We start from the raw sequence: 224,842 nt of genomic DNA on the forward strand, positions 1-224,842 counted from the left end.
CTCGATACGCGACTGGTAGCCCCGGGGCGTCCAGCCCTTCACCAGGGCCAGCCGACGGATGCCGTCGAGCCCCTGGCCAGCATGTCGCGGGTCCACCAGCACGCCATCCACGTAGGCCACCACCGGCGCACTGTAGGTGGGCGCGTACCCGGGCGCCGCCGCACCAGCCCACTCGGGGTTGTCCGGGTAGCGCAGGTCCACCTCCCCCGCCGCCGCCCGCTGCGCCAGCTCGTTGACCGGTAATGGCCGGTACTCCAGCTGCAGGCCCTCGCTGCGGGCGAACAGGTCCAGCAGGTCGCGGCCGAAGCCGCGGTACTGCCCGCTCTCATCGAGCTGGTAGTGAGGTTGGAACGCCAGGTTCTCGACACCTACCACATAGCCCTGGGCCTGCGCCGCCAGCGGCAGCACGCCCACCAGCAAGCCCGCACAGGCGAGCCTGCCGGGAATCGACCTGCGGCGCCTCATTCACCGGTCACCAGTTGGCGGGCCAGGCGGTTGTGGCGCTCGAGCACCACGGGCAGGTCGACCGTCAGCAACTGGCCATCCCGCACCACCACCCGCCCGTTGATCACGCTGGTGGAGACCTGGGTCGGCGTGCAGAAGACCAGCGCAGCCAGCGGGTCGTGATGAGCCCCGGCATAGGCCACGTGCCCCAGGTCGAAGGCCACGAAGTCCGCCGCCATGCCCGGCGCCAGGGCGCCGATGTCGTCGCGGTTGAGCACCTTGGCGCCGCCCAGGGTGGCGATTTCCAGCGCCTCGCGGGCAGTCATGGCGTCCGGACCGAAGCCGACCCGCTGCAGCAGCAGCGCCTGGCGCACCTCGCCGATCATGCTGGCGCCGTCGTTGGAGGCCGAGCCGTCCACACCGAGGCCCACCGGCACGCCCGCATCGCGCATGCGGCGGATCGGCGCGATGCCCGAGGCCAGGCGCATGTTCGAGCACGGGCAGTGGGCGACACCGGTACCGGTGCGGGCGAACAGGTCGATGCCATGCTGGTCCAGCTGCACGCAGTGGGCGTGCCACACGTCATGGCCGACCCAGCCCAGGTCCTCGGCGTACTCGGCGGGCGTCATGCCGAACTTCTCGCGGCTGTAGGCGATGTCGTTGACGTTCTCCGCCAGATGGGTGTGCAGGGAGACACCGTACTGGCGGGCCAGCACGGCGGCCTCGCGCATCAAGTCACGGCTCACCGAGAAGGGCGAGCACGGCGCCACCACGACCCGCAGCATCGAACCGTGGGAAGCGTCGTGGTAGTCCTCGATCAGGCGCTGGGACTCCTTGAGGATGTCCGCCTCCTTCTCCACCACCGAATCCGGTGGCAAGCCACCCTGGCTGCGACCGACGCTCATGCTGCCGCGGGCGGCATGGAAGCGCATGCCGATCTCGCGGGCGGCGTGGATGCTGTCGTCCAGCTTGCAGCCATTGGGGTAGATGTAGAGGTGGTCGCTGGAGGTGGTGCAGCCGGAGAGGATCAGCTCGGCCATGGCCGTCTGGGTGGACACCCCGATCATCTCCGGCGTCAACCGCGCCCAGATGGGGTAGAGGTTGGTCAGCCAGTTGAACAGCTCGCCGTCCTGGGCAGCCGGCACCACACGGGTGAGGCTCTGGTACATGTGGTGGTGGGTGTTGACCAGGCCGGGGATCACCACCTTGCCGGTCATATCCAGCACCTCGTCGGCGCTCTGGGGCAGTTCGGCGCTCGGCCCCACCTGGCGGATGACGTTGTCCTCAATGAACAGGCCGCCCTGCCGGATCTCGCGGCGCTCGCCGTCCATGGTGACCAGCAGGTCAGCGTTCTTCACCAGCAATGTCTTGCCCATGCGTACTCTCCTCCGCCCTCGTGGGCGATCTTGTTGTTCAGGGAATGGTCAGTCGGCGAATCGAAAGGCCGGCCGCAGCCCAACCCAGCGCCCGACAGGGCACTCAGCGGTTCAGGGGGAATGCGGGAAGCGGTCCGGCGTCTCGATCAGCCGCCGGTGGCGCTCATGAAGCGGACCACCTGCACTTGCTGGTCGGCTTCGAAGTGGTGCCGTTCCGGCTTGAGCCGGAGCGCCTCCACCAGGGCCGAGCGCAGCCTGTCCGAATCGCCAGGGTGGCGACGGATCAATGCCTTCAGGTCGAGCGCGCCGTCACTGCCCAGGCACAGCACCAGCTTGCCCTCGGCGGTGACCCGCACCCGGTTGCAATCACCGCAGAAGTTGCGGCTGTGGGGTGAGATGAAGCCGACGTGGGTGTCGCTGCCGACCACCTGGTAGTAGCGCGACGGGCCGCCGGTGCGGTGGCTGCTGGGCAGCAGCTCGAAACGTTGCGCCACCCGCTCGCGCACCTCGTCCGAGGTGCACAGGGTGACCTTGCGCTCATGACTGGAGATGCTGCCCAGGGGCATCTCCTCGATGAAGCTGATGTCCAGGCCGCGCTCGACGGCGAAGGCCACCAGGTCCTCCACCTCGTCATCGTTGCGGCCCTTCTGCACCACGCTGTTGAGCTTGATGCGCCGGAAGCCGGCCCCACGCGCCGCATCGATGCCCGCCAGCACCTGGTCGAGCCGATCACGCCGGGTGAAGGCGGCAAAGCGTTCGCGCTGCAGGGAATCGAGGCTCACGTTCAGCCGGGTGACGCCGGCACCGCGCAGGTCGGCGGCCATGTGCGCCAGCTGCGAACCGTTGGTGGTGATGGCCAGGTCGTCGAGCTCGCGACGCTGGCCCAGGCGGCCAAGCAACCCGGTGAGGCCCTTGCGCACCAGCGGCTCGCCGCCAGTGACGCGGATGCGCTTCACGCCCAGGCCGATGAAGGCATCGGCGACGGTGTACAGCTCTTCGAGGCTGAGGATCTGGGCGCGCGGCGCGAAGACCATGTCTTCGCTCATGCAGTAGGTGCAACGGAAATCGCACCGGTCGGTGACCGAAAGACGCAGGTAGGTGATGGAGCGACCGAAGGGGTCGCGCAAGGTGTGGTCTGGCATCTTGAAGCCTGCCGCAGCACGCGCCGGTCGGGACCCGGCGGCATGGACGGATCGGCAGATAAGAGCAGAAAAAACACTTTTTGTATACAGGAATGCGGGGCCGGAACCCGCCAAAAGGCTGCCCGCAGCTTGCTTGAGAGCGCGGGAAAGCCGGTGCTACCATGCCCGCCCGCTCGCCAGCCGACCGTGAGGGCCCTCGGCGAGTGAACCAAGGAGCAGATGTGAGCAGTATTCGCGAGCGCAATAGAGAGCTGATCCTGAGCGCGGCCAGCGAGGAGTTCGCCGACAAGGGATTCGCCGCGACCAAGACCAGTGACATCGCCGCCAAGGCAGGCTTGCCCAAGCCCAACGTCTACTACTACTTCAAGTCCAAGGAAAACCTCTACCGGGAAGTGCTCGAGAGCATCGTCGAGCCCCTGCTGGCAGCCTCCCACCCGTTCAACGAAGGTGGCCACCCGGACCAGGTCCTGCGGGCCTACATCCGCTCCAAGATCCGCATCTCCCGCGACCTGCCCCACGCCTCCAAGGTGTTCGCCAGCGAGATCATGCACGGCGCGCCGCACCTGTCCGCCGAGCGCACCGCGCAACTCAACGAGCAGGCCCGCCACAACATCGCCTGCATCCAGGGCTGGATCGACCAGGGCCTGATGGCCCCCGTCGATCCCAACCACCTGATGTTCAGCATCTGGGCCGCGACCCAGACCTACGCCGACTTCGACTGGCAGATCTCCGTCGTCACCGGCAAGGCCAGCCTCAACGACGCCGACTACGACGCCGCCGCCGACACCATCATCCGCCTGGTGCTCAATGGCTGCGAGGTGAAGCCGGCGCCCGAACGACAGAGCGCCTGACCACCCCTCAAGCCTTGAAGGTGAGGATCGGGCTGAAGCGGGCGATCACCGCGACCGTCTCCTCCTCCACCTGGGCACGCACCACCTCGCCGATCTCCTTGTAGGCGCCGGGCGCCTCCTCGATCAGCCGCTCCTCGCGACGGGTGATGCACTGCACCCGGTCCAGCCCCAGTCCATCCGGTGCGCGACGCGCCTGCAGGCGGACCTCGCTGCGGGACATCGAACGCCCCGCCCCGTGGCTGGCCGAGCGCAGCCACTGCGCGTTGCCCAGCCCCCTGAGCAGGTAGGAGTCGTGCCCCATGCTGCCGGGAATCAGCAGGTCCTGCCCGGCATAGGCTGGCGTCGCGCCCTTGCGATGGACGTTGCCCACCGACTCCCGCAGCACGATGTTGTGCGGCACGTCCACCAGCAGCGGCGCTTCGATGTCCGCGCCGAACACCTCGCGGGTGCGCTGGCGCACCATCTCGGCGATCAGCGCGCGATTGGCATCGGCGTAGTGGGCGGCCGCATGCATCGCCGCCAGGTACTCATCGGCCATGGGCCCGAGCAGGGCGAACACCCGCGACTCGGGGTGGCGGATGCCCTTCGGCCACAGTTCGCGGGCCTTGTCCATCCAGCGCCGCCCGACATGGAAGCCCACGTCGCGGGAGCCGGTGTGGATCATCAGCACCACCTGCCCCACCGACAGGCCGCGCTCGAAGCAGGCACGGCGGTCCACCAGCTCGGTCACCACCTGCACCTCGACGAAGTGGTTGCCGCCACCCACCGTGCCCAGGCCCGGATCGCGCAGGCGCGGGCGGGCCGGGTCCTGCAGGGCTGCGGGCGCATGGCGGGCTTCGCCGCGCTCGAACGACGACGGGTGCAACTGCGCCAGCTCCGCCATCACCTGGGCGTAGTCGAGGTGCCCAAACAGCCCCTCGCGCTCGCCCCGTTGGCGCAGCGACGCCCAGAAGTCGCCCAGCCCGCCGGCGAACAGCGCCGTCATGTCGCCCGGCGCCGTGGGAATGTTGCGGGTGCCGTCCAGCAGGTCGCCGCGGACACGCTCCACCCAATCGGCCTTGCGTGACAGGAAGCGCTCGTAGTCGAGGCCCAGCCGGTGCAGGCGCATGCCGCAGTTGATGTCGGTGCCGATGCTCTGCGGGATCACCATGTCCGGGCTGGTGACAATCACCGCACCGACCGGGATGCTGGTGCCGGCATGGAAGTCCGGCGTCGCACAGGCACAGCGCACCTCGCCACCCAACGGATGGCGGACGCCTGCGAAGTCGAGCAGTTGCTGCACCGCCTTTTCCTCGATGGGCAGGGATTCGGGCAGCAGGATGCGCGCGTCGAGGCCGGCGCGGTTCAGGGAAGCGATCGAAAGGGTATTGCCGTTGACGCGGCTGATGGCCACGCCGCTGCGGGCCAGCTTCTGCTGGATCCGCTTGAAAGGGGTCTTGTTCATGACGCTGCTTTTTCGATGGACGAAAACAGGCACCGCCCGATCAGGGCGATGCAGCATGTCCGTCAGCAGCAGAAGGGACGGCGCGCATCCTAGGCTTGCGACGGCTTCGCCGCAAGCCCCGGCGCGCCGGAAGTCAGGCCGGCAGGCCGGCGTCGGCCCTCAGCCCGACCGCCTCTACGCCCGAGACGGCGCACTGCTCGTCGATGTCGGAGGTGTCGCCGCTGATGCCCACAGCCCCGATCACCTCCCCCGCCGGATCGCGGATCAGCACGCCCCCCGGAGCCGGCACCAGGTTGCCGTCGGCCAGGTGGTTGACGGCACCGATGAAGGCCGGGCGCTGCTGGGCGTCCGCCGCAATCAGCCGGGAGCCCTTGCCCAACGCCACCGCGCCCCAGGCCTTGCCGATGGCGATCTGCGGTCGAAGCATGCTGGCGCCGTCCTCGCGCTGGAGGGCGATCAGGTGCCCGCCGGCGTCGAGCACGGCAATGGTCAGCGGCGCGGCACGCAGGGCGCGCCCGGCCTCCAGCGCGCGGTGGGTGATGCTCATGGCGGTTTCCAGGGACAGGGTGCTCATGGCGAGGCTTCCTCGATCAGATGATGGTCCGGTCGCTCCTAAGCGCACCCAAGGGGCATCAGGCCCTGCTCGTCAGGCGCTGCTGGAGGCATTCGCCGGAGTAAATCAGGCAATACAAAAAAATCAACACAAAAATACAATGATCGTATTTTTTGTATACAAACAAGATGAGCGGTAGCCGATAGCCAGCCTCAACCCCGCGTCAAACGGGCGTTTTAAAGAAAGCGCGCCCTTCGTCCATCTCCCCTGGAAATCTTCTTGACCCGTTCTCGAACGCCTGAATAGAATCCGCCAACACGACTTGTATACAATTTTCACAATAAACGAGGCACAAAACATGGCCAAAATGAGAGCAATCGAGGCTGCCGTTCTGGTGATGCGCCGCGAAGGCGTCGACACTGCGTTCGGCGTACCCGGCGCCGCGATCAACCCGCTGTACGCCGCCCTGAACAAGATCGGCGGTGTTGACCATGTGCTGGCCCGCCACGTCGAAGGCGCCTCCCACATGGCCGAGGGCTACACCCGCACCAACCCGGGCAACATCGGCGTGTGCATCGGCACCTCCGGCCCGGCGGGCACCGACATGGTCACCGGCCTGTACTCCGCCTCCGCCGACTCCATCCCGATCCTCTGCATCACCGGCCAGGCACCTCGCGCCCGCCTGCACAAGGAGGACTTCCAGGCCGTCGACATCACCAACATCGTCAAGCCGGTGACCAAGTGGGCGACCACCGTCCTCGAGCCGGGCCAGGTGCCCTACGCCTTCCAGAAGGCCTTCTTCGAAATGCGCAGCGGCCGCCCTGGTCCGGTGCTGATCGACCTGCCGTTCGACGTGCAGATGGCCGAGATCGAATTCGACATCGAGGCCTACCAGCCGCTGGCCGTGAACAAGCCCAGCGCCAGCCGCATCCAGGCCGAGAAGGCCCTGGCGATGCTCAACGACGCCGAGCGCCCGGTGCTGGTAGCCGGTGGCGGCATCATCAACGCCGACGCCTCCGAGCGCCTGGTGGAGTTCGCCGAGCTGACCGGCGTGCCGGTCATCCCGACCCTGATGGGCTGGGGCACCATCCCCGACGACCACCCGCTGATGGCCGGCATGTGCGGCCTGCAGACCTCCCACCGCTACGGCAACGCCACCCTGCTGGAGTCCGACCTGGTGTTCGGCATCGGCAACCGCTGGGCCAACCGCCACACCGGCTCCGTGGACGTCTACACCCAGGGCCGCCGCTTCATCCACGTGGACATCGAACCGACCCAGATCGGCCGCGTGTTCACCCCCGACCTGGGCATCGTCTCCGACGCCGCCGCCGCCCTGGACGCCTTCCTCGAAGTCGCCCGTGAGTGGAAGGCCGCCGGCAAGCTGAAGGACCGCAGCGCCTGGGTCGAATCCTGCCGCGAGCGCAAGCGAACCCTGCTGCGCAAGACCCACTTCGACAACGTGCCGGTGAAGCCCCAGCGCGTGTACGAGGAGATGAACGAGTTCTTCGGCAAGGACACCTGCTACGTCAGCACCATCGGCCTGTCGCAGATCGCCGGTGCCCAGTTCCTGCACGTCTACAAGCCACGCCACTGGATCAACTGCGGCCAGGCCGGCCCGCTGGGCTGGACCATCCCCGCCGCCCTCGGCGTGGTCAAGGCCGATCCGCTGCGCCAGGTGGTCGCCCTCTCCGGCGACTACGACTTCCAGTTCATGATCGAGGAGCTGGCCGCCGGCGCGCAGTTCAACCTGCCCTACATCCACGTGCTGGTGAACAACTCCTACCTGGGTCTGATCCGCCAGGCGCAGCGCGGCTTCGAGATCGACTACTGCGTGCAGCTGTCCTTCGAGAACGTCAACGCACCGGAACTGAACGGCTACGGCGTGGACCACGTCGCCGTGGTCGAGGGCCTGGGTTGCAAGGCCATCCGCGTGTTCGACGCCAACGACCTGCAGGCCGCCTTCGCCCAGGCCCGCAAGCTGATGGCGGAGTTCCGCGTACCGGTGGTGGTGGAGGTCATCCTGGAGCGTGTCACCAACATCTCCATGGGCACCGAGATCAATGCCGTCAACGAGTTCGAAGAGCTGGCCCTGACCGGCGCCGACGCCCCCACCGCCATCTCGCTGCTGGACTGACGAGCCACCTCCCCTCTCCCGTTCGTGGCGGGAGAGGGGCGTCTACCGAGGAGAATCTTCATGCCCCGTTTCGCTGCCAACCTGTCCATGCTGTTCACCGAGGTGGACTTCCTGGACCGTTTCGCCGCCGCCGCCGAAGCCGGCTTCAGCGGCGTCGAGTACCTCTTCCCCTATGACTACCCGGCCGAGGAGATCAAGGCCCGCCTGGACGCCAACGGCCTGGAGCAGGTGCTGTTCAACCTGCCAGCCGGCGACTGGGCCAAGGGTGAGCGCGGCATCGCCTGCCACCCCGATCGCGTCGAGGAATTCCGCGCCGGCGTCGACAAGGCCATCGCCTACGCCAAGGTCCTGGGCAACAAGCAGGTCAACTGCCTGGCCGGCATCCGCCCGCAGGGCCACAGCTGCGAGGTGATCGAGAACACCTTCCTCAACAACCTCGAATACGCCGCCGAGCACCTCGAAGCCGCCGGCATCACGCTGGTGATGGAGATGATCAACACCCTCGACATCCCCGGCTTCTACCTGCAGACCACCCACCAGGCGCTGGATGTCCGCGAGAAGGTGGGCAGCCCCAACCTGTTCCTGCAGTACGACATCTACCACATGCAAATCATGGAGGGAGACCTGGCCCGTACCCTGGAGCGCAACCTCCCCGCCATCCACCACGTGCAGCTGGCCGACAACCCCGGCCGCCACGAACCGGGCACCGGCGAGATCAACTACCGCTTCCTCTTCCAGCACCTCGACCGCATCGGCTACCAGGGCTGGATCGGCTGCGAGTACAAGCCCGCCACCACGACCGCCGCCGGCCTGGGCTGGCTGAAAACCCACAACGCCATCTAATAACGAGGTATTCCACATGGCCAAGATCGGATTCATCGGCACCGGCATCATGGGCCTGCCCATGGCGCAGAACCTGCAGAAAGCCGGCCACCAGCTGTTCCTCTCCAACCACCATGACAAGGCCCCTGCCGCGCTCGTCGAGGCCGGCGCCATCGCCCTGGCCAACCCCCGCGAAGTGGCCCAGGAAGCCGAGTTCATCATCGTCATGGTGCCGGACACCCCGCAAGTCGAAGACGTGTTGTTCCGCAAGGACGGCATCGCCGAAGGCGTGGGCCCGAACAAGGTGGTGATCGACATGAGCTCCATCTCCCCCACCGCCACCAAGGCCTTCGCCGAGAAGATCAAGGCCACCGGCGCCACCTACCTCGACGCCCCCGTCTCCGGCGGTGAAGTCGGCGCCAAGGCCGCGACCCTGAGCATCATGGTCGGCGGCTGCCCGAATGCCTTCGAACGCGCCCTGCCGCTGTTCCAGGCCATGGGCAAGAACATCACCCGCGTCGGCGGCAGCGGTGACGGCCAGACCGCCAAGGTGGCCAACCAGATCATCGTCGCGCTGAACATCCAGGCCGTTGCCGAGGCCCTGCTGTTCGCCGCCCGCAACGGTGCCGACCCGGCCAAGGTGCGTGAGGCGCTGATGGGCGGCTTCGCCGGCTCGAAGATCCTAGAAGTACACGGCGAGCGCATGATCAAGGGCACCTTCGATCCGGGCTTCCGTATCAACCTGCACCAGAAGGACCTCAACCTGGCCCTCTCCGGCGCCCGCGAACTGGGCCTCAACCTGCCCAACACCGCCAACGCACAGCAGGTGTTCAGCACCTGCGCCGCCCTGGGCGGCAGCGGCTGGGACCACTCCGCGCTGATCAAGGGCCTGGAGCACATGGCCAACTTCTCCATCCGCAAGGAGTAAGGCGTTTGCCGCCGGGTGCATGAGCCGGTCCACGGATCGGTTTATCCTCGGCGAACCCCAATCGACTGCCCTGGCCCGAGGTGACACGGCGCCAGAGGCCAGGGTGGTCGATCCCAGTCCCGAGCGGCCCCGCACCCCGGCCGCTGGGGACTGGGATCGGCCCGCCCGACGCCCCAGGCCGACGGTAGCCCCCGAACCACTGCCCTGCCCTGGAGCCCCCTCATGCCGCTCAATCCCGAAGCCCTGCTGCGCGACCTGTTCGCCACCGCCATCGCCGCTGCCCATCCCCGCCAGGTCCTCGCCGACCACCTGCCCACCGACCGTTCCGGCCGCGTCATCGTCATCGGTGCCGGCAAGGCCGCCGCCGCCATGGCCGAGGTGATCGAGCGCGAATGGCAGGGCGAGATCGCCGGCCTGGTGGTGACCCGCTACGGCCACGGCGCCGACTGCCGGCGCATCGAAGTGGTCGAAGCCGCCCACCCGGTGCCGGACGCCGCCGGCCTGGAAACGGCCCGGCGCGTACTGGAGCTGGTCAGCGGCCTCAGCGAAGCGGACCGGGTGATCTTCCTGCTCTCCGGCGGCGGCTCCTCCCTGCTGGCCCTGCCGGCCGAAGGGCTCACCCTCCAGGACAAGCAGCAGGTCAACAAGGCCCTGCTCCGGTCCGGCGCCTCCATCTCCGAGATGAACTGCGTGCGCAAGCACCTCTCGGCCATCAAGGGCGGCCGCCTGGCCAAGGCCTGCTGGCCGGCCACCGTCTACACCTACGCCATCTCCGACGTGCCCGGCGACGAGGCCACGGTGATCGCCTCCGGCCCCACCGTGGCCGACCCGACCACCTCCGCCGACGCCCTGGCGATCCTCGCCCGCTACCAGATCGAGGTACCCGCCCACGTCCGCGCCTGGCTGCAGGACCCGCGCTCGGAGACGGTCAAGCCCGGTGACCCGTGCCTGTCCCGCAGCCATTTCCAGCTCATTGCCACACCCCAGCAATCCCTCGACGCCGCCGCCGACAAGGTCCGCGCCGCCGGCCTGACACCGCTGATCCTCGGCGACCTGGAGGGCGAATCCCGCGAGGTGGCCAAGGTCCACGCCGGCATCGCCCGGCAGATCGCCCGCCACGGCCAGCCGATCAAGCCACCGTGCGTGATCCTCTCCGGCGGCGAGACCACCGTCACCGTACGCGGCAACGGCCGTGGCGGGCGCAACGCCGAGTTCCTCCTCAGCCTGGCCCACGACCTCAAGGGCCACCCGGGCATCTACGCCCTGGCAGGCGACACTGACGGCATCGACGGTTCCGAGGACAATGCCGGCACCCTGATGACCCCGGAGAGCCACGCCCGCGCCCAGGCGCTCGGCCTGTCCTCCCGCGACGCCCTGGACGACAACGACGGCTACGGCTATTTCGCCGCCCTCGACGGGCTGATCGTGACCGGCCCGACCCGCACCAACGTCAACGACTTCCGCGCCATCCTGATTCTTGAGAGCCCCGCACATGACGCCTGACAAGAAAGTGAAGATCCTCGCCACCCTCGGGCCGGCGATCAAAGGCATCGACGACATCCGCGACCTGGTGAAGGCCGGCGTCAACCTGTTCCGCCTGAACTTCAGCCACGGCGAGCACGCCGACCACGCCCAGCGCTACCAGTGGGTGCGCGAGGTGGAGCGCGAGCTGGGCCACCCCATCGGCATCCTCATGGACCTGCAAGGGCCCAAGCTGCGGGTCGGCCGCTTCGCCGAAGGCAAGGTCCAGCTGGAGCGCGACCAGGCCTTCCGCCTCGACCTCGACGCCCGCCCCGGCGACAGCCAGCGGGTCAACCTGCCCCACCCGGAGATCATCCAGGCCCTGGAGCCGGGCATGAGCCTGCTGCTGGACGACGGCCGCCTGCGCCTGCAGGTGACCGCCAAGCATGCCGACGCGGTGGAAACCCGCGTGATCGCCGGCGGCGAGCTGTCCGACCGCAAGGGCGTGAACGTGCCCGAGGCGGTGCTGCAGCTCTCCCCCCTGACCGCCAAGGACCGCCGTGACCTGGACTTCGGCCTGGAGCTGGGCGTGGACTGGGTGGCACTGTCGTTCGTCCAGCGCCCCGAGGACATCGTCGAAGCCCGCGAGCTGATCCAGGGCCGCGCCGCACTGATGGCCAAGATCGAAAAGCCCTCCGCCGTGCAGCACCTGGAGGCCATCGCCCGCCTGTGCGACGCCATCATGGTGGCCCGTGGCGACCTGGGGGTCGAAGTGCCGGCCGAGAACGTGCCGCGCATCCAAAAGGACATCATCCGCACCTGCCGCCAGCTCGGCCGGCCGGTGGTGGTGGCGACCCAGATGCTCGAGTCCATGCGCTTCTCCCCGGCGCCGACCCGCGCCGAAGTCACCGACGTGGCCCACGCCGTGGCCGAAGGCGCCGACACCGTGATGCTGTCGGCCGAGACCGCCTCCGGCGACTACCCGCTGGAAACGGTGCAGATGATGAGCAAGATCATCCGCCAGGTGGAGAACGGCCCGGACTTCCAGAGCCAGCTCGACGTAGCCCGCCCCCAGGCCGAAGCCACGGCCTCCGACGCCATCAGCTGCGCCATCCGCCGCATCAGCAGCATCCTCCCCGTGGCCGTACTGGTGAATTACACCGAGTCCGGTGCCTCCAGCCTGCGCGCCTCCCGCGAGCGGCCCAAGGCGCCGATCCTCAGCCTGACGCCGAACCTGGCCACGGCGCGGCGCCTGACCCTGGCCTGGGGCGTCTACTCGGTGGTCAACGCCCGCCTGCACCGCGTCGAGGAGATCACTGGCACCGCCCTGGAGATCGCCCGTGGCCAGAACATGGCCCGCACGGGAGACACCCTGGTGATCACCGCCGGCGTCCCCCTCGGCACGCCCGGCTCCACCAACCTGCTGCGTATCGAACAACTGTCCTGAGGTGAAGCGGGCCGGCACGTATCGGCCCGCCACCTCCCAGCCCCGGCGCGGCCCGCCCATGCAGCGAGCCGCGCCTGACGAGCCCACGAGCCGTCCCACGCGTTCTTTCGACTGCCACCATGCGAAGCCCACACCCAACCCTCCGGGGCTGGTTCATCGGCCCCCTCAACGGGGTGAGCCAGGTATTCCTGCAACGTCATCCGGGCTGCGGCGCCGTGCTGCTGCTCGCCATCTTCCTCGGGGCGCCCAGCCTGCTGCCCTACGCCGTGCTGGGTACCTGGAGTGCCTGGTTCATCGCCCGTTGCCTGGGCGCAGCCCCTGACGACCTCGACGCCGGCCTCTACGGCTACAACGGCTGCCTGCTGGGCCTGCTGCTCGGGTTGCGCCTGGAGGGCGAGGCGCTGCTGCCGCTGTTCGTCATCGCCGCAGCCGGGCTGTCGAGCCTGGTGATGCGCCCTCTGCTGCGCGCCTCGCGCCGCCACGACAGCCTGCCGGTGTACACCAGCCCCTTCGTGGCGCTGGGCTGGATCAGCCTGTGGCTGGCCGGCCTGCTGCCGCCGCCCCAGCCGGACGACACGCCCTGGCCCCAGGTGCCCCTGGCGGACGGTGGCCTCGCCCTGTTGCGCAGCTTTGGCCAGGTGATCTTCCTCGACAGCCCCGCTGCGGGCGCCTGCGTCCTCGCCGCCCTGGCCCTCGCCAGCTGGCGCGTGGCGGCCTGGGCCCTGCTGGGCGCCGGCTCGGCGCTGCTGCTGGGCATGGCCCTGGCGCTGCCGCACACGGCCGTGATGGGTGGGCTGTTCGGCCTCAACGGCGTGCTCATCGCCATCGCCCTCGGCCAGGGTGTGCGCAGCCTGCCCCGCGTGCTGCTGGGGGTGGGGCTGGGCCTGCTGCTGCAACCCGGCTTCGCCGCCCTGGGGCTGCCGGCCATGACCGCACCCTTCATCCTCGCCTGCTGGCTGGTGCTGGCCGGCGGGCGCCTGCTGCGGGACAGCGCCCGGCGCACTGCCGGCAACGCCCATGCGCTGCGCCGTGCCCGCCGCCTTTGAAAGACCACTTCAAGAGAGGCCCAGAACATTGCACGACGGCCGCCGGCCGGGCATCGTGAGCCTCCCTGCCACCGCAACCGGGCCCACCATGAGCCGACTCGACCCGACCCGCTGGAACCGCCTCTGGCAACAGCTGGGTGCCACAACCCCTGCCGATAGCTTCGAGCACCTGCTGGCGGCCTATTCCGCACCGGACCGCGCCTACCACAGCGATGCCCACATCGCGGCCTGCCTGGCGCACTTCGACACCTGGCAGCACCTGGCCGAGCACCCGCACCTCGTCGAACTGGCGCTCTGGACCCACGACCTGGTCTACGACACCCGCCGCCAGGACAACGAAGCCGCCAGCGCCGAGCAGGCAGTGGCCTGGCTGGAGGCCGCCGGGCTCGGGCACCACGGCGAGGTCGTTCGCGCGCTCATTCTCGCCACCTGCCACCAGGCACCGCCGCAAGGTGCCGACGCCGGGCTGGTGGTCGACCTCGACCTGTCCATCCTCGCGGCCCCGCCGTCGGTGTACGACGCCTACGAAACCGCCATCCGCCAGGAGTACCACTGGGTGCCGGAGCCGCTGTTCCGGGCCGGGCGCAGCAAGCTCCTGAAGCAGCTCCTGGCGCACCCGGCGCTCTACCACAACGCCCCGCTGGCCGAACGCTGGGAGCAGCCGGCCCGGGAGAACCTGCAGCGGGCCCTGCTTGCCCTCGGTGCAGAATAAGCAAATTACTTTTCAGTTCTTTAAAGCATATGCAGCCAGCCGCTATAGTCCCGCTCCTCACTCCGCCAAGAAGGAACGCACAGTGAAACGACTGTTCTCCGCCTCGCTCCTCGCCGCAGGTCTCGCCCTGGCCGGTGCCGCCCATGCTGCACCGCCGCTGCTCAACGTCTCCTATGACGTGATGCGCGACTTCTACAAGGACTACAACGCCGCCTTCCAGAAGCACTGGAAAGCGGAAAAGGGCGAGAACGTCACCCTGCAGATGTCCCACGGCGGCTCCAGCAAGCAGGCCCGTGCCGTGATCGACGGCCTGCCGGCCGACGTCATCACCATGAACCAGGCCACCGACATCGACGCCCTCACCGACAACGGCGGCCTGGTGCCGAAGAACTGGGCCGAGCGCCTGCCGAACAACAGCGCACCGTTCACCTCCGCCACCGTGTTCATCGTGCGCAAGGGCAACCCCAAGGGTCTGAAGGACTGGCCGGACCTGGTGAAGGACGGCGTGCAGGTGGTGGTGCCGAACCCCAAGACCTCCGGCAACGGCCGCTACACCTACCTTTCCGCCTGGGGCTACGTGCTGAAGAACGGGGGCGATGAAGAGAAGGCCAAGGCCTTCGTCGGCCAGCTGTTCAAGCACGTGCCGGTGCTGGACACCGGTGGCCGTGCCGCCACCACCACCTTCATGCAGAACCAGATCGGCGACGTGCTGGTGACCTTCGAGAACGAAGCCGAGATGATCGCCCGTGAATTCGGCCGCGGTGGCTTCGAGGTGGTCTACCCCAGCGTTTCCGCCGAGGCCGAGCCGCCGGTGGCCGTGGTCGACAAGGTGGTGGACAAGAAAGGCACCCGCGAAACCGCCGAGGCCTACCTGAAGTACCTGTGGAGCGACGAGGGCCAGACCATCGCCGCCAACAACTACCTGCGCCCGCGCAACCCGGAGATCCTCGCCAAGTTCTCCGACCGCTTCCCGAAGGTGGACTTCTTCTCCGTGGAGAAGACTTTCGGCAGCTGGCGTGACGTGCAGAAGACCCACTTCCAGGACGGCGGCGTGTTCGACCAGGTCTATACCGCCCAGTGACCCCAACAGGGCCCGGCCAGCGCCGGGCCCTGTCGTTTCAGCCGCGCCAGCCCTGGGTGCGCAGCGCCTCCAGCAACACATCCCCTTCCAGCGCCGGCACCCGGCGCCCGTCCGCCGTGACCATCGCCCGCCCGGCCAGCAGTGCATTGACGATGGCCTCCTCCACCGCCTCTGCCGCCGCCGAGAACAGCGGGGAGATGTGGTCGTTGTTGACCATTGCCAGCGGTGTGCTGAACGGCAGGTCCTTGCGCGCGTAGTCCGCCGGCGGCAGGTTGCGGTTGCCGGTGGCGAAGGCCAGGAAGATGTCGCCGCTGGAGTCCTCGGTGCCGCCGCCGGTCCGGGCGATGCCGATGGAGGCGCGCTGGGCCAGGCGCTGGCACTGGTGCGGCAGCAGCGGCGCGTCGGTGGCGATGATCACCACGATCGAGCCCATGCCGGGGGTGTCGCGCTCGGCGAAGGGCGACTCGATCTCGGTCAGCACGCGCCCCACCGGGTAGCCGTCCACCCGCAGCTCGCGGCGCACGCCGTGGTTGGCCTGCACCAGCGCCCCCACCGCCCAGCCGCCCTGCTCCGCCGGCAGTTGCCGGGAGGCGGTGCCGATCCCGCCCTTGAATTCGTGACAGATCATCCCGGTGCCACCCCCCACGGCGCCCTCCTCCACGGCACCGCTGCGCGCCTCGGCCAGGGCCTGGCGCACCTGCTCGGGGCCGACGTGCTGGCCCCAGATGTCGTTGAGCAAACCGTCGTAGGTCTCCATCACAACCGGCATGCACCAGTACACCGCCTGCCCGGCCTGCTCGCGCTCGGCCGCCACCAGGGCATCGCGCACCACGCCGACACTGTGGGTGTTGGTGATGGCCAGCGGCGTGGTCAGCAGGCCCGCCTCGCGGATCCACTCCAGGCCGGTGGCGTCACCGTTGCCATTGAGCACATGGCAGCCGGCGAAGCAGGGTTGCTGGCGGGCCGCCCCCTCGCGGGGCTGCACCAGGGTCACCCCGGTGCGCACCGGTTTGCCGTCGCGCACCTCCTCCAGCGTGCTGTGGCCGACCCGGACCCCGGGCACATCGGTGATGGCATTGAGCGGGCCGGGCGTACCCAGGCCGATGCGGATTCCCAATTGACGCGCGCGCATGGCGACTCCTTGTGGTTCAAAGCTTCTGGAAGGCCGGGCTGAACTTGCCATAGGTGCAGTAGAAGATCACCGAGACGGCCAGCAGCCCGAGGATGATGAGCAGGTCCCGGCTGGAGGCCGCCAGGCCCAGGTTGACCAGCAGCGCCGCGGCACCACCGGCAGCCAACAGGGCCGGCAGCGGCCAGAACGGCATGCGGTAGCTGTGTTCCAGGTCACGCCGCAGCACCCGGCTGAACAGGCCGCACAGCCCCACCACCAGGTAGACCAGGACGATCAGCAGCACCGTGAACGAAGTCAGTTCGGCCAGGTTGGAGCTGAAGCTGAGCAGCGCCGAGGGCACAGCAAGGAACAGCGTGGCCAGCCAGGGCGAATCCCAGCGCGGATGAATGCGGGTGAAGGTGCGGTTGAGGGTCGGCATCCACAGCTCGTCGCGACCGCTGCTGAAGATGACCCGGCCGATCTGGATGACGATGGCGACGATGGCGTTGAACACCGAGAGGAAGATGCCAGCGCTGACCCAGCGCGACAGCGTCTCGTTGCCCAGGCTGGCGAGCAGGTAGCCGATGGGGTCGGGGCTGGCGATCAGGGTCTCCAGCGAGGGCGCGCCGATGATCAACGCGGTGAGCGGCACCAGCTCGATCACCACCACCAGCACCAGGGACCACAGCACCGCCTTGTGCACGCCCCGGCCGCCGCATTTCATGTCCTCGGCCATCAGCACCGCGCTGCCGTAGCCGTTGTAGGAGAACAGCGCCGTGCCCACCGCGCCCAGCACCAGCGCCATGGGCGCCGCCTGGAGCACGCCGCCATCGAGGATCTGCGGGTGCAGCAGCACGCTGGCCGGCTGACTGGGGTTGCCGAAGCCCAGGCCGACGATCACCAGCAGGGCGGCCACCTCCAGCAACAGGCAGAGGCCGGTGACCCAGGCGTTGACCTTGATGTTGAGAATGCCCAGCGCGTAGCTGGCGACGACGATGGTCAGCGCCACCGTCTGGCTGTCGAACGCCGTGCCCAGCGCGCGGTTGAGGTAGGTGGCGGCGCCGGTGGCCAGCACCGGCGGGATGAACAGCAGCATGGCCAGCACCGTGAGGAAGGTGGCGTAGCCGGCCAGCCCACCGAAGATGCGCTTGGCGTAGACGTACTCGCCGCCGGCCGAGCGGTGCGCACGGCCCAGCTCGGCGTAGCAGCAGGCGAACATCAGGGCCAGCACGCCGGCCAGGGCGAAGGCCATGAAGGCGCCGCTGCCGGCCTGCTGGATGGCGAAGGGGGCGATCACGAAGATGGAACTGGCGGGGGTGACCCCGGAGACGGTGATGGCGACGACATCGGCGGTGCCGAGACTGGGTTTGAGACGGCCGCCCGCAGGCGTGGAAGCGCTCATATCCTGATCCTCTGGTTGTTATTGGGATTGAGGCAGACATCAAGCAGTACGCAGTGGCGCTTCTGGTGGCGCCGGTTGGTGGGCCGATTCTGGGCGGGGCCCGGCCGTGCGCCAATCACCCTATTGGCGTACGCCCCCTTGAGGCTGGGGGAGCGGATCGGACAAGCTGGCCTCCCCCTCTTTCGATCTGGAGCACCGCATGGACAGCCTGTTCAGGGAGGTCGGCCTGCATGCCGGCCTGGGCCGCACCGTCGAGCACCTCGGCGGCGAGCGGTTCTGGAAGCAGCTGATCCTGCTGCTGCACCAGTGGCTGCCGTTCGACAACGCGCTGGCGGCCTACTACCCCACCCAAGGCGCGCCGCAGCCCCTGGAGGAGTACGACGCCGAGCCGGAAGGCACACCCACCGCCATGCCGGCCTACCTCAGCGGGCCCTACCTGCTCGACCCCTTCTACCAGGCGTGCCGGGAAGGGCTGCCCAGCGGCTTCTACCGCCTGGAGGAAGTGGCGCCGGACCACTTCCGCCAGAGCGAGTACTACCTCAGCTACTTCCACGACAACGTGCTGGAGGACGAGGTGCAGTTCATCGCACAGCTCCCCGGCGCGGGCAGCCTGTCCCTGTCACTGGGCATGCGAAAGCGGTTCGATGCGGCGGAATGCGGCCTTGCGGCCCTGGTGGCGCCCTGGGTGCTGGCGCTGATGCAGCAGCACTGGCGCCAGCGCCTGCAGGCTCGCGGCCCGGCCAGGCAGGACCAGGTGGCCTCGCAGGTGCGCGATGCCCTCAGCCAGTTCGGCGCGGGGGTGTTGTCGGAGCGGGAGCTGGAGATCGCCCGGCTGATCCTGCGGGGCTATTCGAGCAAGGCGATGGCGGAGCGGCTGGCCATCTCGCCGGACACGGTGAAGGTCCACCGCCGGCATCTCTACGCCAAGCTGGACATCTCCTCCCAGCCGGAGCTGTTCTCGCTGTTCATCCAGGCCCTGGGGCACGACCCGGAGAACCCATGAGGCAGGCCGTGAGCCCCGCCCCTCAGTCGAAGGCGTCGGCCCACTGGGCGAACTGCATGCACAGGCCGAAGCTGGTCACGTCACGGGTGTCGGCCATGCAGTTGACCGCCATGCGCGGCGTACCGCCCTTGACGTAGTCGGACACACAGGCCCGCTCGTTGCGCTTGAGCAGCTTGTAGGCGGTGTCGAACTTGTACATAGCCTCGTCCAGCTGGGCCTGGGTGATGCGCTTCTGGCGTACACGCTCGCGCCCGAGCTGCTGGGCCTCACGGATCAGCGAAGGCATGCGCGAGATGGCGGCCGCGCACTGCACCACGCCTTTCTGCTGGAGCTGGCCGGGGTTGAGGTCGTCCTCATCGTCCAGGTCCAGTCCACTGGAAGACTTCGAACGGGAGGTCAGCTCGCTGTCGTCGAGGCCCTGCATGGTATTCACCTGCAGCTTCTCTTCATGGACGTTGCGGCTTTCCGGCGGCGGGGTGTCGGTGAAATGCACGCGGCCCTGCTCGTCTCGCCATTGGTAGACCTGAGCGCTGGCAGGCAGGGAAAGGACGATGGCCAAGGCGGCCAGGCAGGCGCGAGCGAACATCCATGTGCTCCGGAGATATCAAAACGCCAGCAACTTACCTAAGCGCCCGGATGCTGTCCATGGCCCTGCGAGCCGCCCTTTGTGACGCAGGTCACGGATGGCGACGACCCAGCCCGGCGGGCACGCCGGAGGCGTCGGTGGGCTGCCAGGGGCCGTCGGCGCCGTTGGACCAGCTCCAGCCGCCATCCCAGCGGTAGTAGGTGCGTTCGCGGTAATAGAGCTCGCCCCGCCCTTCCAGCACGTACACCCCGAGGGTGTTGTCCCAGTAGCAGGCCGCGCCGGGTGGCGGGGCATAGCGGGGGTGGGTCTTCATGCGCGTCACCCGCGGTGTTGGCGCGGGGGCCGGGGTGACGCGCGGCGGTGTTGCCGCGGGCCCCTGGGCAGGCGGCTGGCCTGCCGGGGCGGGAGGCCGGAGGGTACAGCCGGCCAGGGTGACGAGCAGGCAGGCCAGGGACAGTCGAAGGGTCGCGTGCATGGCCGCCGGCTCCGATGGGGTTGTCAGGGCTGATCCGGGCTGTCGATGGTCAACTGCTGCGGATCCTCGGTAGCACTAGACAACGCCGGGCCGCGTCCGATCCATTCACCGCTCTTGGCATTGCCTTCGCGGGATACACGGGCGACCAGTTGCACCTGCGGGAAGTTGGAGATCTTCAGCTGCGGCATCATCGCGTCGGCGTCGCTGAGCACCACCTCGGCCGGCAGGTCCTTCACCGTCAGGCGCTTGACGGCCAGCGGCATGGGCGGGCCTTCGGCGGCGCGGGCGAAGATGAACACCGTGTCGCCCGGCTGCACCTTGTCCTTCAGTGCGGCGGCCAGGTCGACGCGGACCTTCAGCTGCGGCATGGACTTGGTGAGCGTCTCGCGCTCGGGCAGGGTTTCGCCGTTCTCGGCCAGCCGCTCGCGGGCCCGGTCGATCCCGCCTTGCAGGGCAGCGCGGGACGGGTCGTCCTGGGGCAGCACGGCGATCAGGCGTTCCCAGTAGCCGATGGCGTCCTTGAAGCGGCCTTCCTCGAAACCGGCGATGCCCAGAAGGCCCAGGCTGGTGACCTCGTTGGGGTCCGCCTTGAGGGCGTCCTCGGTCAACGCCTGGACTTCAGGGGTGAAACGCTTCTGGCTGGCGAAGTACAGCGCCTGGGCCCACTGGCCGAGCAGCTCGGGCTGACGGCCGGCGATCTGCACCGCGCGCTCGTAGGCCTTGGCGGCATCGACCGGGCGCTCCTGGGCCATGTAGGTACGGCCGAGGAAGTACCAGCCTTCGGCGGAATCCGGCTGGGCCTGCACGGCCTTTTCCAGGCGCGCGGTCATTTCCTCGATGGTGCGCGGCTGTTCGCGCATTTCGCGGGCCAGCTGGACCTTGTCGCTGGAACCCCAGTGGGCATACAGGCCAAGGCCGAGGGCCGGAACCAGCAGTGCGGCGAGCAGCGGCAAAGCGCGCCCCAGGCGGGCGCTGCGGTCAGCGGCGGCGCCCTCGGTATCGGCCAGCAGTTCGCGGGCCGCTTCGGCGCGACCGGCCTCCAGCTGGGCCTCGGTGAGGGTGCCGGCCTCGTGCTGGGCCTGCAGTTCGGCCAGGCGCTCCTGGTACAGGGCGACGTTGAGGGCGGTTCGGTCTTCCTCGGCCTGGGCCTTGCGGCCGCGCAGCACGGGAATCAGCAGGAATGCCAGGGCGACCAGCAGCAGCAGGCCGGCGGCGAGCCAGAAATCGATCATCAGCGGTTCTTGTCCTGAGTCTCTTGATTGAGCAGCGCATCCAGACGGGCGCGCTCATCGCTGGAAAGCAGTGCATCACCCGGCGCGTTCTCGACGCGGCGACGGCGCAGCACGATCACCCCGAGCACCAGCAGGCCGCCGGCCAGCAGGCCCGCCGGGCCGTACCAGAGCAGCAGCGTGCGGCCGTTCACCGGGGGCTTGTAGCGCACGAAGTCGCCGTAGCGGGCCACCAGGAAGTCGACGATCTCGTCATTGCTCTTGCCCGCTTCGAGCATGCGGTAGATCTCGCGGCGCAGGTCGGTGGCGATGGGGGCGTTGGAGTCGGCGATGTTCTGGTTCTGGCACTTGGGGCAGCGCAGTTCTTCGGTGAGCACACGGAAGCGCTCGCGCTCGGCTTCGTCACGGAACTCGTAGGTGTCGATGGCCGCGCGGGCGACGCCGGTGAGGGCAAGGCCGAGGGCCAGGGTGGCGAGCAGGCGCTTCATTGGCCGGCCTCGTCGACCAGGGACTGGTACAGCGGCGCCAGCTGCTCACGCCAGACGACCTCGTCGATCACGCCGACGAACTTGTGGCGGATGACGCCGTCCTTGTCGATCAGGAAGGTCTCGGGGGCGCCGTAGACGCCCAGGTCCAGGCCGAGACTGCCCTGCTCGTCGCGGATGTCCAACTGGTAAGGGTTGTGGAACTCCTTCAGCCATTTGAGGGCGGCGGCGTTGTCGTCCTTGTAGTTGACGCCGTAGATGGTCACGCCCATCTGCGACAGCTTGTTCAGCACCGGGTGCTCGACCCGGCAGGAGATGCACCAGGTGCCCCAGACGTTGACCAGCGCGGGCTTGCCCTTGAGGTCGGCCTCGCTGAGGGTCCGTGCGCCATCCACGGCTGGCAGGCTGAACGCGGGGAAGGGTTTGCCGATCAGCGCCGAGGGCAGCTCGGCGGGGTCGAGGAACAACCCGCGGTAGAGGAACACCGCCACGCCGAGGAAGATCGCCAGCGGCAGCAACAGGATCAGGCGCTTCATGCTTGAGCTCCAGCCAGGCCCAGGGCGTCACGCACCCGGGTCTTCACCTTGACCCGGTAGCGCGGGTCGAATGCCGCCAGGACGCCGCCCAGGCCCATCAGCAGGCCGCCGAGCCAGATCCAGCGGACGAACGGTTTGACGTGCACGCGCACGGCCCAGGCGCCATCACCCAGGGGCTCGCCGAGGGCGACGTAGAGGTCGCGGGTGAAGCCGGCGTCGATGCCGGCCTCGGTCATCATCGACTGCTGCACGGTGTACAGGCGCTTCTCCGGGTGCAGCACGGCGATCTGCCGATCACCGTCGAGGACACGGACGGTGCCCTTGTCGGAGGTGAAGTTGGGGCCTTCGTGGTGGGCTGCGCCCTCGAACACGAAGCGGTAGCCGCCCAGTTCCACCGACTCGCCGGGGGACAGGCGCAGGTCACGCTCGGCGCTGTACTGGCTGGAGAGCACGACGCCGAGGGCACACACGGCGATGCCGGCGTGGGCCAGCTGCATGCCCCAGTAGCTGCGGGTCAGGCTGCGGGCGCCCTTGAACAGGCCCTTGTGGCGGGTCTTGTCGAGCAGGTCGCGAACGCCGGCCAGCAGCACCCAGGCGGACAGGCAGCCAACCGCCAGCACCGCCCAGTGGAAATCCCCCAGGACGAACGCTGCGAGCACACCCAGCACCAGGCTGCCCACCAGCACCGGGCCGAGCATGCCCACCAGCCACTTCACCGGGGTGTCCTTCCAGCGCACCAGCACGCCCACGGCGATCACCACCATCAGCAGGGCCATCAGCGGCAGGAACAGGGCATTGAAGTACGGCGGGCCAACGGAGAGCTTGGCGCCGGACAGCGCGTCCAGCACCAGCGGGTAGAGGGTGCCCAGCAGGATCATGGCGGCGGTCACCACCAGCACCAGGTTGTTGACCAGCAGCAGCGTCTCGCGGGACCAGAGGGCGAAGCCCACCTGGCTCTTGACCACCGGCGCGCGGATGGCGAACAGGGTCAGCGAGCTGCCCACCACGGCCAGCAGGAAGCCGAGGATGAACACGCCCCGCTCCGGGTCGGCGGCGAAGGCATGCACCGAGGTGAGCACGCCGGAACGGACCAGGAAGGTACCCAGCAGGCTGAGGGAGAAGGCGGCGATGGCCAGCAGCACGGTCCAGCTCTTGAACACGCCACGCTTCTCGGTGACGGCCAGGGAGTGGATCAGCGCGGTGCCCACCAGCCAGGGCATGAAGGAAGCGTTCTCCACCGGGTCCCAGAACCACCAGCCGCCCCAGCCGAGTTCGTAGTAGGCCCACCAGGAGCCGAGCACGATGCCGACGCTGAGGAAGGCCCAGGCGATGATGGTCCACGGGCGCGACCAGCGCGCCCAGGCGGCGTCCAGGCGACCGCCGAGCAGCGCGGCGATGGCGAAGGCGAAGGCCACCGAGAAGCCGACGTAGCCCATGTAGAGCATCGGCGGATGGACGATCAGGCCGAAGTCCTGCAGCAGCGGGTTCAGGTCGTTGCCGTCGGCCGGCATGTTCGGCAGCAGGCGCTTGAAGGGGTTGGAGGTGATGATCAGGAACGACAGGAAGCCGATGCTGATCATGCCCATCACGCCCAGGACGCGGGCCAGCATCACCTCGGGCAGTTGCCGGGAGAACACCGAGACGGCGAAGGTCCAGCCACCGAGGATCAGCGCCCAGAGCAGCAGCGAGCCCTCGTGGGCGCCCCATACGGCACTGAACTTGTAGTACCAGGGCAGCGCGCTGTTGGAGTTGCTGGCGACGTAGGCGACCGAGAAATCGTCGCTCATGAACGCCCAGGTGAGGCAGCCGAAGGAGAATGCCAGGAAGGCGAACTGCCCCCAGGCAGCCGGTTGCGCCAGGCTCATCCACTGCCGGTCGCCGCGCCAGGCGCCGATCATCGGCAGGGTGGCCTGCACGGCAGCCATGCACAGGGCGAGGATCAGGGCCAGGTGGCCGAGTTCGGGAATCATCGATCAGCCCTCTTTCTTCTCAGGCAGGTTGCCGCTTTCCTTGAGGGCCTTGGTGACCTCCGGCGGCATGTACTTTTCGTCGTGCTTGGCCAGTACCTCGTCAGCCACCAGCACGCCCTGCCCGTCCAGCTTGCCCAGGGCGACGATGCCCTGCCCTTCGCGGAACAGGTCGGGGAGGATGCCGTGGTAGCGGATGGTGACGCTCTTGGCGAAGTCGGTGACCACGAACTCCACGTCGAGGGAGTCGCCGGTGCGCTTGACCGAGCCTTCGGCCACCATGCCGCCGGCGCGGATGCGCGTGTCCTGGGGGGCTTCGCCGTTGGCGATCTGGGTGGGGGTGTAGAACAGGTTGATGTTCTGCTGCAGCGCCGACAACGCCAGCGCCACGGCGATCCCCACCCCGGCGAGGATGGCCAGGATGATGAACAGGCGCTTCTTGCGGATCGGATTCACTTGCCTTCCTCCCGGCGCAGACGGCGCGCCTCTTCTTTCAGGTAGCGACGCCGGGCTGCGACCGGCAGCGCGACGTTGAGCGCCAGGACCAGCAGGCTGATGCCGTAGGCGCTCCAGACGTACAGGCCGTGGTGGCCCATGGCGAGGAACTCGCCGAACGTTGCAAAACTCACGATGCCTTCTCCACCAGGGCCTTCACCTCGTTGCGCACCCAGGCGGCGCGGGCCTCGCGACGCAGGACTTCGAGGCGCATGCGCATCAGCACCACGGCGCCGAAGAAGCAGTAGAAGCCCAGCACCATCAGCAGCAGCGGCACCCACATTTCGGCGGGCATGGCCGGCTTCTCGGTGACGGTGAAGGTGGCCGGCTGGTGCAGGGTGTTCCACCACTCCACCGAGTACTTGATGATCGGGATGTTGATGACCCCGACGATGGCCAGCACCGCGCAGGCCTTGGCGGCGCTGTCACGATTGCTGATGGCCTGGCCCAGTGCAATCACACCGAAGTACAGGAACAGGAGGATGAGCATCGACGTCAGTCGGGCATCCCACACCCACCAGGCACCCCAGGTCGGCTTGCCCCACACGGCACCGGTCACCAGGGCGATGAAGGTCATCCAGGCGCCTACCGGCGCGGCGGCCTGTAGGGCGACGTCGGCCAGCTTCATCTTCCAGACCAGCCCGACCACACCGCAGACGGCGAGCATGACGTAGCAGGACTGGGCCAGGAAGGCGGCCGGGACGTGGATGTAGATGATCCGGAAGCTGTTGCCCTGCTGGTAGTCCGGCGGCGCGAAAGCCAGGCCCCAGACGGTACCGACAGTGATCAGCAGGGCAGCACCGACGGCGAACCAGGGGAGCCAGCGGCCACTGATCTCGTAGAACCATTTCGGCGAACCCAGCTTGTGGAACCAGGTCCAGTTCATCGGGCCCACCTGCTGGGCACGGAGGCCTGTGCGGACATCGGCAGTTCTCTCATCAAGGCAACTCTTGTTCGTTATTCGCCGACGCTGATGGTCAGGCCAGCGGCTATGGCAAAGGGAGTCAGGGTCACCGCCAGGGCGGTGAGGCAGCCCAGCCACAACAGGTGGCCGACAGCCGGCAATCCTTGCAGGGCCGCTTGCAGGGCCCCGCTGCCGAGAATCAGCACGGGGATGTACAGCGGCAGTATCAGCAGCGCGAGAAGCAGGCCGCCGCGCTTGAGACCAACGGTCAGCGCGGCACCCACCGCACCCAGCAGGCTCAACACCGGCGTGCCCAGCAGCAGGGAGCCGAGCAGCACCGGCAGGCAGCGGGCGGGCAGGCCCAGCATCAGCGCCAGCAGCGGCGCCAGCAGGACCAGCGCCAGTCCGGAGAAAAGCCAGTGTGCCAGCACCTTGGCCAGGACCAGAAGCGGCAGGGGGTGCGGCGAAACGACCCACTGTTCCAGCGAGCCGTCCTCGAAATCACTGCGGAAAAGCCCGTCCAGCGAGAGCAGGACGGCCAACAGGGCCGCTACCCAGACCAGCCCCGGTGAAAGGGTTTGCAACAATTGGCTCTCGGGACCGACCGCCAGGGGGAACAGGGCGATGACGATGGCGAAGAACACCAGGGGGTTGGCCAGCTCGGCAGGGCGACGGAACAGCAGGCGCGCTTCGCGGGCCATGACCAGGGTGAAGACCGATCTCATGCCGCACGTCGTCCCAGGTCCAGTTCACGGTAGCCCGCCGGCAGGTGGGCGGGGCTGTGGTGGGTGGTGAACACCACCAGGCCGCCACGCTCGCAGTGCCCGGCCAGGTGCGCCTCGAGCTGGGCGACGCCCTGCTTGTCGAGTGCGGTGTAGGGTTCGTCGAGGATCCACAGCGGCGGCGGATCGAGGTAGAGCCGCGCCAGGGCGACGCGGCGCTGCTGGCCAGCGGAGAGGGTGTGGCTGGGAACGTCCTCGAATCCACGCAGCCCGACGGCGGCCAGCGCTTCCCAGATCGCCTCGCGCTCGGCGCTCTGGTGCAGGGCGCAGAGCCAGGTCAGGTTCTCTTCCGGGGTGAGCAGGCCCTTGATGCCGGCGGCATGGCCGATCCACAGCAGCTCGCGGGCCAGTTCGGCACGCTGCCGACCGAGGGCGACGCCTTTCAGCAGGATCTCGCCGGAAGTGGGTTGCATCAGGCCGCAGAGCAGGCGCAGCAGGCTGGTCTTGCCACTGCCGTTCGGCCCACTGATCTGCAGCATTTCCCCGGGTTCGAGCGCCAGGTCCAGCCCTTCGAAGAGCATCCGCCAATCACGCTCGCAGGCGAGGTCGAGGGTCTGGAGGTAGGGACTGGTCACGTCAGCGGATACCCTGCGGGGAACTCAAGTGATGGGGTCGCCGGCCGCTATACTGGAATCGCGCTCCACCGCCAGCCCGGACGGGGCGGCATTATACATGTCATCCCCAGCCCCGAAGGGGGCTTTTTCAACAGGTTGTAACCCTTTGATGACCGAGATCAGCACTTCGCGCCCCATCGCTTCCGTGCCCACCGCCAGCCGGGCGGCGCAGGCTGTAGCAGATGCCGCGCTGAAGCTGCTGCAACCATCCAATGGCCTGCTGGCGGCTGGCGACAGCGCCGAGGCCGAGGTGGTCAGCGTCAAGGAAACCGCGCAGAACAGCTTCCAGGTGATGCTGCGCCTGAGCCTGGGCAGCGGCCAGCAGGCAACGCTGGAAGCCACCAGCACGCGCCCCCTGAGCCAGGGCTCGCTGGTGAACGTCACGGCCCTTTCGGACAGCCGCCTGATGGTGGCCCTGCAGTCGGCCGGTGCCCTGCCGCTGGACAGCCTGGACCTGGAGCAGGTGCCGATCGGCACGCTGATCCAGGGCAAGGTGGTCGCCAGCGAACAGCTCGCCGAGGCGAAGGCGACCGTCTATCGCACCCTGATCAACCTGATCAACACGCCGCTGGCAGGCCGCCAATTGGCTGTCGACAGCCCGCAACCGCTGCCGGTCGGCAGCCTGCTCAGCGCCCAGGTCCAGGGCGACCAGTCCCTGCGCTTCATCCCGCTGAGCAATCGCCTGGACCAGTTGGCCCTCAGCCAGCAGTTGAACAACCAGGTGTCGCGCCAGGGTTCCCTGGAGGGCCTGTTCGGCGCCCTTGCCGAACTCGACCCGGACCTGCCACCGAACCTGCGCAACGCCGTGGAGCGCCTGCTGGGCTCACTGCCCGGCCCCGGCCAGCTGAGCGACGCCAAGCAACTGGCCAAGGCCATGGAGAACAGCGGTGCGCTTTTGGAGGCACGCCTGCTGGCCGGTCACGGCGCCGCCACCGGGCAGGACCTGAAGGGCAACCTGCTGCGCCTGATCGCCCAGTTGCTGCCCGAACTGCCCAACGCACCGGCGGCGCTGCCCACCGCTGGCGCCAGCAACGCCATGGCCCAGGCCCTGCCGGCCTTCATCCGCAACGCACTGGGCTCCCTCGGCCAGGCCAGCTCGCGCCAGCAGGCACTGAGCTTCCCCCTTCCCTCCCGCCTGGCCCAGGCCGCACAGGAGGAAGGCGACCTGGAAACCTTGCTGAAGCTGGCGGCGGCAGCCGTCTCGCGCCTGCAGACCCACCAGCTCTCCAGCCTGGCGCAGTCGCAGATGACCCCGGAGGGCAACCTGGTCACCACCTGGCAGCTGGAGCTGCCGATGCGCAACCAGCAGGAAATCGTCCCGCTGCAGATCAAGATCCAGCAGGAAGAGCGTCAGGCCCAGCAGCAACGGCGCAAGGACGAGCAGAAGGAAAACCTCTGGCGTATCGAACTGGCGTTCGATATCGCTCCCTTGGGCCCATTGCAGGTCCAGGCGCAGCTGCTGCGCGGTTCGATCTCCAGCCAACTGTGGGCGGAACGAGCCGCCACGGCACGCTTCATCGACAGCGAACTGGGCAATCTGCGTGAGCGGCTGGTGGCCGCCGGGCTGGAAGTGGGTGAACTGGCCTGCCAGCAAGGCACGCCGCCCCAAGGCCCACGCACGACCCTGCAGCAACGCTGGGTGGATGAGACGGCATGAAACAGACCGAACGCCGCCAGGCGATTGCCCTCTCCTATGACGGGGTCAGTGCACCGAACCTGACCGCCAAGGGTGACGACGAGCTGGCCGAGGCGATCCTCGCCATCGCCCGCGAGTACGAGGTGCCGATCTACGAGAACGCTGAGCTGGTCCGCCTGCTGGCGCGGATGGAACTGGGCGAGGCCATCCCCGAGGCGCTGTACCGCACGCTGGCCGAGATCATCGCCTTTGCCTGGTACCTGAAGGGCAAATGCCCGGCGGGCTTCGACCCCGACGCCACCCGGGACGTGACGCCAGGCCTGCCGCTGCTGGAGGGCCCTAAGGGCTGAGCGCCAGCACCTCACCCTCCATGCCCTTGCCTTGGGGGAAGTCCAGCAATTGCCAGGCGAAGTAGCCGTCACGGAAATAGAAGACCTGGCGATACCCCCACCCAACTGCCAATTGCGCCGCCAGCGCCCCGCGCGGGTAGACGTCGCTGTCGCAGTAGATCACCAGCGGCACATGCCGCGGCCACTGGGGCATGGCCAGGCCGGCGAAGCGGTCGGTCAGGTCCAGGTGCACGGCTCAGTGAACGTGGCCCCAGCTCCACTCCCGGTCCGGCCGGACGTCGATGAACAGGGCGCCGTAGTCGAACAGCCGCTTGGCCTGCAGCACGTTGACAGTCGTCGCTCCCGCAACATGCAGGGGCGCCTCCTCCGCCTGGGCCAGCGGCAAGAGGAGCAAGAGCAACAGGTGAGCCAGGCGCATGGGCAACTCCGCTCGGTGGGCCTGGTTAGAGCCTAGTCCGGGCAGAAGTGCCGACTTGGAGTGATTGGTTAGATGGCAGGCGGGGCTTAGAACCGGGCGCGCATCAGCTCTGGGCCTGCTTGCGCGCGAGCTGGAGCTTGCTGACCAGTTCCGCCTCGGCCTTGCTGAGCCCACAGGAATGAGTGAGGTCGTCGACGCTCGCCCCCATGCCCGCAAGACGTGCGGCTTGGGTGAAGGAGATGCTGCTGGGGTCGCGCTGCTCGATCTGGCTGACCTTGTCGGGCAGCGGCGCCACCACCCGGCGCAGCTCGTGCAACTCCTCCCCCATGCGGATGCTGCCGCTGAGGTAGGCATCGAGACGGCGGGCCAGTTCCTTCAGCCGCTGGTCTCGAGCCGCTTCGCGCTTGGCCTGTTCCTGGGCGAGCTCCAGCTGCTGCCGGCGCAATCGCACGCAGGCGAAGGCGAGCGCCGCACAGGCGACCGCCAGGACCAGCAGCGCGATCTCGATCAGCACGTCAGATGCTCTCCAGCTCCGACCACTCTTCTTCGCTCATCATCTTGTCCAGCTCGACCAGGATCAGCAGCTCGCCGTTCTTGTTGCAGACGCCCTGGATGAACTTGGCCGACTCCTCGTTGCCCACGTTGGGCGCGGTCTCGACCTCGGACTGACGCAGGTAGACCACTTCGGCGACGCTGTCGACGAGGATGCCCACCACCTGCTTGTCCGCCTCGATGATGACGATGCGGGTGTTGTCGGTGACCGGCGCGGAATCCAGGCCGAAGCGCTGGCGGGTATCGATCACCGTCACCACGTTGCCACGCAGGTTGATGATGCCCAGGACGTAGCTGGGAGCCCCCGGCACCGGCGCGATCTCGGTGTAGCGCAGGACTTCCTGCACCTGCATCACGTTGATGCCGTAGGTTTCATTGTCCAGGCGGAAAGTCACCCACTGCAGGATGGGATCTTCGGAACCTTGCCCTGACGATTTCTTCATGTTCCCTAGCCTCTTCTTGTACCGCGCGGGGCGGCGAATGCGGGTTGACCGCCTTGTTGCGAATCCGGCGCCCCGGCGTGCGGAGCCTGCCTCTTCATTGTTCAGTTAAGCGACATGTTCTTGACGGCGCCACTGGCAATCAATTCGGCCAGTGCGGCGACGTCCAGCAGCGCACACATGTGCTCGATCACCGTGCCGGCCAGCCAGGGTCGCTGGCTGCGCTGACTGCGCCACTTGATCTCGTTCGGGTCCAGGCGGATGGAGCGGCTCACCTGGTGCACGGCGAGACCCCATTCGTAGCCCTGGACGGAAATAACGTACTGCAGCCCCTCGCGGAAATCATCGCGGTAACGGTCCGGCATCACCCAGCGAGCCGTGTCCAGCACCTTCAGGTTGCCTGCCTGGCACGGCAGGATACCGAGGAACCAGTCCGGCTGGCCGAACAATGGCGTGAGTTCCTGGCCGGCAAGTGGGTAGATGGAGCCCAGGCAGACCAGAGGCACAGCCAGGGTCAGCCCGGCAACGTCGAACAGCAGGCATTCGAATGGCTCTTCCGCCCATTGAGGGCGCCCCTCGAAGCTGGGTGGCAAAGGCTCGCGGGACTCGACGCTGGCAACCTGCAGTTCGGCAACCGGTTCCACCAGCGCAAGCTCGGGCTCTGGCTCCGGGATTGTCGGCACCAGCATCGGCTCGGCGATGACCGGCGCAAGCTGACGCACCGGGCGATCCTCCACCAGCTGGACCGCTACGGGAGCGGCACGCACCACGCGAGGAGCCGCCTCCGGCGCGGCGGCCAGGACTGGGCGCGCCTGGTTCAGCCGGGCATCGCGCACCTGCTCCTCGAGCACGGCAGCCTCGAATTCCTCCAGGCTTACGCTGTCGGCGAGTTCGATGGCTGCTTCCTGCAGCAGGGAGTCCAGGTAGGACTGCAACGCCAGTTGCGGTCGGGGGGTGGTGGCGAGGGTACGGCTCATGGGTGGGACCTGCGACGTTGGGCTCGACAGTCTATCGGCACAGAGCATGCCGGACTTGAGAGCACCTGTAGCTCAGCATAGACGCTCATATCAGGCGACCTGCGCGGCGAGCTGCTGGCTCAGCAGGTGCTTGAGCAGCGCGCGATAGGCGATCACGCCACGGCTGTTGCCGTCGTACTGCGACGGGGTCACGCCGGCACGGCTGGCATCCCGCAGGCGGGTGTCCACCGGGATGTAGGCCGGCCAGAGGTGCTCCGGATAGGTGTTGCGCAGCACACGCAGGGTATTCAGGGACGCCTGGGTCCGACGGTCGAAAAGAGTCGGCACGATGGTGTAGGGCAGCGCCTGCTTGCGCGAGCGATTGACCATGTTGAGGGTGCTGACCATGCGTTCCAGGCCCTTCACTGCCAGGAATTCGGTCTGCACGGGGATCACCAACTGTTGGCTGGCAGCCAGTGCATTGACCATCAACACGCCGAGCAGCGGCGGGCTGTCGATGATGGCGTGGTCGAAGTCCTGCCACAGCTGCGCCAGGCTCTTGGCGATCACCAGGCCCAGCCCGTTCTGCCCGGGCGACTGGCGCTCGAGGGTGGCCAGGGCGGTGCTGGAAGGTAGCAGCGACATGCGCTCGTGGCTGGTCTGCAGCAGCAGTTGCCGGGGCAGCCCTTCCGGTACGCCGCCCTGGTGGAGGAACAGGTCGAAGCAGCTGTGCTCCAGGGTATCGGGGTCATGGCCGAAATAGCTGGTCATGGAACCGTGGGGATCGAGATCCACGACCACGACGCGCTTGCCGGCGTCGGCCAGCAGGCCTGCCAGTGCGATGGAGGTGGTGGTCTTGCCGACACCACCCTTCTGATTGGCTACCGCCCAAACTCTCATGCTCTTCGTCCTCCCGGCGAAACCACAGCCTTGCCGAGGATCATTGTCCACCCGCTGGCGCGGGCGACGGGGAATTGACGGCCCCCGCTGCGGAGGGCCCCGGTGCAGGCGCTGGTGCAGTTTGCGTGCCAGCACGCCGCAACGCGTCATCCGGCTTGGCTTTGCCCGCCCCTACCCCACTCACCGCTCGCCGCACGTCGAGGTTTCGCGAAACCACCAATACCACACGGCGGTTGCGTGCGCGCCCTTCCGCCGTCGAGTTGTCCGCCACCGGCTGGAATTCGCCGTACCCGACCGCCGCGAGGCGCGCCGGATTGACCCCGTCCATGGAAAGCATCCTCACGATACTGGATGCACGGGAGGCAGAAAGCTCCCAGTTGGAAGGATAGGCGGCGGTACTGATGGGCAGGTTATCGGTGAAGCCTTCGACGTGCACGGGGTTTTCGTAGGGGGCGAGGATCTTCGCCACCTTCTCGATGATGGTGAACGCCTCGTTGGTGGGGATGGCATCGCCACTGGGGAACAGCAGGCTGGAATTCAGCTCGATCTCCACCCAGAGCTCGTTGCCGCGAACCGTCATCTGCTCGTTGGAAATCAGGTCGCCAAACGCTGCCTGCATGCTCTCGGTGATGCTCTGCAAGGGATCGGCCTGGGCATCACCAGGCCCGCCCTGCTCTGCAGACGTCTGCTCTGCCTCGGTGGTACGAGGCCGCTCTTCACCAATCGGGATCGGCTTGATCGAGCGATCCGGCTGGTTGAAGACGCCGGTCAGGGTGTCCGAGAGGATCTTGTACTTGCCCTCGTTGATCGAGGAGATGGAGTACATGACCACGAAGAACGCGAACAGCAGCGTAATGAAATCGGCGTATGAAACGAGCCAGCGCTCGTGATTCTCATGCTCTTCGTGCTGACGCCTGCGAGCCATGCCATGCCTCCATCAATCCACGAAGCCTTGCAGCTTCAGTTCGATGGAGCGGGGGTTCTCACCCTCGCCGATGGAGAGGATGCCCTCCAGCAGCATTTCCCGGTAGCGCGACTGGCGCATGGCGATAGCCTTCAGCTTGCTGCTCACCGGCAACAGGAGCAGGTTGGCGAAACTCACGCCGTAGATGGTGGCGACGAACGCTACCGCAATGCCACCTCCCAGCTGACTCGGGTCGGCCAGGTTGCCCATGACGTGGATCAGCCCCATCACCGCACCAATGATGCCGATGGTGGGGGCGTAGCCGCCCATGCTCTCGAACACCTTGGCGGCCTGCAGATCGCGGGCCTCCTGGGTATAGAGGTCCACTTCGAGAATGCTGCGGATGGACTCGGGCTCGGCACCGTCGACCAGGAGCTGCAATCCCTTGCGGGCATAGGGGTCCGGCTCGGCGTCGGCGATGGGCTCCAGGCCCAGGAGCCCTTCCTTGCGCGCCGCCATGCTCCAGCCCACCACGCTGTTGATGCCGCCGGTGAGATCGATCCTGGGCGGGAAGATGATCCAGCGAAGGATCGCCAGAGCCCGCTTGAGCACGCTCATGGGTGTCTGGAGCAAAGCGGCACCCACGGTACCGCCAATCACGATCAGCGCTGCCGGGCCGTTCAGAAGGGCACCGGCGTGCCCTCCTTCGAGGTAGTTGCCCCCAACGATGGCGACCAGTGCAAGGATGATCCCTACGATGCTCAACGCATCCATTTACCGCACTACTCCCATCACAGGCATGCTTCGGCGATGTGCCTGCCAATGTCGTCGAGGCCGTAGACCGCGTCTGCCAGGTTGGCCTTCACAATCGCCATCGGCATGCCATAGATCACGCAACTGGCTTCATCCTGTGCCCACACCTGGCTGCCGCTCTGCTTGAGCAGGCGTGCGCCTTCGCGGCCGTCGGCCCCCATACCGGTCAGCACCACGGCCAGGACCTTGTCATTGAAGGCCTTGGCAGCGGAGCCGAAGGTGATGTCGACACAGGGCTTGTAGTTGAGGCGCTCATCGCCGGGGAGGATGCGCACGGTCCCGCGCGGATCCACCATCATCTGCTTGCCGCCCGGTGCCAGCAGGGCGAGGCCAGGCCTGAGCTGGTCGCCATCCTCGGCCTCCTTGACGGAAATACGGCAGAGCTTGTCCAGGCGCTCGGCGAATGCCTTGGTGAACGCCGCCGGCATGTGCTGGATCAGTACCAGCGGCGCCGGGAAATTGGCGGGCAACTGGGTCAGCACACGCTGAAGCGCAACGGGGCCGCCCGTCGAGGTGCCGATGGCCACCAGCCGGTAGGACTTGCGCTTGGGAGCAGGCCCGCTGCTGGAACTACCACTGGATGAGGAAGCCGGTGCTGGGGCAGGTGCAGCCGCAGGGCGAGACAGGCTCGACGGGCCGGAACTGCTGGGCGTCGGCGCGGCAGGCGGCGGGGTGTAGCTGCTGTAGCGACGGTTGCTCCGCGCGATGCTGTGCACCTTCTCGCAGAGCAGTTGCTTGACCTTCTCCGGATTGCGGGAGATGTCCTCGAAGTTCTTCGGCAGGAAGTCGACCGCACCGGCATCCAGCGCATCGAGGGTTACCCGGGCGCCTTCGTGAGTCAGGGAGGAGAACATCAGGACCGGAGTCGGGCAGCGCTGCATGATGTGCCGCACGGCGGTGATGCCGTCCATCATGGGCATTTCGTAATCCATGGTGATGACGTCGGGCTTGAGCGCCAGCGCCTGGTCGATGGCCTCCCGGCCATTCGTGGCGGTCCCTACCACCTGGATATTGGTGTCGGCGGACAGAATCTCCGAAACGCGACGACGGAAGAAGCCGGAGTCATCAACCACCAGAACCTTGACTGCCATAAACACTCCTAACAGGCGGCCCCCAACGGGCCGCCTAAACGATCAACCGCGGCGCGCGTAGCGCTTGAGCATGCTCGGCACGTCGAGGATGAGGGCGATTCGTCCATCGCCGGTAATGGTGGCACCGGACATGCCGGGCGTCCCCTGCAGCATCTTGCCAAGCGGCTTGATCACCACTTCTTCCTGGCCGACCAGTTGATCCACCACGAAGCCGATGCGCTGGGTACCCACGGAGAGGATCACCACGTGCCCTTCACCCTGCTCCTCGTATGAGGCGTCACGAACCAGCCAGCGCTTGAGGTAGAACAGCGGCAGGGCCTTGTCGCGGACGATCACCACTTCCTGGCCATCCACGACGTTGGTGCGGGACAGGTCGAGGTGGAAGATCTCGTTGACGTTGACCAGCGGGAAGGCGAAGGCCTGGTTGCCCAGCATCACCATGAGCGTCGGCATGATCGCCAGGGTCAGCGGCACCTTGATGACGATCTTGGAACCTTGCCCTTTCTGCGAGAACACGTTCACCGTGCCGTTGAGCTGGGAGATCTTGGTCTTCACCACGTCCATCCCGACGCCACGACCGGATACGTCCGAGATCTCGGTCTTGGTCGAGAAGCCCGGGGCGAAGATCAGGTTGTAGCACTCCAGCTCGGTCAGGCGGTCGGCGGCATCCTTGTCAAGCAGCCCTTTCTCGACGGCCTTGGCGCGGAGGATGTTCGCGTCCATGCCCTTGCCGTCGTCGGTGATCATCAGAAGGATGTGGTCACCCTCCTGCTCGGCGGACAGCACGACGCGACCGGTACGTGCCTTGCCGGCGGCCTCGCGCTCCTCGGGCGTCTCGATACCGTGGTCCACGGCGTTGCGCACCAGGTGGACCAGCGGGTCGGCAAGCGCCTCGACGAGGTTCTTGTCGAGGTCGGTCTCCTCCCCCACCAGCTCGAGGTTGATCTCTTTCTTCAGGTTGCGGGCCAGGTCGCGCACGAGACGCGGGAAGCGGCCGAAGACCTTCTTGATGGGCTGCATGCGGGTCTTCATCACCGCGGTCTGCAGGTCGGCGGTCACCACGTCGAGGTTCGACACGGCCTTGGCCATGGCCTCGTCACCGCTGTTGGCACCGAGACGCACCAGGCGGTTACGCACCAGTACCAGCTCGCCCACCATGTTCATGATCTCGTCCAGGCGAGCGGTGTCCACCCGTACGGTGGTTTCCGTTTCGCTGGCTGCCGCAGGAGCAGCCTTGTCTCCGTTAGCCGTCGGCGCAGCCGGACGGGCAGCTGCCGGCGCAGGCTTGGCAGGTTCGGGCTTGGCGGCAGCAGGCTTCGCCGGCTCGGTCGCTTTCGCGGCGGGTGTGGCCGCAGGCTTGGCGGGTGCCGCAGCGGGCTTCGCAGGTGCCGCCGGCTTGGCCGGGGCTGACGAGGCAGGAGCCTCCGCGACGAACTTGCCCTTGCCATGGAGCTGGTCCAGCAGGGCTTCGAACTCGTCATCGGTGATGTTGTCGCCGCCCGGCGCAGCCGGTGCTGCGGTATCGGGCGCAGACGCGACAGCAGCCGGTGCGGTGTCATCCACAGCAGGGGCGACGAACTTGCCCTTGCCGTGAAGCTGGTCAAGCAGGGCTTCAAACTCATCATCGGTGATGTCATCGCCGCCCGGCGAGGCAGAAGGGGCAGCAACCGGCTCGGGCGCCTTGGGCGCACTGGCAGCTGGCGCCGCATCGCCGACGAACTTGCCCTTGCCATGGAGCTGGTCCAGCAGCGCTTCGAACTCGTCATCGGTAATTTCATCCGACGCGGCCGCTTCGTTGCCGGCTGCGGGTTCGGCAGCGGAACCAGAAGGCTCGTCCAGCGCCGTCAGCAGTTGCTCGAACTCGCTGTCGGTGATGTCGCCCGATGCCGGCGCGGCAGGCTCTTCGGCCTCCGGCTCGGGCTCGGGCTCAGGTTCAAAAGCCTCAGCAACAGGCTCAGGCTCGGACGCACCCGCAGGCTCTGCCAGGCGCGACAATGCGGCCAGCAGCTCGGGCGTGGCGGGCGTCGGCTCGGAGCGCTCGCGTACCTGGCTGAACATCTCGTTGACGGTATCCAGTGCCTGAAGCACCACGTCCATCAGCTCGGCATCGACTCGACGCGCACCCTTGCGGAGGATGTCGAACACGTTTTCGGCGATGTGGCAGCATTCCACAAGGGCGTTTAGCTGGAGGAAACCAGCTCCGCCCTTGACCGTGTGGAAACCCCGGAAAATGGCATTGAGCAGATCCATATCGTCCGGACGGCTCTCCAGCTCAACGAGCTGCTCGGACAATTGCTCCAGTATTTCGCCGGCCTCTACCAGGAAGTCCTGGAGGATTTCTTCATCGGCGTCGAAGCTCATTAGGCGGCTCCCCTAGAAACCAAGGCTGGATAACAGATCATCGACGTCGACCTGATCGGCCACGACGTCATCACGCTTATCGGCATTGATCTGCGGACCTTCACCCCTAGATGGATCTTTTAGTTTTTCTTTCTCGACAACCATCGCTTCGCGGTCATGTTGAATGCCTGCGAAACGGTCTACATCACTGGCCATCAGCACCAGTTTCACCAGGTTGTGCTCAACTTCGGTCACCAACTGGGTGACGCGTTTGATCACTTGCCCGGTCAGGTCCTGATAGTCCTGTGCCAGCAGGATGTCGTTCATATGGGAGGATAGCTGCTCGGTGTCGCGCTGGCTGCGCGCCAGGAACGATTCGATGCGCTTGGCCAACTCCCGGAACGCATCCGCGCCGATCTCGCGCCGCATGAAGCGCCCCCACTCCTCGGAAAGGCTCTGGGCTTCATCGCCCAGGCCATTGAGCAGCGGTGCGCTCTCCTCCACCAGATCCATGGTGCGGTTGGCTGCCTTCTCCGTCATGTGCACGACGTAGGAGAGACGATCCGTCGCATCGGCGATCTGGGACATTTCCTTGGCGTGGGGCAAATGCGGATCGATCTGGAAGTTGACGATCGCATTGTGCAACTCGCGGGTGAGCTTGCCGACTTCCTGATAGAGGCCGCGGTCGCGAACCTTGTTCAGTTCGTGGATCAGTTGCACCGCATCGCCGAAGTTGCCCTTTTCAAGGGTTTCCACCAGCTCGCGTGCATGATTTTTCAGGGTCGACTCGAGGTCTCCCGACTGGGAATCTTTATCCATGGCGTCCTCGCGACTGGCATCAGCCGTTGACCCGCTCGAAGATCTTTTCAATCTTCTCTTTGAGCACCTGGGCCGTGAACGGCTTGACCACGTACCCGTTCACGCCGGCCTGGGCGGCTTCGATGATCTGATCGCGCTTGGCTTCAGCAGTCACCATCAGCACCGGCAGGTGCTTCAGGCGCTCGTCAGCGCGCACGGCTCGCAGCAGGTCGATGCCAGTCATGCCGGGCATGTTCCAGTCGGTGACCAGGAAATCGAAATTGCCGCTGTGCAGCATCGGCAAGGCGGTTGTGCCGTCGTCGGCCTCTGCGGTGTTGGTGAAGCCCAAATCACGCAGGAGGTTCTTGATGATGCGTCTCATCGTAGAGAAATCGTCCACGATGAGGATTTTCATGTTCTTGTCCAAATCGACCTCCGTACAGTCCTGAACGCCCCCGGGTCACGGGGGCGTCGTTCAATCGAAAAACCGGTGTGCTTCAGGCACGCCACTCACCCAGCCGGGCCCGCAGACGTGCGGCGCACTGGCTGTGCAACTGGCTGACTCGGGATTCACTGACTCCCAGCACTTCACCGATTTCCTTCAAATTCAGCTCTTCGTCGTAATACAGCGCCAGCACCAGGCGCTCTCGTTCCGGCAGATTGGCGATGGCATCGGCCAGCGCCGCCTGGAAGCGCTCGTCTTCCAGGTCATTCGAAGGTTCGAGATGGGTGACTCCGGTATCTTCGTGCGCCGTGCCATGCTCCCCGCCTTCCAGAAGGTCGTCGAAGCTGAACAGCCGGCTGCCCAAAGTGTCGCTCAGGATGCCGTAGTAATCTTCGAGACTCAATCCAAGTTCGGCCGCAACCTCCTGATCTTTAGCGTCACGTCCAGTTCTTGCCTCGACTTTGCGGATGGCGTCGCTGACCATCCGGGTATTGCGGTGGACCGAGCGCGGTGCCCAGTCGCCCTTGCGGACCTCGTCGAGCATCGCCCCGCGGATGCGGATGCCGGCGTAGGTCTCGAAACTCGCACCCTTGCTGGAGTCGTACTTCTTCGATGCTTCCAGCAGGCCGATCATCCCCGCCTGCATGAGGTCTTCAACCTGCACGTTCGCCGGCAAGCGTGCCAGCAGGTGGTAGGCGATCCGCTTGACCAGGGGCGCGTAGCGCTCGATCAGCTGGTGCTGGGAATCCCCGGCCTGAGCCTTGTTGTACATGCGAAGTCCACTTGCGGGTGGTGTCATACGGTCGAATCCGCGATGGGTTGCTGCACCAGTCGCTCGACGAAGAACTCAAGGTGGCCGCGGGGGTTGGCCGGTAACGGCCAGCTGTCGACCTTCTGAGCAATCGCCTTGAACGCCAGGGCACATTTCGAACGCGGGAACGCTTCGTAGACCGCTCGCTGCTTCTGCACCGCCTTGCGCACGGACTCGTCGTAGGGGACGGCGCCGACGTACTGCAAGGCCACATCGAGGAAGCGATCGGTCACCTTGGTCAGCTTAGCAAAGAGGTTGCGACCTTCCTGCGGGCTGTGGGCCATATTGGCCAGGACCCGGAAACGGCTCATGCCGAAGTCGCGGTTGAGCAGCTTGATCAGCGCATAGGCGTCGGTAATGGACGTAGGCTCGTCGCAGACGACCACGATCACTTCCTGCGCAGCACGGACGAAGCTGACCACCGCATCGCCGATGCCGGCGGCGGTGTCGATCACCAGCACGTCCAGGTTGTCGCTGATCTCGCTGAACGCCTGGATCAGGCCGGCATGCTGCATCGGCGAGAGCTGGACCATGCTCTGCGTGCCGGAAGCGGCTGGCACGATGCGGACGCCGCCCGGCCCTTGCAGCAGCACGTCACGCAGGTCGCACTCGCCTGCGATCACGTCCGCCAGGGTCCGCTTGGGCGTCAGCCCGAGCAGCACGTCGACGTTGGCCAGGCCGAGGTCGGCGTCCAGCAGCATCACGCGGCGCCCCAGGTCGGCCAGCGCCAGCGAGAGGTTCACGGATACGTTGGTCTTGCCGACACCGCCCTTGCCACCGGTTACAGCAATCACCTGTACGGGATGCAAACTACCCATTTATCACACACCTTGTTCACGTCGACTGGGCCACTTGGCGCATTCACGCCACCCATCCCGGGCGGCTCTGGGTTTCTATCCAACCTGGCGAGTGGGCGCCTGGTACAGACCTGCGAACAGGTCGGCCATGGCTTCCTCGCTGGGGTCCTCCGGTGCCTGAAGGCTCACCGCACGGCTCACCAGTTGGTGACTGCGCGGAACCTGGAGATCATCCGGAATCCGAGGCCCATCAGCGAGATAGGCTACCGGCAGATGCTGGCCGATAGCCAGTCCCAACACTTCGCCCAGGCTCGCGGCTTCATCGAGCTTGGTCAGGATGCAGCCCGAAAGGCCACACCGCTTGTAACTATGGTAGGCCGCTTTCAGCACCTGGCTTTGACTGGTTGCAGCCAAAACGAGGAAATTGCGCGCTTTCACGCTGCGACTGGCCAGTGTCTCGAGCTGCATTTTAAGCGCCGGATCGTTCGCCGGCAGCCCCGCCGTATCAATCAGCACCACACGCTTGCGTGCGAGGGGGGCGAGAGCCTGGGTCAGCGACTGGCCCGGATCGACGTGAGTGACAGACACACCGAGGATGCGGCCCAGGGTCTTCAGCTGTTCCTGGGCACCGATCCGGTAGCTGTCCATGCTCACCAGGGCGATCTGCTGGGCGCCGTACTTAAGCACGTAGCGGGCGGCCAGCTTGGCCAGGGTGGTGGTCTTGCCCATGCCGGCGGGACCGACCAGGGCGATCACGCCCCCCTCTTCCAGAGGCTCCTCGGCAGGGGTACGGATGGCGTGGGCCAGGTGGGCCAGCACCATGCGCCAGGCCTGGCGCGGATCCTTGACGCTGCTCACGCGCTCCAGTAGCACACGGGACAGCTCCACCGGCAGCCCCATCCGCTGCAGGCGACGCCACAGATTGGCCTGCTGCGGGCGACGATTCTGCATCTGGCTCCAGGCGATGGAACCAAGCTGGACTTCGATCAGCTCGCGCAGCCCATTGAGCTCGAAACGCATGGCATCCAGCGCGCGCTGGTCGACCATCGGCGCAGCAGCCGGGGTGACCGGAACGGCCGCGACGGCTGCCGGCGCCACGGCGGGACGGGTCGGGCGCATGGCGGCCTCGAGGGCCTCCGGCGAAGGCTCGGAACGATCCGGAACCAGCTGGCGATTGCGTCCGGCATCCGCGCGAGCGGCGCGATTGGACAGCTCGGCATGGGCCTCGGCGATGCGCGCCTGGGTGCGGCGCAGCTCCGCTTCCAAGGCCGGGTTCGGCTTGCTGGGGGCCGGAGCAGGCATGGGGTAGTCGAGTGCCGCCGTGATCTCGACACCACCGGCCACGCGCCGGGTGCCGATGATGGAAGCATCGGCGCCCAGTTCGTCCCGCACCAGTTTCATGGCCTGGCGCATATCCGCAGCGAAGAAACGTTTGACCTGCATGGCCTGTGACCTCGGTTAGTTCTGCCCCACAGTCGCAACTATGGTGACCTGCTTGTTGTCCGGTATTTCCTGGTAGGCCAGTACGTTCATGGTGGGTACAGCCAACCGGGCGAAGCGCGACATCATGGATCGGATCGGGCCTGCCACCAGGAGGATCGCCGGCTTGCCGAGCATCTCCTGGCGCTGCGCCGCGTCCACCAGGGAACGTTGCAGCTTCTCGGCCATGCCCGGTTCGAGGAGGATGCCGTCCTCCGCGCCCTGACCGGCCTTCTGCATACTGTTCAGCAAAATCTGTTCCAACCTGGGCTCCAGGGTAATCACAGGCAGCTCCGGCTCTAGTCCCACAATGCCTTGGACGATTGCGCGGGAAAGTGCGACGCGAACCGCCGCCACCATCGCGGCGGGATCTTGACTCTTCGGCGCCACGTTCGCGATGGCTTCGGCAATGGTGCGGATATCGCGTACCGGCACCTGTTCCTGCAGCAGGTTCTGCAGCACCTTGAGCAGCGTCGACAGCGACACCAGCCCCGGCACCAGCTCCTCGGCCAGCTTCGGCGAGCTCTTGGCCAGCAACTGCATCAGTTGCTGCACCTCCTCGTGTCCCAACAACTCGTGGGCATGCTTGTGCAGGATCTGGTTGAGGTGGGTGGCCACCACCGTGCTCGCATCCACCACCGTGTAGCCCAGGGACTGTGCCTGGTCGCGCTGACTGGCGTCGATCCAGACGGCTTCCAGACCAAACGCCGGATCCTTGGCGGCGATGCCGTTGAGGGTGCCGAACACCTGGCCAGGGTTGATCGCCAACTCGCGATCCGGATACACCTCCGCCTCCGCCACGCTCACCCCCATCAGCGTCAGCCGATAGGCGTTGGGCAGCAGGTCGAGGTTGTCGCGGATGTGCACGGACGGCATGAGGAAGCCCATCTCCTGGGAGAGCTTCTTGCGCACGCCCTTGATCCGCGCCAGCAACTGGCCGCCCTGGTTGCGATCCACCAGCGGGATCAGCCGGTAGCCAACCTCCAGGCCCACCATGTCCACCGGGGTGACGTCGTCCCAGCCCAGCTCCTTGGTTTCCTGGGGACGCTGGGCCGGCAGCAGTTCCTGCTGGCGCTGGACTTCCTGGGCGGCCGCTTCCTGGGCCTTCTTCGACTTGTGCCAGATCCACCAGGCGCCGCCGGCGGAAATCGCGCCCAGGCCGATGAAGGAGACATGCGGCATGCCCGGCACCAGGCCCATGGCGACCAGGATGGCAGCGGAAACGGCCAGCGCCTTGGGCGAGGTGAACATCTGCCGGTTGACCTGCTGGCCCATGTCCTCGGAGCTGGACACGCGGGTCACCATGATCGCGGCAGCGGTCGACAGCAGCAGCGAGGGAATCTGTGCCACCAGGCCGTCACCGATGGTCAGCAGGGAGTAGATGCGCCCGGCATCGCCGAAGGTCAGGCCGTGCTGGACGATACCGATGGCCATGCCACCAATGAGGTTGATGAACAGGATCAACAGGCCGGCGATGGCGTCACCGCGCACGAACTTGCTGGCACCGTCCATGGAACCGTAGAAATCCGCCTCCTGGGACACCTCGGCACGGCGCTTCTTGGCCTCGTTCTGGTCGATCAGACCGGCGTTGAGGTCGGCGTCGATGGCCATCTGCTTGCCGGGCATCGCGTCCAGGGTGAAACGCGCGCTCACTTCGGAAATACGCCCGGCACCCTTGGTGACCACCACGAAGTTGATGATCATCAAGATCGCGAAGATCACCGCACCGACTACGTAGTTGCCGCCGATCACCACCTCGCCGAAGGCCTGGATCACCTTACCCGCCGCGTCATGCCCATCCTGGCCGTGCAGCAGTACCACGCGGCTGGAGGCCACGTTCAGCGCCAGGCGCAGCAAGGTGGAGACCAGCAGGATGGTGGGGAATACCGCGAAATCCAGCGGGCGCAGCGCATAGACGCTGACCAGCAGGACGACGATGGACAGCGCGATGTTGAACGTGAAGAACACGTCCAGCAGGAAGGGCGGCACCGGCAGGGTCATCATCCCCAGCATCACCAGCACCAGCAGCGGCACCCCCAGGTTGCCCCGGGAGAGGCTGGCGAAGTTGCCGCGCAGGTTGCCCATCAGTTGCGTGCGATCCACATCGAGGTCCTCGAGCACTGGCGGGCAAGCCTGCCCAACCATTCAAAATCTTGACGCGCGAAACCGCGCACAAGCCTCTGGTGCAAGAACCCTTCCAACTTCGTGAAACCCTGGCAGAACAGCGCGTTATGTCGACCCGGACGGGCCCGCACCCTACTCGTCGCGCCGCAGATCAGCGGGGATGGGTGGCTCGGAAAGCGGCGGCGGTCGCTTGGCCTTGCCGGCACGGAACTGCTTGAGCTGATAGACGTACGCCAGCACCTGGGCCACCGCCAGGTAGAGGCCGGCCGGAATCTCGTGGTCCAGCTCGGTGGAATAGAACACCGCCCGAGCCAGTGCCGGCGACTCCAGCACGGTGACCTTGTGCTCCTGGGCGATCTCGCGAATCTTCAGCGCGGTGAAGTCGTTGCCCTTGGCCAGCAGCACCGGGGCAGTGCCCTTGGCCGGGTCGTACTTGAGCGCCACGGCGAAGTGGGTGGGGTTGGTGATGACCACGTCGGCCTGGGGCACGGCGGCCATCATGCGGCGCTCGGCCATCTCCCGCTGCATACGGCGGATGCGCGCCTTGACCTCGGGCTTGCCCTCGGAGTCCTTGTATTCGTCGCGGACCTCCTGCTTGGTCATCATCAGCTTCTGTTTGTTGTCCCAGAGCTGGAAAGGCACGTCGATCCCGGCGATGAGGATCAACCCGCAGGCCAGCCAGACCGCACTCCAGCCCACCACGTAAACGCTGTGCAGGATGGCCTGGTCCAGCGGCTCATGGGCGATAGCCAGCAGATCATCGGCATCGGCAGAGAGCACCATGAGCGCCACTATCAGCACCAGCGCGAACTTGCCCAGAGCCTTGAGCAACTCCACCAGCGCATGGGTGGAAAACATGCGTTTTAGACCGGACAGCGGATTCATCCGGCTGAACTTGGGTGCCATCGCCTCAGGGGAGAACAGCCAGCCCCCAAGCGCCGTAGGCGCCGCAAGGGAGATGATCAGCAGGGTCACCATCAGCGGCATCGTCGCTGAGAGCGCCATCTGCCCGGCATGCAGGAGGAACAGACCCATGCTGCGCTCGTCCAGCAACACCTCGCGGGAGAAGTCGAAGCTGCTGCGCATCATCTTCATCATCATGTCCGCCAGCCCCCCACCAGTGGCCAGCAGCCCGCCTGCCCCACCCAGGGTGATGGCCAGGGTGTTCAGCTCCCGGGATCGAGCGATCTGCCCCTTCTCGCGTGCCTCCTGCTGGCGTTTCGCTGTGGGTTCTTCGCTCTTGTCCGCCCCGCTCTCACTCTCCGCCATGGCGCACCTCGGCAGCAGGCCCGGTTGACCGACCGGGACGGGTAAGGGGTTGAAGGACCATCAGCGCGCCCTCACCAGCTCGCGCAGCAGTTGCAGCGCGTCGGTGGCCAGTATCTGGTACTGGGAGAGGATGTCGGCCATGCCGATCCAGATGATCACCAGGCCCATGGCCACGGTGAGCGGGAAACCGATGGAGAAGATGTTCAGCTGCGGCGCAGCGCGGGTCATCACGCCAAAGGCGATGTTCACCACCAGCAACGCCGTGATCGCTGGTAACGCCAGCAAAAGGCCGGCCCCCAGCACCCAGCCCAGGCGAGTGGCCAGTTCCCAGAAGTGAGCGGCCATCAGCCCCCCGCCCACCGGCAGGGTCACGAAACTCTCGGCCAGCACCTCGAACACCACCAGGTGGCCGTTCATGGCCAGGAACAGCAGCGTCACCAGCATGGTGAAGAACTGGCCGATCACCGGCACCGACACGCCGTTGGTGGGGTCCACCATGGACGCGAAGCCCAGGCCCATCTGCACCGCCAGGATCTGGCCGGCCACCACGAAGGCGTGGAAGAACAGCTGCAGGGCAAACCCCATCACCGCGCCGATCAGCACCTGCTCCAGCACCAGCAGGAAGGCCCGCAGGCTCACGGCATCCACCTCGGGCATCGGTGGCAGATTGGGCGCCAGCACCACGGTGATGGCGAGAGCGAGGTAGAGCCGCACGCGATTCGGCACCAGCTGGGTCCCGAACAGCGGCATGGTCATCAGCAAGGAAGCGATGCGGAACAACGGCAGCACCAGGCTGGCGATCCAGCCGCCGATCTGCGAGGAGGTCAGCTCCAGCATCTCAGCCGATCAGCATGGGAATGTTGTGGTAGAGCGTGGTGATGTACTCCATCAGCTGGCGGGTCAGCCAGGGGCCGGCCACCATCAGCGTCATCAGCATCACCAGCAGGCGCGGTAGGAAGCTCAGGGTCTGCTCGTTGATCTGGGTCGCAGCCTGGAACATCGCCACGATCAGGCCCACCACCAGGCTCGGCACCACCAGGATCCCGACGATGACGCAGGTCAGCCACAGCGCCTCGCGGAACAGGTCGACGGCAATCTCGGGTGTCATCGCTAGACGCCTCCGAAGCTTCCGGCCAGGGTGCCGATGATCAGCGCCCAGCCATCCACCAGCACGAACAGCATGATCTTGAACGGCAACGAAATGATCAGCGGCGAGAGCATCATCATGCCCATCGCCATCAGTACGCTCGCCACCACCAGGTCGATGATCAGGAACGGGATGAAAATCATGAAGCCGATCTGAAAGGCGGTCTTCAGCTCGGACGTGACGAAGGCCGGCACCAGGATGGTCAACGGCGTGGCATCGGCACTGGGAATGTCGGTGCGCTTGGACAACCGCACGAACAGCTCCAGGTCACTGGAGCGGGTTTGCGCCAGCATGAAGTTCTTGACCGGCACCTCGGCCCGCTTGATCGCCTCCTGGGCCGGCAACTGCCCGTTCAGGTAGGGCTGCAGGGCATCGCGGTTCACCTGGTCGAACACCGGCCCCATGATGAACATCGTCAGGAACAGCGCCATCCCGGTGAGGATCTGGTTCGACGGGGTCTGCTGCAGGCCCAGCGCCTGGCGGAGGATGGAGAAGACGATGATGATCCGGGTGAAGCTGGTCATCAGCATGACGAACGCCGGGATGAAGCTCAGCGCCGTCATGATCAGCAGAATCTGCAGGCTGACCGAATATTCCTGCTGACCCTGCGCGTCGGTGGTCAGGGTGATGGCGGAGACCGACAACGGGTCGTCGGCGCCCAGCGCCAGGGGGGCCGCCACCGCCAGCAGCAGGGCGATCAGGATGCGCCAGAAGGCCATCAGTGCTTGTCCTTGTCCTTGCCCAGCAACTCCATCAGGCGCTGGGCGAATTCGGGTTGGGCGGGTTGCGAATCGGGCAGGTGCACCGGCTCCTTGAGCACGTGCAGCGGGGTGATCCGGCCTGGCGTGAGCCCGAGCAGGACCTGCTCGTTACCCACCTGGACCAGCACCAGCCGGTCCCGCGGGCTGAGGGCCTGGCTGGCGATCAGGCGGATCGCCCGGTCACTGCCACGCGGCCCCATCTGCTGCACCCGGCGCAGCAGCCAGGCGAGCAGGAAGATCACCCCCACCACCAGCAGCAAGCCCAGGGTGAGCTGACCGAGCTGGGCGGCCACACCGCTGCCGCCAGTCACCGCAGCCGCAGACGCAGCCGTGGCGCTCGCCGCAGCAGGCGCCGAGGCGACCGCTGCCGGCTCGGCGGCCATGGCCGCCAGCGGGGCGAAGATGAGGGCGAACAGGAGGCGACTCATGGTCAGCGCAGCTTCTTGATGCGTTCGCTGGGGCTGATCACGTCGGTCAGGCGGATACCGAACTTCTCGTTCACCACCACCACTTCCCCGTGGGCGATCAGGGTGCCGTTGACCAGCACGTCCAGCGGCTCGCCGGCCAGGCGGTCCAGCTCGATCACCGAGCCCTGGTTCAGCTGCAACAGGTTGCGGATGGTGATGTCGGTATTGCCCACTTCCATGGAGATGGACACGGGAATGTCGAGGATCACATCCAGGTTCGGGCCATCCAGGCTCACCGGCGCGTTGGAGCGCGGCACGCTGCCGAACTCTTCCATGGGCGCACGGGGGTTGGCGGCAGGGGCCTCGGGGGCAGCGCCCTGGTTCATCAGCGCGTCGATATCGTCCTGGCCGGGGCTCTCGCCGGCCTCCGCCAGCGCGGCAGCCCACTCGTCGGCGAGCGCCTGTTCCTCGGGCGTGGTGTTTTCTTCGTCTGCCATCTCGACCTCGTCGGCTTACGTAATGAGAGCGACCGTCAGCGGGGACGGTCGATGGGATCCAGTATCTGCAGCGACAGGTTGCCCTTGTGGGCCCCCAGCTTGACCTTGAAGGCCGGCACGCCGTTGGCGCGCATGATCATGTACTCGGGCATGTCCACCGGGATCACGTCCCCGGGCTGCATGTGCAGGATGTCCCGCAGGCGCAGCTGGCGGCGCACCACGGTGGCGCCCACCGGCACGCTGACGTCGAGGATGTCCTCACGCAGGGCCTTGATCCAGCGCTCGTCCTGGTCGTCGACATCGGACTGGAAGCCGGCATCGAGCATCTCGCGGATCGGCTCAATCATCGAATAGGGCATGGTGATGTGCAGGTCGCCGCCACCGCCGTCCAGCTCGATGTGGAAGGTGGAAACCACCACCACTTCACTGGGGCTGACAATGTTGGCGAGTGCCGGGTTCACCTCCGAGTTGATGTACTCGAAGTGCACGTCCATCACCGCGTGCCAGGCCTCCTTCAGGTCGATGAAGGCCTGGTCGAGGACCATGCGCACCACCCGCAGCTCGGTGGGGGTGAATTCGCGGCCTTCGATCTTGGCGTGGCGGCCATCGCCCCCGAAGAAGTTGTCCACCAGCTTGAACACCAGCTTGGCGTCGAGGATGAACAGCCCGGTGCCGCGTAGCGGCTTCATCTTCACCAGGTTGAGGCTGGTGGGGACGTAGAGGGAATGCACGTACTCGCCGAACTTCATCACCTGCACACCGCCCACCGCGACGTCCGCGGAGCGGCGCAACAGGTTGAACATGCTGATGCGGGTGTAGCGGGCGAAGCGCTCGTTGATCATCTCGAGGGTGGGCATGCGCCCACGGACGATGCGGTCCTGGCTGGTCAGGTCATAGCTTTTGACACTGCCAGGCTCGACGTCGCTTTCGGTCTCAACGAGGCCATCGTCGACGCCGTGCAGCAGGGCATCGATCTCGTCCTGGGAAAGGAGGTCTTGTACGGCCATGGTTGAACCCGCCTACTGCAATACGAAGTTGGTGAACAGGACCTGCTCGATCACGACCTTGCCGGTTTCCTGCTTGGCCAGTTCCTGGACGGTCGCCGTGGCCTGCTGGCGAAGCATTTCCTTGCCCACGGCAGTCACGAGATTGTCGAAGTTCTGGCCAGAGAACAGCATGACGAGCTTGTTGCGCAGCACCGGCATGTGGACTTTCAGGGCATCCATCTCGCCCTTGTCACGGGCCATCAGCGCCACGCTGACCTGCATGTAGCGCTGCCGCCCGTTCTGGTTGAAGTTGACCACAAAGGCAGGAGCCAACGGCTCGTAGATGGCCGGCTGCTTGACCGGAGCGGCGTGCTCGGCGGCTGCCTCCTCCTTCTTGTCCTCGTCCTTCTTGTCCCCGCCCTTGCTGAGGAAGAACCAGGTGGCCCCGACGGAAAGCCCGATCGCCAGCAACAGCGCCACCACGATCAGGATGATCAGTTTGAGCTTGCTCTTGCCCGCCGGCTTCTCTTCCCCGGCCGCTGCTTCTTTCTTCGCCATGCCAATATTCCGTCGCTGAGCGGCTTTCCGTCCGCATTCAATGGGTTGTGAGCAAGTGCTATGCCAGGCTCTCAACAATCGCGCTGGGTATACCAGTGTCGCCCGCGCCTGTCATCCAAGAAAAAGCGCCCGGTACGTTCTCGTACCGGGCGCTCTAAGTCTAGAACAGGACGGCGTCGGCTCGACGGATCAGGCGTAGTAGTCCACCAGCCCCCGGGCGACGCCGGCCGCAGCAGGTCGCAGCTCACTGACGCCTGCCAGCGTCTCGTCATCGCCGGAACCGCCCAGCAAGCCGCCATTGCCATTGCCGCCGCCACGACGCTCACCGTCGCCGCCCTGCTGGCCTTGCCAGCTGCGCGCCAGGGACTGGTCGGAGACGTTGACGTCGAGCTGGGTCATGCCCTGCTGGTTGAACATATCGCGCAGGCGGTGCATCTGCCCCTCCAGCGCGTCCCGCACGCCGGCGTTGGGGCTGGCGAAGGTGACCTGGGTCTGGTCCTGGTTCATGTGGATGCGCACCTCCAGCCGCCCCAGTTCCTGCGGGTCAAGCTGGATCTCGGCAGACTTCAGGTTCTGGCTGGACAACCACATCACCCGGTCCACCACCGCCTCGCTCCAGCCGTTCTGGTTGATGGCCACCGGCTGGCCGGGCACCACGGCCGGGGCACGCTGGGCCATGGCCGATTGCTGGGTCACGGCCTGGTTGAGGGCATTCAGGCGGCTGTCCAGCACCTCGCTGCGGATCTCCGCCTTGTTCTCGCCCAGCCCCTGGGCCAGTTGTTCGGAGAACTCGCCGGCCGGCAACTCGACCTCGGGCGGCGTCTCGCTCACGTCGGCGTTCTTCTCGGAGAAGGCTGCCATGGCGCTGGCGAAGTTATGACTGCCGCTGGCGGAATTCTGGCTGTTCACCGTGGTAGTGGTGGCCGTCTGGACCGGGTCGCCCTCAGTGCTGGCCTGCAGTGTCTGGGGCAGACCGACGACACCCTGGAGCGGGTCGGTTTCCTCTGCCGTGGGCTGGGTTGCCTGGGTCTGGGGCGTCGTGGCCAGTGGCGTGGTGACCACCAGCGCCGGCACCTCGGGCTGCACCTCCGCCGGCTGTACCTGCGGCTCGGTGGGCACCGGCGGCGTCTGGCCGTTCATGGCCATCAGCAGCAGCGGATCGAGCGTCGAACTGCCGTCGCTGGACGTGGTATCCGTCGAATCGTCGCTGGTGGTGGTGGCGGCTGCATCCGACGGCAAGGCGTTGCCGCTATCGGCAACGGTGGTCGGCTTGTCTGCCGGCGCGGCAGCCGGTTTGTCGGCCGGCTCGTCACTCTTGCGGTTGTCGGCAGGCTTGTCCCGGGCCTGCTTGGGCGCGGGTTCACTTCGTTCTGCAGGCTTGGCTTGCCGTTCCTTCGCATACATCTGGGCGAAGCTGGGAGCCCCGCTGTTGCTGGGCTCGGGCGTCCGCACCTGGGACTTTGCCGCCTGAAAGTTCGGCTTCACCTCAGGCTTGGCCTGCAGAAGCATATCGGGGGCAACGGGCATGGGCACTCTCCGCTGGGGGTTGGATTCGTGCCAGGGAGATTGCAAGTGACGGGCCAAGTCCGCCGTCAGAGGCGATAACGCTGCCGCTCGGAGCGCATGAGGATGCGCACGATGGCGAATTCACGCTCGATCTGCTCCACCAGCGAGGGCGCCTCGTCGAGTTGCTCACGACGCCCGGCTTCTTCCAGTTGCTTGCACAGCGACGACAGCAGAGGCGCTCCCATGTTGCTGCAGCTGCCCTTGAAGCTGTGGGCAGCCAGGCGCAGCCCCTGGGCATCGCCCTGGTCGCAGGCCTGGTGCAACAGGCGCAGGCGCTCCTCGGAGTCCACCAGGAAGGTGTCCAGCAGGACGGGATACTCGTCCTCCATCACCTCCTGCAAGGCAGCGAGCACAGTGGTATCGATATGCAGATCGGACAACCCGGTTACCCCCGGCAGAACACAATGAACATCAGGATGGGCGCGGCCAGACGAACTCCACGCGAATGCCCTTGCCATCCTCCGGCAAGTCGCAGCGTGCGGCAAGCTGCCTGACGAGATTCAGGCCGCGCCCGCTGAGCAGCACCTTGCCGTCCTGGACGGCAGGCAGTTGCCGTGCGTCGAATCCCTTGCCGCTGTCCTCCACCTGGATACGCAGGCGCCCTCCCTCCCCCTCAGGCATCAGCGCGAGATGGATGCGCACATGCCCCTCCTCCAGCCGCTCCAGGCGGGCGCTGCGCTCGCGGTAGTACTCGGCGAACCCCTTGGCATCTCGCTTGAGGGCGGAGTCCAACCCCAGCACGCCGTGCTCCAGGGCATTGGAATACAGCTCCGCCAGCACGGTGTAGAGCGCACCGCCCTGCTCCCTCAGCCCCTGCACCTCCAACAGCAACTGCAACAGGAACGGCAACGGGTTGAAGCGCTTGAGCGTCTGGGCGCGGAACTCGAAGCTGGCCGACCAGTCCAGGGGGCTGAGCTGGCCACTGTCGGTGAAGTCCAGTTGCGGCCATTGCTCCAGGCCATCCACCACGCCCACTTCGATCATGCTGACGTCGTCCTGGGCTTCGCCACGGAACGCCGTGAGGGATTGCTGGATGGCATCGAACAGGTGCTCTGAACGCCCACAGCGGGCGAACACCTCCTTCAGCCGCTCGTCGCCGTACAACTCTCCGGCTTCGTTGCGCGTTTCCAGCACCCCATCGGACCAGAGGAAGATGCGATCCCCCAGCTCCACCGGGTAGACCTCGTAGGTGGCATCGAATACCGCCGGGTCCAGGACTCCCAGCGGCAGGTGCCGGGACACCAGCGGCACCACGCTGCCATCGGCGCCGCGACGCAGGTAACCCTCCGGCAGGCCGCCATTCCACACCTCCAGCAGCCGCTGCTGGAAATTGAGGTTGAGCAGCGTCGCGCAACAGAACACGCCCACCGGCAGGATGCGCTTCAGCTTGGCGTTCATCTCCCGGAGGATGTCGGACATGGCATAGCCCTTGGCCGTCATGCCATAGAACACCTCGGCCAGGGGCATCGCCCCGATGGCTGCCGGCAGGCCATGGCCGGTGAAGTCCCCCAGCAGCACATGCATGCCGCCGGAGGGTTTGAAGGCGGCCAGCAACAGGTCACCGTTGAACAGCGCATAGGGCGACTGCAAATAGCGGATGTTGGAGGCCTTGAGGCAGCCGGAGTGGGCCACCTTGTCGAACACCGCCTTGGCCACCCGCTGCTCGGTGAGCAGGTGCTCATGGTGCCGTGCGATCAGGTCGCGCTGGTGCAGCACCGTCTCCTGCAGGCGGCGCAGGCGGTCCATGGCGTTGATCTTGGCTTCGAGGATGACTCGGTTGTAGGGCTTGGCGAGGAAGTCGTCGCCGCCGGCCTCCAGGCAGCGCACGAGGGCTTCGTTCTCGGTCAGGGAGGTGAGGAAGATGATCGGGACCAGTTCCTCCCCTGCCATTTCCTTGATGCGCCGTGCGGCTTCGAAGCCGTCCATCTCCGGCATCAGCGCATCCATCAGCACCAGGTTCGGCCGCTCCTGCTGGAACAGCGCCACCGCTTCCACGCCGTTGCCGGCAGTCAGGGCGCGGTGCCCCTGGCGGCTGACGATGGTGGACAGCAGCATGCGGTCGGCCGCGTTGTCCTCGGCGATGAGGATCGACAGACGGCCGGGCACGGGCACCTCAGGCAATCTGGAACAGCTGCTCGAAGTTGGAGATGGCGAGGATCTTGCGGACGTCCGGGTTGCAGTTGGCCAGGCGGATCTGGGCGCTGTCGCCCCCCGCGTGGTCACGCAGCAGCAGGAGCATGCCGAGGGCAGAGCTGTCGAGGTAGGTGGTGCCCTTCAGGTCAACGACATAGCGCTTGGGGGAAATGTTGACGCGCTCGTAGGCGTCGCGAAATTCCTGGTGGGCCCCGAAATCGAAACGTCCCTGAATGACGATGGTCAACTCTTGCCCGTCGCTCGAAGGCAGCGAGGTGATGGCCATGCAAGACTCCTTGGTCAGATGAAAAGGCGCGTGCTGAGAAGATTTAGCACCCGCCAGGGACCTCGGCAACCTGCGTCTTACTCCTGTCCGGGACGATTCAGACGCTGGGAGAGCTCATCCAGCAGGCGTTGCTCACGCTTGTCCTCCGCCAGCCGGGCCTCGTCACGGTAGCGCTGCACCAGCTTTTTCAGGCCCTCCAGCCGCGCGTAGCGTTGCTGCCAGGTGTCCCGCGCACGGTTCAGGTTCTCCCGGTGCCAGGCCACGCTCTGGTTCTGCTGGCTCACCGCCGCCTCCAATTGCGAAAGGAAGCGCTGGTAGTTGGTCAGCCATTGGCCGCTGACGCCCTGGCTGCCCTGGGTGATCCACTGCTGCTGGTAGTCGCCCCGGTAGCGCTCGAGGTCGCCAAGCTTGCCCTCGGCCTGGGCCAGCTGGGCCTGGCACTGGCCCATCAGCCGCGCGGCTTCGCGCTCGGCCTTCTGGGCCATCTCCACCACCGGCGCAAGGCGCGCCGCCCGGTCATTGGCCATCGTTCATCAACCCGCGTTGCCGTTGGCCAGTACGCCCCCCAGGCGCATGACGCTGCTGGCCAGCGGCTCGCTCTCGTCCAGGCCCTGCTGGAGGAAGGCCGCCATGGCGGGCTGGCGGGCGATGGCCAGGTCGGTGTCCGGGTCGCCACCGGCGACGTAGGCGCCGACGCTGATGAGATCGCGGCTCTGCTGGTAGCGCGACCACAGCTGCTTGAAGCGCTGGGCCATCTTCAGGTGCTCGGGGCTGACCACCTGGGGCATGACCCGGCTGATGGACGCCTCGATGTCGATGGCCGGGTAGTGACCCTCCTCCGCCAGCCGGCGTGAGAGCACGAAATGCCCGTCGAGCACGCCCCGCGCCGAGTCGGCGATGGGGTCCTGCTGGTCGTCGCCCTCGGAGAGCACGGTGTAGAAGGCGGTGATGGAACCGCCGCCCTTCTCGCCATTGCCGGCGCGCTCCACCAGCTTGGGCAGCTTGGCGAAGACCGACGGCGGATAGCCCTTGGTCGCCGGCGGCTCGCCGATGGCCAGGGCGATCTCCCGCTGGGCCTGGGCGAAGCGGGTCAGGGAATCCATCAGCAGCAGGACATTCTTGCCCTTGTCGCGGAAGTATTCGGCGATGCGGGTGCAATACATGGCCGCGCGAAGACGCATCAGCGGCGCATCGTCGGCGGGTGATGCCACCACCACCGAGCGCTTGAGCCCCTCCTCGCCGAGGATGTGCTCGATGAATTCCTTCACCTCGCGACCCCGTTCGCCGATCAGGCCGACCACGATGATCTCCGCCTCGGTGAAGCGGGTCATCATGCCCAGCAGCACCGACTTGCCGACGCCGGTGCCGGCGAACAGGCCCAGGCGCTGGCCGCGACCAACGGTGAGCAGCCCGTTGATGGAGCGGATACCGACATCCAGGGGAACGGAAATGGGGTCGCGGTTCAGCGGGTTGATCACCGGGCCGTCCATCGCCACCCAGTCCTCGGCCTTCATCCCGCCCTTGCCGTCCAGCGCACGGCCGGCGCCATCCAGCACTCGACCGAGCATGGACATGCCCATGGGCAGGCGGCCGGTATCCGGCAGGGGCACGACCCGCGCACCGGGCGCGATGCCGGCCAGGCTGCCCACGGGCATCAGGTACAGCTTGCCGCTGGCGAAGCCCATGACTTCCGCCTCGACCTGCACGGGGTGGTAGCTGTCGTCGTTGATCACCAGGCAGCGGCTGCCGATGGCCGCACGCAGGCCCTCGGCCTCCAGGGTCAGGCCGACCATGCGCAGCAGGCGCCCCTCCACCACGGGCTGGCTGGGCAGGCCGACCGCGTCGGCATACCCGGCCAGGCGGCGGGCAAAGCTGACCCGATCAAGACGCATGGCCACCCTCGAGGTCGATGGACAGGTCGGCAGCCGGCGGGTGCACCTTCTGGTCCCGCTGCTGGTCGAAGAGCTGCTTGAGGGCCTGGGCCAGGCGGGTTTCCACGCTGGCATCGATGCGGCTGTGCTCGGTCTCGATCCGGCAACCGCCGGGCAGCAGACCATCGTCTTCGAGGATGCGCCAGGATTCCTCATGGCGCTCGCGCAGGGCCTTCACCAGTTCGAAGTCCTGCGGGTTGACGTGGATGCGCACATTGCTCGCGCCCATGGGCAGCAACTTGAGGGCTTCCCGCAGGATGTGGCGCAGCTGGGAGGAGTCGGTGGACAGCTCACGCTGCACCACCTGCCGGGCCATGTGCCCCACCAGGTGGATGACGGCCTCTTCCAGCTGCTGGTCCTGCTCGGCGATGGGGTCCATCAGTTGCCCCATCAATTGCTCCAGCGCGTCGAGGCGGGCATTGAGCACGACCTCCGCCTCCTGCTTGGCCTTGAGCTGGCCGGCGTGGAAGCCGTCCTTCTCACCGGTGGCGAAGCCTTCGTTGTAGGCGTCCTGTCGGATGGCCTCCAGCTCTTCCAGCGTCAGCGGCTTGACGTCTTCCGGCGGGACCTCTTCGATCGTCTCCAGCCCCGGCTCCGGCTGCGCCTCGTCGACGGGCGCAGCAGGCTCCTCGCTCGGCACCGGTTCCGGCTCGACCGCCGGTGCCGGCACTTCCGGGTCGAAGCTGGGCAGCGACCAGCGGTCGAAGGCATTGATGTCCTTGGCGCGGATCAACTCGCTCTGCGCATCCTTGTTGGCCATGGAATGCGCCTCAGATCATTTCTTCGCCGCCCTTGCCACCGAGGACGATCTCCCCGGCTTCGGCCATCCGGCGGGCGATGGTGAGGATTTCCTTCTGTGCCGCTTCCACGTCGCTAACGCGCACCGGGCCCTTGGCCTCGAGGTCGTCGCGCAGCAGTTCGGCGGCACGCTTGGACATGTTCTTGAAGACTTTTTCCTTGATCGCGTCGTCGGCGCCCTTGAGCGCCACCACCAGCACCTCGGAGGACACTTCGCGCATGAGCGCCTGGATGCCCCGGTCGTCCACGTCGGCCAGGTTGTCGAAGACGAACATCAGGTCTTCGATCTGTCCGGACAGGTCGGCGTCCACTTCGCGGATGGAGTCCATCAGCGCGCCTTCGACCGAGCTGTCGAGGTAGTTCATGATGTCCGCCGCACGCTTGACGCCGCCCATGGTGGTGCGGGTCGAGCTGGCGTTGCCGGCGAACTGCTTTTCGAGAATAAGGTTCAGTTCCTTCAACGCGGACGGCTGCACGGTGTTGAGGGACGACACCCGCAGGATGATGTCGAGGCGGACCTTGTGGTCGAAGTGGCTGAGCACTTCACCGGCCTGGTCGGGGTCGAGGTAGGCGACGACGATGGCCTGGATCTGCGGGTGCTCGTAGCGGATCACGTCGGCCACGGCGCGCGGCTCCATCCACTTCAGGCTGTCCAGGCCGCTGGTGCTGCCGCCCAGCAGGATGCGGTCGATGAGGTTGTTCGCCTTGTCCTCGCCCAGGGCCTGGGTGAGCATCTTGCGGATGTAGCCGTCGGCACCGACGCCCAGGCTGGTCTGGTCGCCGACGATCTCGACGAACTCGCCCATCACCTGCTCCACCTGCTCGCGGTGGACGTTACGCATCTGCGCCATGGCCACGCCGACCTTCTGGACCTCCTTCGGGCCCATGTGGCGCAGCACTTGTGCGGCATCGGTCTCGCCAAGGGACAGGAGCAGGATGGCTGCCTTGTCCACCTTGGTCAGCTTGGCTGGGGGGCGATTGTCACTCATCGGAGTTGATCCACTCTTTGACTACCAGGGCCACGCGACCCGGGTCTTCAGCCACCAGGCTCTTGATCGCGTTCAGTTGCGCATCATACCCCTCGCTCGGGCTGGGCAGGAGGATGCTCTGCGGTCCGCCGAGGCTGACCCGATCATCGGCCAGCTCACCAGACAGCCCACCACCCAATTCGCCCAGCTCGCGCTCGGCCGCCAGGGCTGCCTCGCGTTCCTTGTCCTTGGCGCCGGAGATGTTGTTCAGCACCGGACGCAGCACGAACCACACCAGGATCAGGATCAGCAGCGCCGGGAACAGCTGCTTCAGCGCGGACGTCAGCATCTGGAACCAGACCTGCTCGTACCACGGCAGTTCGATCACATCATCCTGGCCGCCGAGGAACGGCGTGTTGATCACGCTGACACTGTCGCCACGGCTGGCATCGAAGCCCACCGCGTCCTGCACCAGGCGGGTGAAGCGGGCCAGCTCGTCAGCTGTCCAGGGTACGTGGGTGGTCTCGCCCTGGGCGTTGACCTTGACCTGATCGTCCAGCACCACCGCCACGGACAGGCGGCGCAGGCGGCCTTGCTGCTGCTTGGTGTAGCTCACCGAGCGGTCCAGCTCGTAGTTGCGGGTGCTCTGGTCGCGCTTGTCGGTCGGGTACGGCGCCAACAGCGGCTTGCCGGTGGCCTGGTCGATGATCTGCTGGCCGTTGTCGTCGAGGATCGGCTGGCCGGGCTGCACGCCGGGGGCGGCAGCGGCGGTGGCCTGTTGCGGGGCATTGGCCGGGCCGGGGGGCTGGTTGGACAGCGCACCGGGCACGCCCTGGGGCCCGGAACCCGCCTGGCGCTCCTCGGCGAGCTTCTGCTCACTGCGCAGGGCCGGCTGGTCGGGGTTGAACATTTCGGAGGTGGATTCGACGGCGCTGAAGTCGACGTCTGCCGACACCTCGGCCTTGTAGCGGCCGCTGCCCAGCACCGGCTGCAGGATGCTATGCACGCGCTGGGTGAACAGGCTCTCCATCCGGCGGGTGTAGTCGTACTGCTTGCCCGCCATGGTCAGCTCGGACAGCTCCTGCTGGTCGGACAGCAGGGTGCCCTTCTGGTCGACCACGGTGACCTGGCCTTTCTCCAGTTCGGGAACGCTGGTGGCCACCAGGTTGACGATGGCCATCACCTGGCTCGGCTCGAGATTGCGGCCCGGGTACAGCTCAACCAGTACGGAGGCGCTGGGCTTGCGCTCATCACGGACAAATACCGAGCTTTTCGGGATGGCCAGGTGGACGCGCGCGCCCTTGACGTTGTTCAGGCTGGAGATGGTGCGAGCCAGTTCGCCTTCCAGGCCCCGGCGGTAGCGGGTGGCCTCCATGAACTGGCTGGTGCCCAGGCCCTGGTCCTTGTCGAGGATCTCGAAGCCGACGTTGCCGTCGCTGGGGGCGAGGCCGGCGCCAGCGAGCTTGATGCGGGCGCGCGCCACGTCGTCCGCCTTGACCAGCAGCGCGCCGGAGTTGGGCTCGATCTTGTAGGGAATGTCGGCGCCGTTCAGCGTCTCCATCACCTGGTTCGCGTCCATGCCGGTGAGGCTGCCATACAGCGGGCGGTAGTCCGGCTGCTGGGACCAGAGCACCACGGCGAAGCCGATGGCGACACTGGCGGCCAGGCCGACCATGAGGCCGATCTGGCGCAGCATGGTCATCTGCGACAGGTTTTCCAGGAAGGCCAGCCCGAACAGGGGCTTCTTCTCACCCGGCTCGGTGGAGGGTGCCGGTACGTTGGCGGTTGCTGCGTCTGCCATTTCTCACCTCCCCCCTTAAACCGGCATCTGCATGATGTCTTGGTAAGCCTGGACCAGCTTGTTGCGCACCTGGGTCAAAGCCTGGAAGGAAACGCTGGCCTTCTGCGAAGCGATCATCACGTCGGTGATGTCGACGCCGCTCTTGCCCACCTCGAAGGCGGTGGCCATCTGGCTGGACGCCTGCTGGACCTCGTTCACCTTGTTCACGGCCTGGCCGAGCATGTCGGAAAAGCTCGGCACCGCCGCAGCCTCGGGCGCAGCTTGGGTGGTGGGTTTGGGTCGTGCCATCGCCTCCATCTGCATGGAGCGCATTTCCAGCATCAGGCGATTGAATTCGACACCCTGGCTCATCACATTCCTCCGCGGCCGCAGATTTTTGACGCAAGAGCGGCCTTTGAAAGGGTATTTGCAACAAGGGTGCCAGAAGTGGCGAAGGCGCTTGGGAAGGGACTGAAACGCAGGCAAAACAAAGGGTTGGCGCTGCCCTGTCAGGCTGGCCAACCCGGTGATCAATGCTCAGGCAGACGCAGAGCCCGTGTCAGCTGGCGTAGAGGTAGGCCTCGACGTCCATGCCGGCATCGCGCATCTGCGCCAGCTTGTAGCGCAGGGTCCGGGGGCTGATGCCGAGCCGCTCGGCCGCCTCCTTGCGACGCCCTCGCTCCAGGCGCAGTGTCTCGATGATCATCTGGAACTCATGGCGGCGCAGGTCCTCACCCAGCGCGCTGGCAGCGTCGATCGCAACCGGCGGAGTAGCCACTGGCGGCGCAGCGGAGACCGGTACGGACGACACAATCGGCTGCGGCGCCAAAGAACCGACACCCATGCCGATGGGCGCATCCAGGCACAGGTCGTGGGGCTGGACAATGCCGCCCTGCTGGAGAATCAGCGCCCGCTGGATGGCGTTGTCCAGCTCCCGCACGTTGCCCGGCCAGGGGTGGCGCAACAGCGCATCGCGTGCCTCGCGGGAGAGGCTGACAGGGGCGTGGTTCATCTTGCGGACGTGCTTGGCCAGCAGGCGCTCGGCCAGGGGCAGGATGTCCGCCGGGCGCTCGCGCAAGGCGCGCCAGGCCAGGGGGAAGACCGAGAGCCGGTAGTAGAGGTCTTCACGGAAACGCCCAGCCGCCACCTCCCCCGCCAGGTCGCGGTTGGTGGTGGCGAGCACGCGAATATCCAGTTCGATGGGCTTGCGCGCACCAACGCGCTCCACCTCACGCTCCTGCAGCACCCGCAGGAGCTTGGCCTGCAGTGCCAGTGGCATTTCGGAAATCTCGTCCAGCAGGATGGTGCCGCCATTGGCCAGCTCGAACTTGCCGGGCTGGGCGGCGATGGCGCCAGTGAACGCTCCTTTCTCGTGACCGAAGAGCGTGGCTTCCAGCATGTTGTCCGGGATGGCGGCGCAGTTGATGGCGATGAAAGGCTTATCCGCACGGGACGACTGCAGATGGATGTAGCGCGCCAGGACCTCCTTGCCGGTGCCGGACTCGCCGGAGATCAGCACGGTGGAATCGCTGCGGGCGACCCGGGCCGCCAGCTCCAGCAGCTGACGGCTGGCCGGGTCCTCGGCGATGGGGCCTTCGGCTTCGCCACGGGGGACATGGCCCAGGGCATGGCGCCCGACCAGGTCCAGCAGCACACGGGGCTCGAAGGGCTTGACCAGGTAATCCGCCGCGCCCTGGCGGATCGCATCCACGGCACGCTCGACGGCGCCGTAGGCGGTCATCAATAGCACGGGGAGCTGCGGGTAGCGGGTGCGGATCAGGGCCAGCAACTGGTGCCCATCCATGCCCGGCATGTTCACGTCGCTGATGACCATGCCGAAGGGCTCCTCGCCCAGGGCCACCAGGGCGGCCTCGGCGCAATCGGCCTCACGGTAGGCGTAGCCACCGAGGGCCAAGGTATCGGCCAGGGCTTCGCGCAGGGCGCGGTCGTCTTCGACCAGCAGGATCTTGACGGTCATGGAATCACTCCTGTTTAGCCGGCTGTGCCGCCAGCAGCGGCAGAACCAGGGTGGCGCAGGTGCCCAGCCCCACGCGCGAGCGCAACGCCAGCTCGCCCTGGTGGGCACGTGCCACGGCCTTGACCACGGCCAGGCCGAGGCCGGTTCCGGTGGTCTTGGTTGTAAAAAAAGGCTCGCCCAGGCGCGCCAGGGTGGCGGGCTCGATGCCGGGGCCGTTATCGCTGACGGACAGGTGCAGGGCGTTGCCACGGGCAAAGAGATGCACCTTCAGGCGCAGCCGCGGACCGGTGGCCTGGGTGGCGTTTTCGATCAGGTTCAACAGTGCGCCGACGAGGGTGTCGCGGTTGCACAGCACCTCTCCCCCACTGATGTCGCACTGCCAACGCACCTGGGCGCCGGCGAGGTGGGGTTCAGCGGCCGAGCGCAACGCGGCGAACAGCATCACCGGCGCAAGGCGATCCGGCAGCGGCAGATCGCCCCGGGCAAACACCAGCATGTCGCGCACTTGGTGCTCCAACTCATGGAGGCGTTCCTTGAGGCGGCTGGCAAAGCGCTGCTGCTGCTCGGTCGGCAGCACCTGCTCAGCCAGGTGGCTGGCATAGAGCAAGGCGGCGGAAAGCGGGGTGCGGATCTGATGGGCCAAGGAGGCGACCATGCGCCCCAGCGAGGACAGGCGCTCATGGCGGGCCAGCTCATCCTGCAAGCGGCGGGTTTCCGTCAGGTCGGCCAGCAGTACCAGCTGGCCAGGCTCACCGTCGAGGGATCGGGTGGCGATGGAGACGCGACGGCCATCCTTGAGGGATATCTCATGGCCGTCGTCCTTGCGGGGAGCGAAATTGCGCGCGATGACCTCGCGCCAGAGCATGCCGACCAGGGGGCGCCCGAGCAGGCTGCAGGCCACCGGGTTGGCCTCGCGGACGACACCCTGCCCATCGAGGACGATGACGCCACCAGGCAGCAAATCCAACAGGCTCTGCAGGCGCTGGGCCAGGCGCTCCTTTTCAGCCAGCTCCTGCATGCGCTGGGCACTGACCAGAGCCAGTTGCCCCTTGAGCTCAGTGACACGCGCTTCGAGCACGTTGTACGACTCACTGAGCTGAGACGACATCTGGCTGAACATGGCGAAGGTCTTTTCGAGGCTGGCACGGCCGGCCTCTTCGACATTCACCTGGGTGTTCTCGTCGTCTTGCTGTGCGGGGTTGGCTCTTGCGGTCATTTCAGTCTCTCGCTCGGCAAACCGTCATCCAACGGTCGTTTCACAAGAGACCTAGCAATACCCGTGCCTAAAAATTAATCCATTTAAATCAGCTAGTTAGCAAAAGGACGTCAATCTTCCGCCATATCTTCGTCGCGGCGGCTCATACCGTACTTGCGCATCTTTTCCACCAAGGTGGTGCGTCGGATACGCAGGCGCTCGGCGGCACGGGCCACCACACCGGCCGCATCGTCCAGCGCCTGCTGGATCAGTTCCTGCTCGAGGTTGCCCAGGTAGTCTTTCAGGTCCAGGCCTTCGGGCGGCAGCATCGCCGGAGCACTGACGCCGGGCAGACCGGCACCGATGGCGGAACGCTCCTCCAGCTCTTCGCGCAAGCTGGCGGCGAGTTGCTCGTCCTCGTCGTCCACATGGCGGAACTTCTTCGGCAGTTCGCTGACGCCGATGACGCCGTAGGGGTGCATGATCGCCATGCGCTCCACCAGGTTGGCCAGCTCACGGACGTTGCCCGGCCAGTCGTGGTTGCACAGCGACATGATGGCGGCGGAATTGAAGCGGATGGAGCCGCGCTTTTCGTGCTCCATGCGGGAGATAAGTTCATTCATCAGCAGCGGGATGTCCTCCACGCGCTCACGCAGCGGGGCCATCTCGATGGGGAAGACGTTCAGGCGGTAATAGAGGTCTTCACGGAAGCTGCCGATCTCGATCATCTGCTCGAGGTTCTTGTGGGTCGCGGCAATGATGCGCACGTCAACGTTCTGGGTCTTGTTGCTGCCAACCCGCTCGAAGGTGCGCTCCTGCAGCACGCGCAGCAGCTTGACCTGCATGGGCAGCGGCATGTCGCCGATCTCGTCGAGGAACAACGTGCCGCCGTTGGCCAGCTCGAAGCGGCCGGCACGGCTGGTGATGGCGCCGGTGAAGGCGCCCTTCTCATGGCCGAAGAGCTCGCTCTCAAGCAATTCAGCGGGGATTGCGCCGCAGTTGACCGGTACGAAGGGCGCTTCACGGCGCTTGGAATGGTAGTGAAGGTTGCGCGCCACCACTTCCTTGCCGGTGCCGGACTCGCCGAGGATCAGCACGCTGGCATCGGTATCAGCCACCTGCTGCATCATCTGCCGCACCTGCTGGATCGCGCGGCTGGTGCCCACCAGACTGCGGAACAGGTTGGGCTCGCGCTGGCGACCACGCTCGCGGGCCTGGTCGTACATCTCGCGGTAGACCTGGGCACGATGCAGGGAGTCGAGGAGCTTGTTGTAGCTGGGCGGCATCTCCAGGGATGCCAGCACGCGACGACGGATGTCTTCCGACCACTCGACGGGTGCAACCTGGTCGATCAGCAGCACCGGCAGGAATTCGTCCCAGTTGCCGACCTGCTTGAGCAGCTCCAGCACACCGCCCTTGGACTGAACCTCTCCCAGCAGCACAGAGAGCACGTCGCGGCTGGCGCTGCTGGCATCCGCCATGGCACGCCAGTCGGCGCTGCCGCAGGCCAGGTGGTCTTCACCGAGGAAGTTCAGAATGACTGTCAGGTCTCGACGCCGATCAGCGTTGTCATCGATCAGCAGAATCTTGGTTTCACGCCACATCGGTCTGTTCTTACTCGAAAGCGGGCGCCACTGGAACGCGGCAAGAAAAACCGACGTACCTCAAGGAGTTCCGCCGGCAATTGGCCAGTAGTAAAGTCAAAAACACCGACTGAGTCAAATTTATGGCGTGTATTTTTCAGAAGCCCCGATGGCCTCGCTAAAGGCCATGAAAGCTGCACCGAGGGGCATCGGTGCAGCCTGGATTCCACTCAACCGAAGAGCTGGTAGACCTTGGCGCCCTGACTGGCACGAACGATCTGGCTGAGCTCGGCGGCAACCTCGTCACGCTGTCGCGCGCAGGATTCGGTCAGCTGGCGATAGACCTCGATCAACGACTCGAGCTGGGCACGCAGCCCTTCTTCGATGTCGCCGCAGTCCAGCATCGCCACATTCACCTGTTCACGGCACTGGAGGTCCAGGCGCCCGACGGCTTCCCAGTCCTGGCTTTCGAAGGCGGAGACGAGCGCCTCACGGGTTTCTTCGATCTGCTTGAGCATGGTCTGGCTCATGATGCTTTCCTCAAACGGGCGCGATGGCGTCCCAGCCGGATTTCACTTCGCGCAGCAGCCCTGCCACTTCGTTGACGAGCGCAGGGTCGTTGACCTTATTGGCCTCGATCAGGCGAGCGATCATGTATTCGTAGAGACGGTCGAGGTTCATGGCGATCTCGCCACCCTGGGTGGGATCGAGCGCTTCTCGCAACCCGCCGATGATGGCGATGGACTTGCTGATCAGCTCACCCTTGAGCGGCGCCTGGTCGCGCATCATCGCGCCCTGGGCCTGCGCCATGCGCTCCAGGCCACCTTCCATGAGCATCTGGATAAGGCGGTGGGGGCTGGCTTCGGCAACCTGGGCCTGGACATTGACCCGCTGATACTGCTGCATGGCCATCATCGCGTTCATTTGCGCAACTCCTCGTGAACCGGTGTTTCGTCGATGTTCATCTTATCGGCCGGTCCTACCAGAGCTTAAGCCTCCATCCATCTTTTTTCGCTATCAGGAGGCTTGCGCGTCAAACTCAAGATCAACTGCTGGACGTGCCGGGAAGTTTCTTGAGTTGCTCGGTCAGGTTCGTGCTGGTGCTCTGCATCTGGCTTAGCAACTTGTCCAAGGTCGTAAACTGCTTGTAGAGACGGGTTTGCAACACGGTCATGCGCACATCCAGTGCAGCCTTCTGCTTGTCAACGCTCTTGATGGTGTCGCGCAAGACCGTACTGCGCTGTTCAAGCACCCCACCTGAAGCCGTGAACGGCTTGGCTCGATTGGTCAAGCGATTGGCCAATCCGTTGTCACCAGTGAAGAAGTCGGAAATACCCTGCACATCCTTCGCAATCGCTTTGTCGAGCTTGGTGTTGTCCAGCTCGAGGGTGCCGTCTGTCTTGGTCGCGATCCCCAGGCTTGCAAGCGCCTTGACGGTACCGCCATCACTACTCTGGGTGACCAGCTCCGTGCGCAAGTTCGCCAGCAGACCACGAGCAGTGGAGTCACCAGCAAGAGCCGCCACAACAGGCTTGCTGCCTTCTACTGCAGTCACTTTGGTCAGACTGTTGATGGTGGAAACCATCTTGTTATAGGCCGTAACGAAGTTCTGGACATTGGTTTTCACTGCGCTGGTGTTCTGTGACACCGTGAGCGTCAACGGCTTGCCGGCCTCGGTCGCGGCGGTGAGATTCAGGGTCAGCCCTTCGATCGCGGTGGACACGCTGTTGGAGTCGCTGACCACATTCAGGCCATCAACGGTCAACTTGGCGCTTTGTGCGGTGTTGAGGGTCTTTCCGGCGGCCGCAACGGCAGCATTGTACTCAGCAGGCGTGGCGAAGTCGGAGGCGTTGAGGGCTGCGCCAGGAAAGGTCAGCTTGCCCAGGTCAGTAGCGCTGCCCGAGGTACTGGTACCGGTCATGGTGATGTCCTTGCCATCACCCATCTTGCTGCTGCTCAAGACAAGGCGCGAACCCTGGCTGTCGGTCACGATAGTCGCGCTGAGCCCCTTGGCGGCACCCTGCTTGTTGATCGCATCTCGGATGCCGGTCAGCGTGTTGTTGGTGCTGTCGACGGAAATGTTGAGGGCATCCTCTCCGCCGATCTTGATATCAAGCGTTCCGGAGTTGAATGTGGTCGTTGCGCCATCGGCGAAAGCTGCCGAGGCGATCTTGCTGCCTTGAGCGAGCTGGGTGACGTTGATGCTGTAGGTGCCTGCCACAGCGCTTGCAGTAGCGGTAGCGTTAAGTGCAGCCGTATTGGAAGAGACGACACTACGGGACAGGAAGCTGCTCGGACTGTTGAGCAAGGCCATCGCAGTCTGGAAGTCGCTGACGGCGCTCTTGAGGCTACCCAGGGCGGTGAGCTTGGTGGTGGTCTTGGACTCAAGCGAATCCAGCTGGTTCTGTTTCGGCGCCCTGGCGTTGTTCACCAGTGCCTTGACCGTCGCGTCGATGTCGAGCAGTCCCGAACCCACTGTGCCGATCGTTGTGGCCATTTCACACCTCCGTCAAAAAAACGTCCCGAATCCCCTTCCTGGAAGGATTGGCAGAGCAGCAAACAAGAATCGCGCCAACTCAAGCCTTTGCTTCGAACATCAGACTGCGGATGTCGTCAAGCCGTTCAGCAAGCTTGAGAAGCTCCTCCGACGGAATCTGGCGAATCAGCTTGCCCGAGTCGGTGTCGATGACCTTCACCACCACATCGCCAGTGGAGTCATCCACGCTGAACTCCAACCCGCGCTTGACGGCCTGCACGAAAGACTGAATGTCGGACACCGCCGACTCCAGATCGGCGCCCTGGCCTTTACGGGCATCCTTGTCGTCCTGGGCGGCCGTGCCGCTGGCTACCGGAACCGCAGTGGGCGTATTCGGGGTGACGCCATTTTGGGAAGGCGTCGTACCGCTGGTGTCCTTCACCAACCGAGGGATGGCGTTGACCGACGTTATGCTTGAGATATCCATGTTTTACATACCTCACAATGGCCAAATGGGAGGAAGGGTAAGTCCCTTCCTCCCATCAGTGACTAGGCGCTCCGCCTCACTTACCTCAGCAGGCTGAGGACCGACTGCGGCAACTGGTTGGCCTGGGCCAGGATCGCCGTACCAGCCTGTTGCAGAACTTGGTTCTTGGACAGCGTAGCGGTTTCGGCCGCGAAGTCAGTGTCCTTGATCCGGCTCCGAGCGGCAGATGCGTTCTCGGAGATGTTCTGCAGGTTGGAGATGGTGTTGTCGAAGCGGTTCTGCACAGCACCGAGGTCGGCACGCTGGGAGTCGATCGCCGCCAGGGCGCTATCGATTACCGCAATCGCGCGCTGGGCACCATCGGCGGTGGAGATGTCCACGTTGGCCACCGTGTTCAGAGTCGAGGAACTCTGCGAGAACACCTCGGTGGTAGAGCCGGTTACCGCGAAGGAAGTCGGGGAGTCCAGCTGCACGTAACCGAAGGCCTTACCGCCGGCAGCCTTGACGTCTGCCGCTGCCCCGAAGGTTCCATCGTTACCTTGGACAGCCACATCAATCGTGCCCGCCGAAGAACCGGTCGCAGTGCCGAACTCAATCGTTTCACCAGTAGACGAGGTGATGGTGATCTTGTCGCTCTGCTTGTCGTAGTTGGCAGTCAGGCCCAACTTACCGGCGTTGGAGTTGATCTGGTTGGTCAGGTCCTCGTTGGAGGTCACACCCACCATCTGCACGGTGTTGCTGCCCACGGTGATGTTGAAGGTAGCGGCACCGGAGGTGAAGTTCACGTCTGCCTGAACCACGGTACGGGCAGTGGCGGACAGACCAGAGATGGAGCCGTCGAACTTCTGGGCGATGCTCTTCGCGCTGTCAGTTGCAGTGATGTCGATGTCTTTGGTCTGGCCGTTGCCAACCACGGTCACAGTGCCGGAGCTGAAGGCGCCGCCGCTACCGGTGATCAGGGTACCGGTCTTGGTGGTGGCTGCAGCGGAAGCACCGGCCGAGTTGGTGGAGGCACCACCGCCGACCTGGTAGGAGCCCAGCTTGCTGGAGGAAGCATCGCGCAGGGTCACGTCGATGGTCTCGTAGGCTTTGGAGCCGACTTGGAAGCTGGTGGTACCGAAGGAGCCATCCAGCAGCTTGCGACCACCGAAGGTAGTGGTTTCGGCGATACGGGACAGTTCGGCCTGCTGGGCGGTCACTTCTTTCTGCAGGGCGGCACGGTCGTCGGCGCTGTTGGAGCCAGTGGCGGCCTGGATGGACAGGTCGCGGATACGCTGGAGGATCGCGGTGGATTGCTGCAGGGCACCTTCAGCGGTTTGCGCCAGGGAGATGCCGTCGTTGGCGTTACGAGTCGCCTGGTTCAGGCCGCTGATCTGGTTGGTCAGACGGTTGGAGATCTGCAGGCCGGCGGCATCGTCCTTGGCGCTGTTGATGCGGGCACCGGTGGAGAGACGTTGCAGCGAGGTGTTCAGCGAGTTGGACGATGCGTTCAGGTTACGCTGAGTGTTGAGCGAAGCGATGTTTGTGTTGACTGTAAGTGCCATGGTGGCGTCTCCCGAAGTACCTAGTATTTGCCTGAGCCTGCGACCTTCAGGACCTGCTGCTCAGGTGCCCCTAGAATTCGCATTCGAACTGTTTATCGGCGCTTGTCGGAGGACCTTTAGGGGAGATTCGAAATTTTTTCTCCCGGGGCTTGCTCAACAAGCACGAACTGTGTCCGTACCAGGGTTATCGGCGGGTATGACGAAGCTTTAGGATTTCGCCATACCGTTCGTCGGCTCCTGAAAAACTCAGTCCGGCAGCCACGCCGAACGCCAGCGCTGCAGATTCTCACCCTTCAGCATCCACTCGCCGAGCACACGCTCACGCAGCGCATCGCCCTGCCGGGCAGTGGCGTCCAGATCGGCCAGGTGCATGCGCACTGCATCCAGCCAGTCCTTGAAGCGGTTCTTAACCCGGGTCACCGGCAGGTCGCCGCGGTAGCAGACGGCGTCGGTGCAGATCACCGGGAAGCCGCAGGCACCGTACTCCAGCAGCCGCAGGTTGCTCTTGCACTCGTTGAACAGGTTCGGCTCCAGCGGCGCCAACGCCAGGTCCAAGTCCAGGCTCGCCAGCAGCGCCGGGTACTGCTCGATGGGCACGCCGCCGTGGAATTCGTGGATATAGGGCCGGATACGCTCCGGGCACATACCGAAGAAGACCCACTCCACCTCGTCCTTCAGGGCCTTGACCAGGTCGGTGATCAACTCCAGGTCGCCCAGGTGGCTGCTCCCCCCAGCCCAGCCGACACGCGGTTTGCGGCCTCGACGGCGTTGGCTGCGCAGGTTGCCCCACCAGTGTTCGGGGAGGAAGTTGGGCACCACCCGAATGTCCCCGTGCAGGTCGCGCAAAGCCTCGGCCAGCGGCTCGGTGGACACCACGAAGCGATCGGTCAGCGCCACCGCCTGCCTGAGCGAGCGCAGGATGTCCTTCGGCATGGTGTCGCGGTGCACGCTCTTCAGCGGCAGGTTGGGCAGGTAGTCGTCCAGCTCGTAGACCTTGAATACCGAAGACAACGCCTTCACCTCGCGCATGCCCTCGATCTGCGGCTCCATGATCTGCCGCTGGAAGACGATGCTGGTGGCCTGGAAGCGTTCCAGTTCCACCGGGGACAGGTGCACCCCACTGGCCATGCCCTCCGCCCAACCGGCTGCCTTCAGTGCCGCGAGCGGCTGGCGTACACGGTAATGTCCGCAGCCGGTGATGTCCGCCGGGTAGCACAACACCTGCGGCAGCAGCGGATCGCGCACGCGGCGCTCGCCGTACTCGAAGCTGAAGCCCGACCCGGCCAGCGACAGGTTGCGGTTATAGGACGGATCGTTCGCCAGCACCGGTAGCCAGCGCTGCAGCATCTCCTCGCGCTCGGCCTTCAGTGCCGCCTGCCTTGGCAGCGCGCCTTCAATGGCAAGAATCGGCAGGTCGATGCCATCGCGCCGAACCACGCTGTGGGGCGTCCACACGTTGAGCAGACCCGAAGCGCGGATGCGCAGGCACAGGTCCACGTCGCCATAGAAAGCCGACAGCTTCGCCTCGTCCATCCCGCCAACGGCCACATAGGCTTCGCGACGCACCATCAGGCAGGCGCTGCCAACGGCGCTGTAGTTCTGCGTCACCTGCAGGCGATTGAGGTAGCCCGGAGCCTCGAAAGGTTCACCCACAAAGGCACGCCCCGCGACGTCATGGAGCCCCAGCACGATGCCGGCCTGCTCGACGCTGTTCATCGCATCCAGCACCTTGGCCCCTACCACCCCCACTTCCGGGCGCTGGGCCTGGTTGACCAGCTCATCCAGCCATTCGGGCTGGACGATTTCCACGTCGTGGCTCAGCAGCAGCAGGTACTCGCTCTCCACCGTCATCGCCACCGCGTTGACCATGGCCGAGAAATTGAAGGGGCCGGCAAACCGCCACACCTTCACCTGCTCGCTCTGCAAGCCCTCGACCCCCTCCAGCCAACTGAGGGTCGCCGCATCCTGGCTTTCGCAATCCACCAGCAGCAACTCGTAATTCGGGTAGCGGGTGTGCTCCAGCAGGGTTTCCACGCAGCGCTGCAGCAGGGGAAGGTGATCGCGTACCGCCACCACGATGGAGACCCGCGGCTGCTGCGGGTGCCCATAGTGGATGTGGTAGCGCCTCGGCATCGGGCTCTCGACCCGCGCCTGGAAGCCGCGCTTCTCCAGGTGCCGTTCGATGGCCACCTGCTCGTAGGGGTTGGCCTGCAATACCGGAACGGGAGCGGTCAGCAACACCTCGTCGACATGCTCCAGCCCTTGCAGACCATCGCGTTCCACCAGGCGCAACAGCAACTCCAGCTCGGGAGCCTCGACGAAGATCGGGTCGAACCCGCCCTCGGCCAGGAACACCTCCCGCCGGAAGAACCAGCGCGGCGCCAGGCTCAGGGGGAAGCTGAGCAGCAGGTCGAGGTTGAAGTCCGGCTTGAAGCACGCCCCGCGAGCACCGGAGGGCGCGCGCTGGAATTCATCGCCATACACCGCCCGGCACCCTTCCAGCCGCTCCAGGCGTCGCACCATCGCCAGCAGGCCGCCCGCAGTGAACGTCACGCCCGCCTCCACCACCTGCAACCAGTCCACATCGGCCTCGGCGGCCCAGGCGTTGATCGCCTGCAATTGCTCACCCTCGGACACGCACAGGCCCATGACGCCGGCAGGAGCCGACAGCCCAGCCGTGCTCAGCAGCACCGGGACGACATGGGGATAGAGATTGGCTGCCAGGCTGTCCAGCGTGGCGGAGACCGCATCGGCATCGCCGTGGCGATCCAGCACCACCACGGCCAAGCGGGGCGGCCGCGGCTGCCGGGTCGCCAGGCTGTCGAGGATGCGCGCCAGCGCCGGCCCTTTCGGCGTACCGGAATCCAGCCAGTCCTGCAGCTGGTCGCTGGCCAGCAAGCGACGGGGTTCCGGCAGCGCCATGCGGCCCATGAGCGCGGCAATGGCCGCCGTCGAGTTGCGCGGCAGAGCCTCCACACAGGCCTTCGCGCGCGCCCGCATCGTTTCGCGGTGAACGTCATCCGTCAGCAGCCGGCGGATGGCGTCGGCCAGTTCGTCCGCCCCCACGGTGTCGACGCCCTGAGCCGGCACCAGGCCGGGCCCATAGAAGAATCCGGTCTCGGTCATCAGGTTGAGGGCCGGTGTGCCGACCAGCATGGCCTCCACCTGCAGGCCCGAATCCACGGCCACCAGCACATCGGCGCTGAGCAGGAAGGGCAACGGTGCGCCGTCGGCGTAGCGGTAGTCATTGGCCCCCAGACCGTACTGGACCGCCAGCAACTGGACCTGCTCAGGCCCGAAGCGCCCCTGCGGACGCCGGCCCTTGATGATCACCTGGGCTTCACCACCCAGGGCCCGCACAGCCTCCAGGTAGGCCCGCAGCACCTGCTCGTCGATGGCCAGCTCCGGCGGCAGGCTGTGCTCGGCCAGCAGCGTGGTGCCCAGCACCACGATGGGCCGCGCGGTATCCAGCCCCAGTTCCTGGCACAAGGCCGCACGGGCACTGGCCCGTTCTTCGCGGGCGTCGAACAGCGAGTCGAACTGCGGCAGACCCAGCATACGCAGACGCTCCGGGTCGAAGCCGGCGTCGCCGTAGAGGCGGCGGCTGTCCTCGCTCCACACCACCATCAGGTCGGAGTTCTGCTGGTCGTGCACGGTATAGGGGTAGCAGAGCGTCGGGTTGTGCTCGATGTGCAGAGAGGGGATGCCCCGCGCCTTGGCCCACGCCACCAGGGTCTTGGAACCGAACATCCAGTCCTCGTTGACGGCAACCAGCTCCACCTCGTAGGTCGCCGCCATCCGGTCCAGCGCATCCACCAGGGCAAAGGACACCGGCAGGGTTCGCGCGGCCACATCCTTCAGGGTGGTCTCCCAGCCGTCCCACTCCAGGCCGGCGGCCTCCAGGTCGGGGCGCAGGTCCTGGCGCACGGTGTCGCTGAAGGCCAGCGCCTGGCGCTGGTCGAATTCTGCCTGGGCCGAGGGCATCGCCTGGTCCAGCAAGGGGTCGATCACCACCAGCTCGCCGCCATGGCGCTGGACCATGGCCTCCAGCTCCGGGGTCAGGCAGCCCTGGAAGGTGATCAGCGTCCGCGGCTCGTTCTCGCTCAGGTAGCGTTCCAGCAGTGGAATGTTCTTCGGCCAGAGCTGGGTGATGAGGGCACGTACAGGTTGGGACATGGGGATCACTCGGCCGAGAAAGCGTTGAACAGCGAATCGAGCATGCGCGGGAAGGCCTGGTAGTCCAGGGCGCCGCTGAGGTCCACGCCCCGGTACTGGTAAGCGGCCTTCACTTCCGGCTGACGCTCCCAGGCCTGCAGGCACTGCAGGGCCACGAAGTCGGTGTGGTACTTGCGATGCCAGCGGCGGAAGGTCGCCCAGTGCTGCTCGCCCAGCAGGGCCGACAGGTCCGGCAGGCTGGCCAGCGGTGTGGGCTGCGCGCCTTCACGGAAGAACCAGACCACGAAGAGAAAGAAGCGATTGCGCGGACGTGCCAGGTGCGCGGCCAACTGTTCGGCGAGGGCTTCGCGGCTCAGCTCCGGCTGGCCGGGCAGCGACTCCAGGAAGGCCAGGAAGGCCGCGAATGCCGGGTCGCTGTCGCGATAGCCCAGCCAACGTCGCCAAAGCGATGGCCAGTAGCCGCAGGGTTGTTCGGGGTCGAAGCCGTTGAAGCCCGCCGGCAGCAGCTGCCGCCAGGCCGGCCGGCCCTGCATCGAAGAAGGAAGAACGAGTCCGACCATAGCGCTACCTGCCTTATCGCAGGCCCGACCATCCGGGCGGGCCTTGTACGGAAAATTGACGTTGCAGCCCGTGGAGCAAGATTCACACCAGCAACTGGATGCCACGCGGTTGGGTCAGCCGCTGCACGGGCTCGGGGAAGCTGAACCCGTCCATGAACAGGTAGCCGCTGCGCCCGCGGATGAAGTCGATGTACTGGCGGGCATGGGCGTTGTTGCGCGAGGCCATGAAGAACACCGCGTACTTCTCATGCTCCACCGGCACCGGCCCGGTGGGCCAGCAGGCCTTGTGGTCCAGGCGGGTGTTGAAGATCACCAGGTCGCCGGCCTCGCTGGGAACGCGGTAGCCCTTCTGGCTCTCCTCGTACCAGCGCATGTCCACGCGGTGGGAACCGGGGATCACCTCCAGCCCGCCGCCGTATTCCGGCGTATTGGCCTGGAGGTAGAACGCGATCTGCACGATGTCGCAATCCGGCTCCCAGTGAAAACGATGCCCGGCCTTCTGCTGCGAATCGGTGTCCTTGTGCCAGGTGCCGTAGCCGCGGTGATGCAGGGCGGACTCGGGCAGCAGGACGAAATCCTCGCCCAGCAGCATCTGCAGCACCGTCAGGAACTCGGAGTCGAAGATGGCTTTCCACACCGCCGGGTAGCGGTTGAACACGTCGATGCGAATGCTGCCCAGGCTGGGGTTGTCGTAGATGTCGCCGGGGTAGCGGGTCTCGCTGGCGAAAGCCTTCACCAGCTCCTCGCGCAGATGGCGGGTGGTCTCGGGGGCGAGCAACTGCTTGACCAGGGCGAAGCCGTTGTCCTGGTAGCTCTGGCGCAGCGCCTTGACGAAGGCTTCGTACTCAGACACGGGCGCCCTCCTCCGGCTTGCGGGCCATCACCCACATGTGGGACGACATCCCCGACTCCGCCAGGAAGCGCTGGAAGGCCGGGCCCAGCTCGTCCCAGCGGTTGAACAGCACGTCCTGCAGGAAGGGGTCCAGCTCCGCCTCGCGGCCTTGTGCCTGGACGCCCTTGCGCACCAGCTCGGCATCGAGCTTGCCGGGGGTGAAGCAGGCCAGGGTCTCCAGCCCGTGGCGCTGCAGCAGCAGCGGCAGCGAGCGGGTGTTGAAGTAGTTCAGGTGCTCATGGTCCACACAGGGGCTCTCCGGCCCCAGTTGCTGGACATCGAACCCGGCACCGTTCGGACACGTGAGGATCAGCGCGCCCCCCGGACGCAGCAGCGCCGACAGGCTGGCCACCACCTGGCCGGGGGCGAACAGGTGCTCGATCACCTCGAAGGCTGCGATCAGGTCGAAGCGCTGGGCGGTCGCGGCGGCATAGACCTCCACCGGCTGCTCCACCACCTCGAAACCCTGCTCGCGGCAGATCGCCGCCAGGTCCGGCGTCGGCTCGATGCCGACGATGCGCTGCCACAGCCCGCGCTGCTGCATCTCGCGGCAGAAGGAGCCATAGCCCGCCCCCACCTCCAGCAGGTCGCCACAGGGCAGGCCGATGCGCTGGCACAGCTCCAGCACCCGCTCCACCCGCGGCACGATCACCGACTGGTGGCGCGCCTCGGCCGAGGCCGGGTAGATGTGCCGCGCCCAGTAGGCGTAGTTCTCGCTCTGGCGGTAGAAGTCCGCCAGCAGGCGCTCGCCGGGCCGGGGATTGACGTAGAAGCTGGTGCAGTCCAGGCAGTCCACGTAGCGGAAGCCGTTCTTCTCGAAGCGTGGCCGGGCGCGCTCGCTGCCGCAGGCCGGGCACGCGCACTGGACGAACTCTTCATTGCGGGCCAGCAGGAAGGCGATGTCATGCAGCAGGGCCACACGCTGACCGGCCTGCAGGCGCGAAGGGCGGATGTCGTCTTCTTTCACCGTCGCACTCCTCAACCGGCACGCCGGTATTTCTGCTGCTGCGCCTCGGGCAGGTGCACCGGCCCGTAGGCGCTCGGCTCACCCCAGATGTTGTCCTTCCACCACTGGCCATCCTTGATCCACCAGACACGCGGCGAGCGGAAGGTGTCGGCCGTCTCCCAGAAGGCCTGCTCGGTCATGCCCACGTAGTCCAGCCAGTGCTGCAGGTCGCTGGACACCACAGAGTCCATGCGGCGGACGATCTCGATGCCCTCCTCCCGGGTCAGGTAGCCGGCGCGGATGTCCTTGGAGGCATGGTCGGAGGCGCGGCCGTAGCCGAACTTGATGAACTTGAGCAGGTCGTGCACGCCGTTCTCGTAGCGGTCGTCCAGGTTGGACATCTGCCGGTAGGTGCGCTCGAAGGGCTTGTCGGCCATCTTCCAACCGTAGCGTTCCTGCACCAGGCGGGTGTGCTGGTTCGGGTCCCAGGGGAAGAAGTTGCCGATGTAGATGCCCCGCACTCCCGTCTTGAGGATGTCGGCATCGCTGGGATAGCGCGCCCACAGCAGATCCTTCTCGCGCAGCGGCTCCTCGGGGTCGTCCAGCATGTCGCTCCACTCGAAGCCGCGCAGGGCGTGCTCGTGGCGGACGCGCGCGCTGAATTCCACGTAGTCGTCCGGGTCGAACATCCCGGAGATGTCCCAGGCCGTCTCGCCCCAGATGATCAGCGGAATGTCGAACTTCACCGCCACCTGGATCGGGTAGGTCATGATCCCGCAGTGGGCGTGCCAGTTCATGTCGCCCATCTTGCGGAAGCACAGGCGGTTGAGCCGCTTGAGCACCTCCACGCTGGGGCCGAAGACCATGTGGTCGGCATCGAACACATGGCGCATGCGGTCGCGGTTGTAGTCCCCCTCGGGCAGGTAGTTGTTGCCGTGGTAGGTCACCAGCAGCGGCTTGAGGCCGTACTGGGCGGCGATCACGTGGGCCTGGTAGTAGCTGTCCTTGCCACCGCTGACCGGGATGATGCAGTCGTAGTTGTCGTTGCGCTTGCCGGCCCCGGTCTCCTCCAGCACCCGCTCGAAGCGCTTGCGGCGCTCGTCCCAGAAGGTGGGCGGCAGCTGGGCGAACTGCTCGGCGACCTGGCAGGCCGAGCAGACACCGTGCTCGTCCAGCATCAGGTTGACGCTGACCCGGGGGTACACGCAGCGGCTGCAATATTCCATGAAGAGGCTCCTAGAGACTGAGTAGCTGGGGGCTGCGAACGTTCAGCCCCTGCTCGAACAGGTACTTGCGCGCCAGGTAGACGCTCTGGTCGGTGTAATGAAAGATGTTGGCCGCCGCCACCGCGTCGACGCCGGTCTGCTCCAGGGCCTGGGCCATGTGCGACCACTCCCCTACGCCCCCGAGGGCGATCACCGGGATGTGCACGCTGGCGCAGACCCGGTCCAGCAGGGCCAGGTCGTAGCCCTGGCGCGCGCCGTCCCGGTCGATGGCATTCACCATCACCTCGCCGGCGCCCCGCTCCTGGACCTCGCGCACCCAGTCCTCGACACGGCGGCCGGTGTCGCGACGTCCACCTTCGGCGAACACGCGGTAGTCGTCACCCTGCTGCAGGACATCCACCGAGAGCACGATGCACTGCGAGCCGTACTCGCGGCTGGCCGCCTCGATCAGGCTTGGGTCGTCCAGGGCAGCGGTGTTCAGCGTGACCTTGTCCGCCCCCGTGGCCAGGCGCCGGGCGATATCGTCCAGCGAGCGGATTCGCCCGCCCAGGGTGATCGGCATGAAGGACGCCCGGGCGACTTCGGCGACGATGGCGTCGATGTCCTGCAGGTTGCGGCTACCCAGGTCGTCACGGCCCAGGTCGTAGTGGTCGTCGCGGCTGATGTCCAGGTAGACCAGCTCGTCGGCGGCCCAGTCGCTGAGCCGGCGGACGGCAGCGGAGGGATTGCCCAGCACCTGGTGGCGGGAAAAGCGCTTGCTCTGCACCAGTTGGCCGTTCTTCAGCAGCAGGACCGGGATGATGCGTTTCTTCTTCATGCCAGCTCCAGGAAGTTCTTCAGCAGCTGGGTGCCGGCCCGCTGGCTCTTCTCGGGGTGGAACTGCACGCCCAGCACGTTCTCCCGCCCGACCACCGCCGGGAAGCGGCTGCCGTACTCGACGGTGGCGATGACGTCATCGGCCGAGGCCGTGGCGAAGGCGTAGCTGTGCACGAAGTAGAAGTCCGGCGTGGCTTCCAGCCCCTGCAACAGAGGGTGGGGCCGCTCGCCCCGGATGTCGTTCCAGCCCACGTGGGGCAGCGGCAGGCCGGCACTGTCCAGCGCCCGCACGCGACCGGGTATCCAGCCGAGCCCGGCATGCTGGCCGAATTCATGACCCTCGTCGCTGAGCACCTGCATGCCCACGCAGATGCCGAGGAAAGGCTTGCCCTGTTCGAAGACCGCACGGCGCACGCCGTCCAGCGGCAATTGCTGGGCGATTCGCGCCATTGCCGCGCCGTAGGCCCCCACTCCGGGCAACACCAGGTGGGTGGCATCGGCGATCACATGGGGATCGTTGGAAACCCGGGTTTCACCCAGGGTGGCGAACAGGTTCGCCACCGAACGGACGTTGCCGGAGCCATAGTCGAGGATGCACACCCGGCTCATCGACCGCCTCCCGACAGGTGCCGCCATGCCAGCGCCTGGCCACGTTTGAGCGGCTCGCTGGCGACACAGTTCAACACCTCGTCCAGATGCTTGGGCGGCAGGCCAAAGCCGGGCCGGATGGCGCGTACGTTGTCGCTGGTGAACGGCTCACCGGCGATCATGTCACGCACCACATAGAGGGAGCGGCGGAACACCATCGACTTGCGTTCGGCCGCAGACGGCCCGTAGTTGACCTGCCCCATCGCCTGCCAGGCACGCTCGGTTTCTGCAACCAGCGCCGCCAGCTCGGCAGGCTCGAGGGAGAAGGTTGAATCCACGCCGCCATCGGTACGGCTCAGGGTGAAGTGTTTCTCGATGACGCAGGCACCCAGGGCCACCGCCGCCACCGAGGCACCAACACCCAGGGTGTGGTCGCTCAGGCCGATCTCGCAGCCGAACAGCTCGCGCATGTGCGGGATGCTGCGCAGGTTGGTATTGGCCGGGCTGGCCGGGTAGGTGCTGGTGCACTTGAGCAGGATCAGTTGCTGGCAACCGGCGCCGCGCGCCGCGTCGACGCAATCCTGAATCTCGCCAACGGTGGCCATGCCGGTGGAGATGATCAACGGTTTGCCGGTGGCCGCCACCCTGCGGATCAGCGGCAGGTCGACGTTCTCGAAACTAGCGATCTTGTAGGCCGGAACGCCGAGGGACTCGAGGAAATCCACCGACGATGCGTCAAATGGCGTCGAGAAGACTTCCAGCCCCCGCTCCCGGGCACGCCGGAAGATCGGCTCATGCCACTCCCAGGGGGTATGCGCCTCGCCATACAGGCGGTACAGAGACGTACCGGTCCAGGGACTGTCGGGGTCGCCGATGTGGAAGTCGCCCTCATCCAGGTCGAGGGTCATGGTGTCCGGGGTATAGGTCTGCAGCTTCAGGGCATGGGCCCCGGCATCCGCCGCTGCATCCACCAGCGCCAAGGCGCGCTCCAGGGACTGATTGTGATTGCCGCTCATCTCGGCAATGACGAACGGCGGATGACCTTCACCGATATGACGCTTACCAATCATGAAAGAAGTCATTCCACCTCTCCTACCTTGCGCAACACGATCTCGTAGCGATGACCGTGCAATTCGAAAAACGCCGGATAACGCTCAGGGTCGGCGACCCGCAACAAGTTGAACTGCTCCGCCAGCGGCTTGTGGGGATCGATCCGGCTGTCTTCGGGCCGGCGCCGAGGATAGTGGCTCGGTTCGCCAACCTGGGCGCGCGCGGCACGACCATCGCAGTGGGCCAGGGCCCACGCCATCAACTCGAACTCGGCAGCGAACAAGCGCGCGTTGATCTCGTTGCACAGCTCGTGCCCGTCCAGCGTGAACACCAGCTGCTGCCAGATATCGCCCGAGTCGACCGGGTCAGCCGCATCCAGCAGGGTTACCGTGATCCGCCCAGCCCCCTCCAGCACCTGCCATACATGGGGCGACATGCCCCTTCCCGCCGGCAGGTCGCTGGCGTGCAGCACCAGCGTATGGCGATAACGCGCACGCAGGACCGGGCCTATCAGTTGCTGGCAGGAAATCAGAAAGAGGAAATCGCCGCCTTCCAGGGTGCCCATGTCGCCGTGCAGGGTGGCACCATGGGCCTCACACCATTGGACGAGCCCCGGCAGGATGGGATGTCGCGGATCGGAACACAGGACATCAATGCGCATCGGCGCCTCCGGTTTCGAACATCATGCGGGCCACCCGCTCGGCACCTGCGCCATCGCACAGGGCAGCGGCACGCGTACGCATGACAAGCAGCCCCCCTGTATCGGCGAGCAGGTCGGCTGCGGCATCACGCCAAGCGCTGCCAGACAATGCATCCGCCACTCCCAGATAGCGCTGGATGCCTGCTCGCTCGCCCGCCATCCCGATCGACACCTGGTTCTCACTGAAAGCGGCCACCACACCGGGCAAGCCCAGGCAGGCGCGCTCCCAGGTGACGGAGCCACCCGCGCCCAGATAGAGATCGGCCTGCCACATGAGTGCCGCCATCTCCTGCGTGTCGACGTGCAGACGCAAGGCGGGCTCGACGGCAGCCATTGCGCCCAGATCGGCCAGCGCAGCCGAAGCCCCGCCGATCACCACATCAATGGAAACCGGCAACTGCAACAGCTCGCGCACGACGCTGGGCAGCGTGCGGCTGACCTTCCCGCCGCCGAAGAACAGCAACAACCTCGGCTTGTCATCTGCAACTGGCCGGGGCTTGCGGCGATAGTGGGCGAACTCCGGCCGCAACAGTGCGTAGCTAGGCCCGAACAGCCTGACAGGTAGATCTTCTCCGCACGATGACGGGTACGCCTCGGCCTCATCGGCCAGCAGGTTCTGGTCCAGCAACACATGGACGCAATGCCGGCGCCAGGGCAGGTCATCGATCGCCAGCAGGCGTGGTGCGAAGGCCCGGGCAGAGAGCTCCCACTGCGCGCCCAGGCCGTAGTGATCGAGCACGACCCAGTCAAAACGCCGCCCTTCTAGCAGCGCGCCCAGATGATCTAGGTCTTCCCTCTCCGGGATCGGCTCCTCAGCCAGGCCGCTGGCCTGTTCCCCGGCATAGGCAGCCGGCAGCTCGTGCAGTGCAAAATCCTCGGCTATGTGCGAGCCCAGCCCGCCGCGCAGGGCACGACTGGCGAAATGGCAGTCCGCACCGAGCTCACGTAACGCCTTCGCCAATGTCAGGCAACGCATGACATGCCCGTAACCCAGGCTGAGCGAGGCATCAGCGCGAAACAGCACGCGCATCTCAGATGTCCCCCTCCAGCAGGAGGCTGGCGTACATCAGTTCGGCGCGGTGCCAGTCCTCAGGGCTGTCGATGTCCTGGACCAGGTAGCGCGGCAGCACCAGTGGCAGGGAATGCGAACCGTGCAGCGCCTTGCCCTCGGCCCAGGCGGCAGCCCGGCCCCAGTAGAACTGTCCGGCGTCGTGGTAGGCGCGCTCCAGGTCCTGGGAGCGGGTCTGCTGGTATTCGGGGTAGAGCGATTCGACGCCGCCATCGGCATTCACCCGCAGGGCGCGCTGCACCGGTGCGGCGTAGTCACTGACGGTGAAGGCGAAGTCCTTGTCCGGGCGCGCAGCCAGCAGCTCGAAACCTTCACGGAGCTTCTCCGGCAGGACGAAGGGCGCGGTGGCATAGAGGCAACAGGTGTATTCGGGATGGTCGCCAGTGGCAGCCAGTTCACGGAGCGCGTGCTGGATGACCGCGACCGTGCCGGCATGGTCGTCGGCCAGGGCCGCCGGGCGCATGAAGGGCACCTCGGCACCCAGTTCGCGGGCCACGCTGGCGATCTCCTCGTCGTCGGTGCTGACGATCACCCGGTCGAACAGCCCGGACAGCAGGGCCGCGCGGATCGGGTAGGCGATCATCGGCTGGCCCTGGAAGAGCTTGATGTTCTTGCGCGGGATGCGCTTGCTGCCGCCTCGGGCGGGGATGATGGCGACGCGGCTCATGGGCGCTTCTCCAGCAGGAACCAGGTGATGTCGTCGGTGGGGAAGCTCGGGTCACGGCGGTAGACGAAGCCGTAGTCCACCAGGCGCAGGTCCTCGTAGCGGTCGAGCAGCTCGCCGGCGAAGTCGCGCTTGAACAGCTTGCCCGTGTGCCCCCGGTAGCTCACCTCCACCGGTGAGGGGTTGTAGTACTCGGCGACGAGCACGTAGCGCCGGCTGGCCTCGTACAACTTGGCGTAGGCCTTGGGCAGCAGCTCGGGCGGCAGGTGGATGAGCACGCCACGGGTGAACGCCAGGTCCACCGGCTGGTGCACCGGGTAATCGAACAGCGAGCCGTGCCAGACCTCGGCGATGCCCAGTGACTGGGCGATGGCATGGGCCTTGGCATTCAGCTCGACGCCATGCAGGGCAGCGTCCGGCAGCAGCCGGTGCAGCGCCTGGAGGTTGAGCCCACGGTTGGTGCCCAGCTCCAGCAGGCTGTCGAGCCGCCCGGCACGGCGCAGGGCCCGGGCGAAGAAGGCGGTGGCACTGGCCACGTGGCGCTCGCCGTCGTTGCGGTCGACGTAGTCGTCACCGAACTCGCCCTGCCAGAAACGTTCCTGCTCGGTCAGTTCGCGCATGGCGCGTCTCCTGTCAGCGCAGGAGGGTGGTCAATGCCTGCACCACCCGCTCCTGCTGGTCATCGGTCATGCCGTGGAAGAGCGGCAGGCTCAGGGCCTCTGCGTAGTAGCGCTCGGCCTCGGGGAAGTCACCCGGGGCGAAGCCCAGCCGCTGGTAATGAGGCTGCAGGTGCACCGGGATGTAGTGCAGGTTGACGCCGATGCCGGCGGCCCGCAGCCCCTCGAACACTTCGCGGTGGCTGCGGCGCATGGCGTCCAGCCGCAGGCGCACCGGGTAGAGGTGCCAGGCCGAGTCGGCCCCCTCCTGGCGCCCCGGCAGACGCAGCGGCAGGTCGGCGAGTAGCTCGTCGTAGCGCTCGGCCAGGGCCCGGCGACGGGCGACGAAGGCCTCCAGGCGCTGCAGCTGGGAGAAGCCGAGGGCGGCCTGCAGATCGGTCATGCGGTAGTTGAAGCCCAGTTCCAGCTGCTGGTAGTACCAGGGGCCGTGGCTGGCTTCGGTCATGGCGGCCGGGTCGCGGGTGACGCCGTGGCTGCGCAGGCGCCGCAGGCGCTCCGCCAGGTGCGGGTCCTGGGTGGTGAGCATGCCGCCCTCGCCGGTGGTGATGATCTTCACCGGGTGGAAGCTGAACACGCTGATGTCGGCATGAGCGCCGCAGCCCACCGGGCGCCCGAGGTAGGCAGCGCCGACGGCGTGGGAGGCGTCCTCGATCACGCGGAAGCCGTAGCGCCGGGCCAGTGCGGCGATGCGCGCCATGTCGCAGCTCTGCCCGGCGAAGGCCACCGGCACCAGCACCTTGGGCAACCGGCCACGCTGCTCGGCCTGGGCGAGGCGAACCTCCAGCAGGTCCACGTCGAGGTTGAGGGTGCGCGAGTCGATGTCGACGAAGTCCACCTGGGCGCCGCAGTAGAGCGCGCAATTGGCGCTGGCGACGAAGGTGTTGGGGCTGGTCCAGAGCCAGTCCCCCGGGCCCAGGTCGAGGGCCAGGCAGGCGATGTGCAGGGCTGCCGTGGCGTTGCTGACGGCGATGCCATGGGCGGCCTCGCAGCGGGCGGCGAAGGCGCCCTCGAAACGCTCGATGGCCGGCCCCTGGGTCAGCCAGTCGGAGTTGAGGGTCTCGACGACGGCGTCGATGTCCGCCTGGGAAATGCTCTGGCGTCCGTAGGGAATCATGCTCAGGACCAGGCCTCGGCCAGCTCGCGCAGTTCGGCGACGCTGAGGTAGTGAGGATTGCTGTCGGAGACGTACTCGAAGCCCTCCTCCACGGCCCGCCCGATCCCTCCCAGGCCGTCACAGGCGTAGTCGTACTGCATGTTGAAGTTGATGGAGGGGGCGATGACGAAGTGGCTGTCGAATTCCCAGGTGTGGGAGCTGTCATCGCGGGAAATCATCATCTCGTGCAGCTTCTCGCCAGGGCGGATACCCACCAGGCGATGGAGCAGGCCCGGTGCGAGGGCCTCGGCCAGGTCGGTGATGCGTGCGGAGGGGATCTTCGGCACGAACAGCTCGCCGCCCTGCATGCGCTCGAAGCTGCGCATGACGAAGTCGACGCCCTGGTCGAGGGTGATCCAGAAGCGGGTCATGCGCGCATCGGTGATCGGCAGCTCGCGGGCGCCGTCGGCCAGCAGCTTGCGGAAGAACGGCAGCACCGAGCCCCGCGAGCCGACCACGTTGCCGTAGCGGACGACGGCGAAACGGGTCTGGTGGTCGCCGGTGATGTTGTTGGCAGCGACGAACAGCTTGTCGCTCAGCAGCTTGGTGGCGCCGTAGAGGTTGATGGGGCTGGAGGCCTTGTCGGTGGAGAGTGCCACCACTTTCTGCACGCCGTTGGCGATGGCGCCGTTGATGATGTTCTCGGCGCCGCCGACGTTGGTGCGGATGCATTCGGTGGGGTTGTATTCGGCGGCCGGCACCTGCTTGAGGGCTGCGGCGTGGACCACCAGGTCGATGCCGCGCAGGGCCTGCTGGACGCGGTCGGCGTCACGCACGTCGCCCAGGAAGTAGCGCATGCAGGGGGCATTGAACTCCTGCTGCATCTCGTACTGCTTGAGTTCATCCCGCGAGAACACCACCACGCGCTTGGGCTGGTAGCGCTGGAGCAGGCTGCGGATGAAGGAGCGACCGAACGAGCCGGTGCCTCCGGATACGAATACGGACTTGCCATCGAACATGCGTGTTCTCCCCTGCCCTGCCGCCACCGGCTTCGCCGACGGCCCTGCGCCTGTCGTGCTGTCGGAATTATGGCGTTCTATTCGGTTTTCAGGTCACGAAGCAAGCATGGTGCCAACCCACCGGAATGCAAGGCGGCGCCGTGTCCCAGGGACAGGGCGCCGCCAGCAGTGCACAAAAGGTCGGTCAGTTGAGGAAGTTGAACAGGCTCAGGCCGTTGATCTTGACGAAGCTCTGCTGGGCCGCCTGCAGGATGGTGGACTGCATGGTGAGGCGCGAGATGGCCTCGGCATAGTCCAGGTCCTCCAGCTCGGATTGCACGGCCTTGTTCACCAGACTGACGTCGTCGACGAACCCTTCGGTGGTCTCCAGGGTGTTCAGGCGCGCACCGATGGAGCCCTGCACGGCAAGTACCTTGGTATTCACCGCTTCGAGGTTGGACAGTGCCACCGCCACCGAATCACGAATCTGCAGGTTCCCAACCGGGCCATCAGAGGAGGATTGAAGGGCCTTGCGCAGGTCGGAGACAACGTTCAGCAGCCCCCGCTTCTCCTGGGATGGGTTGCGGTTGATGCTGAAGTCGTCGCCGGTGGCAGGCTTGCCGTCGATCTGCACCTTGACGCCGCCGTAGGTGACGAAGTTAGGGGTGGCGCTGTTGGTATCGAACGCCCCGGTGGCCAGTTGGCCGGTGGGCGGCGTGGCCGGGTTGTAGGTGGCCCAGTTGTAGCCCGGTGGCAGAGTGGCCGGGTTGTAGACCACATAGTTCTGCGAGTCGAGGAAATGGATGCCGATGGCATCGGTGGCCGCTGGCGGGTTGCTGGCGGGGAAGATGGTGTCGTAATCGACCTTGTCCACCACCAGACCCTGGGCGATGCGCGCGGTACTGCCGGTACCCACGGTCCCCTGGGAGGTGGTCACGCGGTTGGCGTTGAACACGTCCTCGAACAGCGCCTTGCCGTTGTCACCCAGGGCGAGGAAGGTGCTGCTGGCCACCTGCACTTCGCGCCGCCCCTCGTCACCCAGGTAGCTGTAGGTGCCGTCGGCATTGCGGACGAACGGCGCGGTGTCGGCCTGGGAGCCGCCGAACAGGTACTTGCCGCTGGAGTCACGGCTGTTGAGCAGGCTGAGCAACTCGTCCTCGCGCTGTTGCAGCTCGGTGCCCAGAGCTGCCTTGTCGGTGGAGTCCTGGCCACCGTCGCCCGCCTGTACGGCAATCTCGCGGATGCGCTGCAGCACGTTGCCCACCGAGGTCAGGACGGCCTCTTCGGCGTTGAGGCTGTTCTTGGCGGCGGTGATGTTCGACTTGTACTGGCCGTTCAGCGACTCCTCCTGGCTGAGCTGCAGGAGGCGTACGGACGCCACCGGGTCGTCAGCCGGCGTGAGAATGCGCTTGCCGGTGCTGATCTGTTCCTGGGTGCGGGTGACGTTGGAGTAGTTTCGCTGCAGGCCGGCAACCTGGTTGTTGAAGGCCTGGATGGTGGAGATTCTCATATCGCATCAGCCTCAGTTGAAGGCGCCGATCAGGGTATCGAACAGCGCCCGCGCAACTTGAATGACCTGGGCATTGGCATTGTAGTACTGCTGGAACCGGATGAGGCTGGCGGCCTCTTCGTCCAGGCTCACGCCCGACAGGGAGTCACGGCTGTCCTGGGCCTGCTTCTGTACCGCCTCGGAAGAGGCGGCGTTGACACGCACCTGGGACGTGAGCGCACCGACCTTCTCCACCAGGGCGCTGTAGGAGTCGTTGTAGGTGGCGCTGGTGGCACCGATGTTGACCGTCTGCTTGGTCTGCAACCCCACCAGGGCGAGGCCGTTGCGGTTGTCTGCGGTGCCCTTGGTGTTGAAGGCCAGGGTGAAGCTGTCGCCGCCCTGGGGAATGCCCGAGACGGTGAACTCGTAGGTGTAGCTGTTGTTGGTGGACGGGTCGGTGTAGTTCAGCCGCAGGGTGTTGTTCTGCCCGGGCGTCAGCGCCGTGGTGGACGGCGAGACGTAGCTCAGGGTCGCGCCGGGCGGCAAGGTGCCGGTCAGGGTGTTGGTGGTCGAATCGAACGTCAGCTTGCGACCGGTGGTGCCGAACAGGTCCTGCAGGTCGGTGAGGTCGATGGGCGACGGACCGTTGACCAGCGCCGGCTGCCCGATGGCGCCGGTACCCCGGTTGTTGGTGGTGGCTTCGGCGCGGGCCGAACCGGCGAACGCCAACTGGTCGGCGGACTGCAGCGTCGCGCCGAAGTCGGCAGCGCCGCGACGGGTCGGCTGCAGGGTGAAACGGTCACCGGCGGCCGGCAGTGCGTTCAACTGCACCTGGAAACCCTGGTTGACGCCCGAGGCGTCGGCGAAGCTCAGGGTGTAGGGGCCGGTGCCGGTGACCGTGACGGTCATGCTGGCGCTGTCGGACAGGCGCAGCGCGGTGAAGTTGGTGCCGTCGAAGTCCAGCCGGTAATCGCTGGAGGTCATCTGGCTGGTGTTGGTGATGTTGAGGACACCACTGGCCGTACCGGTGTTGGTGGTGGCCGCCAGTACACGCAGGGATGCCGCCTGGGCCGAGTTGATATTGGCGAAGAGCGGGCTGCCGGCCCGACCAACCAGGTCCAGGCCCTGGCCCAGTTGCTTGTTGACCGTGTCGCTGATGGTGATGGCGAGCTGACCCAGGGCGTTGTAGGACTGGTCCAGCGCGGTATCACGGTAGGCAATCAGCCCGCCCATCTCGCCGCCGGTCACCTGGTCGGTGACGATCTGCGAGACGCCGCCGGTGATGAGCTCGATCTGGTAGCGCGACGGATCGTTGACGCCCGGCGAGGCTTTCAGGGTGGAGGCGGAGTTGCCCACCACCAGCGGCTGGCCGGTGCCGATGAACAGGCTGAGGGTGCCGTCCTTCTGCTCAAGGGTCTTCACGCCGACCATCTCGGAGATCTGCCGGATCGCCTCTTCGCGAGCGTCCAGCAGGTCGTTGGGCTCGGCGCCGTTGGCACGCGCCTTGGCGATGGCGTCGTTGTAGGAGGCGACGTTGGCGGCCAGGGAGTTGATCTGGGTGGTCAGCGCACCGAGCTGGCTGTTGATCTGTTCGTTCTGCTTGTCGAACTGGCTGTAGAGCGTGTTGAAGGTGTCCGAGAGGCTCTTGGCCTGGGACAGCACGGCCTCGCGCCCAGCCAGGGAAGCCGGGTCCTGGGAGGCGGTCTGCAGCGAGGTGAAGAAGCTCTTCAGCGCCGGGCTGATGCCGGTGGTGGTGCTGGACAGCAGCGAGTCGAGCTGTTCGATCTGGCTCTTGAAGGCCTGCAGCTCGCTGTTCTGGCTGGTGGCGGTGCGCAGCTGCGAGGTGAGGAACTCGCTGGCCAGGCGGCGCACATCCGTCACCTGGCTGCCGGAACCGATGTAGCCGCCGCCGGTGAACTGCGGGAGGTTGGTCTGCTGCACCGTCTGCTGGCGTGAAAAGCCGGGCGTGTTGACGTTGCTGATGTTGTGTCCGGTCGTGGTCAGCGAGGTCTGCGTGCTGCGCAGGCCGGACAGGCCGATGTAGAGAAGGTCAGCCATTGCTCATCCTCATGAGTTGGGCACCGAACCGACCGATGCGACGGCCTGGTAGGTCTGCATCTGGCGCGCGATCTGCGTGACCTTGCGGGCGTACTGCGGGTCGGTGGCGTAGCCGGCCTGCTGCAGTTCGCGCACGAAGCGCTCGGGTTTGTCGGTCACGGCCAGTGCGTCCTGGTAACGGTCATTTCCCTGCAGGAAGCTCACGTAGTCACGGAAGCTCTGCCGGTACGAGTCGTAGGCGCGGAACGAGGCCGCTTCCTTGACGGCTTCGCCGTCCTTGTATTCGGTGGTCACGGCGCGGGCCGACTGGCCGTCCCAGCCGTGGGACTTGATGCCGAACAGGTTGTGGCTGCTGCTGCCGTCCTGCTGGCGGATGATGGATTTACCCCAGCCGGTCTCCAGTGCAGCCTGGGCCACCAGGAAGCGCGGATCGACGCCGATGCTTTTCGCCGCTTCCTGGGCCATGGGCATCATGGTGTCGATGAATTCCTGCGGCGAACTGAAGGCAGGCTTGCCCGGTGCCAGCGGCGGTTGGGCGATGCGTCGGCCGATCACCGCGTTGTCGCCGTCCACCGAGGCCACGCCACGCTCGGGCGCGCCATAGGACTTGGCCGGCAGCCAATCGGAACCGGCCAGGGCCTGCTTGCCGTCTGCGGCACCCGCGGGCGGGACGATGCCGGCCAACAGGCGGTCGGTGAAACGGCTGGGCAGGCTGATACGGCGCTGGGCCAGCAGTTTGGAGTCGTCCCGGCCCGCCTCCGGCGCAGCCACCGGGCTGCTGCCCTTCTGCGGCCACTGGGCTCCGGCGGTCTCGGCCACCTGGGCGAAGGGGTTGGCCTTGCCGGTGGACTTGGTCTTGCTCAGCTGGCGGGTCAGCACATCGGCCAGGCCGATGCCGTGGCCCTTGGAGATGGTGACCGCAAGCTGCTGGTCGTACATGTCGCGGTAGGTCTTGCTCTCGTTGCTGTTGAGGAAGTTGCCTTCGGCGAAGACGTCGCCGGCGGCACGCATGGACTTCAGCATCTCGTTGACGAACAGCGACTCGAACTCCTGGGCGACCTTCTTGACGTTTTCCTCGCCGTCGCGCCCCTTGCCCACCTTGAACTGGGCCATGCGGTTCAGGTCGGTGAAGGCACCGGAGTCGATGGCCCCGCGCGTGGCGAGGCCCGTAGTGAGCCTGGAGTCCATGATCGCTACCTCAGATCACGATCAGGTCAGCCTGGAGGGCGCCGGCTTGTTTGAGCGCCTCGAGGATGGCCATCAGGTCGGAAGGAGACGCCCCCACCTGGTTGACCGCGCGGACGATCTCGTCCAGCGAGGTACCGGGAGCGAACTTGAACATCGGCTTCGCCTCCTGGTCGGCCTTGACCTTGGAACGCGGTACGACAGCCGTCTGCCCGCCGGACAAAGCGCCCGGCTGGCTGACGATGGGGTCTTCGGTGATGGTGACGGTGAGGCTGCCGTGGGTGACGGCGGCCGGCTGCACGCGCACGTCCTGGCCGATGACGATGGTGCCGGTGCGCGAGTTGATGATGACCTTGGCCACGGCCTTGCCGGATTCGATTTCCAGGTTCTCGATCACCGAGAGGTAGTCCACGCGCTGGTTCGGATCCAGCGGGGCGCTGACCCGTACCGAACCGCCGTCGAGGGCCTGGGCAACGCCTGGGCCGAGCAGTTCGTTGAGCTTGTCGACGATGTTCTTGGCGGTGGTGAAGTCCGGGCGGTTGAGGTTCAGGGTCAGGGTGTTGCCCTGGTCGAAGCCGCTCGGCACCGGGCGCTCGACGGTGGCACCGGCGGGAATCCGGCCGGACGACGGGACGTTGACGGTGATCTTGGAGCCGTCGCTGCCCTGGGCGTCGAAGCCACCCACCACCAGGTTGCCTTGGGCGATGGCGTAGACGTTGCCGTCGATGCCCTTCAGCGGGGTCATCAGCAGGCTGCCGCCGCGCAGGCTCTTGGCGTTGCCGATGGAGGAGATGGTCACGTCCAGGGTCTGGCCGGGCTTGGCGAAGGGCGGCAGGTCGGCATGGATGGAGACGGCAGCGACGTTCTTCAACTGCACGTTGCCCGAACCCGCCGGCACCTTGATGCCGAACTGCGCCAGCATGTTGTTGAAGGTCTGCAGGGTGAAGGGCGTCTGGGTGGTCTGGTCGCCGGTGCCGTTGAGGCCCACCACCAGGCCGTAGCCGATCAGCTGGTTGTTACGCACGCCCTGAATACTGGCCAGGTCCTTCAGCCGCTCGGCATGAGCGAGGGTGCTGGCAAGCAACAGGCAAAGGGCTGCGGTGAATCGTTTCATGTCGCGCTACCTGCTCAGAACGGCCACAGCGGGCTCATGAAGAAGCGGTCGAACCAGCCCGGCTGGCTGGCGTCGGCAAAGGCGCCGGTGCCCGAGTAGGTGATGCGGGCGTCGGCCACGCGGGTGGAAGACACGGTGTTGTCGGTGCCGATGTCGTCCGCACGCACCAGGCCGGCGATGCGTACCAGTTCGTCGCCGGTGTTCAGGGTCAGCCACTTCTCGCCGCGTACGGCGAGGATGCCGTTGGGCATCACCTCGGAGACGGTGACGGTGATGGAACCGGTCAGGCTGTTGCTCTGCCCTACCTTGGAGGTGCCGTTGGCGTCACGGGTGCCGTTGTAGCCGGCGGACAGCGTGAGGTCTTCGGCTTCCAGGGGGTTCAGCTTGGTGCTGGGGTTGCTGATCGAGACGCCGCCGCCGAACAGGGAGGTCAGGCCGATGTTGGCCTTGCTGTTCTTCTGGATCTGCGAGTTGGCGTTCTTGCTGGCCTGGGTCCGCTCGTTGAGGGTGATGGTGATGATGTCACCCACGCGGTAGGCCTTGCGGTCGTTGTAGAGGTTGGTCTCGAACCCGGGCTGGTAGATGGCGCCGTTGTTCTGCGCGGCCGGCATTGGGGTGCGGGGCAGCACCGGCGCGTAGTACGGGTCGTTCGGCTTGGGCGGCGGCGCGACGCACCCAGCGAGGAGCTGGGTGGCGAGCAACGGGGCGATGATGAGCAGCCGGTTCATGACAACTTACCTCGGGGCGTTACAGGTTCTGCGAGATGTAGCCGAGCATGGAGTCGGCGGTGGAGATGACCTTGGAGTTCATCTCGTAGGCACGCTGGGTGGTAATCATGTCCACCAGCTCCTCCACCACGCTGACGTTGGAGTTCTCCAGGGTGTTCTGCAGGACGTTGCCGAGGCCGGTGAGGCCCGGGGTGCCGACCTGCGGCGCACCGCTGGCGGCGGTCTCCAGGAACAGGTTGTTGCCGATGGCCTGCAGGCCGCCGTAGTTGACGAAGTCGGCGGTCTGGATGTTGCCGATCACCTGGGGCGTGGGGTTGCCGAAGGTGGTCACCGAGGCGGTGCCGTCCTCGCCGACGGTGAAGGTCTGGACCTGGGCGGGCAGGACGATGGCCGGCTCCAGGGGGTAGCCCTGGCTGGTGACGATCTGCCCGTCGGAGTTCAGGTGGAAGCTGCCGTCGCGGGTGTAGGAGACGGTGCCGTCCGGCATGAGGATCTGAAAGAAGCCGCGCCCATTGATGGCCAGGTCCAGCGGCTGCTCGGTGGTCTGCAGGCTGCCCTGGGTGAAGATCTTCTGGGTGCCGGCGATGCGCACACCGGTACCCAACTGCAGGCCGCTGGGCAGTTGGCTGTCCTGGGTGCTCTGGGCGCCGGGCTGGCGGCGGATCTGGTAGAGCAGGTCCTGGAATTCGGCGCGGTCGCGCTTGAAGCCGGTGGTGGAGACGTTGGCCAGGTTGTTGGAGATGGTGGTCAGGTTCATGTCCTGAGCCGCCAAACCCGTCTTGCTGACCCAAAGTGCCGGAATCATCGTCATTCTCCTCGGGCGCCGAAGTCATGGCGCCGCGTACTGGTTGTTAGCTGAGCTGCATGACCCGTGCCATCGCCGCGGCGTCGTCCTCGGCGGTGCGCATCATCTTTACGTGCAGTTCGAATTGACGGGACAGGGAGAGGATCGCAGTCATCTCCTCGACGGCATTGACGTTGCTCGCCTCGAGGAAGCCCGAGGTGAGCTTGACCGTGCCATCCACGTCCGCCGGCTGTTTGTTCTTGGTGTGGATCAGGCCATCGAGGCCCTTCTCCAGCTGCTTGGGATCGGGGTTGACCAGCTTGATGCGGTCCACCTCGGCCATCACGTTGGGGGCCTCGCCCAGGGCGCGGATGCTGATGGTGCCGTCGGAACCGATCTCCACCTTCTGCTCCGGCGGGATGGCGATCGGCCCGGCGTTGCCGATAACCGGCAACCCATTGCCGGCTCGCAGCTGGCCGTTGGCGTCCACCTGGAGGCTGGCGGTGCGCACGTAGCCTTCGCTGCCGTCCGGCGCCTGCACGGCGATCCAGCCCTCCCCGCCGATGGCGATGTCCATGTCGCGCCCGGTCTCCTGCAGGGCACCGGGGGTGAAGTCAGTCCCGGGACGTTCGCTCATGGCGAACACGCGCGCCGGGAAGGTGTCGCCGAACACGGGCATGGAACGCGCCTGTTCGAAGTCGCGACGGAACCCGGTGGTGGACACGTTCGCCAGGTTGTTGGCATGAGCGCGCTGGGCCAGGGTGTTCTGGCTGGCACCGGTCATGGAGATGTAGAGCATCTTGTCCATGGAGGTCTCCAAGGTGGGCTTTTGACGCCCGCATTGCTTTGCAGGGTCTACAGCAATTGCTGTGCCAGGCCTGCAAAATCGAGACAACTCATTGACGAATAAGGAAAAAGCAAAAAGAAAAAGGCCTCACATGGAGGCCTTGGAATGCCGTGGCGGCGAGGGGATGCCGCCAGCGGCAAGGTCGCCGCCACCCTTTTGACGGGCGGCGGCCACTCACTCAACGCAGGTTGATGATGGTCTGGGTCACCGCGTTCTCGGTCTCGATGGTCTTGGCGTTGGCCTGGTAGTTGCGCTGCGCCACGATCAGGTCGACCAGCTCGGTGGAGATGTCCACGTTGGAGGACTCCAGGGCACCGGATTGCAGGGCACCCAGGGTACCGGCACGCGGGGTGCCGATCACCGGCGCACCGGATTCGGAGGATTCCACCCAGGAGGTCTTGCCCACCGGGGTCAGGCCCTGGACGTTGGCGAAGTTCGCCAGGACGACCTGGCCCTGGAGCTGGGTCTGACCGTTGGTGTAGCGGGCATAGATCATGCCCTTGTCATCGATCTGCAGACCGGCCAGCTGGCCGGTGGTGTAGCCATCCTGGGCCACGCTGGCAACAGCGAAGGCGCTGGAGAACTGGGTGGAGCCGCGGATATCGAAGGTGATGCTCGGGGCGGCAGCGGCACCGTTGGCACTCCACACCGGCGGGGTGGCGCCGTTGGACACGGCCGGCACCCAGCCGTTGATGCCCAGGGTGCCGTCGGCGTTGACGGCGAAGCCGCCGGTGTTGGCGAAGGTGGAGGTGTCCAGCTGGCCGGAGGTGGTGAAGCCCACCGGCGTGCTCATGGGCGTGGTGGAGGCCGGGTTGGTGGGGTTACGGCCATCGATCAGCACGTTCATGGTCCAGGTGTTCGCCGGTGTGGCCGATTTGACGAAGTACTGGGTCATGACGTGGGGGTTGCCCTGGGAGTCATAGATGTTGACCGAGGTCGAAGAGTTGTAGCTCTTCGGGTCGGCCGGGTTGAACGGCGACACCGTCGGCGGGGTGTTGCTGGAGTTGAGGTTGAACGGCTGGGTGATGGTGGAGGTGGCCTTGGGCTGCTGGTTGTTGGTCTTGATGGTGAGATCACCCACCACACCGCTTTGCAGCGCACCACTGGCATCTACCGTGTAACCCTGGAGACGGTAGCCGTTGTTGTCGACGATGAAGCCGTTCTTGTCGGTACCGAAGTAGCCGGCACGGGTGTAGCTGACGGCGCCGTTGTTGCTGGTGACGAAGAAACCGTTGCCGTTGATGGCCAGGTCGAGGGCATTTTCGGTGTAGTCGATGGTGCCCTGGTTGTAGAGCTGGGCGACGTTGGCCAGCAGCACGCCGCTGCCGATGGTCTTGCTGCCGGAGCCCAGCACGGACGCCGAGTACAGGTCCTGGAACTCACCACGGGACTGCTTGAAGCCCACGGTCCCGGCGTTGGCGATGTTGTTGCCAGTGATGTTGAGGTCACTGGAGGCGGCGCGGATGCCGCTGAGGCCGATGTTGAACGACATGGGATGCTCCTGTTGCGCCGACAGCGTCGACGATTACTTACCGATGACCTGGACCTTGGAAAGCGCGATGCTGCCGAGCCCTGCGAGGTTGAGCGTCATTTCCCCGCCGTTCTGGCCAAGGGTGACGCTGTCGACGTTGGCCGGGAGGACAGTGCCCATGGCGACTGTCTTGCCATCGACCCCGGCCTCGGCCTTGAAGGTGTAGGTGCCCTTGGCAACGGGGTTGCCGCTGGAGTCCTTGCCATCCCAGGTGAAGCTGACCGCACCGGCCTTCTGTGCACCCAGGTTGACGCGGTTGACGGTGTTGCCCTTCTCGTCCAGCACGTTGACGTAGAGGTTGGACGTGGAACTGGTGAGGCTGACGGTGCCGGTGAGCCCTTCGGCAGGATCGACCACGGCCTTGCTGGAGGGGACCATGACCTTGCGCCCGACCAGAGAGGACGCCTGCAGCGCCTGGGAAGACTGGGTGCTGGAGAGGATGGTGTTGACGCTCTTGTTCAGGTTGTCCAGGCCTTCGACGGTACTGAACTGGGCAAGCTGCGCCACGAACTCGCTGTTGGTCTGCGGGTCCAGCGGGTTCTGGTTGTTCATCTGTGCCACCAGCAACTGGAGGAACTGGTCCTTGCCCAGCTCCTTCGACTTGGTGGTTTCCTTGAGCTTGTATTGATCCAGTACCGAAGAACTGGTGGTGGCGCCTACGTCAACGCTCATCTTGTCGCTCCCTCACGCACTCACTGACCCAGGGTCAGCACGCGCTGCATCATCTGCTTGGCGGTGTTCATCATTTCGACGTTGGTCTGGAAGGCTCGGCTGGCGGAGATCATGTCCGCCATTTCCTCGACCACGTTGACGTTGGGGTAGTACACGTAGCCGTCCGCGTTGGCGGCGGGATGGTTCGGCTCGTAGCGCGGCACCAGCGCGCTCTGGTCTTCGACCACGCCCAGCACCTGGACGCCGCGACCAGACTCGTCTTCGGGGGCGAACAGGGAGCCCTGGTCGTTGCCCTGGCCGTTGAGCTGGCTCTGGTACATGGTGGCGAACACCGGGTGGCGGGCGCGGTAGGTCTTGTCGATGCTGGAGGACACGGTCTCGGCGTTGGCGATGTTGCTGGAGACGGTGTTCAGCCGGGTGCTCTGGGCACTCATGCCGGTGCCGGCAATGTTGAAGACGCTGGACAGGGACATGGTCGCTCTCCTTACTCGCCACGCAGCGCGTTGACGAGCCCTTTGAACTTGCTGTTGAGCAGGGTGAAGCTGGCCTGGAACTGCACGGAGTTCTCGGTGTAGCTGGACTGTTCCTGCTGCAGGTCGACGGTGTTCTGGTCGATCGAAGGCTGGAACGGGGTGCGGTACTTGAGGGACTCATCCAGCATGCCGGTGCCTTCGGCCGCGATATGGCGCGCGTTGGTCAGCGTGGCCTGGAAGGTGCCCTTGGAAGCCTTCTCCGCCTGCTCGGCGAGCACGGAGGAGAAGTCCAGGTCACGCGCCTTGTAGTTGGGCGTGTCGGCGTTGGCGATGTTGTTGGCCAGCACTTCGGCACGCTGGGTGCGGAACCGCAGGGCCGACTCGTGGATGCCAAGGGCGCTTTCGAAACTGATGCTCATCTCTTCCAACCTTTGCCGTGCGGCAATGACGGTTTGTCTGCCGGACATTCAGCAAGGGCTGTGCCAATTTTTAAAATCCTTTTAAAACAAAGGGTTGAGATGAATTCAGGACGACAGAACGGAGATCAGCGGTAAGGGCTTGCCGCTTTGCAAAGGTCAGGGTGGCAAGGCGGCAGAGGCGATTGCCGCCCAGCGGCAAAAGGCGGCACGACCGAATGGCAGGCACAAAAAAGGAGGCTTGCGCCTCCTTTCAGGATCACCACCGGTCACTTCACCTTGTAGATGATGCCCGGGTTGCACTGGACCATCTGGTAAAGGTCCGGCAGGCCGTTCAGCGCCTCGGAGGCCCCGAGGAACAGGTAACCACCGGGTTTCAGGGTCGCGTGGATGCGGGTGAGGATGTCCTTCTTCACATCGGCGGAGAAGTAGATCAGCACGTTGCGGCAGAACACGATGTCGAACTTGCCGAGGGAGGCGTAGCTGTCCAGCAGGTTCAGGGCACGGAATTCCACGCGATTGCGAATCGCCGGCTTGACCACCCAGCGTCCCGGCCCTTTCGGGTCGAAGAAGCGGGTGAGCCGCTCCTGGGACAAGCCACGCCCCATCGCCAGGCTGTCGTATTCGCCAGCACGGCAGGCCGCGAGCATCGCCGTGGACAGGTCGGTGGCGACGATGCGCACACCGGCCTTGAGCTGGCCCAGGTTGGTCCGCTCGAACTCGTCGATGGCCATGGAGATGGAGAACGGCTCCTGCCCGGAGGAGCTAGCCGCCGACCAGATCCGCAGGGGCTGGTTCGGGTTGGCCTTGATCAGCTCGGGCAGGATGCGACCCTTGAGCACTTCGAAGGGGTAGGTATCCCGGAACCAGAGCGTTTCGTTGGTGGTCATCGCATCCACGACCTGCTCTCGCAGGCCGCTGCGCGGGGCGTTCTGGATCTTCTGAACCAGTTCGCTCAGCGTCTTGATGCCGTTCTGTTCCATCAGCTTGTTCAGACGGCTGGAAACCAGGTACTGCTTATTGCTTCCCAGCAATATGCCGCAGGTTTTTTCCAGGAAAGTCCGGAACTGCTCGAAATCCAAGTTACCTGAAGACACTAGGGCCGCCTCATTCATATCTGTACCTGGGGAAGGAATCCCCCTCACGCCCCGTCCGCAATCCTGATCCGCTCGATCACCCTCGAAGCCAGCTCGTCAGGTCGGAACTTGGCGAGGAAGTCATCCGCGCCAACTTTCTTCACCATCGCCTGGTTGAATACGCCGGAGAGCGAAGTATGCAGGAGGATGTGCAGCTTCTGCATTCTCGGATCGCCACGGATCTCCGCCGTCAGGGTGTAGCCGTCCATCTCCGGCATCTCGATGTCGGAAATGATCATCAGGAGTTCTTTCTCCGGCGCCTTGCCCTGCTCGACCAGGTCATGCAGGTAGTTGTACGCCTGGCGGCCATCGTTCAACGAGACCACCTCCACCCCGACCGTCTCCAGGCAGCGGACCAGCTGCTTGCGCGCCACGGACGAGTCATCGACGATCAGCACGCGCTTGGTAACGGCGCTGGCCTGGGTCTCGTGATCGATGACGCCTTCGGAGATGACCTCCGACGTCGGCGCGACTTCGGCGAGGATTTTCTCCACGTCGATGATCTCGACCAGGTTCTTGTCGACGCGCGTGACCGCGGTCAGGTAGTGCTCACGCCCGGTGCCCTTGGGTGGCGGATGGATTTCTTCCCAGTTCATGTTGATGATGCGCTCCACCGAGCGCACCAGGAACCCCTGAACCTTGCTGTTGTACTCCGTGATGATCACGAAGCTGTTCTTGAGATCACTCAGCGGCCTGCGCCCCGTCGCCATGGACAGGTCGAGGATGGGGATGGTCCCCCCGCGGATATTCGCCACGCCCCGAACCACCGGGCTGGACTTGGGCATGATGGTGAGCTTGGGGCACTGGAGCACCTCCTTCACCTTGAACACGTTGATCCCGTAGAGCTGGGGTCCATCCAGCCGGAACAACAGCAACTCCAGGCGGTTCTGCCCCACCAGTTGCGTACGCTGGTTAACCGAATCCAATACACCGGCCATGCCAGGACTCTCCCCTTTTGAGCTTCAGGACGCTTCGCCATAGATTAGCAGGCGGCACGAGCCTTGCTTTTTTGAATTGCATGAATCCGATAACGACGCTTTTCCGACACTTGATAGCACATCGCCGCCACCGGTCATGGGCCTTTTTACCCGTTTTGTTCTGCCTGAGCCACAACGGCGCACAGGCAGATGGACTCACGCCGCCCGAAGTACTTATCGGCTCCACCGAAGGGTTTCTTGAGTTCAAGGTAGAGGAATATCTCCAGAATAGCGGCATCGAGGGACGCTACGAGATCCAGGTGAGCCGATTGGACCCACGCCTGCGCCTCGCCACTTGCGACAGGGATTTGACGGTCAGCCTGGAGAGCCCGGCACAGCCGGTCGGACGGGTGACGGTCAAGGTTCGCTGCGAGGGCAGCACCCCTTGGTCGGTCTTCGTCCCTGCCCAGGTTCGGCTGTTCCGCAATGTAATAGTCGCAGCGCGCCCGATGCGCAAAGGGGAAGAACTGTCCTCCCGTGATTACAACCTGGTCGAGCGTGATGTGGGGCTGCTCTCCCAGGGCTACCTTACGGCGCCTTCCCAAGCGGAAGGCTACAAGCTCACACGCCCCGTCCTGGTCGATCAGATCCTGACGCCGACCCACGTTGAAATGGCCGAGGTAGTCCACAAGGGTGATCAGGTGGTAATCAGTGCCGGAAGTTCCACCATCCAGGTCAAGATGCCGGGCGAGGCACTTTCCGCAGGGGCCATAGGTGACCAGATACGCGTACGCAACCTCAACTCCAAACGCGTGGTCAAAGCCCGCGTAACCGGCCCTGGGCAAGTGGAAGTCGCCATGTAGGCACGACTCTTGTATGGCACGTAGTCAATTCGTGTAGAGTGCCGTTTTTCCAGCGCCACACCGCACCCGGGAATTTTTTCGGAAGTTGCCCTAAAGTTAGTTTGGGCTTGGTCGATAAGGTCGGTAAGCGTCCATAACACCCAGAGGTTCTGCATCATGGTCATCGACTTCAACCGGCTCAATAATGCCAACACGCCCGCCAGCGCGGGACGTACCGGCAACGCCGGCAAGAACGAAGGCGTTACCGCCAACCAGACCAGCGCCAGCCAGACCACCAGCGAGCCGGCTGCCACGTCCCCCCGTAGCGGTGAAAACGTGCAACTGAGCAGCGATGCCCAGCAACTGCAGAAGGTCACCGACAAGCTGCGCGACCTGCCCACCGTCGACCGGGAGCGGGTCGACAAGATCAAGCAAGCCATCGCCAACGGCACCTACCAGGTAGACAGCCAGCGTGTGGCGAGCAAGTTGCTCGACTTCGAATCCCAGCGCTAGTCCAAGGGCAGCGCTGGGGATGTTGGACGCCCGATCCCCAGAGCCCGAAATGCACGACACCGAACTGCTCGACCTGCTCAACCACGATATCGACCACGCACAGCGCCTGCTTGAGCTGATCGATAACGAATTCAAGGCACTGACCGAACGTGACCTGCCGCAACTTGAGCAGATCCTTTCGGACAAGCAACCCCTGCTCGCCCTCCTCGACCAGCACGGCCGCCTTCGCGCCGACGCGTTGCAGGCGCTCGGACTGAGTGTCGATCGCGCCGGACTGGCCGCCCTGGCCGAACGCTCCCCGGTGGGTGCCGACCTGCTGGCACGCAGTGCAACGCTGAGCGATGTACTTGAACAGTGCCAGGCGGGCAACCTGCGCAACGGCCGCCTGATTCGCGCCAGCCAGACCAGTGTCGACAACACCCTGGCCATCCTCCGCGGCCAGGAAACCCCCAGCCTCTATGACAGCCGGGGGGGCGCCGCTAAAATCCCGCGACAGCGCCCGCTCAGCCAGGCCTGAAACAATAAGAAGCGCCAGGACATCGGGGCACATTGCCAGTATGCTGGCGCCCCGAGCCCCATGTGTTTGGAGAGACCTGGACCGTGTCCAACGCATTCAACGAAGATGATGGCCCACAACCCCCCAAGGTGTTGAAGGCACCTGTGGAGATCCAGGCCAATCTTCGCCTCCTGCTGCAAAGCCATGACCCCTTGGTCGTTACCTTCAATGAGCGCAGCCAGCGCTTCCAAAGCTTTCTGGTGGACGTCGACAAGGATCGCAAACGCATCGCCCTTGACGAGATGGTTCCCAACGACGGCGAACGATTCATTCGTGCGGGGGAGTACTTTCGCGTGGAAGGCTTCCATGATGGCGTCAGAATCGCCTGGGAATGCCGCCAGCCCGTCCAGGTAGGCGAGCATCAGGGAGCCCCCTGCTACTGGTGCCCCCTGCCGGAAGAAGTCACTTACCACCAACGCCGCAACGCCTTCCGCGCGCCTTTGCTGAAGGGGCAACCCGTCCCCATCGAGCTGGCCGGAGACCGACTGCCCGCTGGGATCAACGGCGAGATGCTGGATATTTCCGCCACCGGCTGCAAGTTGCGCTTCGCCGGTGACGCCACCCAACAGCTGCAGACAGGCCAGGTCTACGAGCGCTTCAGCGCTCGCCTGCCATTCGGCACCTTGCTCACCCCTGTTGAGCTACGCCACCTCAGCTACAACGACAAGCTGAACATCACCCTGGCGGGCGTTCGCTTCTACCGCATGAACGGCCCCGAGCAACGCCTCGTGGAGCGTTTCGTCTACCAGCTCCAACGCGAAGCCCGGCGCTTCGACAAGGACGACCTGTTCTAGTCGCCCCTCGCCCGAGCCTTCAGCTCGGGCGGGGCGCTTCCGGCTCTTCGGGAACTGGGGGCGGCGTGAAGGCCTCCCCAGTCATCTGTTCCTGCACCACCTGCTCATCCACGCGAGGATCAAGCGCGGCCACCAGCGGCGAGCTGACTTCCGGTGTTGCCACGTGCTGCAACGGAGCCTCGTCCACCCGGTGCAGGCCGGTGACCTTGTCCGGGCGCACACGCACCACCAGGATCAACGCGCAGACACTGACGAACGCATAGAACATGTTCGGCCCCAGCTGCTTCATCAACGCGCCGGTCAGCAGCGGGCCGATGCTCGCGCCTACCCCGAAGGTGATCAGCAACATCGCCGTCAGCGACACCCGGCGCTCCGCCTCGATGTGGTCATTGGAGAAGGCCACCGCCAGCGGGTAGAGCGTGAATTGCAGCATGCAGACCAGGAACCCCATGGGGAACAGCATCTCCATCGGCACGCTGGGCATCAGCGCCAGCGGCAGGGCCGCCAGCACCAGCAGCACCGACGCACTACGGATCAGCATGGCGCGGTCGTTACGGTCCGACAGCCAGCCCAAAGGCCATTGCACAAGCAAGCCCGCAAGGATGCAGCAGCCCATGAAGAGACCGACCTGCTCAGTGGTCAATCCCTGTCGCGTGGCGTAGAGGGGCGCCAGACCATAGAACGAACCCAGCATCAGGCCCGATACCAGCACCGTGGTCATCGACTGCGGCACCCGCCGTATGAAGAAGCGTGGTTCCAGCGGCGCCGGATGCAGAGGCGCCGGGTGGATCTTGCGGGTCACCGCCACCGGCACCAGGCACAGCGCAAAGCACATCGCCACCAGCATCAGCAGCTCCGGGCCAAGGCCGGGGTGCAGCACCAGCACCAGTTGACCCAGCACCAGGCCGAGGTAGGAGGCCACCATGTAGCCGGCGAACACCTTGCCGCGCTGGCCAGGCTCTGCCTGCTCCGTCAACCAGCTCTCGATCACCATGTACTGGCACATCATCCCCAGACCGACCAGCATCCGCAGGAACAGCCAGCCAGGCACCCAGCTCAGCAGGCCGTGCCCCAGCACGGCGGCCGTCACCAGCCCCGCGCAGGCGACATACGCACGGATGTGCCCGACCCGGGCGATCAGCCGGTGTCCCAGCTTGCCGCCGATGATGAGACCCAGGTAGTTGGCCGCCATCAGCGCACCGACCCACAGGCCATCGACCTTGTCCGCCGCCAGGCGCAGGCCGAGGTAGGTACTGAGCAGGCCGGAGCCGATCAGCATGAGCAACGTTGCGAAATACAGGGCCCGGAAGGACTTCAGGACTCGACCCATCGGCTTTCCATGCGCTCCTTGAGCAAGGGCGGGCCGCTTGAGTGCGGCCCGCGATGAGGGGTAATGCTAGGGCCTGGCAGAAAGGCCGTCGAACGTTGGAACTCTACATTGCCGAATCAGGCCTGGGCTGCCAGAACACGACGCTCCCAGGGTGTGATCTGATCGAAGAAGCTCGCAAGCTCCATCGTCTTGGTGGCGATGTAGCCTTCGATGAACTCCTCTCCGAACAGTTCCCGTGCCAGGTCGCTGCGCTTCAGACGCTCCAGGGCCGCATGCAAGGTACAGGGCAACGAAAGAGAATCCGCCACCTCGAACTCTCCCTGGATCGGCGGGCTCGGCTCGATCCCCTGCTCCAGTCCATGAAGCCCCGCCGCCAGGCTGGCGGCAATCGCCAGGTAGGGGTTGGTGTCCGCACCCGGCAAGCGATTCTCCACCCGCCGCGCAACGGGCGCACTGGCCGGGATACGCAGCCCGGCGGCACGGTTGTCGTGGGACCAGCACGCATTGTTCGGCGACGCGTAGGGGTGGCACAAGCGCTGGTAGGAGTTCACGTTGGGCGCGAACAGGGCGGTGAACTCCGCCATCGCCGCCTGCTGCCCCCCGATGAAGTGATAGAACGCCGGCGACGGATCGCCATTCGCCTCGGAAAAGATGTTCCGCCCATCCGCACTGGACACCACGCTCTGGTGGATGTGCATCGAGCTGCCCGGCGTATGCGCCAGCGGCTTAGCCATGCACACCACAGTCAACCCATGTTTCAGGGCGACCTCCTTCAGCAGGTGCTTAAACAGGAAGGTCTGGTCGGCCAGCAGCATCGCATCGCCATGCAGGAGATTGATCTCGAACTGGCTGACCCCCATCTCGTGCATGAAGGTGTCACGCGGCATCCCCAGCAGCGCCATGCAGCGGTAGACCTCTTCGAAGAAGGGACGCAGGCCGCTGTTGGAGCTCACGCTGAACGCCGAACAACCGTCCTCGCGGCGACCATCCAGCCCAACCGGTGGCTGGAACGGCTGGTGGGGATCGGGATTGGGCGCGAACACGAAGAACTCCAGCTCGGTGGCCACCACCGGCGACCAGCCGCGCTCGGCATAGCGATCCAGTACACGGCGCAGCAAGCCACGGGTGGACAGGCCCGACGCGCGGCCATCCAGCTCCTGGGCATCGCAGATCGCCAGGGCACGCGGGCTGTCACTCCAAGGCAGGCGATGGACCTGTCCAGGGTCGGGCACCAGGGCCAGGTCACCATCGTCACTGCCGTAGAAGCGTGCCGGCGGATAGCCGCCCATGATGCACTGCAGCAGCACGCCACGCGCCAGCTGCAGACGCCGCCCGGAGAGAAAGCCCTCGCCGGTCATCACCTTGCCCCGCATCACACCATTCAGGTCAGGCGTCACGCACTCGATCTCATCGACTCCAGCCAGGCGCTCTGCCAGCTCGGCCGGGATTCCCGTGTTCATGTTGTTTTCCTTGTAGACATGGACCGCTGCGAATAGCGGCGCGAACAAAATACTCATCACCTGTTCAATATTTCAAGCACATATGAAAACCCCCGCAGATGCGGGGGCTCGGTGATGCACGGAGGCTGCGGCGAGGTCAGCGCCAGTCCTTGAGCGCCTGGGTGGCTGCCTGGTTCATCGGCTGTGCCAGAAGCCCCGTAGGGGACAGGTTGACCGCGTAGACCGCCCCATCCGCCATCGGCAGGAAGGTGACGCGCTGCGCCTGGGCGTCGAACAGGAAGAGGTCATGCTGTCCCACCCGCAGCCAGCGCCACAGGTCGATGCCGTAAGGGCTGCTGGCCAGTGTCGCCTCGGGGTGTTGCGCCAGCTGCTGGTCCTCGATGGCGAGGAAACGCCCCGACAGCTTCTCCAGGCGGTAGCCGGACTGCAGGCCGATCAGGCGCGCCAACCCCTTCAGGTGCAGCAGCCGGGCATCCAGTTGCCACAGGTCGCCGTCCAGCAGCACGCTGCGCTCGCGACCGCCCTCCAGCAGCATCACCTCGTAGCGCTGGGGCCCGAGCGCCTTGAAGCTGAGCGTCACGATGGGCTTGCTGGCGTCCAGGTGGTCGTAGCGGGTCAGGTCCCAGGCAACCGTCCCAACCAGGGCGGCCAAGGCGACGAAGGCAAGGCCCACGGTGCCGCGTAGCCAGCCGAGGAACCAGCTGCGGTCGAAGAGGATGCGTGCGGCCACCACGACCGCGAGCAGGGCCAGCAGGGCAATGCCCCAGGCCAGGCCGTCATACTGCATGGAACCCTTTCCTTCTCCACAAAAGAGCCGGCATTATGCGCACCTCCCGACGCAGCGACCAGTTGCCGCGCTGCGCAGTCCGCCACAGATCGAGCATTTATGCCCTTCCCCATCGAACTCGCGGTTGATCCGGCCACTCTGCTGGTGCTCGCCGGCGTCGCGTTCCTGGCCGGTTTCATCGACGCCATCGCGGGCGGTGGCGGCCTGTTGACCATTCCGGCGCTGCTCACAGCCGGTCTGCCGCCACACCTGGTGCTGGGCACCAACAAGCTCTGCGCCACCTTCGGCTCCGCTACCGCCAGCTACACCTTCTACCGACGCAAGCTGTTCGAGCCGAGCCGCTGGAAGAATGCCCTGCTGGCCACTGCGGTGGGTGCCGCCCTTGGCGCGATCATCGCCCACTGGCTGCCGGCGCATTGGCTCAACCAGATGCTGCCGGCCGTGGTGTTCGGCTGTGGCCTGTACCTGTTGTTCGGTCGTACCCCCGACGTGCAGCACGCTGCCGACGCGGCCATTCCCCGTGGCCGGCAATGGCCCCAGGGGCTGGGCCTGGGCTTCTACGACGGTGTTGCCGGCCCCGGCACAGGGGCCTTCTGGACCGTGAGCAGCCTGCTGCTCTACCCACTCGACCTGGTGCGGGCCAGCGGCGTGGCGCGCACCATGAACTTCGTCAGCAACGGCGTGGCGCTGGCGGTGTTCATCATCGGCGGCCAGGTGGCGTGGGTATTGGGTATCTGCATGGGGCTGGCGCTGATGGCCGGCGCCTTCTTCGGCGCCCGCACCGCCATCAGCGGCGGGGCGAAGCTGATCCGCCCGGTGTTTATCTGCGTGGTACTGGCGCTGACTGCGCGGCTAGCCTGGCAGCACTGGTTCTGACAAGCCCAGGCGGCGCGCCACGTAGAGGTCGATGAGGTAGCGGGCAATGGACTTGCTGGCCGGCAGTGGCGGCAGCGCATGGATGGAGAACCAGCGCGCATCCTCGATTTCGCCCGGTTGAGGGACGATCTCACCGGAGCGGTATTCGGCGTGGTAGCCCAGCATCAACGAGTGCGGGAACGGCCAGTTCTGGCTGGCAATGTAGCGAGGCTCGCCGATCTCGACCCCAACCTCCTCGCGCACTTCGCGGGCCACGCACTCCTCCACCGTCTCGCCAGGTTCGACGAAGCCCGCCAGCGTGCTGTAGACGCCGCTGACAAAGCGCGGCGAGCGCGCCAGCAGCAACTCATCACCACGGGTCACCAACACGATCATGCTGGGGGACAGGCGCGGGTAGTGGTGCACACCGCAGCTTTCGCAGTGCATCGCTCGCTCGCTGGCCACCTGGACCATGCGTGCGCCGCAGCTGCCACAGAAGCGGTGGTGGTCGGCCCAGGTCCCGATCTGGGTGGCAAAACCCAGCATGCGGAAGGTCTCGGCATCACCTTGCATCATCAGTTGGCGCAGGCCGACCCAGGCTGCGCCGGGTACGTCGGCGGGGCGCGCCAGTTCGAGGAGAAAGACTTCGTCATCACCGAAGTGACCGATGCCATGCTCGGCGAGGATGGGCAGGTCCTGGCGCTTCAGCCAGTCACGAGGGAACAGCACACCATTGCCGTCCGCCAGGAAAGACTGACGGCAGTGCGCCAGCGCCCAGCCACCCGGCCGGGCCGCATCCAGGAAGCTCGAACGCCAGCGCGGATCGGCCATCTCAGGCCGCCACCTGCAGGCCCAGGGCCCGCACGCTGTCAGCAGCCAGGTCGAGCACATCGGGCTGGGCATCCGGGCGCAGCACCGCACCGCCTTCGAGGTAGTACTCGAGGCTGGTCAGGGCGTCGGCCAGGGTCTCCAGCATCTGCTCGGAGGGCATCTGCGCGGCCTCCAGCATCTGCTTCTGGATGAACTCACCACAAGCGCCCACCAGGTTGCCGGCACGCTCCTGCCCGAGGAACCACAGGCCGCCGCGCACGGCCTGCAAGGTGCTGGGCACGTTGGCCAGGTGCAGCTTGTCGCCGTTGGACTCGAGGTAAGCAGTGATGGCGCGCTTGGCCATCGCCAGACCGCCCTGGGCCTCGTCGATGACCACGATGCGCGCCTCGGTCAGTTGGTGCTGGGCGAAGGACTCCGCCTCGGTCATCACCGGGGTGGCCGCCTGGCGGGTATCACGGCGCTCGCCGCGTTCCAGGTCCGCCACCATGCTCTCGACATACAACACGGCGTCGGCGAGCCGGTTGAGCAACTCCGGCGATACCGCTTCGCCTTCGGCCCAGCTGCCAACGGCAGGCAGCTGCGCATGCAGCGCATTGGCGGCGGAGGTCAGGCCAACCATGCCGAGGGTCTTGGCCAGCTTGCCCAGCAGGGCGTGCAGGCTGCCGAGGCTTTCGGACTGGGCGGTGCCGCGCTCGATCAGGTCGAGCACGTCCTTCACGCTGGCCAGCTCCTCGCGGATCGCCGAGGACAGCGAGCGCATGACGGCCTGGCCGGGGCCGGCCAGGCGCTGGTATTCCTCTTCCAGCAGGTGGTCGGTGAACGGCATCGCCGTCATCCCGAACACGCTGCGGACCTCGGTGGCACGCGGGCCCTGGCTATCCGCCAGGGCCACCAGGTAGAGCAGCTCCTTCTGCAGGCTGCGCGGCGCTTCGTAGTGCTCGTTGGCCAGCAGCTGCTTGAGTTCACGGTCGATGCGGGCGAACAGCTGCTTGCGCGACTTACGCGCGATCAACTGCCCGTCCACCATCGCCTCCAGCGCCGCAGCGCCGATCCAGCACAGGCGCGCACGCGGGTCGATGGCATAGAGGCTGTCCAGGCGCGCCAATGCACGGCCCATGAGCTTCAGGCTGGGCTGGGGGCTCTGCTCGCGGATGAAGCCCAGCAGGCCCACCTGGTACATCTGCCGCAAACGCCGCGCCATCAGGTACTGGGCGCTGACCTCAGGCAGGCTGGAGGCGGACGGCACGCGAGCCTGGTCCAGGCGCACGCTGAAGAAGAAGCTCTCCGGCAGCGGCTGTTGCCCGGCGGACTGGCGCAACTCGTTGATCGCCGGCAGCAGCAGCTCGGGCATTTCCTGCCGGTGGGCATCGACGTTTTCCAGGTAGCGGCGCAGCACGTAGAGCGCATTGCTCAGGGCGGCCAACTGGTTGTCACGCTCCTCCCCCACGCCGGCCGGGATGTCGGTGGCCTGCTGGAGGATCTCCTGCGCCAGCAGCTCGGCGCCGGTCAGTTCGATGAGGTTGAGGGTGCCGCGCACCTGCTGCAGGCTTTCAACCGCCTGTTGCAGCAGGCTGCCGTTGTGGCGGTCGACAATGAACTGTTCGAGGCTCTGTTCGGCCTGCTCGATCGTGGCGAACAGCTCGTCGCGCACCAGGCTGAGGGAAGTGGCTCCGGTGACCATGGGTCTAGCGCGCCTCCCGCGCGAAATACTGGTACGGCATCAGTCGGCGAATTCCGGTTTCTGTTTGTTCATGTGGGCGGCCATGGCCACACGCAGGTCGTTGGACTGGAGCATGGCGGCGTTCCAGGTGGCGATGTACTCAAGGCCATCGTCCACGCGGTGGTCACGCATGTAGCGGATCATTTCCTTGGTGCCGCGGATCGCCACCGGCGACTTGGCGGCGATGTCCCGCGCCAGGGCGAAGACGCCTTCCATAAGTGCGTCGCGGTCGGCGTAGGTGCGATTGACCAGGCCGATGCTGCGCGCTTCCTCACCGTCTAGGGTGCGGCCGGTGTAGGCCAGTTCGCGCATCATGCCGTCACCGATGATGTGCGGCAGGCGCTGCAGGGTACCGACGTCAGCAGCCATGCCGATGTCGATCTCCTTGATGGAGAACTGGGCATCGACGGTGGAATAGCGCATGTCGCAGGCGGACACCAGGTCGATCGCCCCGCCCAGGCAATAGCCCTGGATCGCAGCGATCACCGGCTTGCTGCAGAGGTCGACGGCATTGAAGGAGGCTTGCAGCTCGAGGATCTTGCGCCGCAGCACCAGGGCATTGCGGCCCACGTCCTTGCCCAGCTGGGCGCCGACGGATGCCAGCAGCATCAGGTCGATGCCGGAGGAGAAGTGCTTGCCGGCACCACTGAGGATTACGGCCCGGACCTCGTCCGTTTCATCGATCCAGCGGAAGATCTCGACGATCTCGGCCCAGAAATCGGCGTTCATCGCGTTGATCTTCTCGGGGCGGTTGATCTCCACGTGGGCGATCTTGTCCGTCAGCTCAACGCGAAAGGCTTTGTAGTCGGGCACGAAAATTATCCTCGCCAGTTCTGCTGCTGGGCTATGAAAAGTGCGGAATTCCAAACCCGGCAACTATAACAAGCGGCCACCGAAAGTCGAAGACGACCACTGTGATGCAGGCCACGCCATCGGCCTTCAACCGCTCGCCCGCGCGTCTTCCACGCGGTTTCGCCACTGCCGCCAGCTGTACAGCGGAATCCCCGCCATCAACACCAGGAAGCCCCAGAAGATCGCCTGCTCGCCGGTGCCGTACAGCGCCCAGATGGCGTACACGAACCCCAGCGAGCCGAGGAGCAGCGCCCAGCCCCGCTCACGTTCGGTGAACGCCTCGGGCTTGACTGCCAGCCACTGCAGCAGCGCGGCGGTGCAGAAGGCGTAGGGCACGACGCCGGTCATGGTGCCGAGCAGGATGATCACGTTGAACACATCCACCAGCTCGCCCTGGCCATCGACGAACACCAGGGCGGTCACCAGCACCGCCGAGACCAGCAGCCCATTGGCCGGCGCGCCCCAGCGGTTGGTTTGTCCGAGCGAATGGGGCAGCAGCCCGTCGCGAGCGGTGGCCATGGGGATCTGCCCCTGCAACAGCACCCAGCCATTGAGCGCCCCCAGGCAGGCGATCACCGCCCCGGCCGCGACCAGGTGGTAGCCCCACTCCCCTACCAGCACCCGCGCCGCATCGGCGAACGGCGCGCTGGAGCGCGCCAGCTCCTCAGGCGGCAACACGCCCTGCACGGCGGTGATGGAGAGGATGTACACGGCCGCCGCTACCAGGGTGCCGAACACCGTGGCACGGGGAATGGTGCGGCGCGGGTCGCGCACGTCGTCCGCCGGAACGGTGGCCGACTCCAGGCCGATGAAGGACCACAGCGTCAGCGCCGCCGTGGTGGCAATGGCCTTGGCGTAGCCGCCGGTTCCCGGCGGCAGCTCCTCGGGTGCGGGGATGCGCAGGTACTCGGGGTGGAACGAGAACCAGCCGAGAATGCCCACCAGGAGCAGCGGGATCAGCTTCAGCGCGGTGAGGATGTTCTGCGCCACGCCGAAGGCGCCGATGCCCCGCAGGTTGATCAGGGTGCACAACCAGATGGCACCGATGGCCACCAGCACAGTGAGCACCGGGTCGCGCAAGGACGGGAAGAACACCTGCAGGTAGCCCACCAACGTCACGGCGATGGCCGCGTTGCCGATCCAGGCCGCCTTCCAGTAGGTCCAGGCGCAGAGGTAGCCGGCGAACGGACCGAAGCCATCACGGGTGTAGGCGTAGGGGCCGCCCGCCCCGGGCGCGAGGCGCGCCAGCCGGGCGAAGGTGAGCGCGAGGATGACCGCGCCGGTGCTGGAGATCAGCCAGCCGAACAGGCTGAGCCCGCCATAGGCCGCCAGGCTGGAGGGCAGCAGGAAAACGCCCGACCCGATCATGTTCCCCACCACCAGGGCGGTGCAGGTCCAGAACCCCATGCCACCGCCCCGGCGCACCGCCGCTCGCTCGTCGCTCATCGCGCCCCCAGGCCGAGTCACTCCTTGATGCAATCAACGGTATAGCAGCGGCCCTGCGGGGTGTCCTGCTGCTGCAGGCCGTGCACATCGGAGTCGAAACCGGGGAAGGACTCGTCGAATGTCCGGGCGAAGGCCAGGTAATCGATGATCGAGCGGGTCTCTTCGGTGAAGCGCTCCCCCGGCATGATCAGCGGGATGCCCGGCGGATAAGGCACCAGCATCACCGCCGCGATGCGCCCTTGCAGCGCATCCAGCGGCACCGCCTCCACGTCGCCGCGCACCAGCTTGTCGTAGGCGTCCGCCGGTTTCATGGCGGCCACCGGCAGGGTGGTGTACATGCGCCGCATCGCCCGCGCGGTGCCGTTGTCGCGGTAGCAGCCGTGGAGTTCATCGCACAGGTCACGCAGGCCGAGCCCTTGGTAGCGGGCACCGCCGGCACGGGCGATGGACGGCAAGGCGGTGATCAGCGGCGCGTTGGCGTCGTAGAGCCGTTTGAACTCCAGCAACTCGGTGAGCAACGTGCTCCACTTGCCCTTGGTAATGCCCATGGAGAACAGCACCAGGAAGGAATACAGGCCGGTCTTCTCCACCACCAGCCCGCGCTCCCAGAGGAACTTGCCGACCACCGCCGCCGGAATGCCGCGTTCGCCCAAACGCCCGTCGGCAGTCAGGCCCGGCATCACCAGGGTGACCTTGATCGGGTCGAGCAGCACGTAGTCGTCGGCTACCTCGCCGAAGCCGTGCCAATCGGCCTGGGGCTGCAACAGCCAATCGGGGGTGCTGACCTGGTCGCGCCCTTCCACCTTCGGTGGCTGCCAGATGCTGAACCACCAGTCGTCCTCGGCCAGGTTCTGCCCGACGTTGGCCAAGGCACGGCGGAAGCTCAGGGCCTCGTCGAAGGTTTCCTGGATCAGCGAGCGCCCGGCGGGGCCTTCCATCATGGCGGAGGCCACGTCCAGCGAGGCGATGATCCCGTACTGGGGCGAGGTGGAGATGTGCATCATGAACGCCTCGTTGAAGCGATCACGGTCCAGCTGGCGGGTCTCGCCGTCCTGCACGTGGATCATCGAGGCCTGGCTGAAGGCCGCCAGCAGCTTGTGGGTGGAGTGGGTGGTGAACACCAGCGGGCCGCCCGCCCCTCGCGCGGTGCCCATGCCGTAGCGGCCGGCGTAGAACTCGTGGAAGGCCGCGTAGGCGTACCAGGCCTCGTCGAAGTGCAGCACCTCGACGCTGTCGCCCAGGGTCTGCTTGATCAGCTCGGCGTTGTAGCAGAGCCCGTCGTAGGTGGAGTTGGTCACCACCGCCAGGCGCACCTTCGGCTCGCGTCCGCGGGCCAGCGGGCTGGCGTCGATCTTCGCCTGGATCGATTCGCGGCTGAATTCGCTCAGGGGGATCGGGCCGATGATGCCCAGCTCGTTGCGCTCCGGCATCAGGTACAGCGGGATGGCGCCGGTCATGATGATCGAGTGGAGGATCGACTTGTGGCAGTTGCGGTCCACCAGTACCAGGTCATCGCGGCCGACCATGGAGTGCCAGACGATCTTATTGGCGGTGGAGGTGCCGTTGATGACGAAGAAGGTGTGGTCCGCGCCGAAGTTCCGCGCCGCCCGCGCCTCTGCCTCGGCCAGCGGCCCGGTGTGATCCAGCAGCGAGCCCAGTTCGGGCACCGACACCGAGAGGTCGGAACGCAGGGTGTTCTCGCCGAAGAACTGGTGGAAGGCCTGCCCCACCGGGCTCTTGCGGTAGGCCACGCCACCGCCGTGGCCGGGCGTATGCCAGGAATAGTTGGACTGCGCGGTGTGCTCCACCAGCGCGCGGAAGAACGGCGGCAGCAACCCCTCCAGGTAGGTGCGCGCAGCCCGCGCCACCTGGCGCGCGAGGAACGGCACGGTGTCTTCGAACAGGTACAGCAAGCCGCGCAGCTGGTTGAGGTCGGCCATCGCCTCAGCGGGGGCGTTCTCGATGGTGACCTGTTCACCCAGGGCGAAGATCGGCAATTGCGGCGCTCGCACCCGGGCGACGCGGATCAGTTCGACCACGTCATGCAGCAGGCGCTGGTTCTCCCCGGCGCCCTCCGCGGCCACCAAGATGCAGGCCAGCCCATGGTGGGTGGAGGCGACGATGCGCCCCTCGGCGGAACTGGCGGTGGAGAGGATGACGAAACCGTCCCGCTCCAGTTCGTGGGCGATGCCGCGCACGCGCTCCCCCGCGACGGTATCGGCCTTGATATCGCGGTGGACGATGAGGATGGGGAACTTCAGGTCTTTGTACATGAGGACGTCCCGGTACGGCGGGTCCATCCCGCCCAGGACGCCAGGGTAGAAGCTCGCCGGGAGTCGCGTAACCCCCGGCGCTAGCACCTGTAAGAAAAGGTCGCGCCGGTGAAATCGGCGCGGGTCACGCCTCGGGCGTGGCCGGTGCTTCCAGCTTGGCCCACAGGGCCGGGCCGCCGGAGGCCTTCTCGATCACTGCCAGCCGCTCCAGGTGGGCCGCCAGTTCCGCTTCGCTGGCCCGCAGCACGCGGCCGGGCACACGGCCCTGGATGCGGCGGATGGGAGAGGCCTGGGGCCGGCCACCCTCGTCACCGCCCTCGCCCGCCAGGGACAGGTTGGTCTGGCCGCCGGTCATCGCCAGGTAGACGTCGGCGAGGATCTCGGCGTCGAGCAGTGCGCCGTGGAGGTCACGGCCGGAGTTGTCGACGTCGTAGCGCTTGCACAGGGCGTCGAGGTTGTTGCGCTGACCCGGATGGCGCTCGCGCGCCATCATCAGGGTGTCGATCACGCCGCAATGCTCGGCGATGTCGGAACGGTCGCTCTGCCCCAGCAGGGCGAACTCGTTGTTGATGAAGCCGATGTCGAACGCCGCGTTGTGGATGATCAGCTCGGCGCCCTTGATGAATTCGAAGAATTCGTCGGCGACGTCCTTGAAGCGCGGCTTGCCCACCAGGAACTCGTTGGTGATGCCGTGGACGGCGATGGCGCCTTCGTCCACTTCGCGGTCGGGCTGCAGGTATTGGTGGAAGTGGCGACCGGTGAGGCGGCGCCCTTCAAGCTCGACGCAACCGATCTCGATGATGCGGTGGCCATCGGTCACCGGCATGCCGGTGGTTTCGGTATCCAGTACTACGTAACGCATGTTCGATGCCCGTGAGATGGAGGGTCTGGATCAGGAGGCGGTATTGCGATGGCGCATTCTAACGGGGGCCCAGCTCGCTGACACCCCGGTTCGCCAACTGGTCGGCGCGCTCGTTGCCCGGATGGCCGGTGTGCCCACGCACCCACTGCCATTCCACCTGGTGGCGGCTGACCTGCTCGTCCAGCAACTGCCACAGGTCGGCGTTCTTCACCGGTTGCTTGGCGGCGGTCTTCCAGCCGCGCTTCTTCCAGTTGGGGAGCCACTCCTGAATGCCACGCATCACGTATTCGGAGTCGGTGACCAGACGCACCTGGCACGGCCGCTTGAGCGCTACCAGGCCGGCAATCGCGGCCATCAGCTCCATGCGGTTGTTGGTGGTGTCGTGTTCGCCCCCCCAGAGCTCCTTCTCGGCGCCCTTGTAGACGAGCAATACGCCCCAGCCACCGGGACCGGGGTTACCCTTGCAGGCCCCGTCGGTGTACATCTCGACCCGTTCTGTCACTTATGCCTCGTGTTTCGAATCGCGCCGGCTGACCTTCGCCACCGGCATGGGAATCAGCTTGCCCATGGGCTCGCGTCGACTCTGGCGCAACGGGCGCAGGCCGACCACCAGCTTGCGCGCCACCAGCAGATAGAAGCCGGCACCGAACCACTGCCCGGCGCCGCCCCAGCGCTCCAGCCAGGCCAGGCGCGATTGCCAGGCCGGTGAAGCGAGCGGCGGACGATAGCACCCGAAGCGGCGTTTCTCCAGCGCGAAACCCAGCAGGTTGAGCCAGTCGGCGACCCGGCTCGGCGCGATGCAGCGGGCCTTGCCCAGGGCGTCCCCGGCGAAGTAATGACGCACGCCCCAGGCGCTCCAGGGGTTGACCCCGACGATCAGCAGGTGACCGCCAGGGCGCACACTGCGCGCAGCCTCACGCAGCAGGCCATGGGGCGAGAGGCTGAAATCCAGCCCATGCTGCAGCACCACGACATCGGCGGCATGTTCGGAGAGGGGCCAGGCGTTCTCGTCGCAGGCGATCTCCACCCCCGGCAACGGTGCGCCGAGATGTACGCTGCGCTGGATCTGCCGCGCACCCGGCGGCAGTTCGGCACGGGGGCCGTAGTGAACCAGGTAGCCGCCGAAATAACGCCCCAGTTCGTCCTCGAGCAGGCGCTGCTCCTCGAACAGCATCAGCCCACCCAGCGGGCCGGAGAACCAGGTGCGGGCGTCCTCGATCAACTCGAGCCAGGCGGGATCGGCCTGGGCGATGGGTGGCCTGTTCACAGAAACCTCCTGGTGATGGACACGGGGCCGCCGATCCGGGCAGCACGACGGGCACTGCCCACACCGGCTCGACGCCCCGGGGCACGGCCCCTAAGATGCGCTTTTGCTGACAGACAGGCGAGCGGCCCATGATACAGATCGACCCCATCCGTGCCTTCTCCGACAACTATATCTGGCTGTTGCAGGATGCGACCGAACGACGCTGTGCGGTGGTCGACCCCGGTGACGCCGCCCCCGTGCTGGCCTGGCTGGAGGCACACCCCGGCTGGACCCTCAGCGACATCCTGATCACCCACCACCACGGCGACCACGTGGGTGGGGTGGCCGAGCTGAAGGCTCGCACCGGTGCCACGGTGTACGGGCCGGCCCACGAGACCATCCCGGCGCGGGACCGGGCGCTGGAAGACGGCGAGCGCATCGAGGTGCTCGGCCTGATGTTCGAGGTGTTCCACGTCCCCGGCCACACCCTGGGCCATATCGCCTACTTCCACGACGATGCCACCGCACCGGTGCTGTTCAGCGGCGACACCCTGTTCGCCGCCGGTTGCGGTCGCCTCTTCGAGGGCACCGCCGAGCAGATGCACACGGCCCTGTCTCGCCTCGCCGCCCTCCCCGCCCCGACCCGCGTCTACTGCACCCACGAATACACCCTCGGCAACCTGCGCTTCGCCTGCGCCGTCGAGCCGGGCAACCCGGCGATCGAACAACGCTTCGAGGCGGTAAGCCGCCTGCGCGAGGAAGACGGCGTCAGCCTGCCCTCCAGCATTGCGCTGGAGCGCGAGACCAATCCGTTCCTGCGAGTCGGGGAAGCCTCGGTGATCGCCGCAGCCGACAAACGGAGCGGCAGCCGCCACACCGCCCCGGCAGCGGTGTTCGCCACCCTGAGGAGCTGGAAGGACACGTTCTGAAACGCCCTTCAGGTCACATTCGAGCTGGTGAAAACTTGACCACCCCCGGGTCGGTTCCTAGAATCGCCCGACCTTTTTTCCCGGAAAAGCCCAGCGACCAATGCCGTCTACGCCGCCGAAAACCCTTGATCTAGACGCATTGGCAAGAGCCGTAAGGGCTGTATTGCTGGTCTCCGCCGCCGCCCTCACCGGCTGCCAGAGCATGGGTCATCGCCCCGAGGACGACAGCCAGGAGAAGGCGCTGGCCGCCAAGCTGCACCAGCAGACTCAGTGGCAGGAAGAGGTGCAGGTCGAGCAGGAACCGCAGGACATCTGGGAGCGCATGCGCAAAGGCTTCGCCCTGCAGGACGAGATCGGCGTCAACCCGCGAATCGAACAGCAACGCCTCTGGTTCGTCAGCAACTCGTCCTTCGTCGAGAAGGCCTCGCAACGCAGCAACCCCTATATCCACTACATCGTCGAGCGCCTCGAAGAACGTGAGATGCCGCTGGAGTTGGCGCTGCTGCCGGTCATCGAGAGCGCCTACAACCCCTTCGCCTACTCCCGTGCGGACGCGGTGGGCCTGTGGCAGTTCATTCCCTCCACCGGTCGTCACTTCAACCTGCGCCAGACCAACTGGTACGACGGCCGTCGCGACATCACCGCCTCGACCAACGCCGCCCTCGATTACCTCGGACGCCTGCACGAGATGTTCAACGGCGACTGGCTGCTGGCCCTGGCCGCCTACAACGCTGGCGAAGGCACGGTGAGCCGCGCCATCGAGCGCAACCAGAAAGTGGGCCTGCCCACTGACTACTGGAACCTGCCGCTGCCCCAGGAAACCCGCGACTACGTGCCCAAGCTGCTGGCCCTGTCGCAAGTGGTCCTGGCACCCGACGCCTACGGCATCGCCCTGAGCCCCGTGGCCAACGAGCCCTATTTCGAGGTGGTGGAACTCAAGCAGCGCATGGACCTGTCCCGTGTGGCGGCGATGGCCGATCTGGACGCGGACGAGCTCTACCAGCTCAACCCGGCCTTCAAGCGCCGCATCACCATGGACGGCCCGCAACAATTGCTGGTACCGACCCAAAAGGCCGAGCAACTGGTGGCCAGCCTGTCCAGCCTCGCCCCCCAGGACCTGGTGGAGTGGCAGGAGTACCGGGTGCGCAACGGCGACAACCTGCAGGCCATCGCCAACCGCTACCAGGTGAGCGTCGCCAGCATCAAGGAAATCAATGGCCTCTCCGGGAACCGCCTGCGGGTGGGCCAGAGCCTCAGCATCCCCGTGGAAGCCGGCCGCGCCCCGACCCAGCCGGTGTTCCAGAACCTGGCCCGCAACGAGCCGGCCGCCAAGGCGCGTACCTACAAGGTCCGCAACGGCGACAACCTCTGGCAGATCGCCAAGCAGACCGGCGTCGATGTGAATGACCTCAAGCGCTGGAACCGCCTGAACGGTACCCACCTGAAGGTCGGCCAGACCCTCGCCCTGCAGGGCGCCAGCAGCACCCGCACTACAACCCGTACCGTGGCGATGGCCGACAAGGCCGGCCGCGACGCGGTGACCTACTACAAGGTGAAGGAAGGGGATTCGCTGTATGTCATCGCCAAGCGCTTCAACGTGGAGATGAAGCATATCCAGCGCTGGAATCCCCGCAGCGGCCACGCGCTCAAGCCGGGCCAGACCCTGACCCTCTACCTCCCCTGAGGCTTGCCGATCGCCGCCAGGCATCGCCCGGACAACTGGGCGAAGCGCTGGAAGGCGACGAACTGCTCGTGCTTCAGCGCACGCCCCGAGGGCCGGCAATCGGCGTAGATCACCCCGATCGGGCGTGCCCCCGCGAACAACGGGGCAATGAAGAACATTCCCTGGCCGAACCAGCGGCGCATGGGCTGGGTCATCAGGTCGTTCAGGGTGCACGTGGCAGGAATGCCCATCCAAAGCGGCTCGCGGCTGCGCAACACATAGCTGAACAGGTGGGGCTGCTCCGGCTGCTCGACCGGTAGCTCGAAGCCCTGTTGCCAGTCCGCCGTCCCCTCGCCGGCCACCCGCTTGACGCGGAAGCAGGTCTGGCGGTCAGCCAGCACCGCCACCATCACACGCTCCAACCCCACGCCAAGGTGCAGGCCGCGCGTCAGCGTGTCGAGAATCAGGCCGACATCCGCCTGGCGGGACACCATCATGCCCAGGTCTTGCAGGGCCTGTTGCATCAGCAGCAGGTCGGGCTGGAGCTGGCGTGCCTTGCGCTGGGCCTGCTGCACCAGCAGTTGCTCGGGGTCGGTGGGCGGGATGAGCGCGCACAGGCGGCTGGCACCGAAGGTCGCCGCCACCTTCACCGACTCGTCGGCACTGGCCAGCACCTGCTGCATCGCCTCCTCGGGGGACACACCGATGAACTGCGCCATCTGCTGGACCAGCGTCGCCATCTGCGGCGAGTCCCAGCCCTCCAGCGCTGCCTCGCTGACCTGCACCCCAAGCGTCACGGCCCTGACGGCCGGATCGGCCTGGGCACCGCCACCGCGGGCCAGCGCCGCCACCTCGCCCAGGTTCCAGCTCTTGATCAGCCCGGTGGTGAGGTGGCGGAAGCTGGTACCCAGCACCTCGCGCACCGTCTGCTCCTCATCCGCACCGGGTTGAGCAAGGGCCTGGGCCAGTTCGTCGGCCTGGTCTCCGGCGCAGCCCCAGAACGCAAGCTCCCCAAGGCGATAGAGCAGCGCGGCGATGAACACCTCTTCCTGGTCACGGCTGATCACGTAGCCAGCGATATTGCGCGCCTGCACGGCGGCATGGAAGGAGCGCGCCAGCAGCTCCTGCAACTGCTCACGAGGAGCACGGGTCAACAGGCCGTCGATCAGGCTGAGGGACAGGCCGATGAGGCGAACGTTCTCGAATCCCACTAGCACGATGGCGCGGGAGATCGTACGAATCGGCTCCTGGGAAGGGTTGTAGTAGGCGCTGTTACCGACCCGAAGGACCTTGGAGGTCAGCGCGGCATCGCGCAACAGCACGTCGGCCAGTTGCTGGACGGACGCGTGATCGCGCTGGGCGAGGCTGTGGAGGTCGAACACGACCGCCGCGAGAGCAGGCAGATCCGCCTGAGTGAGCCTGTCGATCCATGACTGCAAACCATGGCTGCGTAAACCCAAGATGAGGAACCCCCGCACGTTTTGGAAAAGTGTAGTCAAAGTGCTGGCCAGCCCCACTCGGGACGGACCTTTTTCCAGTGGATACAAGCTGTTACTGTACCGGCCAGAACGCCCGTCCTGCAGCCCTTTCGGTGATGCGAGACGGCTGATACCGCCCGAGGTTTTCATGCCCCGCACGGCTCACGGCACGCCCCCTTCCCAGCGCACCACGGACCGGATTCCCACCTGATGCGTCACCTCATACTCCTGCTGATCGGCCTGTTCGCCAGCGCCGCCGCGAGCGCGACAATCAGCGAGAGCCATGGCTATGCCCAGTTCGGCGGCCTCAAATACCCCGCCAATTTCAGCCATTTCGACTGGGTGAACGCCGACGCCCCCAAGGGCGGAACCCTGCGGCTGATGGCATTCGGCACCTTCGACACCCTCAACCCCTACACCTTCAAGGGCACCAGCCCGGTGGCCACGCCGAACTTCCTGCAGTACGGCATCTCCGAGCTGAACGAGCCGCTGATGGTCGGCACCGGCATCTATGACCCTTCGGGGGACGAGCCCGCCTCCAGCTATGGCCTGATCGCCTCCAGCGTCGAGTACAGCGAGGACCGCAGCTGGGTGGTCTTCAACCTGCGCCCGGAAGCACGCTTTCACGACGGCAAGCCGATCACGGCCTACGACGTGGCCTTCTCCTACCGCACGCTGGTCGGCAGCGGCCACCCCCAGTACCGCACCAGCCTGCAAGAGGTGGAGCGGGTCGACATCCTCAACCGCCACCGCATCCGCTTCGTCCTCAAGCGCGCTGGCAACCCGCTGCTGATCCTGCGCCTCGGCGAGCTGCCGGTACTGCCGCAGCACTACTGGAAGGATCGTGATTTCAAGGCCACCACCTTCGAGCCCCCGCTGGGCAGCGGCCCCTATCGCATCATCCAGGTCCGCCCCGGACGCGGGCTGGTGTTCGAACGGGTCAAGGACTGGTGGGGCAAGGACCTGCCGGTGAACCGGGGCAAGTACAACTTCGACCGGGTCGAAGTGGAGTTCTACCGCGACGCCAACGTCGCCTTCGAAGCCTTCAAGGCCGGCGAGTTCGACTTCTACATCGAGCACCAGGCGAAGAACTGGGCCAACAGCTACCGCTTCCCGGCCGTGGCCCGAGGCGATGTGATCCGCGCCGAGATTCCGCACCAGATCCCCACCCAGACCCAGGCCCTGTTCATGAACACCCGCCACAAGGTGTTCCAGGACCGCCGCGTGCGCGAGGCCATGGGGCTGATGTTCGACTTCGAATGGACCAACCGCGCCCTGTTCAACAACGCCTACCTGCGGGCCGCCAGCTACTACCCCAACAGCGAATTCACCGCCACCGGCAAGCCCGAGGGACAGGAATGGCTGCTGCTCTCGCCGTATCGGGGGCAGCTGCCGGCCCAATTGTTCACCGAGCCGTTCAAGGTGCCGACAACCGACGGGCGCGGCATCCCGCGTGAAACCCTGCGCCGGGCGCTGGGTCTACTGGGCGATGCCGGCTGGAAGCTCTCCGGCCAGCGCCTGTTGAACACACGCGGCGAGCCGCTGCGCTTCGAGATCCTGCTGGTCAACCCCAACCTCGAGCGCATCCTCCAGCCCTACGCCGAGAACCTGGCGGGCATCGGCATCGACGTCACCCTGCGAACCGTCGACCGCGCCCAGTACAAGCAGCGCCTGGACCACTTCGACTACGACATGATCCTCATGACCCTGCCCCAGAGCCTCAGCCCCGGACTGGAACAGTCGCTGTACTTCCATTCCAGCCAGGTCGGCGTGAAGGGCAGCAAGAACTACGCCGGCGTCGCCGATCCGGTGGTGGACGCCCTGCTGGAGCGCCTGCTGGGCGCCCGCACCCGCGACGAGCAGGTGGCCGCCGGCCGCGCACTGGACCGCACGCTGCTGTGGCAGCACTACAGCATTCCCAACTGGTACCTCAACTACCATCGCCTGGCGTACCGCAACCGGTTCGCCTTCGTCACCACGCCGCCCTACACCCTGGGCCTGCGTGCGTGGTGGCAGAAGCCCACGGAGAACACCCGATGAGCACGAACCCCCTGCGCACCTGGTGCCTGGCCGGCTGCGGCGCCCTGCTGCTCGGCCTCGCCGGCCTGGCCCAGTGCGAACCTCGGCACGCCATCACGCTGTATGACGAAGCCCCCAAGTACCCGGCGGGCTTCAAGCACTTCGAGTGGGTCAACCCGGACGCCCCCAAGGGCGGCACCCTGCGCCTGGCCAGCTACGGTGGCTTCGACAGCCTCAACGACTTCATCCCCAAGGGCACGTCGGCCAGCCAGTTGGGCCTGATCTACGACTCCCTGACCTTCCACTCCCCGGACGAGCCGTTCACCGAGTACGGCCTGCTGGCGGAGAAGATCGAGAAAGCGCCGGACAACAGCTTCGTGCGCTTCTATCTCAACCCCAAGGCCCGCTTCAACGACGGCACTCCGGTGACCAGCGAGGACGTGGTCTTCACCTTCCAGACCCTGCTGCAGCACGGCGACCCGATGTACCGCCACTACTATTCCGACGTAGACAAGGTGGTGGCCGAAGACGCCCAGCGCGTGCGTTTCGACTTCAAGCACCCGGGCAACCGCGAGCTGCCGCTGATCCTCGGGCAGATCCAGGTCCTGCCCAAGCACTGGTGGAGCACCCGCGACTTCGCCAAAGCCTCCCTGGAGCCGCCCCTGGGCAGTGGCCCCTACCGCATCGCCCAGGTGGAAGCCGGGCGCTCGATCCGTTTCGAACGGGTCAAGGACTGGTGGGGCAAGGACCTGCCGATGGTCCGTGGCTACTACAACTTCGACGCCATCAGCGTCGACTACTACCGCGACATGTCCGTCGCCCTGGAAGCCTTCAAGGCCGGTCAGTTCGACTTCAACCTGGAGTACTCCGCCAAGGACTGGGCCACCGGCTACGACTGCCCGGCCTTGCGCAAGGGGCACATCACCCAGACGGCCATCCCCAACCACAACCCGGTGGGCATGCAGGCCTTCGCCTTCAACATCCGCCGGCCGGTGTTCCAGGACCGCCGCGTGCGCGAGGCCATCGCCTCGCTGTTCGACTTCGAGTGGACCAACCGCCAGCTGTTCTTCGGCGCCTACAAGCGCACCCGCAGCTATTTCGAGAACTCCGAGATGGCCTCCAGCGGCCTGCCGACCGAAGCCGAGCTGAAGATCCTCGAACCCTTGCGCGGCAAGATCCCCGACGAGGTCTTCACCCAGCCCTTCCAGCTACCGGTCAGCGACGGCAGCGGCATCATCCGCGACCAGAAGCGCCACGCCTACAAGCTGCTCACCGAGGCCGGCTACCGCATCGAGAACGACCGCATGGTGGGGCCGGACGGCAAGCCGCTGAGCTTCGAGATCATGATTGCCCAGGCCAACCTGGAGCGGGTGATCCTGCCGTTCAAGCGCAACCTGGCCGAGCTGGGCATCGAACTGGTGATCCGCCGTGTCGATGTCTCCCAGTACATGACCCGCCTGCGCTCGCGGGACTACGACATGATTCCCGCCACCTGGGGCCAGTCGAACTCGCCGGGCAACGAACAGATGGAGTTCTGGCACTCCCGCAGCGCCGAGAGCCCGGGCAGTCGCAACTTCATCGGCCTGCGCGATCCGGCCGTGGACACCCTGGTGGAAGGCCTGATCCGCGCCGACTCCCGGCAGAGCCTGATCGACCATGCGCGGGCGCTGGACCGCGTCCTGCTGTGGGGGCACTACGCCATTCCCAACTATTACGTCGACACCTGGCGCGTCGCCTACTGGGACCAGCTCCAGCGCCCCGCCGCAACGCCGCAGTACGATCTAGGCCTGTTCACCTGGTGGCAGGAGCCCGGTGCCACGCCCGCTGCTGAGGCTACGGACACGCCCGAGGCCCCGGCCACCGAACCGCAACAGGACGCCCGCTGATGCTCGCCTACATCCTGCGGCGCCTGCTGCTGATCATCCCCACCCTGTTCGGCATCCTGCTGATCAACTTCATCATCATCCAGGCCGCCCCCGGCGGACCGGTGGAGCAGATGATCGCCAAGCTGGAAGGCTTCGACGCGGCCTCCGGTGGCGCCACCGGGCGCATCTCCGGAGGCGGCGGCGAGGTCTCCGTGGCCGGCTCCAACTACCGCGGCGCCCAGGGCCTGGACCCGGAGCTGATCAAGGAAATCGAGAAGATGTACGGCTTCGACAAGCCGGCACCGGAACGTTTCTGGCTGATGGTGAAGAACTACCTGCATTTCGATTTCGGCAACAGCTTCTTCCGTGATGCCAAGGTGACCGACCTGATCCTGGAGAAGATGCCGGTGTCCATCTCCCTCGGGCTCTGGAGCACCCTGATCATGTACCTGGTCTCGGTACCCCTGGGCATTGCCAAGGCTGTGCGGCACGGCAGCGTGTTCGACGTCTGGACCAGCACCGCGATCATCGTCGGCTACGCGATTCCCGCCTTCCTGTTCGCCATCCTGCTGATCGTGCTGTTCGCCGGCGGCAGCTACTACGACTGGTTCCCGTTGCGCGGGCTGACCTCCAACCACTTCGACGAACTGAGCCTGGGCGGCAAGGTGCTCGACTACTTCTGGCACCTGGCCCTGCCGGTGACGGCGCTGGTGATCGGCAACTTCGCCACCCTCACCTTCCTCACCAAGAACAGCTTCCTCGACGAGATCAACAAGCAGTACGTGATCACCGCGCGCGCCAAGGGCCTCTCGGAGAACCGCGTGCTGTACGGCCATGTGTTCCGCAACGCCATGCTGCTGATCATCGCCGGCTTCCCGGCGGCCTTCATCGGCATGTTCTTCACCGGCTCGCTGCTGATCGAGGTGATCTTCTCCCTCGACGGTCTGGGCCTGCTGAGCTTCGAGTCGGCGGTCAACCGCGACTACCCGGTGGTGTTCGGCACGCTGTTCATCTTCACGTTGCTGGGCCTCCTGGTGAAGCTCATCGGCGACGTCACCTACACCCTGGTCGATCCGCGCATCGACTTCGAAAGCCGGGAGGGCTGACATGCGCCTATCGCCCATCAACCGCCGTCGCTTCGAGCGCTTCAAGGCCAACAAACGTGGCTGGTGGTCCCTCTGGCTGTTCCTCACGCTGTTCGTCCTCAGCCTGGGCGCGGAGCTGATCGCCAACGACAAGCCCCTGGCCATCCGCTACGACGGGGAGTGGTACTTCCCCGCCTTCAAGCGCTACCCGGAAACCACCTTCGGCGGCGAATTCCCACTGGAAGCCAACTACCGCAGCCCGTACATGAAGGAACTGATCGCCGCGCGCGACGGCGAGATGTACTGGCCGCCGATCCCCTTCAGCTACGACACCATCAACTACGACCTGAAGGTTCCCGCTCCCGCGCCGCCGTCCGCCGACAACCTGCTGGGCACCGATGACCAGGCCCGCGACGTGCTCGCCCGGGTCATCTACGGCTTCCGCGTTTCGGTGCTGTTCGCCCTGACCCTGACCCTGCTGAGCGCGGTGATCGGCGTCACCGCGGGCGCCCTGCAGGGCTTCTACGGCGGCTGGGTGGACCTGGCCGGGCAGCGCTTCCTGGAGATCTGGTCCGGGCTGCCGGTGCTCTACCTGCTGATCATCCTGGCCAGCTTCGTGCAGCCGAACTTCTGGTGGCTGCTGGGCATCATGCTGCTGTTCTCCTGGATGAGCCTGGTGGACGTGGTGCGTGCCGAGTTTCTGCGCGGCCGCAACCTGGAGTACGTGCGCGCTGCGCGGGCGCTGGGCATGCAGAACGGCGCGATCATGTTCCGCCACATCCTGCCCAACGCCATGGTCTCCACCATGACCTTCCTGCCCTTCATCCTCACCGGCGCCATCGGCACCCTGACGGCACTGGACTTCCTCGGCTTCGGCCTGCCCCCCGGCGCACCGTCCCTGGGTGAGCTGGTATCCCAGGGCAAGTCCAACCTGCAGGCGCCCTGGCTGGGCATCAGCGCGTTCGCCGTACTGGGCCTGATGCTGACGCTGCTGGTATTCATCGGCGAAGCCGCCCGCGATGCCTTCGACCCGAGGAAGTGAGATGAGCGAGAACCTGATCGAAATCCGCGACCTCTCCGTCGCCTTCAGTGCCGGCAACACGACCCAGACGGTGGTGGAAGGGGTGAGCTTCGACATCCGCAAGGGCGAAACCCTGGCCCTGGTGGGCGAGAGTGGCTCCGGCAAGTCGGTGACTGCGCACTCCATCCTGCGCCTGCTCCCCTACCCGCTGGCCAGCCACCCGAGCGGGCATATCCGCTATGGCGGCGACGACCTGCTCCGGCTCCCGGAGGCGCGCCTGCGCGGCATCCGTGGCAACCGCATCGCCATGGTGTTCCAGGAGCCGATGACCTCACTGAACCCGCTGCACTGCATCGAGAAGCAGATCAACGAGGTGCTGGCCCTGCACAAGGGCCTGACCGGCAAGGCGGCCACCCGACGGACCCTGGAGCTGCTGGAGCTGGTCGGCATTCCCGAGCCGGCGAAGCGCCTGCGTGCCCTCCCCCACGAGCTGTCAGGCGGGCAGCGCCAGCGGGTGATGATCGCCATGGCCCTGGCCAACGAGCCGGAACTGCTGATTGCCGACGAACCCACCACCGCCCTCGACGTGACCGTGCAATTGAAGATCCTTGACCTGCTCAAGGACCTTCAGGCGCGCCTGGGCATGGCAATGCTGATCATCAGTCACGACCTCAATCTGGTGCGCCGCGTGGCCCACCGGGTGTGCGTGATGCAGCGCGGGCGCATCGTCGAGCAGGCCGACTGCCAGGCGCTGTTCAAGGCCCCCCAGCACCCCTACACCTGCGAGCTGCTGGCAGCCGAGCCCAGCGGCGGCCCCGTGCCGGCCAGCGAAGGACCGGCCATGCTGGAGGTGGACGACCTCAAGGTGTGGTTCCCGATCCGCAAGGGCCTGCTGCGCCGGACCGTGGACCATGTGAAGGCGGTGGACGGCATCGGCTTCACCCTGCGCCAGGGGCAGACCCTGGGCATCGTCGGCGAGAGCGGCTCCGGCAAGTCGACCCTGGGCCTGGCCATCCTCCGCCTGCTGGGCAGCCAAGGCGCGATCCGCTTCCAGGGGCAGGCGCTCGAAGGACTCTCGCAGAAGGAGGTGCGACCACTGCGCCGGCAGATGCAGGTTGTCTTCCAGGACCCCTTCGGCAGCCTCAGCCCGCGCATGTGCGTGGGCCAGATCGTCGGTGAGGGGCTGCGCATCCACGGCATCGGCAGCGAGGCGGAGCAGGAAGCAGCGATCATCGAAGCCCTGCGCGAGGTGGGCCTCGACCCCGAGACCCGGCACCGCTACCCCCATGAATTCTCCGGCGGCCAGCGCCAGCGCATCGCCATCGCCCGCGCCCTGGTGCTCAAGCCCGCACTGATCCTGCTGGACGAACCCACCTCGGCGCTGGACCGCACCGTGCAGCGCCAGGTGGTCGACCTGCTGCGCAACCTGCAGGCCAAGTACAACCTGACCTACCTGTTCATCAGCCACGACCTGGCCGTGGTGCGCGCCCTCAGCCACCACCTGATGGTGGTCAAGCACGGCCAGGTGGTGGAGCAAGGGCCGGCAGAGGCCATCTTCTCCGCCCCCCAGCACAGCTACACCCAGCAACTGCTGGAAGCCGCCTTCCTGGCGCCGTCTACCGCTCACTGAACCCAGGAGAACCGCCACATGGGATTCCTCACCGGCAAGCGCGTCCTCATCGTCGGGGTGGCCAGCAAGCTGTCCATCGCCTCGGGCATCGCCGCCGCCATGCACCGGGAAGGCGCCGAGCTGGCCTTCACCTACCAGAACGACAAGCTGCGCAGCCGGGTCGAGGAATTCGCCCAGGAGTGGGGCTCCGGCCCGGATCTGTGCTTCCCGTGCGACGTCGCCCGCGACGAGGAGATCGCCGCCGTGTTCGAGGCATTGGGCCAACGCTGGGATGGGCTCGATGTGATCGTTCACTCCGTGGGCTTCGCACCCGGCGACCAACTGGATGGCGACTTCACCGAGGTCACCACCCGCGACGGCTTCCGCATCGCCCACGACATCAGCGCCTACAGCTTCATCGCCCTGGCCAAGGCTGGCCGCACACTGATGAAAGGCCGCCACGGCAGCCTGCTCACCCTCTCCTACCTCGGCGCCGAGCGCACCCTGCCCAACTACAACGTGATGGGGATGGCCAAGGCGAGCCTTGAGGCCGGCGTACGCTACCTGGCCGGCAGCCTGGGCCCTGAAGGCACCCGGGTGAACGCCATCTCTGCCGGCCCGATCCGCACCCTGGCGGCTTCGGGCATCAAGCATTTCCGCAACATGCTGGCAGAAAGCGAGCGCCAGACGCCCCTGCGACGCAACGTGACCATCGAGGAAGTGGGCAATGCAGCGGCCTTCCTCTGTTCGGACCTGGCCTCGGGCATCAGCGGCGAGATCCTCTACGTGGACGGCGGCTTCAACACCACCGCCATGGGGCCGCTGGAGGACTGACTCCTCACTGCGCAACCGAGCCCGCCTTGTGCGGGCTTTTCATTTCCTGCGGGCAAGAAAAAACCGCCCGAAGGCGGTTTCTTCATCAGCCCACGCGGATCAGTAACGCTCGATCTTCGCATCGGCTTCCAGCTGGCGACGGTATGCCGCGAAGTCCTGCTGGCCACTGCGGGACGCCAGGAAGCGGCTGTACATGGCCTTGTCCTGCTCGGACAGGGTCTCGTCGGGCTGGCTGACACCGTTCAGGCGTACCAGCACGTAGTCACCGTTCTTCAGCGCCACGGAGGTAAAGCTGGGCTTGTCGGCGGCAGCCGGCTTGGGCATGCGGAACACGGCCTGCAGCAGGGAAGGATCGACGCCCTCCTGCCCACGGGTCGCGGCTTCCACCACGTTCCAGGTCTGGCCGTCCTGGGCCTGGTCGACCGGGGTCTTGCCTTCACGCAGGCTGGCCAGCAGGGCATCACCCTTGGCCTTGACGGCCTCGGTGGCTTTCTCCTGCTGCAGGTGCTGGCGAATGCTGTCCTGCACAGAAGCCAGCTCAAGCTGCTCGGGCTTCTTGTGCTCCTTCACGCGCAGGGCGACAACGGTTTCCGGGTCCAGCTCGATGGCCGAGCTGTTGGCGCCATCTTCCAGCACTTCGGTGCTGAAAGCAGCCTGAAGCACCTGACGGTTGGCCGCGAGGCCTTCGCCGCCTTCACGACCGAACGGGGCGCTGGTCTTCACCTCGAGCCCCAGTTCCTGGGCCGGCTGGCTCAGGTCGGACGCTTCGAAGGCGGAGTCTTCCAGCTGCTTGGTCGCCTCGACGAAACGCTGCTCGACGCGTTGCGCCTTGAGATCGCGCTCCATCTTGTCCTTCAGGCTGGCGAAGCTGGGCACCTCGGGCGCCTGCACGGCCAGCAGCTTGATCAGGTGGAGGCCGTAGGGCGTGCGCACTGGAGCGGAGACTTCACCTTGCTTGAGGGCGTAGAGGGCGTCCTCGAAGGCGGGCTCGTAGACGCCACGGCCGGCAAAGCCGAGATCACCGCCGTTGGTGGCCGAACCGGGGTCCTGGGAGAATTCCTTGGCCAGGGCGGCGAAGTCTTCACCCTTGTCCAGGCGCTGCTTGATCTCGTCAATCTTCGCCTTGGCCTGTTCCTCGGTCTGCTTGTCGTTGACCTCCACCAGGATATGAGCGGCATCACGCTGCTCGGACAAGTTGGAGATTTCCTTCTCGTACTGGGCCTTGAGCTCGTCGTCGCTCACGGAGACCTGGCTGAAGAACGCATCCTTCTTCAGCTCGACGTACTCCAGCACGACCTGCTCGGGGCTCATGAACTGGGCCTTGTGCTCGTCGTAGTAGGCCTTGACCTCGTCGTCGCTGACCTGGGTGGCCTTGGGATCGGCCTTGAAGGTCAGGGTGGCGAAATCGCGGGTCTGCTTCTCCAGGCGGGCAAAGGCACGAACCTCGTCATCGGTCACGAAGCCGCTACCGGCAAGACCGGCACGCAGTTGACCGATGAGCATCTCGCGCTCCAGCTCCTGGCGATACTGCAGGCGGGTGTAGCCCATCTGGCGCAGGACCATGTCGAAGCGGTCGGCACTGAACTTGCCGTTGTCCTGGAACTCGGGCGTCTGGACGATCAGTTGGTCGATGGCCTGCTGGGAGAACGCAAAATGCGCGCTCTTGGTGCCCTGCAGCAGCAGGCTGCGGTCGATCAGGCCCTTGAGCGCAGCTTCACGCAACAGCTTGTCATCCAGCATGGAGGCATCGAAATCCTTGCCGAGCTGCTGCATCAACTGGCGACGCTGCATGTCCACGGCTTGCGACAGCTGGTTCTGGGAGATTTCCTCACCATTCACCTCGGCCGCCGTCTGACGATGGCTGGTGGCATTGAAAATGGCATCGAAACCGGTCAGCGCCAGCAGAGCGATGATGACGCCGATGATGGTCTTGGCAATCCACCCCTGTGAATTGTCCCTGATGTTCTGCAGCATGGGTCCCCCAGAAACGACTGTACTGACTCAAACAGCCGTGCAGAGCGGGTAGAAGATTGGGTCCGGATAAAAGAAAGGCGCATCCGAGGATGCGCCTTCTCTTAACTGTCGGGGTAGCCGGAGGGTTGCCCCTCGGCAGGCTGACTGCCTTGCTTCCCCGAGCCGCCTCCGAGCTAGTCCGGAGGCGGATGGGCAAAGCCAGAGGGACGCTTAGTTGACGGCGTCTTTCAGAGCTTTACCAGCCTTGAAACCGGGGATCTTGGCAGCGTCGATCTTAATCGGCTTGCCAGTCTGCGGGTTGCGGCCAGTGCGAGCAGCGCGCTCTTTGACAGCGAAGGTACCGAAACCTACCAGCACCACGGAATCACCAGCCTTCAGAGCGCCAGTGACGGATTCGATCACTGCGTCCAGCGCACGGCCAGCGACAGCTTTCGGGATATCAGCGGATGCGGCGATGGCATCAATCAGTTCCGACTTGTTCACTCTTAAGTCCCCTTATATCTGTTGAGTTTGTTTCTTAGTTCTTCGGTGTAAGCAAAGCGGGTGCTGGATGGCCTGCTGACACATAGGAGCCGCTTTATAACAAGGGCTCGAAAAATGTGTCAAGAAAGCCCCCCGGCTAATGCGTGCTGATTCGCTCCTTGGAATCAGGCTCGCGCTTTTCATCCTTTGCAACCATCTCGGGAGCCGCATCGGGCAAGGGCTCCGGCGCGTATTGCAGCGCAATTTGCAGGACCTCGTCAATCCATTTAACGGGTTTAATATTCAGATCCTGCTTGATGTTTTCAGGGATTTCTTTCAAATCACGGACGTTTTCTTCGGGAATGATCACAGTTTTGATACCGCCCCGATGAGCCGCCAGCAATTTCTCTTTCAAACCACCGATTGCGAGCACTTGGCCACGCAAGGTGATTTCCCCGGTCATGGCGACATCAGCGCGCACAGGGATTTGCGTCATGGCCGACACGAGAGCCGTGCACATGCCGATGCCCGCGCTGGGCCCATCCTTCGGCGTAGCCCCTTCGGGCATGTGGATATGGATGTCGCGCTTCTCGTGGAAATCGGCCGGAATGCCAAGACTCTTGGCGCGACTGCGCACCACGGTGAGTGCGGCCGTGATGGATTCCACCATCACATCACCGAGCGAGCCGGTCTTGGTCAGTTGCCCCTTGCCCGGCACGACAGCCGCCTCGATGGTCAGTAGCTCACCACCGACCTGGGTCCATGCCAGGCCTGTTACCTGACCAATCTGGTCCTGCAGTTCAGCCAGCCCGTAACGGAACTTGCGCACGCCCAGGAAGTGCTCCAGCGAGTCAGCCGTCACGACCACACTGAAACGCTTCTCGCGGGCGTGTTCCTTGACGGCCTTGCGGCACACCTTGGCGATCTGGCGCTCCAGGCTGCGCACGCCGGCTTCCCGGGTGTAGTAGCGAATGATGTCGCGGATAGCCGCCTCTTCGAACGCCAGCTCCCCTTTCTTCAGGCCATTGGCCTGGGTCTGTTTCGGAGCCAGGTACTTGGTCGCGATGTTGACCTTTTCGTCCTCGGTGTAACCAGGCAAGCGAATCACCTCCATACGATCCAGCAGAGGTGCCGGAATGTTCATGGAGTTCGCGGTGCAGAGGAACATCACATCCGAGAGGTCGTAGTCGACCTCAAGGTAATGGTCGTTGAAATTGTGGTTCTGCTCCGGGTCAAGCACCTCAAGCAGCGCAGAAGCCGGGTCGCCGCGCATGTCGCTGCCCATCTTGTCGATCTCGTCGAGCAGGAAGAGCGGGTTGCGAACCCCGACTTTGGTCATCTTCTGGATGAGACGGCCCGGCATGGAACCGATGTAGGTACGGCGGTGACCACGGATTTCGGCCTCGTCACGCACGCCACCCAAGGCCATGCGGATGAACTTGCGGTTGGTGGCACGAGCGATGGACTCGGCCAGCGAGGTCTTGCCCACGCCGGGCGGCCCGACCAGGCAAAGGACAGGGCCTTTCACCTTCTTGACGCGCTTTTGCACAGCGAGGTACTCGAGGATCCGCTCCTTGACCTCTTCGAGGCCGTAGTGATCGGCATCCAGGATGTCTTCTGCCTTCGCCAGGTCAAGACGGACCTTGCTCTCGGCCTTCCACGGCACGTTCACCAGCCAGTCGATGTAGGAGCGGACGACCGTAGCTTCCGCCGACATGGGCGACATCTGCTTGAGCTTGTTCAGCTCGGCATTGGCCTTGGTGAGGGCTTCCTTGGTGAGACCCGCACTGTCGATGCGCTTCTTCAGCTCCTCGATCTCGTTGTGGCCTTCATCGATGTCACCGAGCTCCTTCTGAATGGCCTTCATCTGCTCATTCAGATAGTACTCGCGCTGGCTGCGCTCCATCTGCTTCTTGACGCGCCCACGGATACGCTTCTCGACCTGCAACAGGTCAATCTCGGCATCCAGGAGAGCCAGTACGTGCTCAACGCGCTCGGACAGATCGGTGACCTCGAGGATCTCCTGCTTCTGCTCGATCTTGAGCGCCATGTGCGCAGCCATGGTATCCACCAGGCGACCCGGCTCATCGATGCTGTTCAGCGAGGAGAGCACCTCGGCAGGCACCTTCTTGCCCAGTTGAACGTACTGTTCGAACTGGCTAAGCAGGCTGCGAACGAACACTTCGGACTCACGCTCACCCGCGTCAGCCTCATCGATCAGGGCAACCTCGGCCCGGCAATGACCTTCTACTTCGAAGAAGCGCTCGATGGCGCCACGCTGCTCGCCCTCGACCAACACCTTCACGGTGCCGTCAGGCAGCTTGAGCAATTGGAGGACGGTTGCGACCGTACCGACACGGTACAGGGCGTCTTCGCCCGGATCGTCGTCCGCCGGGTTCCTCTGCGCCAACAGAAGAATTTGCTTGTCCCCGGTCATCGCGGCCTCCAGGGCCTCGATGGATTTCTCACGCCCCACGAACAGCGGGATGACCATGTGCGGATAGACCACGACATCACGCAATGGCAGGAGAGGCAATTCTACGGTTGTCTTCATGATTTCAGCTCTACAGCGGCCATGGGCCGTTAACAGATAGGGTGACCCTGAGGGCCTAAGATGGGGGCACGTCTGGGAAAAAACAAGCGCTGTAGTGGGAAAGACAAAGGGGCCCGAGGGCCCCTTTGGTGATCACGCGTCGGGCGCAGCTTTCGCCGGCTGTTCGCTGTTCTCGTAGATCAGCAGCGGCTTGGAGGTCCCTTCGATGACACTTTCATCGATGACCACCTTGCTGACCTCGTTCTGCGAGGGGATTTCGTACATGGTGTCGAGCAGCACGCCTTCGAGGATCGAGCGGAGGCCCCGGGCACCGGTTTTGCGCTCGAGCGCACGGCGAGCCACAGCCTTGAGTGCGTCCGGACGGAACTCCAGATCCACTCCTTCCATTTCGAAGAGCTTGCCGTACTGCTTGGTCAGGGCGTTCTTCGGCTCGGTGAGGATCTGGATCAATGCAGCCTCGTCGAGTTCGTCCAGGGTGGCGATCACCGGCAGACGACCTACGAACTCGGGGATCAGCCCGAATTTGACCAAGTCCTCCGGCTCCGCATCGCGCAGGGTTTCACCCACCTTCTTGCCCAGATCAACACTGCGGACCTCGGCATTGAAGCCAATGCCGCCACGAGCAGAGCGGTTCTGGATGACCTTCTCCAACCCGGCGAACGCACCGCCGCAAATAAAGAGAATGTTACGTGTATCCACCTGCAGGAATTCCTGCTGGGGATGCTTGCGACCACCTTGCGGCGGCACGGACGCAACGGTGCCCTCGATCAGCTTCAGCAATGCTTGCTGGACGCCCTCACCCGACACATCACGGGTGATGGAGGGGTTATCGGACTTACGGGAAATCTTGTCGATCTCATCGATGTAGACGATGCCCATCTGGGCCTTTTCCACGTCGTAATCGCACTTCTGCAGCAGTTTCTGAATGATGTTCTCGACATCCTCCCCCACATAACCCGCCTCGGTGAGCGTGGTTGCGTCGGCGATGGTGAAGGGAACATTCAGCAGGCGAGCGAGCGTTTCGGCCAGCAGCGTCTTGCCGGAACCCGTAGGGCCGATCAGGAGGATGTTGCTCTTGCCGAGCTCGATGTCATCCTTCTTGTCGCGCTGATTGAGACGCTTGTAGTGGTTGTAGACGGCGACCGCGAGGACCTTCTTCGCGCGCTCCTGACCAATCACATACTGATCCAGGATGGTGCGGATTTCCTTGGGCGCCGGCAGCTTGTGCGCATTGCTCTCGGCCTGGGCTTCCTGCACCTCCTCACGGATGATGTCGTTGCACAGGTCGACGCACTCGTCGCAGATAAAGACGGAAGGGCCGGCAATCAACTTGCGCACTTCGTGCTGGCTTTTGCCGCAGAAGGAGCAATAAAGCAGTTTGCCGTTGTCCTCGCCATTGCGGGTGTCAGTCATTCGATCAATCCAGTCGGGATAGGCATGAAACACAAGATGAAGGCAAATGCGGGCATTTTCAAGCCCGCGGAGTGGCCGGCGGGAGCCGGCCACGGTGCTGCGGATGGTGTTAGCTGGCGAGCTGACGCTTGCTGAGGACCTGATCGATCAGTCCGTATTTGACAGCCTCATCGCCACTCATGAAGTTGTCGCGATCAGTATCACGGGCGATCACATCGATCGGCTGTCCGGTGTGATCGGCCAGGATCTTGTTCAGGCGCTCACGAATCGTGAGGATCTCACGCGCGTGAATCTCGATGTCCGAAGCCTGCCCCTGGAAACCACCCAGAGGCTGGTGGATCATCATGCGCGAGTGCGGCAGGCAGTAACGCTTGCCAGTTGCACCACCCGCCAGGAGCAACGCACCCATGCTGCAGGCTTGGCCGATGCAGATGGTGGATACGTCAGGCTTGATGAACTGCATGGTGTCGTAGATCGACATCCCGGCAGTCACCGAACCACCCGGAGAGTTGATGTAGAGGTGAATGTCCTTGTCGGGGTTCTCGGCTTCGAGGAAGAGCAACTGCGCAACCACCAGGTTGGCCATGTAGTCCTCGACCTGACCCACCAGGAAGATCACCCGCTCCTTCAGCAGGCGGGAATAGATGTCGTAGGCGCGCTCGCCACGGGCAGACTGCTCCACCACCATCGGCACGAGGCCACCAGCAGCCTGGATATCAGGGACTTGTTGCTGCATATAAGAATTGCGGGACATGTCCAGCGATCGCTCCCTAACTAATGTCATGTCTCAAAGACGCATAAGCCAGCTCGGAGGCTGGCTTATGGTGTGCTCGAACGAGGCGAAACGATCAGGCGGCTTGCGGAGCTTCTACCGGCTTGACTGCATCTTCGTAGGAGACCGCTTTGTCAGTCACGTTGGCCTTCTGCAGGACAGTATCTACAACTTGTTCTTCCAGCACAACAGAACGGACTTCGTTCAGCTGCTGGTCGTTCTTGTAGTACCAGGCCACGACCTGCTCAGGCTCCTGGTAAGCGGAAGCCATTTCCTCGATCAGTTCGCGAACGCGGGCGTCGTCCGGCTTCAGCTCGAACTGCTTGACCACTTCAGCCACGATCAGACCCAGAACCACGCGACGCTTGGCTTGCTCTTCGAACAGCTCGGCCGGCAGTTGATCAGGGTTGATGTTGCCGCCGAACTGCTGAACAGCTTGAACGCGCAGACGGTTCACCTCGTTGCCGATCAGTGCCTTCGGTACCTCGATCGGGTTGGCAGCCAGCAGGCCGTCCATTACCTGATTCTTGACCTTGGACTTGATGGCCTGACGCAGTTCGCGCTCCATGTTCTTGCGAACTTCGGCGCGGAAGCCTTCCAGACCGCCTTCCTTGATGCCGAACAGCGCGAAGAACTCGTCGTTCAGCTCCGGCAGGATGGGGGCGGAGACGCTGTTCACGGTCACAGTGAACTCGGCAGTCTTACCGGCCAGATCCAGGTTCTGGTAGTCCTCGGGGAAAGTCGGGTTGATGACGCGCTCTTCGCCCGCCTTGACGCCAACCAGGGCATCTTCGAAGCCCGGGATCATGCGACCGGAGCCCAACACCAGGCTGGTGCCCTTGGCAGAACCGCCCGCGAAGGCTTCGCCGTCGATCTTGCCGACGAAATCGATGTTCAGCTGATCGCCATTCTCGGCAGCACGATCCACCGCTTCGAAGCGGGTGTTCTGCTTGCGCAGGATTTCCAGCATGTTGTCCACGTCAGCGTCGCCGACTTCAGCCTGCAGGCGCTCGACCGCGATGGACTCGAGACCAGCAACCTGGAACTCCGGGAACACTTCGAAGGTGGCGATGAACTCGAGGTCCTTGCCCTTCTCGAACACTTTCGGCTCGACGGAAGGCTGGCCAGCCGGGTTCAGCTTCTGCTCAACCACAGCCTCATAGAAGGAAGACTGGATCAGATCGCCCAGGACTTCCTGGCGAGCAGCGTCTTCGTAACGCTGACGGATGACGCTCATGGGCACCTTGCCCGGACGGAAGCCAGCGACCTTGGCGCGGCGAGCAGTCTGCTGAAGACGCTTGTTGACTTCAGTCTCGATCCGCTCGGCCGGCACACCAACGGTCATACGGCGCTCGAGAGCGGAGGTGCTTTCAACAGAAACTTGCATGGATATTCCTCGTTGCAGACATTTGCCGGCCGGACCGGCCCCATAATCAAGGGTCGGCATTCTATTAGAGGAAAATGCAGAAGTCACCCCGCCAACCCATCGCTCTTCGCGCCCCTGCCTACAAGAGCCGACACCAATGGATTCGCACCTTATATAAGGAAGGACCGCCCTACCCGGCCAACATCCCTGCCCGATGCCTACGGCCGGGCGGGCAGCGCTCCGGCAGTACAGCACGCCCAAGGCCGGACGGCACTGCGGCCGGATGCCGCAAATGCAGCCCCCGGAACGACGAAAGGCAGCCCGACGGCTGCCTTTTCATTCCCTACCCGGTTCTTGCAAGCAAACCCAGGCTCAAGGGTCATTGAATATGGTGCGGACGGAGAGACTCGAACTCTGACGGGCGCGCGCCCAAGGTACTAATTTTACTGACCTTCACCCTCACCGCCTGCCCGTCTGGGTTCATTTTGGGAACACGGCATCGCCGAGCGCCGCCGACCAGGCATGTAAAAAGACGGCTCGCAGGCCGCCTCGGGTAATTTCGATGGGATCACAGCTTGAGCGCGTGCTCGAGGATGCCGACCATGTCCGGCCCGTCGTCGTTGATCTACTTGCCGTAGTGCTTGCGGATCATGTCGGTGGACGTTTGCCCCATCTGATAGGCGATCCACTCCAGCGGCACCGCACCGGTGGTGAGCAGCTAGCTGGCGAACGTATGCCAGCAATTGTTCGGCCCGCGGAAGCGCACACCGGCCGCCTTCAGGTGAGGCCGCCAGAAGCCTTTGAGCAGCATGTCCGAGCTGGTGTGCGCCGCGCCAGTGCTGGAGTTGTGGAACACGAAGCGCAGCTTGCGCATGCGCACCGCCTTGTTGTCCCGCTCGGTGACGTCCACCAGTACCCGCTCCAGAACGCGGGTCAACTCCGCCTGCGCCTGCAGCGCCTCGCGAGCCGGCCGCAGCAGCCTCACCTCGCGCACCGAGCGCCGCGTCTTCGTCAACTTACTAGTGGCCGCGCACCAGGGAACGCAGGAAGCGGACTATGCCCTTGCCCAGGTCGGCCACATCTTCCCAGGCCAGCGAGATTGCCTCCGACACGCGAGGCCCGGCCCAGATCATGAACTGCGCCAGGTTGCCCTCCCACTAGCGCTCGGTATCCTTCTAGAGAGTGGCCTCGATCTCCTTGCGGCCGAACGGATCCGGGTAGTCCCGATCAGGCACCCGCACCCGCAGCCCCTTGGCGGGGTCGTGAGCCATCCGGCTGCGCATCCGGTACAGCCGGAAGATCTGCCGCACCAGGGCGATGATCTCGCTGACCGTCTTGTTGTGTAGCTTTGGCATCAGCTCTGCCTGCACCCACTCCTGCAAGTCCAGGTGGTCGATCTGATCAGCCCACTGCTCCCCCACTTCGGGCGGATGTGCAGCTCTGCCCTGCGCTCATAAGCCCGGAACCCGGACGGCGCCATCTCGTTGCGCTTGATGTTCAGCCACAGGTCAGTGAAGTGGCCGAAGGTGCTGGTCTTCACCGAGTGGGGGAGGTGGCGGGCATAGCTGAACGTGCCTTGTTTGATCTCGTGCCGGATCAACTCAGCCAGCCGGCTGGCCTGCTCAATGTTCGCCGGCGAGGCATCCCCTTGGAACAGCTCGTGGCACAGCTCGCCCTAGTACCGAAAATAGACGCGCAGCGAATTGCCGAGCACCTCGACGCCTTCGTGCATGGTTATTCGTCCAAATCGGAATCGAGAGAGTTTATGTCTCCGCAGAAATCATGGCCCGTCGCCGGGCTTAGAAGCTGTGCATGTGATTTCTAGATGAGCCACTCCGCCCGAGTGCGCCACTGACTGCGCATTTCTTCGACCAGCAGCGCGGCGCCCCGCTTCTTCGCGATCAAGGCAGTGAGCTCGGAGAGGCGGTCAGCCGTATTGTAGCCCTTGCGAAGCAAGGTTATGGCCTCGCATTCGAGTAGCTGCTGACTGACCTCCTCTGCCACAGCGCCGAACCTTCTGGTTGGGCTTGATCCCTCCCCGCGCGGTGGCCCGCCACCCCATAAACGTCGCGATGTTCCCGGCCTCGTCCCCGATCGCGCCGATGGTGTGGTCCGTGATGCGCAGAACTCCTCGAGCATAGCGCGCCGGATGGGTCTTGGTGCTCTCGACCAGCGTGCGCCCGTCCAGAGTTTTGATCACATACTCGACCGACCAGTCGCATAGACCAACGCGGCAGGGTGCCGCTGACCTGGGCGCGCTCGCTGTACAATTTCTCATCCCGGCTTGGCGTCACTGTCGGGGAGGGGGGGCGATCACTTAGGTTCTGTACGAAAAGTCGGTACAGGTAGAATCGCCACCATGATTGGCTGGAGGTCCACATGGCAAGGCGCTACGAACTCCCAGATGCGGGCTGGGAGTTGATCAAGGATCTGGTTGCCCCGGAACAGAAGATGGGCCGACCTCGAAGTGATGATCGGCTGGTGCTCAACGGCATCTTCTGGATCCTCTGCTCCGGAGCCGCCTGGCGTGATCTGCCGGAACGTTTCGGCCCGTGGTCGACGGTTTATCAACGGTTCCGTGACTGGCGAGACGACGGCACGTTTAACCGAGTACTTGAGCGATTGCACGTCCGGTTGAATCAGGAAGGCCTGATCGACCTGGATACTTGGATGATCGACTCCACCTCGGTGCGTGCAACCCGAGCCTCTTCTGGCGCCGGGAAAAAGGGGGGCCAGAAGAACCGGTAGATCATGCATTGGGACGTAGCCGAGGCGGCCTAACCACTAAGATTCACCTGATCTGCGATGCCAACGGGATACCTCTCCGCTTCATGCTGTCACCCGGGCAGGCCAGTGACATTGGCCATGCTCAGCCACTCTTAGATCATGTACGTATCCCCGGAAAGTCGGGACGGCCTCGTAAGCGCTGCCGTTGGTTACTGGCAGACAAAGGTTACGATGCCGAGCATCTGCGCCAGTACTGCGACCGCTACCGTATGCAACCGGTGATTCCGCAGCGCACCATGAAGCGCAAACCCAAGCCAAGACTACCCCGACTGTTTGATCGTCCGAAATACCGGCAACGGAACATCATCGAGCGGATGTGTGGCTGGCTAAAAGAGAACCGGAGAATTGGCACCCGTTATGACAAGCTCGCCAGAAGTTTTGCCGCAATGGTCACGCTGGCTTGCACGCTGCGATGCCTGCGGCAGTACTTTTCGTACAGAACCTAGAATGATAAATATCTACTCATGCTGCGGCCGGCCCAAAACCCACTACTTCATTACATTCCTGGTTCTATTAACTACGGTATTCCTATACCCTGCTGCGACCTTGGTATCGGCGGCGATGGTTGACCGTCAAACTTACTGCTCTTGGAGTGAAACGTGGCGGACCATAAAGAAATCCTTTCGTTAACTGGGCTAAGATTTGTGGCGGCGCTATATGTCTTCGCTTTCCACATTCATATGCGCTGGCCCATTACGAAAATTCCATTTATTGACAACATACTTAGCCAAGGGGCTATTGGAATGAGCGTGTTCTTCATGCTCTCGGGCTACTTATTGATGCTGCACTATTCAAAGGCGTCGGGCGGCGTTAGAGACTATTTAATCAATAGATTTGCTCGTATATATCCAGTGTACTTCCTCGCCGGGCTGGTTACATTGCCATGGCTGGGCATCAGTCTTGAAGGATCCGAATTTGACTATTGGATTAATGCTTCTAGGTTAGCCTTCATATTTCTATCAAACTTGTTCGTTATTCAAGCATGGTTCCCTCCCTTGTTTAGCTACTGGAACAATGGCGGTAGCTGGTCAATATCTGTTGAAGTTTTTTGCTATGTACTTCTGCCCACTTTAATACCTCACCTCAATAAGCTATCCATGCGCTCTCTGATGTGGACAGTGGGTGGGCTTTATAGTTTTTCAATTATGACCGGACTTGCCGGCAAACTATTTGGGGGCAACTACGGAATCCCAGTATTTTATGCCATGCCCATCTTTCGGCTTCCCGAATTCATCCTTGGCGCCTGTGCTTACTTGATGATTAAGAATCTTAAGGCCCCTAAGTTTTTATGGTTGGCGCAGTTGGCATCTATTACAATACTGACCTCTTATGTTGGAGTCGCTGGTAAATGGCTACCCAGCTACATTGGTCATAACTGGATTGTTATACCTGTCGTAGCAGTTACAGTATGCACCCTAGGAGTGGGGCAGGGGCCGATTAATTGGATATTATCCAGGGCCATATTTGTTTGGCTTGGAAAAATATCCTATTGCTTCTACTCTTTTCAGGCGCTAGTTGTTCTTTCCCTAATCTCATATCATGGCCAACTTGTTAGCGTGGCTCCTGTATTTGCAAATAGCAAGCTGTTAGCAATAGTTGCATTTATATTTCTGACGATTCTGTCGGCGGCTGGATATTACTTCGTCGAAGAACCGGCAAGGCGTGCAATTAGGGGCCGGTGGTCGAGTGGGCGCAATATAGTCAGCATATCAGCTACGACCACAACAACTTCCCCCTGACCCGCTAGGCCATGGACAGTAAAGTTGAAATCGCTGCTGGACTGGGCTAGATCAACAACCTGATTAACGGCCTCATATTTTCCAAAAAATCTCCCCGATAATCATATAAGAAGATCAAGTAAAAATGAGGAGCGAATTGGATGAAATGGGTATTTGCAATAGTATGTCTATTTCTAGTTACTGAAATTGACAGGTCAGCTCTGCAGCGCAAGAAAGCACGTAGAAGCACAAGGGCTGAGCTTGTTTTCCATGCGGGGGCGCGGGCATCTCGGTGGAATAGAAACACTACAGGTCATGGCCGGACCTCCATTGAGTGCGATTTCCCATCAGCAAGGAACGAAGGGGCAATGATCTTAACTAGGCTCCAACCATCATCGCGCAAGCCATAAGCGCTAGAGCAAGCCTTGCGACAGATGGCGACCTGCTACCCTCTGCCCTGCCTTCCTTCGATTGATTCACTTGCATGGTGCTTCTCCTTGGTTGGTTCGACCCTGGTGAGTTGCCGCTCACCGGGGTCTTGTTGTTTCAGCGCGCGATCAATAGGAACAGATCGGGCAAGTGGATGGCAGCGGTAATCAGCAGTGCCAGCCCGCTCACCACCCAGCCCCATGAAGCCAATCGCTCAAATAACCAGGCACCCAGACCAGGGCTTTCTTCGTCTTCGTCGTACTACTACACGCTGCCTCTCCTTAGGTTGGGGTATTGCTTGACGCTCAAGCGTTGCCGCGCTTGACGTCGGGGTTTTGGAACATCCAGCACTTCACCGTGGGACCGCGTCCGGACATGAGGTTTCGGCGGTTGAAGGCGTCCCGGACGGCGCTGTCGACGGCGCGGTTTTTCTCGATGAGCTTGCGGCTGCGGCTGTTGGGCAGAAGGTTGCGCAGCGTGCCGATGTCGGCGAGCTTCTGCTTGTGCTCCGCGGCGCGCTCGGCGAACTCGTTGAGGTTGATGGCGATCATCGAGTGGTCCACCACCGGGTCCTCGCTCAGGCTCTGCAGGTACTCGTAGACCTCCCAGAACTCAGCCACCTCGGCCGGGTCGGCGTTGACGGTGCTCTGGCGCACCAGGTTCATCGCCACCAGTTCGCGCTGCGCCGTGGCGTGCTGCCGATCGGTCAGCGGCACCACTAGGCGCAGCGCATCGACCAGGGCCAGCAGTTGGGCGTAGTTCTTGATGATTCGCTCGATGCGGATTTCTTTCAGTTCGCGCAGCGCCTGCTCGTGCACCTTGACTTGGGCGCGGAAGGGTTCCAGCACCTTGCCCTCGGCGCGTGTGGCCATCAGCAGGAAGTGGCTGACGTCCACGGCGCTCAGGTGATTGAAGTTGTCCGCCGCAGCGCGGCTGGCGGCCGTGACCTCGGGGCGCACGAAGTGCAGCTTGACGATACCCTCGCAGGCCTTCACCGTGGCGTTCTGCGCTGATCACGATGGTGCCGCGGAACGGCGGCTCGTAGGTTTCGTTGCCGGCGGTCTTCACGCCGGTCACCCCCATGGTGCCGCCGCTGAATAGCGGTTTCAGCTCGCCCCAGTCGTAGGCCTTGGCGGCGCCGCGGTCGTTGTCGCTGCGGTCGGCCTCGAGCAGTAGCAGCGGCATGCCGGAGATCTGGTCCATCCAGCGGCGCAGGCCTGCCTTGGACATTTTCGACGGGTCCTTGCCCTCCTCGTCCGGTAGGCAGAACAGCTTCCAGAGGAACATCAGCAGCGTGGACTTACCCGCGCCGGCCCCGCCCATCACGTCCAGGAAGGGAAGCTCTGGTACTCGTCACTGATCTGCTCGGCGAACAGCGAGCCGAACCAGAACGCCAGCGCGACGATGCCCTGTGCGCCGAAACTGGTCCACAGTCAGTCGAGGCACTCGGCGCGGCAGCCCTAATCGGTACGGGCGATTTCCAGGCGGATCGACTTCTGCAGCGTTTCAGGCGCAGCTGCTTGAACTCGAAGTAGCCCTCAGCGTTAGCTTGTTCGAGCACGCCACCGCGCACGGCCAGGTCGCCGAACACGTAGCAGCTGTGCTCCTTGCTGTAGCCAATGTAGTCAATGGTCTTGACGGTTTTCAGGCCATAGAGCTGGTCGCGCATGATGCGGTCCACCTGCGCGCCGGTACCGGCGAACACCGCGCCGGCGGCCATGCCGAGCAGGCGCTTCTTGAACTCGCTCGCCGCCGCCACCTGGCCGCCGGTGAAGGTGTTGCACACCGTCGGCTCGTCGTGGAGGAAGTCCACGCGGAAGTAGTACCAGGACTCGTCCGTCACCTCGTTGCGCTGAAAGTACAGCGCCTGCGGGCAGCAGTTAGCGATTTCCACCACCGCGCCGCACTGGCGTAGGGCCTTGTCGCAGCGCTGGCGGTCGTTCAGCAATTGGTCTTCCTGGCGCTCGGATTCCTCCAGGTGCCGCATGGACTTGTTGAACTTCTCCAAGTCCATCTTGAACCAGTACAGGAGGTTCTCGAAGGCGAAGTGGAATTCGTGGCGCTCGCGCCATTCGTACATCAGCGCGCCCTTCTCCGCCGCGCTTTCGGCCAGCAGCAAGCTGCCGTGGTAGCGCGCCTCGCGCAGGCCGCGCTCGATGAAGGCCCTGCGCTGGTGGGAGTCATTCCAGTCCACCTTGCGGTCGCGCTGCGGGATTTGGGCGGCCTCGCAGGTAAAGCCCAACTCGCGGGCCATCTTCGCCCAGCGGCGGGTGTAGGTAAGTTGACTACCTCTGAATCACCAAAAAATTACTTTTAAGAACTGATCATAACTTACTGATAGACAAGGCTTTCCGGCCTTCCCCAAAAGGAAATTACCAAGATTACCCGTTTTCGATGGGTCAAGATAAAACGCGGAGCTGGCTGGGGGGGGGGGGGGGGGGGGGGGCGTTCCCGTTACGCACACCAGTTCTCTTTGGGAACACGCTGGGAACGATCACACCCACATTCGCGCCACCTCCGATACGCGAAAGCCCCGGATTCCGGGGCTTTCAGCGCTTCAGATGGTGCGGACGGAGAGACTCGAACTCTCACACCTTGCGGCGCCAGAACCTAAATCTGGTGTGTCTACCAATTTCACCACGTCCGCTTTCGACGCTGGAAACAAAAACGCCAGGCACTTGGCCTGGCGTCTTTGCAGAATATGGGGTGGACGATGGGAATCGAACCCACGACACCAGGAGCCACAATCCTGTGCTCTACCAACTGAGCTACGCCCACCATATTTCACTTTGCTTGTGCCAAGACTGCCAAATGGCACGCCCGGCAGGACTCGAACCTGCGACCATCCGCTTAGAAGGCGGATGCTCTATCCAGCTGAGCTACGGGCGCTCGATCATCTGCCGGAGCAGACTCTTCGAAGCTTTCGGCTTCAGCAGAAGCCTTGAGACTTCTACGTTTGCCGTCTTACCCAGCTAGTGGCTGTGCTCGACAAGCGGGGCGCATGTTATAGCTGCCCCCACTACCCGTCAACAAAAAAATGAAAAAAATTTAGAAAGATAAAGGGGTTACGGGAAAATGCCCGGCAGCCGCCTTTGCCCCGCAGGCACGCCATGCGAGAATACGCGCCCTTTTTCGCTCCTTCCTAATGGTTAATCACGCGTCATGACCGCACAACTGATCGACGGCAAAACGATCGCCGCCCGCCTCCGCCAGCAGATAGCCCAGCGAGTAGCTGAACGCCGCCAGCAAGGACTGCGCATTCCCGGCCTGGCCGTGATCCTGGTGGGCAGCGATCCCGCCTCGCAAGTCTATGTCGCGCACAAGCGCAAGGACTGCGAGGAAGTCGGTTTCATTTCCCAGGCCCATGACCTGCCCGCCAGCACCCGCCAGGACGAACTGCTCGCCCTGATCGACCGCCTGAACCAGGACCCGGCCATCGACGGCATCCTGGTCCAGCTGCCCCTGCCCGGGCACCTCGACGCCTCCCTGCTGCTGGAGCGCATCAGCCCGGACAAGGACGTGGACGGCTTCCACCCCTACAACATCGGCCGCCTCGCCCAGCGCATCCCGCTGCTGCGCCCCTGCACCCCGAAGGGCATCATGACCCTCCTGGAAAGCACCGGCGCAGACCTCTATGGCATGGACGCAGTGATCGTCGGCGCCTCCAACATCGTCGGCCGCCCCATGGCCCTCGAACTGCTGCTCGCCGGTTGCACCGTCACCGTCACCCACCGCTTCACCAAGGACCTCGCCGGCCACGTCGGCCGTGCCGACCTGGTGGTGGTCGCCGCTGGCAAGCCCGGCCTGGTGAAAGGTGAATGGATCAAGGAAGGCGCCATCGTCATCGACGTCGGCATCAACCGCCAGGAAGACGGCAAGCTGGTCGGCGACGTCGAGTACGAGCCCGCCCTGCAGCGCGCCAGCTGGATCACCCCGGTCCCCGGCGGCGTCGGCCCCATGACCCGTGCCTGCCTGCTGGAGAACACCCTGCACGCCGCCGAGCACCTGCACGACTGACGCGAGTGCAAGGCACCGAACGGCACCCCAGGGGTGCCGTTCTTCGTTTGGCCATGCAGAAAGCTGACGAACGTCATTCCCCAACCCCCTCCCGGCCTGCTAAAACGGAACCCGTACCGCTCCACCGCACCACCGAGGCCATCCACGCCATGCCCGGCCGCCCCGACGCCCCGCCAGCCCCCTACCCGCCCCAGCTCGAACAGCCGGTTCACCTCACCGCCGGCGAACTCCAGGCCTCCCTCGACGCCACCATGGCCCAGCACAAGGGCGGCCCCGTCTGGCTGTTCGCCTACGGCTCGCTCATCTGGCGCCCGGAATGCCCTGCCGTCGAACGCAGCCGCGCCCGCATCCACGGCTATCACCGCGGCCTCTACCTGTGGTCGCAGATCCACCGGGGCACCCCCGACGCCCCCGGCCTCGTCCTCGGACTCGACCGTGGCGGTTCCTGCTCCGGCTTCGCCTACCGCCTGCCCGACGAACACCTCGAGCGCCACCTGCTCGCACTCTGGCAGCGGGAGATGCCCGACGCCGCCTACCAGCCGCGCTGGCTGGACTGCCGCCTCGAAGACGGCCGGCGCGTCCAGGCCCTCGGCTTCGTCCTGCGGCGCAACTTCGCCTGCTACGCCGGCGCCCTGCCGGATCACGTCCTCACCCACGTCTTCGCCCGTGCCTGCGGCCATTACGGCACCACGCGCGACTACGTCGAGCAGACCGTCAACAGCCTGCGCGCCCACGCCATGCCCGACCGCCGCCTGGAGTCCGCCCTCCTGCGCTGCAGCAAGCAACCCCATCTCGATCTCGACTGACATCGCTATACACAAAAATATATAGCGATTGGCGAAGCGCTCGGATAACCTGCGCCAGCCGGACGCCAACGCCGGCAAGAGACGCCCAGGCGAAAGCCCGATGTGTCCCGTCACGCCCATCGCTATATAAAAAAATAAACAGCGAGCAACCATGAACCTTCTCACCACACGCCTCCCCCTCCTGGCCCTGGCTGCCCTTGGCGCTGTCCTCCCTCCGCAGCCGGCCAACGCCGCCAGCCAGGTCTTCAGCCTGGGCGAACTGCTGATCAGCGCCCCCTCCAGCCAGGCCAGCGACTTCGGCGACCAGGTCGCCTCCTCGGTCGACGCCCGCGACATGCAGCGCTTCGAGCGCCACACCGTCACCGACGCCCTCAACCTGCTGAGCGGCATCAGCACCAGCACCAACGCCCGCAACGAAGGCACCATCAGCCTGCGTGGCTTCGACGCCCGCCAGGTGCCGATCTTCGTCGACGGCATCCCCGTGTACGTCCCCTACGACGGCTACGTCGACCTCGACCGCTTCACCACCAGCGACCTTGCCGCCATCCAGGTCGCCAAAGGCATGAGCTCCACCCTCTACGGCCCGAACACCCTCGGTGGCGCCATCAACCTCATCACCCGCCGCCCCGACAGCGCCTTCGAAGGCGACGTCAGCCTCGGCACTGGCACCGGCGGCCTGCAGCGCAAGAGCGTCAACCTCGGCACCAACCAGGGCAGCTGGTACCTCCAGGCCTCCGCCTCCCAGCACGAAGCCGACTACTACCGGCTCTCCGACGACTTCCACAGCACCGCCCAGGAGAACGGCCACCACCGCGAGAACAGCGATTACGACGACCGCAAGCAGTCCCTGAAGATCGGCCTCACCCCCAACGAAACCGACGAATACGCACTCGGCTACGTCCGCCAGGACGGCCAGAAAGGCCAGCCCCCCAGCACCGACCCCAGCGCCACCCAGCGTTACTGGCGCTGGCCCTACTGGGACAAGGAGAGCTACTACTTCATCGGCAACCACGCCCTCAGCGACTACGAGACCCTGCGCCTGCGCGCCTACGCCGACCACTACACCAACGGCCTCGACGGTTACACCAACGCCACCTACAGCCGCCTCGCCACCAGCGGCAACAACCCCCAGTCACTCTCCAGCACCGGCAGCAGCAACTACGACGACCACGTCATGGGCGGCTCCCTGCAACTGCAGACCGACCGCCTCGACGCCCACCAGATCAAGCTGCAATACGCCTACAAGCAGGACCGCCACGAAGAGGACGACGGCCAGCGCACCACCAAGCGCCTGGAAGACCGGCTCACCTCCGTCGCCGTCGAGGACTACATCCGCCTCGAAGAGCGCTGGCACTTGGCCCTCGGCGCCAGCCGCGACACCCTCACCCCGGTGGACGCCGACACCTACGCCCGGCCCGACACCCAGCACGCCAACAACTGGCAGACCGCCCTGTACTTCGATCCCACGCCGGACCACCGCCTCTACGCCAGCATCGCCCGCAAGAGCCGCCTGCCCACCCTCAAGGACCGCTACTCACTGCGCTTCGGCACCTTCATCGAAAACCCCGGCCTCGCCCCCGAGCACGCCACCCACTACGAGCTCGGCTACCAGGGCCAACCCTGGGCCGGCGCGCACCTGGAGGCCGCCGTCTTCCGCAGCGACATCGACGACCTCATCCAGCGCGTCCGCAACGTCCAGCCCGGCCGCGACCAGATGCAGAACATCAACGAAGCCCGCCACCGCGGCGCCGAACTGAGCCTCAAGCAGCGCATCGGCGAAGGCCTGGAGACCGGCTTCGCCTACACCTATCTCGAACGGCGCAACCTCAGCTCCCGCACCCGCCTCACCGACACCCCGCGCAACAAGCTCAACACCTGGGTCGACTACGCCCCCATCGAGCGCCTGCACCTCATCGCCTTCATCGAGCACGCCGACCAGCGCTGGTCCTCCGACACCGCCCAGGTCTCGCCCTTCACCCGCATCGACCTCAAGGCCAGCCTCGACCTCACCCACGGCGTCAGCGTCGAAGCGGGCGTCAACAACCTCAGCGACGAAGACTACGAACTGTCCGACGGCTACCCCGAGCCCGGCCGGCAGTACTTCACCACCCTGCGCTACGAGTTCTGACCATGGCCCACCGACCGCTCCTGCCCCTCGCCCTCGGCCTGCTGCTCAGCCCAGCCCTGCACGCTGCCGCGTTCGTCCCGGACGACCCGTCCACCTACATCACCGACACCCTGCAGGTCACCGGCGAGGTGCAGCACGCCCTCACCCTCGACGTCGACGCCCTGCGCACGCTCCCCGCCCACGACTACGTCGACGTCGCCAAGGCCTGTGGCGGTGATGTCGCCAACGCCGAGTACAAAGGCTACCGAGGCGCCCTGCTGCGCGACGTGGTGCAACGGACCGCCCTCGCCGGCGATGACCCCAAGGCCTGGAAACGCGCCTACCTCGTCGCCCACGCCAGCGACGCCTACATCGCCCTGTTCAGCTGGAACGAGCTGCTCAACACCTCGGTCGGCGACGGCGTCCTGGTGGTGTACGCCCAGCACGGCCAGCCCCTGCCACCCGAGGTCGGCCACATCGCCCTGGTCTCCGGCTGCGACCGCCACCCCGGCCCGCGCCACGTCAAATGGCTCAAGGCCATCGAACTGAAGACCGTCCCGCTCTGATCCCCGAAGGGCGCTTCTAAAAACGTGGGCGAGGCCGTCAGCGCAAGGCAAAAACAGGCGAAAAAGCGCAGTTTACGTGCGGTAAATGAGCATTTTGATCGGACTCGCGCACGAGCCTGTTTTTAACGTCGCGATGACAACGTAGGTAGTTTTTAGAGGCGCCCAGAAGGGCTCGATGGAGGCCACACCACAGCCACGCCTCCATCCCTTTTCAGGCCGTCCTCGTGACGGCCTCTTTTTGCCTCCCCCGTCAGCGCACCTCCACCGGCTCCGCCCGGGCACGCTTGCGCACATCCAGCACGTACTCCCGCTCGGCCAGCGACGCCCCGAGAAACGCCTTGAGCGTCGGCCCGCGCCGCAGCAAGCGCGGCCCCAGGAAGAACTCCGCCACCTCGTGGAACCACACCCGCCGGCCGATGCGCGTGTACCAGCGCATCGCGTGGCGCACCTCAGCATCCCGGTGGAACAGCACCCGCCACAGCGCCCTCGGCCGCGCCTGCATACCCAGCTCGATCAGCTTGAACCAGAGGAACACCCGCCACGCCGGCACCTGCTGCACCGCCAGCACCTGATGCTTGTAGTCCCAGCGGCGGGTGTCGGTCTGGATCACCTCCCGCGTTTCGGCCAGCGCGTAGAACGGCGTCCAGCGGTGCGGCGTGACGTACAGCAGCTGGATCTGGTCCGGGTCGTAGCGCAGCAGATGGCGGAACGAGCGCCAGTAGTCGCCATCCCGCTCCTCCTGGAACCCCACCACATAGGTCGCCATCGACACGATGCCGTGCTGGCGCAACAGGCGGATCGCCTGCTGGTCCTCCCTGGGCGTCGCCCCCTTGCGGATGGCCTTCAGGGTCGCCTCGTCGTAGCTCTCGATCCCCAGCAGGAAGCGGATCACACCCGCCTGGCGATACAGGTGGAGGATGTCCGCATCCCGCACGATGTCCCCGGCACGGGTGGACCCCACCAGCAGCAACGGCACCTGCTCGGCGATCAACGCTTCGAGGAAGGCCCGCCAGGCCTTGCGTGAACCGGTGGGCAGCTCGTCGGCGAAGTTCACCAGCTCCACCCCCTTCTCCCGGTGCAGCCAGGCCAGCTCGCGGGCCAGCCGTACCGGATCGCGATGGCGCCAGCGCGTCCAGAAGCCCCGCTGCCCGCAGTAATTGCACAGGTGCGGACACCCACGGGAGAACTGCACCACCACCGCCCGCTTGCCCCCCCAGTAGCTGTAGTCCGCGTGGTCGATCAGCTCCCAGCCCACCCGGTAGTCGTCCAGGTTGCGCAGCATCGGCGCATCCGCCGTGGCCTGCGGCACCCCGGCCACCCGCAGGGCGATGCCCGGCACCGCCTCCAGAGGCAGCCCAGCCGCCAGGGCCTGCATCAGCGACAGCGCCGTCTGCTCGCCCTCGCCGCGCACGATCAGGTCGATCGCCTCCACCTCCCGGAGGATCTCGTCCCAGTGATAGGTCGGGTGCACTCCGCCATAGACGATGCGCAGCCCCGGCAGCAGCGCCTTCAGCGCTTGGCAGATTTCCACCACCGTCACATGGGCCGAACTGGAACCGGAGTGCCCCAGCATCACCACCGCCGGCGCCAGGTCCACCACCCGCGCCACGATGGCCGGCAGCGACAGCCCCTCCCGGTCGGCATCCAGCAGGCGCACGGCAAAGCCCGCATCCAGCAACGGGCCGCCCACGCTGAGCAGGCCGAGGGGCGGCAGGTGCTCGCGGGGCATGCGGCTGCCGATGGCGGTATGGGGCGGGTTGAGCAGCAGTACATCCATGGGAACACCCAGCGTCGGAAGAAGATGCAGGTGTTATCGCGCGCGCCTGTGAACGGCGCAGGGAGAGGGTGTGGGCATTGCGTGGCGATTGTGTGGCAGGCCGGACGCAGGGCACGTCCGGCCCGGTGGATCAGGCGAAGACGAAGTACTTGCGCACTGTCTCCACCACCTCCCAGGTGCCCTTCAGGCCGGGCTCGATGACGAACACATCACCGGCCCGCAGGTGCACCGGCGCCTCGCCTTCCGGCGTGATGATGCAGTAGCCATCGAGGAAGTGGCAGTACTCCCACTTCTCGTAGTTCACCTCGAACTTGCCGGGGGTGCAGATCCAAGTGCCCATGATCTTGCTGCCATCGGCCGAGGTGTAGGCGTTCAGGTTCACGGTGTGCGGGTCGCCGCCGATGCGCTTCCACTTGGTGGCGTCGAGCACAGGCGTCGGGCAGGTTTCACGCAGGACAGTGATGAAATCGGACATGAGCACTCCAGGCAGTAGGGAATCGAACGCCCACCCTAGAGCCCCCGCTCCCTGCCGGCTTGTCTGATACCGCCCCCCGCCTGCCCAGAAGCGCAGCCGCCGCCCCCCCCCTCACATCAACCGTGACGGCCTTCCGGCCAGGCGCAGCCTGCGATAGACAGCCCACCACCTCCTCCCACTAGAATTCGCCACGCCCCCGGGAGCCCCCGGCTGGCGCCCCTTCCGAACCTCATCGCCTGCGGAGCCACGACGCAATGCGCGCCCTGTGTAGAAACGCCCTCGCCGTCCTCATGCTCAGTCTCGCGGGGCTCCCGGGCCCCGATGGCCATTCGGCTGCAAGCACCCGGGAACCGGCTCGCGCCGCCCAGCCGGACAGCGCCTCCGCCGGCCACTTCATCCCGGTCTACAAGGCCGCCAAGCAGGACGACAACAAGGCGGAAGCGCGGCAGTGGCGCGAATGGAAGATCCTCGAAGACTTCAGCGAGGCCATGAACGACTACATCCGGATTCCCGACGACATCCAGGTGGTCGCCGAAGAGTGCGAGGAGCCGAACGCCTTCTACCAAGCCAACGTCATTTCTCTGTGCTACGAGCTTGGCGTCAGCGAACGCGAGATGTTCACCCAGGCCGACAACGACGCCGACGAAGTCAACGACGAGCTCTACAAGAGCCTCATGGGCACCCTGTTCCACGAAGCCGGCCATGCCTTCATCGACGTCCTGGAGCTGAAGATCACCGGCAAGGAAGAAGACGTCGCCGACCAGCTCGTGGCCTACATGCTGACCAACGACGAGGTGGGCGAGGACTACCTGATGACCGTTTCCTACGCCTACAGCCTGTCCGCCGAGCAGGCCAGTTCCCTGGACGACCTGCCCTTCTACGACGCCCACTCGCTGGACGCCCAGCGGGCCGTCAACTTCCTCTGCTACATCTACGGCTCCAACCCGGCCAAGTTCCAGTACTTCGTCGACGACGAGCTGCTGCACGAAGACCGCGCCGCCAGCTGCGAGGGCGAGTACCACCAGATGGTGGACGCCTGGGATGCCCTGCTCGAAGGCAAGGTGAAATAGCGCCCATACCGCGTGGCACAGGAGCCGGTCACCGCAACCGGCCCTGGCTCCGCCGTCAGAGGAACATGCCGCCCGAGGCCTCGATCCGCTGGCCGGTGATCCAGCCCGCCTCCTCCGCCAGCAGCAAGGCGACCGCCTGGCCGATGTCGTCCGGCAGGCCGACCCGCCCCAGTGCGGTGTTGGCGGCCACGAAGGCATTCACGTCGGCGTTGTCCCGCACCACCCCGCCGCCGAAATCCGTCTCGATGGCGCCCGGCGCCAGCACGTTCACCCGGATGCCGCGCGGCCCCAGCTCCCGGGCCAGGTAGCGGGTCCAGACCTCCACCCCACCCTTCATCGCCGCGTAGGCGCCATACCCCGGCAGACTGAAGCGGGCCAGGCCGGTGGACAGGTTGAGGATGCGCCCACCGTCGGCAAGCAGCGGCAGCAGGTGCTGGGTGAGGAAGAACGGCCCCTTCAGCTGGATGCCCAGCAACTGATCGAACTGCGCCTCGGTGGTCTCCGCACAGGGGGCATGGATACCGATGCCGGCGTTGTTCACCAGGGCGTAGAGGCGCGCCCCGCCGAAGCGCTGTTCCAGGCATTCGGCCACCTGACGGGCGAAGGCGGGAAAGCCGGACACGGCTCCCACATCCAGCTGCAGCATCTCGGCCCGCCCGCCCAGGCGCGCCACTTCATCCGCCACGGCCCGGGCCTCGTCCTGGCGTGAATGGTAGGTGCCGATCAGGTCGAAGCCCCGGGCGGCCAGCTGCAGGGCGGCGTTGCGGCCCAGGCCGCGGCTGGCACCGGTGATGAGTACGATCTTGCGGGTCATGGCGAAATCCTCGGTTGGATGGAAAGGACTCCAGGCTATTGTTCGTGATTTATCCGATAAACACTGGAAAACCGCACATACTGATCGCCATCTACGAACAGAGAACACCATCATGGACACCCTCGACCTGCTGCGCACCTTCATGCGCGTCACCGAACTGTCGAGCTTCACCCAGGCCAGCGCCAGCCTCGGCCTGCCCCGCTCCAGCGTCTCCGAACAGGTACAGGCACTGGAGCAGCGGCTGGGCGTGCGCCTGCTGCAGCGCACCACCCGCCAGGTCCGCGCCACCCAGGACGGCCTCGCCCTCTACGAACGCAGCCAGTCCCTGCTGGCCCAGGTGGACGACCTCGAAGGCATGTTCCGTGAAGGCCACGGCGCCCTGGCCGGCCGCCTGCGGGTGGACCTGCCCAACCGCATCGCCCGCCAATGGGTGATGCCGCGCCTGGCCGAGTTCCTCCACGGCCACCCGGCCCTCGAACTGGAGCTGAGCTGCACCGACCGCCGCGTCGACCTTGTGCGGGAAGGCTTCGACTGCGTGCTGCGGGTCGGCGAGCTGACGGACCCGAGCCTGATCGCCCGCACCCTCGGCCAATTGCCCCTGGTGAACTGCGCCAGCCCCGCCTACCTCGCCCGCCACGGCACGCCGCAGACAGTGGAAGACCTGGCCCGGCACCACCTGGTGCACTACCAGCCGGTACTGGGCGCGCGGCCGGTCGGCTTCGAATACCAGCAGGACGGACGCCTGGTGCGCCTGCCCATGGGCGGCTGCCTCACGGTGAACAGCACCGACGCCTACGAAGGCGCCTGCCTGGGCGGCCTCGGCATCATCCAGGCCCCGCGCCTGGGCCTGGCCGAGCTGCTGGCCAGCGGCGAACTGGTGGAGGTGCTGCCCCAGCTGAGCGCCCCGCCACTGCCCCTGAACCTGCTCTACGCCCACCGCCTGCAACCCCGGCGGGTGCGCGCCTTCATGGACTGGCTGGACGACCTGCTGGCTCCCCACATCGACAGCCGCGCACACCGTTCACCGGTTTAGGTTGTCGATTCTAGAGCGCCTCCGTGAGTCTCCCGGGCACGGCACACAACCCCAACAACGCCGCGTCACGCCTGATCATCGACGGGGGCCCTGCCCCGGGAGGTTCCATGCGACTGCACTGTTTCCTGCTCGGCTGCGTCTGGACGGACGGCTACGAAACCGAGGTCGGCGCCGAGCCGATGCTCTGCCAGCGTTGCCAACGCTGCGGCAGCCACCGCTACGTCAAACGGGCCGATCCGCCTCATCTGGCGACAGCCGCAGGTGCCGAGCCAGCTCGTCGAACAACGTGACCACCGCCCGCAGCCCCCGGCAGTCGGGCCGTGTCAGCAGCCACAGGGCACTGCCGCAGCCCTCGGCCGGCAGGTCCAGCGGTTGCAGGCGCGCATCCAGCAGGAAGCGCGGCAGCACCGCCACCCCCAGCCCGGCGCGGGCCAGCTCCGCCACCGAAAGCATGCTGTTGCAGCGGTAGGCCGGCACCAGCGCCGGGAAGCGCTGACGGCGCCAGGCCACGCTGGCGTGGTCGGGCAGGAAATCGTCCGGGGCGATCCAGGCCATCTGTTCCGGGTCACTGCCGGCCTGGCTCGCCAGGTAGGCCGGGCTGGCACAGACCACGTAGGGCACCTCACCCAGGCAGCGGCCCACCAGGTGCTGCGGCGGCGAGCGGGTCAGGCGCACGGCAATGTCGGCGTCGCGCCGGCTGAGGTTGGCGAAGTCGTTGGAGGTGGCCAGCTCCAGGCGCAACGCCGGGTAGGCCGGCATGAAGCGCGCCAGCACCGGCAGCACCAGGCCCTGCAGCACCGTGTCCGTGCAGGTCAGCCGCACCGTCCCGCTGAGCACCTCGCGCCCCTGCTCCAGGGCCAGCTGTGCCGCCTCCAGGGCCTGTTCCGCCTGCTCGGCCTGTTCCGCCAGCAGCCGCGCCGCCGCGCCGGGCACATAGCCGCCACGCCCCTTCTGGAATAGCTCGCTGCCCAGGGCCTGCTCCAGCCGACGGATGGAGCGGAACACCGTGGAAACGTCCACCCGCAGCAGTTCGGCGGCCCGCGCCAGGCTGCCGCCGCGCACCAGCGCCAGCACCAGTGCCAGGTCGTCCTGGGCCAGCTTGTATTGCATCGGTGCAATCTTCATCGGTACGAACGCCCATTCTGCGTGCTGAAACGCAAGCATATAGTCCGTCCTGCCTGACACAAGGCCTCTCGACAAGGATCGGACATGATCGGCACCGCCCCCCTGCACATCGCCCTGCTGGGCGAACACGACCCCGCCATCACCGCCCACCGCGCCATCCCCCTGGCCCTGGAGGACGCTGCGGAGCGCCTCGGCATCCGCGTGCGCGCCGAGTGGATCGGCACCCAGGGCCTGGAGCCCCGTCACCTCGCCGGCCATCACGGGCTCTGGTGCGTGCCCGGCAGCCCCTACGCCGACACCGAGGGCGCCCTGCGCGGCATCCGCCATGCGCGGCTCAGCGGGCTGCCATTCCTCGGCACCTGCGGCGGCTTCCAGCACGCGGTGCTGGAACACGCCCGCAACGTGCTCGGCTGGGTGGAAGCGGCCCACGCCGAAACCGACCCAGAGGCCGGCCTGGCGGTGGTCTCGCCGCTCAGCTGCGCCCTGGTGGAATGCATCGAGGCCATCCACCTGACACCCGGCTCGCGGCTCGCCCGCGCCTACGGCAGCGCCATGGCCTTCGAGGGCTACCACTGCCGCTATGGCGTCAACCCGGACCTTCAACCGGCCTTGCTGAGCACCGGGCTCAGCGCCTCCGCACACGGCAGTGACGGCGCCCTGCGCGCGGTGGAACGGGACGACCACCCGTTCTTCGTCGCCACCCTCTTCCAGCCCGAGCGCGCCGCCCTGGCCGAGCGGCCGGCGCCCCTGGTGCAGGCCTTCCTGCGGAGCTGCGCGGCATGAGCGCCGCCACGCCACAGGCACAGCTGCCGGAACCGCCCTACTACGTGGTGATGTTCATCTCGCAACGCACCGAGGGCGACGCCGGCTACGCCGCCATGGCTGATCACATGGTGGAGCGCGCACGGCGGCAGCCGGGTTTCCTCGGGGTGGAGTCGGTGCGGGATGCCCAGGGCCTGGGCATCACCCTGTCCTATTGGCGCAGCGAGGCGGACATCCTCGCCTGGAAGCAGGACGCGCCTCACCGCGACGCCCAGGCCAAGGGGCGCACGCAGTGGTACAGCCGGTTCGAGGTGCGCGTCGCGCGGGTGGAGCGCAGCTACGGCTTCGCGGCGGAAGGCCCGGCCCCGGCGTGATTGCGCTGGTAGGTCTCCGCCCCCATGGCGGATATCTGCCCCTCGATCAGCGCCTCGAACGGGCGCAGCAGCGCCTCGAAGCAGGTGGCGGGCTCCAGCAGCTCCAGCGCGCGGGTGATGGCCTCCAGGGTGGACAACGCACCGGGCCCCGGCGCCTTGCGCAGACGATAGCGGGAGGGCTCGCCCTCGGGCAGCGTCACCCGGGGCAATGTGGCCAGCGCCGGGTTGAGGTGCAGCAGCTTGCGCGCCTTGCGCCAGGTGCCGTCAGGCACCACCAGCAGCAGCGGGCGGGGCGCGTCCACCAGGCCGGCCGGCAGCACCTGGGCCTCCTCGCCGGGGAACAGCAGCCGCGCGTCCACCTCGGGGTCGGCCAGGCGCGCCGGCAGCTCCGCGAACACCTCGCCCACCCACAGCTCCGCCTGCTGCAGCCCGAGGGCAGCGAAGCGCGCGGTATTCAGGGCATGCCCGGCCTCGCTCGGGTGCTGTAACACAAGCACACGGGTGCGGCTGTCCAGCCGGGGGATCAGCGGGCACAGGCACAGGCGTTCGGGGCGTTGGCAACGGGGGCATTGGGGGCGTGACATGGGCGCGGATTCTGCCACAGCCGCAGGCGGGCTCCGAGCCCGGTGAGTGCCGTCCACTGGCACCCTGCGTGTGGAATCAGCGGTTGAAGCGTTCGGCCAGGCTGTGCAGGTACTCGGCCATGTGCTCCAGGTCCTGGCTGATCTGGGCCCCTTCCAGGGCCTGGTTGGTGCTGTTGTCGGAGAGCTGGGCGATGCGGGTGATCTGCCGGCTGATGTCGTCCGCCACCTGGGTCTGCTCCTCGGCAGCGGCGGCCATCTGCTGGCTCATGCCGGTGATGCGCGTCACCGCACTGCTGATCCCCTCCAGCGCCTCGCGCACGGCCTCGACGCTGCCGACGCTGTCCCGGGAGATTTCCTGGCCACGGCTGGCGGTGACCACCGCACGGTCCGCACCGGAACGCAGGGAGGCGATGATCTGGTGAATCTGCTCGGTGGACTGGCGGGTGCGCGAGGCCAGCGAACGCACCTCGTCCGCCACCACCGCGAAGCCCCGGCCCTGCTCGCCGGCCCGTGCCGCCTCGATGGCCGCGTTCAGCGCCAGCAGGTTGGTCTGCTCGGCGATGGAGGTGATCACGTCGGCCACGCTGCCGATGGACTGGGTCGACTCCGCCAACTCGTTCACCGCCTTGCCGATCTCGCTGACCGCATTGGCCATGTGCTCCATCGCCTCCAGGCTCTCGCCGGCCAGGCTGCGGCCCTGCTGAGCCAGACGGTCGGCCTCCTCGGCGGCGTGGGCGGTGTTCTGCACGTTGGTGGAGACTTCCTGGATGGTGGCCGCCATCTCGTTGATGGCCGTGGCGGACTGGTCCGTCTCGCTGCGCTGCTGCTCCAGCAGGTCGGCACTGGAGCTGGCCAGGCGCGACGAATCCATCGCCCGCGTGCGCACGCCGCTGGCGGCATCCTCCAGCCGGGTGAGCGCCGTCTGCAGGCGCGCCTCCTCGCTGATCATCGCCATGTCCAGCAGCGCCTGCTCACCCTTGTTGGTGGAGTAGGTCAACGCCACCAGGCCACTGGTGAAGGCCCTCGGGTGTTCCGCCAGGGTGCGGCGGATGGTCTGGCGCTTGTCGTAGCGCTGGTAAGCGGCAAGGGCAAACATGGTCACGGCCATCAACACCAGCAGCCACGGGCCGGTGACGATGTAATGCCCACCCAGGACGATGGCCGTGGCCAGGATCAGCGGCCAGGAATGGAGGGTGTCGTAGGCCCAGTAGTCGTACCAGGGCACGGGCGACTTGCCCGCCCGCAGCCGCGCATAGAGAGCATCGGCGCGGCGAACCTGGTCACGGGTGGGCACCGAGCGCACCGACTCGTAGCCCACCACCTTGCCCGCCTCGTAGACCGGGGTGACGTAGGCACTGACCCAATAGAAATCACCGTTCTTGGAACGGTTCTTCACCAGCCCCATCCACGGCTTGCCCTGCTTGAGGGTGTCCCACATGTGCGCGAACACCGCCGGCGGCATGTCCGGATGGCGCACAAGGTTGTGGGGTTGGCCGACCAGCTCCTCGCGGGAAAATCCACTGATTTCCACGAAGGCGTCGTTGCAATAGGTGATCTTGCTGCTGAGATCAGTGGTGGAAATCAGGCGCTCGCTAGGAGAAAAAGTGCGTTCTCGTTGCGTCACGGGGAGGTTCTGGCGCATCGGTTGACGTCTCTGGTGGTTGGAACGCGGCGGGCAGATTGGGCCACCCATGAATAACGGTCTAGCACAGTGATGGCGCGCCGCCAGAACCAACGTACGAATCTTTTGACGTGGCTCAACACCCTCCAGGCGAAGAACGAACGAACAGTCAGCGCAGGTTCAACTGGGCCCGCAGCAGGTCACGGAAGGTGACGATCAGGGGCTCCCGCGCCCGCCCGCGACGCAGGATCATCGAGAACGGCGCCTGGTAGCCGAAGGTCGCCGGCGACAGCGCACGCAGGCGCTGCTGGTCCACCCAGGGCTGGGCGTAGTGCTCGGGCAGGTAGCCGATGTAGGCGCCGGAGAGCACCAGGATCAGCTGCGCCTCCATCGACTCCACCGTCGCCGCGCTGTGCTTGAAGCCATGCCGCGCCAGCTCCGCCTGGCTCCAGTAGCCACGGCCGACCATGCGCTGCTGGGTGATGACCTCCGCCGGGATGCGCCGGTCGCTGAACAGCGAATGCCGGTCGCTGCAGTAGAGCCAGTGCTGCTCGCGGTACAGCGGCTGGTAGGCCAGGCCGTTCATGCGCGTGGAAAACGCGCCGATGGCCAGGTCCAGGCGGTTGTCCAGCACCCCCAGCTGCAGGTCGTAGGGGCTCATCACCGACAGGTGCAGGTGCACGCCGGGGTGTTCGCGGCTGTAGGCGCCGATCACCTCCGCCAGGGGCAACGCCGGGTCGCTGACGGTGGAGTCCAGCACCCCCAGGTTGAGCGTCCCCCGCAGCTCCCCCTTCAGCGAGGCCGAGTAGCGCTCGAAGCTCTCCAGCTCGCCCAGCAGGCGCAACGCCTCCTGGTGGAACAGCTCGCCCTTGCTGGTCAGGCTGAAACCGCCCCGCCCCCGGTGGCACAGGGTGATGCCCAGGTGCGCCTCCAGCTGGCTCATGTAGGTGCTGATGGCCGAGGTGGACAGGTTCAGCTCCTGCTGCGCAGCGGCGAAGCCCTGGTGGCGCACCACGGCAGCGAACACGCGCAGCAGCTTGAGGTCGGGAAGGGTGTTGGACATGGAAACTCCATGGGTTTCGAAAGGCTGCACAAATCTGTAGGGGCGAATTCATTCGCCATGCAGGCCAACGGCCTGCCCTCTGCAAGCCCCGGTTGGGGGCGCTTCGCGCCCCCTGGCGAATGAATTCGCCCCTACAGGAGCCCGCCAGATGCGACAGATCGGCGCAGTCTACCCGTTGCGGATAGTTTAGAAATCCTTGAAGTGATTATTTGCCCGTGGGGATTCTTCCCCCGCTGCCCACTCACCAGAATCGCCCCACGACAACCACAACAACCGTGAGGCCACCCCGTGGACAAGAAACTCCACCAGCCCCTGGGCGGCAATGAAATGCCCCGTTTCGGCGGCATCGCCACCATGCTTCGCCTTCCCCACATCCAGACCCCCGCCGAGCTCGACGCCCTCGACGCCGCCTTCGTCGGCGTGCCGCTGGACATCGGCACCTCGCTGCGCTCCGGGACCCGCTTCGGCCCCCGCGAGATCCGCGCCGAGTCGGTGATGATCCGCCCCTACAACATGGCCACCGGCGCCGCCCCGTTCGACTCGCTGAACGTGGCCGACATCGGTGACGTCGCCATCAACACCTTCAACCTGCTGGACGCCGTGCGCATCATCGAGCAGGAATACGACCGCATCCTCGGCCACGGCATCCTGCCGCTGACCCTGGGCGGCGACCACACCATCACCCTGCCGATCCTGCGGGCCATCAAGAAGAAGCACGGCAAGGTGGGCCTGGTGCACATCGACGCCCACGCCGACGTCAACGACCACATGTTCGGCGAGAAGATCGCCCACGGCACCACCTTCCGCCGCGCGGTGGAAGAGGACCTGCTCGATTGCGACCGCGTGGTGCAGATCGGCCTGCGCGCCCAGGGCTACACCGCCGAGGACTTCAACTGGAGCCGCAAGCAGGGCTTCCGCGTGGTGCAGGCCGAAGAGTGCTGGCACAAGTCCCTCGAACCACTGATGGCCGAGGTGCGCGAGAAGGTCGGCGGCGGCCCGGTGTACCTGTCCTTCGACATCGACGGCATCGACCCGGCCTGGGCGCCCGGCACCGGCACCCCGGAGATCGGCGGCCTGACCACCATCCAGGCGATGGAGATCATCCGTGGCTGCCAGGGTCTGGACATCATCGGCTGCGACCTGGTGGAGGTCTCCCCGCCCTACGACACCACCGGCAACACCTCGCTGCTGGCGGCCAACCTGCTGTACGAGATGCTCTGCATCCTGCCCGGCGTGGAGCGTCGCTGACATGGACGCCCGCCGCCAGGTCCTGGAGGCCGCCGATGCCCTGGTGGCGGCCTTCGCCCGCAACGACACCGAGGCCTACTTCGCCGCCTTCAGCGAAGACGCCACCTTCATCTTCCACACCACCCCCGGTGTGCTGGAGAGCCGCGCGGCCTACCGCGCGGTCTGGGACGGCTGGCAGCGCGACGGGCTGCGGGTGCTCGAATGCCGCTCCAGCAACCGCCACCTGAGCCTGCTGGGCCCGGTGGCCATCTTCACCCACGACGTCGCCACCCGCCTGCTGCTGGGCGGCGAGACCGTGGACAGCCTGGAACGGGAGACCATCGTCTTCCGCCAAGAACAAGAAAACGCCCCATGGCTCGCCTGCCATGAACACCTGTCGGCCATGCCGGACCATCTGCCCCCAACCTGACGCGTTCCCCGGGAGATGAACATGCATAACAACAACAATGAACACAGCCTGACGCGCATCGAGACATTCGGGGTCGAACAGATCCCGGACCACGAGCGCAACGCCGGACCGATCGATCTGTTCCGCATGATCTTCGGCGGCGCCAACACCTTCGCCACCGCCGTGCTCGGCAGCTTCCCCGTGCTCTTCGGCCTGTCCTTCCAGGCCGGCGTGTGGGCCATCCTGCTGGGCGTCGTGGTCGGCTCGCTGATCCTCGCGCCGATGGGCCTGTTCGGCCCGCTCAACGGCACCAACAACGCGGTCTCCTCCGGCGCCCACTTCGGCGTCCACGGGCGGATCGTCGGCTCGTTCCTGTCGCTGCTCACCGCCATCGCCTTCTTCTCCCTTTCGGTGTGGAGTTCCGGCGATGCGCTCATCGGTGGCGCCAAGCGCCTGATGGGCCTGCCGGAAACCGACCTGACCCTGGGCCTGGCCTACGGCCTGTTCGCCGTGCTGGTGCTGACGGTGTGCATCTACGGCTTCCGCTTCCTGCTGTGGGTCAACAAGGTCGCGGTGTGGAGCGCCAGCGTGCTGTTCCTGCTGGGCATCTTCGCCTTCGCCGGCCCCTTCGACGCCAGCTACGCCGGCTCCGTGCAACTGGGCAGCCCGGGCTTCTGGGCCGCCTTCATCGGCGCCGCCCTGCTGGCCATGAGCAACCCGGTGTCCTTCGGCGCCTTCCTCGGCGACTGGGCGCGCTACATCCCCCGCGAGGCGAGCAAGGGCCGTATCATGGCGGCGGTGATCGGTGCCCAGCTGGCCACGCTGATCCCGTTCTTCTTCGGCCTGGTCACCGCCACCATCGTCGCCGTCCAGGCGCCGGACTACATCGCCCAGAACAACTACGTCGGCGGCCTGCTGGCCGTCTCGCCGACCTGGTTCTTCCTGCCGGTGTGCCTGATCGCGGTGATCGGCGGCATGTCCACCGGCACCACCTCGCTGTACGGCACCGGCCTGGACATGTCCTCGGTGTTCCCGCGCCTGCTCAACCGCGTGCAGGCCACGGTGATGATCGGGCTGATGTCCATCGCCTTCATCTTCATCGGCCGCTTCGCCTTCAACCTGGTGCAGAGCGTGTCCACCTTCGCCGTACTGATCATCACCTGCACCAGCCCCTGGATGGTGATCATGATCCTCGGCCTGGTGATCCGCCGCGGCTTCTACTGCCCGGACGACCTGCAGGTCTTCACCCGTGGCGAGACCGGCGGCCGCTACTGGTTCCACAACGGCTGGAACTGGCGCGGCATGGGCGCCTGGATCCCCAGCGCGCTGGTGGGCCTGTGCTTCGTCAACCTGCCGGGGCAGTTCGTCGGCCCGCTGGGCGAACTGGCCGGCGGCATCGACGTCAGCCTGCCGGTCACCCTCGGCATGGCCGCCCTGCTCTACCTGGCGCTGCTCAACCTGTTCCCCGAGCCGGCCGAGGTGTACGGTCCGCGCGGCCCGCGCTGGGTGCGCCTGAAACGCAGCGTCGCGCCCCTGCGGGCCGAGGCCGCCTGACCCTGAACCCACCGGGGCCCGGACGGCCCCGATCCTTGCGATGAATGGACCGGCCACGCGGCAGCGCCGCGCGGCTACGCACGTCCCCGGATGCCCGTCCGGACTACAACAATGAGAAAGAGAGAGCTGATCTTATGGCCCTGGATATCTTCGTCGTACTGCTCTACGCCGCCGGCATGCTGGCCCTCGGCTGGTATGGCATGCGTCGCGCCAAGACCCGTGACGACTACCTGGTCGCCGGGCGCAACCTCGGCCCGGGTTTCTACCTCGGCACCATGGCTGCCACCGTGCTCGGCGGCGCCTCCACCATCGGCACCGTGCGCCTGGGCTACGTCCACGGCATCTCCGGCTTCTGGCTCTGCGGCGCCATCGGCCTGGGCATCGTCGGGCTCAGCCTGTTCCTCGCCAAACCGCTGCTGAAGCTGAAGATCTACACCGTCACCCAAGTGCTGGAGCGCCGCTACAACCCGGCCGCCCGCCAGTCCAGCGCGGTGATCATGCTGGTGTACGCGCTGATGATCGGCGCCACCTCCACCATCGCCATCGGCACCGTCATGCAGGTGCTGTTCGGCCTGCCGTTCTGGGTTGCCATCCTCGTCGGCGGCGGTGTGGTGGTGCTCTACTCCACCATCGGCGGCATGTGGTCGCTGACCCTCACCGACATCGTGCAGTTCCTGATCATGACCGTCGGCCTGGTGTTCCTGCTGATGCCCATGTCCATCGCCGACGCCGGCGGCTGGAACGCCCTGGTGGAGAAGCTGCCGGCGCGCTACTTCGATTTCACCGCCATCGGCTGGGACACCATCGTCACCTACTTCCTGATCTACTTCTTCGGCATCTTCATCGGCCAGGACATCTGGCAGCGCGTGTTCACCGCCCGCAGCGAAGGCGTGGCCAAGGTGGCCGGCACCGCCGCCGGCCTCTACTGCGTGCTCTACGGCCTGGCCGGTGCCCTCATCGGCATGGCCGCCAAGGTGCTGCTGCCGGACCTGGAGAACGTCAACAACGCCTTCGCCAGCGTCGTCGAGCACAGCCTGCCCAACGGCATCCGTGGCCTGGTGATCGCCGCCGCCCTGGCCGCGCTGATGTCCACCGCCAGCGCCGGCCTGCTGGCCGCCTCCACCACCATCACCCAGGACCTGCTGCCGCTGCTGCGCGGTGGCCGCACCAGCGGCAACGGCGACGTGCATGAAAACCGTATCGCCACCCTGCTGCTGGGCGTGGTCATGCTCGGCATCGCCCTGGTGGTGAGCGACGTGATCAGCGCCCTGACCGTGGCCTACAACCTGCTGGTGGGCGGCATGCTGGTTCCGCTGATCGGTGCCATCTACTGGAAGCGCGCCACCACCGCCGGCGCCATCGCCAGCATGACCCTGGGCTTCCTCACCGTGCTGGGCTTCATGTTCAAGGACGGCCTGGACGCCAACACCCCGATCTACTACAGCCTGGCGGTCGGCCTGGTGAGCTTCGTGGTCATCAGCCTGGTGACCCGTCGCCCGGCCAGCCACGCCAGCCTGGCCTGATCTTCCCGACTGGTCGCGGCCCACTCCCGTGACCCTTCTGAGCCCGGCAGGCAACCCTGCCGGGCTCGTTTTACACCCAGCCCAACAAGGAACCTGCCATGACCACCTGCGGTGAATTCCTCGTCAAGCAACTGGAAGCCTGGGGCGTCGACACCGTGTTCGGCATCCCCGGCGTGCACACCGTCGAGCTCTACCGTGGCCTGCCCGGCAGTCGCATCCGCCACGTCACCCCGCGCCACGAACAGGGCGCCGGCTTCATGGCCGACGGCTATGCCCGCGTCACCGGCAAGCCCGGCGTGTGCTTCATCATCACCGGCCCGGGCATGACCAACATCCTCACCGCCATGGGCCAGGCCTACGCCGACTCCATCCCCATGCTGGTGATCTCCAGCGTCAACGAGCGCCATCGCCTCGGCCTCGGCAACGGCTACCTGCACGAACTGCCGGAACAGCGCGGCCTGGTGGCCGGCGTCGCCGCCTTCAGCCACACCCTCATGAGCGTCGATGAACTGCCCGCCGTGCTGGCCCGCGCCTTCGCCGTGTTCGACGGCCAGCGTCCGCGCCCGGTGCACATCGAGCTGCCGCTGGACATCATCACCGCCCCCGCCGACCACCTGGAACTGCGCCCCCGCGTGCGCCTGCCGCGTCCTGCCGCGCCCCTGGCGCAGCTGCGCGAGGCCGCCCAGCGCCTGCGCGCAGCCCAACGCCCGCTCCTGCTGCTGGGCGGCGGTTGCGTCGAAGCCCAGGTGGAGGCCCGTGCCCTGGCCACCGCCCTCGACGCCCCCACCGCGCAGACCATCAACGCCAAGGGCCTGCTCCCCGGCGACCACCCGCTGCTGCTGGGCAGCAACCAGTCCCTGGTGCCGGTGCGCCAGCTGGCCGCCGACGCCGACCTGGTGCTGGCCATCGGCACCGAGCTGGGCGAGACCGACTACGACGTGGTGTTCGACGGCGGTTTCCGCATCGGCGGCGAGCTGATCCGCATCGACATCGACGCCCAGCAACTGGTGCGCAACCACGCCCCGGCCATGGCCATCCACTGCGATGCCCGCCAGGCCATGCGCGTGCTGCTGGCCGAGCTGCCGCCACGCCAGGCCGACGCCAACAGCCCCGGCGCCCGTCGCGCCGCCGAAGCCCGCGCACAACTGGCCGAAGGCTTCGCCGGCTGGGAGCACTACCGTCGGTTGTTCGACTGCATCCTCGAGGTGCTGCCCAACGCGCGCTTCGTCGGTGACTCGACCCAGACCGTCTACAGCGGCAACCACCTGGTGGAGCTGGACGGCGCCCGCCGCTGGTTCAACGCCTCCACCGGCTACGGCACCCTCGGCTACGGCCTGCCGGCGGCCATCGGCGCCAAGCTGGCCGAACCGGGTCGCCCGGTGATCAGCCTGATGGGCGACGGCGGCATCCAGTTCACCCTGCCGGAACTGGCCAGCGCCGTCGAAGCGCGGGTCGGGGTCATCGTCCTGCTGTGGAACAACCAGGGCTACGGCGAGATCAAGCGCTACATGGAGCGCCGCGACATCACCCCGCTGGGCGTGGACATCCACACGCCGGACTTCATCGCCATCGCCCGCGGCTTCGGCTGCCAGGCCGAGAAAGCCCGCGACCACGCCCACCTGCAGGAGCTGCTGCGCAACGCCCCGGGGGACCGCCCGCTGATCATCGAAGTGGCCGAAGCCCCGCCCTTCGCCCCGTGAACCCAACCCCGTAGCCCGGGCCAGCGCCCTGCCAGACCGTAGCCCGGACTTCAGTCCGGGACGCTTCAACCCGCAACCCCCGGGCTGAAGCCCGGGCTACGCATCTGAAGTCGCCCCTGCAGGTGCGGCGGGGCGCCGCCAGGTATGCTGCGCCCACAACCACAACAAAGGAGCCTCCGATGAAAATCGTCAGCCGAGACCGCTGGTTCGAGGTGGAGCACCTCTACGACGGCGTCAGCCTCATCAGCGAGCCCTACGTGCGGCCCTTCTACCGCTGCAACCTCTGGCACATCCAGGGGCGCGACCGCGACGTGCTGGTGGACTCCGGCTCCGGCCTGGTCAGCCTGCGCGAGCAGCTGCCCTGGCTCACCCAGCGCCCGCTGCTGGCCGTGGCCAGCCACACCCATTTCGACCACATCGCCGGCCACCACGAGTTCGACGAACGCCTGGTGCACCCCGCCGAGGCCGACATCCTCGCCCGCCCCGACGGCGACAACACCCTGGCCCGCGCCTTCGTCGACGACGCCATGTTCGAGGCCCACCCCGACTGCCCACTGTGCTACGCCGAGTACCGGGTCAAGGCGGCGCCGGCCACCCGGTTGATCGAGGAAGGCGACGTCCTCGACCTGGGCGACCGCGTGCTGGAGGTGCTGCACACCCCCGGTCATTCCCCCGGCGGCATCAGCCTCTGGGAGGCCCGCACCGGCACCCTGTTCAGCGGCGACATCATCTACGACGGCCCGCTGATCGAGGACGCCTACCACTCCAACCTCGACGACTACGCCCGCAGCCTGGCGCGTCTGCGCGAGCTGCCGGTGCGTACCGTGCACGGTGGCCACTTCCCCAGCTTCTCCGGCGAGCGCCTGAATACGCTGATCGACGACTGGTTCGCGCAACACGATTGATCCTGCCCGGGCGCCGTCCTGGCGCCCGACCCGCCCTCGGCGGCCCGCCACGCCTGACTTATCCCTTATTTGAATAAGAATATTTATTCAAATTCCTTCACAGAATAAGACACAGCGCCTAAAACGGCTCCAGCAGGCCGTCACTGTCCGCCGGGCAACAGCCGCTCCACTGCCCGCCAGGCAACAGCGCATCAACAGTTCGCTGGCCTGGCAGCAGCACCGCCCAGCGCCATGGCCTACCAACTCATTGATAAATAAAGCTTTACCGAACTGGAACGGGACTTGCTGAACCCCTGGCTCCCACAGCACGCCAAAGGAACACCAACCATGAGCACTGCCCTCAACGTCGTCGCCGTCTCCGGTGGAGCCTACCGCCCGTCCCGCACCCTGGTGCTCACCGAAGCCCTGGTCGCCGCCCTGGGCGAACGCCTGGAGTTCAACGCCCGCATCATCGAACTGGGCGACATCGCCCGCCCCGTCGGCGGCGCCCTGTCCCGCAAGGAACTGCCGGACGACGTGGAAGCGCAACTGCGCGCCATCGAGCAGGCCGACCTGCTGGTAGTGGCCGCACCGGTGTACCGCGGCTCCTACCCCGGCCAGTTCAAGCACCTGTTCGACCTCATCGACCTGAACGCCCTGATCGACACCCCGGTGCTGCTGGCCGCCACCGGCGGCAGCGAACGCCACGCCCTGGTGCTGGATCACCAGCTGCGCCCGCTGTTCAGCTTCTTCCAGGCCCTGACCCTGCCCATCGGCGTCTACGCCAGCGAGGCCGACTTCCAGGACTACCGCATCACCAGCGCCCCGCTGCAGGCCCGCATCGAGCTGGCCGCCGAACGTGCCGCCGACCTGCTGCACAGCACCGCCGCCGGCAGCCGCCCGCTGCGCAAGATCGCCTGAGCCAGCGGGACGACACCATGAGCGCCCATCCGCAAACCACCGTCCTCGACCCGCTGCTGAGCGCCCGCCAGCTCGCCGCGCAGTTCGCCGAAAGCGCCGTCGAGCGCGACGCCCAAGGCGGCACGCCCAAGGCCGAACGCGACGCGCTGCGTGCCAGCGGCCTGCTGGGCCTCGCCATTCCCCGCCAGTACGGCGGCCTCGGCGCCAGCTGGAGCGAGACCCTGGCCGTCACCCGCGAATTCGCCCGGGTCGACAGTTCCATCGCCCACGTGTTCGGCTTCCAGCACCTGATGCTCGCCACCGTGCGGCTGTTCTCGCGGCCCGAACAATGGCAACCCTGGTTCGAACAGACCGCCCGCAAGAACTGGTTCTGGGGCAATGCCCTCAACCCCCTGGACACCCGCACCCTGGTCAAGCGCTTCGACGGCTGGTGCGAATTCTCCGGCAAGAAGAGCTTCTGCTCCGGCGCCAGCGACTCCGAGATGCTGATCGCCTCCGCCGTCGACGAAGGCAACGGCGGCAAGCTGCTGATCGCCGCCATCCCCAGCGGGCGCACCGGCATCACCCTGCACGGCGACTGGGACAACATCGGCCAGCGCCAGACCGACAGCGGCAGCGCCACCTTCGAGCGGGTGCGCGTGGAGCAGCACGAACTGCTGCTCGACCCGGGCCCGCTGAGCACGCCGTTCGCCTGCCTGCGCCCGCTGATCGCCCAGCTGCACTTCGCCAACCTGTTCCTCGGCATTGCCGAAGGCGCCTTCGACGAGGCCCGCCAGTACACCCTGCACGAGAGCCGCCCCTGGTTCCGCTCCAGCGCCCGCCACAGCGGCGAGGACCCGTACGTCCTGCGCCACTACGGCGAATTCTGGGTCGGCCTGGAGAGCACCCGCCTGCTGGTGGAGCGCGCCGCCGAGCAGTTGGATGCAGCCTGGGCCAAGGAACACGCCCTGAACGCCGAGGAGCGCGCGCGCCTGGCCCTGGCCATCGGCACCGCCAAGGTCGCGGCGACCCGCAACGGCCTCGACATCTGCAACCGCCTGTTCGAAGTCACCGGCGCCCGGGCCACCCACGCCTCCCTGCGCTTCGACCGGCACTGGCGCAACCTGCGCACCCAGACGCTGCACGACCCCGTGGACTACCGCATCCACGAGCTGGGCGACTGGGCGCTCAACGGCACGCGCCCCACTCCGTCCTTCTACTCGTAAGGCAAGCCCATGCACCTGCTGACCCTCCCCCCGTCCCCGACACTGGCCACCTCGATCCGGGCGACCGCACAGGTCTTCGAAGACCCGCGCTCCCAGGCCCTGCTCGCCCACCTGCAACAGGTCGCCCCCAGCGAGGCGAGCGTGCTGATCATCGGCGAGACCGGAACGGGCAAGGAGCTGGTCGCGCGCCACGTGCACAACCTCAGCGGCCGGCGCAACGGCCCCTTCGTCGCGGTGAACTGCGGCGCCTTCTCCGAATCCCTGGTGGAGGCCGAGCTGTTCGGCCACGAGAAAGGTGCCTTCACCGGCGCCCTGGCCGCCAAGGCCGGGTGGTTCGAGGAGGCCAACGGCGGCACCCTGTTCCTCGACGAGATCGGCGACCTGCCGATGCCCATCCAGGTCAAGCTGCTGCGCGTGCTGCAGGAGCGCGAAGTGGTCCGCCTCGGCTCACGCAAGAGCATCCCCATCAACGTGCGGGTGCTGGCGGCCACCAACGTGCACCTGGAGAAGGCCATCAACGCCGGGCACTTCCGCGAGGACCTCTACTACCGGCTGAACGTGGTCAGCCTGCAGCTGCACCCGCTGCGCGAGCGGCCCGGCGACATCCTGCCGCTGGCCCGTCACTTCGTCGCCGAGTACAGCCGGCGCCTGGGCTACAGCGACGTCACCCTCAGCGAGGACGCCGCCCGCCGGCTGGCCAGCTACGACTGGCCGGGCAACATCCGCGAGCTGGAAAACGTCATCCACCACACCCTGCTGATCTGCCGCGACAGGCTGATCCGTGCCGAGGACCTGCACCTGTCCAACCTGCGCATCGAGCGCCCGGACGACAGCCGGCCCCGCGAGGAAAGCGCCGACGACCTGCTGCTGCGGGCCTTCGAGCGCCTGTTCGAGGAGCAGAGCGGCGCCCTCCACGAGAAGGTCGAAGACGCCCTGCTGCGCGCCGCCTACCGCTTCTGCCACCACAACCAGGTGCACACCGCCAGCCTGCTGGGGCTGTCGCGCAACATCACCCGCGCGCACCTCATCCGCATCGGCGAGCTGGTGGTGAACAAGCGCCGACCGGCCCAGAGCGCCCAGGGCGGACGGGTCATCAACCTGTCGATCTGAATTCCAACGACAACGACGCCACGCGTGCACCCAACGCCCTGACGGGCAACGACGATGGCAACGAGGACAACACCATGAGTCTGGATATCTTCTGGTTCCTGCCGACTTCCGGCGACACCCGCTACCTGGGCCACTCCGCCAGCGGCCGCCCGGCCACCAATGCCTACATGCGACAGATCGCCGTGGCGGCGGACCAGCTGGGCTACGACGGCCTGCTGATCCCCACCGGCGCCAGCTGCCTGGACCCCTGGGTGACCGCCGCCAGCCTGGTGCCGGTGACCCAGCGCATCAAGCTGCTGGTGGCCTTGCGCACCTCCCTCGGCAACCCCACCGCCTCGGCCCGCCAGGCCGCCACCCTGGACCAGGCCAGCGGCGGGCGCCTGCTGCTCAACGTGGTGCCCGGCGGCGACGCCACCGAGCTGGAAGCCGACGGCGTGTTCCTCGCCCACGACGAGCGCTACGCCGCCTCCGACGAGTTCCTCAGCATCTGGCGACGCCTGCTGCAGGGCGAAACGGTGGACTTCGACGGCCAGCACCTCAAGGTCAAGGGCGCCCAGAACTTCTTCCCGCCGGTGCAGCAGCCCTACCCGCCGCTGTACTTCGGTGGCTCCTCCCCCGCCGCCCACGAGCTGGCGGCCAAGCATGTGGACGCCTACCTGACCTGGGGCGAGCCGCCGGCGGCCGTCGCCGAGAAGATCGCCGACGTGCGCGCCCGCGCCGCTCGTCATGGCCGCAGCGTACGCTTCGGCGTGCGCCTGCACGTGATCGTGCGGGAGACCAACGCCGCCGCCTGGGCTGCCGCCGACGAGCTGATCAGCCACCTGGACGACGCCACCATCGCGGCCGCCCAGGCCAACTACGCGCGGATGGACTCCGAAGGCCAGCGACGCATGGCCGCGCTGCACGGCGGCGACCGCAACAAGCTGGAAGTGGCGCCCAACCTCTGGGCCGGCGTCGGCCTGGTGCGCGGCGGCGCCGGCACCGCCCTGGTGGGCGACCCCGAGACGGTGGCCGCGCACCTGCTGGAGTATGCGCAGCTGGGCGTGGACAGCTTCGTGCTGTCCGGCTACCCGCACCTGGAAGAGGCCTACCGCTTCGCCGAGCTGGTGTTCCCGCTGCTGCCCGGCAAGGGCAAGGTCACGGTGGACGGTGCCTTCACCGGCGGCGCCTTCGACATTCGCGCCGGCAAGGAGAACGTCGCGTGAAGATCATCGACATGCGCTGCCGCCCGGCCTACCTGCACCCCTTCTTCGGCGGGGCGCCGGGCACGCCGGAACATGACACGGCCCGCTGGCTGAACCGCCGCGTGGGCACGCGGGGTGCGGACAACCACTTCGAGCGCTCGCTCACGCCCGAGGGCTTCCTCGCCGAGGTGCGCGACGCCGGGTTGTACCGCGCCGTGGTGGTGGGCCGGCATACCCCCTCCCAGCATCTGCCCAACGAACGCATCCAGGTCATCGTCCAGGGGCACGAGGCTCTGATCGGCATCGGTTCGGTGGAGCCGGCCCTGCAGGGCATCGACGCGGCGCTGGCAGAGGTGGACCGCGCGGTGGACCAGTTGGGCCTGGCCGGCATCGACCTGGAGCCGGGGTTCGGCGACCCCGCCCGGCACCCGGACGATCCGCTGTACTGGCCGCTCTACGAGCACCTGCAGGCGCGCGGCATCCCGCTGTTCCTGATGAGCGGGCCGACCACGCCGGACCCGGCCTACAACGACCCCGGACGGCTGGCAGCCGTGGCCCGGGCCTTCCCGCAGCTGCCCATCGTGGTCTACCACGGCTACTGGCCCAACGTGCAGCAGGCCCTGGGCGTGGCCTTCCGCTACCCGAACATCCACCTGGTGCCGGACATGTACCTGTTCCTGCCCGGCAGTGAAGGCTACGTGCAGGCGGCCAACGGCTTCCTCGCCGACCAGCTGCTGTTCGGCTCCTCCTACACCTTCCGGCCGATCCGCCAGAGCATCGAGGATGCCCAGCGCCTGGGCCTGCGGGACGAGGTGCTGGAGAAGTTCTTCCACGGCAACGCCGCGCGCCTGTTCAAGCTCTGATGACCCCGGGCCGCCGTTGGCGGCCCATACCTAGTTGCTGGCCAGCCCCAGCAGTTCTTCGCGGCGCTCCGGCTCACGGGTGCGGGGCGAGAGCCAGATGTCGAAGAAGGCCCGGGCGAAGGCGCGGTCGTCGACGGCGTGGGTGAGCCGGTCGCCGAAGTAGAAGCGCGCGCCCTGCCCCGGCAGGAATACCCCGGTGATGCGCTGCCCCGGCTGCACGTCGACGAAGGCCTGGCGCATCTGCTCGGCCCAGGCCTGCAACTGTGCCTCGCTGACCCGATCCCCCGCCGTCCGGCGGATTTCCTTGAGGCTGGCGGCCACCAGGTCATCGCGCTCGATAGTGCGGTGGTAGGTGAGCTCCAGGGCGAACGGCGCGTCCGCCGCCAGCGGCGCCGTTGGCGACCACAGGCGGGCGCTGTAGAGGCGGAAGCCGAAGAAGCTGTAGTCCGCACTGCCCACCAGGCGCGCCTCGGGCAGGGCTTGGCGCCAGTCGGCCTGGGCCAGGCCGGTAGCAGTCAACAGGCAGCAGGCCAGCATGGCCCGGCGAAAGAAAGGATGCATGGCGTCACTCCGGTTAGGTGACGGCCAATATTGTACAAACTGACTATTTGTACAAGAACAACCGATCAACGCGGCAGCGCCTCCCGGCGCCGCCGCCCTGTGATCAGGCCACGGCCCTGGACTCGCGCTCGGCGGCGGCCTCGGCCTCCAGCTCGCGAACCAGTGGCAGCACGTGCTGGCCGAAGTACTCCACCTCCTCCTGGAAGTGCAGGAAGCCGGAGAGGATCAGGTCCACCCCCACGGCCTTGAGGGCGAGGATGCGCTCGGCGATCTGCCGGGGCGTCCCGATCAGGTTGGTCTTGAAGCCGTCGTTGTACTGCACCAGGTCCTCGAAGGTGGACTTGGCCCAGTTGCCTTCGCGCTCCGGGCTGGCCGCGCCGGCGTGCTTCACCTCGGCACCGAAGGCGTTGACCGCCTCGGGGTTGGCCTTGTCGATGATCTCCTGCAGCACCGCGCGGGCCTCCTCCTCGGTGTCGCGGGCGATGATGAAGGCGTTCACCCCGATCTTCACGCTGTGCCCGTTGGCGGCGGCCTTGGCGCGGATGTCGTCCACCTGGGCCTTGATCCCCTCCACCGTGTTGCCGTTGGTGAAGTACCAGTCCGACACCCGGGCCGCCATGTCCCGCGCGGCTCGCGAACTGCCGCCCTGGAAGATTTCCGGGTGCGGTTGCTGCAGCGGCTTGGGCTTCAGGCTGTAGTCGCGGAAGCGGTAGAAATCGCCGTTGAAGGTGAAGCTGTCCTCGGTCCAGATGCCCTTCAGCGCGCGGATGAACTCCTCGGAGCGGCGGTAGCGTTCGTCGTGGTCCAGCCAGGGCTCGCCGATGGCGTGGAATTCGCCCCGGAACCAGCCGGACACCACGTTGATGGCGATGCGCCCGCCGGTGAGCTGGTCGATGGTCGCCAGTTGCTTGGCCGCCAGGGTCGGGTTCCAGGGCCCTGGCAGGATGGCCGCGATCACCTTGAGCTTGTCGGTCGCCGCCAGCAGTGCATGGCTGATGGCCACCGACTCATGCTGGTACTCGGCGCCGTAGCCGGCGGTGAAGCGGATCTGCGACAGCGCGTACTCGAAGCCGGCCGCCTCGGCCGTGCGGGCCAGGGTGCGGTTGTAGTCGATGTCCCAGCGGGTGCGCTGCTCGATGGTGCTGACGACGAGGCCGCCGCTGACGTTGGGGACCCAGTAGGCGAACTTGATCGGTTGCTGGCTCATGGCTTCTCTCCTGTGCGAACGGACGGATGGCCGCACCGGCGGCCAGTTGCACAGGGTCTTCAGCAGCAACCATGCCAGGATAAAAAAGCCTTTACGAACAATGAGTTATATCAATCAGCAGACAGCGGGCGGCTGCCCGGACGAGGACAACCTGCTGATGCACTGTTGCCCGGCCAACAGCCTTTCGGCCGTCAGCCACGCGCAGGCAGCCGCCCGGCGCGAGGGCACCGGGGGTGGCTGGGTCATGTCATGACGGCGCGGGCAGAACGCCCCGCGCCAGGTTCACGGACGGTGCTGGCGCCGGGCCTCGGCCAGGCGACGCTGCTCGTCACTGCGGACAGGGATGGGTTGCAGGCGCGGGCGCTCGATCAGCCCAAGGGTCACGGACAACTGCCAGGCGAAACGGCTCAGCCAAGCTTTCATGGTCCCCTCCTCATCAGGACAGGCGGCGGAAGGATTCCGCTGCCAATTACAGCGTAGACCTGCCCCGGAAAGGGCGAACTGCGCTGAATCAAAATTTACAGGAGCCGGTCAGACGCCAGGAGCGGCCAGCGTAGGAAGCCGACTAACGGAGCCCGCCGGACGGAACCGCCTCGGCGCCACAGCACGCGGCGGGAAACGGGCCAGGGAACGGTTCGCCGCGCGCATAGCCGGCCATGATGATGGCCAGGAACAGCACGGCCACCGCGCTGAACAGCACATGAGGGCGCCTCTAAAAACGTAGGCGAGGCCGTCAGCGCAAGGCAAAAACAGGCGAAAAAGCGCAGTTTACGTGCAGTAAATGAGCATTTTTAGCCTGTTTTTAACGCAGCGATGACAACGCAGGTAGTTTTTTGGGGTGCCCTTGAGGGGGTTGGGCTCGCCCACGGCCGGTCCTTCGAGGTCAGGGAGCAACACAGGATCGACCGGCACCACGGGCAAGGGTTCAAGCATTTTTCACCGACGCGGGACGGCCACCGACCTGACGGACGGTCGCCACCGCAGGGTCAGCCGCGCGCCGCCACCGCGCGCTGGTTGGACGCCAGGATGTTGTCCGGCTCCAGCGCCCGGCCCGCCTCCACCGCCGCCAGCCAGTCCTGGGTGCTGGCCACGGCGCCGAAGCCGGCATGCAGCACCACGGTGACCACCCGATGGATCTCCTCGGCGGTGACCGAACCGGCGGCGTTGGCGTAGGGCAGCGAGCCGGTGGCGTCGTTCAGCAGCTCCACCGTCCAGCCCTCGTGGGCAGCCTGGCGCACCGTGGAGTCGTCGCAGTGGTGGGTCATGTAGCCGACCACCGTGAGGGTGTCCACGCCACGGGCACGCAGCCAGTCACCCAGGCCGGTGCCGTACAGGGCGCTGGCCTCTTCCTTGTCCACCAGCAGGTCATGGGGGCGACGGGCGATCTCCGGGTGCAGTTCGGCGGTGGCGCTGCCACGGGCGAAGATCGGCGTGCCCTCCGGGGTCAGGTGCCGCACCACCACCACCGGGATGCCGGCGGCGTGGGCCGCATCCATGGCGCGGGTGATGTTGGGCAGCGACTGGCTCACCGGCGGGTACTCGATCAGCAGGCTGCCGTTGAAGTACTCGTTCTGCACGTCGATGACGATCAGGGCGCGTTTCGGGGACTGGGACATCAGGGTTTCCTCGCAAGCTCAGGCAGTGAAGGTGGCGAGGATTGTTGGCCAGCCCCCTGCGACGCACGAGTGGCCCAGTTGCCAAGTTCCGCTAAGATCGGGCCAAGCCAACCGGAGCCCCTCCATGCCAGCCCCCGTGATCGCCGTGGTCGCCTTCGACCACATCAGCCCCTTCCACCTGTCCGTGCCCTGCCTGGTATTCGGCGAGATGCAGCCCGATGCGCCGCCCTTCGAGCTGCGCGTCTGCGCGGCGGAAGACGGCCCGCTGCGCACCAGCGCCGGTTTCCAGATCAGCGTCAGCCACGGCCTGGAAGCCCTGGAGGATGCCCACACGGTGATCGTGCCCAGTTGGCGCGACCCCGACGAACGCCCGCCGCAGCCCCTGCTGGATGCGCTGCTCGCCGCCCACCAGCGCGGCGCCCGCCTGGTGGGGCTGTGCCTGGGGGCTTACGTGCTGGCCGAAACCGGGCTGCTCAACGGCCAGCGCGCCACCACCCACTGGGCCTGGGCGCGGGACTTCAGCGCCCGCTACCCGGCCGTCAACGTGGACCCGGACGTGCTCTACCTGGAAGCCGGCAACCTGCTCACCTCCGCCGGCACCGCCGCCGGGCTCGACTGCTGCCTGCACCTGCTGCGCCAGCACTGCGGCGCCGAACGGGCCAACCGCGTGGCCCGGTTGCTGGTGGTGGCGCCCCACCGCCAGGGTGGCCAGGCGCAGTTCATCGAACAGCCGCTGCCCGCCAGCGCCCGCGATGACCGCCTCGCCGGGCTGCTCGACTGGGTGCGCGCCAACCTGCGCGAACCCCACAGCCTGGACAGCCTGGCCGAGCGCGCGCTGATGAGCCGGCGCAGCTTCACCCGGCACTTCCGCCAGCTCACCGGCACCACCCTGGGTGACTGGCTGCTGGCCGAGCGCCTGGCCCTGACCCAGCGCCTGCTGGAGAACACCGACCAGAGCGTGGAGCAGATCGCCACCCTCACCGGCTTCGGCTCGCCCGCCTCCCTGCGGCACCACTTCGGTCGTCACTTCGGCGTCTCGCCGTCGGCCTGGCGACAGAGCTTCCAGGGGAGCGCTTCGTAGCAGCGCGGCCGGCATCCCCGGGCTGAAGCCCGGGCTACGGTCACGCCTGGGGTTTGGGCTGCAGGTCCATCAGCTCGATCCAGGCCTTCAGGTTCGCCCCCAGCATGCCCTTGCGCCACATCAGCCAGGTGGTGGCGGTAGCGAAGGGTTCGGCCAGCGGGTGAATCGTCACCGCCTCGCGCCCCGGCATGCTCTGCAGCATGGAGCGCGGCATCAGCGCCACTCCGCCACCGGCCACCACACAGGCCAGCATGCTGTGGTAGGACTCGATCTCCATCACCCGGCCCATGGCCACCCGCGACTCGGCGAACCAGCGCTCCAGACGCTTGCGGTAGGAACAGCGCGAGCGAAAGGTGTAGACCGCCGCCCCCGCCACGTCCGCCGCGCTGGTCACCGGCCCATGGCCGAGGGCGGTGATCAGCACCAGCGCCTCGTCGAACAGCGGGATGCCGTCCAGGTCGGCGTATTCCAACGGGCCGTCCACCAGCGCCGCGTCCAGTCGCCCGGCCACCAGCCCCTCCACCAGTTCGCCGCTGGGCTGCGTCTGCACCTGCAGGTTCACTGCCGGCCAGGCCCGGTGGTAGCGCGCCAGCATCGGCGGCAGGTGGATGGCCGCCGTGCTGTACATCGAGCCGATGAGGAAGTCCCCCGCCGGCTCGCCGACCTTGATCGCCGCCTCCGCCTCGGCCTGCAGGGCGAACAGCCGCTCGGCATAGCCCAGCAGCACCTTGCCCGAGGCCGACAGCTGCAGGCGCTGGCGCTCCCGCAGGAACAGGTCCACGCCCAACTGCTCTTCCAGTTGCCGCAGCCGCGTGGAGAGGTTCGACGGCACCCGGTTGAGGCGCTCCGCCGCGCGGGCGATGGAGCCGGATTCGGCCACCGCCTGGAAGATGCGCAACTGGCTGAATTCCATGGCATGCATTCTCTTTTGCTGAATGAGTTGTTCTTTATTATTCGTTTTTTATGAACACTGCAACGCCCTAGCATGGTCTTCCGATGTCCTGCATGGAGCCCTGCCATGGCCCCCTCGATCCGCATCCTCGCCAGCCTCCTGGCCCTCATCGCCGCCATGGGGATCGGCCGCTTCGCCCTGACCCCGCAGCTGCCGCACCTGATCGCCGAAGGCCAGGTGGACCTCACCGCCGCCGGCCTGGTAGCCGCCGCCAACTACCTCGGCTACCTGGTGGGTGCGCTGGACGCCCTGCGCGCCACCACCGCCCAGCGTGCCCGCCGACGCCTGTTCGGCGGGCTCTGGGTGGGCGTGGCGATCACCCTGGCCTCGGCCTGGGCCGAAGGCTTCTGGGCCCATGCCCTGTTGCGCTTCGCCGCCGGCGTCACCAGCGCCTGGGTGCTGGTGGTGGTGACCGGCCTGGCCGCCCAGGTGGCGGCAGACGCCGGCCGGCCGCGCCTGGGCGGGCTGATCTTCACCGGGCCCAGCCTGGGGGTGATCCTCACCGGCCTCATCGCCCTCGGCCTGAACCTGCAAGGAGCGGGTTCGGCCCAGGCCTGGCAGGCCTTCGGCAGCGTGGCGCTGGTGCTGGCGGCCATCGCCCACCCGTTGCTGCCGCGTCCGCGTGCCGCTTCGACAACTGGCGCGATGCAGGCCGGGCCGCGTCCGGCGGCCTTCTACCCGCTGCTGGTGGCCTACAGCCTGGTGGGGATGGGCTACATCCTGCCGGCCACCTTCCTTTCGCAGATGGCCGCCAGCCAGTTCCACGGGCACTGGCAGGCAGACCTGTTCTGGCCGGCCTTCGGCCTGGTGGCGACCCTGGGGGTGCTGCTGGTGAGCCTGCGCCGCCCCGGCATGGGCAGTACCGGCCGCTGGCTGGTGGGGGCGCTGTGGCTGCAAGCGCTTGGCGTGCTGGCCTGCCTGTTCCCGGGCATGACCGGGCTGGCCCTGGGCGTGGTGCTGTGCGGTGCACCTTTCCTCGCCAGCATGTTGCTGGTGATGCAGCGGGCGCGGGAAATCGACCCCCAGGGCCACGCCCGCAACGTCGGCCTGCTGACTGCCGGCTTCGCCCTCGGCCAGCTCAGTGGCCCGCTGCTGGCGGCCCTGAGCAGCCACTTCAGCGGCGGCCTGCGCCCGGCCCTGCTGCTGGCCGCCGGCGCCCTGCTGCTGGCGGGCGGGTTGATGCTGAAGGCGCGGGAAGCCGTGAAGGTGAACAGCGTTGCAACGTGCCGGGGTTGAGCCGCAGGGCCCGGGTGCCGCCTGACGGTCCCGGGCTGGAGCACGGGCTACGCGGGGAGTTCAGGATCAGCCGGGAAGGCCTCGCGCTCCTCCTCACGCAGGGTCAGCACGCGGAAGCCGGTCTCGGTGACCAGCACGGTGTGCTCGAACTGGGCGGAGAGGCTGCCGTCGCGGGTGATCACCGTCCAGCCGTCGGCCAGGGTGCGCACCTGGCGGCGGCCCTGGTTGATCATCGGTTCGATGGTGAAGGTCATGCCCGGTTCCAGGCGCAGCCCCTGGCCGGGCCGGCCGACATGCAGCACCTGCGGGCTTTCGTGCATCTGCCGGCCAATACCATGGCCGCAGAACTCCAGCACCACCGAGTAGCCCATGCGCTCGGCGTGGGTCTGGATGGCATGGCCGACGTCCCCCAGGGTCGCGCCCGGGCGCACCACGCGGATGGCGTCGTACAGGCACTCGCGGGTCACCCGCACCAGCCGCTTGGCGTCCTCGCTGATGCGGCCGACGGCGTACATCCGGCTGGTGTCGCCGTAGTAGCCGTTCTTGATGACGGTGACGTCCACGTTGACGATGTCGCCCTCCTTCAGCACCTCGCTGGCCGACGGCCAGCCGTGGCAGACCACGTGGTTCACCGAGGTGTTGACCGTGTACGGGTAGCCGTACTGGCCCTTGCTGCCGGGGATGGCGTCGAGGGTCTCGACGATGTAGCGCTCGCAGAAGGCGTCGATGTCCATCGTGGTGATGCCGGGCACGATGAACGCCTCCAGCGCCTCCAGCACCCGCGCGGCGAGCCGCCCGGCCACGGCCATGCGCGCGATCTCGTCGGCGGTCTTGATCGTCACCTTGCTCATTGCACCGCCTCTTCCGCTGCACCGGCGCTTTCCAGCTCGCGGGCCTCGCTCATCAGCCGGCGGATGATGTCGGCGTAGGTCAACTCGGGATGCGCCTCGGCGAGCATGCCGATGCGCATCCAGTGCTCGGCCTGGGCGTTGATGGAACGGGACATGGCCCGGCAGGCGACGCGGGCCTCCTCGTGCAGGGAATCCGAGATCTTGACGATGCCCATGGCAAACACTCCATATGCGAAATGCTACATAACATAGCACTTTGGATTGGCTCATGGGGTACATGCAACGATGAAGCGAGGGCAGTCTGGCGCAGCCAGACCCACCGCCTTCTGGTTCCGAAACTCGCCAGGCCAGGCGAACCAGGCGGCCTCGGCTGAACCCGCGAATCAACCACTCACCGAATGAAAAGGGCCGCATGGCGGCCCTTTTGCACAGCACTGCCCTGCTCAGGTCCCGGTCTTGATCTTGGTCCAGGTCCGCGTGCGGATGCGCTCCATCTTCGGCGGCAGCATTTCCACGGAGAACAGCTTGGCCTGCACCTCGGCCGGCGGGTACACGTTGGGGTTGTCCCGCAGCTCGGCCGATGTGAGCGCGTCGGCGGCCTGGTTGGGGTTGGCGTAGGCCACGTGATCGGAGATCGGCGCCACCACCTCCGGCTGCAGCAGGTAGTTGAGGAAGGCGTGGGCCTGCTCGACGTTCTGCGCGTCCTTGGGGATGGCCAGCACGTCGAACCAGGCGGCGGTGCCCTCCTTGGGAATGCGGTACTCCACCTTCACCCCGTTGCCGGCCTCGCGGGCGCGGGCGGCGGCCTGCATGGCGCCACCGGACCAGGCCAGGGCCACGCACACCTCGCCGTTGGCCAGGTCGCTGACGAACTTGGAGGAGCTGAAGTAGCGCACGCTCGGGCGCAGCTTCTCCAGCAGCGCTTCGGCCTTCTTGTAGTCCTCCGGGTTGCGGCTGTTGGGCGGCAGGCCGAGGTAGTGCAGCACCTCGGGAATCACCTCGGTGGGCGAGTCGAGGAAGGCCACACCGCACTGCTTGAGCTTGGCCAGGTTGTCGGGGTTGAAGATCAGGTCCCAGGAGTCCACCGGGGCGTTGTCGCCGAGCACCGCCTTCACCTTGTCGACGTTGTAGGCGATGCCGTTGGTGCCCCACATGTAGGGCATCACGTACTGGTTGCCCGGGTCCTTGGCGGCCAGCACCTTGAGCAGCGCCGGGTTGAGGTTCTTCCAGTTGGGCAGCTTGCTCTTGTCCAGCGGCTGGAACACGCCGGCCTTCATGTAGTTGGGCAGGAAGCCGTCGCTGGGCACCACCAGGTCATAGCCGGAGTGGCCGGACAACAGCTTGGCCTCCAGCACCTCGTTGCTGTCGTAGACGTCGTACTTGGGCTGGATGCCACTGGCCTTGTGGAAGTTCTCCAGGGTGTCGGGGGCGATGTAGTCGAACCAGTTGTAGATGCGCACCACAGGCTCGGCGGCCACGGCATTCAGCGAGGCGCCCAGGAGGGCGCCGGCGAGCAGCAGGCGGGCGCTCATCGGGCAGCCCCTTCGTAGCCCTGCAGCACGTTCACCGCGTTGACGCCGATGGCCTCGACGGCGTAGCCGCCTTCCATGATGAACAGCGTGGGCAAGCCGAGGGCGGCGATGCGCTGGCCCATGCGCAGGTAGTCCGGCGAATCCAGCTTGAACTGGGAGATGGGGTCGTCCTTGTAGGTGTCCACGCCGAGGGAGATCACCAGTGCGTCCGGGGCGTAGGCGGCGATGCGCTGGCAGGCATCCTCCAGCGCGGCGGACCACCCGTCCCAGGCGGTGCCATGGGGCAGCGGGTAGTTGACGTTGAAGCCCTCCCCCGCGCCCTCGCCGCGCTCGTCGGCATGGCCGAGGAAGTAGGGGTACTCCACCAGCGGGTCGCCGTGGATGGAGGCGAACAGCACGTCGTTGCGGGTGTAGAACAGCTCCTGGGTGCCGTTGCCGTGGTGGTAGTCCACGTCGAGGATGGCGACCCGCTTGGCGCCCTGGTCGAGGAAGGCCTGGGTGACGATGGCGGCGTTGTTGAAGAAGCAGTAGCCCCCCATGAAGTCGCTGCCGGCGTGGTGGCCCGGCGGACGGCACAGGGCGAAGGCGGTGCGGGCGCCCTGGCGCATGTGGTCCTGGGCGGTCAGCGCTACCTGGGCGGAGCTGTACACGGCCTGCCAAGTGCCGGGGGTGATGGGCGCTTCGGTGTCGAAGCTGTAGTGGCCCAGCTCGCCCATCAGTGCGGTGGGGATGGGGCCGTCGCGACGCAGGCGACGGGCCGGGAAGGTGGTGGAGACCAGGTCGCCGCTGTGGCCTTCGGCCTCCCAGCGGGCCCAGGCGCCCTGGAGAAACTTCACGTAGCCGGCGTCATGCACACGGAGGATGGGGTCGAGACCGAAGTCGCGCGGCTCGATCACCTCGCCCAGCGCCTGCTGGCGCACGCGGGCGAGCACGGTGTCGGCGCGGCTGGGCATTTCGAAACAGGGCTGGAGCTTGCCGTCGACCAGTTCGGACTGGCCGAAGTGGAGGCGATGATCGTCGCTGTACACGGTCAGCATGGGGGCGTACCTCATAGGGTTCTTGTTGTTGGTGAGCCCGATTCTCGGCCGCCACCCCCGCTTTGAGCAGTGGGGGTAACGGCCAATAGGGGATCGAAATGGCCAACATGGCTGGCCACGTCAGGTCGGATATATCGTCACCGCGTGGATCGATGAGGCGCGATCCACCCTACGCCCCCCGGTACCGCTCGTAGGATGCGGTGAGCTCGGCGAACCGCATCGAACCCACGTCGCCCGGACAGCGATGGGCTTCGCACAGCTCAGCCCATCCTACGGTTGCCGCCGTAATACCCGTCTCGGGGCTGGGAGGATGTAGACCGCCATCACCACAGCCCCCCCTGAGCACCGTCCGTAGGATGCGGTGAGCTCGGCGAACCGCATCGAACCCGCGTCGCTCGGCCAACGATGGGCTTCGCACAGCTCAGCCCATCCTACGGTTGCCGTCGTAGCCCCATCGCCGGCCGGGTCGTGAGTCGTCAGCCTCGGAAGTGGCTGGGTGGCTGGCCGCTCCAGCGCTGGAAGGCGTGGCGGAGGCTGGCGGTTTCGCTGAAGCCGAGGATTTCGGCGATGCGGTAGATGGGCAGGTCGCCTTCGCGCAACAACGCCTTGGCCCGTTCGAAGCGCAATTCGTCGAGCAGTTGCTGGTAGCTGGTCTGCTGCTGGGCGAGGTGGCGGCGCAGGCTGCGGGTGGAGGTGTTCATGGCGCGGGCGAGTTCGTCGAGCCCGGGCGGGGTGGCGAGGCGCTGGGCCAGGAGGTCGCGCACCCGCTCCAGCCAGGCGCGGCGGGCGGCGAATTCAGCGTTCTGCCGGCGGCACTGTTCGAGCATTTCGCTGTGGGTGACCGGGTCGGCCAGGGGCAGCGGCCGGTCGAGCCAGGCGGCGGGGAAGCCGAACCCGCTGCGACCACGGGCGAAGCGCGGGGCGCGCTCGAATACGCGGCGGTAATAGGGCGCGGCTCCAGCCGGTTCGGGGTAGTCCAGCTCCAGGGCGGACACGGGCAGCGGCTGACCGAGCAGGTCGGCGCAGATGACCCGCAACGAGCCCAGGCACAGCTCGGTGTTGAACGGGCGCAGGGCTTCGTCCTCGCCGTAGCCGCTGGCCAGCAGCCAGGCCAGCTCGCCTTCGCGCTCCAGGCGCAGGTGGAAGTAGGTGCCGAGCAGCACGGGGTAGCCGAGACCGATGCGCAGGGCGTCGCCGAGGGTCGGGGCGGAGAGCAGTGCATAGCCCAGCAGGCCATAGGCGGAGATGCGGGTGCGCTGCCCCAGCTCCAGTCCGAGGGCGGGCGAGCCGGCCAGGCGCACGGCGTTGGCGAACACCTGCTGCTCCTGCCCGGGGTTGATCAGCCGACGCAGGTCGCGCAGGTCGTCGACAGTGATGCCGCTGCCCTCCAGCACGGCATCGGCCGCCACGCCGCGCTCGGCCATGCAGGCGACGGTGAGGGTGGACATGTGCAGGGAGTTGAGCCAGCTGGCGCGGGAGAAGAGGGTCTCGGCCATGGCATCAGGTTTCGCGGGGCAGGTGGGCGTACGGCATGCAGGCATTCCAGATGGGCTGGCGCTGTTCTGTATGCGTTTTCGCCGGGCAAGTCAAAGGGCCCGCCACGAAAAAGGGAGCCTGGCGGCTCCCTCTTCTGGCGGACCGGGCGGGGATCAGGAGAGGAAGCCACCGTCCACGTTCAGGGCCACGCCGGTGGTGTAGCTGGAGGCTGCGCTGGCGAGGTAGAGCACGGCGCCGGCCATTTCGCTCGGGTCGGCCACGCGCTTGAGCGGGATGCGCTGCAGGGCGACGTTGAGGATGGCGTCGTTCTTGGTCAGCGCCGAGGCGAACTTGGTGTCGGTCAGGCCCGGCAGCAGGGCGTTGCAGCGGATGCCGTACTGGGCGCATTCCTTGGCGAACACCTTGGTCATGCTGATGACGGCGGCCTTGGTGACGGAGTAGATGCCCTGGAATTCGCCGGGGGATACGCCGTTGATGGAGGCGACGTTGATGATGCTGCCGCCGCCGTTCTGCTTCATCAGCTTGCCGCCTTCGATGGACATGAAGTAGTAGCCGCGGATGTTGACGTCGACGGTCTTCTGGAAGGCCGACAGGTCGGTGTCCAGGACGTTGCAGAACTGCGGGTTGGTGGCGGCGTTGTTGACGAGGATGTCCAGGCGACCGAACTGCTCGCGGATCTGCGCGAAGACGTTCTGGATCTGCTCCATTTCGCCGATGTGGCAGGCGATGGCGGTGGCCTTGCCACCTTCGGCGACGATGGCATCGGCCACGGCCTGGCAGCCGTCGATCTTGCGGCTGGAGACGATCACATGGGCGCCCTGCTGGGCCAGCAGCTTGGCGATGGCTTCGCCGATGCCGCGGCTGGCGCCGGAAACGAAGGCGATCTTGCCGTCGAGGTCGAACAGTTGGGTCTTGGACATGGGGTTCCCCTTGTAGTGGTCCGGTTACAGCCGGGATTGGCCGATCACCTGGAGGCTCATCTGCTCCAGCAGCTTGTTCATGTGGATGAACTGGGCGAAGCGCTTGTCCTGGGTCTGGCCGTGGAAGAAGCGGTAGTAGATCTGCTGGACGATGCCGGCCAGGCGGAACAGGCCGTAGGTGTAGTAGAAGTCCAGGTTGTCGATGGGCGGCAGGCCGGCGCGCTCGGCGTAGTAGTCGGCGAACTCGCGGCGGGTGAGCATGCCCGGCAGGTGGCTGGGCTGGCGGCGCATGAGTTGCACCGGGGCCGGGTCCTTGGCTTCGATCCAGTAGGCCAGGGTGTTGCCCAGGTCCATCAGCGGGTCGCCGATGGTGGTCAGCTCCCAGTCCAGCACGCCGATGATCTTCAGCGGGTCGCTGGGGTCGAGGATGACGTTGTCGAAGCGGTAGTCGTTGTGGACGATACCGGGCTTGCCGTGGTCGGCGGGCATCTTGTCCTTGAGCCAGGCGCGAACCGCTTCCCAGGTCGGGGCGTCGGGCGTCATGGCCTTCTCGTAACGGTCGCTCCAGCCTTCGATCTGGCGGCGCACGTAACCGTCGGGCTTGCCGAGGTCGCCCAGGCCGCAGGCGTTGTAGTCGACGTTGTGCAGTTCGACGAAGCGGTCGATGAAGGTCTTGCACAGGGCGCGGGCACGGGTTTCGTCCAGGCCCAGCTCGGCCGGCGCATCAGCCCGCAGGATCACGCCCTTGACCCGCTCCATGACGTAGAACTCGGCGCCGATCACCGAATCGTCGGTGCAGTGCACGTAGGCCTTCGGGCAGTACGGGAAGCCGGCGTTGAGCTGGTTGAGGATGCGGAATTCGCGGCCCATGTCATGGGCGGACTTGGCCTTGTGCCCGAACGGCGGGCGACGCAGGACGAACTCCTGTTCGGGGTATTCCAGCAGGTAGGTCAGGTTCGAGGCGCCGCCGGGGAACTGGCTGATGCGCGGGGTGCCGCTGAGCCCGGGGATGTGCGCCTTGAGATACGGGTCGATGGCCGCGGCATCGAGCTCTTCGCCGTCGCGGATGCGGGTGGACTGATCTGTAAGCGTCATGCTTATCCCTTCTACTTATGATTAGGACCCATGATTATTCGCAAGCCTAATGCCGCCGAGGGGGCGCCTCAAGCACGAACAACCGTTATAGGCAGGCGTGTTGCCACTCGATCAGGCTGCCTGATTGGCCCGGTGCAGAGCCTTCCGGGCGAAAAAAAACCGGAGCCCAGGGACTCCGGTTTCGGGTGTTTCCGGTTCGGCCTCGCCGATCAGACCGGGAACAGCTCGCCGAGCTTCATGGCGAGCATCATGTCGCCTTCGGCGCGCAGCTTGCCGCCCATGAAGGCCTGCATGCCGTCGGTTTCACCGGTCATGATGCCGACCAGGGTCTCGGTGCTCATGATCAGGGTGACGTTGGGGTTCGGGGCATCGCCCTGCTGTACGTCGCAGGTGCCGTCCTTGACGACCAGGTAGTGGTTGTCGCCGTCTTCGATGTTGAACTGGAATACCAGGTCCAGGCCAGCGGCAGCACCGGCGTTGAACTTGGACTGCATGTTTTTGACGATGTCAGCAACGGTGGTCATGGTTCGATCCTTTGTTTTTCAGGTTTTATAACGGCCTTGCGGCCGGTGGGCCGGGCTCATCGGTAGGTGATGAGTTCCGGCGCCCTCAACAGCTCCAGATGCACATGACTGTTGAAGGAAGCCAGCGCCACATCCCGCCCCCGGAACTTCAGGCGCGAGAGGGAAGTATTGACGATCTGCCAGTTGAGCTCGAACGCCCGGTCGGCCGGCACGCCGGCCACCAGGTGGAGCAACGCGGTGATGGTGCCGCCGGAGGTGAACACGGCGATGTTCTGCTTGCTGTCCGCCCGCTCCAGCACCCGCTCCAGACCGCCGCGCACCTGGTCGACGAAATCGACCCAGCTCTGCAGCTGCGGGGCGTCGTAGTCGCCGGCCACCCAGCGCAATACCAGGCTGGAGAATAGCCGCTGGAACTCGGCACGGTTCTGCGCGGCGTTGCGCATGATGTGCAGCGCCTCGGGCTCCTGCTCCAGCACGCTGGGCAGCAGGGCGCGGATCACCGCATCGGCATCGAATTCATTGAAGGCGGGGTCGACGTCCACTTCGGGTGCGGCCAGGCCGGCGGCCCGCAGGCGCTCCAGGGCGGATTCGGCGGTGTGGCGCTGGCGCTGGAGGCTGCCGGCGACGCATCGATCCAGGCGCACGCCGAGGCGGGCGAAGTGCTCGCCGAGGACTTCGGCCTGGCGAACTCCGACGCAGGAAAGCACGTCGTAGTTATCGGCGCCAAAAGAGGCCTGGCCATGTCGGATCAGGTAGATGCTGCCCACGTACGCTGCCGTCCCGGGACGTTGAAAGTTTCGCGAGGTTATGGGGAAGCACAGGGGCTGTCAACGAAAAAACATACGCTTGTTTGAATGCATTCCCGCTGTTTATGACGCCGTTTTTCAGTTGCTGGTGGAGCCCTGCGCGGGGCGGGTATGCTTGGCCGGTTTTCGCGCCCGCAGACGGGGCGCGTGTCGATTCCTGAAGGGGGTTATGTGGAGTTCCTAGCCGATTACGCGGGCTTTCTCGCCAAGACGGTCACCGTGGTGGTGGCCATCCTGATCGTTCTGGTGATGCTTGCCGCACTGCGTGGCCGGGGCCGTCGTGGTGGCGGTGGCCACCTGGAAGTGACCAAGCTCAACGACTTCTATAAAGGCCTGCGCGAGCGCCTGGAGCAGAGCCTGCTGGACAAGGACGCGCTCAAGGCCCAACGCAAGGCCGAAGCCAAGGCGGAGAAGGCCGCGCGCAAGAATCCCCAGGCCAAGCCCCGGGTGTTCGTGCTGGACTTCGACGGCGACATCAAGGCTTCCGCCGCCGACCAGCTGCGCCACGAGATCACCGCCCTGCTGACCCTGGCCACGCCCAAGGACGAGGTGGTGCTGCGCCTGGAAAGCGGCGGCGGCATGGTGCACAGCTACGGCCTGGCCGCCTCGCAGCTGGCGCGCATCCGCCAGGCCGGCGTGCCGCTGACGGTGTGCGTGGACAAGGTGGCGGCCAGCGGCGGCTACATGATGGCCTGCGTGGGGGATCGCATCCTGGCGGCGCCCTTCGCGCTGATCGGCTCCATCGGCGTGGTGGCCCAGCTGCCCAACGTGCACCGCCTGCTGAAGAAGCACGACGTGGACTACGAAGTGCTCACCGCCGGCGAGTACAAGCGCACCCTCACCGTGTTCGGCGAGAACACCGAGAAGGGTCGGGAGAAGTTCCAGGAAGACCTGGAGAGCATCCACGACCGCTTCAAGGACTACGTGGCGCAGTACCGCCCGCAGCTGGCCATCGAGGACGTGGCGACCGGCGAGGTCTGGCTGGGCACCGCCGCCCGCGAGAAGGCGCTGGTGGACGACCTGCGCACCAGCGACGAGTACCTGGCCGAGCGCGCCCGCGAGTCGGAGCTGTTCCTGCTCAGCTACGTGGAGAAGAAGAGCCTGCCGGAGCGTTTCGGCATCGCTGCCAGCGCCAGCGTGGATCGCCTGCTGATGAACTGGTGGGGCCGCCTGCAGCAGCAGCGCTTCTGGCAGTGAGCCCTGCCCTCCCCGCCTGAATGAAGAACGCCGCGTTGATCGCGGCGTTTTTTATGAGCGCCTGCATCATCTAAGTGCCACACCTCCTTCACCGTGGTGGCTGCGCATAGCATTGCGCTGGGTGCTCACATTGGGTGGGGCGAGGAAAATGGCCCCTTCAGGAGGCCGAGCGGAGTCATTGCAAAGGGGATTGAGCGGCATGGATGCCGCGAAAGGAGCGCCAGGCCATGGATGGCCTGTCGCGACGCTCCCCGACGCGATGATGAAGCGAGGGAAGTTTGGCGCAGCCAAACCCGCATGCAGGGGCGAGCCTTTTTGGTTTCTTTTTTGGCGACTGAAAAAAGAAACTCGCCAGGCAAGGCGAAACAAAGGCTGTCAGCAAAACGCGGCAATCAACTTGGCTAAGCGACTGCCGCCGCCCAGGAGATCACTGAATCGTGTCATCCCGCCCCTTGCGCCGGTACGGGAACACGTCGATCACCTTGCCCGCCCGGATGGCCTCCTGTAGGGACTTCCAGTACGCCGCGTCATACAGCTCACCATGCAGCTTGTTGAACAGCCGCCGCTGGCCGATGTCGGCGAACAGGAAGCGCGGGAACTCCTCGGGGAAGACGTCGTTCGGCGCCACCGAGTACCAGGGCTCGGCGGCCATCTCGTCCTCGGGGTAGCGCGGCGGCGGGATGACGCGGAAGTTCATCTCCGTCAGGTAGCCGATCTCGTCGTAGTCGTAGAACACCACCCGACCGTGGCGGGTGACGCCGAAGTTCTTCAGCAGCATGTCGCCGGGGAAGATGTTGGCCGCAGCCAGCTGCTTGATGGCCAGCCCGTAGTCGTCCAGCGCTTCCAGCACCTGGGGTTCGCTGGCGTTCTCCAGGTAGATGTTCAGCGGGGTCATGCGGCGCTCGGTCCAGCAGTGGCGGATGAGCACGGTGTCGCCTTCCAGCGCCACGGTGGAGGGTGCCACCTCCAGCAGTTCGGCAAGGCAGTCCGGGTCGAACTTGGCGCGGGGGAAGCGGAAGTCGGCGAACTCCTGGGTGTCGGCCATGCGCCCGACGCGGTCGACGTTCTTCACCAGCCGGTACTTCTCGATCACGGTGTTGCGGTCCACCGTCTTGGCGTGGGCGAAACGGTCCTTGATGATCTTGAACACCGTGTTGAAGCCCGGCAGCGTGAACACGCTCATGACCATGCCGCGCACACCCGGCGCCATCACGAAGCGGTCGTCGGTGTTGGCCAGGTGGTTGATCAGCGCCCGGTAGAACTCCGACTTGCCGTGCTTGTAGAAGCCGATGGAGGTGTACAGCTCGGCGATGTGCTTGCCCGGCAGGATGCGCTTGAGGAAGCCGACGAACTCCGCCGGCACGGCCACGTCCACCATGAAGTAGGAGCGGGTGAAGGAGAAGATGATCGACACCTCCGCCTCGTCGGTGATCAGCGCGTCGGCCTGGATGCCCCTCCCCTCGCGGTGCAGCAGCGCCACCACCAGCGGCCACTGCTCGTCACGGTTGTAGATGCGGCCCACCAGGTAGGCGCCCTTGTTGCGGTAGAGGGTGGAGGAGAACAGCTCGATGCACAGCTCCGGGTCCTTGATGACCCAGTCGGGCAGGCTCTCGCGCAACTGCTCCACCAGGCGGTCGAGGTCGCGCTCCATGTCCTCGAAGGGGACGTCGAAGCAGTAGTCGGCGAAGACCTCGCGCAGCACTTCGCGCAGATCACCGCGCGGGTGGTAGCTGCGGGTCTGCGGGGCACGTTCCTGGCTGCGCAGGGAGGGCCGCGTGGTGTGGATGAACATGCAGCCGTCGCTGATCAGGTCGTGGCTGAAGAGGCTGCAGAAGATGGAGTTGAACCAGGTCTCGGCCAGTTCGTCGTCCAGGCGCAGGTCGATCTGCTTGATGTAGGCGCTCTTGACCAGCGGCCAGAGCTGCACGTCCAGCAGCACCTCGTCGTCGAAGGTGCCGCGCAGGCGTTCGCTGACTTCGCTGACCTTGTCTTCGTAGAGGGCGATGCGTGCCGCGGCGGCGCCCTGGATCTCCTGCCACTGGGCCTGCTCGAAGCGGCTGCGCGCGCCGTCGGTGATCTGGCGGAAATGCTCCCGGTAGTCGTCGAACCCTTCGAGGATCAGGCGCGCGATGTCGGCGGCCGGCCATTGCTGCGTCATGGACTCACACTCGGCTGTGGTGTCGGAACAGCGAGCTTAGCCACAGGCCGGGCCGAAAAAAAGCGCCGCCCCGGACTGACTCACGGGTCGCGTTGCAGCTAGGCGAAGGGGGCTCAGGCCAGCCCGCGGTCGCGCAGGTAGGCCGCCAGGTAGTCGATGAAGGCCAGCACCTTGCCGGTGGCCCGGCGGTGGCTGGGGTAGACGGCGAGGATGCGGTCGCCGAAGGCATCCGGGTCGATCTCGTGATCCGGCAGCAGGTTCACCAGGCGCCCGTCGGCCAGGTAGGGAGCGGCGCTCCACAGCGGCGCGTGGATCACCCCCATGCCTGCCAGGGCGTTGGCCAGCAGCAGGTCGTAGTTGTCGCTCTCCAGCCGCGACACGCTCGGGTGCAGCAGGCGGGTGCGCTGGCCATCACGCTCGACCCACCAGAACTGCCGGCTCAGGGCCGGGTGGCGGTAGCTGAGCCAGTCGTGGGCGTCGATGGCGTCCAGGCTGAAGGGGCCGCGCCGCGCCACGTAGGCGGGGCTGGCGCAGAGGGCGATGCGGTTGCGCCCGACCGGGCGGGCGATGAGCCCCGGCAGGTCGCAGGGGCCTTCGCGCAGGGCCAGGTCGTAACCGGCCTCTACCAGGTCGACGAAGGTGTCGGTCAGGTCCACCCGCAGGGTGATCTGCGGGTAGCTGGCGAGGAAGCCGGCACACACCTCGTCGAGGAAGGCGCGGCTGAAGGCCAGCGGCGCGGTCATCCGCAGGCTGCCCTTGAGCCCGTGTTGCAGCTGGCCGATCTCTTCGCCGACATCGTGCAGGCGCTGCAGCAGCTGCCGCGCCGTTTCCAGGTAGAGCCGCCCGGCCTCGGTGAGCACGATGCGCCGGGTGCTGCGCTCGAACAGGCGCGCGCCCAGCTCCGCTTCCAGGTGGCTGACGGCCTTGGTCAGGGCCGAGGGGGTCTTGCCCAGGTGCTCGGCCGCCCGGCTGAAACTGCCGTGGTCGGCGGTGGCGACGAACATCGTGATGGCACCGAGCTTATCCATGGGACTTTTCCAACGGGGCAAAAGCGTTTTGCGTGACCTCGCCGTTATCCACGGCGGAACGAGCCGCTAGTCTCGCCGCCACACCTACAAAAACAAGGGGCTCCCGTGAAAACTTTCGTTCCTCGACTCCTGGCCACGGCACTGGCTTTTGCCTCGTGGGAAGCCATGGCCGGCGCCGACATGGTGCTGCTCAACGGCAAGGTCTTCACCGCCGACAAGGCCCGGCCGATGGTGCAGGCCATCGCCGTGGAGAACGGCAAGGTGCTGGCGGTGGGCAGCGATGCGGAAATCAACGCCCTGGCGGACGCCGGCACCCAGCGCATCGACCTGGACGGCAAGGCGCTGATGCCGGGGCTGATCGACACCCATGCCCATGCCATCTTCGGCGGCCTGGAGATGTCCACCGCCAACATGGGCGATGAGCAGGTGAGCCTGGACGAGCTGGAGAAACGCCTGCGGGCCTGGCGTGACGACGGCACCGCGCGCCGGGGCGATGCGCTCTACGTGGGCGGGATGACCTCGGCCTACTGGGCCCAGGCCGAAGCGTTGGGCCAGCGCTTCGACCGGGGCGAGTGGGCCGGGGTGCCCATCGTCTTCGTCGGCAGCGACCACCACACCGCCTGGGCCAACGCCGCCATGCGCCAGCGCGCCGGCATCGACGCCAAGCTGCTGACCAGCCTGCCCGAGGCCGAGCGCGGCACCATCGGCCTGGGCAAGGACGGCGCGCCCAACGGCTTCCTGGTGGATGCCGGCTGGGACCGCGTGGCCGCCGTACTGCCACCGCTGGAGGCCGCGACCCTGCTGCGGGCGGGCGAGAACGCCGTGAACACCTTCAACAGCCTGGGCGTGACCGCCTGGATGGACCCGGCCGCCAACGGTGCCCCGGGTGAGCCGCTGTTCGCCCTGAAGCCCACGGAGAAGTCCGTCGGCGTACTGCCGGTGTACAAGGCCCTGGCGGACAAGGGCGAGCTGACCGCCCACGTCGCCGCGCTGCTGGTGGCCCACCCGAAGAGCCGCCCCGCCGACCTGGACACCCTGGACAAGGTGCGCCAGCAGTTCCATGGCATCGACAACCTGAGCCTGCCGGGGATCAAGATCTTCGCCGACGGCGTGCTGGAGTACCCGGCGCAGAGCGCGGCGCTGATCGACCCGTACAGCAACAGCCACAAGCAGGGCGAACTGCTGATCGACCCGGCGCACTTCGGCGAACTGGTCAGTGCGGCGGATGCACGCGGCTGGCTCGTACACATCCACGCCATCGGCGACCGTGCGGTGCGCGAGGCGCTCAACGGCATCGAGCAGGCCCGCCGAGACCGGCAGAGCGGCATCACCCACTCGATCACCCACCTGCAACTGGTGAACCCCAGGGAGTTCGCCCGCTTCAAGCCGCTCGACGTGATCGCCTCCATGCAGCTGCTCTGGGCTGCGGGGGACGACTACACGCTGGACATGGTCAAGCCCTACGTCAGCGCCTTCGCCTTCCGCTACCAGTACCCGGCGCACTCGCTGCTGAAGCAGGGGGCGACCCTCGCCGGCGCCAGCGACTGGCCGGTGTCCTCGCCCAACCCCTGGGCCGCCATGGCCCAGGCGGTGACCCGCGAGGGCGAGAAAGGCGTGCTCAATGCCGATGAGCGCCTGGACCGCGACACCATGTTCTACGCCTACACCCTCAACGCCGCCCGTGCCATCGGCCAGGAGCAGCGCATCGGCTCGCTGACCGTCGGCAAGCAGGCCGACTTCATCCTCCTCGACCGCGATGTGTTCACCGTGGACGCCAAGGCCCTGGCCGAAACCCGGGTGCTGAAGACCTGGTTCGGCGGCCGCGAGGTCTACACCGCCGCCCGATAACAACACCGCTCCACCGCTGATGCCTGGCTCCCGCTGCACGGGGGTCGGGCGAAGCCTTGCCCTTCATCTGCCCATAACAACCACAAGATCGGGAATCCACCATGAAGCGTTCCACCACCCTCCTCCTCGCCGGCCTCGCGCTGGCCCCGCTGTGCAGCCAGGCCGCCTTGCCGATCAACGAGGACCTGGCCGTCGAGATCGACCTCAAGCTGACCAGCGACTACCGCACCCGAGGCATCTCGCAGACCCAGGGCGACCCGGCCGCCCAGGCCGGCGCCACGCTGCTGCACTCCAGCGGCCTCTACGCCGGTGCCTGGACCTCCAACGTCGACTACGGCTTCGGCCTCAAGACCCGCCAGGAGGTGGACTACTACGCCGGCTGGTACTGGCAGGCCACGGACGCGGTGAGCCTGGACCTGGGCGTGATCAAGTACGCCTACCCGAAGGAAAGTCAGTTCAACCAGAGCGAGGTGTACGCCGTGCTCGATGCCTACGGTTTCAAGGCCGCCGCCTACTATTCGGCCGATGCCCCGAACGCCATCGGCGAGGACCAGGACACCCTCTACACCTGGGTCGGCTACGAAACCCGGCTGCCTCTCGATGTCGGCCTGGAGCTGCGCTACGGGCGCATGGACTTCAAGGACCCGCTGCTGTGGTCCCGCAGCGGCACCGGCAGCGAGTCGTACCGCGAGTGGGAAGCCAAGCTGACCCGCGACTTCCTCGGCGTCACCTGGGGCCTCGCCTACGTCGACACCGACCTTTCGGAAAGCCAGTGCGCCAGCAACTACGGCTTCACCGACACCTGTAGCGCAACGGTGGTGGCAAGCGTCAGCAAGTCGTTCTGAGGGCCGGGTGCAAGGTGGGCCACGCTTCATCGGCCCACCATCGGTGGCCACCCGCAACGCCGCCGATGGACGCAAGGTGCGACGCCCCCAAGCACTGAGCGGCGCCCATTGTCGCCCGTAACGAAAACGCCCCGGCAAGCCGGGGCGTTTCAGGTTCGGGTGCGGCTTACTTGCCGGTCTTCACCGTGCTCCACACGCGGGTGCGGATGCGGTCGAGCTTCATGGGCATGGCTTCGAGGGCGAACAGCTTGGCCATGACCTCTTCCGGCGGGTAGATGGTCGGGTCGGCCTTGATGTCCGGGTTCACCTGGGCATCGGAGGCGCTGTTGCCGTTGGCGTACTTCACGTAGTTGCTCACGCCGGCGATCACTTCGGGGCGCAGCAGGTAGTTCATGAAGGCGTAGCCGGCCTTCTCGTTCGGGGCGTCGGCGGGCATGGCCACCATGTCGAACCACATGGGCGAGCCTTCCTTGGGAATCGAGTACTTAACCTCGACGCCGTTGCCGGCCTCCTTGGCGCGGGTGGCGGCCTGGAGGATGTCGCCGGAGAAGCCGACGGCCACGCAGATCTCGCCGTTGGCCAGGTCGCCCACGTACTTGGAGGAGTGGAAGTAGCGCACGTAGGGGCGCACTTTGAGCAGCGCGGCCTGGGCGGTCTTGTAGTCATCGGCCTTCTGGCTGTGGTGCGGCAGGCCGAGGTAGTTGAGGGTGATGGGCAGCAGCTCGGGGCCGTTGTCGAGGATGGCAACGCCGCACTTGGCGAGCTTCTCCATGTACTCGGGCTTGAAGATCAGGTCCCAGGAGTCCAGCGGGGCATTGTCGCCCAGCACGGCCTTGACCTTGGCGGGGTTGTAGCCGATGCCGGTGCTGCCCCACATGTAGGGGAAGCCGTGCTCGTTGCCCGGGTCGTTCACTTCCAGTGCCTTCATCAGCACCGGGTTGAGGTTCTTCCAGTTGGGCAGCTGGGACTTGTCCAGCTTCTTCAGGGCGCCGGCCTGGATCTGCTTGGCCATGAAGTGGTTGGAGGGCACCACGATGTCGTAGCCGGATTTGCCGGTCATCAACTTGCCGTCGAGCGTCTCGTTGCTGTCGTACACGTCGTAGACGGCCTTGATGCCGGTCTCCTTGGTGAAGTTGGCGACAGTGTCGGGGGCGATGTAGTCGGTCCAGTTGTAGATCTTCACCGTATCCGCTGCCTGGGCCACACCGGATACGGCGAGGGTCAGGAGCATGGGCGCGAAGGAACGTCTCATTGTGGTTATTTCCTGGCTGTAGAAAGGGTGAACGAGGCACCGCAAGCGTAGAACGATACCGGCGTGTCGCCAGCTTCATCCGCAGGATGGGGACGAGACAATGTCTGCGCGGGGCCCATCCTTCCCTGCGGGCCCGCTGGCAAGAATGCGACTGGCGCGGGCGGCCTACAAGTACTTGCCGGCAGCCTGGCGCGCGGGCCGCGATACCCCGGCCGGGCCGACGCCGCGCCCTGCGGCGATTCGGGCGTTTACCGCCGGCTCGACCGCGACGAAAATACGCACCCCGCCTTCACTGCCACGAGTGCCCGATGCGCGACCTGCCTCCCTTCTCCGCCCCTGTCGTCGAGCTGGTCCAGACCGGCCCGGACCAGGCCGACCTGATCCGCAACCTCTACCAGTTCTATGCCTATGAGTCCTCGGACTGGGAGCAGGAGGACGTGGAGGCCGACGGCCGCTTCTACCTCCACGAGGAGCACCTGGTGCGCTACTGGCAGGAGCCCGACTGGAGCGCCAACCTGCTGCTGGTGGACGGCTTCATCGCCGGGTTCCTGCTGGTGGAGGCCAGCGAGCTGCCGGGGATGGACGCGCTGGAGCTGGCGGACCTGTTCATCCTCAAGAAGTACCGGCGCCAGGGCCTGGGGCGCGCACTGGTCACCCAGGTGCTGACCAGCGGGGAGCGCGATTGGCTGGTGCGCTTCTACCAGGACGATGCCACCGCCCTCGCCTTCTGGCAGGCCGTGCTGCAGGACCTGCCCCGCGCGGTTCAACAGATCGAGCTGGCGGACGAGCCGCTGCTGCTGAACTACCGGGTGGTGCAGGCCACTCATTGAGTCATAGATCGGGCTGGAACGACGGGGCCACCCGTCTCGCTTTCCGGCCCTGAGTGAACTCCGGTGGGTCGCGAGCTGTCAGTTCGCTGTCGGCTCGCCGGGTGGACGGCATGGCCATGGGCCATCCGGACGCGGCTCTCCCGCGACAGGGAGCCGGCTTCCGTCATGCCCGCCCGACGGGCCCGTCCATCACCCTATGAAGATTGCGCCATGTCCCGACCCCGTCCCCCGTTCGCCTTCCGCTCCCTGCTCTCCCCGCGCCTGCTCGGTGCCAGCCTGGCCACCGGCCTGCTGCTGGCCGGCAGTGCCGCCCTGGCCGAGGAGGAGAAAGCCGGCAACGTCCGCTGGATCAGCGACAGCCTGACCACCTACGTCCGCAGCGGCCCCACCGATGGTTACCGCATCGTCGGTACGCTGACCTCGGGGCAGAAGGTGGAGCTGCTCTCGTCCCAGGGCGACTACAGCCAGGTACGGGGGGAGAACGGCAGCGCCGTGTGGATTCCCAGCCGCGACCTGCAGGAAGTGCCCGGCCAGGCCGAGCGGCTGCCACAGCTGGAGCAGAAGGTGGCCGAGCTGAGCACACAGCTGGCCGGCATCGACGACACCTGGAAGCAACGGGTGCAAGGCATGCAGGAGACGCTGGATTCGCGCAAGGCGCTGATTGACGAGCTCCAGGCGGCCCGCGCCTCGCTGGACAGCGAGCTGAGCCAAGCCCGTTCGGACCTGCGCGAGGCCCAGGCGCAGCTGGGGGATGAGAACAAGCAGGTGCTGATGCGCTACATGGTGTACGGCGGCAGCATTGCCGGCGCCGGCCTCCTGGCCGGGCTGGTGCTGCCGACGCTGCTGCGGGTCAGGCGCAAGCGCAACGACCAGTGGATCTGAGGCGGGTGTTGGCCCGAGTCCATCCGGGCCGCTCGCGCTTCACGCGAAGCGCAGGGTGACACGCCGGTTATGCCGGCTCTTCTTCTCGATCTTGTCGCAGACCACCTGGCCGACTTCGGCGGTGTTCTTCACATGGGTGCCGCCGCAGGGCTGGATGTCGACACCGGGAATGTCCACCACCCGCACCATGCCCTGCATGACCGGCGGCGCCACGGCCTGGGTGCGGGTCATCTCCAGCACGGTCTGGTACTCGCTGGACGGCAGCATGTGGACGCGCACGTCCAGGGCGCCATTGACCAGCTCGTTGAGGCTCTGGGTGATCACCTCCTTGTCGAGGGTGGACTCGGGCAGGTCGAAGTCCAGGCGCCCCTTCTCCGCACCGATGCTGCAGCCGGTGACCGGTGCATCGATGATCGAGCAGAGCAGGTGCAGGCAAGTGTGCATGCGCATGTGCTGGTAGCGACGCTCCCAGTCGAGGCAGCCCTGCAACTCCATGCCGGTGGTGACCACCGGTGCGCCCTCCTCCAGCTGGTGCCAAATGATCGACTTGAGCAGCGGGTCGCGCTGGGTGCCGATCACCGTCGCCACCGAGCCATCGGGCAGCAGGAAGTGCCCCTGGTCACCCGGCTGGCCGCCGCCGGTGGGGTAGAACAGGGTCTGGTCGAGGGCCACGCCCTGCTCGCTGACGGCGAGGACGCGGGCGGTGAAGGTGCGCTGGTAAGGCGCCTCGTCGAACAGGGCATGGGTATGCAGGGTGAATACCGACATGAGGTCAGCCTCCTATGCTGATGAGGTGGGGTTGCAGCACGGACCTGACCAGGGCACAGAGGCCCGGCGGGTCCAGCAGGGTGATGTCCTGGACCGGGCCGACGATGCGCAGGTTCAGGGGGTAGCGCGGGGCCGGCACCACGGCGCCGAGGTTGCGCAGGCGGTACTGGCGGTGGTGTTGCTCGCTGAGGGTGCATTCCAGGGACAGGCAGCCGAGGCGGCGGTGGTCGGCGTCCAGCACCATCACCTCGCCCGACTCGGGCAGCTCGCCCACCAGGTGCAGGCGCTCGCCGAGGACGAACGCACCGAGGAAGCCGCAGCTGGACGACATGCTGGCCCGCTGCATCTGCAACTGGTTGACGATGCTCACCCGGGTGTTGGCGGGCACGTCCCGGGTGATGACGCAGGCGGGGCTGATGAACACGTTGTCGCCGATGCTCACCGCGCCGAGGATGCGCGCGCCGGCGCCGACCTCCACCCCATTGCCGAGCCGAGGGTGGCGCTTGCCACCGGGGTTGTCGGCGATGCCGCTGGCGCCGAGGGTGACGCCCGCGAGCAGGTAGCAGTCGTCGCCGATCTCGCAGGTTTCGCCGATGACGGTGCCGAAACCATGATCCAGCACGAAGCGCCGCCCGATGCGCGCGGCCGGGTGGATCTCCGCGCCGGATTGCAGCTTGCCGACACTGGCGAGCTTGTGGGCGATGATCTCGCGCTCGGCCAGCCCGCCATGCAGCCACACCTGGTGGGCCAGGCGATGGAAGAGGATGGCCTTGAACGACGCATAGGTCTCGAGGATCAGCCCGGTGCGCCCGCAGGACGCGGGGTCGCGCGCGGCATAGGCCTGGAGGTCCTCGGCCACCTGCTGCACGGCCACTTCCATGATGCCGTCGAGGTGCGGCATGAGCACACCCAGCTCATCGGAAGACAGGATGCGGACCAGGTGGTCCAGCAAGCCGTCATAGAGTTTCAACCGATCGAGATATCCCCACATGCTGTTAGCCCTCCCCTGGCTGGTCATTCGAAATGTGGCAGGTAGCTGTCGACGCCGTCGTACACCAGGGTCAGGACCCGGGTGCCGGTGGGCAGCTCATGGGCCAGCTCGGCGATGGCCACGAGGTTGGCCGCCGAGGACAACCCCAGGCTGATGGCGTCGGTGCGCATGGTGTGGCGCACCCGCTCCAGGCAGGCGGCCTTGGAGACCTTGAGCATGCCGTCCAGCACGCCGAGGTTGAGGATGCGCGGCACCAGCCCGATGGACAGGCCCTGGATCTCATGCGGAGCGTGGCGGTCATTGAGCAGGTCGCACTGCTCCGGTTCGACGCCGAACACCCGCAGGTGCGGCCAGCGTGCCTTGAGGGTCTCCCCCAGGCCGGTGATGTGCCCACCGGTGCCGATGCCGGCCACCAGGCAATCCAGCGGCCGGTCGTCGAAGTCCCGGAGGATTTCCTGCGCAGTGGTGCGCCGGTGAATCTCCGGGTTGGCCGGGTTGCGCTGCTGGTTGAGCATCACGTAGCCGGGGTTCTCCAGCTGCAGCTCCATGGCCTTCTCGCCGTGGGAGTTGTTGCCACGGCGACTGTCGGAGAGCACCACCTCGGCGCCGTACAACCGCAGCAGCTTCTGCTTCTCGGGGCTGTAGTTGTCGGGGATGACCAGCACCACGCGGTAGCCGAGCAGGTTGCCGGCCATGGCCAGGCCGATGCCGGTGTTGCCGCCGCTGGGTTCGATGATGGTCTGCCCGCTGCCGGGCACCAGGATGCCGCGTGCCTCGGCGTCACGGACCATGGCCAGGGCGATGCGGGCCTTGTGGCTGCCACCCGGGTTGAGGGACTCCAGCTTGGCGTAGACCTCCAGACCGGTTTCGGCACTGAAGGCAGCGAGGCGGACGATGGGTGTCTCGCCGATAGCCTGAAGCAGCGATTCGTGGATCATCTCGGTCCCTCAGTACAGCGGCATGTCGTGGTCGACATCCCGGGCCCAGGCCTTGATGCCGCCTTGCAGCACCCGCAAGCCGGTGAAGCCGGCACTGAGCAGCAGCTGGGCGGCGCGCTCGGCACGCGTGCCGCCGTAGCAGACGATGCACAGCGGGCGTTCGCGATCGAGTTCAGCGAGGTGGGCTTCCAGCTCGCCCAGGGGCAGGTTGAGGCTGCCGGGCAGGCGACACACCTCCAGTTCGTTCGGCTCGCGCACATCGAGCAGTTGCAGCTTCTCGCCCCGGGCCAGGCTCAGCTGCAGTTCGCGCGGGCTGACGAAGAAGTCGGCGGGCAGGGTCGACTCGCTCATCTGGCTGGAGGCACAGACCACCGGCTCCTCCACCTGCAGCTCGCGGTCGGTGCGGCTTGGCGAGCAGGTGGGGCAGTCCGCGCGGCGCTTGAAGCGGATTTCGGAGAACTTCATCGACAGCGCGTCGAAGCGCATCAGGCGGCCCACCAGGGGTTCGCCGATGCCGAGGATGAGCTTGATGGCCTCGGTGGCCTGGATCAGCCCGACCACGCCCGGCAGTACGCCGATGACGCCGCCGGCATTGCAGTTGGGGGCGAGTTCGGCAGGCGGGCTCTTGGGAAACAGGCAGCGGTAGCAGGGGCCGTCCTGGTGGTTGAACACGCTCATCTGCCCGTCGAAGCGATGCAGGGCGCCGTACACCAGCGGCCGGCGCAGCAGCACGCAGGCATCGTTGAGCAGGTAGCGGGTGCCGAAGTTGTCGGTGCCATCCACCACCAGGTCGTAGTCCCCGACGAGGCGCATGGCGTTGTCGGGGGTGATGGCGCAATCGTGGGCGTGGATCTGGATGCCGGGGTTGAGGTCCTCCAGGCGGCGCCGGGCGGATTCCACCTTCGGCAACCCGAGGGTGGAAGTGCCATGCACTACCTGGCGCTGCAGGTTGCTGCTTTCCACCCGGTCGAAATCAACCAGCCCCAGGGTGCCGACGCCGGCTGCCGCGAGGTAGAGGCTCACCGGAGAGCCCAGGCCACCGGTGCCGACCACCAGCACGCGGGATTTCTTCAGTCGCAGCTGGCCCTGGCGCCCGACGTCCGGCAGGGTGATGTGGCGCACGTAGCGCCGCACTTCGTCGTTGCTCAGCTCGTCGACATCCAGCCCGCCGGAGGTGGCGAGCATGATGTCCAGCTCGACGCCCGGGGCCAGTTCGCTGTCCACGTCCACCAGCTCGCCGTTGGCGGTGAGCAGGAAGTGCTCCTTGATCTGGGCGTTGCCGTAGAACAGGTGCTCGCGCAGGGCGGCATGCTGCTCGCAGATGCCCTCCACCAGTTCGCGCACAGTCCGGCCTTCGCCTTCCACCCGCGCGGCGGGCAACTTGGCGACCCGCGCCAGTACGTCGGGGAAGATCACCACATTCATAGCCAAACTCCTTTTCTTGCAGGTCGTTATGGGTTGCCGGGGAATTCCCGGCTGCAGACGAATCCTTCGCCGTTCCATTCGAATAACTTGGCGCCCATCGCCTCGCCGGCGCGGACGTCCACCACGAGGTAGGTCACGGGGTGGATGGGCTGTCCCATGAACAGCGCCTTGTCCTCGTCCTCACGGCTGAAATAGGCCCCCACGTCCGGGTGGGAGTGGTAGATGACGCGCACCGGGTTGTCCCCGCGCAGGCTGCGGTTGAGCAGCAGCGTGTCGGCGACGGCGAAGGTGTAGCCGTTGGCGGCACTGCGCCGGTACACCTCGGGGCTGCGCTCGTTGAGCTGGTTCTGGATGTTCTCGCCACGGTGCACCCGGGCATCGGCGAACACGAAGCCACAGCACTCTTCGGGGTAGGTCTCGGCGGCATGGCGGTAGATGGCGCCGAGGACCTCGGCGCTGAAGACGTCCTGGCCAGCCATGGGTCAGTCCTTCTTCGCCAGGAACTTTTCCATGGGCACCTTGGTGATGGCGAAGCCGATCAACAGCAGCGAGGAATAGAACGCCAGGTCACGGGAGATGGTGTGGCCTTCGTACCAGGCCCCGATGATCACCGCGAACACCGGGAAGATGATGAAGACAAAGGACAGGATCACCGGGTTGAGGCGCTTGAGCAGGAAGAAGTACACGATGAAGCCCCCCACCGACGCGCACAGCCCCAGGTAGGCCAGCGCCCCCCAGGAACGGCCGCTGATGGCGCCGAAATCCGGCTGCTCCACGCCCAGCCCCACGAGGAACAGCATCAAGCCGGCAAGGCCGATGGGCAGGGTGTTGTAGGTGATGACGCTGATCTCCGCACCCTTCTTCTTGGTCACCACGTAGCACAACGCATGCATCACGGCCGCCGCGAGGATGGCCAGCACGCCGACGGCCTCGGAGTGTTCCAGGCTCAGCCCCTGCCCGCGCAGGATCATGAACAGGCTGCCGAAACCGATGGCGATGCCCACCACCTGGGAGAGGTAGATGCGCTCCTGCAGGAACAGCGAGGAGAAGATCAGGATGAACACCGGCATACAGCTGAACAGCAGCGCGGTGAGCCCGGAGGAGACGTGGGTCTCCCCGTAGTTGAGCAGGTAGTACGGCACGCTGAAGTAGCACAGGGTGACGAACACGAAGAAGCCGAAGCTGCCCCGGGGGAAGAAGATCGAGTCGCCACGGACCAGGGCGAAGCAGAGGAACAGCGGGAAGGCGATGAGGAAGCGCAGGCCGGAGGCGGTGAGCGGTGGCACGGTTTCCACGGCGATCTTGATGCCCAGCCAGGTGGTGCCCCAGCTGAGGCACACGGTCAGGAACAGCAGGCTGGTGACCAATGCCCCCAGCCATTGCTTCCTGGATTTGCTGGTGTTTTCAATTACCGCGGACATTGGCATGATGACAATCCTTCGTAGCTGCTAAATTGACCCCTAAAATCCAGGTATCAATCACTGATTGACACGGCTCAATCAGGCTATTAGGACGAAAAATGGCTGTCAAACCAATTATTGACACGGTGTCAATCCTGAAAGACGCACTGAATTCCGGGCAGGGCGCCAAGTACAAGCGCCTCGCCGGAGCGATGGAGATCAGGATCCTGGAAGGGACGATCGAAGGCGGCTCCAAGCTGCCGCCCCACCGCAACCTGGCGGACCGGCTGGGGGTCACCATCGGCACGGTGAGCCGCGCCTATGCCGAGCTGGAGCGAATGGGGCTGGTGGTGGCGCGGGTCGGCGACGGCACCTTCGTGCGGCGTCGCGGCCTGGAGCGCAAGCGCGACGAGGGCTTCCGCAACTTCATCGAGGAGGCGCCGGAGCTGTACGACATGAGCCGGAACATGCACATCCCCGGCCCTGAAACCGCCTTCCTCGCCCAGAGCCTGATGGACCTGGCGCGGGACCCGCAGACCCTGAGGGAACTGGCGCTCTATACGCCGGACGCCGGCTTGCCGCGCTACCGCCAGGCAGGCGCGCACTGGCTCGGCCACGGCGACTTCCAGCCCCAGGCGGACCAGGTGCTGTGCGTGAACGGTGGCCAGCACGGGCTGCTCTGCACCCTGATGGCACTGGTGCGGGCCGGGGACACCATCGTCACCGAGCAGCTCACCTACCCCGGACTGATCACCGTGGCGCGCATGCTCGGCATCAAGCTGCTGGGCGTGGACATGGACGAGGAAGGGCTGGTCCCGGAATCCCTCGACGAGCTGTGCCGCAGCAACCGGGTGTCGGCGCTGTACTGCACGCCGACCATCCAGAACCCCACCACGGCGGTGCTCTCACCGCAGCGGCGGGAGACCGTCGCGCGGCTGTGCCGCGAGCACAACCTGCTGATCATCGAGGACGAGGCCCACGCCGTGCTGGTGGAGGACCGCCCGCCGCCGATGACCCACTACGCGCCGGAGCGCTGCATCCTCATCAGCAGCCTGAGCAAGGCGGTGGCGGCCGGGCTGCGGGTGGGCTACCTGCATGCACCGACCACGCTGGTCAGCCGCATCGCCGCCGCGTTGCGTGCCACCTGCTGGATGGCCACGCCCCTGGCGCTGGAGCTGTCCACCCAATGGATCGAAAACGGCACGGCGAGCAAGTTGCTGCACCAGCAGATCGCCGAGATCGGCCGGCGCAAGGCGCTCGTGGAAGGCTTGCTGGACGGGCTGCAGTACCGCACCCACCCGCAGAGTCCGCACTTCTGGATCGAGGTGCCGGAGGCCTGGCGCGCCTCCGACGTGGAGGCCGACCTGAAGCTGCGCAACTACCTGATCACCGCCGCCGAGACCTTTGCCGTCGGCCGGGCGGCGGTGCCCCAGTACGTACGCGCCAGCGTCAGCAATGCCTCCACCAGTGACCAGTTGCTGTACGACGGTTTCCTCGCCCTCGCCAGCACCCTGCGCCACGGGGCGGAACGTTTCGAAGCCTGATCAGCGCCAGTGGCGCTGCTGAACCTTGCGGGCGCGGCCGACACCGGCCAGGCGCCCCAGGCCCAGCGCCAGGCTCTCCAGCAGCCAGGCCAGGAGGAAGGCGCAGGCCAGGCCCCAGCCAATGGCCTCGGGCACCAGCAGCACCTGGTAGCTGTAGGCATTGGCGGTCTCCAGCAGCAGCTCGCGGTCGGCCGCGCTCAGCACGTGCCAGGTGCGTGCGTACCAGGCCCCCTGCATGGCCTGCCATTCCCGCTGCAGCAAGGCATCGCGGTTGACCAGGGTGGCGACGCTGTCGGCGTCGCTGCGCATCACCGGGTCGTCGCTCTGGCGGTAATGCGCCACCAGGGCGTCCAGGTTGCCGTCGAAGAAGCGCTTGGCCGTCTCGCGGAATCCGGCCAGGGCACGCTCGGCTTCCAGTCGGTGGGCCTCCACGCGCTTGGCGTAGTCATCGACGAAGCCGGGAACCTGCACGCCGACCAGCAGCCCCAGGGTGAACAGCACCAGCCTCAGGTAGCTCCTCAGCATCGCCCCTCTCCTCTCAGGTCTGGCCCGAGGCCAGGCATTCGCCGCGTCGCCACAGGGCCCAGGCCCCCGGCTGGTAGCGCGTCCAGGTTTCGTTGTCGGTGAGCGGCTCGGTGGCGATCACCGTCACCACGTCGTCCGGGGTGGTCTCGGCCTGGAAGTCCACCGTCAGGTCGGCGTCCTTCAACCGCGCCGGGCCGAAGGGCGCACGGCGGGTGATGTGGGCCAGCTTGGTGGAGCAGAAGCAGAACAGCCAGTCACCGTCGCTGACCAGGGCATTGAACACACCCCGGGTGCGGTACTCGGAACAGGCCTGCACCAGCACCGGCAGCAGCACCTCCACCGGCACCGGCTCCGGGAAGCCCTGGCGCACCCGGTTGAGCAGGTCGCAGAAGGCCGCCTCGCTGTCGGTGTCGCCCACCGGGCGGTAGAAGCTGGGAACGGGCTGGAAGTCGGCCAGTTGGCCGTTGTGGGCGAAGCACCAGTTGCGCCCCCAGAGCTCCCGCACGAAGGGGTGGGTGTTGGCCAGGCAGACCTTGCCGACGTTGGCCTGGCGGATATGGCCGATGACGGTCTCGCTCTTGATCGGGTAGCGCTGCACCAGGCGCGCCACCTCGGAATCGACGCTGGCCGACGGGTCCTGGAACAGGCGCAGCCCCCGTCCCTCGTAGAAGCCGATGCCCCAACCGTCACGGTGGGGCCCCGTGCCGCCGCCACGCTGCATCAGGCCGGTGAAGCTGAACACGATGTCGGTGGGGACGTTGGCACTCATGCCGAGCAGTTCGCACATGGATCAAGGCTCTCGTTTCATGGCCCGCCGCAACAGGTCGGCTTCCCGTTCCAGGCGCGCCTGGAGCGCAGTGCGCCCCAGGGGCAGGAAACGGGTCAGCGCCCGCCACAACAGGCCCGCCAGGTCACCCCGGCGTCTTGGAATCAGGTGGAGGTGCAGGTGGGGCACGTGCTGGTTCGCATCCGGCCCGTCGTTCACCAGCATGTTGATGCCCTGTTCGCCAAGGCCAGCCCGGCGCATCGCCGCCATCAGCTCATCGGCCAGGGGCAGCAGGCGCGCGCGGGCGCTCTCGGGCAGGTCATGGAGATACGGCGCATGCTGCCGGGCGACCACCAGGACGTGGGCCGGGCGCAGGGGGAAGATGTCCAGCAGCACCAGGAAATCCGCTTCCTCGTGCAGCACATGAGCCGGCGCATGGCCACCGGCGATGGCGCAGAACACGCAATCCATCGGGCACTCCCTGGCGAATGAAAGGGTCCTGCTGCGTGGCTAGAGGCGCGGTTCGATCCGCAGGCGGCGGTCGCCACGGGCATCGGTGCGGGTGTCAAAGCGGGCATCCCCCTCGCGCTCCATCAACTGGCGCAGGGTGGGCTCCTCGTCGTCCACGGGCTCCTCGGCCGGCCGCTCGCGGGCCGCACGGCGAGCCTTGATCGCCCGCTCGATGGGCCAGCGGATGGCCACGAAGACCAGGTACAGCACGAAGCCGATCATGCCGTACATGGCCAGGTCGGAGACCGCCTTCCAGGCGTTGTTGCCCACCTTGAACACCATGTCCAGCGCCGTCACCGCCACGGCGGGAGCGTACAGGTCGCGACCCGGGTCCACCGGCGTCGGGGTCAGCAGCAGCACCGCCACCACCAGGCGCACCGGCTCGCGCAGCCAGCGCCACATCCAGCCGGTCGCACGGAAGCACACCAGCAGGCAGCCAAGGGCCGCCACGGCGTAGGCACCCCAGGCAAGTAGGTAGTCGTGTTCGTTCATTGGCTTCCGTGGCATGGCGGGCAAAGGGGCGCTTATGATAGCGACTTTTCCCCGCTCCGGCGTCCCCCCGCCGTCGCCCGCCGCACCCGAGAGGACCTCATGTCACACGCCCCCATCGCCCGAGCCCAGGATGGCGCCGATCCGTACCGCTGGCTGGAAGAACGCGACGCCCCCGAGGTGCTGGATTACCTGAAGGCCGAGAACGCCTGGCTGGACGAGCAACTGGCCGACCAGGCCGACCTGCGCGAGCGCCTGTTCCAGGAAATCCGCGGCCGCATCCGCGAGACCGACCTGTCCCTCGCCACGCCCTGGGGTCCCTACCTTTATTACCAGCGCACCACCGCCGGCGATGAATACCCACGCCACTATCGCTGCGCGCGCCCGCAGGGCGGCTCGCTGGACATCGACCCGGCCACCGAGCAGTTGCTGCTGGACCCGAACGCGCTGGCGGACGGCGGCTTCCTCTCGGTCGGCGCCTTCAGCGTCAGCCCCGACCACCGCCTGCTGGCCTACAGCCTCGACACCAGCGGCGACGAGGTCTACCAGTTGTTCGTCCGCGACCTCATGGACGGCACCCTGCATGCCCTCCCCTTCGAGGACTGCGACGGCAGCATGACCTGGGCCAACGACAGCCGCACGCTGTTCTTCGGCGAGCTGGACGAGACCCACCGCCCCTTCCGCCTGCACCGTTACCGCCTGGGCGAGACCCATGCTGAACAGGTCTTCGAGGAACCGGACGGACGCTTCTTCCTCGGCTGCCACCGCGCCAGCTCCGAGCGCCAGTTGCTGCTGGACCTGTCCAGCAAGACCACCAGCGAAACCTGGGTGCTGGACGCCGGGACGCCCGATGCCGACTTCCGTTGCATCGCCCCCCGCGAGGAAGGTCACGAGTACTACGTCGACCACGGCCAGGTCGACGGACGCTGGTGCTGGCTGGTCCGCAGCAACCAGGCCGGCATCAACTTCGCCCTCTACCTGGCCGAGGAGGCGGACCCGAGCCGCGAACACTGGCAGGAGCGTATCCCCCACGACCCGGAGCGCATGCTGGAAGACCTCAGCCTCAACAGCAGCGCCCTCACCCTCAGCCTGCGCGAAGGCGGCCTGCCGGTGATCGAAGTGCACCCTGCCGGCGGCACCGCCTACCGCGTGCAACTGCCGGATGCGGCCTACAGCCTCTACGTGCAGGACAGCCTGGAGTTCGACAGCCCGGTGATCCGCCTGCGCTACGAAGCCCTCAACCGCCCCGCCCAGGTCCGCGAACTGCGCCTGGCCGACGGCGAGCAGCGGGTGCTCAAGCAGACGCCGGTGGAAGGCCCGTTCGACGCCGATGCCTACGTCAGCCAGCGCCTCTGGGCCATGGCAGCGGACGGCACGCGCATCCCCATCAGCCTGGTCGCCCGCCGCGAAACCCTGGGCCGCCCGGCGCCGCTCTACCTCTATGGCTACGGCGCCTACGGCGCGAGCCTCGACCCCTGGTTCTCCCATGCCCGCCTGAGTTTGCTGGACCGTGGCTTCGTCTTCGCCATCGCCCACGTACGCGGCGGCGGTGAGCTGGGCGAAGCCTGGTACCGCGCCGGCAAGCTGGAGCACAAGGCCAACACCTTCGGCGACTTCATCGCCTGCGCCGAGCACCTGCTGGCGGAGGGCCTGACAACCCGCGAACAGCTGGTCATCAGCGGTGGCAGCGCCGGCGGGCTGCTGATCGGCGCCGTGCTCAACCAACGTCCGGAGCTGTTCGCAGCGGCCATCGCCGAAGTGCCCTTCGTCGACGTGCTCAACACCATGCAGAACCCCGACCTGCCGCTCACCGTCACCGAGTACGACGAGTGGGGCGACCCGAACCAGCCCGAGGTGTTCGAGCGCATCCGCAGCTATGCGCCCTACGAGAACGTGAAGCCCCAGGCCTACCCGGCGCTGCTGGTGGTGGCCGGCTACAACGACTCGCGGGTGCAGTACTGGGAAGCCGCCAAATGGGTGGCGAAGCTGCGGGCGACCCGCACCGACGACCACCTGCTGCTGCTCAAGACCGACCTGGGTGCCGGCCACGGCGGCATGAGCGGGCGCTACCAGGCGCTGCGCGACGTTGCCCTGGAATACGCCTTCCTGTTCAAGGTGCTGGGGCTGGCTGCCGCGTGAAGGTCCAGCGCCTGCTGTTCATCTGCGGCCAGAATCGGCTGCGCAGCCCCACCGCCGAGCAGCTGTTCGCCAGCTGGCCCGGCGTGGAAACCGACTCGGCCGGCCTAAAGGCCGAAGCGGAGACCCCGGTAACACCCGAGGCCCTGGCCTGGGCGGACCTGATCCTGGTGATGGAGAGCAGCCATCGGCGCAAGCTGGCCGCACGCTTCCCCGCCGCGCTCAAGGGCAAGCGCGTGGTCAGCCTGGATATCCCCGACGAGTACGACTACATGGACCCGGCCCTCGTGGCGCTGCTCCAGGCCCGGGTCCCGCCGCTGCTGCGCTAGGGCGCCGGCTTCTTCTCGCCGTTGCCCAGCCCCTTGCTGTTGCGGTCGAGCTGTTCCTGCAGCAGCGGAATGCGTTCGTCACGCGGGTCTGCCTGGCGCGTGGTCGGCGGGTTCACCAGCAACGGCGGACTGCCCGGCGGGGCGGCAGACGGAAAGCTCGGCGGACTGGGCTGGGAATAGGGCTGCGGCGTGGCGGTACCGGGCGAACCGGGTGCCGGCGTGCCGGGCGAGCGCAACAAGGGCGGCTGCTGGGCCTGGGCGGCGCAACTGATCGCGACCAGCGCGGAAAATGCGAGCACAATGGCGCGCTTCATCTGGACCTCCTGCCTTTCGGCATCGACGCCCCCAGTCTAACGGCCAGCTCATGGCTGCCCGACCACTCCGACGGAATGCCCCATGACCAACAACGACATACTGCGCAGCCTGCGCTACCTGCTGGACATCAGCGACGCCCGGGTGGTGGAGATCATCGGCCTGGCCGACCAGGAAGTGAGCCTGCAGGAAGTGGCAGCCTGGCTGGCCCGCGAAGATGAGGAGGGCTACCACGCCTGCAGTGATCGGCGCCTGGCCGGCTTTCTCGATGGACTGGTCTACGCCATGCGCGGCAAGGACGAGAGCCGCCCGCCCTTCCCCCTCGAACTGCCGATGAGCAACAACCAGGTGCTGAAGAAGCTGCGCGTGGCCCTGGAGCTGCGCGAGGACGACATCCTCGACATCCTCCGCGAAGCCGACCTGCCCATGACCCGTGCCGAGGTGGGGGCGCTGTTCCGCAAGAAGGACCACAAGAACTACCGCCCCTGCGGCGACCAGGTGCTGCGCAACTTCCTCCGCGGCCTCACCGCCCGACGGCGGCCTACACAGGGCTGAGAACCTTCATCGGCGCGTCTAGAATTCATCGGCCGGCCACCGGAACCTTGCCGTAACGGCGCCAGTCACACCCCTCGATGACCTCAAGGAGTAGCCGATGAAAATCCTCATGGTGCTGACCTCGCATGACCGCCTGGGCGATACCGGCCAGCCGACCGGCTTCTGGCTGGAAGAGTTCGCCGCGCCCTATTTCGCCTTCCGTGATGCCGGCGCCGAGGTGGTGCTGGCCTCCCCCCGGGGCGGCCAGCCGCCGCTGGATCCGAAGAGCGACGACCCGGCCGCGCAGACCGAAGCCACCCACCGTTTCCGCAGCGACCCGCAGGCACAGCAGGCGCTGGCCAACACCCTGCCTCTGGCGGGACTGGTCTCGGCCGACTACGACGCCCTCTTCTACCCCGGCGGCCATGGCCCCCTGTGGGACCTGGTGGACGATCCCTTCTCCATCCGCCTGATCGAAGACCTGCACAACGCCGGCAAGCCGGTGGCGGCGGTGTGCCACGCCCCTGCCGTGCTGAAGAATGCCCGCGCCGCCGATGGCAACCCCCTGGTGCAGGGCTGCGCGGTGACTGGCTTCTCCAACTCCGAGGAAGCGGCGGTGGGCCTCACCGAGGTGGTGCCCTTCCTGGTGGAGGACATGCTCCGCGACCTCGGCGCCCACTACTCCAAGGTGGCCGACTGGCAACCCCATGTGGTCGCCGACGGCCACCTGATCACCGGGCAGAACCCGGCCTCCTCGGAGCCCACCGCCGCCGCGTTGTTGCAGTTGCTCGGGGAGTGAAGTCACGCCCGGTGGGCTGGCTTCAGCCACCTCGTCCGGGCGGATCTCAAACACCTCGCGAGCAGAGCTCGTTCCTACAGGACATGTCGAACGGTCGGGTGGCTCCCAGCGACTCCTGGGTGAGATTGACAGCGGTAGGCCCGTAGCCACATCACCTACACAAGCCAGAACTACCTCAGAGTTCTGAACGCATCCCAGTCAACTCGTCGTTGCCGATGCCCTGTGTTTTCAGAAGAACTGCGAAACACTCAATTTTACGTTCCGCCCCACTCCCGAGACGGCTTCGCCAAGGTAGGGGTAGTACTCACGATTGAACAGGTTATCGACTGCCAACCTCGCTTCGAAGCCCTTGGCAAAGCGGGGCTTCCAACTGGCGAACACACCATGCAGGGCGTACCCCTGGCTCTCCGGCAGACTCCAGAGCGCGGCCCGGGGATCGTCGTCCGCTGGCGATCGGTCCTGCTTACGCACGAAGTTGCCGGTCCATCCCAACGCAAGATCTGCTTCAGGCACCTTCACCCCCAACGTAGCCACTGCCTTGCGCGGAGGAATTTCCGCGATCCATGTTTCAGAGCCCCACGGGTTAGATGGAGAGGCGTCGCGCTGGCCGCGGATGTAAGAGACCGAGAGACTGCCAAACACCCGGGCGCTATCGTAGAACGATTCGACCTCCAGCCCCTCAATGGTGTAGCCCGGCAGGTTGCGGTTGTTGGTGAGGGTACCCGGACAGTCGGCGCTGCTACTGAGCTTCTCGGCGCAATAGACCCCGGTCCGCTTGAAGATTTCATCCTTGCCACGGTTACGGAACAGAGTGGTGCGTATCTGCAGGCTGTCGCTGTCAGCAAGCAGCCGGTCCACGTTGAAGATGCTGCCCAGGCGAATACCCGTGATGCGCTCAGGATCGAGGTTGCGACTCGTACCCGGAACACTGCTGATCGCACTTTGCACTTCATACAATTCGTCGATCAGGGGCGCACGCCAGGTTTTGCTGTAGTCGGCGAACAGTGCCAGGTTCTCCGTTGCGGTCCAGAAGACGCCTAACCTCGGCGACCAACCGGTATAGCGGACCTGACTGTAGTCATGCCCAACCTTCGGATCAGGATTATTGAAGCGAGGTGCCAAGCTAGGCTCCCCCTTGCTGATTACCTGGTCGTAGCGCAGAGCAGGTGTAATGGTCACCGAGCCGATAGTGATCGCATCCTGCAGGAAGCCACTCCGCGTCTCCTGCTCACCAGAGGGCATGTAATAGGGCTGGTACAAGCCGAAGTTGTAGGCTGCATCACGAGTCTTGCTGAGGTCCTTCATCAGCGTATCGCGCTCATGCCCATGCCACTGCACACCCACCGTTGCGACATGAGCAAACGGCCCCGTATCGAACCGACTTTCGTTCTTCAACTCCGCCAGGCGATCGGTGTAGTTGACCCAGCTTTCATTGCCCAACGACCCTGCAAATCCGGGTGTGGCGTTGTCCGGTCGCTTGTCATGCTGATCAGTCTTGGAATAGGCGTAACTGGCTGTGACGTTGATCCAGGGGTTGTCGAGTGGTGCGTAGTTCCATTTGAGGGAGTAGTTCTCATCGTCCTGGTCGCGGTAGACCAGCTTGCGCTTCCACGCACCATCCAACCCGTAGCGAGCGATCTCGGCCGCCGTGGGTGCGGCCATTTCATCGCGCTTGGCTGCGAACGGCTCCCAGGCCTGGCTTCCGGACTGCATCGCAGAAAGGGTGAGCACATGCTCTTCGTTGAGGCGCAGGTTGCTCTTGAACAGAAAGGCATCAAGCTGATTCTCGGAGTACACGAAGCGCGTGCCATCGGGACGCTTGATATTCCCACCGTCACGCCAGTTCATGAACAGCAGGCTGTCGAGCATCTTATCTTCGGTCTGGCCGTAGACGGCCCCGCTGTATATCTCCTGGCGGTCGTTGGTGTGGTAGCCGTACTTGATGAAAGCCCCGACGTCACGCCCCTCCTGCAGCAGGTCGGCAGGGTCCTTAGTGTCCACCTTGATCACCCCGCCGAAGCCGCCATTGCCGTAGAGCGTACTGTGGGGCCCCTTGTCGACCTCGACGTTCTTGATCAGCTCCGGCTCGATGAACACCGAGCCCTGGCGATACTTCTCGAAGCCCTTTGGGGCCCCATCGAGGATCACCTTGACGTCCTCGACATCCCCCATGCCCCAGATATTCAGGGTTTGCCCACCCGGCCTGGGCGAGCCGCTGGAGCTGACCCCAGGCAACGTATCCAATAGTTCGCCAATGTTGTCGGCCTGCTTGCGGTCGATGTCTTCCTGGGTCAGCACCGAGCGCCCCACAGTGCTGCTGTCGATGGCATCCCCCATGATGCTGGTGCTGCCCAGGTTGAGGACATTGTCATTAGCAGGTGCCTGATCGTTTCCCGGCAAGCGCCGCACCACGAACCCATCCCCCGCTTCCACCAGCTCCAGCCCCGTCCCCGAGAGCAACCGCTCCAGGGCCAGACGCGGGCTGTAGCGCCCCTTCAACGCCGGCGCACGTACATCGCGCAGCTGGGCTTCATCGAACAGCACCTGCAGTTGCCCCTGCTGGGCAAGGCTGGTCAGGGCGCTGGCCATGGGCTGGGCCGGCAGGTCGAAGTCGTGGTCCTGGGCCAGTGCCGAGGCGCTGGCCAGCCAGGTCGCCAGGGCGCTGCCGGCAACGAGCCGGCGCAGGACGAAGCGGGTGGTACGGGTGTTCATGCAGGTCTCCCCTTGTGCTGCAGGACCGCCACGGCAGCTGGCGGTTACCAGGAGGAAGACGCACAGACGAGAAAAATCCACATATGCGAATGAAAAATATTTTTATTTGTAGCGAGTCAACCAGGCCTTCAGCGCGGATGGATCAACGCCCGCCCATCCGCCAGGTGCTCGACCTGGACCGGCAGCAACTGCGGCAAGGCAGCGAGGAAGGCGTCCGGGTTGGCGAGGTTGAGGCTGCCGGAGACACGCCGCTGGGCCAGTCTCGGGTCCGCCAGGCCCACCGGGGCCGGGCGATAACGCGACACCTCGTCGAGCAACTGCGCCAGGGGGCGATCCCGGAAGACCAGTTGCCCTCTGCGCCAGCTGGCGATCTCCTCGGGCCGGCGGTGGCCTTGTTCGAGGGTGGCGGTGCGGTAGTCGTAGTCGAGGCTGTCCCCTGCCAGCAGTTCCAGCGGCTGCGCCGTTCCTGGATGCGGCTCGACGGCCACGTGACCACTCTCCACTGCCACATCGAGCCGCTGCTCGCCGCGTCTCACGCTGAAGCGGGTGCCCAGTACCCGCACCCGCCCGTCTCCGGCGGTGACATCGAAGGGACGGGTTTCATCACGGGCAACGGCGAAGAAGGCTTCGCCTTCCAGCAGGTCCACCTCCCGGTGGTCGTCATACAGGCGAACGCGCAGGCGCGTGGCACGGTTGAGGTCGATGCGGGTGCCGTCGGCCAGGGTCACCTGCTGCGTGGCGCTAAGGGGGCTGGCGAAGGTCTCGTCGACCTCGGGCCCACCCCGGGAAACCAGCACCAGGGCGCAGGCCACCAGCAAGGACGCAGCGGCAGCCAGGGGCAGGCGCCAGCGCCGTGGGCGCAGGGGCACCACCGGTGCTGACAGACTCGGGCGCGGTACGCGATCGAGTTCTGCCCAGATCTGCTGCATCTCGGAAAAGGCGCGGGCATGCGCAGGGCTGGCGGCCAGCCAGGCCTGCAACTCGGCTTCGTCCTGCGTGCTGAACTGGCTACCGGAGCGCCGCGCCTGCCAGGTCGCGGCCTGCTCGTCGATCGAGGGGCGTGCTTCCATCCACGTGTTCTCGTTCATGGCACGTCCTCCTGTCCCGCATCGAGCAGGCGCTGCCTGCAATGCAGGAGGGCACAGGCGACGTGCTTCTCCACCATGCTGAGGGAAATCCCCATGCGCTCGGCGACTTCGGCCTGGGAGAGCCCGTCGAACTTGTGCAGGACGAAGGCCTCCCGCCGGCGCGGCGGCAGATCATCCAGCGCTCGGGCCAGGTGATGCAAGCGCTGGTGTTGCTCGGCCTTGTCCTGGGGGCCTGGGGCGGCATGCTCGAACAGCGCCTCATCGTGCTCGACAGGGGCCGGCTCCGTCCCTCTCCTCACCTGCTGGCGTCGCCAGTGGTCACGCAGGAGGTTGCGAGCGATCTGGAACAGGAAGGCGCGGGGCTGCGCCACGCGGGCGCGATCGCGAGAGCCCAGCCACTGGGCGAAGGCGTCCTGGGCGAGATCGGCCGCATCGGCCTGGCTGCCCAGGCGCTTGCCGAGGAACTTCAGCAGTTCGGCATGGAAGGCCCGGTAGGCGCCCGAGACGGTGCCACGGAACTGCTCATCCATGGCGGGCTTTCCCACCGGCCAGACCTGACTTCACGACACCCCCGACTGCAGGTGCTTCCCGCCCGCTCAAGGCTGACAGATAACGGGAAGCAACAAATGAGAATGCATATCATTAGATGCCAGGCTTTTTCCGGCGTCAAGATCAGCACCCAGAAACGAAAAACCGCGGCCGAGGCCGCGGTTTTCGAAGAGCACCGATCAGTGCGCGAGGAGTGAGCCACCGGTCTTGCCGGCGAGCTTCTCGGGCTTGATCAGGAAGCGGGCCAGGGCCGGCAGCAGCCAGAGCGCGCCGAACATGTTGACGATGAACATGAAGGTCAGCATCAGGCCCATGTCGGCCTGGAACTTGATCGCCGAGAACATCCAGGTTGCCACGCCGATGGCCAGGCACAGGCCGGTGAAGAGCACGGCTTTGCCGGTGGACTTCAGCGTCTGGTAGTAGGCCTCCTGCAAGGTGAGGCCGGCGCGCAGGAAGCTTTCCAGGCGGCTGTAGATGTAGATGCCGTAGTCGACACCGATACCCACGCCCAGTGCCACCACGGGCAGCGTCGCCACTTTCACGCCGATGCCGAGGAAGGCCATCAGGGCATTGCCCAGCACCGAGGTGAGGATCAGCGGGATGACGATGCAGATGGTCGCCGGGATCGAGCGGAAGGTGATCAGACACATGGCCGCGACGCAGATGTACACCAGGATCAGGATGGTCAGCTCGGTCTGGGCGATCACCTCGTTGGTGGCCGCTTCGATGCCGGCGTTACCGGCGGCGAGCAGGAACTCCAGCCCGTCCTTGTTGTGCTCCTGGGCGAAGCCCTGGACCGCCTTGACCGCGCGCTGCAGGGTCTCGGCCTTGTGGTCGTTGAGGAACACCAGCACCGGTGCGAGGGAGCAGTCGGTGTTGTACAGGCCGTCGGCGCGGCTGATGGAGTTGTTCAGCACGTCCTGGTTGCGGGAGAGGGTTTCCCACTTCAGGTTGCCTTCGTTCATCCCTTTGATCACCTGCTTGGAGACGGTGACCATGGAGATGGCGGACTGCACGCCCTGGGTGTTCTCCATCGTCCACATCAGCTCGTCGATGGGGGCCAGCGCCTCGTGGGTGGAGCACCCCTCGGGCTTGGTCTTGACCATCACCACGAGCACGTCGGAGCTGGTGGAGTAGTTGCTGATGATGAAGTTGTTGTCCTTGTTGTAGCGCGAGTCCGGACGCAGCTCCGGCGCGCCCTGGTCGAGGTCGCCGATCTTCAGGTGCTTGCCGTACCAGAGGCCGCCGCCGAAGGCCATGATGGCGATGACCACGGAGATGGGCGCCACGGTGGGGTGCGCGAAGTTGGACAGCAGGCGCCAGAACGGGTGCTCGCGGGTCGCGTCCTTCTTGCTGCGGTCGATGGCCTTCTTGCTGATGCCGACATAGGAGATGGCGACCGGCAGCAGGATCAGGTTGGTGAAGACGATCACCGCCACGCCGATGGAAGCGCCGATGGCCAGCTCGCGGATCACGCCGATGTCGATGATCAGCAGGGTGATGAAGCCCACGGCGTCAGCCAGGATGGCGATCATCCCCGGCAGGAACAGCTGGCGGAAGGTGCGCCGGGCCGCGGTCAGGGCGTTGTCGGCGTCGCTGGATTGCAGGGCGATACCGTTGATCTTCTGCACCCCGTGGGAGATGCCGATGGCGAAGATCAGGAACGGCACCAGCATGGAGTACGGGTCGAGCCCGAAGCCCACCGAGTGCATCAGGCCCAGCTGCCAGATCACCGCCACCAGGGTGGTGGAGAGCACGGCGATGGTGCTGCGGATGCACCAGGTGAACCAGTAGAGCAGCACCAGGGTGGTGAGGAAGGCGATGCCGAAGAAGGCCACGACCATGATCAGGCCGTCGATCAGGTCGCCGACCTTCTTGGCGAAGCCGACGATGTGCACCTGGACGTTCGGGTTCTGGGCCTGGTACTTGTCGCGGATCTTCTCTTCCAGCTCATGGGAGAACTGTCGGTAGTCGAGCTTCAGCAGCTTGCCCTGGTCGTTCGGGTCCGGGTAGGACTCGAGCAGCGGCACGTCGATGATGCTGGACTTGAAGTTGTTGGCCACCAGGCGGCCGATCTGGCCGGACTTGAGCACGTTGTTGCGCAGCTCTTCCAGGCTGTCGGCGGAACCGTCGTAGGTCTGCGGGATGACCTCGCCGCCGGCGAAGCCTTCCTCGGTCACTTCGGTCCAGCGAACGCTGGGGCTCCACAGGGACTTCAGGCCGGAACGATCGACGCCGGGAATGTAAAAGACCTCGTCGTGGATCTGGCGCAGGGTCTCCATGTAGTCCTTGCTGAAGATGTCCCCGTCCTTGGCTTCCACCGAGATGCGCACGGTGTTGCCCAGGTTCGCCAGGTCGTTGCGATGCTCCATCATCTTCTGGATGAAGGGGTGGTGCAGCGGAATCATCTTCTCGAAGCTGGTGGACGGGCGCACCTGGGTGGCCTGCCAGAAGAGGAAGATGCTGACCAGCAGGCAGATGACGATCACCGCCGGCCGGTTGTTGAAGATCAGGCGCTCCAGGAAGGTCGCCTTGTCCTGGTGATGGTTACTCATCGAAACTCCCCCACCTTGTTATTGTTGGCCCAGCTCGGCGCCAGTCGGCGAGGCGACACGCGCCCCACCCTGTCCCACCAGGATCAGGTTGCCCTTGCTGTCGACCGTGGCACTGGCCAGCGACAGACGATCGGCGCGGTTGACCACGCTGAAGGTGCGGCCGGCATCGGTGCTCTTCAGCACGCTGCCACCATGGCCGACCACCAGCAGGGTGCCGTCGTCGAGCAGGGTGCCGCCGGAAAGACCGAACTCCAGGGTGCCGCCGCGGGCGTTCTTGAGCGGGATGGTTTCCCAGGTCGTGCCGAAATCGGCGGAGCGGAACAGGTGGCCACGCAGGCCGTAGGCGATCACGACGCCGGGCTCTGCGGTACCGGACACGCCGAACAGCGAGCCCTCGTAGGGCCCTTCGAGGCGTTCCCAGGTCTGGCCCCAGTCGGGGGAGCGGAACATGCTGCCCATCTCGCCGACGATGAACAGGCCGGAGTCCTTCACCGCCGCGATGGCATTGATGTGGTACTGGTCTTCGTTGTCGAGGCGGTCGCTGACGTCTTCCCAGTTCTTGCCACCGTCCTCGGTGGCCAGCAGGGCGCCGTAGGAGCCAACGGCGAAGCCGGTGCTGGCGTCCTTGAACCAGACGTCCAGGAGCGGGGCTTCACGCTGCAGGTCTTCGAACTGGAGTGTCCAGGTCGCCCCGCCATCCTCACTGGCGAGAATCTGCGCGTCGTGGCCGACGGCCCAACCCTTCTTGTCGTCGACGAAGTAGACGGCGGTCAGCATCTGCCGGGTCGGCACCTTGGCCTGGGTCCAGCTCGTGCCGTCGTCGTCGGAATAGAGAATATGGCCACGATCCCCCACGGCAACCAAGCGCTTGCCGGCGTGGGCGACGTCCAGCAGCAGGCTGGTGATGGCCTTGGGTGATTCGATGGAGTAGACCGGTGCTGCCTCGGCGGCATGCACGGTGGGCACCATGGCGGAAGTCAGGATGGACAGCACACTGAACAGCGAGAGCGCTTTGGCCAGCGGCGAGTGGAAGCGGAACGCCGGCTGGGCGGAATGACGCGCGCCACGACCGGACTGGGTGCGCCGCATGACGGGCTCACTCATACACCTTTCCCCCTTATTGTTATAGGTGGTCCTGCCCCACGGGCAGGCGGCTTATGCTATCCAGCTTTGGAAAGCGCTGACAATCGGCGGGACGTTATGTTTTGTTAAGCCAAACCCGCGTGATTGAGCCCTTATCAGGGCCTCTGATGAATGAAAAAGGCCGCTACCAGAGTAGCGGCCTTTTTCTGTCCTGCGAATCGATCAGCGAGTACCGCGACGACGCAGGGCAGACGGCTTGAAGTAACCGTCATCCGGGACCGGCTGGGTGAAATCGATGGTGCTCGACTCCTCGTTGTCGAGGTTCTGCACGTGGTAGCGGCGGGCCTGCAGATCATGGAACACGTCCAGCGCGGACCAGGTAGTCGGCAGGTCGTAGTAGTTCTTCAGGTAGGCCACCGAGACACGCCACAGCTCACCGCGACCGTCGTACTGGTCGACCACGGCGGCTTGCCAGCTGTCCTCGTCGAGGAACAGGGTGCGCTTGGAGTAGATGTGGCGGGCGCCCGGCTTCAGGGTGCCTTCCACGACCCACACGCGGTGCAGTTCGTTACGGGTGACGGCCGGGTTCAGGTGACCGGGCTTGAGCAGGTCCTTGTACTTAACCTCAGGGCTGGAGACCTTGTAGTTGTTGTACGGGATGTAGATTTCCTTCTTGCCCACCAGCTTCCAGTCGTAGCGATCCGGCGCACCGTTGAACATGTCGGTGTCGTCGGCAGTACGCAGGCCGTCGGCGGCAGCGATGGGGGTGTCGTAGGCCAGGTTCGGCGCACGGCGAACGCGACGCTGGCCGGCGTTGTAGCCCCAGGCCTGACGCGGCTCCTTCACCTGGTCCAGGGTCTCGTGCACCAGCACGGCGCCACCCGCCAGGCGAGCCGGGCTCTTGGTGAAGGACAGGTAGTAGAACAGGATGTTGTTCAGGTCAGCGTACGAACCCTTCGGGTTGTAGTACTTGAACAGGGCTTCCTGCTGCGAGGTCACCAGGGAGTAGTCGCCATTGCGCTGCACGGCCACTTCGGAAGCGCGACGCACGATGTAGGAACCGCGATAGCGAACGATGTGGTTCCACAGGGCCTCGACGCCGTTCTGCGGGATCGGGAACGGAATGCCGCCGTAGGCATCGGCAAAGCCGTTGCCGCCATCCAGCAGCTTGGCGGTGGTGGCGTTCTTGACGGTGTTGTCATAGACCCACTGCGGCGCGGAGCCGGAGCGACGGGTCGGGTAGACCGGCATCTGGAAGGTGTCCGGGTAGGCATTGAACAGGGCGATCTGACCGGGGGTCAGGTTGGCCTTGTACTGGTCCAGGTTGGCCTTGGTGATGGTGAACAGCGGCTTGTCGCCCGGGAACGGATCGACATGATGCTGTCCCGGCTTGTAGCCGGCCGGGGCCTGGGTGATGCCGCCGGTCCACTCGGGGATGGTGCTAGCAGCATTGCCGGCCTTCTCGGCACCGAAGGGGGTCAGGCTGGTGCCCAGCTTGGCGGCTTCCTGGGCGGACACTGCCGCCAGCGCGCTACCGGCGGACAGTGCGAACGCAACTGCCGCGCCAATCAGCGAAAGCTTTTTCAGCATGTTGAATCTCCGTGAGGGTTCAGCGGCAGGAGCCCATGAAGGCCCCCGCCTTCTTTCTAGTTAGAAGGAGTACTTGACGTTGACGCCGATGTTGTCGCGGTCGCGGACAGAGTTATTCTGGCCACCCCCGAAGAACTCGGTGTACTGGATCTCGCCTTCCAGGCTGTTCAGGTAGGTCGCCTTCAAGCCCAGGGTGTAGGCCTTGCGCCCCTCGATGAAGTTACCGGTCTGGTAGGAGTTACCTTCGAAGTCGTCCTTGTAGACAACGAACGGGGAGACGTTGACACCAGCAATCACGTCGTTCCAGGTACCGTTCAGCACCAGGGTGTAGCCATAGGCGTTCTTGTTGACCTGATCATCACGATCACCACCGGACACATAGGAACTGTTGCCCCGACCGGAGTAGTAACGAGTAGTACCGTCATAAGCGGTGTACTTCAGATCGGAACCACGCAGGTGCTCGGAGGCGAGCTCAGCTACGCCGAAGAGCGAGTCGAAGCCCAGCGCAGGCCCAAAATTGTAGATGGTGCCCAACGAGGTGTTGTAAGCCTCGACACGCTCGTAGTTGTGGATCTGATCACCCAACCGCACGCTCTGACCACCAATGTTGGTAGTACCGCCACCGCCAAGGGTCAGAGCCTGATTCAACAGGTCACCCAGCAAGTCGTTGGTGGTCGCCACACCAATGGGGAGATTGGGGCGATAAGCCAATTCACCAAAGACTGAAGCATCGCCGACAGTGGTGTTGAAGCTAAATCCGTACATGCGGATGTCTTCGGCGTACTCGCGGCGGGCGTTGACCTGATTTGCTACGTCGATGGCTGCGACACCACCAGCAGCAGCCAAGGCATTGGCAGCAGCAACACTACCGCCTGCTGCAGCAGCTCGAAGGTTGGCACAGGTGGTGCCGCCGATGGTGTTGCAAATAGCATTCGCGTTCAGACCGGTGTAGGACGAGTTGAGATCCGCGTAAATAGTTGGCTCTTTCGAATGGTAGTTGACGAAGTAAGCCCCGAATTCAGTGGAGTTCAGCTCTTCAGCGATATAGCGGAAGGCGACACCAAACTGACCGTCGTTCTTCGCATTCAGGTCAGGACCAACCTGGGCGACTTTTACGACCCCGGCTTGCCGGTCGTAGTACTGCGTCCCCTTCAGGAGACCGCCCGCGACCAGTTGGTCGTAAAGCCCGACGGTCGGGGTAGAAATCAACGGGTTAGCAAAGCCGGAGCTAGTGGTGTATGCCCTGTTACCGCCATCCGCAAACAGGTCGGTCTCAGAGAAATAGGTACCTGCCGGGTCAATAGCACTTTCCTTCCAGTTGAACTGGTAGAACGTCTCCATCGACAGGTTGTCGGTCAGGCCGATGTTGAAGCTCAGCGCCTCGACCGGCACCAGCACCTCTTTCAGCTCGGAGCCCGGCAGACGGAACTGTGCGGCGTTGACCGGGTTGGTGGTGTTGATGCCACCGCGATAGAAAATGCCCTCGCCCCAGTTGAATACTTGCTTACCGATACGACCGGTGACCGGCATGTCAGCAATATCCCAGTTGCCATACAGGTAGGCGTCGAGGATCTGCGCATCGCGACCGGCCTTATGGCGGGTCTCGCGGGTGAAGCTGCTGTCGTTCGGGTAGTTCTGGCTCGGCTGGCGCGGGCTGTTGTTGTCCAGGTAGTCGTTGCGCTTGTCCATGATCTGGGTGTCATAGAAAGCGGTGCCGCGGACGAACACGCCGTAGTTCTTGTAGGTCGCTTCCAGGTCGGAAGTGATCTTGTACACCTCGGAAACAAGGCCGGTGTCGAAGTTGCGGTTGCCGTCGTTGGTGTTGATGTCGTTGTTGGTCTTGTCCTGGCCCTGGACGCGCCACAGTTGGCCGTAGGAGACGGTAGTGTCGATGGAACCGCTGATCTCGTCGTCGGCGAAGCTGAATTCAACCGCCTGGGCCTGGACGGCGCACATCAGGGGCAGGAGGCCGGCGAGGGCGAAACCGGCCTTGGCCGGTGCGAAACGCAATTGGGGCTTGCGGGACTTGAGTTCCATCGAGGTGTCTACTCCGTGGACAGATCATTTGTTATGGCTCCCATCATGGGAGCTGTTTCGGCCACCTGGGGCGGCTCCGGCGTTGGCACTTCGAGGCCCCAACGCGTCTGGCCCGCACGTTCCAGCGATCAACTGCCGGTCGGACGAACCTGGATCGGATTGCGCACCTGCAACCAAGGTGCCAAATCCGTACGACTGAAGTCGAAAACCCGACTTGATCACCCGGGCAACTATCATTCAAACGTGTGACTGATCATCCACTGATCAAATCGGAAAATTCGGCCGATTTTGTCCTACAAGCTGGCTCGATTTGTCACTCAAAACCACACCTTGAGCGATTGCCGATTCACACCTTCCCCGTACGGTCAAGGAAAAGACGACGCCCTTCACGCTTTTTACGCCTAAGCAGGGGACGGATTATTCCCATGGGTAACAAAAAAGTGTTACCGTCAGTTTGCCAGTAACACTTTCTAGAGGGAGGAATCCGACACGGAGGGGCAAGCCCTCCTCGGATCAGGCGAGGCTCTTGCTGACCACCTCGAAGACATCGCTGGACAGCTCGCCAGAGGCGAGGATGCGCTCCAGCTCGGCACGCATCAGGGCCTGCCGGGCCGCGTCGTACTTGCGCCAGCGGGTCAGCGGCGCCAGCTGGCGCGAGGCGATCTGCGGGTTGAGCGCGTTGAGCGTGATGACGTGGTCGGCAAGGAAGCGATAACCCGCACCATCGGCCCGGTGGAAGTTCACCAGGTTCTGGTTGGCGAACGCCCCGATCAATGCACGAACCTTGTTGGGGTTCTTCAGGGTGAAGGCCGGATGGGCCATCAGCGCCTGCACCCGCTCCAGCCCGCCCGGCAGGGTGCAGCCCGCCTGGACGCTGAACCACTGGTCCATCACCAGCGGATTGTCCTTGAAGTAATCGGCGAAGCTCGCCAGCGCCTTGGCCTTCTCGTCCTCGAAGCTGGAGTTGACCAGCACCGAGAGCGCCGTCAGGCGTTCGGTCATGTTGTCGCACGCCTCGAACTGCTCCAGGCAGGCCTGGAGAACCTCGGCCTTGCCACTGAGCATCAGGTAGGACAGCGCGATGTTCTGCAGGGTGCGACGGGCAAAGTGCTCGGCGGAGGCGACATAGGGCGTCTCGCGCGAGAGGGCGCGATTGGCCTGGTAACGCGCCAGCAGCTGCCGGAACAGAGCATCACTGATCGAACGACGGGCGAACTCGCGAGCAGCGTGGATGGCGTCCACATCCGCCACCTCGCTGATCTCGGTCAGGTAGGCCTCGCTGGGCAGCGACAGCATCTCCGCCACCATCGCCTGGTCCAGGGACTGGTCCTCCAGCAAGGTGCGGAAGGCAGCCAGCAGGCGGCTATCCAGCACCAGTTGCTCGCCACGCTGGTGCTGCCCGATCAGCTCCTGCAGCACCTGCACGGAAAGCTGCTGGCCGGCATCCCAGCGGTTGAAACCATCGCTGTCGTGTTGCATGAGGAACATCAGCTGATCGCGGCTGTACGGGAAGCTCAGCTTCACCGGCGCGGAAAAACCGCGGAGCAGGGACGGCAACGGCTTTTCCGCCACATCGACGAAGGTGAAGGTCTGCTCGGCCTCGGTGACGGCAATCACCCGGTTGCCCCCCTCGGCCTTCGCCTCGCCTGCCAGGCGCAACGGCAGATCGTTGCCGGCGGCGTCCAGCAGCCCCAGCTCGACGGGGATGACGAAGGGCAGCTTTTCGGTCTGGCCGGGGGTGGCCGGGCAGCTCTGGCGGAGGGTCAGGGTGTAGGTCCTGGCAGCGGTATCGTAGGCGTCCTCGACCACCAGGCGCGGGGTGCCGGCCTGGCTGTACCAGCGCTTGAACTGGGTAAGGTCGACGCCGTTGGCGTCCTCCATGGCCTTGACGAAATCGTCACAGGTCACGGCCTGGCCGTCGTGGCGCTCGAAGTACAGGTCGGTGCCCTTGCGGAAGCCCTCGGCGCCCAACAGGGTGTGGATCATGCGCACCACTTCCGAGCCCTTCTCGTAGACAGTCAGGGTGTAGAAGTTGGAGATCTCGATGAACGAATCCGGGCGCACCGGGTGGGCCATGGGGCCCGCGTCCTCGGCGAACTGGTTGGTACGCAGGAAGGCCACGTCCTCGATGCGCTTGACCGTGCGCGAATTCATGTCGGCGGAGAATTCCGCATCGCGGAACACGGTGAAGCCTTCCTTCAGCGACAGCTGGAACCAGTCGCGGCAGGTCACGCGGTTGCCCGACCAGTTGTGGAAGTACTCGTGGGCCACCACGGCCTCGACGCGCTGGTGGGCAGCGTCGGTGGCAGTTTCGGCACGGGCCAGCACGCAGCTGGAGTTGAAGATGTTGAGCCCCTTGTTCTCCATGGCGCCCATGTTGAAGTCGTTGACCGCGACGATCATGAAGATGTCCAGGTCGTACTCGCGGCCATAGACCTCCTCGTCCCAGCGCATGGACTTCTTCAGGCTGTCCATGGCGTGCTGCACCTTGTCGATGTTTTCCGGCTCGACATAGATGCGCAGGGTCACGTTGCGCTGGCTCATGGTGGTGAACACGTCTTCCACGCACCACAGGTCGCCCGCCACCAGGGCGAACAGGTAGGCCGGCTTCTTGAACGGGTCCTCCCAGGTCGCCCAGTGGCGCCCGCCCTCCCCGCCCCCGCTGGCCACTGGGTTGCCGTTGGACAGCAGCACCGGGTAGCGATGCTGCTCGGCACTCACGGTGGTGGTGAAGCGGCTCATCACATCGGGGCGGTCGAGGTAGTAGGTGATCTTGCGGAAACCTTCGGCCTCGCACTGGGTGCAGAACATCTTCCCGGACTTGTACAGGCCTTCCAGCGCGGTGTTGCTCTCCGGGTGGATGCGCACGGTGCTGTCCAGGGTGAACTGCTCGGCAACCGGCTGCAGGGTCAGGTGGCTGTCGGTCAGCTGGTAGTCGGCGGCGCCCAGCTCGCGATCATCCATGGACAGCGACAGCAGCTCCAGTTGCTGGCCGTCCAGCACCAGCGCCGGCAGGGTGCCATCGGCACGCTCGGGGTTGCGGCGCATCACCAGTTGGGCATGGACCAGGGTGTGGTCCTCGTGCAGCTCGAAGGTCAGGGCGGTCTCGTCGATCAGGTAGTCCGGTGCCTGGTAGTCCTTGAGGTGGATGACGTTCGGTTGCTCGGTTCGCATGCTTGCCTCTCCGGTTCAGCGCGGGCTCGTGGCCCGCCTGCGCATGGTTGGATTGCTGCCTGCCAGTGGCTCAGCCTTCGCAGCTGGCCGCGACCTGGTAGGACGTGAACTTGCGGATGTTGATGACGCCGGTGTCGAGGATCAGGTACTGCCCCTTGATGCCGCGCAAGGTCCCTTCCACCACCGGTGTCTTGTCCAGGTCGAGGCTCACCACCTTGGTCGGGTAAGCCTCGACGGGGTAACGGATTTCCAGCGGCTCGACGTCATCGAGCGGCTGGATGGCCTGGAGGCCGAAACGCGACTGCAGGGCCTGGATGCCCTCGCCACAGGCATCGAACAGCGCCTCGCGCACCGCGAGCAGGTCGAGTGCCTCGGCCTCGCCCTTGAGCAGTGCGCGCCAGTTGGTGCGGTCCGCCACCTGTGTTCGCAGCAGGTCCTCCACCAGGCCGGACTGCTGGCGCGTGGCGACCCGCAGGATGGGCAGCGCCTGGCGGGCGCCCTGGTCGATCCAGCGGGTGGGCACCTGGCTGGCGCGGGTGATGCCGACCTTGATGCCCGAGGAGTTGGCCAGGTAGACGATGTGGTCGGTCATGCAGAACGACTCGCCCCAGCTCGGCTCGCGGCAGGTACCGGCGTCGTAGTGGCAGCGTTCCGGGCTCATGATGCAGGTGTCGCACTGGGCCAGCGAGGTGAAGCAGGGGTAGCAGTAGCCCTGGCTGAAGCTCTTGCTGGTCTTTCGCCCGCAATGGCTGCAATGGATGCCGCCGAGGTATTCCAGGCGGATGCGCTTGCCCAGCAGGGGGTTCACCGACACCTGCTCATCGCCCAGGCGGAAGGCGTACTGCACCACCGGGTCACCCAGTTGCGCCGACATCTTGCTCAGCGCACCGCGCCCCAGCTCCAGCATGGTTTCAGCCCCCATCAGTGGATGGAGTCGGATTTGAAGAGGATGTTCGGCACGGGCTCGGACTTGGAGCTGCAGACCTGCGGGCCCATGTACCCGGTGCGCTGGTCTTCCGGCAGGTTCTTGGCCTCCCAGGCGATGATGGCCTGCAGGCTCAGCTCCTTCTGCTCCTCGGTGAGTTTGCGACCATCGGCCCACTTGCCGATTTCCACGGCGAGCTTGAGGCTCTGGTAGACATCCTCGGTGATGTTGCTGATCAGTTGGGCGAAAGAGGACATGGCATGACTCGCTGCATTCGTTCGGGGGAACAAGGAGCGGCATTCTAGCAGGTCGCAGCGGGCGCCAGGCGAGGCCGCCCGCGCCCCGACCTAGCGGCGCAGACGGGCCAGCAGGCCACCGATCAGGCCGGTGGCGCAGCCCGCCAGCAGGCCGCCCACATGGGCACCGTTGGCGATGGCGCCGAAGCCCAGCAGGCTGACCACGCCAGACAGGCACACCACCAGCCACACCAGCATCATCACCATCACCCCCGGCGGCAGCCGGTAGGCCGGGCACGGCGCCAGGCGCTGGA

Annotated in this window: 210 protein-coding genes, 3 tRNA genes and 4 pseudogenes (2 of these 217 running past the window's edge); 60 read left to right on the top strand and 157 right to left on the bottom strand. The window is 65.9% G+C overall.

Features of this window, described 5'->3' with window-relative positions:
- From PotMrB4_RS17915 to moaA, 3 genes are all read right to left on the bottom strand, one after another.
- Window positions 1–465, bottom strand: the 5' portion of a protein-coding gene (locus PotMrB4_RS17915; protein ID WP_172434107.1) for a substrate-binding periplasmic protein. Its footprint begins 378 nt before the window's first position; 465 of the gene's 843 nt are visible here — the first part of the coding sequence; its start codon is at window positions 463–465; its stop codon lies off the left edge, out of view.
- Entirely contained in the window at window positions 462–1,820 is a 1,359-nt protein-coding gene (locus PotMrB4_RS17920; RefSeq protein WP_044404294.1) for an 8-oxoguanine deaminase, read from the bottom strand. Before PotMrB4_RS17920 ends, PotMrB4_RS17915 begins: the two co-directional genes overlap by 4 nt.
- A gap of 146 nt (window positions 1,821–1,966) precedes the next feature.
- Window positions 1,967–2,962, bottom strand: coding sequence for a GTP 3',8-cyclase MoaA (gene moaA, locus PotMrB4_RS17925; RefSeq protein ID WP_107330378.1), 996 nt, complete (start codon window positions 2,960–2,962; stop codon window positions 1,967–1,969).
- A 221-nt stretch (window positions 2,963–3,183) separates the two neighbouring features.
- Between moaA and PotMrB4_RS17930 the strand changes: the two genes are divergently transcribed.
- Window positions 3,184–3,813 carry a TetR/AcrR family transcriptional regulator gene (locus PotMrB4_RS17930; RefSeq protein ID WP_172434108.1) on the top strand — a complete coding sequence of 210 codons (630 nt, stop codon included), beginning with the start codon at window positions 3,184–3,186 and terminating at the stop codon, window positions 3,811–3,813.
- A 7-nt stretch (window positions 3,814–3,820) separates the two neighbouring features.
- Here PotMrB4_RS17930 and PotMrB4_RS17935 read toward each other — a convergent pair whose 3' ends face one another.
- Both PotMrB4_RS17935 and PotMrB4_RS17940 read right to left on the bottom strand, forming a co-directional pair.
- On the bottom strand, window positions 3,821–5,257 hold the full coding sequence (locus tag PotMrB4_RS17935; protein ID WP_172434109.1) for an RtcB family protein: 1,437 nt from the start codon (window positions 5,255–5,257) through the stop codon (window positions 3,821–3,823).
- Between the two features lie 133 nt (window positions 5,258–5,390).
- A complete protein-coding gene (locus tag PotMrB4_RS17940; RefSeq protein ID WP_044404282.1) occupies window positions 5,391–5,831 on the bottom strand; it encodes a GlcG/HbpS family heme-binding protein in 441 nt (146 codons plus the stop codon).
- A 337-nt stretch (window positions 5,832–6,168) separates the two neighbouring features.
- Here PotMrB4_RS17940 and gcl point away from each other — a divergent pair, with 337 nt between their 5' ends.
- The 8 genes from gcl (at window position 6,169) to PotMrB4_RS17980 (ending at window position 15,441) form a co-directional block, all read left to right on the top strand.
- The gene (gene gcl, locus PotMrB4_RS17945) at window positions 6,169–7,944 is read left to right on the top strand and encodes a glyoxylate carboligase (RefSeq protein WP_172434110.1); all 1,776 of its coding nucleotides are present in this window, start codon (window positions 6,169–6,171) and stop codon (window positions 7,942–7,944) included.
- 60 nt (window positions 7,945–8,004) lie between these two features.
- Entirely contained in the window at window positions 8,005–8,787 is a 783-nt protein-coding gene (gene hyi, locus PotMrB4_RS17950) for a hydroxypyruvate isomerase (RefSeq protein WP_172434111.1), read from the top strand.
- A 16-nt stretch (window positions 8,788–8,803) separates the two neighbouring features.
- Window positions 8,804–9,694, top strand: a complete 891-nt coding sequence (locus PotMrB4_RS17955) for a 2-hydroxy-3-oxopropionate reductase (RefSeq protein WP_069564510.1) — start codon at window positions 8,804–8,806, stop codon at window positions 9,692–9,694.
- A 222-nt stretch (window positions 9,695–9,916) separates the two neighbouring features.
- Window positions 9,917–11,197, top strand: coding sequence for a glycerate kinase type-2 family protein (locus tag PotMrB4_RS17960; protein WP_172434112.1), 1,281 nt, complete (start codon window positions 9,917–9,919; stop codon window positions 11,195–11,197).
- Window positions 11,187–12,602: a pyruvate kinase gene (gene pyk / locus PotMrB4_RS17965; protein WP_044404267.1), complete on the top strand. Its 1,416-nt coding sequence runs from the start codon at window positions 11,187–11,189 to the stop codon at window positions 12,600–12,602. The genes PotMrB4_RS17960 and pyk overlap by 11 nt, the downstream gene beginning before the upstream one ends.
- Window positions 12,603–12,721: 119 nt before the next feature.
- Complete coding sequence (locus tag PotMrB4_RS17970) at window positions 12,722–13,648, top strand: urea transporter (protein WP_172434113.1); 927 nt, start codon at window positions 12,722–12,724, stop codon at window positions 13,646–13,648.
- An 88-nt stretch (window positions 13,649–13,736) separates the two neighbouring features.
- Window positions 13,737–14,360, top strand: a complete 624-nt coding sequence (locus PotMrB4_RS17975; protein ID WP_172434114.1) for an HD domain-containing protein — start codon at window positions 13,737–13,739, stop codon at window positions 14,358–14,360.
- Between the two features lie 82 nt (window positions 14,361–14,442).
- The gene (locus PotMrB4_RS17980; RefSeq protein WP_172434115.1) at window positions 14,443–15,441 is read left to right on the top strand and encodes a sulfate ABC transporter substrate-binding protein; all 999 of its coding nucleotides are present in this window, start codon (window positions 14,443–14,445) and stop codon (window positions 15,439–15,441) included.
- A gap of 37 nt (window positions 15,442–15,478) precedes the next feature.
- Here PotMrB4_RS17980 and PotMrB4_RS17985 read toward each other — a convergent pair whose 3' ends face one another.
- Both PotMrB4_RS17985 and PotMrB4_RS17990 read right to left on the bottom strand, forming a co-directional pair.
- Window positions 15,479–16,573 (bottom strand): DmpA family aminopeptidase, encoded by a 1,095-nt coding sequence (locus PotMrB4_RS17985; RefSeq protein WP_172434116.1) that lies wholly within the window; start codon window positions 16,571–16,573, stop codon window positions 15,479–15,481.
- Between the two features lie 16 nt (window positions 16,574–16,589).
- Window positions 16,590–17,954, bottom strand: coding sequence for an APC family permease (locus PotMrB4_RS17990; RefSeq protein WP_044404260.1), 1,365 nt, complete (start codon window positions 17,952–17,954; stop codon window positions 16,590–16,592).
- Window positions 17,955–18,153: 199 nt separating this feature from the next.
- Here PotMrB4_RS17990 and PotMrB4_RS17995 point away from each other — a divergent pair, with 199 nt between their 5' ends.
- A complete protein-coding gene (locus PotMrB4_RS17995) occupies window positions 18,154–18,957 on the top strand; it encodes a helix-turn-helix transcriptional regulator (protein ID WP_172434117.1) in 804 nt (267 codons plus the stop codon).
- A gap of 22 nt (window positions 18,958–18,979) precedes the next feature.
- On the opposite strand, the gene PotMrB4_RS18000 is transcribed toward PotMrB4_RS17995, so the two are convergent.
- The 11 genes from PotMrB4_RS18000 to ccmA form a co-directional block, all read right to left on the bottom strand.
- Window positions 18,980–19,543 carry a DUF4124 domain-containing protein gene (locus PotMrB4_RS18000; protein WP_172434118.1) on the bottom strand — a complete coding sequence of 188 codons (564 nt, stop codon included), beginning with the start codon at window positions 19,541–19,543 and terminating at the stop codon, window positions 18,980–18,982.
- A 91-nt stretch (window positions 19,544–19,634) separates the two neighbouring features.
- Window positions 19,635–19,856 carry a hypothetical protein gene (locus tag PotMrB4_RS28455; protein ID WP_082078183.1) on the bottom strand — a complete coding sequence of 74 codons (222 nt, stop codon included), beginning with the start codon at window positions 19,854–19,856 and terminating at the stop codon, window positions 19,635–19,637.
- Window positions 19,857–20,041: 185 nt separating this feature from the next.
- Window positions 20,042–21,250, bottom strand: coding sequence for a c-type cytochrome biogenesis protein CcmI (ccmI, locus tag PotMrB4_RS18010; protein ID WP_074968100.1), 1,209 nt, complete (start codon window positions 21,248–21,250; stop codon window positions 20,042–20,044).
- Window positions 21,250–21,735, bottom strand: coding sequence for a cytochrome c-type biogenesis protein (locus PotMrB4_RS18015; RefSeq protein WP_044408026.1), 486 nt, complete (start codon window positions 21,733–21,735; stop codon window positions 21,250–21,252). Before PotMrB4_RS18015 ends, ccmI begins: the two co-directional genes overlap by 1 nt.
- Window positions 21,732–22,268: a DsbE family thiol:disulfide interchange protein gene (locus PotMrB4_RS18020; protein ID WP_172434119.1), complete on the bottom strand. Its 537-nt coding sequence runs from the start codon at window positions 22,266–22,268 to the stop codon at window positions 21,732–21,734. The genes PotMrB4_RS18015 and PotMrB4_RS18020 overlap by 4 nt, the downstream gene beginning before the upstream one ends.
- Window positions 22,265–24,238 carry a heme lyase CcmF/NrfE family subunit gene (locus PotMrB4_RS18025; RefSeq protein WP_172434120.1) on the bottom strand — a complete coding sequence of 658 codons (1,974 nt, stop codon included), beginning with the start codon at window positions 24,236–24,238 and terminating at the stop codon, window positions 22,265–22,267. The genes PotMrB4_RS18020 and PotMrB4_RS18025 overlap by 4 nt, the downstream gene beginning before the upstream one ends.
- A gap of 3 nt (window positions 24,239–24,241) precedes the next feature.
- On the bottom strand, window positions 24,242–24,691 hold the full coding sequence (gene ccmE / locus PotMrB4_RS18030) for a cytochrome c maturation protein CcmE (RefSeq protein WP_044408035.1): 450 nt from the start codon (window positions 24,689–24,691) through the stop codon (window positions 24,242–24,244).
- Window positions 24,688–24,864 carry a heme exporter protein CcmD gene (gene ccmD, locus PotMrB4_RS18035; RefSeq protein WP_172434121.1) on the bottom strand — a complete coding sequence of 59 codons (177 nt, stop codon included), beginning with the start codon at window positions 24,862–24,864 and terminating at the stop codon, window positions 24,688–24,690. The genes ccmE and ccmD overlap by 4 nt, the downstream gene beginning before the upstream one ends.
- Window positions 24,861–25,616: a heme ABC transporter permease gene (locus tag PotMrB4_RS18040; protein ID WP_074968104.1), complete on the bottom strand. Its 756-nt coding sequence runs from the start codon at window positions 25,614–25,616 to the stop codon at window positions 24,861–24,863. The genes ccmD and PotMrB4_RS18040 overlap by 4 nt, the downstream gene beginning before the upstream one ends.
- 71 nt (window positions 25,617–25,687) lie before the next feature.
- Window positions 25,688–26,359, bottom strand: coding sequence for a heme exporter protein CcmB (ccmB, locus tag PotMrB4_RS18045; RefSeq protein WP_044408044.1), 672 nt, complete (start codon window positions 26,357–26,359; stop codon window positions 25,688–25,690).
- Entirely contained in the window at window positions 26,356–26,991 is a 636-nt protein-coding gene (gene ccmA, locus PotMrB4_RS18050; RefSeq protein WP_074968105.1) for a cytochrome c biogenesis heme-transporting ATPase CcmA, read from the bottom strand. Before ccmA ends, ccmB begins: the two co-directional genes overlap by 4 nt.
- Before the next feature lie 148 nt (window positions 26,992–27,139).
- On the opposite strand from ccmA, the gene fliK reads away from it, so the two are divergent.
- Both fliK and PotMrB4_RS18060 read left to right on the top strand, forming a co-directional pair.
- Window positions 27,140–28,687, top strand: a complete 1,548-nt coding sequence (gene fliK / locus PotMrB4_RS18055) for a flagellar hook-length control protein FliK (RefSeq protein WP_172434122.1) — start codon at window positions 27,140–27,142, stop codon at window positions 28,685–28,687.
- Window positions 28,684–29,016 (top strand): EscU/YscU/HrcU family type III secretion system export apparatus switch protein, encoded by a 333-nt coding sequence (locus PotMrB4_RS18060; protein ID WP_044408052.1) that lies wholly within the window; start codon window positions 28,684–28,686, stop codon window positions 29,014–29,016. The genes fliK and PotMrB4_RS18060 overlap by 4 nt, the downstream gene beginning before the upstream one ends.
- Here PotMrB4_RS18060 and PotMrB4_RS18065 read toward each other — a convergent pair.
- The 68 genes and pseudogenes from PotMrB4_RS18065 to PotMrB4_RS18400 form a co-directional block, all read right to left on the bottom strand.
- A pseudogene (locus PotMrB4_RS18065) lies at window positions 29,006–29,434 on the bottom strand (rhodanese-like domain-containing protein). The gene PotMrB4_RS18060 and the pseudogene PotMrB4_RS18065 sit on opposite strands and share 11 nt — an antisense overlap.
- A 103-nt stretch (window positions 29,435–29,537) precedes the next feature.
- Complete coding sequence (locus PotMrB4_RS18070; protein WP_082078272.1) at window positions 29,538–29,945, bottom strand: DUF2802 domain-containing protein; 408 nt, start codon at window positions 29,943–29,945, stop codon at window positions 29,538–29,540.
- A 4-nt stretch (window positions 29,946–29,949) separates the two neighbouring features.
- Window positions 29,950–30,429, bottom strand: coding sequence for a chemotaxis protein CheW (locus PotMrB4_RS18075; RefSeq protein WP_044408061.1), 480 nt, complete (start codon window positions 30,427–30,429; stop codon window positions 29,950–29,952).
- A gap of 101 nt (window positions 30,430–30,530) precedes the next feature.
- Window positions 30,531–31,403, bottom strand: a complete 873-nt coding sequence (locus tag PotMrB4_RS18080; protein ID WP_172434123.1) for a CheW domain-containing protein — start codon at window positions 31,401–31,403, stop codon at window positions 30,531–30,533.
- Between the two features lie 90 nt (window positions 31,404–31,493).
- Entirely contained in the window at window positions 31,494–32,282 is a 789-nt protein-coding gene (locus PotMrB4_RS18085; RefSeq protein ID WP_172434124.1) for a ParA family protein, read from the bottom strand.
- A gap of 40 nt (window positions 32,283–32,322) precedes the next feature.
- The gene (motD, locus tag PotMrB4_RS18090) at window positions 32,323–33,207 is read right to left on the bottom strand and encodes a flagellar motor protein MotD (RefSeq protein WP_044408069.1); all 885 of its coding nucleotides are present in this window, start codon (window positions 33,205–33,207) and stop codon (window positions 32,323–32,325) included.
- 12 nt (window positions 33,208–33,219) lie between these two features.
- Window positions 33,220–33,960, bottom strand: coding sequence for a flagellar motor protein (locus PotMrB4_RS18095; RefSeq protein ID WP_044408072.1), 741 nt, complete (start codon window positions 33,958–33,960; stop codon window positions 33,220–33,222).
- A 17-nt stretch (window positions 33,961–33,977) separates the two neighbouring features.
- A complete protein-coding gene (locus PotMrB4_RS18100) occupies window positions 33,978–35,090 on the bottom strand; it encodes a protein-glutamate methylesterase/protein-glutamine glutaminase (protein WP_044408075.1) in 1,113 nt (370 codons plus the stop codon).
- 42 nt (window positions 35,091–35,132) lie between these two features.
- Entirely contained in the window at window positions 35,133–37,451 is a 2,319-nt protein-coding gene (locus PotMrB4_RS18105; protein ID WP_172434125.1) for a chemotaxis protein CheA, read from the bottom strand.
- A gap of 12 nt (window positions 37,452–37,463) precedes the next feature.
- Entirely contained in the window at window positions 37,464–38,249 is a 786-nt protein-coding gene (locus PotMrB4_RS18110; RefSeq protein WP_044408080.1) for a protein phosphatase CheZ, read from the bottom strand.
- Window positions 38,250–38,268: 19 nt separating this feature from the next.
- Window positions 38,269–38,643 carry a chemotaxis response regulator CheY gene (locus PotMrB4_RS18115; protein ID WP_003083073.1) on the bottom strand — a complete coding sequence of 125 codons (375 nt, stop codon included), beginning with the start codon at window positions 38,641–38,643 and terminating at the stop codon, window positions 38,269–38,271.
- A gap of 82 nt (window positions 38,644–38,725) precedes the next feature.
- Window positions 38,726–39,472: an RNA polymerase sigma factor FliA gene (gene fliA / locus PotMrB4_RS18120; protein WP_044408109.1), complete on the bottom strand. Its 747-nt coding sequence runs from the start codon at window positions 39,470–39,472 to the stop codon at window positions 38,726–38,728.
- A complete protein-coding gene (gene fleN / locus PotMrB4_RS18125; RefSeq protein WP_069560381.1) occupies window positions 39,469–40,302 on the bottom strand; it encodes a flagellar synthesis regulator FleN in 834 nt (277 codons plus the stop codon). Before fleN ends, fliA begins: the two co-directional genes overlap by 4 nt.
- Window positions 40,303–40,377: 75 nt before the next feature.
- On the bottom strand, window positions 40,378–41,724 hold the full coding sequence (gene flhF, locus PotMrB4_RS18130; RefSeq protein WP_172434126.1) for a flagellar biosynthesis protein FlhF: 1,347 nt from the start codon (window positions 41,722–41,724) through the stop codon (window positions 40,378–40,380).
- A 15-nt stretch (window positions 41,725–41,739) separates the two neighbouring features.
- Complete coding sequence (flhA, locus tag PotMrB4_RS18135) at window positions 41,740–43,863, bottom strand: flagellar biosynthesis protein FlhA (protein WP_044408893.1); 2,124 nt, start codon at window positions 43,861–43,863, stop codon at window positions 41,740–41,742.
- Between the two features lie 153 nt (window positions 43,864–44,016).
- Window positions 44,017–45,153, bottom strand: a complete 1,137-nt coding sequence (gene flhB / locus PotMrB4_RS18140) for a flagellar biosynthesis protein FlhB (protein ID WP_172434127.1) — start codon at window positions 45,151–45,153, stop codon at window positions 44,017–44,019.
- A 60-nt stretch (window positions 45,154–45,213) separates the two neighbouring features.
- The gene (gene fliR, locus PotMrB4_RS18145; RefSeq protein WP_172434128.1) at window positions 45,214–45,990 is read right to left on the bottom strand and encodes a flagellar biosynthetic protein FliR; all 777 of its coding nucleotides are present in this window, start codon (window positions 45,988–45,990) and stop codon (window positions 45,214–45,216) included.
- Window position 45,991: 1 nt separating this feature from the next.
- On the bottom strand, window positions 45,992–46,261 hold the full coding sequence (gene fliQ, locus PotMrB4_RS18150; protein ID WP_044408117.1) for a flagellar biosynthesis protein FliQ: 270 nt from the start codon (window positions 46,259–46,261) through the stop codon (window positions 45,992–45,994).
- A gap of 2 nt (window positions 46,262–46,263) precedes the next feature.
- Window positions 46,264–47,019 (bottom strand): flagellar type III secretion system pore protein FliP, encoded by a 756-nt coding sequence (gene fliP / locus PotMrB4_RS18155; protein WP_172434129.1) that lies wholly within the window; start codon window positions 47,017–47,019, stop codon window positions 46,264–46,266.
- Window positions 47,019–47,489 (bottom strand): flagellar biosynthetic protein FliO, encoded by a 471-nt coding sequence (gene fliO, locus PotMrB4_RS18160; RefSeq protein WP_172434130.1) that lies wholly within the window; start codon window positions 47,487–47,489, stop codon window positions 47,019–47,021. The genes fliP and fliO overlap by 1 nt, the downstream gene beginning before the upstream one ends.
- Before the next feature lie 2 nt (window positions 47,490–47,491).
- Window positions 47,492–47,965, bottom strand: coding sequence for a flagellar motor switch protein FliN (gene fliN, locus PotMrB4_RS18165; protein ID WP_044408125.1), 474 nt, complete (start codon window positions 47,963–47,965; stop codon window positions 47,492–47,494).
- Between the two features lie 35 nt (window positions 47,966–48,000).
- A complete protein-coding gene (gene fliM / locus PotMrB4_RS18170; RefSeq protein WP_044408128.1) occupies window positions 48,001–48,972 on the bottom strand; it encodes a flagellar motor switch protein FliM in 972 nt (323 codons plus the stop codon).
- A gap of 12 nt (window positions 48,973–48,984) precedes the next feature.
- The gene (gene fliL, locus PotMrB4_RS18175) at window positions 48,985–49,509 is read right to left on the bottom strand and encodes a flagellar basal body-associated protein FliL (protein ID WP_172434131.1); all 525 of its coding nucleotides are present in this window, start codon (window positions 49,507–49,509) and stop codon (window positions 48,985–48,987) included.
- Between the two features lie 189 nt (window positions 49,510–49,698).
- Window positions 49,699–51,036, bottom strand: a complete 1,338-nt coding sequence (locus PotMrB4_RS18180; RefSeq protein ID WP_172434132.1) for a flagellar hook-length control protein FliK — start codon at window positions 51,034–51,036, stop codon at window positions 49,699–49,701.
- Window positions 51,037–51,101: 65 nt separating this feature from the next.
- Window positions 51,102–51,455: an Hpt domain-containing protein gene (locus PotMrB4_RS18185; protein ID WP_074968128.1), complete on the bottom strand. Its 354-nt coding sequence runs from the start codon at window positions 51,453–51,455 to the stop codon at window positions 51,102–51,104.
- 31 nt (window positions 51,456–51,486) lie between these two features.
- Window positions 51,487–53,130, bottom strand: coding sequence for a fused response regulator/phosphatase (locus PotMrB4_RS18190; protein ID WP_232060867.1), 1,644 nt, complete (start codon window positions 53,128–53,130; stop codon window positions 51,487–51,489).
- A gap of 58 nt (window positions 53,131–53,188) precedes the next feature.
- A complete protein-coding gene (locus PotMrB4_RS18195; protein ID WP_044408138.1) occupies window positions 53,189–53,494 on the bottom strand; it encodes an STAS domain-containing protein in 306 nt (101 codons plus the stop codon).
- Between the two features lie 77 nt (window positions 53,495–53,571).
- A complete protein-coding gene (gene fliJ, locus PotMrB4_RS18200) occupies window positions 53,572–54,021 on the bottom strand; it encodes a flagellar export protein FliJ (RefSeq protein WP_044408141.1) in 450 nt (149 codons plus the stop codon).
- 6 nt (window positions 54,022–54,027) lie between these two features.
- Window positions 54,028–55,386 (bottom strand): flagellar protein export ATPase FliI, encoded by a 1,359-nt coding sequence (gene fliI, locus PotMrB4_RS18205; protein ID WP_172434134.1) that lies wholly within the window; start codon window positions 55,384–55,386, stop codon window positions 54,028–54,030.
- Window positions 55,376–56,185, bottom strand: coding sequence for a flagellar assembly protein FliH (fliH, locus tag PotMrB4_RS18210; protein WP_172434135.1), 810 nt, complete (start codon window positions 56,183–56,185; stop codon window positions 55,376–55,378). Before fliH ends, fliI begins: the two co-directional genes overlap by 11 nt.
- A 10-nt stretch (window positions 56,186–56,195) precedes the next feature.
- A complete protein-coding gene (gene fliG / locus PotMrB4_RS18215; RefSeq protein WP_044408149.1) occupies window positions 56,196–57,212 on the bottom strand; it encodes a flagellar motor switch protein FliG in 1,017 nt (338 codons plus the stop codon).
- The gene (gene fliF / locus PotMrB4_RS18220; RefSeq protein WP_044408152.1) at window positions 57,205–58,992 is read right to left on the bottom strand and encodes a flagellar basal-body MS-ring/collar protein FliF; all 1,788 of its coding nucleotides are present in this window, start codon (window positions 58,990–58,992) and stop codon (window positions 57,205–57,207) included. Before fliF ends, fliG begins: the two co-directional genes overlap by 8 nt.
- Before the next feature lie 15 nt (window positions 58,993–59,007).
- The gene (gene fliE, locus PotMrB4_RS18225; protein WP_172434136.1) at window positions 59,008–59,343 is read right to left on the bottom strand and encodes a flagellar hook-basal body complex protein FliE; all 336 of its coding nucleotides are present in this window, start codon (window positions 59,341–59,343) and stop codon (window positions 59,008–59,010) included.
- Window positions 59,344–59,530: 187 nt separating this feature from the next.
- Window positions 59,531–60,949 carry a sigma-54-dependent transcriptional regulator gene (locus tag PotMrB4_RS18230; RefSeq protein ID WP_172434137.1) on the bottom strand — a complete coding sequence of 473 codons (1,419 nt, stop codon included), beginning with the start codon at window positions 60,947–60,949 and terminating at the stop codon, window positions 59,531–59,533.
- A gap of 4 nt (window positions 60,950–60,953) precedes the next feature.
- Window positions 60,954–62,165: a sensor histidine kinase gene (locus PotMrB4_RS18235; RefSeq protein WP_172434138.1), complete on the bottom strand. Its 1,212-nt coding sequence runs from the start codon at window positions 62,163–62,165 to the stop codon at window positions 60,954–60,956.
- Window positions 62,166–62,275: 110 nt separating this feature from the next.
- A complete protein-coding gene (locus PotMrB4_RS18240; protein WP_172434139.1) occupies window positions 62,276–63,748 on the bottom strand; it encodes a sigma-54 dependent transcriptional regulator in 1,473 nt (490 codons plus the stop codon).
- A gap of 209 nt (window positions 63,749–63,957) precedes the next feature.
- The gene (locus PotMrB4_RS18245) at window positions 63,958–64,257 is read right to left on the bottom strand and encodes a flagellar protein FliT (RefSeq protein ID WP_107328830.1); all 300 of its coding nucleotides are present in this window, start codon (window positions 64,255–64,257) and stop codon (window positions 63,958–63,960) included.
- 10 nt (window positions 64,258–64,267) lie between these two features.
- Window positions 64,268–64,651, bottom strand: coding sequence for a flagellar export chaperone FliS (gene fliS, locus PotMrB4_RS18250; RefSeq protein WP_074968136.1), 384 nt, complete (start codon window positions 64,649–64,651; stop codon window positions 64,268–64,270).
- A 121-nt stretch (window positions 64,652–64,772) separates the two neighbouring features.
- Window positions 64,773–66,224 carry a flagellar filament capping protein FliD gene (gene fliD, locus PotMrB4_RS18255; protein WP_172434140.1) on the bottom strand — a complete coding sequence of 484 codons (1,452 nt, stop codon included), beginning with the start codon at window positions 66,222–66,224 and terminating at the stop codon, window positions 64,773–64,775.
- Window positions 66,225–66,303: 79 nt separating this feature from the next.
- Window positions 66,304–66,690, bottom strand: coding sequence for a flagellar protein FlaG (locus PotMrB4_RS18260; protein WP_074968140.1), 387 nt, complete (start codon window positions 66,688–66,690; stop codon window positions 66,304–66,306).
- Window positions 66,691–66,770: 80 nt separating this feature from the next.
- On the bottom strand, window positions 66,771–68,234 hold the full coding sequence (locus tag PotMrB4_RS18265) for a flagellin (RefSeq protein ID WP_074968141.1): 1,464 nt from the start codon (window positions 68,232–68,234) through the stop codon (window positions 66,771–66,773).
- Between the two features lie 246 nt (window positions 68,235–68,480).
- A complete protein-coding gene (locus PotMrB4_RS18270; RefSeq protein ID WP_172434141.1) occupies window positions 68,481–72,410 on the bottom strand; it encodes a glycosyltransferase in 3,930 nt (1,309 codons plus the stop codon).
- 5 nt (window positions 72,411–72,415) lie between these two features.
- Window positions 72,416–72,970 carry a hypothetical protein gene (locus PotMrB4_RS18275; RefSeq protein WP_139233565.1) on the bottom strand — a complete coding sequence of 185 codons (555 nt, stop codon included), beginning with the start codon at window positions 72,968–72,970 and terminating at the stop codon, window positions 72,416–72,418.
- 82 nt (window positions 72,971–73,052) lie between these two features.
- Window positions 73,053–73,823 carry a phytanoyl-CoA dioxygenase family protein gene (locus tag PotMrB4_RS18280; protein ID WP_172434142.1) on the bottom strand — a complete coding sequence of 257 codons (771 nt, stop codon included), beginning with the start codon at window positions 73,821–73,823 and terminating at the stop codon, window positions 73,053–73,055.
- Window positions 73,816–74,829, bottom strand: a complete 1,014-nt coding sequence (locus tag PotMrB4_RS18285) for a class I SAM-dependent methyltransferase (RefSeq protein ID WP_172434143.1) — start codon at window positions 74,827–74,829, stop codon at window positions 73,816–73,818. Before PotMrB4_RS18285 ends, PotMrB4_RS18280 begins: the two co-directional genes overlap by 8 nt.
- A gap of 11 nt (window positions 74,830–74,840) precedes the next feature.
- Window positions 74,841–76,034, bottom strand: coding sequence for an N-acetyl sugar amidotransferase (locus tag PotMrB4_RS18290; protein WP_172434144.1), 1,194 nt, complete (start codon window positions 76,032–76,034; stop codon window positions 74,841–74,843).
- 10 nt (window positions 76,035–76,044) lie between these two features.
- A complete protein-coding gene (gene hisF, locus PotMrB4_RS18295) occupies window positions 76,045–76,851 on the bottom strand; it encodes an imidazole glycerol phosphate synthase subunit HisF (RefSeq protein WP_172434145.1) in 807 nt (268 codons plus the stop codon).
- The gene (gene hisH / locus PotMrB4_RS18300; RefSeq protein ID WP_172434146.1) at window positions 76,848–77,459 is read right to left on the bottom strand and encodes an imidazole glycerol phosphate synthase subunit HisH; all 612 of its coding nucleotides are present in this window, start codon (window positions 77,457–77,459) and stop codon (window positions 76,848–76,850) included. The genes hisF and hisH overlap by 4 nt, the downstream gene beginning before the upstream one ends.
- A complete protein-coding gene (pseI, locus tag PotMrB4_RS18305) occupies window positions 77,456–78,520 on the bottom strand; it encodes a pseudaminic acid synthase (RefSeq protein ID WP_172434147.1) in 1,065 nt (354 codons plus the stop codon). The genes hisH and pseI overlap by 4 nt, the downstream gene beginning before the upstream one ends.
- Window positions 78,517–79,149, bottom strand: a complete 633-nt coding sequence (locus tag PotMrB4_RS18310; RefSeq protein ID WP_172434148.1) for a formyltransferase family protein — start codon at window positions 79,147–79,149, stop codon at window positions 78,517–78,519. The genes pseI and PotMrB4_RS18310 overlap by 4 nt, the downstream gene beginning before the upstream one ends.
- Window positions 79,139–80,218, bottom strand: a complete 1,080-nt coding sequence (pseG, locus tag PotMrB4_RS18315; RefSeq protein ID WP_172434149.1) for a UDP-2,4-diacetamido-2,4,6-trideoxy-beta-L-altropyranose hydrolase — start codon at window positions 80,216–80,218, stop codon at window positions 79,139–79,141. The genes PotMrB4_RS18310 and pseG overlap by 11 nt, the downstream gene beginning before the upstream one ends.
- Window position 80,219: 1 nt before the next feature.
- A complete protein-coding gene (gene pseF / locus PotMrB4_RS18320) occupies window positions 80,220–80,924 on the bottom strand; it encodes a pseudaminic acid cytidylyltransferase (protein WP_172434150.1) in 705 nt (234 codons plus the stop codon).
- On the bottom strand, window positions 80,921–81,541 hold the full coding sequence (locus PotMrB4_RS18325) for a pseudaminic acid biosynthesis-associated methylase (protein ID WP_172434151.1): 621 nt from the start codon (window positions 81,539–81,541) through the stop codon (window positions 80,921–80,923). The genes pseF and PotMrB4_RS18325 overlap by 4 nt, the downstream gene beginning before the upstream one ends.
- Window positions 81,542–81,554: 13 nt before the next feature.
- Entirely contained in the window at window positions 81,555–82,712 is a 1,158-nt protein-coding gene (gene pseC, locus PotMrB4_RS18330) for a UDP-4-amino-4,6-dideoxy-N-acetyl-beta-L-altrosamine transaminase (RefSeq protein WP_172434152.1), read from the bottom strand.
- Between the two features lie 2 nt (window positions 82,713–82,714).
- Window positions 82,715–83,710: a UDP-N-acetylglucosamine 4,6-dehydratase (inverting) gene (gene pseB, locus PotMrB4_RS18335; RefSeq protein WP_172434153.1), complete on the bottom strand. Its 996-nt coding sequence runs from the start codon at window positions 83,708–83,710 to the stop codon at window positions 82,715–82,717.
- Window positions 83,711–83,894: 184 nt separating this feature from the next.
- The gene (gene flgL / locus PotMrB4_RS18340) at window positions 83,895–85,199 is read right to left on the bottom strand and encodes a flagellar hook-associated protein FlgL (RefSeq protein WP_044408217.1); all 1,305 of its coding nucleotides are present in this window, start codon (window positions 85,197–85,199) and stop codon (window positions 83,895–83,897) included.
- A gap of 12 nt (window positions 85,200–85,211) precedes the next feature.
- Window positions 85,212–87,236, bottom strand: coding sequence for a flagellar hook-associated protein FlgK (gene flgK / locus PotMrB4_RS18345; RefSeq protein WP_172434154.1), 2,025 nt, complete (start codon window positions 87,234–87,236; stop codon window positions 85,212–85,214).
- Window positions 87,237–87,245: 9 nt separating this feature from the next.
- Complete coding sequence (gene flgJ / locus PotMrB4_RS18350) at window positions 87,246–88,424, bottom strand: flagellar assembly peptidoglycan hydrolase FlgJ (protein ID WP_142007947.1); 1,179 nt, start codon at window positions 88,422–88,424, stop codon at window positions 87,246–87,248.
- 10 nt (window positions 88,425–88,434) lie between these two features.
- Window positions 88,435–89,535 carry a flagellar basal body P-ring protein FlgI gene (locus tag PotMrB4_RS18355; protein WP_142007946.1) on the bottom strand — a complete coding sequence of 367 codons (1,101 nt, stop codon included), beginning with the start codon at window positions 89,533–89,535 and terminating at the stop codon, window positions 88,435–88,437.
- A 14-nt stretch (window positions 89,536–89,549) separates the two neighbouring features.
- The gene (flgH, locus tag PotMrB4_RS18360; RefSeq protein ID WP_044408227.1) at window positions 89,550–90,263 is read right to left on the bottom strand and encodes a flagellar basal body L-ring protein FlgH; all 714 of its coding nucleotides are present in this window, start codon (window positions 90,261–90,263) and stop codon (window positions 89,550–89,552) included.
- 19 nt (window positions 90,264–90,282) lie between these two features.
- Complete coding sequence (flgG, locus tag PotMrB4_RS18365) at window positions 90,283–91,068, bottom strand: flagellar basal-body rod protein FlgG (protein ID WP_044408230.1); 786 nt, start codon at window positions 91,066–91,068, stop codon at window positions 90,283–90,285.
- Window positions 91,069–91,114: 46 nt separating this feature from the next.
- Window positions 91,115–91,855 carry a flagellar basal body rod protein FlgF gene (locus PotMrB4_RS18370; RefSeq protein ID WP_069560336.1) on the bottom strand — a complete coding sequence of 247 codons (741 nt, stop codon included), beginning with the start codon at window positions 91,853–91,855 and terminating at the stop codon, window positions 91,115–91,117.
- A 217-nt stretch (window positions 91,856–92,072) separates the two neighbouring features.
- Window positions 92,073–93,386: a flagellar hook protein FlgE gene (flgE, locus tag PotMrB4_RS18375; RefSeq protein ID WP_172434155.1), complete on the bottom strand. Its 1,314-nt coding sequence runs from the start codon at window positions 93,384–93,386 to the stop codon at window positions 92,073–92,075.
- A 33-nt stretch (window positions 93,387–93,419) separates the two neighbouring features.
- The gene (flgD, locus tag PotMrB4_RS18380) at window positions 93,420–94,097 is read right to left on the bottom strand and encodes a flagellar hook assembly protein FlgD (RefSeq protein ID WP_172434156.1); all 678 of its coding nucleotides are present in this window, start codon (window positions 94,095–94,097) and stop codon (window positions 93,420–93,422) included.
- Window positions 94,098–94,117: 20 nt separating this feature from the next.
- Window positions 94,118–94,570 (bottom strand): flagellar basal body rod protein FlgC, encoded by a 453-nt coding sequence (gene flgC / locus PotMrB4_RS18385; RefSeq protein WP_074968172.1) that lies wholly within the window; start codon window positions 94,568–94,570, stop codon window positions 94,118–94,120.
- An 11-nt stretch (window positions 94,571–94,581) separates the two neighbouring features.
- Window positions 94,582–94,989, bottom strand: a complete 408-nt coding sequence (flgB, locus tag PotMrB4_RS18390; RefSeq protein WP_172434157.1) for a flagellar basal body rod protein FlgB — start codon at window positions 94,987–94,989, stop codon at window positions 94,582–94,584.
- Window positions 94,990–95,255: 266 nt separating this feature from the next.
- Entirely contained in the window at window positions 95,256–96,083 is an 828-nt protein-coding gene (cheR, locus tag PotMrB4_RS18395; RefSeq protein WP_044408248.1) for a protein-glutamate O-methyltransferase CheR, read from the bottom strand.
- Window positions 96,084–96,127: 44 nt separating this feature from the next.
- Window positions 96,128–97,060 carry a chemotaxis protein CheV gene (locus PotMrB4_RS18400; RefSeq protein ID WP_044408250.1) on the bottom strand — a complete coding sequence of 311 codons (933 nt, stop codon included), beginning with the start codon at window positions 97,058–97,060 and terminating at the stop codon, window positions 96,128–96,130.
- Between the two features lie 80 nt (window positions 97,061–97,140).
- Between PotMrB4_RS18400 and flgA the strand changes: the two genes are divergently transcribed.
- From flgA to PotMrB4_RS18420, 4 genes are all read left to right on the top strand, one after another.
- Window positions 97,141–97,902: a flagellar basal body P-ring formation chaperone FlgA gene (gene flgA, locus PotMrB4_RS18405; RefSeq protein ID WP_172435115.1), complete on the top strand. Its 762-nt coding sequence runs from the start codon at window positions 97,141–97,143 to the stop codon at window positions 97,900–97,902.
- A 156-nt stretch (window positions 97,903–98,058) separates the two neighbouring features.
- The gene (gene flgM, locus PotMrB4_RS18410; RefSeq protein ID WP_044408256.1) at window positions 98,059–98,394 is read left to right on the top strand and encodes a flagellar biosynthesis anti-sigma factor FlgM; all 336 of its coding nucleotides are present in this window, start codon (window positions 98,059–98,061) and stop codon (window positions 98,392–98,394) included.
- Between the two features lie 49 nt (window positions 98,395–98,443).
- Entirely contained in the window at window positions 98,444–98,911 is a 468-nt protein-coding gene (locus tag PotMrB4_RS18415; RefSeq protein WP_044408259.1) for a flagella synthesis protein FlgN, read from the top strand.
- 83 nt (window positions 98,912–98,994) lie between these two features.
- Entirely contained in the window at window positions 98,995–99,744 is a 750-nt protein-coding gene (locus PotMrB4_RS18420) for a flagellar brake protein (RefSeq protein WP_172434158.1), read from the top strand.
- Window positions 99,745–99,763: 19 nt separating this feature from the next.
- Here PotMrB4_RS18420 and PotMrB4_RS18425 read toward each other — a convergent pair whose 3' ends face one another.
- The 3 genes from PotMrB4_RS18425 to PotMrB4_RS18435 form a co-directional block, all read right to left on the bottom strand.
- Window positions 99,764–101,074: an MFS transporter gene (locus PotMrB4_RS18425; protein WP_107329977.1), complete on the bottom strand. Its 1,311-nt coding sequence runs from the start codon at window positions 101,072–101,074 to the stop codon at window positions 99,764–99,766.
- A 116-nt stretch (window positions 101,075–101,190) separates the two neighbouring features.
- Window positions 101,191–102,534, bottom strand: coding sequence for a glutamine synthetase family protein (locus tag PotMrB4_RS18430; protein ID WP_142016188.1), 1,344 nt, complete (start codon window positions 102,532–102,534; stop codon window positions 101,191–101,193).
- Between the two features lie 136 nt (window positions 102,535–102,670).
- Entirely contained in the window at window positions 102,671–103,321 is a 651-nt protein-coding gene (locus PotMrB4_RS18435) for a hypothetical protein (protein WP_074968185.1), read from the bottom strand.
- A gap of 99 nt (window positions 103,322–103,420) precedes the next feature.
- On the opposite strand from PotMrB4_RS18435, the gene PotMrB4_RS18440 reads away from it, so the two are divergent.
- Entirely contained in the window at window positions 103,421–104,197 is a 777-nt protein-coding gene (locus PotMrB4_RS18440; RefSeq protein WP_044408273.1) for a TSUP family transporter, read from the top strand.
- Here the strand turns inward: PotMrB4_RS18440 and nudC are convergent.
- From nudC to PotMrB4_RS18480, 8 genes are all read right to left on the bottom strand, one after another.
- Complete coding sequence (nudC, locus tag PotMrB4_RS18445; protein WP_142007942.1) at window positions 104,174–105,007, bottom strand: NAD(+) diphosphatase; 834 nt, start codon at window positions 105,005–105,007, stop codon at window positions 104,174–104,176. The two genes, PotMrB4_RS18440 and nudC, sit on opposite strands and share 24 nt — an antisense overlap.
- A gap of 1 nt (window position 105,008) precedes the next feature.
- Window positions 105,009–106,688, bottom strand: coding sequence for a ferrous iron transporter B (locus PotMrB4_RS18450; RefSeq protein ID WP_172434159.1), 1,680 nt, complete (start codon window positions 106,686–106,688; stop codon window positions 105,009–105,011).
- 39 nt (window positions 106,689–106,727) lie between these two features.
- Window positions 106,728–107,540, bottom strand: a complete 813-nt coding sequence (locus PotMrB4_RS18455) for a crotonase/enoyl-CoA hydratase family protein (protein WP_172434160.1) — start codon at window positions 107,538–107,540, stop codon at window positions 106,728–106,730.
- Window positions 107,541–107,666: 126 nt separating this feature from the next.
- Window positions 107,667–109,025, bottom strand: coding sequence for an amino acid permease (locus tag PotMrB4_RS18460; RefSeq protein WP_172434161.1), 1,359 nt, complete (start codon window positions 109,023–109,025; stop codon window positions 107,667–107,669).
- Between the two features lie 17 nt (window positions 109,026–109,042).
- A complete protein-coding gene (locus PotMrB4_RS18465) occupies window positions 109,043–111,298 on the bottom strand; it encodes an arginine/lysine/ornithine decarboxylase (protein WP_172434162.1) in 2,256 nt (751 codons plus the stop codon).
- Between the two features lie 124 nt (window positions 111,299–111,422).
- Window positions 111,423–112,160 (bottom strand): DNA polymerase III subunit epsilon, encoded by a 738-nt coding sequence (gene dnaQ / locus PotMrB4_RS18470; protein WP_074968197.1) that lies wholly within the window; start codon window positions 112,158–112,160, stop codon window positions 111,423–111,425.
- Between the two features lie 58 nt (window positions 112,161–112,218).
- A complete protein-coding gene (gene rnhA / locus PotMrB4_RS18475) occupies window positions 112,219–112,644 on the bottom strand; it encodes a ribonuclease HI (RefSeq protein ID WP_069560315.1) in 426 nt (141 codons plus the stop codon).
- Between the two features lie 18 nt (window positions 112,645–112,662).
- On the bottom strand, window positions 112,663–113,427 hold the full coding sequence (locus PotMrB4_RS18480) for a class I SAM-dependent methyltransferase (protein ID WP_044408297.1): 765 nt from the start codon (window positions 113,425–113,427) through the stop codon (window positions 112,663–112,665).
- Window positions 113,428–113,555: 128 nt separating this feature from the next.
- Between PotMrB4_RS18480 and gloB the strand changes: the two genes are divergently transcribed.
- Together gloB and PotMrB4_RS18490 are read left to right on the top strand one after the other, a co-directional pair.
- Window positions 113,556–114,335 (top strand): hydroxyacylglutathione hydrolase, encoded by a 780-nt coding sequence (gloB, locus tag PotMrB4_RS18485; RefSeq protein ID WP_172434163.1) that lies wholly within the window; start codon window positions 113,556–113,558, stop codon window positions 114,333–114,335.
- Between the two features lie 100 nt (window positions 114,336–114,435).
- Window positions 114,436–116,019: a LysM peptidoglycan-binding domain-containing protein gene (locus PotMrB4_RS18490; protein WP_074968201.1), complete on the top strand. Its 1,584-nt coding sequence runs from the start codon at window positions 114,436–114,438 to the stop codon at window positions 116,017–116,019.
- Here the strand turns inward: PotMrB4_RS18490 and PotMrB4_RS18495 are convergent.
- A complete protein-coding gene (locus PotMrB4_RS18495) occupies window positions 116,007–117,458 on the bottom strand; it encodes an HDOD domain-containing protein (protein ID WP_172434164.1) in 1,452 nt (483 codons plus the stop codon). The genes PotMrB4_RS18490 and PotMrB4_RS18495 overlap by 13 nt on opposite strands.
- 228 nt (window positions 117,459–117,686) lie before the next feature.
- On the opposite strand from PotMrB4_RS18495, the gene PotMrB4_RS18500 reads away from it, so the two are divergent.
- The 6 genes from PotMrB4_RS18500 to fabI are packed head-to-tail and all read left to right on the top strand — an operon-like array spanning window position 117,687 to window position 125,909.
- Complete coding sequence (locus PotMrB4_RS18500; protein ID WP_172434165.1) at window positions 117,687–119,516, top strand: extracellular solute-binding protein; 1,830 nt, start codon at window positions 117,687–117,689, stop codon at window positions 119,514–119,516.
- Entirely contained in the window at window positions 119,513–121,381 is a 1,869-nt protein-coding gene (locus PotMrB4_RS18505; protein WP_172434166.1) for an extracellular solute-binding protein, read from the top strand. Before PotMrB4_RS18500 ends, PotMrB4_RS18505 begins: the two co-directional genes overlap by 4 nt.
- Complete coding sequence (locus tag PotMrB4_RS18510) at window positions 121,381–122,466, top strand: microcin C ABC transporter permease YejB (RefSeq protein WP_044408312.1); 1,086 nt, start codon at window positions 121,381–121,383, stop codon at window positions 122,464–122,466. Before PotMrB4_RS18505 ends, PotMrB4_RS18510 begins: the two co-directional genes overlap by 1 nt.
- 1 nt (window position 122,467) lies before the next feature.
- Window positions 122,468–123,487, top strand: coding sequence for an ABC transporter permease (locus PotMrB4_RS18515; RefSeq protein ID WP_044408315.1), 1,020 nt, complete (start codon window positions 122,468–122,470; stop codon window positions 123,485–123,487).
- Window position 123,488: 1 nt separating this feature from the next.
- Window positions 123,489–125,096, top strand: a complete 1,608-nt coding sequence (locus tag PotMrB4_RS18520) for an ABC transporter ATP-binding protein (protein ID WP_142007934.1) — start codon at window positions 123,489–123,491, stop codon at window positions 125,094–125,096.
- Window positions 125,097–125,114: 18 nt separating this feature from the next.
- Window positions 125,115–125,909: an enoyl-ACP reductase FabI gene (gene fabI, locus PotMrB4_RS18525; protein WP_172434167.1), complete on the top strand. Its 795-nt coding sequence runs from the start codon at window positions 125,115–125,117 to the stop codon at window positions 125,907–125,909.
- Window positions 125,910–126,008: 99 nt separating this feature from the next.
- Here fabI and PotMrB4_RS18530 read toward each other — a convergent pair whose 3' ends face one another.
- The 7 genes and pseudogenes from PotMrB4_RS18530 to PotMrB4_RS28540 all read right to left on the bottom strand — a co-directional run bounded on the left by PotMrB4_RS18530 (window position 126,009) and on the right by PotMrB4_RS28540 (window position 136,119).
- Window positions 126,009–127,883, bottom strand: a complete 1,875-nt coding sequence (locus PotMrB4_RS18530) for a SurA N-terminal domain-containing protein (protein WP_074968211.1) — start codon at window positions 127,881–127,883, stop codon at window positions 126,009–126,011.
- Window positions 127,884–128,093: 210 nt separating this feature from the next.
- On the bottom strand, window positions 128,094–128,366 hold the full coding sequence (locus PotMrB4_RS18535; RefSeq protein WP_004422505.1) for an HU family DNA-binding protein: 273 nt from the start codon (window positions 128,364–128,366) through the stop codon (window positions 128,094–128,096).
- A 136-nt stretch (window positions 128,367–128,502) separates the two neighbouring features.
- Window positions 128,503–130,899: an endopeptidase La gene (lon, locus tag PotMrB4_RS18540; protein WP_172434168.1), complete on the bottom strand. Its 2,397-nt coding sequence runs from the start codon at window positions 130,897–130,899 to the stop codon at window positions 128,503–128,505.
- Between the two features lie 132 nt (window positions 130,900–131,031).
- Window positions 131,032–132,312: an ATP-dependent Clp protease ATP-binding subunit ClpX gene (clpX, locus tag PotMrB4_RS18545; protein WP_074968215.1), complete on the bottom strand. Its 1,281-nt coding sequence runs from the start codon at window positions 132,310–132,312 to the stop codon at window positions 131,032–131,034.
- Window positions 132,313–132,421: 109 nt separating this feature from the next.
- A complete protein-coding gene (clpP, locus tag PotMrB4_RS18550; protein ID WP_172434169.1) occupies window positions 132,422–133,066 on the bottom strand; it encodes an ATP-dependent Clp endopeptidase proteolytic subunit ClpP in 645 nt (214 codons plus the stop codon).
- 94 nt (window positions 133,067–133,160) lie between these two features.
- The gene (tig, locus tag PotMrB4_RS18555) at window positions 133,161–134,471 is read right to left on the bottom strand and encodes a trigger factor (RefSeq protein WP_107330599.1); all 1,311 of its coding nucleotides are present in this window, start codon (window positions 134,469–134,471) and stop codon (window positions 133,161–133,163) included.
- Between the two features lie 604 nt (window positions 134,472–135,075).
- A pseudogene (locus tag PotMrB4_RS28540) lies at window positions 135,076–136,119 on the bottom strand (Arm DNA-binding domain-containing protein).
- A 710-nt stretch (window positions 136,120–136,829) separates the two neighbouring features.
- Between PotMrB4_RS28540 and PotMrB4_RS18565 the strand changes: the two are divergent.
- Window positions 136,830–137,683 (top strand): IS5 family transposase gene (locus PotMrB4_RS18565; protein ID WP_172434170.1). Its coding sequence is split into 2 segments (ribosomal slippage): window positions 136,830–137,172 and window positions 137,172–137,683, totalling 855 coding nucleotides; the frame shifts between segments, so codons are not numbered across the junction.
- 153 nt (window positions 137,684–137,836) lie between these two features.
- Window positions 137,837–138,976 carry an acyltransferase family protein gene (locus PotMrB4_RS18570; protein WP_172434171.1) on the top strand — a complete coding sequence of 380 codons (1,140 nt, stop codon included), beginning with the start codon at window positions 137,837–137,839 and terminating at the stop codon, window positions 138,974–138,976.
- Between the two features lie 713 nt (window positions 138,977–139,689).
- Here PotMrB4_RS18570 and PotMrB4_RS28505 read toward each other — a convergent pair.
- From PotMrB4_RS28505 to PotMrB4_RS18590, 5 genes are all read right to left on the bottom strand, one after another.
- Window positions 139,690–140,379, bottom strand: a complete 690-nt coding sequence (locus PotMrB4_RS28505) for a hypothetical protein (protein ID WP_394354001.1) — start codon at window positions 140,377–140,379, stop codon at window positions 139,690–139,692.
- Between the two features lie 305 nt (window positions 140,380–140,684).
- Window positions 140,685–141,638, bottom strand: coding sequence for a hypothetical protein (locus PotMrB4_RS28510; protein ID WP_394354002.1), 954 nt, complete (start codon window positions 141,636–141,638; stop codon window positions 140,685–140,687).
- Between the two features lie 308 nt (window positions 141,639–141,946).
- Window positions 141,947–142,031 (bottom strand) — tRNA-Leu (locus PotMrB4_RS18580).
- A gap of 55 nt (window positions 142,032–142,086) precedes the next feature.
- Window positions 142,087–142,162: transfer RNA gene (locus PotMrB4_RS18585), tRNA-His, on the bottom strand.
- Window positions 142,163–142,196: 34 nt separating this feature from the next.
- Window positions 142,197–142,273: transfer RNA gene (locus tag PotMrB4_RS18590), tRNA-Arg, on the bottom strand.
- Window positions 142,274–142,546: 273 nt separating this feature from the next.
- Here PotMrB4_RS18590 and folD point away from each other — a divergent pair.
- The 4 genes from folD to PotMrB4_RS18610 all read left to right on the top strand — a co-directional run bounded on the left by folD (window position 142,547) and on the right by PotMrB4_RS18610 (window position 146,880).
- On the top strand, window positions 142,547–143,401 hold the full coding sequence (gene folD, locus PotMrB4_RS18595; protein ID WP_172434172.1) for a bifunctional methylenetetrahydrofolate dehydrogenase/methenyltetrahydrofolate cyclohydrolase FolD: 855 nt from the start codon (window positions 142,547–142,549) through the stop codon (window positions 143,399–143,401).
- Between the two features lie 149 nt (window positions 143,402–143,550).
- Complete coding sequence (locus PotMrB4_RS18600) at window positions 143,551–144,207, top strand: gamma-glutamylcyclotransferase (RefSeq protein ID WP_044408349.1); 657 nt, start codon at window positions 143,551–143,553, stop codon at window positions 144,205–144,207.
- A 151-nt stretch (window positions 144,208–144,358) separates the two neighbouring features.
- Window positions 144,359–146,335, top strand: coding sequence for a TonB-dependent receptor plug domain-containing protein (locus tag PotMrB4_RS18605; RefSeq protein ID WP_172434173.1), 1,977 nt, complete (start codon window positions 144,359–144,361; stop codon window positions 146,333–146,335).
- Between the two features lie 2 nt (window positions 146,336–146,337).
- Entirely contained in the window at window positions 146,338–146,880 is a 543-nt protein-coding gene (locus tag PotMrB4_RS18610) for a molybdopterin-dependent oxidoreductase (RefSeq protein ID WP_172434174.1), read from the top strand.
- Window positions 146,881–147,130: 250 nt separating this feature from the next.
- Here PotMrB4_RS18610 and bchE read toward each other — a convergent pair whose 3' ends face one another.
- Entirely contained in the window at window positions 147,131–148,657 is a 1,527-nt protein-coding gene (gene bchE, locus PotMrB4_RS18615) for a magnesium-protoporphyrin IX monomethyl ester anaerobic oxidative cyclase (protein ID WP_172434175.1), read from the bottom strand.
- Between the two features lie 130 nt (window positions 148,658–148,787).
- The gene (locus PotMrB4_RS18620) at window positions 148,788–149,132 is read right to left on the bottom strand and encodes a cupin domain-containing protein (protein WP_044408357.1); all 345 of its coding nucleotides are present in this window, start codon (window positions 149,130–149,132) and stop codon (window positions 148,788–148,790) included.
- A 254-nt stretch (window positions 149,133–149,386) separates the two neighbouring features.
- On the opposite strand from PotMrB4_RS18620, the gene PotMrB4_RS18625 reads away from it, so the two are divergent.
- Entirely contained in the window at window positions 149,387–150,202 is an 816-nt protein-coding gene (locus PotMrB4_RS18625) for a DUF4344 domain-containing metallopeptidase (RefSeq protein ID WP_172434176.1), read from the top strand.
- A gap of 55 nt (window positions 150,203–150,257) precedes the next feature.
- Here the strand turns inward: PotMrB4_RS18625 and PotMrB4_RS18630 are convergent, their stop codons facing one another.
- Complete coding sequence (locus tag PotMrB4_RS18630; RefSeq protein ID WP_172434177.1) at window positions 150,258–151,016, bottom strand: SDR family NAD(P)-dependent oxidoreductase; 759 nt, start codon at window positions 151,014–151,016, stop codon at window positions 150,258–150,260.
- Window positions 151,017–151,128: 112 nt separating this feature from the next.
- Between PotMrB4_RS18630 and PotMrB4_RS18635 the strand changes: the two genes are divergently transcribed.
- Together PotMrB4_RS18635 and PotMrB4_RS28460 are read left to right on the top strand one after the other, a co-directional pair.
- Entirely contained in the window at window positions 151,129–152,049 is a 921-nt protein-coding gene (locus PotMrB4_RS18635; protein ID WP_172434178.1) for a LysR family transcriptional regulator, read from the top strand.
- A gap of 107 nt (window positions 152,050–152,156) precedes the next feature.
- Window positions 152,157–152,339: a PSPA7_2676 family Cys-rich small protein gene (locus PotMrB4_RS28460; RefSeq protein WP_082078258.1), complete on the top strand. Its 183-nt coding sequence runs from the start codon at window positions 152,157–152,159 to the stop codon at window positions 152,337–152,339.
- On the opposite strand, the gene PotMrB4_RS18640 is transcribed toward PotMrB4_RS28460, so the two are convergent.
- Complete coding sequence (locus PotMrB4_RS18640) at window positions 152,272–153,213, bottom strand: LysR family transcriptional regulator (protein ID WP_172434179.1); 942 nt, start codon at window positions 153,211–153,213, stop codon at window positions 152,272–152,274. The two genes, PotMrB4_RS28460 and PotMrB4_RS18640, sit on opposite strands and share 68 nt — an antisense overlap.
- A gap of 45 nt (window positions 153,214–153,258) precedes the next feature.
- Here PotMrB4_RS18640 and PotMrB4_RS18645 point away from each other — a divergent pair, with 45 nt between their 5' ends.
- Together PotMrB4_RS18645 and PotMrB4_RS18650 are read left to right on the top strand one after the other, a co-directional pair.
- Window positions 153,259–153,957, top strand: coding sequence for a CTP synthase C-terminal region-related (seleno)protein (locus tag PotMrB4_RS18645; protein ID WP_172434180.1), 699 nt, complete (start codon window positions 153,259–153,261; stop codon window positions 153,955–153,957).
- Window positions 153,954–154,310: an antibiotic biosynthesis monooxygenase family protein gene (locus PotMrB4_RS18650; RefSeq protein ID WP_172434181.1), complete on the top strand. Its 357-nt coding sequence runs from the start codon at window positions 153,954–153,956 to the stop codon at window positions 154,308–154,310. The genes PotMrB4_RS18645 and PotMrB4_RS18650 overlap by 4 nt, the downstream gene beginning before the upstream one ends.
- Here PotMrB4_RS18650 and PotMrB4_RS18655 read toward each other — a convergent pair.
- From PotMrB4_RS18655 to PotMrB4_RS18665, 4 genes and pseudogenes are all read right to left on the bottom strand, one after another.
- Window positions 154,274–154,894 carry a tRNA-uridine aminocarboxypropyltransferase gene (locus PotMrB4_RS18655; protein ID WP_044408377.1) on the bottom strand — a complete coding sequence of 207 codons (621 nt, stop codon included), beginning with the start codon at window positions 154,892–154,894 and terminating at the stop codon, window positions 154,274–154,276. The genes PotMrB4_RS18650 and PotMrB4_RS18655 overlap by 37 nt on opposite strands.
- A 76-nt stretch (window positions 154,895–154,970) precedes the next feature.
- Window positions 154,971–155,954: pseudogene (locus tag PotMrB4_RS28545) on the bottom strand (methyl-accepting chemotaxis protein); the annotation flags it as partial.
- 104 nt (window positions 155,955–156,058) lie between these two features.
- Window positions 156,059–156,536: pseudogene (locus PotMrB4_RS28550) on the bottom strand (PAS domain-containing protein); the annotation flags it as partial.
- Window positions 156,537–156,684: 148 nt separating this feature from the next.
- A complete protein-coding gene (locus PotMrB4_RS18665) occupies window positions 156,685–157,578 on the bottom strand; it encodes a LysR family transcriptional regulator (protein WP_044408384.1) in 894 nt (297 codons plus the stop codon).
- 288 nt (window positions 157,579–157,866) lie between these two features.
- On the opposite strand from PotMrB4_RS18665, the gene speB reads away from it, so the two are divergent.
- The 11 genes from speB (at window position 157,867) to PotMrB4_RS18720 (ending at window position 170,158) form a co-directional block, all read left to right on the top strand.
- Window positions 157,867–158,826, top strand: coding sequence for an agmatinase (speB, locus tag PotMrB4_RS18670; RefSeq protein ID WP_044408387.1), 960 nt, complete (start codon window positions 157,867–157,869; stop codon window positions 158,824–158,826).
- Between the two features lies 1 nt (window position 158,827).
- Window positions 158,828–159,235 (top strand): nuclear transport factor 2 family protein, encoded by a 408-nt coding sequence (locus PotMrB4_RS18675; RefSeq protein ID WP_044408390.1) that lies wholly within the window; start codon window positions 158,828–158,830, stop codon window positions 159,233–159,235.
- Between the two features lie 21 nt (window positions 159,236–159,256).
- Window positions 159,257–160,768: a purine-cytosine permease family protein gene (locus tag PotMrB4_RS18680; protein WP_172434182.1), complete on the top strand. Its 1,512-nt coding sequence runs from the start codon at window positions 159,257–159,259 to the stop codon at window positions 160,766–160,768.
- Window positions 160,769–160,902: 134 nt separating this feature from the next.
- Entirely contained in the window at window positions 160,903–162,291 is a 1,389-nt protein-coding gene (locus PotMrB4_RS18685; protein WP_074968344.1) for a sodium:solute symporter, read from the top strand.
- A 98-nt stretch (window positions 162,292–162,389) separates the two neighbouring features.
- Window positions 162,390–163,991 (top strand): 5-guanidino-2-oxopentanoate decarboxylase, encoded by a 1,602-nt coding sequence (locus PotMrB4_RS18690; protein WP_172434183.1) that lies wholly within the window; start codon window positions 162,390–162,392, stop codon window positions 163,989–163,991.
- Between the two features lie 179 nt (window positions 163,992–164,170).
- Window positions 164,171–164,896: an MBL fold metallo-hydrolase gene (locus PotMrB4_RS18695; protein ID WP_044408401.1), complete on the top strand. Its 726-nt coding sequence runs from the start codon at window positions 164,171–164,173 to the stop codon at window positions 164,894–164,896.
- A 327-nt stretch (window positions 164,897–165,223) separates the two neighbouring features.
- Entirely contained in the window at window positions 165,224–165,796 is a 573-nt protein-coding gene (gene msuE, locus PotMrB4_RS18700) for an FMN reductase (RefSeq protein WP_142007915.1), read from the top strand.
- A gap of 17 nt (window positions 165,797–165,813) precedes the next feature.
- Window positions 165,814–167,001: an acyl-CoA dehydrogenase family protein gene (locus PotMrB4_RS18705; protein WP_172434184.1), complete on the top strand. Its 1,188-nt coding sequence runs from the start codon at window positions 165,814–165,816 to the stop codon at window positions 166,999–167,001.
- Window positions 167,002–167,010: 9 nt separating this feature from the next.
- On the top strand, window positions 167,011–168,111 hold the full coding sequence (locus PotMrB4_RS18710; RefSeq protein WP_074968354.1) for a sigma-54 interaction domain-containing protein: 1,101 nt from the start codon (window positions 167,011–167,013) through the stop codon (window positions 168,109–168,111).
- Between the two features lie 74 nt (window positions 168,112–168,185).
- Entirely contained in the window at window positions 168,186–169,316 is a 1,131-nt protein-coding gene (gene ssuD / locus PotMrB4_RS18715; protein WP_172434185.1) for an FMNH2-dependent alkanesulfonate monooxygenase, read from the top strand.
- The gene (locus PotMrB4_RS18720; protein WP_172434186.1) at window positions 169,313–170,158 is read left to right on the top strand and encodes an amidohydrolase family protein; all 846 of its coding nucleotides are present in this window, start codon (window positions 169,313–169,315) and stop codon (window positions 170,156–170,158) included. Before ssuD ends, PotMrB4_RS18720 begins: the two co-directional genes overlap by 4 nt.
- 30 nt (window positions 170,159–170,188) lie before the next feature.
- Here the strand turns inward: PotMrB4_RS18720 and PotMrB4_RS18725 are convergent, their stop codons facing one another.
- Together PotMrB4_RS18725 and sfnG are read right to left on the bottom strand one after the other, a co-directional pair.
- Window positions 170,189–170,719 carry a chalcone isomerase family protein gene (locus tag PotMrB4_RS18725; RefSeq protein WP_232060737.1) on the bottom strand — a complete coding sequence of 177 codons (531 nt, stop codon included), beginning with the start codon at window positions 170,717–170,719 and terminating at the stop codon, window positions 170,189–170,191.
- A gap of 103 nt (window positions 170,720–170,822) precedes the next feature.
- Complete coding sequence (sfnG, locus tag PotMrB4_RS18730; protein ID WP_074968362.1) at window positions 170,823–171,926, bottom strand: dimethylsulfone monooxygenase SfnG; 1,104 nt, start codon at window positions 171,924–171,926, stop codon at window positions 170,823–170,825.
- Here sfnG and PotMrB4_RS18735 point away from each other — a divergent pair.
- On the top strand, window positions 171,925–172,179 hold the full coding sequence (locus PotMrB4_RS18735) for a hypothetical protein (protein WP_172434187.1): 255 nt from the start codon (window positions 171,925–171,927) through the stop codon (window positions 172,177–172,179). The genes sfnG and PotMrB4_RS18735 overlap by 2 nt on opposite strands.
- A gap of 29 nt (window positions 172,180–172,208) precedes the next feature.
- Here the strand turns inward: PotMrB4_RS18735 and PotMrB4_RS18740 are convergent, their stop codons facing one another.
- A complete protein-coding gene (locus tag PotMrB4_RS18740; RefSeq protein WP_172434188.1) occupies window positions 172,209–172,349 on the bottom strand; it encodes a PA1414 family protein in 141 nt (46 codons plus the stop codon).
- A gap of 563 nt (window positions 172,350–172,912) precedes the next feature.
- Window positions 172,913–173,545 (bottom strand): cysteine hydrolase family protein, encoded by a 633-nt coding sequence (locus PotMrB4_RS18745; protein ID WP_232060868.1) that lies wholly within the window; start codon window positions 173,543–173,545, stop codon window positions 172,913–172,915.
- Window positions 173,546–173,666: 121 nt separating this feature from the next.
- Between PotMrB4_RS18745 and PotMrB4_RS18750 the strand changes: the two genes are divergently transcribed.
- On the top strand, window positions 173,667–174,623 hold the full coding sequence (locus PotMrB4_RS18750; protein WP_172434189.1) for a GlxA family transcriptional regulator: 957 nt from the start codon (window positions 173,667–173,669) through the stop codon (window positions 174,621–174,623).
- A gap of 40 nt (window positions 174,624–174,663) precedes the next feature.
- On the opposite strand, the gene ptrR is transcribed toward PotMrB4_RS18750, so the two are convergent.
- Window positions 174,664–175,536: a putrescine utilization regulator PtrR gene (ptrR, locus tag PotMrB4_RS18755; RefSeq protein ID WP_160479221.1), complete on the bottom strand. Its 873-nt coding sequence runs from the start codon at window positions 175,534–175,536 to the stop codon at window positions 174,664–174,666.
- 105 nt (window positions 175,537–175,641) lie between these two features.
- Between ptrR and PotMrB4_RS18760 the strand changes: the two genes are divergently transcribed.
- Window positions 175,642–176,811, top strand: a complete 1,170-nt coding sequence (locus tag PotMrB4_RS18760) for a YbfB/YjiJ family MFS transporter (protein ID WP_172434190.1) — start codon at window positions 175,642–175,644, stop codon at window positions 176,809–176,811.
- 47 nt (window positions 176,812–176,858) lie between these two features.
- Here PotMrB4_RS18760 and map read toward each other — a convergent pair whose 3' ends face one another.
- The 9 genes from map to PotMrB4_RS18805 all read right to left on the bottom strand — a co-directional run bounded on the left by map (window position 176,859) and on the right by PotMrB4_RS18805 (window position 185,034).
- A complete protein-coding gene (gene map / locus PotMrB4_RS18765; protein WP_172434191.1) occupies window positions 176,859–177,662 on the bottom strand; it encodes a type I methionyl aminopeptidase in 804 nt (267 codons plus the stop codon).
- Entirely contained in the window at window positions 177,659–177,877 is a 219-nt protein-coding gene (locus tag PotMrB4_RS18770; RefSeq protein ID WP_107329892.1) for a ParD-like family protein, read from the bottom strand. Before PotMrB4_RS18770 ends, map begins: the two co-directional genes overlap by 4 nt.
- Window positions 177,878–178,105: 228 nt before the next feature.
- Window positions 178,106–179,194 carry an extracellular solute-binding protein gene (locus tag PotMrB4_RS18775; protein WP_044408445.1) on the bottom strand — a complete coding sequence of 363 codons (1,089 nt, stop codon included), beginning with the start codon at window positions 179,192–179,194 and terminating at the stop codon, window positions 178,106–178,108.
- A complete protein-coding gene (locus PotMrB4_RS18780; RefSeq protein ID WP_069566285.1) occupies window positions 179,191–180,231 on the bottom strand; it encodes a histone deacetylase family protein in 1,041 nt (346 codons plus the stop codon). Before PotMrB4_RS18780 ends, PotMrB4_RS18775 begins: the two co-directional genes overlap by 4 nt.
- Window positions 180,232–180,707: 476 nt before the next feature.
- Entirely contained in the window at window positions 180,708–181,727 is a 1,020-nt protein-coding gene (locus PotMrB4_RS18785; RefSeq protein ID WP_044408452.1) for an AraC family transcriptional regulator, read from the bottom strand.
- A 153-nt stretch (window positions 181,728–181,880) separates the two neighbouring features.
- Window positions 181,881–182,648 carry an SDR family oxidoreductase gene (locus tag PotMrB4_RS18790; protein ID WP_044408455.1) on the bottom strand — a complete coding sequence of 256 codons (768 nt, stop codon included), beginning with the start codon at window positions 182,646–182,648 and terminating at the stop codon, window positions 181,881–181,883.
- A gap of 24 nt (window positions 182,649–182,672) precedes the next feature.
- Window positions 182,673–183,743, bottom strand: a complete 1,071-nt coding sequence (locus PotMrB4_RS18795) for a phosphotransferase family protein (protein ID WP_044408457.1) — start codon at window positions 183,741–183,743, stop codon at window positions 182,673–182,675.
- A 209-nt stretch (window positions 183,744–183,952) separates the two neighbouring features.
- Window positions 183,953–184,267: an SCP2 sterol-binding domain-containing protein gene (locus PotMrB4_RS18800; RefSeq protein ID WP_021221784.1), complete on the bottom strand. Its 315-nt coding sequence runs from the start codon at window positions 184,265–184,267 to the stop codon at window positions 183,953–183,955.
- A 56-nt stretch (window positions 184,268–184,323) separates the two neighbouring features.
- A complete protein-coding gene (locus PotMrB4_RS18805) occupies window positions 184,324–185,034 on the bottom strand; it encodes a histidine phosphatase family protein (RefSeq protein WP_172434192.1) in 711 nt (236 codons plus the stop codon).
- Window positions 185,035–185,244: 210 nt separating this feature from the next.
- Between PotMrB4_RS18805 and sohB the strand changes: the two genes are divergently transcribed.
- Entirely contained in the window at window positions 185,245–186,270 is a 1,026-nt protein-coding gene (sohB, locus tag PotMrB4_RS18810) for a protease SohB (RefSeq protein WP_074968377.1), read from the top strand.
- A 427-nt stretch (window positions 186,271–186,697) separates the two neighbouring features.
- Here the strand turns inward: sohB and aceK are convergent, their stop codons facing one another.
- Together aceK and PotMrB4_RS18820 are read right to left on the bottom strand one after the other, a co-directional pair.
- Window positions 186,698–188,428 (bottom strand): bifunctional isocitrate dehydrogenase kinase/phosphatase, encoded by a 1,731-nt coding sequence (gene aceK / locus PotMrB4_RS18815; RefSeq protein WP_044408484.1) that lies wholly within the window; start codon window positions 188,426–188,428, stop codon window positions 186,698–186,700.
- A 113-nt stretch (window positions 188,429–188,541) separates the two neighbouring features.
- The gene (locus PotMrB4_RS18820) at window positions 188,542–189,456 is read right to left on the bottom strand and encodes a LysR family transcriptional regulator (RefSeq protein WP_172434193.1); all 915 of its coding nucleotides are present in this window, start codon (window positions 189,454–189,456) and stop codon (window positions 188,542–188,544) included.
- Window positions 189,457–189,561: 105 nt separating this feature from the next.
- Between PotMrB4_RS18820 and PotMrB4_RS18825 the strand changes: the two genes are divergently transcribed.
- Window positions 189,562–191,304 (top strand): amidohydrolase, encoded by a 1,743-nt coding sequence (locus tag PotMrB4_RS18825; RefSeq protein WP_172434194.1) that lies wholly within the window; start codon window positions 189,562–189,564, stop codon window positions 191,302–191,304.
- A 101-nt stretch (window positions 191,305–191,405) separates the two neighbouring features.
- Window positions 191,406–192,149, top strand: coding sequence for a TorF family putative porin (locus tag PotMrB4_RS18830; RefSeq protein ID WP_172434195.1), 744 nt, complete (start codon window positions 191,406–191,408; stop codon window positions 192,147–192,149).
- 166 nt (window positions 192,150–192,315) lie between these two features.
- Here the strand turns inward: PotMrB4_RS18830 and PotMrB4_RS18835 are convergent, their stop codons facing one another.
- Window positions 192,316–193,401 carry a polyamine ABC transporter substrate-binding protein gene (locus PotMrB4_RS18835; protein ID WP_044408495.1) on the bottom strand — a complete coding sequence of 362 codons (1,086 nt, stop codon included), beginning with the start codon at window positions 193,399–193,401 and terminating at the stop codon, window positions 192,316–192,318.
- A gap of 308 nt (window positions 193,402–193,709) precedes the next feature.
- On the opposite strand from PotMrB4_RS18835, the gene PotMrB4_RS18840 reads away from it, so the two are divergent.
- Window positions 193,710–194,231 carry a GNAT family N-acetyltransferase gene (locus PotMrB4_RS18840; RefSeq protein WP_044408498.1) on the top strand — a complete coding sequence of 174 codons (522 nt, stop codon included), beginning with the start codon at window positions 193,710–193,712 and terminating at the stop codon, window positions 194,229–194,231.
- Window positions 194,232–194,441: 210 nt separating this feature from the next.
- Window positions 194,442–195,113, top strand: coding sequence for a TIGR04211 family SH3 domain-containing protein (locus PotMrB4_RS18845; protein WP_172434196.1), 672 nt, complete (start codon window positions 194,442–194,444; stop codon window positions 195,111–195,113).
- Between the two features lie 39 nt (window positions 195,114–195,152).
- On the opposite strand, the gene PotMrB4_RS18850 is transcribed toward PotMrB4_RS18845, so the two are convergent.
- From PotMrB4_RS18850 to PotMrB4_RS18870, 6 genes are read right to left on the bottom strand one after another with little or no spacing between them, the layout of a single operon-like run.
- Entirely contained in the window at window positions 195,153–195,881 is a 729-nt protein-coding gene (locus tag PotMrB4_RS18850; protein WP_069561774.1) for an alanyl-tRNA editing protein, read from the bottom strand.
- Between the two features lie 4 nt (window positions 195,882–195,885).
- The gene (locus tag PotMrB4_RS18855) at window positions 195,886–196,872 is read right to left on the bottom strand and encodes a serine O-acetyltransferase (RefSeq protein WP_074968397.1); all 987 of its coding nucleotides are present in this window, start codon (window positions 196,870–196,872) and stop codon (window positions 195,886–195,888) included.
- Window positions 196,873–196,895: 23 nt separating this feature from the next.
- Window positions 196,896–197,810, bottom strand: coding sequence for a PLP-dependent cysteine synthase family protein (locus tag PotMrB4_RS18860; protein ID WP_074968399.1), 915 nt, complete (start codon window positions 197,808–197,810; stop codon window positions 196,896–196,898).
- A gap of 9 nt (window positions 197,811–197,819) precedes the next feature.
- On the bottom strand, window positions 197,820–199,235 hold the full coding sequence (gene moeB, locus PotMrB4_RS18865) for a molybdopterin-synthase adenylyltransferase MoeB (RefSeq protein ID WP_373870804.1): 1,416 nt from the start codon (window positions 199,233–199,235) through the stop codon (window positions 197,820–197,822).
- A 26-nt stretch (window positions 199,236–199,261) separates the two neighbouring features.
- Complete coding sequence (locus PotMrB4_RS28515) at window positions 199,262–199,714, bottom strand: Mov34/MPN/PAD-1 family protein (RefSeq protein ID WP_394354003.1); 453 nt, start codon at window positions 199,712–199,714, stop codon at window positions 199,262–199,264.
- Between the two features lie 3 nt (window positions 199,715–199,717).
- On the bottom strand, window positions 199,718–200,656 hold the full coding sequence (locus tag PotMrB4_RS18870) for a DMT family transporter (protein WP_172435118.1): 939 nt from the start codon (window positions 200,654–200,656) through the stop codon (window positions 199,718–199,720).
- A gap of 98 nt (window positions 200,657–200,754) precedes the next feature.
- Here PotMrB4_RS18870 and PotMrB4_RS18875 point away from each other — a divergent pair, with 98 nt between their 5' ends.
- Window positions 200,755–202,179 carry an aminotransferase-like domain-containing protein gene (locus tag PotMrB4_RS18875; protein ID WP_172434197.1) on the top strand — a complete coding sequence of 475 codons (1,425 nt, stop codon included), beginning with the start codon at window positions 200,755–200,757 and terminating at the stop codon, window positions 202,177–202,179.
- On the opposite strand, the gene PotMrB4_RS18880 is transcribed toward PotMrB4_RS18875, so the two are convergent.
- Genes PotMrB4_RS18880 through PotMrB4_RS18895 form a run of 4 tightly spaced genes read right to left on the bottom strand, consistent with a single transcriptional unit; the run spans window position 202,180 to window position 204,472 of the window.
- Window positions 202,180–202,704 carry a DUF2937 family protein gene (locus PotMrB4_RS18880; protein ID WP_160479196.1) on the bottom strand — a complete coding sequence of 175 codons (525 nt, stop codon included), beginning with the start codon at window positions 202,702–202,704 and terminating at the stop codon, window positions 202,180–202,182.
- A gap of 13 nt (window positions 202,705–202,717) precedes the next feature.
- Window positions 202,718–203,491 (bottom strand): class II glutamine amidotransferase, encoded by a 774-nt coding sequence (locus PotMrB4_RS18885; RefSeq protein ID WP_074968406.1) that lies wholly within the window; start codon window positions 203,489–203,491, stop codon window positions 202,718–202,720.
- Window positions 203,492–203,494: 3 nt separating this feature from the next.
- The gene (locus PotMrB4_RS18890) at window positions 203,495–203,941 is read right to left on the bottom strand and encodes an HIT family protein (RefSeq protein ID WP_069561767.1); all 447 of its coding nucleotides are present in this window, start codon (window positions 203,939–203,941) and stop codon (window positions 203,495–203,497) included.
- 39 nt (window positions 203,942–203,980) lie between these two features.
- Window positions 203,981–204,472, bottom strand: a complete 492-nt coding sequence (locus PotMrB4_RS18895; protein ID WP_044408532.1) for a hypothetical protein — start codon at window positions 204,470–204,472, stop codon at window positions 203,981–203,983.
- A 99-nt stretch (window positions 204,473–204,571) separates the two neighbouring features.
- On the opposite strand from PotMrB4_RS18895, the gene PotMrB4_RS18900 reads away from it, so the two are divergent.
- Together PotMrB4_RS18900 and PotMrB4_RS18905 are read left to right on the top strand one after the other, a co-directional pair.
- Entirely contained in the window at window positions 204,572–206,608 is a 2,037-nt protein-coding gene (locus PotMrB4_RS18900; RefSeq protein ID WP_172434198.1) for a S9 family peptidase, read from the top strand.
- Window positions 206,605–206,934: a low molecular weight protein tyrosine phosphatase family protein gene (locus PotMrB4_RS18905; protein ID WP_074968410.1), complete on the top strand. Its 330-nt coding sequence runs from the start codon at window positions 206,605–206,607 to the stop codon at window positions 206,932–206,934. The genes PotMrB4_RS18900 and PotMrB4_RS18905 overlap by 4 nt, the downstream gene beginning before the upstream one ends.
- Here PotMrB4_RS18905 and PotMrB4_RS18910 read toward each other — a convergent pair.
- The gene (locus tag PotMrB4_RS18910) at window positions 206,931–207,248 is read right to left on the bottom strand and encodes a hypothetical protein (RefSeq protein WP_044408541.1); all 318 of its coding nucleotides are present in this window, start codon (window positions 207,246–207,248) and stop codon (window positions 206,931–206,933) included. The genes PotMrB4_RS18905 and PotMrB4_RS18910 overlap by 4 nt on opposite strands.
- Window positions 207,249–207,330: 82 nt before the next feature.
- Here PotMrB4_RS18910 and PotMrB4_RS18915 point away from each other — a divergent pair, with 82 nt between their 5' ends.
- A complete protein-coding gene (locus tag PotMrB4_RS18915) occupies window positions 207,331–207,801 on the top strand; it encodes a YehS family protein (RefSeq protein WP_044408542.1) in 471 nt (156 codons plus the stop codon).
- 97 nt (window positions 207,802–207,898) lie between these two features.
- Window positions 207,899–208,579 carry a type 1 glutamine amidotransferase domain-containing protein gene (locus PotMrB4_RS18920; RefSeq protein WP_044408544.1) on the top strand — a complete coding sequence of 227 codons (681 nt, stop codon included), beginning with the start codon at window positions 207,899–207,901 and terminating at the stop codon, window positions 208,577–208,579.
- 228 nt (window positions 208,580–208,807) lie between these two features.
- Here PotMrB4_RS18920 and PotMrB4_RS18925 read toward each other — a convergent pair whose 3' ends face one another.
- The 11 genes from PotMrB4_RS18925 to PotMrB4_RS18975 form a co-directional block, all read right to left on the bottom strand.
- Complete coding sequence (locus tag PotMrB4_RS18925) at window positions 208,808–211,291, bottom strand: TonB-dependent receptor (RefSeq protein ID WP_172434199.1); 2,484 nt, start codon at window positions 211,289–211,291, stop codon at window positions 208,808–208,810.
- Window positions 211,292–211,419: 128 nt separating this feature from the next.
- On the bottom strand, window positions 211,420–212,379 hold the full coding sequence (locus PotMrB4_RS18930) for a FecR family protein (RefSeq protein WP_172434200.1): 960 nt from the start codon (window positions 212,377–212,379) through the stop codon (window positions 211,420–211,422).
- Window positions 212,376–212,909 (bottom strand): sigma-70 family RNA polymerase sigma factor, encoded by a 534-nt coding sequence (locus PotMrB4_RS18935; RefSeq protein WP_172434201.1) that lies wholly within the window; start codon window positions 212,907–212,909, stop codon window positions 212,376–212,378. Before PotMrB4_RS18935 ends, PotMrB4_RS18930 begins: the two co-directional genes overlap by 4 nt.
- A 198-nt stretch (window positions 212,910–213,107) precedes the next feature.
- Window positions 213,108–215,483, bottom strand: a complete 2,376-nt coding sequence (locus tag PotMrB4_RS18940; RefSeq protein WP_044408553.1) for an efflux RND transporter permease subunit — start codon at window positions 215,481–215,483, stop codon at window positions 213,108–213,110.
- An 18-nt stretch (window positions 215,484–215,501) separates the two neighbouring features.
- Complete coding sequence (locus tag PotMrB4_RS18945; protein WP_074968422.1) at window positions 215,502–216,587, bottom strand: WD40/YVTN/BNR-like repeat-containing protein; 1,086 nt, start codon at window positions 216,585–216,587, stop codon at window positions 215,502–215,504.
- A gap of 201 nt (window positions 216,588–216,788) precedes the next feature.
- Window positions 216,789–218,156, bottom strand: a complete 1,368-nt coding sequence (locus tag PotMrB4_RS18950; protein ID WP_172434202.1) for a DUF1329 domain-containing protein — start codon at window positions 218,154–218,156, stop codon at window positions 216,789–216,791.
- A gap of 60 nt (window positions 218,157–218,216) precedes the next feature.
- On the bottom strand, window positions 218,217–220,193 hold the full coding sequence (locus tag PotMrB4_RS18955) for a DUF1302 domain-containing protein (RefSeq protein ID WP_172434203.1): 1,977 nt from the start codon (window positions 220,191–220,193) through the stop codon (window positions 218,217–218,219).
- Window positions 220,194–220,706: 513 nt separating this feature from the next.
- The gene (gene pepN / locus PotMrB4_RS18960) at window positions 220,707–223,367 is read right to left on the bottom strand and encodes an aminopeptidase N (protein ID WP_172434204.1); all 2,661 of its coding nucleotides are present in this window, start codon (window positions 223,365–223,367) and stop codon (window positions 220,707–220,709) included.
- 70 nt (window positions 223,368–223,437) lie between these two features.
- A complete protein-coding gene (locus tag PotMrB4_RS18965; protein ID WP_142016177.1) occupies window positions 223,438–224,274 on the bottom strand; it encodes a DUF2797 domain-containing protein in 837 nt (278 codons plus the stop codon).
- Window positions 224,275–224,288: 14 nt separating this feature from the next.
- Window positions 224,289–224,549, bottom strand: a complete 261-nt coding sequence (locus PotMrB4_RS18970; RefSeq protein ID WP_044408569.1) for a YeaC family protein — start codon at window positions 224,547–224,549, stop codon at window positions 224,289–224,291.
- Window positions 224,550–224,639: 90 nt separating this feature from the next.
- On the bottom strand, window positions 224,640–224,842 hold the 3' portion of the coding sequence (locus PotMrB4_RS18975; RefSeq protein ID WP_172434205.1) for a rhomboid family intramembrane serine protease. The gene runs 661 nt beyond the window's last position; only the last 203 of its 864 coding nucleotides appear in the window; the start codon falls outside the window, past its right edge; its stop codon occupies window positions 224,640–224,642.

The sequence above is a fragment of the Metapseudomonas otitidis genome, assembly GCF_011397855.1.
Taxonomy (GTDB): domain Bacteria; phylum Pseudomonadota; class Gammaproteobacteria; order Pseudomonadales; family Pseudomonadaceae; genus Metapseudomonas; species Metapseudomonas otitidis.

What these genes read in the sequence shown, in the direction of transcription:
- PotMrB4_RS17920 (WP_044404294.1), bottom strand. Translation starts at nt 1,820, where the DNA reads ATGGGCAAGACATTGCTGGTGAAGAACGCTGACCTGCTGGTCACCATG.
- moaA (WP_107330378.1), bottom strand. Translation starts at nt 2,962, where the DNA reads ATGCCAGACCACACCTTGCGCGACCCCTTCGGTCGCTCCATCACCTAC.
- PotMrB4_RS17935 (WP_172434109.1), bottom strand. Translation starts at nt 5,257, where the DNA reads ATGAACAAGACCCCTTTCAAGCGGATCCAGCAGAAGCTGGCCCGCAGC.
- PotMrB4_RS17940 (WP_044404282.1), bottom strand. Translation starts at nt 5,831, where the DNA reads ATGAGCACCCTGTCCCTGGAAACCGCCATGAGCATCACCCACCGCGCG.
- gcl (WP_172434110.1), top strand. Translation starts at nt 6,169, where the DNA reads ATGGCCAAAATGAGAGCAATCGAGGCTGCCGTTCTGGTGATGCGCCGC.
- hyi (WP_172434111.1), top strand. Translation starts at nt 8,005, where the DNA reads ATGCCCCGTTTCGCTGCCAACCTGTCCATGCTGTTCACCGAGGTGGAC.
- PotMrB4_RS17955 (WP_069564510.1), top strand. Translation starts at nt 8,804, where the DNA reads ATGGCCAAGATCGGATTCATCGGCACCGGCATCATGGGCCTGCCCATG.
- PotMrB4_RS17960 (WP_172434112.1), top strand. Translation starts at nt 9,917, where the DNA reads ATGCCGCTCAATCCCGAAGCCCTGCTGCGCGACCTGTTCGCCACCGCC.
- pyk (WP_044404267.1), top strand. Translation starts at nt 11,187, where the DNA reads ATGACGCCTGACAAGAAAGTGAAGATCCTCGCCACCCTCGGGCCGGCG.
- PotMrB4_RS17970 (WP_172434113.1), top strand. Translation starts at nt 12,722, where the DNA reads ATGCGAAGCCCACACCCAACCCTCCGGGGCTGGTTCATCGGCCCCCTC.
- PotMrB4_RS17975 (WP_172434114.1), top strand. Translation starts at nt 13,737, where the DNA reads ATGAGCCGACTCGACCCGACCCGCTGGAACCGCCTCTGGCAACAGCTG.
- PotMrB4_RS17985 (WP_172434116.1), bottom strand. Translation starts at nt 16,573, where the DNA reads ATGCGCGCGCGTCAATTGGGAATCCGCATCGGCCTGGGTACGCCCGGC.
- PotMrB4_RS17990 (WP_044404260.1), bottom strand. Translation starts at nt 17,954, where the DNA reads ATGAGCGCTTCCACGCCTGCGGGCGGCCGTCTCAAACCCAGTCTCGGC.
- PotMrB4_RS17995 (WP_172434117.1), top strand. Translation starts at nt 18,154, where the DNA reads ATGGACAGCCTGTTCAGGGAGGTCGGCCTGCATGCCGGCCTGGGCCGC.
- PotMrB4_RS18000 (WP_172434118.1), bottom strand. Translation starts at nt 19,543, where the DNA reads ATGTTCGCTCGCGCCTGCCTGGCCGCCTTGGCCATCGTCCTTTCCCTG.
- PotMrB4_RS28455 (WP_082078183.1), bottom strand. Translation starts at nt 19,856, where the DNA reads ATGAAGACCCACCCCCGCTATGCCCCGCCACCCGGCGCGGCCTGCTAC.
- ccmI (WP_074968100.1), bottom strand. Translation starts at nt 21,250, where the DNA reads ATGATCGATTTCTGGCTCGCCGCCGGCCTGCTGCTGCTGGTCGCCCTG.
- PotMrB4_RS18015 (WP_044408026.1), bottom strand. Translation starts at nt 21,735, where the DNA reads ATGAAGCGCCTGCTCGCCACCCTGGCCCTCGGCCTTGCCCTCACCGGC.
- PotMrB4_RS18020 (WP_172434119.1), bottom strand. Translation starts at nt 22,268, where the DNA reads ATGAAGCGCCTGATCCTGTTGCTGCCGCTGGCGATCTTCCTCGGCGTG.
- PotMrB4_RS18025 (WP_172434120.1), bottom strand. Translation starts at nt 24,238, where the DNA reads ATGATTCCCGAACTCGGCCACCTGGCCCTGATCCTCGCCCTGTGCATG.
- PotMrB4_RS18040 (WP_074968104.1), bottom strand. Translation starts at nt 25,616, where the DNA reads ATGAACTGGACCTGGTTCCACAAGCTGGGTTCGCCGAAATGGTTCTAC.
- ccmB (WP_044408044.1), bottom strand. Translation starts at nt 26,359, where the DNA reads ATGAGATCGGTCTTCACCCTGGTCATGGCCCGCGAAGCGCGCCTGCTG.
- fliK (WP_172434122.1), top strand. Translation starts at nt 27,140, where the DNA reads ATGACCGAGATCAGCACTTCGCGCCCCATCGCTTCCGTGCCCACCGCC.
- PotMrB4_RS18060 (WP_044408052.1), top strand. Translation starts at nt 28,684, where the DNA reads ATGAAACAGACCGAACGCCGCCAGGCGATTGCCCTCTCCTATGACGGG.
- PotMrB4_RS18075 (WP_044408061.1), bottom strand. Translation starts at nt 30,429, where the DNA reads ATGAAGAAATCGTCAGGGCAAGGTTCCGAAGATCCCATCCTGCAGTGG.
- PotMrB4_RS18080 (WP_172434123.1), bottom strand. Translation starts at nt 31,403, where the DNA reads ATGAGCCGTACCCTCGCCACCACCCCCCGACCGCAACTGGCGTTGCAG.
- PotMrB4_RS18085 (WP_172434124.1), bottom strand. Translation starts at nt 32,282, where the DNA reads ATGAGAGTTTGGGCGGTAGCCAATCAGAAGGGTGGTGTCGGCAAGACC.
- motD (WP_044408069.1), bottom strand. Translation starts at nt 33,207, where the DNA reads ATGGCTCGCAGGCGTCAGCACGAAGAGCATGAGAATCACGAGCGCTGG.
- PotMrB4_RS18095 (WP_044408072.1), bottom strand. Translation starts at nt 33,960, where the DNA reads ATGGATGCGTTGAGCATCGTAGGGATCATCCTTGCACTGGTCGCCATC.
- PotMrB4_RS18100 (WP_044408075.1), bottom strand. Translation starts at nt 35,090, where the DNA reads ATGGCAGTCAAGGTTCTGGTGGTTGATGACTCCGGCTTCTTCCGTCGT.
- PotMrB4_RS18105 (WP_172434125.1), bottom strand. Translation starts at nt 37,451, where the DNA reads ATGAGCTTCGACGCCGATGAAGAAATCCTCCAGGACTTCCTGGTAGAG.
- PotMrB4_RS18110 (WP_044408080.1), bottom strand. Translation starts at nt 38,249, where the DNA reads ATGGATAAAGATTCCCAGTCGGGAGACCTCGAGTCGACCCTGAAAAAT.
- PotMrB4_RS18115 (WP_003083073.1), bottom strand. Translation starts at nt 38,643, where the DNA reads ATGAAAATCCTCATCGTGGACGATTTCTCTACGATGAGACGCATCATC.
- fliA (WP_044408109.1), bottom strand. Translation starts at nt 39,472, where the DNA reads ATGACACCACCCGCAAGTGGACTTCGCATGTACAACAAGGCTCAGGCC.
- fleN (WP_069560381.1), bottom strand. Translation starts at nt 40,302, where the DNA reads ATGGGTAGTTTGCATCCCGTACAGGTGATTGCTGTAACCGGTGGCAAG.
- flhF (WP_172434126.1), bottom strand. Translation starts at nt 41,724, where the DNA reads ATGCAGGTCAAACGTTTCTTCGCTGCGGATATGCGCCAGGCCATGAAA.
- flhB (WP_172434127.1), bottom strand. Translation starts at nt 45,153, where the DNA reads ATGGCGGAGAGTGAGAGCGGGGCGGACAAGAGCGAAGAACCCACAGCG.
- fliR (WP_172434128.1), bottom strand. Translation starts at nt 45,990, where the DNA reads ATGCTGGAGCTGACCTCCTCGCAGATCGGCGGCTGGATCGCCAGCCTG.
- fliQ (WP_044408117.1), bottom strand. Translation starts at nt 46,261, where the DNA reads ATGACACCCGAGATTGCCGTCGACCTGTTCCGCGAGGCGCTGTGGCTG.
- fliP (WP_172434129.1), bottom strand. Translation starts at nt 47,019, where the DNA reads ATGGCCTTCTGGCGCATCCTGATCGCCCTGCTGCTGGCGGTGGCGGCC.
- fliO (WP_172434130.1), bottom strand. Translation starts at nt 47,489, where the DNA reads ATGAGTCGCCTCCTGTTCGCCCTCATCTTCGCCCCGCTGGCGGCCATG.
- fliN (WP_044408125.1), bottom strand. Translation starts at nt 47,965, where the DNA reads ATGGCAGACGAAGAAAACACCACGCCCGAGGAACAGGCGCTCGCCGAC.
- fliM (WP_044408128.1), bottom strand. Translation starts at nt 48,972, where the DNA reads ATGGCCGTACAAGACCTCCTTTCCCAGGACGAGATCGATGCCCTGCTG.
- fliL (WP_172434131.1), bottom strand. Translation starts at nt 49,509, where the DNA reads ATGGCGAAGAAAGAAGCAGCGGCCGGGGAAGAGAAGCCGGCGGGCAAG.
- PotMrB4_RS18180 (WP_172434132.1), bottom strand. Translation starts at nt 51,036, where the DNA reads ATGCCCGTTGCCCCCGATATGCTTCTGCAGGCCAAGCCTGAGGTGAAG.
- PotMrB4_RS18190 (WP_232060867.1), bottom strand. Translation starts at nt 53,130, where the DNA reads ATGCTGCTGTCCACCATCGTCAGCCGCCAGGGGCACCGCGCCCTGACT.
- PotMrB4_RS18195 (WP_044408138.1), bottom strand. Translation starts at nt 53,494, where the DNA reads ATGGCCATCACCTCGCTGCCTTCGAGCGACGGGCAAGAGTTGACCATC.
- fliJ (WP_044408141.1), bottom strand. Translation starts at nt 54,021, where the DNA reads ATGGCCAATGACCGGGCGGCGCGCCTTGCGCCGGTGGTGGAGATGGCC.
- fliI (WP_172434134.1), bottom strand. Translation starts at nt 55,386, where the DNA reads ATGCGTCTTGATCGGGTCAGCTTTGCCCGCCGCCTGGCCGGGTATGCC.
- fliH (WP_172434135.1), bottom strand. Translation starts at nt 56,185, where the DNA reads ATGGCCAACAAGGATGCGCAGAGCGAGTTGATCCGCGCCAAGGACATC.
- fliG (WP_044408149.1), bottom strand. Translation starts at nt 57,212, where the DNA reads ATGAGTGACAATCGCCCCCCAGCCAAGCTGACCAAGGTGGACAAGGCA.
- fliF (WP_044408152.1), bottom strand. Translation starts at nt 58,992, where the DNA reads ATGGCAGACGCAGCAACCGCCAACGTACCGGCACCCTCCACCGAGCCG.
- fliE (WP_172434136.1), bottom strand. Translation starts at nt 59,343, where the DNA reads ATGAGCCAGGGTGTCGAATTCAATCGCCTGATGCTGGAAATGCGCTCC.
- PotMrB4_RS18230 (WP_172434137.1), bottom strand. Translation starts at nt 60,949, where the DNA reads ATGACCGTCAAGATCCTGCTGGTCGAAGACGACCGCGCCCTGCGCGAA.
- PotMrB4_RS18235 (WP_172434138.1), bottom strand. Translation starts at nt 62,165, where the DNA reads ATGACCGCAAGAGCCAACCCCGCACAGCAAGACGACGAGAACACCCAG.
- PotMrB4_RS18240 (WP_172434139.1), bottom strand. Translation starts at nt 63,748, where the DNA reads ATGTGGCGTGAAACCAAGATTCTGCTGATCGATGACAACGCTGATCGG.
- PotMrB4_RS18245 (WP_107328830.1), bottom strand. Translation starts at nt 64,257, where the DNA reads ATGAGCCAGACCATGCTCAAGCAGATCGAAGAAACCCGTGAGGCGCTC.
- fliS (WP_074968136.1), bottom strand. Translation starts at nt 64,651, where the DNA reads ATGAACGCGATGATGGCCATGCAGCAGTATCAGCGGGTCAATGTCCAG.
- fliD (WP_172434140.1), bottom strand. Translation starts at nt 66,224, where the DNA reads ATGGCCACAACGATCGGCACAGTGGGTTCGGGACTGCTCGACATCGAC.
- PotMrB4_RS18260 (WP_074968140.1), bottom strand. Translation starts at nt 66,690, where the DNA reads ATGGATATCTCAAGCATAACGTCGGTCAACGCCATCCCTCGGTTGGTG.
- PotMrB4_RS18265 (WP_074968141.1), bottom strand. Translation starts at nt 68,234, where the DNA reads ATGGCACTTACAGTCAACACAAACATCGCTTCGCTCAACACTCAGCGT.
- PotMrB4_RS18270 (WP_172434141.1), bottom strand. Translation starts at nt 72,410, where the DNA reads ATGTCCCAACCTGTACGTGCCCTCATCACCCAGCTCTGGCCGAAGAAC.
- PotMrB4_RS18275 (WP_139233565.1), bottom strand. Translation starts at nt 72,970, where the DNA reads ATGGTCGGACTCGTTCTTCCTTCTTCGATGCAGGGCCGGCCGGCCTGG.
- PotMrB4_RS18290 (WP_172434144.1), bottom strand. Translation starts at nt 76,034, where the DNA reads ATGGAATATTGCAGCCGCTGCGTGTACCCCCGGGTCAGCGTCAACCTG.
- hisF (WP_172434145.1), bottom strand. Translation starts at nt 76,851, where the DNA reads ATGAAGAAGAAACGCATCATCCCGGTCCTGCTGCTGAAGAACGGCCAA.
- hisH (WP_172434146.1), bottom strand. Translation starts at nt 77,459, where the DNA reads ATGAGCCGGGTGTGCATCCTCGACTATGGCTCCGGCAACGTCCGTTCG.
- pseI (WP_172434147.1), bottom strand. Translation starts at nt 78,520, where the DNA reads ATGACTTCTTTCATGATTGGTAAGCGTCATATCGGTGAAGGTCATCCG.
- PotMrB4_RS18310 (WP_172434148.1), bottom strand. Translation starts at nt 79,149, where the DNA reads ATGCGCATTGATGTCCTGTGTTCCGATCCGCGACATCCCATCCTGCCG.
- pseG (WP_172434149.1), bottom strand. Translation starts at nt 80,218, where the DNA reads ATGCGCGTGCTGTTTCGCGCTGATGCCTCGCTCAGCCTGGGTTACGGG.
- pseF (WP_172434150.1), bottom strand. Translation starts at nt 80,924, where the DNA reads ATGAGCCGCGTCGCCATCATCCCCGCCCGAGGCGGCAGCAAGCGCATC.
- PotMrB4_RS18325 (WP_172434151.1), bottom strand. Translation starts at nt 81,541, where the DNA reads ATGCGCGAACTGACCGAGCAGGAACGTTTCTGGCAGGGCGAGTTCGGT.
- pseC (WP_172434152.1), bottom strand. Translation starts at nt 82,712, where the DNA reads ATGATTCCCTACGGACGCCAGAGCATTTCCCAGGCGGACATCGACGCC.
- pseB (WP_172434153.1), bottom strand. Translation starts at nt 83,710, where the DNA reads ATGTTCGATGGCAAGTCCGTATTCGTATCCGGAGGCACCGGCTCGTTC.
- flgL (WP_044408217.1), bottom strand. Translation starts at nt 85,199, where the DNA reads ATGAGAATCTCCACCATCCAGGCCTTCAACAACCAGGTTGCCGGCCTG.
- flgK (WP_172434154.1), bottom strand. Translation starts at nt 87,236, where the DNA reads ATGGCTGACCTTCTCTACATCGGCCTGTCCGGCCTGCGCAGCACGCAG.
- flgJ (WP_142007947.1), bottom strand. Translation starts at nt 88,424, where the DNA reads ATGGACTCCAGGCTCACTACGGGCCTCGCCACGCGCGGGGCCATCGAC.
- PotMrB4_RS18355 (WP_142007946.1), bottom strand. Translation starts at nt 89,535, where the DNA reads ATGAAACGATTCACCGCAGCCCTTTGCCTGTTGCTTGCCAGCACCCTC.
- flgH (WP_044408227.1), bottom strand. Translation starts at nt 90,263, where the DNA reads ATGAACCGGCTGCTCATCATCGCCCCGTTGCTCGCCACCCAGCTCCTC.
- flgG (WP_044408230.1), bottom strand. Translation starts at nt 91,068, where the DNA reads ATGATTCCGGCACTTTGGGTCAGCAAGACGGGTTTGGCGGCTCAGGAC.
- PotMrB4_RS18370 (WP_069560336.1), bottom strand. Translation starts at nt 91,855, where the DNA reads ATGGACAAGATGCTCTACATCTCCATGACCGGTGCCAGCCAGAACACC.
- flgE (WP_172434155.1), bottom strand. Translation starts at nt 93,386, where the DNA reads ATGTCGTTCAACATCGGCCTCAGCGGCATCCGCGCCGCCTCCAGTGAC.
- flgD (WP_172434156.1), bottom strand. Translation starts at nt 94,097, where the DNA reads ATGAGCGTTGACGTAGGCGCCACCACCAGTTCTTCGGTACTGGATCAA.
- flgC (WP_074968172.1), bottom strand. Translation starts at nt 94,570, where the DNA reads ATGTCCCTGTCCAGCGTCTTCAACATTGCCGGCACCGGCATGAGTGCC.
- flgB (WP_172434157.1), bottom strand. Translation starts at nt 94,989, where the DNA reads ATGAGCATCAGTTTCGAAAGCGCCCTTGGCATCCACGAGTCGGCCCTG.
- PotMrB4_RS18400 (WP_044408250.1), bottom strand. Translation starts at nt 97,060, where the DNA reads ATGGCCGGTGTATTGGATTCGGTTAACCAGCGTACGCAACTGGTGGGG.
- flgA (WP_172435115.1), top strand. Translation starts at nt 97,141, where the DNA reads ATGAATCCGATAACGACGCTTTTCCGACACTTGATAGCACATCGCCGC.
- flgM (WP_044408256.1), top strand. Translation starts at nt 98,059, where the DNA reads ATGGTCATCGACTTCAACCGGCTCAATAATGCCAACACGCCCGCCAGC.
- PotMrB4_RS18415 (WP_044408259.1), top strand. Translation starts at nt 98,444, where the DNA reads ATGCACGACACCGAACTGCTCGACCTGCTCAACCACGATATCGACCAC.
- PotMrB4_RS18425 (WP_107329977.1), bottom strand. Translation starts at nt 101,074, where the DNA reads ATGGGTCGAGTCCTGAAGTCCTTCCGGGCCCTGTATTTCGCAACGTTG.
- PotMrB4_RS18430 (WP_142016188.1), bottom strand. Translation starts at nt 102,534, where the DNA reads ATGAACACGGGAATCCCGGCCGAGCTGGCAGAGCGCCTGGCTGGAGTC.
- PotMrB4_RS18435 (WP_074968185.1), bottom strand. Translation starts at nt 103,321, where the DNA reads ATGCAGTATGACGGCCTGGCCTGGGGCATTGCCCTGCTGGCCCTGCTC.
- PotMrB4_RS18440 (WP_044408273.1), top strand. Translation starts at nt 103,421, where the DNA reads ATGCCCTTCCCCATCGAACTCGCGGTTGATCCGGCCACTCTGCTGGTG.
- nudC (WP_142007942.1), bottom strand. Translation starts at nt 105,007, where the DNA reads ATGGCCGATCCGCGCTGGCGTTCGAGCTTCCTGGATGCGGCCCGGCCG.
- PotMrB4_RS18450 (WP_172434159.1), bottom strand. Translation starts at nt 106,688, where the DNA reads ATGGTCACCGGAGCCACTTCCCTCAGCCTGGTGCGCGACGAGCTGTTC.
- PotMrB4_RS18460 (WP_172434161.1), bottom strand. Translation starts at nt 109,025, where the DNA reads ATGAGCGACGAGCGAGCGGCGGTGCGCCGGGGCGGTGGCATGGGGTTC.
- PotMrB4_RS18465 (WP_172434162.1), bottom strand. Translation starts at nt 111,298, where the DNA reads ATGTACAAAGACCTGAAGTTCCCCATCCTCATCGTCCACCGCGATATC.
- dnaQ (WP_074968197.1), bottom strand. Translation starts at nt 112,160, where the DNA reads ATGCGTTACGTAGTACTGGATACCGAAACCACCGGCATGCCGGTGACC.
- rnhA (WP_069560315.1), bottom strand. Translation starts at nt 112,644, where the DNA reads ATGTACACCGACGGGGCCTGCAAGGGTAACCCCGGTCCCGGTGGCTGG.
- gloB (WP_172434163.1), top strand. Translation starts at nt 113,556, where the DNA reads ATGATACAGATCGACCCCATCCGTGCCTTCTCCGACAACTATATCTGG.
- PotMrB4_RS18490 (WP_074968201.1), top strand. Translation starts at nt 114,436, where the DNA reads ATGCCGTCTACGCCGCCGAAAACCCTTGATCTAGACGCATTGGCAAGA.
- PotMrB4_RS18500 (WP_172434165.1), top strand. Translation starts at nt 117,687, where the DNA reads ATGCGTCACCTCATACTCCTGCTGATCGGCCTGTTCGCCAGCGCCGCC.
- PotMrB4_RS18505 (WP_172434166.1), top strand. Translation starts at nt 119,513, where the DNA reads ATGAGCACGAACCCCCTGCGCACCTGGTGCCTGGCCGGCTGCGGCGCC.
- PotMrB4_RS18510 (WP_044408312.1), top strand. Translation starts at nt 121,381, where the DNA reads ATGCTCGCCTACATCCTGCGGCGCCTGCTGCTGATCATCCCCACCCTG.
- PotMrB4_RS18515 (WP_044408315.1), top strand. Translation starts at nt 122,468, where the DNA reads ATGCGCCTATCGCCCATCAACCGCCGTCGCTTCGAGCGCTTCAAGGCC.
- PotMrB4_RS18520 (WP_142007934.1), top strand. Translation starts at nt 123,489, where the DNA reads ATGAGCGAGAACCTGATCGAAATCCGCGACCTCTCCGTCGCCTTCAGT.
- fabI (WP_172434167.1), top strand. Translation starts at nt 125,115, where the DNA reads ATGGGATTCCTCACCGGCAAGCGCGTCCTCATCGTCGGGGTGGCCAGC.
- PotMrB4_RS18530 (WP_074968211.1), bottom strand. Translation starts at nt 127,883, where the DNA reads ATGCTGCAGAACATCAGGGACAATTCACAGGGGTGGATTGCCAAGACC.
- lon (WP_172434168.1), bottom strand. Translation starts at nt 130,899, where the DNA reads ATGAAGACAACCGTAGAATTGCCTCTCCTGCCATTGCGTGATGTCGTG.
- clpX (WP_074968215.1), bottom strand. Translation starts at nt 132,312, where the DNA reads ATGACTGACACCCGCAATGGCGAGGACAACGGCAAACTGCTTTATTGC.
- clpP (WP_172434169.1), bottom strand. Translation starts at nt 133,066, where the DNA reads ATGTCCCGCAATTCTTATATGCAGCAACAAGTCCCTGATATCCAGGCT.
- tig (WP_107330599.1), bottom strand. Translation starts at nt 134,471, where the DNA reads ATGCAAGTTTCTGTTGAAAGCACCTCCGCTCTCGAGCGCCGTATGACC.
- PotMrB4_RS28510 (WP_394354002.1), bottom strand. Translation starts at nt 141,638, where the DNA reads ATGGCCCGCGAGTTGGGCTTTACCTGCGAGGCCGCCCAAATCCCGCAG.
- folD (WP_172434172.1), top strand. Translation starts at nt 142,547, where the DNA reads ATGACCGCACAACTGATCGACGGCAAAACGATCGCCGCCCGCCTCCGC.
- PotMrB4_RS18600 (WP_044408349.1), top strand. Translation starts at nt 143,551, where the DNA reads ATGCCCGGCCGCCCCGACGCCCCGCCAGCCCCCTACCCGCCCCAGCTC.
- PotMrB4_RS18605 (WP_172434173.1), top strand. Translation starts at nt 144,359, where the DNA reads ATGAACCTTCTCACCACACGCCTCCCCCTCCTGGCCCTGGCTGCCCTT.
- PotMrB4_RS18610 (WP_172434174.1), top strand. Translation starts at nt 146,338, where the DNA reads ATGGCCCACCGACCGCTCCTGCCCCTCGCCCTCGGCCTGCTGCTCAGC.
- bchE (WP_172434175.1), bottom strand. Translation starts at nt 148,657, where the DNA reads ATGGATGTACTGCTGCTCAACCCGCCCCATACCGCCATCGGCAGCCGC.
- PotMrB4_RS18620 (WP_044408357.1), bottom strand. Translation starts at nt 149,132, where the DNA reads ATGTCCGATTTCATCACTGTCCTGCGTGAAACCTGCCCGACGCCTGTG.
- PotMrB4_RS18625 (WP_172434176.1), top strand. Translation starts at nt 149,387, where the DNA reads ATGCGCGCCCTGTGTAGAAACGCCCTCGCCGTCCTCATGCTCAGTCTC.
- PotMrB4_RS18630 (WP_172434177.1), bottom strand. Translation starts at nt 151,016, where the DNA reads ATGACCCGCAAGATCGTACTCATCACCGGTGCCAGCCGCGGCCTGGGC.
- PotMrB4_RS18635 (WP_172434178.1), top strand. Translation starts at nt 151,129, where the DNA reads ATGGACACCCTCGACCTGCTGCGCACCTTCATGCGCGTCACCGAACTG.
- PotMrB4_RS28460 (WP_082078258.1), top strand. Translation starts at nt 152,157, where the DNA reads ATGCGACTGCACTGTTTCCTGCTCGGCTGCGTCTGGACGGACGGCTAC.
- PotMrB4_RS18640 (WP_172434179.1), bottom strand. Translation starts at nt 153,213, where the DNA reads ATGCTTGCGTTTCAGCACGCAGAATGGGCGTTCGTACCGATGAAGATT.
- PotMrB4_RS18645 (WP_172434180.1), top strand. Translation starts at nt 153,259, where the DNA reads ATGATCGGCACCGCCCCCCTGCACATCGCCCTGCTGGGCGAACACGAC.
- PotMrB4_RS18650 (WP_172434181.1), top strand. Translation starts at nt 153,954, where the DNA reads ATGAGCGCCGCCACGCCACAGGCACAGCTGCCGGAACCGCCCTACTAC.
- PotMrB4_RS18655 (WP_044408377.1), bottom strand. Translation starts at nt 154,894, where the DNA reads ATGTCACGCCCCCAATGCCCCCGTTGCCAACGCCCCGAACGCCTGTGC.
- PotMrB4_RS18665 (WP_044408384.1), bottom strand. Translation starts at nt 157,578, where the DNA reads ATGTCCAACACCCTTCCCGACCTCAAGCTGCTGCGCGTGTTCGCTGCC.
- PotMrB4_RS18675 (WP_044408390.1), top strand. Translation starts at nt 158,828, where the DNA reads ATGGACGCCCGCCGCCAGGTCCTGGAGGCCGCCGATGCCCTGGTGGCG.
- PotMrB4_RS18680 (WP_172434182.1), top strand. Translation starts at nt 159,257, where the DNA reads ATGCATAACAACAACAATGAACACAGCCTGACGCGCATCGAGACATTC.
- PotMrB4_RS18685 (WP_074968344.1), top strand. Translation starts at nt 160,903, where the DNA reads ATGGCCCTGGATATCTTCGTCGTACTGCTCTACGCCGCCGGCATGCTG.
- PotMrB4_RS18690 (WP_172434183.1), top strand. Translation starts at nt 162,390, where the DNA reads ATGACCACCTGCGGTGAATTCCTCGTCAAGCAACTGGAAGCCTGGGGC.
- PotMrB4_RS18695 (WP_044408401.1), top strand. Translation starts at nt 164,171, where the DNA reads ATGAAAATCGTCAGCCGAGACCGCTGGTTCGAGGTGGAGCACCTCTAC.
- msuE (WP_142007915.1), top strand. Translation starts at nt 165,224, where the DNA reads ATGAGCACTGCCCTCAACGTCGTCGCCGTCTCCGGTGGAGCCTACCGC.
- PotMrB4_RS18705 (WP_172434184.1), top strand. Translation starts at nt 165,814, where the DNA reads ATGAGCGCCCATCCGCAAACCACCGTCCTCGACCCGCTGCTGAGCGCC.
- PotMrB4_RS18710 (WP_074968354.1), top strand. Translation starts at nt 167,011, where the DNA reads ATGCACCTGCTGACCCTCCCCCCGTCCCCGACACTGGCCACCTCGATC.
- ssuD (WP_172434185.1), top strand. Translation starts at nt 168,186, where the DNA reads ATGAGTCTGGATATCTTCTGGTTCCTGCCGACTTCCGGCGACACCCGC.
- PotMrB4_RS18725 (WP_232060737.1), bottom strand. Translation starts at nt 170,719, where the DNA reads ATGCATCCTTTCTTTCGCCGGGCCATGCTGGCCTGCTGCCTGTTGACT.
- PotMrB4_RS18735 (WP_172434187.1), top strand. Translation starts at nt 171,925, where the DNA reads ATGGCTTCTCTCCTGTGCGAACGGACGGATGGCCGCACCGGCGGCCAG.
- sfnG (WP_074968362.1), bottom strand. Translation starts at nt 171,926, where the DNA reads ATGAGCCAGCAACCGATCAAGTTCGCCTACTGGGTCCCCAACGTCAGC.
- PotMrB4_RS18740 (WP_172434188.1), bottom strand. Translation starts at nt 172,349, where the DNA reads ATGAAAGCTTGGCTGAGCCGTTTCGCCTGGCAGTTGTCCGTGACCCTT.
- PotMrB4_RS18750 (WP_172434189.1), top strand. Translation starts at nt 173,667, where the DNA reads ATGCCAGCCCCCGTGATCGCCGTGGTCGCCTTCGACCACATCAGCCCC.
- ptrR (WP_160479221.1), bottom strand. Translation starts at nt 175,536, where the DNA reads ATGGAATTCAGCCAGTTGCGCATCTTCCAGGCGGTGGCCGAATCCGGC.
- PotMrB4_RS18760 (WP_172434190.1), top strand. Translation starts at nt 175,642, where the DNA reads ATGGCCCCCTCGATCCGCATCCTCGCCAGCCTCCTGGCCCTCATCGCC.
- map (WP_172434191.1), bottom strand. Translation starts at nt 177,662, where the DNA reads ATGAGCAAGGTGACGATCAAGACCGCCGACGAGATCGCGCGCATGGCC.
- PotMrB4_RS18770 (WP_107329892.1), bottom strand. Translation starts at nt 177,877, where the DNA reads ATGGGCATCGTCAAGATCTCGGATTCCCTGCACGAGGAGGCCCGCGTC.
- PotMrB4_RS18775 (WP_044408445.1), bottom strand. Translation starts at nt 179,194, where the DNA reads ATGAGCGCCCGCCTGCTGCTCGCCGGCGCCCTCCTGGGCGCCTCGCTG.
- PotMrB4_RS18780 (WP_069566285.1), bottom strand. Translation starts at nt 180,231, where the DNA reads ATGCTGACCGTGTACAGCGACGATCATCGCCTCCACTTCGGCCAGTCC.
- PotMrB4_RS18785 (WP_044408452.1), bottom strand. Translation starts at nt 181,727, where the DNA reads ATGGCCGAGACCCTCTTCTCCCGCGCCAGCTGGCTCAACTCCCTGCAC.
- PotMrB4_RS18790 (WP_044408455.1), bottom strand. Translation starts at nt 182,648, where the DNA reads ATGTCCAAGACCCAACTGTTCGACCTCGACGGCAAGATCGCCTTCGTT.
- PotMrB4_RS18795 (WP_044408457.1), bottom strand. Translation starts at nt 183,743, where the DNA reads ATGACGCTTACAGATCAGTCCACCCGCATCCGCGACGGCGAAGAGCTC.
- PotMrB4_RS18800 (WP_021221784.1), bottom strand. Translation starts at nt 184,267, where the DNA reads ATGACCACCGTTGCTGACATCGTCAAAAACATGCAGTCCAAGTTCAAC.
- aceK (WP_044408484.1), bottom strand. Translation starts at nt 188,428, where the DNA reads ATGACGCAGCAATGGCCGGCCGCCGACATCGCGCGCCTGATCCTCGAA.
- PotMrB4_RS18820 (WP_172434193.1), bottom strand. Translation starts at nt 189,456, where the DNA reads ATGGATAAGCTCGGTGCCATCACGATGTTCGTCGCCACCGCCGACCAC.
- PotMrB4_RS18830 (WP_172434195.1), top strand. Translation starts at nt 191,406, where the DNA reads ATGAAGCGTTCCACCACCCTCCTCCTCGCCGGCCTCGCGCTGGCCCCG.
- PotMrB4_RS18835 (WP_044408495.1), bottom strand. Translation starts at nt 193,401, where the DNA reads ATGAGACGTTCCTTCGCGCCCATGCTCCTGACCCTCGCCGTATCCGGT.
- PotMrB4_RS18840 (WP_044408498.1), top strand. Translation starts at nt 193,710, where the DNA reads ATGCGCGACCTGCCTCCCTTCTCCGCCCCTGTCGTCGAGCTGGTCCAG.
- PotMrB4_RS18845 (WP_172434196.1), top strand. Translation starts at nt 194,442, where the DNA reads ATGTCCCGACCCCGTCCCCCGTTCGCCTTCCGCTCCCTGCTCTCCCCG.
- PotMrB4_RS18850 (WP_069561774.1), bottom strand. Translation starts at nt 195,881, where the DNA reads ATGTCGGTATTCACCCTGCATACCCATGCCCTGTTCGACGAGGCGCCT.
- PotMrB4_RS18855 (WP_074968397.1), bottom strand. Translation starts at nt 196,872, where the DNA reads ATGTGGGGATATCTCGATCGGTTGAAACTCTATGACGGCTTGCTGGAC.
- PotMrB4_RS18860 (WP_074968399.1), bottom strand. Translation starts at nt 197,810, where the DNA reads ATGATCCACGAATCGCTGCTTCAGGCTATCGGCGAGACACCCATCGTC.
- moeB (WP_373870804.1), bottom strand. Translation starts at nt 199,235, where the DNA reads ATGAATGTGGTGATCTTCCCCGACGTACTGGCGCGGGTCGCCAAGTTG.
- PotMrB4_RS28515 (WP_394354003.1), bottom strand. Translation starts at nt 199,714, where the DNA reads ATGGCTGGCCAGGACGTCTTCAGCGCCGAGGTCCTCGGCGCCATCTAC.
- PotMrB4_RS18870 (WP_172435118.1), bottom strand. Translation starts at nt 200,656, where the DNA reads ATGTCCGCGGTAATTGAAAACACCAGCAAATCCAGGAAGCAATGGCTG.
- PotMrB4_RS18875 (WP_172434197.1), top strand. Translation starts at nt 200,755, where the DNA reads ATGGCTGTCAAACCAATTATTGACACGGTGTCAATCCTGAAAGACGCA.
- PotMrB4_RS18880 (WP_160479196.1), bottom strand. Translation starts at nt 202,704, where the DNA reads ATGCTGAGGAGCTACCTGAGGCTGGTGCTGTTCACCCTGGGGCTGCTG.
- PotMrB4_RS18885 (WP_074968406.1), bottom strand. Translation starts at nt 203,491, where the DNA reads ATGTGCGAACTGCTCGGCATGAGTGCCAACGTCCCCACCGACATCGTG.
- PotMrB4_RS18890 (WP_069561767.1), bottom strand. Translation starts at nt 203,941, where the DNA reads ATGGATTGCGTGTTCTGCGCCATCGCCGGTGGCCATGCGCCGGCTCAT.
- PotMrB4_RS18895 (WP_044408532.1), bottom strand. Translation starts at nt 204,472, where the DNA reads ATGAACGAACACGACTACCTACTTGCCTGGGGTGCCTACGCCGTGGCG.
- PotMrB4_RS18900 (WP_172434198.1), top strand. Translation starts at nt 204,572, where the DNA reads ATGTCACACGCCCCCATCGCCCGAGCCCAGGATGGCGCCGATCCGTAC.
- PotMrB4_RS18910 (WP_044408541.1), bottom strand. Translation starts at nt 207,248, where the DNA reads ATGAAGCGCGCCATTGTGCTCGCATTTTCCGCGCTGGTCGCGATCAGT.
- PotMrB4_RS18915 (WP_044408542.1), top strand. Translation starts at nt 207,331, where the DNA reads ATGACCAACAACGACATACTGCGCAGCCTGCGCTACCTGCTGGACATC.
- PotMrB4_RS18920 (WP_044408544.1), top strand. Translation starts at nt 207,899, where the DNA reads ATGAAAATCCTCATGGTGCTGACCTCGCATGACCGCCTGGGCGATACC.
- PotMrB4_RS18925 (WP_172434199.1), bottom strand. Translation starts at nt 211,291, where the DNA reads ATGAACACCCGTACCACCCGCTTCGTCCTGCGCCGGCTCGTTGCCGGC.
- PotMrB4_RS18930 (WP_172434200.1), bottom strand. Translation starts at nt 212,379, where the DNA reads ATGAACGAGAACACGTGGATGGAAGCACGCCCCTCGATCGACGAGCAG.
- PotMrB4_RS18935 (WP_172434201.1), bottom strand. Translation starts at nt 212,909, where the DNA reads ATGGATGAGCAGTTCCGTGGCACCGTCTCGGGCGCCTACCGGGCCTTC.
- PotMrB4_RS18940 (WP_044408553.1), bottom strand. Translation starts at nt 215,483, where the DNA reads ATGAGTAACCATCACCAGGACAAGGCGACCTTCCTGGAGCGCCTGATC.
- PotMrB4_RS18945 (WP_074968422.1), bottom strand. Translation starts at nt 216,587, where the DNA reads ATGAGTGAGCCCGTCATGCGGCGCACCCAGTCCGGTCGTGGCGCGCGT.
- PotMrB4_RS18950 (WP_172434202.1), bottom strand. Translation starts at nt 218,156, where the DNA reads ATGCTGAAAAAGCTTTCGCTGATTGGCGCGGCAGTTGCGTTCGCACTG.
- PotMrB4_RS18955 (WP_172434203.1), bottom strand. Translation starts at nt 220,193, where the DNA reads ATGGAACTCAAGTCCCGCAAGCCCCAATTGCGTTTCGCACCGGCCAAG.
- pepN (WP_172434204.1), bottom strand. Translation starts at nt 223,367, where the DNA reads ATGCGAACCGAGCAACCGAACGTCATCCACCTCAAGGACTACCAGGCA.
- PotMrB4_RS18965 (WP_142016177.1), bottom strand. Translation starts at nt 224,274, where the DNA reads ATGCTGGAGCTGGGGCGCGGTGCGCTGAGCAAGATGTCGGCGCAACTG.
- PotMrB4_RS18970 (WP_044408569.1), bottom strand. Translation starts at nt 224,549, where the DNA reads ATGTCCTCTTTCGCCCAACTGATCAGCAACATCACCGAGGATGTCTAC.